Source organism: Peribacillus sp. NPDC096447, from assembly GCF_044762725.1.
Classification (GTDB): domain Bacteria; phylum Bacillota; class Bacilli; order Bacillales; family DSM-1321; genus Peribacillus.
The window spans coordinates 173,015-388,253 of record NZ_JBIWEV010000006.1; the positions used below are offsets into that span (position 1 = coordinate 173,015).

Genomic DNA, 215,239 nt, shown 5'->3' on the forward strand with positions numbered 1-215,239 from the left:
TAATGGCTGTTTTAAGCGATTGGGGTCATATAGACGGGCAGTCATGTTGCGGACTTTGTTGCAAATATTCCCTTTTGTGACTGGATGATCAGGGTCTCCTTGAACTTTAATGATTTTCCCGTCTTTTTTGTGCAGCAGTAAACCACATTGATCAGGACAGTCAAGAGAGCAAACAGAGGGAAAGACTCCATCTGGCTGATTGATATAGGATTGCATGGGGTATTCCTCCTAATAATTTAATCTAATAAAATGAATTTTCTTAATTATATTGAAAGTGAAATCGATGAAAGGTGCAAGAACTTCTTAACATATGTTTTTTTTTCTGATAAGCTTACAAGATGAAAAATTAACCTAGGGGGATTCATTTTTGGATTACGGAATTATAATATCAATTGGAATATACATGGCAGGCATGCTGTTAATTGGTTATTTGGCCTATCGGAAAACGGCAAACTTAACCGATTACATGCTTGGCGGACGGAACTTGGGCCCGGCTGTAACTGCATTGAGTGCAGGTGCTTCCGATATGAGCGGCTGGCTGTTGATGGGTCTTCCGGGTGCAATGTACATAAGCGGGTTGAGTGCTGGCTGGATTGTCGTCGGCCTGTGTGCAGGGTCTTATTTAAACTGGCTATTCGTGGCACCAAGACTTAGGACATATACGGAAGTGGCCGGCAATTCGATTACGATTCCCGACTTTTTGGGAAATCGGTTCAAGGATGGCTCCCGGGTCTTAAAAGTGGTATCGGCATCGGTCATTTTAATTTTCTTCACCTTTTACACATCTTCAGGAATGGTAGCAGGCGGTGAGCTTTTCCGCACGGCTTTCAATTTGGATTACCGGTGGGGCATTTGGCTGACGGCGAGCGTCGTTATTCTTTATACATTATTCGGCGGATTCCTGGCTGTTAGCTGGACGGACTTCGTACAAGGTACGATTATGTTCATTGCCTTAATTCTAGTCCCGGTTGTCACGATTGTAAATATTGGTGGCTGGGATCCCACCTTCAATGAAATAAATTCGATCAACCCGAATTTAATGCATGTTTTTGAAGGAACATCGACCATTGGCATCATATCTCTTCTGGCATGGGGGCTTGGTTATTTCGGGCAGCCTCATATAATCGTTCGATTCATGGCGGTTTCATCTGTTAAAGAATTGAAAAGTGCACGGCGAATCGGTATGGGCTGGATGATTTTTGCCATCGTCGGAGCGATGTTCACCGGGTTGGTGGGGATTGCTTATTTTAACCTGACAAGCAGTCCTTTAGGGGAAAAAAATGCTGAGTCCGTCTTCATCATTTTAGCTAAAGAACTGTTTCCTTCCCTAATTACAGGCTTTTTGTTGGCTGCGATTTTAGCAGCGGTCATGAGTACGATTGCATCTCAGCTGTTAGTATCGGCAAGTGCCCTGACCGATGATTTCTATAAGCAGTTCATTCGGCCGAAGGCATCTGATAAGGAATTAGTTCTGGTAGGTCGGTTTGGTGTATTGGCGATATCTGCCATTGCCCTAATATTGGCGTTTAACCCAAGCGGTACGATCCTAAAATTGGTGGGTTATGCATGGGCTGGTTTCGGAGCGGCATTCGGGCCGGTCATTCTGTTAAGCCTCTACTGGAAACGGATGACGAAATGGGGTGCCCTGGCGGGAATGATTGTCGGTACGGCAACCGTGATCGTCTGGGATATGATCGATAAGTTCGCTGAAGTATACGAAATCATTCCTGGTTTCATCGCTGGTTCAATAGCAGTGGTCGTTTTCAGCTTATTATCGGCCAAGCCTACAAAAGATATAGAAGAAGAATTCAATCAAGCCATTAAAAACCTCTCTTGATCATTGAAGGTCCAGTTAAAATGCTCTGGATTTTTTAGCGATATAAAACAATGATTGCAATATATATGGTACAATATCGATAGAGTCCTTATGTTGAAAACATGAGGGCTTTTTTTGAGTGATTTGGGAATAATAAACCTAAAACAATACAAAGGAAAAAATATGAACCAATCTCATAAAATTGCATGTAAAGTGGCTTTTATATATATAACCATTGGTGTCTTATGGATTGTCGTTACGGATTACATCTCTATGACACAGGCAAGGGCAGATGTTCAGATATATGCAATGTTTCAACATTCCAAAGGATGGATGTTCATTTTCATTACCGGGCTTTTCCTATACTTCATAATCAGATATTGGACGGGGAAAATGTTGAGGTCCCAACAGGAATTCATTCTGAAGGATGAACAGTATCGGTCGCTGTTCAAGCATAACCCGGATTGTGTCCTTGAGCTGAATCTCGAAGGAAATGTTGTTTCGCTAAACCCGGAAGCTGAGAAACTGTTGGGTCATAATAGTGACAATTTGAAAGGCAAGAATGCGAATCATCTCCTCAACTGGAATGAAAGTGATAAAGTATCTGAATTCTTTTTACAGTCCCTTCAAGGAGAGGCTGTTAAATTCGAAACGACCATCCAGAATAGCAGTGATGAAAAACGGATAATCCGTGTGACTTTTTTACCGATCATCGTTCACGCTGAAATGCTAGGGGTATATGCAATCGTTAGGGATATTACTGAATTGCGGCGCGAAGAGGAATTGATGATCATGTCTGAAAAGCTATCTGTTATCGGACATCTGGCTGCCGCCGTCGCTCATGAGATAAGGAATCCACTGACATCGTTAAAAGGATTCGTGCAGTTAATGGATATGACCCAGGAAGTAAACCCGCTGCATTCCGATATCATGCTGAAGGAAATTGACCGAATCAATATTATCTCAAGCGAACTCTTGGTTCTCGGGAAGAAACAGGATGTCGCATTTCTTAAGATCGATCTTGCCGACAGCTTACAGCAGGTATTCACGTTGATGAAAGCAGAAACGAATTTGAATAATATCGAAATGGGGTTCAGGGTTAAAACTGCCGAACCGATTTATATTATGGCTGATTCAATTGAACTTAAACAGTTGGTAATCAATATCATAAAGAACAGCATTGAAGCGATAAAGGATAATGGGGAAATTGAAATTTCGCTGCAAATCATCGATGGACAAGCTGTAGTCAGCGTGAGTGATAATGGCATGGGAATGGGGCCCGAGCGCCTTGAACGGATTGGTGAGCCTTTTTACTCCACGAAGGAAAAGGGCACAGGGATCGGGCTTGCAATTTGCCGGAAGATCGTTCATCGCCTTCATGGGGAAATGGATTTTGAAAGTGAGATAAACAAAGGGACGACGGTTACAATTCGCATTCCGTTGGCTACTGGACAAGAATAAATGGTACTATGAAAGATAGGAAAAGTTTTATATTAAAGGAGAACGATATGAGCGAATTACCTGCATTAATAAACGATAGAAAACCATATATACAAGAGGTCTGGAAAAAGTCCGGATTCGGACAACTCACCCCGATTCAAACGAAAGCGATTCCCGTGATTGTCGAGGGAAAAGATATCATGGCCGAATCACCGACAGGTACAGGAAAAACATTAGCATATTTACTGCCTTTGCTGGAAAAGATAGATCCTGAAAAAAAATCGCCCCAAGCTTTGATTTTGGCATCATCACGAGAACTGGTCATGCAAATCAATGAAGAAATTCGCATTTGGTCAGAGGGAAGCGGCATTACGGGTGCAGCATTCATCGGCGGTGCTAATGTGAAAAGGCAGTTGGACAAACTGAAGAAGCGTCCACAGGTGATTGCTGGAACACCGGGACGGATATTCGAATTGATTGCCCAAAAGAAATTGAAGATGCATGAAGTTAAGACGATAGTACTTGATGAAGGTGACCAATTGATCACTCCGGAGCATATGGGAACGATCAATAATATTATCAAAACAACGCTAAAAGACCGGCAAATCATGGTGTTTTCAGCGACCCTGCCGGAGGAAACGGAAAAAGCGGCCAGGGGATTCATGAATGAACCCGAAATGATCAAGGTTGATAAGCATGAAAAAATGGAATCAAAGGTGGACCATCTTTACTTTGTTGTTGAGAGACGGGAAAAGTCAAAGATTCTGGAGAAAATCACAAGACTTAAAGATGTGAAGGCCCTTGCCTTCCTGAATGATATAGCAGAGCTGAGCGTCTTACATGAAAAGCTGAGCTATAAAGGTATTGAAATGGGCGTGCTTCATGGCGAATCCAATAAAGTCGACAGGGAGAAAGCGCTGCGCAAGCTTCGTTCCGGAAAATCCCCGATGCTGATAGCAACGGATGTAGCGGCAAGGGGGCTGGATATTAAAGGCCTTACTGCGGTCGTTCATATTGATATGGCTGACAACATCGAACAATATATCCATAGATCAGGGAGAACTGGGCGTGCTGGTGCAGATGGCACTGTCATTTCAATCGTAACGGAAAGAGAAGAGCGAGAGTTGAAAAAAATGGCTCGTGAACTGGAGCTACCATTAACGAGAGTAACCTTCTATGGTGGAAACATCGTAGTCGATGAATGATTCGGAAAAAGGGACGGCCATGGCGGCTGTCCCTTTTTTACGAATGCCCGTAGGATTAAAATTATAAGAGTTGCTCAATTTGTAGAATCCAAATGAACTTATTCATCTATTGCCCTCGAGAAATCATATTATATTTACTATTAGGGGTTCATTTATGGGTGATAATCATGAATGAAAACGCTTCCTTTATATGGGTTTTTGACATATGATAGCAATAGAGACATAGGTTAGGAGGAGACGGTATGACAGGAAAGTATAAACAGTTTGAAACGGCAGTCATCCATGAAGGATATGACTCGAAGAAGCATTTAGGAAGCTTGGCAACACCCTTATTCCAAACTTCAACATTCACTTTCGAAAATGCCGAGCAAGGGGAGAGGCGTTTCGCCGGTATGGAAGATGGATATATATATTCACGACTTGGAAATCCAACGGTACAGGTGCTTGAAGAAAAGATTGCCGCTTTGGAAGGCGGGGAAGCTGGCCTTGCTTTCGGTTCAGGCATGGCTGCCGTTTCAGCTGTGCTTTTTGCGCTAACAAAGACAGATGACCACATCCTGTGCTCACAGGGGTTATATGGTTGTACATTTGGCCTTCTGCAGCTAATGAAAAATAAATACCGCATCACTCATGATTTTTGTGAAATGGATACAGAAGAACAGGTAAGGAAAATGATCCGGCCGGAAACGACCTGCATCTATGTAGAAACCCCGATCAATCCGACGATGAAAATGATTGACTTACAGATGGTGGTGAAAGTTGCGAAGGAATATAATGTGACGGTCGTAGTGGATAATACGTTTTCGACGCCATACCTACAGAGACCGCTTGAGTATGGCTGTGATATCGTCCTTCATAGCGCTACGAAATATCTTTGCGGGCATGGGGATGTCGTTGCAGGACTTGTTGTAGGTAAGAAGGAATTCATGAATCAGGTAGCAGGGACTACACAGAAGGATATCGGTGGAATCATTTCACCATTCGATGCCTGGTTACTATTGCGGGGGTTAAAGACCTTGCCTGTCAGGATGGACCGTCATTCGGCCAACGCAATGGAAATCTTTCATGAACTCAAGAAACATCCAAAGGTGAAAAAGGTATATTATCCAGGTGATGAAGCTTCACCGGGTCATTATATAATGCAAAAACAGATGAAACATGGCGGCGGCCTTATCTCTTTCGAATTGCATGGCACAAAACAGGATGCACAGGAATTCCTCAATAAATTGAAACTAATAAAAATTGCCGTAAGTCTTGGGGATGCGGAAACATTGATCCAGCATCCCGCTACCATGACGCACTCTGCCGTTCCTGAAGATTCACGGAAACAAATGGGCATCAGTGACCAGCTGGTCCGTCTCTCAGTTGGCCTAGAAGCTTGGCAGGATGTCTGGCAAGATCTTCAGCAAGCATTTTAGGCTGCCATTTTCCTTCTATTTTTAATGAAGATGGTGATGGATACGATAAAAGTGATGACAGCCAGGATATAAGAAATGTCCGTAATTACCGGATAGGCGGAGCTATTTCGTATCCCGATGCCTATGAACGCCCAAACGAATACGAGAGGATAGCACCAATCCCGGTTTTTACCTGCAAAGACAAAAGCCAGGATTGTTGCTGCAATCAGCAGGACGATCGTCCAGGCTAAACTTGAAACCCCAAAACCGTCCCATTTGATATACGTGAGGTAATAAGAAATGTCAGCAATCGTTGCAACACTTACCCAGCTTGTATAAACGGAAAACGGAAATAGGTCGAAAGGAGTGTGCTCCACTTTTTTTATGCTTGTATAAATGACCATTAAACTAGCCAAAAGAGCAATGATAATGAATACGGATAACAAAAAGTGTTCATAGTGCCAAGCCAAAAGCCAAGCGCCATTCAAGACACAGCTTAAAGCGAACCAAGGGAAGGATGCCTTATAAGCAGGGCTGTTTTGATGTTTGCTTAAAAACTGCCTGAATACCCAGATGGCGAGCAGGAAATAGATAAAGCCCCATATGGAAAATACATATCCGGCAGGAGTGAAAAGGACATCAAGTTTATCGGAAATCTCTCCTGATGTCTGGCCGTTCAATGGCAGGAAATTAGCTAAAAAATTCATCGTGACGACGAACAGATAGAAAATCAAGTTGATGATGGAAATAAGCATAAGGCTTCCTCCTTATATGAATTGTGATCCTCTAACCTTATTCCACATATTTAGCCTGATTAACCTCTTTAGAGCACATCGGGGACTTTTGAGGTCGTTTTTCCATAAAGAGAGGAAGTTTCTGTAACAATTGAACCATTTAAGGTTAGAAATTTTACATCTTCACTTTATGGTGATAAAATATTCAAAGATTGATATTATTTTAGTCCTTCGGGGTCGGGTGAAAATCCCAACCGGCGGTGATGAAGAAATTCTAAGCCCGCGAGCCTGTTAAAGGCAGGATTTGGTGAGATTCCAAAGCCGACAGTAAAGTCTGGATGGGAGAAGGACGTGTGGAACCCAAGTGTATACGTACGCCTAATTTTTCAAAAATGAAAATATTAGGCTTTTTAGGTATACAATTTTTTTCACTCATTTCTCCTGCTAACTCCTTAGGTTATCCTAAGGGGTTTTTTATATTTTATAAAAGGGGGAAAAACATGTTTACGGGGATCATTGAGGATATCGGTACCGTACATTCCATGAAAAAAGGAAAAAGCAGTATGGAGTTATCGATTCGTTCTGAAAAAATCCTTGAAGATGTTCATCTGGGGGATAGTATTTCAGTAAACGGAGTCTGCTTAACGGTAACGTCCTTCACGAAAAGTTTGTTTACGGTCGACGTGATGCCGGAAACGGTCAAAGCTTCCTCGATCCGGACATTGAAATTGGGATCACCTGTGAATCTCGAACGAGCCATGAGTGCACAGGGAAGGTTTGGCGGCCATTTTGTTTCAGGTCATATCGACGGAACCGGAACGATCATAAAAAAAGAACGGAAAGAAAATGCCGTTTATTATGTAATCCAATTGGAAGAGGGGCTCAGTGCCTTTTGCATTCCAAAAGGATCCGTAGCCATTGATGGAACGAGCTTGACGATATTTGGAATCGAAAGGAACCTATTGACTGTATCATTGATTCCATTGACTCATCAGGACACCATATTGGGACAAAAAGCGGCTGGCGATATCGTTAACATCGAAAACGACATGATAGGGAAATATATAATACATCAAATGAAAAATGGCAATCCAAAACCAGGACTGAATTTAGAGTTTTTGGCAGAGCATGGATTCTAATAAAAGGGCGGTGTAATGATGTTCCATACAATAGAAGAAGCGATAGAAGATTTGAAGGCTGGCAAGGTAGTAATCGTATCCGATGATGAAGACCGTGAAAATGAAGGGGATTTTGTAGTGCTGGCCGAAAAGGCGACACCGGAAGCGATTAATTTCATGGCGACTCATGGACGTGGTTTGATTTGTACAACCATCACTGAAGAACTGGCAGCGAAATTGAAACTGCATCCTATGGTAGGAGAAAATACCGATCATCATGGCACTGCTTTTACAGTAAGTGTCGATCATAAAAGCACCTCTACAGGAATCAGTGCTTTTGAAAGGTCCTTGACCATCCTTGAGCTTCTTAATGAAGATTCGGTCGCTGAAGATTTTCAAAGGCCTGGTCACACTTTTCCGATAGTCGCTAAAGAAGGCGGCGTATTAAGGAGGGCAGGACATACAGAGGCATCGGTGGACTTGGCGAAGTTATGCGGTGCCGCTCCAGCTGGTGTCATTTGTGAAATCATGAATGAAGATGGAACGATGGCCCGGGTATCCGATTTAGAAGTCATCGCTGATAAATTCAACTTGAAATTCATTACGATAGCCGATTTGATTCGGTATCTTCAACAAAATGATACTATCGGGAAACAGGAGCTTGAACTGAACATCCCGAAAGCTTGAGGATTTAAGGAATTACATCTTAACAGAACAAAAAAATTATATTGTTTTTTAAAATTAGGAGGAATTGGACATGGGGAAAACTATTGAAGCACAATTAATCGGATCAGGATTGAAAGTCGGCATCGTGGTAGGAAGATTTAATGAGTTTATCACAAGCAAGCTTTTAGGAGGGGCATTGGATGGCCTTAAGCGTCATGGCGTTGATGAGAATGATGTTGACATCGCTTGGGTCCCTGGTGCTTTTGAACTACCGTTAATTGCAAAAAAACTTGTGAATACAGGTAAATATGATGCAGTAATCGGCCTTGGAACGGTAATCAGGGGTGCCACTTCACATTATGATTATGTTTGTAATGAAGCAGCTAAAGGCATGGCTTCCGTTTCCTTGGAAACAGGTGTACCGGTTATCTTCGGTTTGCTGACAACTGAAAATATTGAACAAGCGATTGAACGTGCAGGAACAAAATCAGGTAACAAAGGCTATGAAGCGGCCGTTAGTGCAATTGAAATGGCCAACCTTGGAAAATTGATTGAACAGTGATTTGGCATAAAAAAGCCGCAGGGAATAACATTCCTGCGGCTTTTTTAATTGTCGGATTGAAATACCTCGATTTCAAAGTAATGTGTTTTCACTATATATTGGTATAAATTATGGAAAAAAAAGATTCATTAGGGAATTTTCAAAAAAAAAACGAACAAAAGCATCACGTAATGGAAGCATGATAAAATATGCAGATATGATTATGCTACAATTGTAAAGATTGCAATTGAAATTCATGACTTTAGGGAAAAGTAAATTTATTAGTTATTAGGAGGGGTTTGTGTGTACCATCTCTTTACACATAATGATTTAGATGGAGTTGGCTGCGGCATTGTAGCTAAGCTGGCATTCGGAGAAGAAGTAGTGGTTAGTTATAATTCAATTGGTCGCCTTAATCAGAATGTAGGAGCTTTTCTTGAGCAGGCCAAGATTGAAGATACATTAATTGTTACTGATCTATCGGTTGATGAAGATAACGAAAAAATGATTACTCAGTTTGTGGAAGATGGAGGCAAAGCGCTGCTGATTGATCATCATAAGTCAGCATTGCATTTGAACGAACATGATTGGGCATCTGTAACTGTAGAACAGGAAGATGGTAAACAGACGGCAGCAACATCATTATTCTATCAGTATGCAGTTGAAAATAAATACCTGGAACCTTCAAGCATTGTCGCTGAATTCGTTGAATTGGTCCGACAATACGATACTTGGGAATGGGAAGTCAATAAAAATACAACGGCAAAACGATTGAATGACCTGTTTTTCATGATTCCGATTGAGGAATTCGAAATGAAAATCGCGAATAAGCTGTCGACGGCTGAAAGTTTTACTTTTGACGAAGTGGAGCAAACCCTTCTGAATGTTGAAGAGAGTCGGGTAGATCGGTACATAAACAGGAAAAAAAGAGAAGTCTATCAGGCAACGGTCGGTCCCCATACAGCTGGTGTGGTCCATGCAGAGTCATATCACTCAGAATTGGGTAATGAACTGTCGAAAGAGTTCTCGCATCTTGATTATATAGCGATCTTGATGGTTGGAAGTAAAAGAATCAGCTTCCGGACAATTCATGACGATATTGATGTTTCTGAAGTTGCTGGCAAGTACGATGGAGGCGGCCACCAAAAAGCGGCAGGTTGTACCATGTCCGAAAAGGCATATAGCCAATATGTCGAAAAGACCTTCTTTGCCGAGCCTCTTAAACGAGACGCACATAAGAATCAATTGAATGTAAAGGAATCCCCAGAGGGCTGCCTATATTCAACGAGAGACAAACAGGACATATTCATCTATGAAGATGAAGAAGAGCAATGGATTGTTGAAATCAACGGAAAACAACAGAAAAAAACATTCGATACATTTGCGGAAGCGGAAAAATACATGAAGCGGAAATACGCGGCATGGCTTGCCCATGATGAAAGATATGAAGAGTTTGTCAATAAGGGATGAATAGGAAAGCGGCTGTCCGAATGAGACAGCCGCTTTTTTTACCTTTTAAGCGGGACAGGATGGACGATCGTGCGGGACGGTTTTTTTGGAATGGAGTTTTGGCGATGAAGAATTGCATTGATTTCTCCGCCGATCACAAAAATCAGACCACTCAAATACAGCCATAGCATCAAGATGATGACGCCTCCTAAACTGCCATAAGTGGATGAATAGTTGGCAAAGTTACTGACATAGAATGAAAATCCAAGTGATATTGCCAGCCAAAGTACAGTTGCGGTCACTGCCCCGGGGATGACATGTTTAATGGGAAAACTTTTATTCGGTGCAAAGCGATATAAAAAGGCAAGGACAAGTGAAATGACGACAACCGCGATGACCCACCTTAATAAGCTGAATAATATTTGCGTTTCTTCAGGGATCGGAATGACTTGCTGTAATAAATCGAGTATCACTTTTCCGAAGACGGGGAGACCCAACATGACGATGAATGCTACAACGAGGCATAATGTCAATACAATGGAAATGAAGCGGGCTTTAATGAAATTCCTTGTTTCTTCAACATCATAGGCGATATTCATGGAATGGATGAACGCATTCATTCCATTGGAAGCGGACCATATGGTGCCAAGGAAACCAAAAGTCAGTAAGCCGCCGTTCCGTTCAGATAATATGTTAATGATATTTTTCTCGATGACTTCCATCGTTTCTGCAGGCATGAAGGTTTTTATCGTGTCCAGGGCAGTCTGAATATCGATGTTCAGATAAGGTAATAAGGACAGCAGTAAAATGAGCAAAGGGAATAGTGCCAGTAGATAGTAATAAGCTTGTTCTGCTGCCAGCCCGGTCACACGATCTTCCTTTATTTCTTTAATCAGTTTCTTTGAAAAGTTTATCGACTTATTCATCTGGGCATCACTCCTGAATAGTTACTTAGGTTATTGCTTCTTTTCCCTCTGTTCATGTAAGTTAACCCTCAAAAGAAAAGAAATTAAAAGGAGTTTCCCAAAAAAACAAGTCCCTTTCATGTCTAATTCGCGTGCTTGTAGAAGCTTGTGACAATGATATAGCCTGCGACTACTCCAGTGATCGAATTTAATGTTGTTGATCCATTCGCTCCGTAATAACCAAAAACAAATCTGGAGAGAGGCCAATCAATTAATGCTCCAGAAAAGTACAAAATCGGAATGATGGAGAGGTATAGAAATGGCAAGCCAAGGATGACCAACCTTAGCCAATTCATTTTCAAATGCCCCTTTTTGGATAAGTTTTGCAGAAGCCTGGGAATGGCGAGTATCATGCCTAGGAAAATCGGGAGTGAGGATTCGTACAGCAAGTATCCTTTAATCTCGAAAGTTTCGCGACTAACTGTAAATAGGTGCTGTTGGTACTTCAAGCCTATGAATAATACACCCAACACTACTACTAGGTATGTTAAATAACAAATGGCTCTTTTTAAAGAAAGATTCATGGTTTTTGGCCCCCTATATAACAAGTATAATAAAATTAGGTAAATTATGGAACTAGTTTATAAGGGTAAACAGAAAAACGGCCAGACATTGCTGTCTGGCCGTTTTTCTCTATTGCACTTCTTTTCCCTGTTCCTTTTGAACTTTCGGAGGGGTCCATTTGAATACTTTATTTAGGATATTATAGATGTGTTTGGATTCTTTGGTAAGGATCGGCCCAAGAATCGCTAAGGTTAAAACATAAAGTGCAGCAAACGGGGTTAGTATAGGCATTAAACCGCCAGCAATGCCTAAGTTGGCTAAAATGATGGAGAATTCGCCGCGTGAAACGATCGTTAAACCGATGTTTGCGGAAGCTCTGTGAGATAAACCGGATTTGCGTCCGGCGATCATACCAGCTGCAAAGTTACCGATTATGGTGATGATGACGGCTCCAAGAACCATCCAGACAGCTCCGCCAAGGGTCGTCGGATCAATACTCAAGCCAAAGCTGAAGAAAAATATGGCCCCGAAGAAGTCTCGAAAGGGAATGACAAGTTTCTCGATCCTGTCACTATGTTCCGTTTCAGAAAAGACTAGGCCGAGCAGTAATGCACCGATGGCTTCCGCAACATGAATCGTTTCCGAGAAACCGGCAATGAAGAATAGTAAGGCGAACACGACGATGATAAAAATCTCATCGGAGGATATATTGAATAATTTGTTAAGGACCCCTGATGCTTTCCGGGCGATAACGAAAAATATCAGCATATACCCAATCGCGATAAATGTAGAAAGTAATGTTCCCCAAACGGAACCAGAAGAGCTTAATACCAATCCGGATACGACTGATAAATAAACAGCGAGGAAGATATCTTCAAACATGATGATGCCAAGGATTAGCTCCGTTTCATTGTTACCGGTCCTTTTAAGGTCCACAAGCACCTTTGCCACAATGGCACTTGAAGAAAAACTGATGATCCCGGTTAATATCAGAACCTCTTTCAATGGAAGGCCGAGCAGGAAACCGTACAGCAAGGCCATTCCCACGTTGATTAAAATGTAATAGGTTCCGCCTGTCACGATATTTTTCCCGGATTTCATAAGCTTTTTGACGGAAAATTCAAGCCCTAGGTAAAAAAGAAGGAATAAAATACCGACCCGACCGAGGAATGCTATGATTTCATCGCTTTCGATGAAACGCAGGTCAATTAATCCGAAGTGCGGAGCATGGGGGCCAACGAGCATCCCGATGATAATTAATAGTGGAACATTCGATATTTTGAATTTACCTGCTACGAGAGCGGCTAATGCCACTAGAAGTAGGGCAGTTCCCACTTCAAAGACTAAATGGTCCATATGAGCTTAGTCACTCCTTTCGTCGGTCAATAATTCTCTTGTGAGGTTTCGGATATCTTTTCTTTCACCGGATATCACAAGGGTGTCGCCTGTTTCGATGATGGAGTCAGGACCTGGATTATTCAGTTGTTTTTTTCCTTTTTTAGAATGGGCGATGACGGTCACGTTATAATTGCTCCTGATATCAATCGAACCGATCGTTTGATTGATGGCCTTTGAACCTGGTTCGACTTTGAACCATTCAATCACCAAGTCACCCAATGACATTTCTATCGTTTCAAGTGCTTGTGGTTTATAAACCATGCCGCCTATGATGGAAGCCATTTGCCGTGATTCCTGATCGTTAAGGGTGATGCTCGATATGACGTCCTCATGTTCATTATCAAAATGGTATAATTCCCGACGGCCGTCATCATGAATGACGATTACTAACTTTTCATCATTTCTCGTTATGATTTCGAATTTTTGGCCAATACCAGGAAGTTCACTTTCTCTAATTCTCACTGGAATTCCTCCTTAAAATGTTGGTTAGAGTTAAATAGAAGATAGCAGAATGTTTATAAGTTAACGTCAATATTCGTCTTGAATTTCTTCTCCTTAGATATGCCGATGTATTTTAATGTCTCCGATGGACTGGAATGATGGTAATGCTTCTGGATCAATGCCAGTGACACTCCTTGTTTATAGGCGTGGTAGCCAAAAGTTTTACGCATCGAACTTGCTCCGAATTTGCCTGTCAGCCCTGCACCTTCCACAGCATCATGGATGATTCGGTGCGCCTGTTGACGTGTGATCGGCTTTTTTGTCTTAGGGGAAAGAAATAAAAATTGACCTTCGATAACCTTCGAACCTTTAAGGTATTCTTGTAAGGCGGTACGGACTTTCAGGTTCAAATAAATTTGGTTTACTTCGTCATTTTCCGTCCGCTGCTCATAGAACTCCTTGATTTTGCCCGTTTCATCCAGAACGCTGGAGACAGTGATTTCGAGCATTTCATTTATCTTCATACCTGTATTGATGCCGAGTACAAACAATAAATAATCCCGACTGGAGTGAGAGCGTAAGTATGTTTTTATTTTGCTGATTTGATTGATATCCTTAAAGGCTTCTACATATTCCATCGATCTTCTCCTCTTGCCAATGTAACATAATTAGATTATAACACAAGTTATGTAACATTACATGGATTTAGTTCTGCAGGTTATTCCTATCCAAACAGTAAAAAAACCTTTTCCATATTCTCTACGCAAACGAGGTAAAATATTTCAGGGAAGTTATTAACGTGGAAATTGCTGTCTGCAAAGCCTGAAAGGAAAAAAAAGAAACCCCAAGTCGGGGTTTCCTCAATTTTTTAGTATACGGCTTTTTGTAATTTGTGAATGACCTCAAGTGAAAGCCCGGTTCCGATGGCAACTGATTCAAGCGGGTTATCTGCAAGTTGGACTGGGACGACGATTTCATTCGTCAGCCATTCTTGTACCCCGTTGAGAAGTGCACCCCCGCCGGATAAGATGACACCTTGATCGACGATATCCCCGCTCAATTCAGGAGGACAATCTTCCAAAGTGGCCCTTATTGCTTCCAGTATATGAAGAAGCGATTCCTGGATGGCTTCCTGGACGTCAGTGGATGATATTGTAATCGGCTTTGGAAGACCCGTTACAAGATCGCGGCCCCTGACTTCCATGGTGATCACGGAATGTTTAACGAGTGCGTAGCCGATTTCTTTTTTTATTTCCTCGGCTGTTCTTTCCCCAATCAGCACATTATGTTTTTTTCTAACATATTGGCTGATATCTTCATCCAATTGATCTCCGCCAATTCTGATTGAATTGCAAGAAACGACGCCGCCATAAGAGATGATTGCGACCTCAGTCGTTCCGCCGCCGATATCAACGATGACATTGGCAACTGGCTCTTCGACAGGCAAGCCCGCACCTATTGCTGCTGCTACTGGTTCCTCGATAAGGTGGACCTGTTTCGCTCCGCAGCTTTTGACTGCATCCTGAATGGCCCTTCTCTCAACTGATGTGGAACCTGATGGTGTACAGACCACTACACTAGGTTTGCGAATCGATAAACCTAGGGCCTTACTTGCTTTTTTCATGATTTCCCGAAGCATTTGCGCGGTCACGTTAAAATCCGCAATGACACCATCCTTAAGCGGACGGATTGCCACAATATTTCCAGGTGTTTTCCCGATCATGTTTTTTGCATCCACACCGACTGCCAATACTTTATTAGTCTCTATATCAATGGCCACCACAGATGGCTCATTAAATACGATTCCTTTATTTTTACTATAAACTAGCGTATTTGCAGTTCCTAAGTCAATGCCTATTTCTGTATTTGATAACATCTAGTCACCCCTCCATAAGAGTTTGACCCCTATATACTCATTCTACCTTTTATAGCGAATTTGTGGGGGTGGGAAATCTAGTAAATAGTGGAAGTGCCGTGCTGTTCCTTTCATAGAGCGAAAACATGAGGGAATATAAAAATGCACTGGTGAGGGAGGCGCGCCAAGAACGGCAAATGTCCAATTGGCATCCTGACACTGGAATGGTGAAAACAAGCGTGGATGCAGCTTTGAATCCGCCTATTTTATGTTAAGATAAAGATGAAAATCCGCTTAAATAAAGAAGGTAATTTTGTGAGTGAAAATTTAATCGAGAGTAAGAGTTTTAGAGTCATCTTTACAGCTTTTCTAGCTTTCCTGGGTGGTTATGCGTTTGATAGCCTTGGAATATACCTGCCATGGATGCTTGGACCATTATTCGTCGTAATGATTGCTAAAGTGAAGTTAAGGAAGTATTTGTATTGGTCTAAAACCTTTAGAAGTACTGGATTGGTCATTCTAGGTTTGCAACTGGGCAGTTCATTCACGAAACAATCTCTAAATGAGATGATTGAATATCTGCCAGTTATGCTTTTTACGACAATTGCAATCATTTCATTTACAGTGTTGACCGGCTGGTTTGTCGGAAAGCGAATGAACTTATCCTTGGGCACATCGATGCTTGGCAGTTTTCCGGGAGGCCTTTCCCAGATGGTGGTCTTAAGTGAGGAAATGAAGGAAAGTGATGAAACGGTTGTAGGTTTCATGCAAACACTGCGGGTCATCCTGGTGATATCCATTGTTCCTTGGATTGTGACCCATGTAATGTCAGTTGAATCAGGTGCGGTAATGGCCGTATCGGAGCGGCCGTTTTTCTTATTTGAATATGATGGGAAATTAGCCATCATGATGTTGGTAACATTGCTGATATTCATCTTCATCACAAAGAAAGCGAATTTTCCGCTCCCTTTTTTGCTAGGACCTCTCATGGCCGCTGCACTATTCAATTTAGCAGGCCCAGGTGCCCCGCAGATTCCTGACTTTTGGTTGAACTTGTCGCAATTGTTGATCGGCGCACATTTAGGCTACACACTGAAGGTTGATAACCCCCGACTTTTCAGAAAGATGTTCGGGGCCGTATTCGTCAGTAATGTCCTATTGATTGGATTTTGCTATTATCTTTCCATTCAGTTTGCCCCAGTCCTATCTTTACAGGCGAACGAATTATTTTTGAGCATGGCGCCAGGCGGCGTCGCCGAAATGGCAGTCACAGCCATGTCTGTGCATGTGGATTTATCCGTTGTCACAAGCTTTCATTTATTCAGGATCTTATTCATTTTATTTTTTCTATCACCCATCATAAAATGGCTGGCCGGAAGAAACCACGGGAAACAAAAACAGGGACAAAGCTGACAGGCTTTGTCCTTTTGGCGTTAAGCGGAAAATCACGAGTAAAAGCGCGAAACTCACGAGTAAAATGCTGGAATTCACGAGTAAAATGCTGAAACTCACGAGTAAAAGTGCGAAATTCACCAGTAAAAGCGCGAAACTCACGAGTAAACCGCAACTCACGAGTAAACCGCCAAATCACGATTAAAATGCTGAAACTCACGAGTAAACCGCCAAAACTCACGAGTAAAAGCGCGAAACTCACGAGTAAACCGCCAAAATTCACGAGTAAATGCGCATATTCCAGACGTATTGAGATAATTTCATACAAAACAGGCTGGTAATTCCATTCTTGAAAAAATATTGTACCCAAAACATTGAATGTACTGTTGGTTAAGCTCATCTAGGCAATAAAGTTGGTAGATTTTGTGATGATTTAGTGAAAATTGAAATCGAATAGTAAAATAATCCTCACTTTTTTTGAACTTCATCCGATATAAGGAGGAGACGAGACTTTAAATGAATGGGTGAGTATTATGGATATAACATCAGTTTTGGGTGTAGTTCTGGGTATCGTGGCCATCTTGGTCGGAATGGTGTTGAAAGGCGTTAGTGTAACGGCGCTGATTAACCCGGCGGCTATTTTGATCATTATTGTAGGGACGATAGCTGCTGTCGTAACGGCTTTCCCTTTGTCGGAATTAAAAAGACTACCAAAAATATTCAAGATTTTATTCTTTGAACAAAAATTGACAAAGCCTGAAGATTTAATTAAAACCTTTTCTGAATGGGCGGTCATTGCCAGGAAAGAAGGCTTATTGGCATTGGAAAGCATTTCGGATCAAGTGGATAATACTTTTTTGAAAAATGGCTTGAATCTTGCAGTCGAAGGTCAGAGTGCCGATTATATTCGTGATATTTTAGCAGAGGAAATAGATGCGATGGAAGAACGTCATCTAAGCGCGGCAGCGATTTTCAGTCAAGCCGGTACATACGCACCGACGCTGGGTGTATTGGGTGCGGTAATCGGGCTGATTGCTGCATTGGGTAATATGGCCGACACGGAGGCTTTGGGCCATGCCATATCTGCCGCGTTCGTCGCAACCTTGATGGGGATTTACACGGGGTATGTGTTATGGCATCCATTTGCCAACAAGCTAAAACGGAAGTCGCAGCAGGAAGTTCGAATCAAAGAAATGATGATAGAAGGTATTTTATCGATCATTGAAGGGGAGGCGCCGCGAACGATTGAACAGAAATTAACATCATATTTGCCTGCTGGAGATCGTAAAAAGTGGTTAGAAGGCGATGTGAGAGAAGATGGCTAGGCGCAAAAAGAAACAAAGGCATGAAGAGCATATCGATGAATCATGGCTGGTTCCCTACGCCGATATCTTAACATTGCTTCTCGCTCTTTTTATCGTCTTGTTCGCTTCAAGTTCGGTTGATGCAGTAAGGTTCCAGCAGTTGTCCAATGTATTTAACCAGGTTTTTACAAGCGGAACGGGTTTTATGGATTTTCCAAGTGATTCCCCGAGCAATGAGCCAACGTCACCAGAACAAAGAACAGGTGCGGAAGATCTTGAGAAGCTAGGGAAAAACGAGCAAGAAGAACTTACGGAAGTTCAGGAGCGTGTAAATGCCTACATCCAAAAGAATGATTTAACGGATAAATTGGGAACGAACCTTACGGATGAAGGCATGTTGATTTCAATTAGGGAAAACGTGCTGTTCGAATCGGGTGTGGCTGAGGTGAGAAGTGAAAACCGAAAAATCGCTAAGGAAATCTCCGATTTGCTGGTCATGGACTTACCCAGAAACATTATCGTAAGCGGGCATACCGATAATATTCCTATAAAGAATTACCAGTATGAATCCAACTGGGATCTGAGCGTGATGCGATCCGTGAATTTTATGAAACTTCTCCTCGAAAATAAAGAGTTGGATCCCGAGATGTTCAGCGCTAAAGGACATGGGGAATTCAAGCCGGTTGCTTCCAATGAAACGAAAAAAGGAAGGGCGAAAAACCGGAGAGTTGAAATCCTAATTGTTCCACGGACAGCGATAAATGAGTGAAAACCTGTCAGGAATGGACGGGTTTTTCTTTTTTAAGGAGAATATATGGAGAGAGAATTTACAAATGTGATGGAAGAAATCGTTGTGACATGGGTGCAGGTTTTAATGTCAGGTATGGAATACCAAACATTTTGTTCGTGCAGTAAATGTAAAAATGACATCATCACATTATCATTGAATAACCTGCCTAATTACTATGTAACCATGGAAGAAGGACGGAAAAGGATATTTCGAAATTTGAATACAGAGGAAAACAGGAAATGGATCAATAAAAGAATCATCAATGCGATTCACGTTGTTGGCCAGTATCCTAAACATTGATTTGCTTTGGGAATAGGCTAAATATAGCACTAACATTAATTATGCGTTTTATTAATGGTGACAGAGGGAACATAAATAAAGTGCAAAGTAGGTTCATTCAATCAAAAATTGAGGAGATGAATTATTATGGGTAAAAATATCGCATGTGTAGTAACGAATATGTTTGAGGACTCGGAGTATAGTGAACCGGCAAGAGCATTTGAAGAAGCCGGCCATACGGTAACGACGATTGAAATGATAAAAGGGAAAACTGTTAAAGGAAAACAAGGGGAGGTAGAAGTCGCGATTGATGAAAGCATCGACTCAGTGAAACCGGAAAATTTCGATGCATTATTCATCCCCGGTGGGTTCTCGCCTGATCAGCTGCGTGCTGACGAACGCTTCGTATCTTTCGCCAAATCGTTCATGGATGATAAAAAGCCTGTATTTGCAATCTGTCATGGACCGCAGTTGCTGATTACAGCCAAAACACTTGAAGGACGCCGCGCAACAGGATATACATCCATTAAAGTCGATATGGAATATGCAGGTGCCACATATTTGGACAAGGAGGTTGTGGTTTGCGGAAACCAGCTTGTAACCAGCAGGACACCTGAAGATCTTCCGGCATTTAACCGGGAATCGCTCAATCTATTGAAATAATGAAAAATCCCGGCAGCTGCCGGGATTTTTCATTTTAAAGGATTCATATACTTTCATCTTTGCAGTAAAATAAAAGGAGAGACGAATAAAAAAGGAAGTGTCACGATTGATCGTATTAAAATCTGCACGAGAAATTCAAGCGATGCATGAATCGGGTAAAATTTTGGCAGCTTGTCATAGGGAGATTGCTAAGTTGATTGTTCCTGGGGTGACAACATGGGAAATAGAAGAATTTGTTGAAGGATTCTTAAAAAAACATGGTGCGAAGCCGGAACAAAAGGGTTACAAAGGGTATGAGTATGCGACATGTGCCAGCATAAATGAAGAAATCTGTCATGGTTTCCCTCGTAAGACCCCTTTGAAAAATGGAGATATCGTAACGATTGATATGGTCGTCAATTATAACGGGGCCCTTGCCGATTCTGCCTGGACGTATACGGTCGGTAAGGTTTCAAAGGAAACCGAGCATTTGGTTCATGTGACGAAGGAATCTTTATATAAGGCGATTGAAGTATGTGTGGAAGGCAATCGGATTGGAGATATTGGTCATGCCATACAAACATATGTCGAGGCGGAAGGCTTCTCTGTCGTTCGTGATTTCATCGGCCACGGGATAGGAAGTGTCATTCATGAAGAGCCGCAGGTTCCGCATTATGGACTGCCGAATAAAGGCCCGCGTCTTAAGGAAGGCATGGTATTCACCATCGAGCCAATGGTAAATGTAGGTACATATAAAGCAAGCCGGGATCCGAATGGATGGACGGCATCCACTGCAGATGGGAAATACTCGGCTCAATATGAGCATACGATTGCCATTACGAAAAACGGTCCGCTTATTCTGACCGAACAATGAACATGAAAAAACAGCATCGATTATGATGCTGTTTTTTCATGTTAATCAATTGGCCGTCCCAATGAATACAAATCTTCTTCTATATTTCCTAATCTGTCCTCAATGACTTTTTTAGCATCTTTGATACCTTCATTATAGATAAATGGAGCAATATTTCGAAAATGAACTGCAAGTGATTTTCAGCAGCAATTTCTCCGATTTCCTTTCCATGTTCCTGATACACATATTCTTGGATACTTTCGATCATCTTGCGACGTTTTTCTATGGGAAATTGAATGAACATTGTGCCCTCCTTCATATTTGTTCTAAAAACCATGTAATGAATGAATCCGAATCCAAAGGGAAGACGGGTACTGAAGCATGATTCCTGGTTCGTTCCAGACATTCGGGCCAAGCCACCGCTGCTTTGACATTAGTAAGCCGTTCCAATAACACGAGGTCACTTTCTTCTTTGATTAAAATGACCTTAGGAAAGTCCTCTTGCTTATAACCCTCAATTAAAATCACATCAGGGAGAAATAGACACAGTAATTGAATCAGCTCAGTGATAGGGGCTTCCCCCTTGAAATTGCCGAGCAGCTCGATTGTTCCATCACCTTCAACAAGAGAAGCTGCCGCCCCAGCCTGAAAGTGTTTATTGGAATCCTTCATACCGTTAACATCCGGTTTTCCGCCATGTCCATGATGTTTTAAGACGGCTGTCTCTAATTTGGCTTTGCGAAGCTTTTTGATAATATTCGTTATGAAGGTCGTCTTTCCTCTATTTTGGTAGCCAACCACCTGAAAAATAAAAGGCTTCACCAAGGCCATTTGCATCCTTCCTGGTCATCGAGAAGCAGGATATCCACGAAATCTCCCGTTTGGAAACCACGGGACCCCCCAGGTAAGACGGTCAGTGAATTGGCACCTGCCAAGCTTGTTGTAATATTGGATTTATCCACACCGCTGGGAATTACCTTCAACTGGCCGGATTCATAAAATAATCGGGTCCGAAGCAGACGTGAGAATGGATTGGGCTTTAAGAAGTCCTCTGCCAATTGGGCAGTCTCTTTTCGTAAATGCGGATGTTCCGAAAACAGCATGGTGCGGATGATCGGTCTTGCAAATAGTTCAAAGCCGACATAACTGGCGGAAGGATTGCCGGATAAACCGAATAAAAATTTGTTATTATATACCGCTACGGTCGTCACGCTGCCGGGGCGCATGGCCACTTTGTTGAATAAGACTTCAGCACCCATTTTTTGATAAATATCCGGGAGAAGGTCAAAATCACCGACAGAAACCCCTCCAGTTGTAATGAGCAAATCCACTTCCTCCAAGGCAGTTGAAATGGCCTCGTGGCTTAATTCGAATTCATCCTTAAGCTTTCCATAATAGCGGACTTCTCCTCCGGCCCTCCGAATTTGGGCGGAGATGGCATGTGAATTGCTGTTGCGGATTTTCCCAGGCTGCAACGGTTCGTTAACATCAAGAAGTTCCGAACCTGTAGCGAATAATCCGACGACAGGTTTCTTGGCAACTGGGACTTCGGCATATCCGAATGTTGCCAGCAAGCCGATGATCCCTGGATTGATCGCTGTTCCTTTTTTTACAAGAACATCGCCTTTCTTTGCATCCTCTCCTTGAAAAGAAACGTTTTCGCCTTCCTTAAGTGAGCGTTTAAATGATATGTACTTCTTTCCGTCCTTTTCGAATTCCTTTGTGAGCTCGAGCATGATTACGGCATCACACTCAGCTGGCATCTGAGCTCCAGTCATGATTCTCGCCACTTGATTTCTTTGTACAGGGATAGTCGATACCATCCCCGCAGCCAGTTCTTCAACCACTTCGAACTCAAGAGGGTTATTTATGGAACCCTCTGCCGTATCCTTGGACCTGAGGGCGAATCCATCATATGGAGAGCGGTTAAAATGCGGAACGTCATTTGTGGCTACAATATCTTGAGCCAAAAAACGGTCTTGGCTTTCCTCGAGGGGAATCAGTTCCGCATGTCCTATTAATTTATGCTTCATCACTTTTTCCACTGCTTCTGCAATACTGATGGGTATTCTTCTTTCTACCATGCTTACAACTCCTGTCGGTTTTCAATTTCTATATCAAATGTATCAGAATTATTTTAAAAATGAAAAAAATCCTCACCGATATGGGAGGATTTGAATGTTACTTATTACGCAGTCTTCCAAGTTCTTCGGCGATCGCTTCCATTTCACGGACACTGAAATTCGTTTTTTTCATCACCATTGTATAAATATCATGCAGCTCTTCGTACATTTCGATATCAAAATGGGTTGATTTGATTGCACCGAAGTTCATCACTTTTAATTTATCCTTGATTGCTTCGATCATAAACTCGACACTTTCGGCTGTGTTTTGCGTTAAATCCATTTCCCTCATCCTTTCATACGTTCCTAAATTATTTTCATCTTTGCATGATTACCGCTGGAAGTCAATGAATATTACGAAGCTTGATCCCCAATATACTTGGTCATCTCCACGTTTTAAACTGAGGGAGTTTGGGAAAAGATAGGAAAAAACTTTTTTAAACATTGTATAATGGGGATAGCTACCATTATCCATCAACTAATATATGACGAGGAGGAGAATATATGAGCAACATTCGAGAAGAATATAAGTGTGACAAGAAAAGTAAATTTATGCAAGCGGTCTTTATTGGGGCGTTAGCAGGGGCTGCGATAAGCCTTTTTGACAAGGATACGCGTGCTTCTGTATTGGAAAACAGTAAAAGCTGCATGAGTAATATGAAGGAATTCGTGAAGAATCCCAATGGGGTGCTTACACAAGTACGTGAAACATCATCCAAGGTCCGTTCCACTGTTGAAAAAATTTCCGATGATGTATCCTTCATTTCCCAAAAGGTGGAGGAAATGAAGGATATTCCATCGCAAGTTGCCCAAGTGGTGATGGAGACGAAGGAAGTCTTTGCTGCAGAGCAAGATGAGTCATCTTCAAGTCACCATGAACGGATTTCCTTAAATTAGAAAATGGGGTGGAGGTATGGCCAATAAAAAAGAATGGCTGAAAGGCTCATTCTTCAAGACTTTCATAAAACGGTTACAGATGGATGATGTGTCGGGGCTTGCCGCACAGCTGTCTTATTTCTTCTTACTTTCCCTGTTTCCGTTACTTATTTTTTTATTCACCTTATTGGCCTATCTGCCATTTTCCCAAGAAGATATATTAAATACCGTCCGTACATATGCGCCTGACGATTCGATGAAAATCATTGAGGCCAACCTTTCGAAAGTGATGGAAGCGAATGGGACTTTATTGTCGTTTGGTGTCATCGGAACGATATGGTCGGCATCGAATGGGATGAATGCAATCATTAAAGCATTTAACCATGCATACGATGTAAAAGAAAGTCGAACTTTCTTTATTTCCCGGGGAATGTCGATTCTGCTCACTTTAGCGATGATTTTTGTTTTTATTGTCGTTTTATTGCTGCCGGTATTCGGAAAACAGATCGGAGTATTCCTATTTGCCGAAATTGGACAATCCGATGAGTTTCTTACGATTTGGAACCAGCTTCGCTGGGTGATCAGTACGCTTGTATTTTTAATTGTGTTCACTATCCTTTATTGGATTGCCCCCAACATAAAGCTGAAATGCATAACCGTACTGCCTGGTGCTATCTTTGCAACGGCAGGATGGAGTCTTGTTTCCTTTTTGTTTTCTTTTTATGTGGAGAACTTCGCTAATTATTCTGCAACATATGGAAGCCTTGGAGGGATCATCGTATTAATGGTCTGGTTTTATTTATCGGGGCTCATCATCATATTGGGCGGGGAAATAAATGCGCTCATAAGTGAAAGGCAAAAACCAGAATGTGCATGAGCTTCCTGGAGTTCCCGTAATAGCGGACTAACATGCTGCAGATACTATTCAAGAAATAACAGCTTTTGAAGAGGAGGAGTTCTTTCATGAGTAAAAAGGATGGCAGCACAAAGCAAAAAGGAAAAAATAAAGGTTCGAACCATAAAACATCAGGTTCTGCAAATGGTAAGAACGGATATCACTAAAATGAAACGATCATAAAAAAAGGGAGCCTTGTAGGGCTCCTTTTTCATGTTTAGTTTCTCAAAAGTCTTAAGCTGTTCAGTATAACGAGAATTGTGCTTCCTTCATGTCCAATGACGCCGTACGGAAGGTCAAGGAATTGAAGGAAATTGGATGCTATCAGGATCATGATGACCGAAATTGAAAAGATGACGTTTTGTTTGATGATTCGATTCATCTTCTTGGATAATTTGACTGCTTCCGCGATGCGCGGCAGGTCATTCTTCATCAGAACAACATCCGCTGTCTCCAAGGCAACATCTGTGCCTTCACCCATTGCAATTCCCACAGATGCCGTCGCTAGTGCAGGTGCATCATTGATGCCATCCCCAACCATTGCTACAGTGCCAAAATGTTCTTTCAGCCTTTTCACTTCAGTCACTTTGGTTTCTGGCAGGCATTCGGCAATATATGCATCAATATGGCTCTCCGACGCAATCGCTTTAGCCGTTTTTTCACCATCGCCTGTCAGCATGACGGTGTGGATGCCCTCATTTTTCAAAGCTTCGATGGCTGTAATGGTTTCTTCACGTACGACATCTTTCAAAGTGAGAATACCGGCAATCCCTTGATCATCCTTTGCATAAACGATTGTCTTACCTTGTTCAGCCAATGTCAGTGCAATGCCATTTTGGAATCGTTCTGCTTCACTGCGACCGACGAAATCAGCTTTTCCGACTTTCCAAAGCACGCCATTGATGTATGCTTGAACTCCATTGCCTGATATATCTTCCATGTTATCCGGTTTAATGATGTCTCTTTGCAATTTCGTTTTGGCATAACGTACGATCGATGTTGCCAAAGGGTGGTTCGAATAATTTTCAACAGATGCAATATGAAATAAGAAATCATCTTCGTTTAAATCTTCGCGGATAATGACATCCGTTACCTCCGGTTTTCCTTTTGTCAATGTACCGGTTTTATCTAAAGCAATTGCCTGCAGGTTACCTAGATTCTCAAGATGGATGCCGCCTTTAAATAAAATGCCATGACGAGCACCATTTGAAATGGCAGAAAGCGTAGCTGGCATTATAGAGGCCACAAGGGCACAAGGAGAAGCGACAACGAGCAGGATCATCGCTCTGTAGAATGTTTCGGTCCAGCTCCACCCCAATATGAAATGGGGTACGAACATCATCAAGCCGACAACGGTCAATACCACTTTTACATAAGTCCCTTCAAACCGTTCAATGAACAGCTGGGAAGGGGACTTTTCACTTTGTGCGGATTGAACGAGAGTGATTATTTTTTGAAATAATGTTTCACTTGCTGGTTTGGTGATTTCCACGGTAATCGTACCACGGAGATTAACCGTTCCGGCAAATACTTCATCATCCAATGATTTGCTGACCGGTATGGATTCACCAGTGATGGCGGCTTCATCGATATTGGTACGGCCGTCCGTGATTTTTCCATCTGAAGGAACTCTCTCACCTGGTTTCACTAAAATCAGATTTCCGACATGCAGCTGTGAAACGGATACGGTTTCTTCATATCCGTTAGTGATGCGCAGTGCTTCTTCAGGCTGTAAGTCCATAAGTGCCGAAATTTCTTTATGGCTTTTATTCATCGTGTATGTCTCAAGGGCACCGCTTAATGCGAAGATGAAAATCAATATGGCACCTTCCGTCCAGTATCCGATGATCGCAGAACCGATGGCAGCAAAAATCATCAGCATCTCAACATTCAATTCCCGGTCGGCAATCGTATCTTCTATTCCTTCTTTTGCCTTGGCATATCCGCCAATCAAGAAAGAAGCTACGTATATGACGATGGAAGTGGACTCCATTCCGTTCTTTGAAAGGGCCCAGCCCAACACTATTAATAAACCGCTGAATAATGCAGCAAAAAGTTCTAGATGAGGTTTTGCTTTTTCCAACCAAGTGGTTTGGCATGTAGCCGGTTGGGTTAAATGTTTAGTATCTGTAGTCATAAGATTCCCTCCCACATTCTTTTCTATTTAGTGTAAATGATATAGATTATCATTTGTATGATATATAATTGAGAAAGATAATCAACGTCATTTCTCTGGATAAAATATGAAAGCTGCCACCGTAATTGCGATGACAGCAATGTTTTCAAAGGTTTTTAAACGTAATGTCCCTTTTGTTATTATTATAATACCACATATCCTATTCAGAAATAAAGAAGAATGATTCTAATCTAGTAAAAAATATAAAGTACTTCCTAACCAAATATATAGCCGCTATTGAGAAATACCTTTCAAATTGAATAATAAAAGAAGTAGTCCAGATAATAAACTATACTACATAACTGAAGCAGGCATTTTCTCTTTAAATAAGGCCAATGAAATGAAGACAAGGAAAAGCATGATGCTGATCATGTAGAAAAAATTCCCACCTTGTATATGTTCAATGACCAGGCCGCCAAAAAACGGACCGCCGATGCTGCCGAGGCTAAAGAAAATACTGCATAATAAATTTCCAGCAGGTAATAGGTTTCGAGGCAAAAGGTCTGCCATATAACTGATTCCCAGCGAGAAAGTCGAACCAACCATCATTCCGCCAAACATAAAGCAAATGAATAGACCAAGCACCGAATAAGAATAAATCCCTGCAAGAGTGAATATGGCAAACCCTGAAAAAAGTATCGTCAGCAAGGTCTTTCGCCGGCCAAAACGGTCACTTATCATCCCCAAGGGAATCTGGGTAAGCAGGGTTCCCGCGGAAAATGCCGGAATGATGATGGATACGGCGGTTAAATCGATTCCGGAGCGCAGGGCGAATACAGGAAAATTGCTATTCAATGATGCTTCAAGCACGCCGAATGTGAACGGAAGTAAAAAAGCGACCCAAGCTATGCGGCTAACTTTCGTAAACCTTTTGATTGTGCCAAAGAATGATGTGTTTTCAGAATCATCCTGTTCAGGAAGCTCATTTCCAATAAGGAAAACAGTGGACCAAGCTAGAAGACTAAGTATGGATGTGATGATGAAAGGCAAAGACTGATTAATCTCGAGAAGCTTCGTCATCATCGGGCCAACCATGAAGCCAAGACTGAAGAAAAGTCCATAAATGGCAAGATTCCTTCCGCGCTTCGTTTTTGGTGAAATGGCAGTGATCCATGTCTGGGTAGCAAAGTGAAGTGTATGATCGCCGATTCCAATGAAGAAACGCAGTACGAACCAAAACCAGAATGATTTCCAAACAGGAAATAAGGCAAGCGATAGAATGACCGTTATCCCGCCAAATAATATCAATGGCTTATAGCCGTATTTACGGAGCGGGGCTTCCATAAAAGGAGAAATCAACAGAATTCCAATATAAAGCGAGGCTGCATGAAACCCGTTTAGGGATGAGCTAATTCCGTCATTTTCAAAAATGATGGCTATGATCGGCAGAAGCATCCCTTGAGAAAACCCGGATATGCCGACTATTAAGATTAAAACGCTAAAAAGCAATTTATTATTCATAAAAATCATGTCTCCTAAGAAATGTATACCTTCTTGATGTTACATCTTAGGAAGAGGATTAAGCAATAGAAATTTGGGTAAATATTGACAAGAAGAGAGAGGATGATAAAATTTCCTTTGTCATCGCCGGAAGATTATGTATGATAGTTTTTGTTACATAAAAGAACTATAGGATTGTGAGGAGAAGTATCGTGAATAAAATATTTTTGGGGCTTGTCCTGTTAGGCGTCCCTATATCAGTCATGGGGTCATTATTGCATTGGCCGAGTGTGATCATGTTCATCGTATATTGCTTAACCATCGTCGCGCTAGCAGGATTCATGGGCCGTGCGACTGAAAGCTTAGCGATCGTTATGGGACCAAGGATTGGCGGTCTCTTGAATGCAACCTTTGGAAATGCAGTGGAATTGATCATATCCATCTTTTCATTAAAGGCGGGGCTTGTGGGGGTCGTGTTGGCTTCTTTGACTGGTTCCGTATTAGGAAACTTATTGTTGGTGGCAGGACTTTCATTCTTTGTGGGAGGGACTAAATACAAACGGCAGAAATTTAATGTATTCGATGCGAGGCATAATGCCGGTCTATTGATTTTTGCAGTTATTGTAGCCTTCGTCATACCGGAAGTATTCACACAAGATATGAGTGAATCTCGTACGATGTCGTTAAGTGTAGGAATTTCCATTATTTTGATCTTATTATATCTTGCTGCATTATTCTTTAAATTGGTTACTCACCGAGGGGTATATCAGCATACGGAGAAACCCGAGGAACATGAAGAGGAAGTACCGGAGTGGAGCAGGAAAAAGGCAATTATAATACTTGCTGCCGCTACATTGGCCGTTGCGTATGTATCGGAGAAACTTGTTCATACGTTCAGCGAAGTAGGGGAAACCTTCGGATGGTCGGAGTTATTCATAGGTGTCATTATCGTTGCAATCGTGGGTAACGCGGCAGAGCATGCGTCCGCCGTCATAATGGCCTATAAAAACAAAATGGATGTCGCAGTGGAAATTGCCGTTGGTTCCACGCTTCAAGTAGCGATGTTCGTAGCTCCTGTACTCGTACTTATTTCATTAATGTATCCAACTCATATGCCGCTTGTTTTCACAATGCCAGAACTGATATCAATGGTTACAGCAGTCTTTCTGATGATCATGATTTCGAATGACGGGGAAACGAACTGGTTTGAAGGCCTTACCTTATTGGCCGCTTACTTCATTATGGGAATTGGATTTTACTTATTATAAGGATACAGGCCTTCCGATGCGGAAGGTCTTTCTTTTTATATATTTGAAAAATAAAAATGACTCTGCTCAGGTTAGATTTAGCAGAGTCATTTCTATATTAGTAAATTACCATTCATAAGTTATTCCAAAATTTTTCATCATGCTTTTGTAAAAGTTGAGAAAATATTCTAGAGTGTCACACCATCCTTTTACATCAGATTTAAGTATAGGCGAATTCGTTTTCTGTCATCCTTAAAAGGGTGTCATGGATTGTTCGATAAGCATACCTCCTGAATGTTTAATAGGTATGAACGATTTCGCCTCCTTTTTATAATGTAAAATAAGTATAACCGATTTAAATAAAAAAGTAAATATTCTGAACTTTACAAATTCATTACAAAATCGAAATAAGAATGAAATGTATAGAATGTTGGCTAAAAACAAAATCTATAACAAAATGATTGAACCCCTCAAAAGGAGTGCGACAGCATGAGAAGAACTATTCTTATTACGATGATTGCCCTAATTGCCTTCATTCAGGCGAATGTAAGTTTTGCAGCTGATATTCCAGAAGGCAAAGCAAATCCGAATTTGGTGAATATCCCACCTTCCGTTTTGAATATTGCAAAGGAGAATACGTATCCGAACCCAACCCAGGATCTTCCGATGCTGCAGCCGAGTAAGTTGGCCGAACAATTGATCGATTCGTCGGATATCAAGATTGAAAATCCAGAACTCATCCATATGTTGAATGAATCGGCAATTGCAAAAGCTCCGCTTGCTTTTGGTTACAGGGCGACGATTTACCTTGGCCATTGGGCATTGAATTATGAGTCTTCGGAAACGGCGCCAAACTGGGAATACCAAAAAATCAATACGAATTACTACGATAATCGCGGCGGTGAGGTTCCATACAAGATCCGTTATGTCCAGGAAAGTCAGAAGGCAGTGAGTGGCGGTCTCACAGCGAAAATACCTAAGGCAGAGGATGTTCAAAAGATGATGCTGTTAAAAGCCACTGAGAAAACGAATTTGCCATTGGCTTTTGAAACGATCATCGGAGCTGGTACGAAAAAAGATGAAGTATACAATGTTGCTTCTAATAGGATAGGTTACTTATCCAGTTATGCTTCCGCTGTCAATGAAAAAGGGAAGGTCACATATGGGGAAGTGTATTTGAACCTAAAAGGAAGTAAAAGAACCATTACGATAAAGAACATCACTTCACAAGGCATCGGTGCATGGATACCGGTTCAGGACCATGTTTCCTTCAGCTTTACAGTCTCGCAGCAACCCAGGTAAATTGAAAAAACTCGCCGGATTGGCGAGTTTTTTTCTTCATATGGTTGACTTCCTGATCCTGAAGTCCTCCTTCGGGTAGTATGCATTTTTGACGAGAACATTCGGGCCAAGACATTTGACTGCCGGGCAGTGGCAATTCAATTCATTGGCCAGTTTCGAATTCATCCATGTTTCATAGGATTCGGTCAAGGGCTGGTCTTTGATATTCCCTAATGTAGGCGCGTCTCCGAAATCGGTCACGATCACTTCCCCGGTGAAAATATTGATGTTCAACCGGGAACGTCCATCAGGGTCATTACGAACAGTCACTTTATGTGAACCATAAAGGCGTTGAAGCAGCTTTATATCCTCTTTACTGTTATTGCAAGGATAAAATGGCAGGGTACCGAAAAGCATCCAAACATTTTCATCACGGATATCAAGCAAATGATGAATCGCTTCACGCATTTTGTCCAATGATAAAGTTTCAAGTGCCGAAGCGAAATCGCTAGGATACATCGGATGAATTTCATGCCTTTGACATCCCATTTCATCGACGATCTGTCTGTGAATATGCTCAAGATGCGGCAATGTCCGTTTATTAAGCATCGTTTCTGCAGAAACCAGCACACCAGCCTTTGTCAGGGCCCGGGAATTTTCGATCATTTTATCAAATAATTTCTTTCGCTGTTCCCGAGATGGTTTTCGGTCCATCATGGCAAAGCCGATATCAATGAATTCATCGATTGTTCCCCAGTTATGGGAAATGTGCAGAACATCCAAATAAGGAATGATTTCCTCATACCGTTCCAGGTCAAGGGTCAAATTGGAATTGATTTGTGTCCGGACCCCGCGGCTACGGGCATATTTCAATAGAGGCAAAACATAATTCTTCACTTGTTTTCTTGAAAGCATCGGCTCCCCGCCAGTGATGCTGAGCGAGCGAAGCAAAGGGATCTCATCGAGGCGCTGAATCAGTAATTCCAGTGGCAGTGCATCCGGGTCCTTGGGCTGGAGCGTGTAACCGACGGCACAATGCTCACAACGCATATTGCAAAGGGTGGTTGTGGTGAACTCCACATTGGTAAGGCTGAGTTTTCCATATTGTTCAACGTCCATATATGCTTCCCAAGGGTCATACTTGGGTGTAATTGGTGTTAATAGATCTTGCTTGATTATTGACATATTTAAAACTCCTTACGTAATAATGCACTAACCCATTATGAACAATGGGGACAAAAATTGTCAAATGGCGGAGAGCTGCATTTATAGCTTGCCATTGCACTTTCAAGCAGATTTCGTTACGATGAAAGAAGAACGGAAGGAGAGTGCCTCATGGGAAAATCCATTACAGGTAAAAACGAACAATTAACATACTTAAAAGAACGCCTCACGATGTTCATGGAAGTTCTTGATCATATCGAACCGGAAAATACGGAGTTGGAAGATATAGACCGTTTAATCGGAATGTTAGATGATTTGGAAGGCAAAGTGGAACAATTCAAAACCCGCGAAGACTAATAGCTGTTTCGATAGTATGATTTTTTCAATGTTAATATTCATGAAGGGATGACGGGAAAACTGCGTCATCCTTTTTTGATGGAAATGATTGGTGATGAAATTTAACTCATGGGCTATTTCTGGCGCTTTGCTCATTTCTCTCCAAATTGCTTTCATATGAAAAATAATTACTTGTTTTCGAAAGATTATGTTAGATGTATAATAAAACGGGTGTTGTATCATTCGCTATTTATAGAGAAGCAGGGAAATGATTAAATTTAGGGGAAATAAGAGGGGGAAGAGAAATTTGGATATTCAAAAATTCCAAGAAAGTATGTACAGTCTTATCGTTGAAACTTCAACGAATCTTCCAAAGGATGTTCGTCGTGCGGTCAAAAGTGCAAAACAACGTGAAAATGCAGGTACTCGTTCTGCGTTGAGCCTGACCACCATCACGAATAATATTACAATGGCTGACGACAATGTATCACCGATTTGTCAGGATACTGGTCTGCCGACTTTCAAAATAAAAACTCCAGTTGGCGTGAACCAACTTGAAATAAAAAAAGCAATCCGGAATGCGATCATTTTAGCGACAAAGGGCGGAAAACTTCGTCCAAACGCAGTTGACTCTTTATCGGGTGAAAATAGCGGGGATAACCTTGGGGAAGGTCTTCCTGTCATTAAATTCGATCAATGGGAAAAAGACTATATTGATGTTCGTCTCATCTTAAAAGGCGGCGGCTGTGAAAATAAAAACATCCAATACAGTCTGCCTATGGAGCTTGAAGGATTGGGAAAAGCGGGCCGTGATTTGGACGGAATCCGTAAATGTGTCCTTCACTCTGTCTACCAAGCACAAGGACAAGGCTGCAGTGCCGGCTTCATCGGCGTTGGTATCGGAGGGGACCGTTCTTCCGGATATGATCTGGCTAAGGCTCAACTTTTCCGCAGTAATGAAGATGTGAATCCGAATCAAGACCTTCGTAAACTTGAAGATTACATCATGAAGACAGCTAATGAATTAGGAATCGGCACGATGGGCTTTGGCGGCGAAACTACACTGCTTGGATGTAAAATCGGTGTCATGCACCGTATTCCGGCAAGCTTTTTCGTATCCGTTGCTTACAACTGCTGGGCGTTCCGCCGTTTAGGAGTTAAAGTCAATCCGGAAACAGGCGAAATCAATGAGTGGTTATATCAAGAAGGGGAGAAAATCGACTTTGCTTTGGAAGCAGAAAAAGAAGCGAAAGATGAAGTGGCAGCCGCTGCAGAATCGGACGTTGAAGCTTCCCGTGAAATCACCCTTCAAGCCCCAATCACGGAAGAACAAATCCGTGAATTAAAAGTAGGTGACGTAGTCCATATTAACGGCAGAATGTATACAGGCCGTGACGCCATCCACAAGCACTTATCTGAAAATCCTGCACCAATCGACCTGGATGGACAAATCATCTATCACTGTGGACCGGTTATGCTGAAGGATGAAGAAGGCAAATGGCATGTGAAGGCTGCCGGACCGACAACAAGTATTCGTGAAGAACCATACCAAGGCGATATCATGAAACGATTCGGCATCCGTGCAGTTATCGGTAAAGGCGGAATGGGACCAAAAACACTAGAAGCACTTAGTGAACACGGCGGCGTTTATCTAAATGCAATCGGCGGGGCTGCTCAATATTATGCAGACTGCATCAAATCCGTCGAAGGTGTGAACTTCACTGAATTTGGTATTCCAGAAGCAATGTGGCATCTGAATGTTGAAGGATTCACTGCAGTAGTAACTATGGATTCACATGGAAACAGCCTGCATAAAGACGTTCAGCAATCTTCATTGGAAAAATTGGCACAATTCAAAGAACCAGTATTTAAATAAATGTATGGCAAAAGACGCTCACTAAACGGTGAGCGTCTTTTGCATAGCTTACTCTTCTATTTCCGGCAGTGGATCAATCCTTGATGCATCCTCTAAATTCAATCCACTTTTCACAAAATGAACAAACACTCCACCACTTAAACCAAGACAACCAACAAAGCCTAAGGTGATAACCCATTCCAGCATTTCATTCCCCCCCTGCTAATGTATATGAAAAAAAGGCGAAAATTACCTCAAAAAAGTACAATCTTTTGGAAAGGTCGCACATACATTAGAAGAGAAAGGGGGGATTTTCATGCAGAATAACTACTTCTTATTCTTTATGGCCATGCTAACCGGTTTTGCTTTCATCAAACTTCCTGTGGCAAACACGATTTTCTCCGGACTTGAAACATTCCTTGACGTAATCGGAATTGTAATCGTTCTCATTTTCGCTATCGCCATTATTTGGAAGGCGGCACAAGCGTTATTTAAAGGATAAACAAAACATGGAGGGCCAATCCTTTTCGGAGGAGAGGCCCTTTTTTGCGTTGGATTATAGATACGAACTAACTAATTCGGCCTCCGGGGCGTTAATTTGATCCAGAGCGAAATTTATTCGGCCCACGGAGCGAAAAATTCGACCAACGTCGGCAGTAATTCGACCCACGGAGCAAAATTTCGACCTACAACGAAATCAATTCGACCTTCACATTATCATGCATATAAATCTCCATGTTCCAAACAATAAGAAAAAAGAACATGGGGGATATTCCAATGAAAAAAATGGTGATTTTATCCGCTTTTATTTGCTTGATATGCTCTTTGGCAAGCCCGGCTTTTGCAGAATCCTATAACTGGGGTTTCAATAAAGGAAAAAATGGTACACCTGCCGATGCCGGTAAAAAATTCAATGAAATGCTGCCTGAATATGAAGCGATTTATAAGGGGGATACAAAGAAAAAAGTCGTTTATTTAACATTTGATAACGGTTATGAAAATGGCTATACTGCCCAAATTTTAGATGTCCTGAAGAAACATGGTGCCCCTGGTGCTTTTTTTGTCACGGGTCATTATTTAAAAACGGCACCTGAGCTTGTTGTCCGTATGGCTAATGAGGGGCATATCGTAGGAAACCATTCATGGAACCATCCGGATATGACCAGCGTGACGGACGATGTGATTCGCACGGAGCTTGAGCGGGTAAAAGAAGCAACGGAAAAATTAACGGGGCAAAAGGAAATGAACTACTTAAGGCCGCCTCGCGGGGTATTTAATGAAAGAACAATGAGGATCGCAAAAAAAGAAGGGTATTACCACATCTTCTGGTCACTGGCATATAGAGACTGGATTGTTGATCAACAAAAGGGTGCCGCGTTCGCACACGATGAAGTGCTTAAGCAGATTCATCCCGGTGCGATTTTATTACTGCATACCGTATCGAAGGATAATGCGGAAGCATTGGACTCGATTCTGACGGATCTTGAAAAACAGGGGTACGCTTTCGGTAGCCTTGATGATTTAATGATTGAGAAGCAGTTGCCTAACCGAATGCTTTATTAAAGTGAGAAGCGGGTCCTGTAGAGATTATTCAGGTCCCGCTTTTATCCATTCTCCTCAATTTCAAGTAATATTTCAGGAAACATGCTATAATACGTGGAAAACTGCTAAAGGATGGATCGCTTGTGTGGACAGAAAAATTACAGGTTCAAGGACCCTATAATTTCGATCTAGTTCTCGAACGATTATCGTTAGACCCACTTCAGGTAGTTGATTTTACTAACAGGACGGTAAAAGTTCCGCTATATATAGAAAAAGAACCAATCGTTTTGCAGGTTCAGGCAATAGGAAATATCGAAGAACCATCTTTTATCATCAAAGGTCATTCAGAGGTATACAAGTCAAAAGCAATCGAACGGTTAAAAAAGGTTTTTCATTGGCATCAGCCATTAGAAGGCGTTTCCCTGCATTTCAGGGAATCCGATTTGCGGGAAATCTTCGAAGAGCATCGCGGTACTGCCATAGTCTTGGACTTCGATTACTACAGTTGCCTCGTCAAATGCATCATACATCAGCAATTGAACTTATCCTTTGCCCATACGCTTACGGAACGATTCGTTAAAACCTTCGGCTACCAGATGGAAGGTGCCTGGTTTTATCCGACGCCGGAAACAACCGCCCAACTTAAAATCGAGCAATTGAGAGCCATTCAATTCAGCGGCCGGAAAGCGGAATACGTCATCGGACTTTCCGAGCAGATCATTCAGGGCCATCTCAACCTTGATATAATGGAAAGGCTATCCGATCAAGATGTTATGGATACACTAATAAAAATACGCGGTATCGGTAGATGGACGGCTGAAAACTTCCTGCTTTTTGGACTTGGCCGGCCGAACCTATTTCCTAAAGCCGATATTGGCATTCAAAATGCCTTGAAACTATTATATGGCTTACCGCAAAAGCCAACCCAAGAAGAAATGGAGACCTATAGTGAGAAATGGGCTCCATATCTAAGCTACGCTTCCCTCTATTTGTGGAGAAGCATTGAAAAACGGAGTGAAAAGAAATGACAAACATTCAAGATACAAAACTGGAAGTGAACCAAACCCTTCCCCTTACGATTAAACGGCTTGGCATTAATGGAGAGGGAGTCGGTTATTTCAAAAAGAAAGTCGTCTTCGTCCCAGGAGCATTGCCTGGTGAAGAAATTGTAGCTTTGGTCACAAAGGTACAGCCAAACTTCACCGAGGCGAAAATAAAAACCATCCGTAAAGAATCACCGCATCGCATTGCAGCGCCATGTCCGGTTTACGCTGAATGCGGCGGATGTCAGTTACAGCATTTAAGCTATGACCAACAGCTTATCGAAAAGCGCGATATCGTCATTCAAGCGATGGAACGCCATTTGAAATTCCCAGTTTCTTCATTAAATGTAAAAGAAACGATTGGTATGGAAGATCCTTGGAATTACCGCAATAAAAGTCAGTACCAAGTCGGCCAAAAAGATGGTAAATTGATTGCTGGCCTTTACGGCTTGAATTCCCATAATCTGATCGATATCCCGAATTGCCTTGTACAGCATAAGGCAACGAATAAGGTAACACGTACAGTGAAAAAGATACTAAAGAACCTGAACATCTCGATATATAACGAAAGAAAAAGAAAAGGTGTTATTCGTACGGTCATTACACGGGTAGGCTTTGAAACAGGTGAAGTGCAGGTTGTCCTTGTTACAGGTGCGGAGGAAATTCCACAAAAAGATCAGTTGCTAAAACAAATTCGGGACCAATTGCCAGAAGTGAAATCGGTCGTTCAAAACATCAACAACCGGAACACATCACTGATCTTTGGCGAAAAAACGATTCACCTGGCAGGAGAAAAAGTCATCAACGAAACATTGGGTGACCTATCATACGAACTTTCAGCCCGTACATTCTTCCAGCTTAATCCCGTTCAAACTGTTCGCTTATATGATGAAGTGAAAAAAGCGGCAGCCTTAACCGGCACGGAAAAAGTGGTTGACGCTTATTGCGGTGTAGGAACCATTGGGCTATGGCTGTCTGAAAATGCCAAGGAAGTCAGAGGAATGGACGTCATTAAAGAATCCATCGAGGACGCCAAGAAAAATGCCAAAAAACATAAACGCGACAATGTATACTATGAAACAGGCAAGGCCGAGAATATCCTTCCACGCTGGACCAAAGAAGGCTGGAAACCGGACGTACTTGTCGTCGACCCGCCAAGATCAGGCTGTGACCAATCATTACTGCAGACAATCTTGAAAGTAAAACCGAAAACCATAGTGTATGTATCATGCAACCCTTCCACATTAGCGAAGGACTTACAAGAACTGGGCACGTCTTATCGCGTTGAGGCCATACAGCCTGTGGACATGTTCCCGCAGACGAGCCATGTAGAGTGTGTCTCGCAACTCATTTTAAAAGAAGGCAACTAACGAATCGCTAGGTTACCTTTGTATAGAGTTTTTACACTACTTGTAAAGGGTTAATGAAGGTGTATTGGATATGAATTTCACCATATATGACACACTTTCACCCTGCGGTTGGCATGATGTAAATGGATAAATATATTGGAATCACGTATTGATTATAAGGGAATAAAATACTGATTTTCTGAGAACATGTTTCTATTAAAACATGTTCTCCTATTTTTTATTCTTCTTCATAATGTAATTCTGGTGGGTTTGAGCTATAAATGCGTTTTGGGTGCAAGTCCGCCGTCAATTCCATTCAGGACCGATTTTCGGTTAAAATAAACATTGCCGATTTTCACAATAGTTTTTCATAAATTATAAATGTCCAAAATGTACTTGTGTTTGATAATGAGTTATTAAGCATGATATAAGTGTAAAAGAAGTGGAACATTTGGCTTTTATATTTTTTGCCGAGAGTTTGAAGTTGTATCCATAGTGAGAGGATTTGAGTTTAAAATGATAGATAATTTTTGGCGTGATTTACCACGACCATTTTTTGTACTTGCACCAATGGAAGATGTGACAGATGTTGTTTTTCGTCACGTAGTAAGTGAAGCTGGTCGACCGGATGTATTTTTCACAGAGTTTACAAACTCGGATAGCTATTGTCATCCAGAGGGCATGAAAAGTGTGCGTGGCCGTTTGACTTTTACAGAAGATGAACAGCCAATGGTGGCACATATTTGGGGGGATAATCCCGAATATTTCCGTCAAATGAGTATTGGCATGGCAGAGCTAGGATTTAAAGGCATCGATATTAATATGGGCTGCCCTGTACCGAATGTGGCATCGAGAGGGAAAGGTAGTGGCCTTATTCTGCGTCCAGACGTTGCAGCAGAACTTATTCAAGCAGCAAAAGCGGGCGGACTGCCTGTCAGCGTGAAAACACGACTTGGCTATAATGATGTAAATGAGTGGGAGGAGTGGCTGACGCATATTTTAAAACAGGATATTGCGAACCTTTCCATTCATTTGCGTACAAGAAAGGAAATGAGCCAAGTAGATGCCCATTGGGAGCTAATTCCGGAAATCAAAAAATTACGTGACCGTATCGCACCAAATACGCTACTAACAATCAATGGAGACATTCCTGATCGTCAAACTGGGATGCAGCTTGCTGAACAATATGGTATTGATGGCGTTATGATCGGGCGAGGCATTTTTAAAAATCCTTTTGCTTTTGAAAAAGAGCCAAAAGAGCATAGCAGTAAAGAATACCTTGATCTTTTAAGACTGCAGCTTGATCTTCAAGATCAATACGCGGAAGAAGTGCCACGTTCAATCACAGGGCTTCATCGCTTTTTCAAAATTTATGTCAAAGGATTCCGTGGAGCTGGTGAATTAAGAAATCAATTGATGAACACGAAATCAACAGATGAAGTACGTGCATTGCTTGATAACTTTGGAAAAGAATGTTGATGGGAGCAATAAGCAGAGTGATCCGGGAATCTGTAAAAGGTTCTCGGATTTTAACCTGCGTTTATTTCCATCCATTTGTGAAATAATGAAAGTACTGTGAATAGAGAAAATACATAGGAGGTTTTTGGATGCATAATCATGATATATTAATTCGATTAAGATATGCGCTTGATATTAAAAATAAAGATATGGTAGAGATATTTAAACTCGGGGAGATCGAAGTGACAATGGAAGAAGTCATGCAGATGCTCACAAAACCAAAAGATGATTATTATGATGATTATGAAGAATATGATGATATGGATGAAGAGGAAGATGGGATAACCTGCAATAACATGATGTTAGAGTCCTTTTTAAATGGTTTGATCATTTTTAAAAGAGGGAGACAAGAGCCAAAACCTGGTCAGCCTCAAAGTCAGGCACCGGCTGTAAAGAATAAGGAAAGTGTGAATAATATCCTTCTGAAGAAATTGAAAATAGCATTATCATTAACCAGTGAGGATATGATTGATATTTTGGAAGAAGCAGGAGTCATGATAACCAAAGGGGAATTAAGCGCTATACTAAGAAAAGTGGGTCATAGGAATTATAAAGAGTGCGGAGATCGATACGCAAGGAATTTCTTAAAAGGGTTAACTTTGAGATATAGGGGATAACACTGTATCATGCCTATTATGAAAAAGACCATGAAATCGTGAAAAATACTTTTCACAATTTCATGGTCTTTTTTTTATGATGTTATTGAAGGGATAGAAAGTGCGAAATAGTAAAAAAACAGAAGGGACCCTCAAGGCACCTTCTGAATCATTAACCTTTTAAAAAGTCTGGCTTTGAAATTCGGGTTGGGATATTTATAGAAGCCTTCTCCTGCTTCTCTTCCGATTTTTCCCTTTATCGATATACTCTGTTTTCAATTATAAGCGGTATTGCTTCCTACCACGTCCAATATAGAAAGGACCAAGAGGTGTCCCTGTTGCGACCATCCACGTTTTATCGATGGTTTCCGTATCAGCCACTCCTTTTAATAAGAGCATTTGGGCAGCATCCAAAAGAGGAACCAATAGGGAATTCAGGATATAGCCTGGCTGCTCTTTATGTAAAGGCAGAGGAACCATTCCAATCGCTCTTGCAAAATCAATCACTTCACTATCCGTTTCAGGATGCTTCATGATTTCTGCCGTATTGTTTTTCCAGATTTGATTAGCGAAGTGCAAAGCGAGGAATTTTTTTGGACGGCCTGTTGCTTCGGCAAATTGGCTTGGTAATAATGTAGAAGAGTTCGTGGAGAAAATTGTTTTTTCAGGTGCCACTTTTCCTAACTCTGTGTAAAAATCGGTATTGACTTGAACCACTTTCGGAATCGCTTCAATCACAAGATCAGCTTCGGCAACGGCCGCAGATAAATCACTGTGGAAAGAAATGCGGGCATAAGCAGTATTAAGATCTTCCTCCGCAGCGCCTATGTCTTCTTTATAGTATGGCTTCAAATTAGTGATCCTATCTTTTGCACGTTCCAATGCTTTATCATTGATGTCATATACTGATACGTTAAATCCTTTGAATGCGGTTTGAAATCAATCTGACTTCCTAAAACGCCGCTGCCGGCAATCGTGATATTCTGAAAATTCAAAGTCATTCTCCTTTATTTCTTTGGATATCTCTACTTGTTAATTATTGCACTTATCATGAAAATAGCAGGAGTTTCTTCATAACCTTCCTATCATTTTGGGTTGATGATAGCTTGTACGTATTGCTCATTTCATCAGTTGCCCATTGCATTTCACCCGTAACCACATAGTTTATAATAAAAGGTTGGACGAGGTGCAAAAATGGATGATTACCAAAAAGTGATAACCATTCTTGGGAGTGCAGGAGGGGCCGCAAAATCAATACTTGCCATATTGAATAAATCAGCTATTGATAAAAAGGATCCAATCCATCTTTTTATATCCAGCTGTATTATTCACTTAATTGATATTAAACAAAAGGAAGAAAAATATTATCATGAATTATTTCCACAGCTAAAAGATCAAATTGTACTGCATCAATTTGATTTAAAAGATACAAAGCGGTTTATTAAGCATCTTGAAAGCACAAAAACATTATGTGTCATTGATCTTTCATGGGCGGATACGGTTGAAATGCTGCAATGCTGCGACGCATTAGGCGTTAATTATGTTAATTCCGCTTTAGAAAACACAATGATCGATGAAAATGAAGAATTATATTATGGGTTTCCTCTAATTGAACGGATCAGGCATTTTGAAAAGGTTAAAGATCATTTTTCCAATTCTACAGCTATAATTGGGTCGGGAATGAATCCAGGGGTGGTCCAATGGATGGCCATTGAGCTGTTAAAGAGTGATTCAGAGGAACGACCGCTTGGCTGTTACATTGTAGAGCATGACAATTCGTTTTTTAAAGACAAATCGAAGGCAAAGAATGACGTCATTTACACAACCTGGTCTCCCGAATGCTTTCTGGATGAGGCTATTTCAAGCTATCCAATGTTTATGAATCACCATACGCCGCTCTTTTTATATGAAAATGTTTATGATGTCGAATTTAAGGTCACATTAGGGGACAAACAGTTTTACGGTTGTTTAATGCCTCATGAGGAAGTATATACTTTAGGTAAATTGTATGATATGGAAGGCGGCTTTTTATATAAGGTAAATGACCATACGACGGAGTTAATCCGCTCGAATCTGGATGACGCCGATCAATTATGGAACCATGACATGAAGGTTCTCGATCCGCTTGAAGCCGAACTTGACGGGGAAGATCTAGTTGGTGTCCTTATCGTTTATCAAGATAAGGAGCGTTATATGTATAATACATTAAAGAATCGCGATATCTTTTCCAAATACAAAACCAATGCAACATACTTTCAAGTGGCCTGCGGGATATATGCTTCATTATCGGTGCTGCTAATGGATCAAATCCCCAAAGGGGTATACTATGTGGATGAGTTATTGTTAAATACCAATAATCATTACGGTCAATATTTGACCTATTATATGACGAGTTTTGTAATTGGGGAAAACAATCATTCAGATGGTCCATTACTTCACCGAATGAAAAAGATGAATCAATAATGTGAATTTTAAGTCGGCATCAATGAAGGGAGCTGGCTTAAATTTTCAACTAAATAAAGTTGTGCACAAGGTGGGGGAAATGAAAAAGGGAAAAGGGGAAATCCTTATTCTTCAAATTTCCCTTCTGAATGTGCATAACTTTTTTGTTTTTTTGATCTTCTTTTTACGTGAACGTTACGGCAATATCCGGAGCTGATCAGCAGCTCTTTTTTTATTGTTGTAATGGACTTTAGCGTCCATTAGTACAATGTAAAACAGACAAAAAAGAGGATAAGTAATCCCCTTGCAGACTATAGACAAGTTCAGTTTTTTCTTTGAAAAAAGTTCCAGATTGATTTAAGAAATTCGCTCCCTTTCCGCCCACTGTCTGCCAAGCCGCATCTGGAAGGGGTGTCTCAAATTTTTTCCATCCAGTGAGTTTTCGTCTCATTTAAATCAGTAAAAAATCATGGAGTATAACCAAGTATTGTTTTAAAAATATGGTGAAAATCACTTCGGTAAAATAGTGGAAGGGATTCGGCAGGAGACCATTCCGGACTCCCTTTTTCAACAAACTGAAAGAGGATAATCAATCCCCTTGGTTGTCTTCATTTGTTTGTTCATCAGATTTTTGGACGATTTCTTTTAATTCACCAATGTCACCTTTTGCATTGATAATCTCAAAAATCTCATTTAAGCCTTCTGAGGTTTTTTCATCTTCCGTTTTCATTATAACCCTCCTTAATTAGGTTAATGGTTAAGGTCTCCAAAAAACCAGTAGATAAAACATCGGTTACCTTGGAAAATTGATGAAATTCTCTTCGTATTTCCATTGATATAAACGCATTTTAGGCGAATGTTGATTGTAAAAACTACAAAAATTCAAATTTTTTTGTCCGCACAATATGGACAACATTAAAATTATCAATTATTATGATTGTAATAACACTTAGTATAAAGGGATTTACGCTAATGTTTGATGTGTTTCTGGAGAAGACACGTGTATTTTTGAAAAAAGGAAAAAAATACAATGTTTTTTAAATAGGGGTAAAACATATAAAGATCCTGCATTTATTCCAACCATCAATGAGGGGGTATATTAAATGTCAAGTGAAATATTAAATAAATTTTTGAAAGAAAATTTGGAAGATTTAAAAGAAAAGGGGCTTTACAACGTTATTGATCCGGTGGAAGGTCCAAACGGTCCGGTAATCACCATTGCAGGCAGAGAGCTAATTAATTTATCATCCAATAATTATTTAGGTTTAGCAACAGATAGACGATTAATAGAGGCTTGCATAGAAGCGACGAAAACATATGGTGTCGGTGCCGGTGCCGTTCGTACGATCAACGGAACGTTAGACATTCATGTCAAATTAGAAGAAAAGCTTGCCGAGTTCAAACATACAGAAGCAGCCATTGCTTATCAATCTGGATTTAACTGTAATATGGCAGCGATTTCAGGAGTGATGGATAAACACGATGCCATTCTTTCAGATGAACTGAATCATGCTTCAATCATTGATGGTTGCCGATTATCCAAGGCGAAAATTATTCCTTTTATCCATTCCGACATGGACGATTTACGGACAAAAGCACGTCAAGCAAAGGAGTCCGGATTGTATAACAAGATCATGATTATTACCGATGGAGTTTTCTCGATGGATGGGGATATTGCCAAACTTCCTGAAATTGTGAAGATTGCTGAAGAGTTCGATTTAATAACGTATGTTGATGATGCGCATGGTTCGGGTGTATTAGGTAATGGTGCAGGAACGGTAAAACATTTTGGATTATCGGATAAAGTGGATTTCCAAATTGGAACATTATCCAAAGCCATTGGTGTTGTTGGAGGCTATGTAGCAGGTAAGAAAGAATTGATTGATTGGTTAAAAGTGAGAAGCCGTCCATTTTTATTTTCAACGGCTGCCACACCGGGAGCAGTTGCAGCTAGTATAGAAGCCATCGATATTTTGATGACTAGCTCAGAACTTCAAAATAAGCTGTGGGAAAACAGCGATTATTTGAAAAAAGGCCTAAAAGAATTAGGGTTTGATATCGGGGAGAGCGAAACACCGATTACGCCTTGCATTATAGGTGATGAAGCAAAAACGCAGCAATTCAGCAAGAGGCTGAATGAAGAAGGTGTGTATGCCAAATCCATCGTATTCCCTACCGTTCCAAAAGGAACAGGAAGAGTGAGGAATATGCCTACTGCTGCTCATACAAAAGAGATGCTGGATCGTGCAATTGCCATTTATGAAAAAGTAGGAAAAGAGATGTCGATCATATAAGAGATTGCTTGTTTCAGAGTTTAAAACATGGGGAGGGATTTTTGATGAAAAAGGTCTTGGTAACGGGGGCTTTAGGTCAAATTGGTTCAGAATTGACGCTGAAAATGAGAGAGATTTATGGAGCTGACAATATCATTGCAACAGATATTCGAAAAACGGACAGCGATGTTGCTCAATCAGGTCCATTTGAGATATTGGATGTTACGGATGAAAAAGCGATGTATAACATGGCAAAAAAACATGAAGTGGATACGATTATACATTTAGCCGCATTATTGTCGGCAACAGCTGAAAAGAAGCCGCTTTTAGCTTGGCATTTAAACATGGGCGGATTGGTCAATGCTTTGGAATCTGCACGAGAACTCGATTGCCAATTATTTACACCTAGTTCCATTGGTGCGTTTGGTCCAACCACTCCTAAAGATTGGACACCGCAAGACATCATTCAACGGCCGAACACGATGTACGGCGTGAACAAAGTATCCGGAGAGTTATTATGTGATTATTATCATCATAAATTTGGGGTTGATACGAGAGGTCTTCGATTCCCGGGACTGATTTCGTATGTGACACCTCCTGGCGGCGGAACTACCGACTATGCAGTTGAAATTTACTATGAAGCGATTAAAAACAAGCGATATACTTCTTACATTGATAAGGGAACGTATATGGATATGATGTATATGCCGGACGCTTTAGCAGCCATCATTACATTAATGGAGGCAGATGCCTCAAAATTGAAACATCGGAATTCTTTCAATGTTTCTGCCATGAGCTTTGATCCGGAGCAAATTGCAGCCGAAATTAAAAAGCATATTCCGGAATTTGTCATGAATTATGAAGTCGATCCTGTAAGACAATCCATTGCAGACAGTTGGCCAAATACAATTGATTCAACTTGTGCGAAGGAAGAGTGGGGATTCAAGGCGGAATATGATTTGGAGAAAATGACGAATGATATGTTGTTAAAGCTGAGATTAAAGTCCCTTTTAGTAACAGCATAATACACCTGCCAGCCGAATAAAAGAGTTGCAATACTCTTTTATTCGGGTTACTTTATACAGGGGAATTTTATGTTTAAGGGGTGAGCTGTTATAAACGATAAAAAGTAAGCGCTTTCTATGAAACCTTGAACAGAATTAAGAAATAACATGAAGTTTGATAGTGATCTTTCTAACTGTCAGGAATGCTTAAGAGTGAAGAATGATTTTATGGGGCAGCTTTAAGAAAGATTAAAAAAAGTGGAGCCTGCTATATCATTTCTATACTAAATAGGGAGTGTATTAAGCATCTTGAAAAAATTTCGACTATTAGTAGTGTAGGGGGAAATGGAATGGCAAATAAAGATTTGAATAGGGAGTTGAAAGGTCGTCATATTCAGATGATCGCTTTGGGCGGAACGATTGGTGTCGGTTTATTTATGGGTTCAGCAAGCACGATCCAATGGACAGGCCCATCTGTAATGTTAGCTTATGCGATCTCTGGGCTTTTTATATTCTTGATCATGCGCGCAATGGGGGAAATGTTGTATTTGGAGCCAAGTACAGGTTCATTTGCAACATTTGGTTATAAGTACATTCATCCATTGGCAGGGTATATGACAGCATGGAGTAACTGGTTCCAGTGGGTTATTGTCGGGATGGCAGAAATTATTGCAGTGGGGACGTACATGCAGTATTGGTTCCCTGATCTCCCTGCTTGGATTCCAGGTTTAATCGCAATGGTGATTCTTGGAGCAGCGAACTTAATTTCCGTTAAATCCTTTGGGGAAATTGAATTTTGGTTTGCATTAATTAAAATCGTGACAATCATTTTAATGATCGTTGCAGGATTTGGACTTATCTTCTTTGGAATCGGTAACGGAGGGGAAGCCTTAGGATTATCGAATCTTTGGGAGCATGGCGGTTTATTTACAGGTGGCTGGAAGGGCTTCTTCTTTGCTCTTTCACTGGTGGTTGCCGCTTATCAAGGTGTAGAATTAATTGGAATTACAGCTGGTGAAGCAAAAGATCCGCAAGAAACGATAACGAAAGCGATTCAAAGTACCATTTGGCGTATTTTAATCTTCTATATCGGTGCGATTTTCATTATTGTAACCGTTTACCCTTGGGATCAATTAAGCGCGATTGGCAGTCCATTTGTTGCGACTTTTGCGAAGGTTGGTATCACGGCAGCAGCTGGAATCATTAATTTTGTCGTAATCACGGCTGCTATGTCTGGCTGCAATAGTGGTATTTACAGTGCTGGACGCATGCTTTACACATTAGGGATGAATGGACAAGCACCAAAATTCTTTGCTAAAGTATCTAATAGCGGTGTTCCTTTATTCGGTACGTTCGGAGTGATAGTCGGGTTAGCAATTGGGGTTGTTTTAAGTTATATTGCACCAGAAAATTTATTTGTGCATGTATACAGTGCGAGTGTACTTCCCGGAATGATTCCATGGTTTGTCATTCTGATCAGTCAAATTAAATTCAGGAAAATCAAAAAAGCTGAAATGCACAATCATCCATTCAAGATGCCTTTTGCACCTGTTACAAACTACCTGACCATCGCTTTCTTGGTCATGGTATTAATCGGTATGTGGTTTAATGATGACACACGTATATCACTTATGGTTGGAATAGGTTTTCTGGCTATCGTTGTAATTAGTTATTTCGCTTTTGGAATAGACAAGCGTGTACAAGCCAATGCTCAGGCAGAGGCTCAGGAAGATAAAGTGGGTTAATCTATCATTCACTTTGGGTTTTACAAAGGGTTGCTGCGGCAGCCCTTTTCCAATGAATTAAAAGGGCAGTTCAGTTTTAACAAGAGATGATAAAATGGAATAAAATGATTGCTTCATTGTGAAGGGTGAACTTTTTATGTTTGGACTTAAAAAATCATAAGAAAAGGGGAAGTTGACAATGACAACTTCAAAGAAGAATTTGGGGACTTGCGAAAAGGGACACAAATACTATAAATCCAGCGACTGTCCAACTTGCCCTGTATGTGAGCAGGAACGAAAACCTGACACCGGATTTCTTTCAGTGCTCTCGGCACCTGCCAGACGTGCATTGGAATACAATGGGGTAACCTCTTTACAACAGCTCTCAACATATAGTGAAAAAGAGATTTTAAAATTTCACGGTATGGGACCAGCTTCTTTACCTAAACTTAGGGATGCTTTGGAGACAGGCGGGTTATCATTCAAAGATTAATCACTTTACGTGGATAAGGAATCTCAGGAACATCTTTTTTATGATCATCATCCTTGTTAAACTGATAGTAACTCTAAAAAGTGAGGTAACGAAAAATCATGAGTTCCTATACTCCCTATTTTGAATTCAATCGAGAAAAGTGGGCATCTCTGCGAAACCATACTCCTCTTCCTTTAACTGAAGAAGAATTGGATAACTTAAAAGGAATAAATGAAGAAATATCCATTGTGGAAGTAGAAGAGGTTTATTTGCCCTTGACTCGTTTGATCAATTTACATGTTGAAGCATCTCAGCAGCTTAACACAGCCACCACTTCATTTCTAAAAACTGATGCTAAAAAAGTACCTTATATCATTGGGATTGCTGGGAGTGTTGCTGTAGGAAAGAGTACGACAGCAAGGTTGCTTCAGACTTTATTATCTAGATGGGATAATCACAGAAACGTAGGTCTTGTAACTACCGACGGTTTTTTGTACCCAAATGATCTTTTAGAAGAAAAAGGACTCATGAAAAGAAAAGGGTTTCCTGAAAGTTATGATACTCAAAAATTAATTAATCTTATCGGAGATGTAAAAGCAGGAAAAAATAAAGTGGAAGTTCCAATCTACTCACATTTGAAGTATGACATTTTGCCAAATGAAGTGCAGACTATCTGTAATCCGGATATTTTAATAGTGGAAGGTGTTAATGTTCTTCAAGTTGACAAGGAAAACCAAGTATTCGTCAGTGACTTTTTTGATTTCTCACTCTATGTAGATGCAGACGTAAACGACATAGAACGATGGTATGTTGAAAGGTTTCTTTTACTTCAAAAGACCGCATTTCAAAGTCCTGAATCCTATTTTCACCGTTATATTAACTTGTCTAAGGAACAGGCCATTAAACAAGCGACTCAAATTTGGGAAGAAATTAATTTGAAAAATTTACATGAAAATATACTGCCCACAAAAGGACGGGCAAAACTCGTCTTGAAAAAAGGATCAGAACACAAAGTTGAAAATATCTTTTTGCGAAAATAATAAAATGAATGTAAGGATTGTGTATTAGAATAATATTTTTTGGTAATAGCAATAAAGTAAGGAATTTTATTTATAATTACCTTATATTGGTTTAATTATCAGTAATTATTGGTATTGTTATAATATCTAATAATTGGGTGAAATTTATGATACAAGTTAAAAAGGTAGGGATTTAACAGTTTCAGGAAGGTCCTTATTTTTTAGGGAAATGGTTACAGATCCTTCTAATTTCACTTCTGATTTTGTCAATAAATGTGTAATTTCATCGCTTTTTCCGATGTGTCAATATTATTTCACTAACAGTTTCTTCCTTCAATAAGGGGAAGTTGCTGAAGAAATCTTTTAATGCGACTATCGGGGCGGATAAGTTTAAGCTAATTTCTTCACAAAATCAATATTTTAACAAAAAAAGTAATAGTAGAATATTTTAATCTATGAAATAATAATAATAGACTATGATATAGTTATAAGGAGACAGAAAAGGTGTGTTCCTTGTTCGTGCCTGGCTTTTTGTGACACCTAAGCAGGAGCGCCTACATCTTTTTTGAAAATATAGGGGATAAGGAAGGTTATAATGAGCAACATACAGAAACAAACAGACGTTATCTTAATTGGCGGCGGAGTCATGAGCGCGACTTTGGGATCATTACTGAAAGAGTTAGCACCGGAATGGGAAATCAAAGTATTTGAGAAGCTTGCAAACGCAGGAGAAGAAAGCTCTAACGAATGGAATAATGCGGGTACGGGTCATTCTGCACTGTGCGAGCTTAACTATACATCCGAAAAATCTGACGGATCTATAGATATAAGCAAAGCAATTAAAATTAATGAACAGTTCCAAGTTTCATTGCAGTTTTGGTCGTATCTTGTAAACTGTAAGCTGATTGATAATCCGCAAGACTTTATCATGCCATTGCCTCATATGAGTATGGTACAAGGGGATAAAAATGTAGCGTTCTTAAAGAAACGTTTTGAAGCGCTGTCAAAAAATCCTCTGTTCCAAGGTATGGAGTTTTCCGATGACCCAGCAAAACTGATGGAATGGATTCCACTTATTATGCAAGACCGTCCATCAAATGATTGTATAGCGGCAACAAAAATTGATTACGGTACTGACGTTAACTTTGGTGCTTTGACACGCATGTTGTTTGACCACTTAAAGACTAAAAACGTCGATATCAAATATAAACATAGTGTTGATAATGTTAAACGGGCTAGCGATGGCACATGGGAATTAAAAGTGCGTAATGTCGATACTGGCAGCGTAGAACGCCATAATGCTAAATTCGTCTTTATCGGAGGCGGGGGCGGAAGCTTGCATTTGCTGCAAAAATCCGGTATTCCTGAAGGGAAGCATATCGGCGGATTCCCAGTTAGCGGATACTTCATGGTATGTAATAATCCGGAAGTTGTTGCGCAGCATCATGGAAAAGTATACGGAAAAGCAAAAGTTGGTGCTCCACCAATGTCTGTTCCGCATCTTGATACACGTTTTATCGACAATAAGAAATCGTTGCTTTTTGGACCATTTGCGGGCTTCTCTCCGAAGTTCTTAAAAACAGGTTCAATGTTCGATTTAATAACTTCCGTAAAACCGAATAATGTTTTAACTATGTTGGCGGCAGGCGCGAAAGAGATGCCATTGACAAAATACCTGATCCAGCAAGTTATGTTATCGAAGGAACAGCGCATGGAAGAGTTACGAGAGTTCATCCCGAACGCTAAGAGCGAGGATTGGGATTTAGTAGTAGCTGGCCAACGTGTACAAGTTATCAAAGATACTGCTGAAGGCGGCAAAGGTACACTTCAATTTGGTACGGAAGTTGTCAGTGCATCCGATGGCTCGATTGCAGCATTGCTAGGTGCTTCTCCAGGGGCTTCTACTGCTGTTCATGTTATGCTTGAGGTAATTAATAAATGCTTCCCGCAACGTATGAAAGAGTGGGAACCGAAAATTAAAGAAATGATTCCTTCTTATGGAGAGTCACTAATGGAAAATACAGAGCTTCTGCACGAAATTCAAACTTCAACATCAGAGACGCTTGGTCTAAGCAAAAAAAAAGAGCTAGTTTATAGTTAATTTTTGGATACTGAAGCAATATTGAAATTAAAAACAACAGAACCTTTAATCTATCATTGATTGAAGGTTCTTTTTTTGTTTTAAAGCCTATTCAATTAAGGATGCTTATTTGTAGGCAAACTCGAAGAAAATTGAGTTTATGGCTTGTACAATTTGGACGTTGATTGGAAGAACGAGAGGCACTCGCTTTCCGCGGGAGGTCCGGGAGCCTCCTCGGCTTGCGCCTGCGGGGTCTCCCCTAGACGCGCTTTTCTAAGCAGGAGTCTCGAACACCCGCTCCAATCAACTTAGTTTTAACTTTTAGATAGAACCCTTTTGTCTACAAACTGAGGGATGCTATTATAGCATCCCTAAAGATTTCTGCTTCTAATGTATTTTTGAATTTATTTGGGAAATGGTTTCTTTATCGCAAATAATGAAAAGCTGTGCATCATCAGGAATTCGTGCATCTAATTTTTGGTTTATGTTAAGATCACCACGATCTGCTACCAGTGTTGCTCCTTTGTTAAGAAGATCTATAAACGCATCACGATAGGTTAGCCATTCATCTTGTTTAGGAATCTCATACATAGTTTCCTCATATTTCGTGCTCATAAGTTCTGAATACATGTGGGTGACTCCATGAGAAAATAATGATCGTACTGCTGCGTGGGAAATCATTTCTTGCGTAGGAATAAACTCATCCACCTTTACACGCTCGAATAAACGAATATGCTTTTGATTGATCACCTCGGCTGTGACATGGATGGACGTATTCGTTTTTTCTTCAATGGCCGTTATGGCAGTGGCAACTAATAATGTCTTTCCATCGACAAGTAACGGATCCTTTGTAGCATAATTATCTTGTGTTATTTGGTCAGCAAAAATGATAACGCCTTTTGCTTTAGGCAGATTTGCACGGAGTAATGTTTCTTCATCGGTGGCATCCCCGCGAACATAAAACAGACGCTCCTCCATCATAGGAGCTTTTTCCAAGTTATCAATGATTACAATATCAATGGTTTCATCAGATTTATAAATTTCTTGGAGTGCTGATTTTGACTTATCACTCCAACCAATCAAAATGATATGATTTTTACCTGTATATTTCATTTTTCCACCAACTTTACGTTTTTCGATAAGATATACAGATTTAATGATTTTTCCAATAAAAAGACTAACAAGCCCAATACCCGTGATGTAAAGACTAATGGTAAATGCCTTTCCAAGATCGGTGACCGGTGCATAGTCCCCAAAACCAACCGTAGCAAGCGTTGTAAGAACCCAGTAAACTGAGGTTAAATATGATTCGAACGTCTGTGGCTCTATAGAAAAAGCAACATACGCAGCAACTAATATGTATAAAATGGCAAATGGTATAAAGATTCTACCTCTTAATTTAATCAGGTAATATATTATTTTTTTTACCTTAATTCTCATCATACCCATCCTAGTTTTCAAGTCATCATCGATTAAATTTATATTTCCCCAATTTAACAATTAAATAAACGTAAGTGTAAAAAAACTATTTTTTACCCAAGTAGGGAGCAAGAAGCATATAAAAGAGAATGGTTTAAAATAACGTTCAGCTCTTTTTCTTATGCAAAAAAAGGGACGGATCGTTGAGAATTCCATTGAGTTTCATCTGCCCAAGTTTAATAGACCACACAATCAGTTTAAGTTTTTTGCACAAAACCACGCATTCTGCTATTAAATTTCGCTCTAATTGTAATATAGATTATAAAATGAACAATAGTAGATGAATTTTGGTAAATGAATTATAAAATAATCATCAAAAAATAAAATTATTATTAGAATTTTCAGTATAAAATGAATGTTAAATAACGAGGAGGTCTATCAAAATGAAAGCGGATACAATGAATGGGATAACGACTTTATGAAGGAACAGTATTGCATACAAAAGACAGTACTTCCCATATTAATGAACGACCGGAATATAGCTGAGCACCCAGATGGCGGTGTAAGGCGGGATTGGAAAGCGGCACATAACTGGGAGTGTTTTGCTTCGAATCCGCAATAAGAGCTGGAAGAGGGTGAAAACTCTGGGGAATCCTAACGATGCACCACGGGCAATGTGCATTTGTGAAACAGGATTGGCCCAAGAATAAATTAAGTTCCAAGACCTTTCTTCCCGTATTTTGCTGGTTAGGCTATGGGGGGCGTGCCGAATTTGGATATGCGGCAAGCGGAGAACTAAAAGCCCTATCGTAATCGACGTTGTATTCTGGTCCTGTTGCCTCACCAAATCGTGAGACAGAAGCGATGAGAGGATCGGATATGGGTATTATATAATAGGGGGAATAATTATGGGATCACCAAATGTGGCGACAAATACGAAACAAGAGAAGCCGCAAATTCAATCAACCACTAATATACTGAAGTTTATAATCTATAGTTTAATAGGAAGTTTTATGTTTTTTATTCCTATTACCATAAATGGTGTTTCAAGCATACCAATTGATCATATAGTAACATGGATCAAAGTAACCTTGCCGTCAGCCGTTCCTATTTATGCTCTTATTGTCATTCTATTAGGAGCTGTTTATCCATTTATTTCAAAAGGTTGGAGCAAGGATAAGGTATCAATAGTTTTTTCTTTCTTAAAAGTAATAGGTGCTGTTGTTGCGATTTTAATATATTTCAAGATTGGGCCCGAATGGTTAATGGCCCCAAGTATGGGTCCTTTCCTTTTCGAAAAACTTGTCATACCTGTAGGACTTGTCGTTCCTTTGGGTGCTCTATTTTTGGCGCTTCTCATTGGATACGGGCTTCTCGAATTTTTGGGTGTACTGATGCAGCCAATCATGAGGCCGATATTTAAAACGCCGGGGCGTTCAGCAGTTGATATGGTCGCTGATTTAGCAGGAAGCTACTCCATTGGTATGCTTATTACGAATCGACTATATAAAGAAGGAAAATACACGCTTAAAGAAGCCGCTATTATTGCAACTGGTTTTTCAACCGTTTCAGCAACGTTCATGATCGTTGTAGCAAAAACTCTCGGGCTTATGGACATATGGTCCCTTTTCTTTTGGGTTTCTTTAGGGATAACGTACCTTGTCACTGCCATTACCGTACGTATTTGGCCATTAAATAAAATGAGCGACGAATATTATTCGGATAATGCCGATCCAGAAGAGGTCATCAAAGAAGGACTTCTCAAAAATGCCTGGAACAGTGCGATGGTGGGAGCAAGCAATTCCGTAAGTCTTGGCAGAAATTTATGGGATAACTTAAAGGACGGTTTTCTTATGACAATGAGCATTCTGCCGTCCATTTTATCGGTTGGTCTCATTAGCCTTGTATTAGCGGAGTATACTCCAGTATTTAATTTACTTGGCTATCTTTTTTACCCATTTACCTGGGCATTGCAAATACCTGAACCATTTTTGGCTGCAAAAGCTTCAGCTATAGGAATTGCAGAAATGTTCCTGCCGGCGCTTCTCGTCGTTGAAGCACCTCTGGTAACTAAGTTCATTATTGCCGTGGTATCTGTATCATCCATATTGTTCTTTTCAGCGACGATCCCTTGTATCCTATCAACCGAAATCCCAATCAGCATTACGAAGTTGATTGTAATCTGGTTTGAACGGACGCTCATCACGTTAATTATTACTGCACCTATCGCAATATTGCTGCTTTAGTACAAATCAACGAATCTTAATTCGATCACAAATCGAACGGGTGCGTTCGTATTATAAGGTCGACCAGTAAAAATTACTGGTTGACCTTTTTTAATAGAATCTTTTATATCAGTAGGCATGGTAGAACGTACAGGTGCACGGGGCATTTGAAGGCTTGTTCATCACAGAAAAGGATATTGAGAAAATATCTTTCGAGAATTTCGACATTATATTGACAATAGTATAGTTACTCATTAGAATTGAAAATGATTCTCAATATGGTACTGGAGGCACCAATGTTATGTCGAAAAGAAGATACAGTAAACAAGTGTTATTTATATCCGCAATCGTTTTGATTTTATCAACGCTTTTACTTGGATGTACAAATGAATCAAAGGAAAATTCAACTTCAAATAAAGACAGTAAAGACATGCTTACTTTTGCTTGGCCTAGGGATATAGGTGAAATGAATCCGCATGTCTATAATCCTTCTCAATTATTCGCTACATCAATGATATATGAACCTTTGGTTAGCTACCAAGATGGAGGCGAGCTGAAACCGCATTTAGCTGAATCTTGGGAAATTTCCAAGGATGGGAAGGAATATACGTTCAACCTCCGTCAAGATGTGAAATTTTCTGACGGTACAAGCTTTAATGCTGAAATTGTGAAAAAGAACTTTGATACTATATTGAAAAATGTTGATTTACATAGTTGGTTGGGCTTTATTCCGAAAGTGGACCAAACGGAAGTAATTGACCAAAACACATTTAAACTAACATTAAAGGAACCATATTATCCTACTATTCAAGAGTTAGCCGTTGTTCGTCCAGTCCGATTCTTAGGTGAGGCTGGATTCCCTAAAGATGGTGACACTTCTAAAGGTGTTACAAAACCAGTCGGTACAGGCCCATGGATTTTGGAAGAACATAAAGCAGATGAATATGCTATTTTCAAACGCAATGAAAATTATTGGGGTGAACTCCCTAAAGTTAAGAAAATCAAAGTCAAGATCATTCCTGATGCGGAAACCCGTGTTCTTGCTTTTGAAAAAGGTGACCTGGACCTAATTTATGGTGAAGGTGCTATCAGTCTGGATGCTTTCAAACAATTAGAAACAACAGGTAACTATGAGACTAGTATTTCTGATCCGGTTGCGACAAGACAACTAGTTATGAATACGAAGAAAGAACAACTTTCAGATTTACGTGTTCGTCAAGCGTTACAATATGGATTTAATAAAAAAGCAATGGTTGACGGAGTTACTTCTGGGTTGGAAGAGAAGGCAGATTTCATTTTACCGACAAACTTCCCGTATACTTCAGACATTGAAGTAACAGCGATTGATTATAATGTCGAAAAAGCAAAAGCTTTATTAGATGAAGCAGGATGGAAGCTTCCAAAAGGAAAAACCGTTCGTGAGAAAGACGGAAAGCCGCTTGAAATCGAGTTAATGTACGACTCTGCAGAATCGATTCAAAAAGCAATGGCCGAAACATTACAATCTGAGTGGGCGGCACTAGGTGTTAAATTGAATATCGTTGGAGTTGAGCTTACGGTACAAATTGAAAGATTCAAAGCTAATGATTTTGAATTGAATTTCTTTAGTAACTATGGCGCTCCATATGATCCACATACTTTCGTAAATGTCGTTGGTTCAGAAGGATTTGGTTTTAACGAAGCCATTTCATCTTATCCGAACAGAGATGAGTTGTTAAAACAAATTGCAGATGTTCCTGGAACGACAGATGAAAAAGAACGTCAAGAACTTTACTCAACTATTTTGGAATCACTGCAAGACCAAGGAGCGATTGTGCCTATTTCTTATATTAAGAAAATTGCTGTTTACCAAAAAGATGTATCTAATTTTACCTTCCCTGCTAACCGGGATGAACATCCATTCACAGGAATTAGCATCAAGAAGTAAGTTACAGGAGGGTTTTCATGGGCACTTATATCTTGAAACGAATTATGGCCATTATTCCCATCTTTCTTTTGGCCACTCTTCTAACGTTTGGAATGATTCACCTTTCACCAGTGGACCCAGCTGAGGCATATTTATCTGCAGCACATATCCAATCAACAGATGAGATATTGGCTCAGAAAAGACATGAGTTTGGCTTAGATCAACCCCTCCATGTTCAATATGTAAATTCTATTATTAAGATATGCCAATTTGATTTTGGCATATCTTATCTTTCGAATAAACCTGTTTGGGAAGAGGTTACCTATCGAATGCCAGCGACCATTCAGTTAGCTTTAGGTAGCATCATATTAGCTATCCTGGTCAGTGTCCCTCTTGGATTTTTGGCAGGCATAAAGAAAAACAGTGGTATTGACCATTTTAGTCGCCTTCTCTCTTTTTTTGGGGCTTCCATCCCCTCTTTTTGGCTTGGTTATTTATTGATTTTTTTCTTTTCTGTTAAACTCGACCTATTTCCTGTCGAAGGAATCGGGACTTGGCAACATCTGGTTCTTCCTTCCGTTACTTTAGCTTTGCCATTAATAGCTTTGTATACTCGACTATTACGTGCTAGCGTTCTTGAAAATTTACAGGAACCTTATGTCCTTTTTGCTCGCACAAGAGGGATTCATGAAAAAGTCATTATGGGAAAACATGTATTGAGAATAGCCATATCCCCTATGATTACTGGACTGGGGATGAATTTAGGAAAGCTGCTGACTGGAACCATTATCGTCGAAGCGGTTTTTTCCTGGCCAGGATTCGGTCGTTATTTCATTGAAGCTATTTTTAATCGGGATGTTCCTGTCATTCAATGCTATGTGCTTTTAGCTGCGGGACTATTCATTTTTAGCAACTTGATTGTTGACCTAATCCAAATGTGTATCGACCCACGCATCTCCAGAAAAGGAGGGCAACGTCAATGATAACAAGTCTTCGTATTATGATGAGAAGTCAGAAAGTGATTGTCCTTTGTTCAATAATATTAAGCTTCCTATTTATCATCACCATCTTGGCTCCTTGGATCGCACCTAATGATCCTATTGCTGTCAATTTAGCTAATAAACTACAGCCTTCTTCCTTTGAGTATCCATTGGGAACGGATCATTTAGGAAGATGTACGTTATCACGCATCTTATATGGAGCTCGCATTTCGTTAGGATTTGCTACATTAATCTTTATTTCATCTTTAGGCATCGGTTTGATTGTCGGAACCATTGCTGGTTATAAAGGTGGATGGGTGGACCAGTTGCTAATGAGACTGTGTGATGGTGTTATGGCATTTCCAAATCTTTTGCTCATTCTTGGACTCGTTGGTATATTGGGACCTGGCCTTAAACAGGTCATCATAGCATTGATGCTTGTGCAATGGGTGTATTATGCGAGAATTTTCCGGGGAATGGTACTTAGTCTAAAAGAACAAAACTATATAGCGGCAGCTAAAATAACCGGTTCTTCTCAATGGAAGATAATAAAGAAACATATTGTCCCAAATGTTCTTCCTCCGCTCGCTGTTATGGGTACATTAGAAATGGGTTGGGCCATCATGGATATATCGGCCATGTCGTTTCTAGGTTTGGGCGTGCAACCCCCTACACCAGAATGGGGAGCAATGATTCATGAAGGGAAATCCTATATTCGGACGAATCCAGAATTAATGCTATATCCAGGTTTGATGATTATGCTCGTTGTCGTCACCTTCAATTTATTAGGCGAAGCGCTATCAGAACGTTTTGGAGTCAAACGTCGTTAATAAAAAGGAATGAGAAGATTGGGAACAGAACGGTCGAATGTATTAACAGTGAGTGATCTACATGTACAAGTACAAACAAAAGATGGTGCTTCCACCCTCGTTCAGGATATTAATTTTGAACTGGAAAAAGGGAAGGTATTGGGCCTTGTTGGGGAAAGTGGGAGTGGTAAAACCGTTACGAGTATGTCCATTCTACAGCTTCTTGAACGGAAAACAACGACAATTAAAGGGAGCATTACCCTTCAAGGACGAGAATTGAATGGTTTAGACGATAAAGCAATACGTGAAATTCGTGGCAAGGATATTGCCTTTATTATGCAAAATCCGATGAATGCATTTACGCCTGTTTTTACAATTGGCAATCAATTTATCGAAACGATTAGGTCTCATACCTCATTGAATAAAAAACAAGCAAAAGAGCTTGCCATCGATGCGATGCAAAATGTAAACCTGCCAGATCCCGCGAAACTATTAAAAAGCTATCCTTTTCAATTGAGTGGAGGTATGCTTCAACGCGTGATGATTGCGATGGCAGCATGTTTAAATCCTACCGTTATTATTGCTGATGAGCCGACAACTGCACTCGACGTTCATAACCAATTACAAGTACTTCGCCACTTGGATAAAATTCGTTCTGAATATGGAACATCCATTTTACTCATTTCTCATGATTTAGGAGTCATTTCTGAAATGGCAGATGATGTAGTCGTTATGCAACATGGCAGAATTGTAGAAACTGCAAATGTATTTGAATTATTTGATAGTCCGCAGCATGAGTATACAAAGAAACTGCTAAATGCCCGCCTTATCTTAAACCATGAAGAACCTATCACCCATATGTTGTGATATATAGATTGCATTCTTTTGAGGGGGGAACAAATGAGTTTATTACAAGTAAAAGCAGTAACTCATAGCTATAATTCTCATACGTTTTTTAAATGGAAAGAGCATTCTAAAAAAGTACTCACTGACATTTCCCTCTCCATTGACGAAGGAACATGTTTAGGACTACTTGGCACGAGTGGAGCTGGAAAAAGTACATTAGGAAAAGTGATTCTTGGCTTAGAACGTCCACAGCAAGGACAGGTTCTGTTTCAAGGGCATGATATCTATACTGCTGATAAGCTTACCCGACAAAAGATTCGAAGAGATCTGCAAGTCGTCTTTCAGGATTCATATTCTTCTGTCAATCCACGAATGACCGCCGAAAGTATAATAGGCGAGCCATTAGAAAACTATGAAAAACTAACCGTAGCCGAACAAAAAAGAACGGTTATTGAGTTATTGGAAAGAGTGGGCCTAAGTGAAAAGGATTTGAAAAAATACCCACACCAATTTAGCGGTGGACAATTGCAAAGAATTAATATTGCTAGAGCAATCTCTCTTAAGCCACTGCTAATCGTCTTGGATGAATCCGTAAGCAGTCTGGATATGGTTAATCAAACACTGATTTTAGAATTATTAAGTGAGTTGAAAAAAGACTTCGGCTTATCTTATCTTTTTATTACACATGATATTAAAGCGGCCTATTCAATCTCTGATACTTTGGGTGTACTGGAAAAAGGAGAATTAATCGAGCTTTACGATTCTAAAGATCAGTTTTTTTCGTCAGAACATCCTGTCATTAAACAGATGAAAGGCTCTATCCTTGCTGAGCATCCACGTTTTCGCTCTCTTCCGACGAGGACTAATTAGACCTAGTCTAGAATCTATATTTATTGATTAGAAGGCCTCGATTTCAGTTTGTTAATCGAGGCTCTTTTTTATATTTCTTCTGAAGAACATATTGGAGGGCCTAAATTCGATAATCAAGCTTCCAATGATCTTAAATGGGTGTCTCCTATTAGGGATTTCAAAACTGACCTGGTAAAAAACAACTTTAAAGGCATGATCGGCTGTTTTTGTAGTGAAGGATTCCATATCCTTTTTTTATTTTCCATCACTGAAACAAAATAAGGAAAAACATCCATAAAAATTATTCAAAGAAAATAATATATATTCTAAAAATTCATATTATAATACTTTATTCTTATGCTATATTATAGGGAGAATTATTTATTATCACGTATAATCTAAGAATTGGAGTGATTTGAATGAAGAAACTTGGTTTACTTAGTATGTTTTTGATTCTAACTATCTTTATCTCGGCTTGTGGAACCAATGAAGAAAAAAATGCAAGTGAGGAAAAGAAACCTGAAAAGGTATATAAAGTTGGTGTGGATACGACTTATCCTCCTTTTGAATTTAAAGAGGGGAATGAATATAAAGGCATTGATATTGAATTGATCAATGCAATCGCAAAAGACCAGGATTTTAAAATCAAATTGTCTCCAATGGATTTCGGCGGAATCATCCCGGCTATGCAAGCCAATCAGCTTGATGTGGCCATTGCGGGAATGAGCATTACAGAGGAAAGAAAAAAGGTAGTGGATTTCTCAACACCGTATTTTGATGCAGGATTAACGATAGTTGTTAAAAAAGAGAATACAAGTACTAAAACGGTTAAAGATCTTAAAGGAAAAACCATAGCAGTGAAAAAAGGAACAACAGGTGCTAAATATGCACAGGATAATGCTATGAAACTAGGAATTAAAGTTGTTCAATTCAATGATAGTCCAGCGATGTTCCAGGAAGTGGCCAACGGAAACGCAGATGCCCTTATAGAAGATTACCCGGTTATCTCCTATGCGATCGCCCAAAAAGATCTTGGGTTGAAAATCGTTGGTGACCGTTTGAATGGTGACCAATATGGAATTGCTGTATTGAAAGGGCAAAACGAGGATTTATTGAAGAAAATAAATGATGGTCTTGCCAATCTTAAAAAAGACGGCACGTATGATGAAATTATAAAAACGTATCTTGGTGAATAAACAATAGATTAAAGCTCAGTAAGCGTGCTTATGGCGCGCTTTCTTTTTCAAAGGGGTGAAAGAAATGGATATAATTGTTGCGGCGTTGCCTATTTTATTAAAAGGACTTCAGGTGACACTGTATATCTTTGTGATTGCCATTATCTTAGGTTTTTTGATTGGTTTACTTGTCGCATTGCTGCGACTTGCCCCCATCAAAATCTTGAACTGGATTGCAAAGGTTTATGTGGATGCGATACGAGGGACACCGTTCATCGTTCAGTTATTTTTTATCTATTTTGGTGTGAATTCACTGAATTTGATTTCTTTGGACAGTACAACAGCTGGTATAATTACCGTTGCAATCAATGCAGGGGCATATTTTGCTGAAATAATAAGGGCAGGGATACAATCCATCGATAAAGGACAAACGGAAGCGGCAAGATCCATCGGGTTCACTGGAACTCAAACAATGAGATATGTCGTGCTTCCGCAAGCCTTCAGAAGGATGCTCCCTACCATTACGAACCAATCGATCATCAGCTTGAAAGACACTTCTCTATTATCGGTCATTGGTATAGCCGATTTAACCCAGCAAGGTCAGATTCAAGCGTCGGCAACCTTTGAAGCATTCAAGATTTGGCTGGCCGTTGGTGTGATTTACTTTATCATCATCTATCTGTTAACCCTAATTGCTAATTTCATAGAAAGGAGGGTACAAGTTCGATGAGCATCATTACTGTAAAAAACCTGAGAAAATCATTTGGAACTGTCGAGGTTTTAAAAGATATCAACGCAGAAGTGCAGGAAAAGGAAGTAATTTGCGTAATAGGCCCTTCTGGATCTGGAAAGAGTACCTTCCTGCGTTGCCTGAATCTCCTTGAGGAAGTTACGGGCGGTGAGGTGGTCATTAACGGACATGATATAACCGATCCTAAAAGGAAAATCAATATAAACAAAGTCCGGCAAGAAGTTGGAATGGTTTTTCAACATTTCAATCTATTTCCTCATAAAACCGTTTTGGAGAACATAACCTTGGGTCCTATTAAAATTCGTGCCACGGATAAAGCGGAAGCGAGAAGGCTAGCGCTTGAGTTATTGGATAAGGTTGGTCTAAAGGAAAAAGCAAATAGCTATCCAGGGGAACTTTCCGGCGGACAAAAACAGCGGGTCGCCATCGCAAGGGCATTGGCGATGAATCCGAAGATCATGCTATTTGATGAACCGACTTCGGCCCTTGACCCTGAAATGGTCGGCGATGTTTTGGAGGTAATGAAACAACTTGCAAAAGAAGGCATGACAATGGTCGTTGTTACGCATGAAATGGGCTTTGCCCGGGAAGTCGGGGACCGGGTGATATTCATGGATGGAGGGTATATCGTGGAAGAAAATGAACCGAATGAATTATTCGGTAACCCTCAGCACGAAAGAACGAAAGCATTCTTGAGCAAAGTGCTTTAATCGGATGCCTATAAGAAATCATGTTAAATCTTGAATGAAGTTGTGCATGAAGTGTGGACAAAGGAATGCGGGAAACGAGGGGAAACCCAAACGCATGAGCCTTTCCCTCATCTTTATGCATAACTTTTTTTGTTTTTAGAGCAGGAATCGGTCAGGTGATGACTTCAATTGGCAAACATCAAAAAAAGAAACCTATGCATTCGACACATGCATAGGTTTCTTCTTTATTTACTTGGCACCGTAACTAATCAAGTTCGTCATGATTCGATATCCGCCTGGAACCTGTCCTTGAATTTGCCTGTATAGCACAAGGTTGGTGTAGAGGTAGGTGCCATTACCGTATTTAGCCATGAGGATTCCGCCATCAAATGGTTCTTCATTCGGATCAGCCATGGAAATGAATGTTTCATACCGTTCATCCCATTCCATTGGGAAATACAATCCTCTTTCTTGGACCCAATTGCTCCAGTCATCGCTTGTTATTTTATTTGGATAGTTAAAAAGCGCTGATTCTGGTTTCGACACGTTTACCGTGGCTTTTTCATCGGTTACCCGCCAGCGAATGGAAGGATTCCCGAGGGTAAGAGGATATGGAGCAGTCTTCATGGCATCCCATCCATCACCCGGTTTATGGTATTGCACGACGAGATGACCGCCGTTTTCCACATATTCAAGTAAGCGCGCGTTATTTGCCTTTAAATCTTCCCTCGATAGATAGGCACGGATGCCTGTAACGATCGTGTCATATTGACTTAAATCACCTTCAGCTAAATCAGCTGCAGTTAACTTCGTAATGTTCAGCCCTGCATTGCTTAAGTAATCTGCCACTTTATCGAATCCGCTTTCAATGTACCCCACTTTTAATGAAGCTGGCTTCAAAAGCTCAAATGCAACGGTATTGATAGCTGCTGGGTATTGGTAATAGAATGTTCCGATATGGTCATAGGAAATTTCCTGAATGGTCGAATCAAAGGTTTCCCCATTGACAGTGGCAGCTGCCTTCACCTGATATTCACCATTTTGTATTGCCTTCGGTGGTCTGAGGGTGAACTTCACTTGTTTTTCTTCTGATTTTTCTTTAAATGATACAGTGGCATTTTTGGGATGAACTCCCCAATTTTCAGGGACTTTTAAAGCGACCTTTGCCGATGCTTTTCCTTCTATATAGTTTTTCAAGGTTACCGTCACTGGGACTTCCTCTTTTACATCTGCTGTATTTACGACGATATCTTCAGGAGATAGGGTAAGGCCTACGTCGGGAAGGACAGCGATCGTTCCATTCACTTCCTCCTTGATGGCAGTTTTTGTGCTGCCGTATTTATAAGAAATGCTGGTCGTAATGGTTGATTCATCATAGGCATGGTAATAGGCTGCATCTTCAGGGACTTCAACCAGATAGGTCATTGTCGCTGATTTATTTGGTGCTAGATTGACATCTTTAGCTTTTGTTTTGGTCTTCCATCCTTTAGGTACGTTCAATGCAGCAGCGACTTTTTTCAAGGTTTGTTTCCCGTTATTCTTCACGGTTACGGTTACGTACGTTTTTTGACCTTTCGTCAGGATCTTTGAAGCTGCTTTAGCTTGAACTTCGAGTCCTGAGGAGACATAACTGACGTTTTGCAATTGCTCTTCTTTTAATGAGAGCTTATGAAGCAAGTCGTTCTTAATGGCAGGGCTTAGCTTTGCCTTTTTGACTTGCCCAGTAATTGACCGAACATTGGAGAGAGCATTTTGGGATATTGAAAAAACACGTTTATCATTAGGATAAGCCGCAATAACAGCGTCCAAATTCCGTTGCAGGTATTTAAATTCACCTTTTAATTTTGAAGCTGAGCGGGGGAGTTTTTCAGCCCATTCAGTAAAATTGTAAGGTACACCTGCAAAAAGGTCCGACTGGTTTTTTGTATCAACGGCGCTTTGCTTCAAATCCAGATGGATCTGGCGAGGTGCTGCCGGGATATCAGAACCCATGCCTTGGCTTTTATGCAGATAGCGGGATTGTTCTCCAAGCTGTGGGTAAGTCATATTGTATATTGGGTCATATTTACCGATTTCAATCGAAGTGGTTGCTTGATCTGCCGAGGAAACGGGCAAATATAACTTTTTCACTTGCCATACCGATAGCCCTTGTTTCAATTGTTGCGGAAACACAGTTGGGTCGGCCGCATCCTTAAAGGCACGTTCACTCAAGATTGTCATTGTTCGGTGATGTCCATGCTGGGTATCATCATTTTGAAAGGATGGCATCAATATATCCGGCTGATACGTCCGAATAAAGCGGATAAGCCGTTCATAGGTGAGTTCTTCGCCCCATTTTTCTAATGTTTCCTCTGGTGTTTTAGAGAAGCCGAAATCATAAATGGGATCTGAGGTAGTTTCACTTAGATGATAGGCCTTAACCCCGGTGATTTTCGCAGCTTCAATCATTTCCCTCGAACGGATGATTCCAAGAGCATTGTCCAGTTCATCCCCAATTTCATTTTGTCCTCCTTCACCACGGTTTGCAATCAGGCTGGATGTCTTCACCCCTAACCCTCTCGATAGATAAGCGAGAAAGTCACTGCGTTCATCATCTGGATGGGCACCGCTGTTCAAGAATGTCACGGTCGTCTCGAGCGGCTTGACCGCATTCCATAACTCAACGTTGGCTTCCTCAGGGTTTGCAGCGCTACCTCCAAGCGGCAATAGTGCAAGAACCAACAAAAGGGAAAGCAGCGATAACAGAGCTTTTTTCATTAACCTTTTAACCCCCTTCAACTTTATAAGACACCTAAAAAAAATGTAGGTTAGTAATATTTTCTAACTAACCAGACGAAAAAACTTATCTAATAAATAGCATTAATGGTTATAAATGTAAATGATTCGAAGTAACTATTAAAAGTTGAACATTTTAAATGTTCAGAAAAATAACTTGTGTGCTGATTTTTTTTAAGTTATATTTTTACTTAATTAGGAAGATTTACTAACTAAATGAAGTAAGGCCGTGATGTGATGAGTTTTAAAAGACCACCCAGTCATCAAAAATATGTCAATAAAAAAAGAATCATTCAATGCATCCAGGAATGTTCGCCCATTTCAAGAGCTGAAATCGCCGTTAAGCTTCAGCTAAGTAAACCAACTGTTTCTCTGGCTGTGGATGAACTTATACAGGAGAAATGGGTATTTGAGAAAGGAATAGGAGAATCCTCCTCTCAAGGCGGGAGAAGGCCCATCCAGCTCTTTTTTAATGAAAAGGCAGCCTATATCATTGGGGTCGATATAGGCGGGACGAAAGTGAAAATCGTTTTAAGTGATTTAAGCGGCAACATCCTTGCCGACACTAGCTTTTCAACCAACACCTATTTAAAATCAGGGCTTCTTAAACAAATGGCGATTGAAACGGAACGGATAATTGCAAAGAATCAGATTGCGAAAGGCAGGATATTGGGGATGGGAGTCGGGATCCCTGGTATAACGCAAACGGCAAGCGGATTAGTAATAGAGGCACCGAGTTTAGGCTGGGTACAATATCCGTTCATAGCCGAAGCGAAGCGGTATTTTGATTTCCCCATTTTTCTGGACAATGATGTAAACGCGGCTGCACTAGGTGAACAGTGGCTGGGTAATGCACAAAATAAGCGGAATTTGCTGTTCATTGCGGTTGGCACGGGGATAGGAAGCGGCATTATCTTGAACAACCAGTTATACAGAGGGGCTTCCAGTGCAGCTGGGGAATTGGGATATATGGTAACGGACAAAGAGGATATGAAGCGTGAATTCAAGCCGATTTTCCATAGATACGGCTATTTGGAAAGTGTCGCAGGAGGAAAGTCGATAGGCAGTCATTTTACAAGGGAGGTTCTCAAGGATCCTCATCATCTTTTATTCGAACGGGCCAAAGCTTCCGAACTATCGGGGGAGGATGCTTTTTTGTCAGCAAAAAAAGGAGACACGACTGCTATGGCCGTCATAAATGAAGCCATCGAACATTTAGCGTGCGGAATTGTCAATGCGGCTAGTTTGCTAAATCCAGAAGTGATCATTTTAGGAGGTGGTGTGTTAAATTCATCTGAATACATTTTACCTAGGATTCGGGAGATCGTTGATCGATATCTTCCAAGTTTAGTAGAAATGAAAACTTCACAACTTGGAGAAAACGCAGGAGTACTAGGAGCGGTTTCCTTATTCTTAAGGGAGCATGATGGCATTTTGAATTTTCGGGATGAGGGGGAGTATTAATGAAAAATAGGAAAAAGTCGCTTGTTTCAGTAATGGCCTTATCGGCAGCACTTTTGATTTCGGGATGCAACGGTACAGATACGAAAACGAATTCGGATACTGGCGGTGCCAAGGGAAAAAAGGGTGATCTGGAAGATAAGATCGTTGTTTATTCACCGCATGGCAAAGATATTTTATCAAAATTCGAAAAGCAGTTCGAAGATGAGTATGGTATTGATGTTGAGTGGCTTGATATGGGGTCTCAGGAAATCCTTGACCGCGTTCGATCAGAGAAAAGTAATCCGCAGGCAGACGTTTGGTGGGGGGCACCTTCCACGAACTTCAATCAAGCAAAGGGTGATGGGCTGCTGGCTGCTTATAAGCCTAGCTATTCCGATAGTCTCGATGAAGGATTCCACGATCCGGAATGGTATTGGACGGGAACGAGCCAGACACCGGAAGTCATCATGTATAACAGCAAAGAACTATCGAAAGACGAGGTACCAAAAGATTGGGATGAGCTGCTTGATCCGAAGTGGAAAGACGAAATCATCATCCGCTATCCGTTAGCCTCCGGAACGATGAGGACAATTTTTTCTGCGATGATCTATCGTACGTATAAGGATACAAATGATCCAAAAGAAGGGTATGACTGGTTAAAGAAGCTCGACCAAAACACAAAGGAATATTCAGCAAACCCGGAAATGATGTATAACAAGGTAGCCAAAGGAGAGGGCTCACTTTCCGTTTGGGCAATGCCGGATGTTGTCATGCTGAAAGAAAATAAAAATTATCCGTTTGAGTTCGTCATTCCGGCAAGCGGAACACCTGTATTGACAGAAGGTATCGCCATCGTTGAAGGTGCCAAGCATCCAAAAGCAGCTGAAGCCTTTTATGAGTTCGTGAATTCACCAGAAGCCGCAAAAACATTGGCAGAAGAATTTTACAGGATTCCGACCAGAAGTGATGTGAAGGATTTACCTGAATGGATCACGGAAACGGAAATTAAAGCGATGGATATTGATTGGAATGCATTCGAGGAAAAAGGTGACGAGTGGATGAAATATTGGGATGAAAATATTAAAAGTGGAGATAAAGAAATTAAAGAATAAGGAAGTGTCGTTGGGATGGCGTCAATAAAAATGGAGAATGTCCAAAAAGCCTTCGGGAAAACGATAGCTGTTGACCATTTAAATCTGGACATCAAAGAAGGGGAGTTTTTTACCTTTCTTGGTCCAAGTGGCTGCGGTAAAACGACAACGCTTCGGATGATTGCCGGTTTTTATTATCCAACAAAAGGTGTCGTCCGATTTGGCGACAAAGATATGACGCGTGTACCTCCAGAGAAAAGAAATACAGGCATGGTTTTTCAAAACTATGCCCTCTTTCCCCACATGACTGTTTTTGAAAATGTAGCGTTTGGCTTGCGTGTGAGAAAGGTTTCTTCTGCTGATTTAAAGAGGAGAGTGCTGGATGCCCTCCAAAAGGTCAGGCTGGAGAGCTACTCGAATCGTCAAGTGAGCCAGTTAAGCGGAGGGCAGCAGCAGCGGGTGGCCCTTGCGAGAGCACTGGTCATTGAACCGGAAATATTACTGCTGGATGAACCATTAAGTAATCTGGATGCCAAGCTTCGTGATGAAATGAGAGTGGAAATCTTAAGGCTGCAGCGTGATTATAAGATTACCACCATTTATGTCACACATGATCAGGTTGAGGCATTATCCATGAGTGATCGGATCGCTGTGTTCAATTATGGTGTATGTCACCAGGTCGGGACGCCGGCAGAAATTTATAATCGGCCGGCCAATGATTTTGTTGCGAGTTTTATAGGCGAGATTAATCTATTGCCCGTTCAAGTCGAAAAAGTCCAACAAGATAATATAGAGGTTGCCCTTAAAAATAGTGAACAATCTATTAAATTGAATGTGGAAAATCAAGCTAGGGAAGGAAATTCAATCTTACAGACTGCTGTTGACCTTGCTGTTTCGATTCGTCCTGAAGCAATCAGAATTCTGGATGTGATCGTGGAAGGAAAGAATATCTTTAAAGGTAAAATAAATTCCGTCCAATTCTTTGGATCTGTTGTGAATGTCATGGTGGATGTTCAAGACGTGTTACTAAGGGTCGACGTATTTAACACTTATGATTTTGGATACTTTTATCAAGGAAAGGAAGTGTATATCCAGCTTCCTGAGAAACAGCTGCGTCTTATCCCTGTCATAAGCGGTGATGCGCCATGATTAAAAATCGTGATACGAGATTGACGGTTTGGCTCCTTATACCAGTTGCATTGGTGCTCATAGCTTATGTACTCTACCCATCGTTGAGGACCTTTATAGAAAGTCTGCAAAAAGACGGAACGATATCCCTTGGAAATTATCAGGACTTCTTCGTACAGGAATCGAAAACGAACTTAGAGGCTCTATGGAATTCTGTTTATATATCCTTATTGAGTGTATTGGTCAGTGCCTTGATTGGCATTCCGCTCGCATTCATTTTTAACCGTTACGATTTTCCCGGCAGAAGCTTCTTTTCATCAGCAGCGATTTTACCGATTGTCCTTCCATCATTGGTAGGGGTCATGGCCTTTATGTTTTTATATGGAGAATCGGGATTGATTCCAAATGCCATTAAGGACCTATTTGGTCTCGATAAGGTTCCATTCAAGATTGGCGGGGTATCGGGAATCCTTATCGTGCATGCCTATACGATGTATGTTTATTTTTATATGACCGTATCCGCTGCAATCAATAAAATAGATCCGTCCCTTGAAGAAGCTGCTTATAACTTAGGCGCAAATAAAATCAAGGTTTTTTGGAAGGTTACATTTCCATTATTGACACCTGCCATCGTTGCCGCTTCTCTACTTGTTTTCATGATATCGATGGCTTCTTTCAGTGCCCCGTTTTTATTAGCTGGCGGATACAGGGTGTTGAGCCTGCAAATTTATTTTTCAAAAATCAATGGTGATATGGAAATTGCCGCTACTCAATCCGTCATTCTATCCATCGTTTCGATTTCATTTCTATTATTCATGCGTTGGTATCAGAATAGGAAGGATTATCGCATGGCTTCGAAAGGAATTGGCGCACACAGGAGTGAAGTGAAGAACCCGTTTATGAAATGGGTGATGGTCTTAACGGGTATCATCGGCGTAATGATTCTGCTTTTACCGCACTTTACGATTCTATTGCTTTCACTAGTGCCGGATGGAACCTGGACATTTCAAACATATCCAACAGTATTTAATATGGAAAATTACCGGCTTTTGTTTGAAGACCCTAATATCTTCAAACCGTTACGAAATAGTTTACTGATGGCAGTTATTGCTACGCTGGCAAATCTGGTGTTTGGGGTCATAGCATCCTATGTACTTGTTAAACGGAAATTCGTCGGGAAAAGCTTTGTCGATATTCTAGTCATGATTCCTTGGGCGTTGCCTGCAACGGTCATAGGGATGAACTTGATATTCGCATTCAATGAACCTAGCGTTTTTTCCTTTGGTCAAATATTGGTAGGAACATTTTGGATTTTGCCGCTTGCCTATTTCATCAGGCATATTCCGCTCGTTGTCCGTTCGACTAACGCCGTTCTGGAGCAGTTGGATGACTCGATTGAAGAAGCAGCCAGAAACTTGGGGGCAAAGTGGTTTTATACCTTCAGAAAAGTCATATTTCCGATTATTATGCCTGGTGTTTTATCAGGGACATTATTGGCATTTATCGAATCTGTGGGGGAATTCCCGACCTCGGTCCTGTTGTACACGATTTCAAACAGGCCGATATCCATTGAAATCATGAATCAGCTTCGGATGTTCAATATGGGGCAGGCAGCTGCCTATGGGATGATTCAAATCACGCTGATTGTAATCGTTCTCTTTATTTCGAACAAGTTTTTTGGAATCAAAGCGGAAAAAGCTTTATAAATCGGAGGTGCAAAGATGAGCAGGCTTGAAGAATTTATAAAAAATGAAGGTAGTGCCTTTCCCGGAAAAACATATGCTAGAGAGCTTCTGATGCCTGTTTTTAATGATCAAAGAGATTACTTATTTCATGCAATGTTCGATATTCATCGGGCACATGTCATCATGCTTTCGGAACAAAAGATCATTAAAGAAGAAGAGGCGAAGACCATGCTTGATGGGATTCGGAAAGTGGCTCAAACAGATCTCGCGCAATTGACCTATCAGCCCCAATTCGAGGACTTATTTTTCATGATGGAGGCAAAGGTCGGTGAGGAAATCGGTCATGAGCTTGCAGGAAAGATTCATATCGGCCGCAGTCGTAATGATATGGGCGTTGCGATGTACCGGCTTGTTTTGAGAGGTCATCTGCTTCAATTGATTGGCTATGCATACCATTTGAGTGAGGCATTCTTGGTGCAGGCTGAAAAACATACAGAAACCTATATTACTGGTTATACGCATACCCAACCGGCTCAGCCGACTACGATAGGACATTACTTTTTGGCAATATATGATGTGCTTCAAAGGGATATTGGCCGGTTATGGGCAGCCTATGAAACGGTTAACCAATCCCCTTTGGGCGCGGCCGCGTTAACGACCACCGGTTTTCCGATCAGCCGGAACCGTACGGCTGAACTGCTTGGGTTTGATTCGGTGATTGAGAATTCCTATGACTCGATTGGCGGGGCGGATTATTTATTGGAAACCGCAACTGCCATCATGACGTGCATGGTCAATACCGGAAGATGGATTCAAGATTTCCTGCAGCATGTGACAAGGGAGTTTGGAACATTTCATGTGGCGGACCCTTATGTTCAAGTGAGCAGCATCATGCCGCAAAAAAGAAATCCTGTCTCCATTGAACATTCCCGTTCGATTGCAAGCAGTGCGTATGGTGATGCACTTGCTGCAATGAATATGGTCCACAATACACCATTTGGTGATATCGTCGATACGGAAGATGATTTACAGCCGCATTTATATCGGGCTTTTTCGAATGCAGGACGTGTCATGAAACTGATGTATGCTGTCATGTCGACCTTGAAAGTAAATGATGAACACACAAAGAAAATGGCTGCAAAATCCAGTATAACGGTTACTGAATTAGCGGATACCTTATCAAGAGATTACGACATATCCTTTAGAAAAGCCCACTCCATAGCCAGTCATATTGCAAAACGGTCAATTAGTGAAGGGAAAGAGCTATATGATTGGGACACACAAGAAATCAACAAGATCATCAATGAATTCGTTTCAGTGAACATAGCAGAAGATGAATGGAAAAAAATAATCTCTCCCGAATATTTTGTGGAAATTAGAAGCATTCAAGGCGGGCCCTCCCCTAAAGAGGTCACGAGAATGATTGTAAATAGAAAACAAAAACTGGAACAAGATTTGCAGGAATACAAGGAAATGGTCAAAGCATTGAATGATGGCAGGAAGGCTTTAGTGGATTATTGAAGGTACGGGGTAAAAAGGAAATGAGTTTTAACGGGCATGAAACTCACGAGTATTTGCGGCAAACTTACGAGTAAAAGCGTGAAACTCACGAGTATTTCGCCAAATTCACGAGTAAAAGCGTGAAACTCACGAGTATTTGCGGCAAATTCACGAGTATTTGCGGCAAATTCACGAGTAAAAGCGTGAAACACGAGTATTTGCGCCAAATTCACGAGTAAAGCGTGAAATTCGAGTATTTGGCTCGGAAGAAATACGATGCATTTTATCTGCTAACTGCGAAAGCTCATTTTTCATGGTATATAGTCATTCTTTATTAGGGTGGCTATTTATTTTGGATTTTTATCAATAACAATAAATGTAGATTACTTCCAAAAACGATGCTATTATTTGTAAAATATATAATATAAGGCGGAATATTAATGTCAAATAGATCTCAGTTCGGTTTTATCCTGATTTTAATAGCTTTCGTAATATCGATTACTTTTTGTTTTAACTCTGAATTATTAATACCTAAAGGATATGATTTAGCTATTGATGGCCTGGTAGTATCCCGAACCTTGATGATTATTTTTTCGTTGTATTTATTAGTTAAAATAGGGGATTTGTTTATAAACAGAAAAGATTAATAGTTTAAAATGAGACTTCCTATAATCAATCTTGAGATGCTTTGGGTGTCGATAATAAGGAAGGCTCAGTCTTTTGACTGAGCCTTCCGATGTTTTTCTATTGTTTCTTTATCAAAAATAACCAGTTTCAAAGTTGCTTCATATATCGTTAACGGATTTAGTTTCCAACTGAACCGCGTGCTTTCTGAAAGCAAGACTTACTGTGATCATCACAATGAAATTGACTGCCAATGCGATGATTCCCACATTCAAATCTTTCGCTGTTTGCGGCAAGGATGGAAACAAGGTCCCTATTGTCGAATGACTGAGTGTAATGCAGATTACGATGGCCAATCCTGTAATGATGCCGGAGATTGCGCCAAATTTATTGATCGGATTATTGCTTTTCAGACTAAAGAGAAGGGACGGGAAAAGCTGTGTGATGAGACTGTATCCCATAAGAATTAATGCTGACATCGTTTCGCCGCCGTTTAAGGTGAAGTAGACGGCTATAAGGGCGATGACTGGAACAAGGAACTTTGCCAATCGTACAACGTGGCGATCGGATACTGCAGGTGCAAATTCCTTATAGACGTTTTTTGCGAGCAGTGTAGCGACGCTCATCAAAAGCATGGATCCCGGCACCAATGCGGTCAACAATCCAGCTCCGCCGATTATGCCTATAAACCATGGATCGAAGGTCTCGATCGAAAGGCGCAGCAATGACAGGTCTGCATCTGCACCAACGAGTCCGGGCACTTTCAATATTGCTGTATACCCAACGAAAAAGACGAATAACAGCATGAGTGTATATAAAGGGCTGATGATGGCATTTTTTCGAAATACCTTGCCGCTGCGTGCTGAATAAACAGCGCTGAAAACCTGGGGCCACATATAGAAACCGAATACGAGCAATATTACCGTGGAGATGAACCATGATACGCTAAGTCCCTGATCTGGGAACTTTAGAAAACCAGGCTTGGCCGCATCAATCGCTTCAAACATCGGCTGAAATCCGCCAAAGTAATGAATCGGCAGATAAATCCCTAAAAATCCTATTATGGCGACCATCATGATATCTTTAATGACAGCTGTCCAAACTGAACCGTGTATACCGGAGATCATCACATAAATGGTAAGGCTGATCGCCCCCATCCAAACTGCCGCAGACATAGAGATGGCACCATAAGATGCTTCTGAGACAATGATCCCCAATCCTTTCAGCTGCACGACAATCACTGGAATCATCGACACCACACCGACAAGCGCTGCCAAAATTCCTAAACCGGGACTCTTATATTTGCTTACAAAGAAATCGGATTGAGACATCAGTTTATTTTCCTTGGCATATCTCCATATTTCCGGTAGGAGCCAATAGGATAATACGTAAGACAAAGTAATGTAAATTAGAACATATAGAGCGGGTGCGCCCTTGCCATAAGCCCAGCCGCTGCCGCCAAGGAAGGAGAAGGTCGTATAGATTTCCCCGGCCATCAGCAGAAAGACGAATACCGCTCCAAAACCGCGTCCGCCCACCGTCCATTGTTCCAAGTCCATATCTTTTCCTTTTGAAGAGCGTATGCCTAAAAATATCGATAGAAGTAAAAATGCTAAAATGATTAAGAGAGCAATATTCATTCCTGGTCACCTTCCCGATTCCTGGGATCCAGCTTATACATGATGCCCAGTATGGCAGAGGTAAGGACCACCCACATAGCCATCCAGAACATATTGAAAGGCATCCCTAATACATATGGTTCTATTTTATTAACAAAAGGCAGAAATCCTAGTATGCCTATAAAAGGAACTAGAGTAAGAATATATATAATCTTCATAAACAAACCCCTCCGTTTTAATAAAGTGAAACGCCCACCAATGGGGTTTATCCTTCAATGCCACTGATGGATGGGTGAACCAAACCGGGATGAAAAATTCATACATGACGGAAAAGGTCCGATAATATATATTAGCTTACACTATTTTGATATAAAATTTAATGCAGTTGCCTGATATATTTGAGCAACTGTGCGCAGACAGCCGAACCCTGATATGTTCTTAAGACAGATAAAGCCTTGAATTCATAGTGAGTTCAAGGCTTTATTTCCTTTAGCTATATTTTTTTCGAGAATTATATAGTATCACCAAAAGTATGAACCAGATTGGGGTCAAGAGCAGTGATAGTCGTGTAGCTTCAGCAAATAGCATAACAATAAGGATGAACAGGAATAATCCTAAAATGACGTAATTGACAAAGGGTGTAAAAGGAGCCTTGAAAGTCGATTTTGCTCTTAGGTCAGGCCTTGTTTTCGAATATTTGATATGGGAAATCAAGATAATGCTCCATACCCATATGAAACAGATGGCACTGATGGTCGTCACGACGGTAAATGCCTGTTCCGGTATCAGCTTGCTTAATAATGCCCCTATTGATACAACGATTGTGGATGTTAATAAGGCATTGCTCGGAACAGCCTGTTTATTTAATTTTTCCAGTTTAGCAGGGGCTTCGCCATTCCTGCTTAACGTATAAAGTATTCGGCTCGTTGAAAATAAACCGCTGTTGCATGCAGAAGCAGCGGATGTCAAAACGACGAAGTTGATGATCCCTGCAGCGACAGGAATGCCGATTAACGCAAAGACCTCTACAAATGGACTGCTCGTGGCATCCAGTTGTGTCCATGGGTTGACGCAGAGAATGACGAATAGTGCACCAACATAGAAAAGTAAAATCCGGACAGGGATTTTATTGATGGCAGATGGAATGTTCTTTCTCGGGTTTGCCGTTTCTGCTGCGGAAACCCCGACCAACTCGACACCGACAAATGAGAAGACGACCAGCTGTAAAGATAATAAGAATCCGGAAATGCCATTGGGGAACATGCCCCCATGATTCCATAGGTTCGTTAGGGAAACCGTTCCGGTATTGGTATTGAAGCCGATGATCAAAAGGATGATTCCCACGATGATCAAGGCGATGATCGTGATTACCTTAATGATGGCAAACCAGAATTCCAATTCGCCAAATAACTTAACGGTCAATAGGTTCAATCCTAAAAGAATGACTAGGCATATTAGAGCCGGAATCCATTGAGGGATATCGAACCAATATTGCATATAGACGCCGACAGCTATGATATCGGCCATTGCGGTCATGATCCAACAGAACCAATATGTCCAACCTGTCACGAAGCCGGCCCATGGACCGACATATTCGGTTGCAAATTCAGTGAATGATGTATACCCTGCATTGGATAAGAGCAATTCCCCTAGTGCCCTCATCACAAAAAACAAGGCAATCCCTATTATCAGATAGGAAAATAAAATAGAAGGTCCTGCCAATTGTATGGCTTTCCCGGAACCTAAAAATAATCCGGTGCCAATGGTTCCTCCTATTGCAATCAGTTGTACATGTCTATTTTTTAAATCTCTTTTTAATTCTTGTTTAGCCAATTCCAACGCCCCCGTTTTTTTATAGTCTTGGTAGTGAATGTGTTTACCTGCATGGTCTTGGAGAGAGGGACGTGATTTTTTCGTCCAGCTTGCCTTTCCCATTGGTTTTAAAGCTGTTGTTTTTAGTCCAACCACAAAATGGACAATAAAAAAAAGAGATTGGATAATACCAATCTCTTAAAGGGTTCAGAATAACAATTTTATCATTCGTTACTCTTCTGTCCTTTTGCCTGAGATTGTGAATCCTTCGGCGCTGCATCTTGTACAGTCTCTCCAGAAGCTGCTCCTGCTATAGTGTCATCCATAGCATTCATCGCTTGCTTGTATGCGGTTGTGAATAAATGTGGTCAGTGATAAGCTACCACTGCTGAATCATTCATTATGCTTATAAAATAATATTGGAATTCTATCATCTATTTTTCGGTAGGTCAACAAGTTTTTTTGAAGTGAAAAAGGCAATATCTGCAGTTTTATAGTGGTCTTAATTTTTATTAAGGTACTTGAAAAATTTATTTTTTTGGATGATCACTATTATGAAATATTGATCATCATTTTTTTAAAATGATATTTTTAGATTAGGAAAATTGCCAAGATATATTTGGTAACTGTTTATTTCAAAAATACAATTGTATTTTTACAGAATATTTACTATTATAAGATAAGAAAATATAATTGAAGTGTTATTGATATTTTTTCGATAGAGCATTTCTAACCGCAATAATTAATAGAGAGTCGTTCGTGGTAAGGATAGAAAAGCATTACCGATATTGCATCTGGGGGAGTTAAACATGTCGAACAAGGAATTAAAGAGAGGGCTGGAAGCACGTCACATTCAAATGATAGCTTTGGGCGGAACCATCGGTGTCGGGTTATTCATGGGATCGGCGAGCACGATCAAATGGACCGGGCCCTCTGTAATGCTTGCATATGCCATCGCAGGTATTTTTATATTTTTCATCATGCGTTCCATGGGTGAGATGCTTTATTTAGAACCGACTACAGGTTCTTTTGCAACCTTTGCGAGCAGCTATATACATCCTTTGGCAGGTTATATGACTGCTTGGAGCAATTGGTTTCAATGGGTAATCGTCGGAATGTCCGAAATCATTGCGGTTGGGTTGTATATGCAATATTGGTTCCCGGATTTACCGGCCTGGATACCAGGTGTGGTGGCCATGATCATCTTGGGGGCGGCCAACCTCATTTCAGTCAAATCTTTCGGGGAATTTGAATTCTGGTTTGCGCTTATAAAAATCATAACGATCATAATGATGATCGTTGCCGGTCTAGGCCTTATCTTCTTTGGAATAGGAAATGGCGGGGATGCGATTGGATTATCGAATCTTTGGGAAAATGGCGGCTTCTTTACGGGAGGCTGGACAGGATTCTTCTTTGCGCTTTCCCTTGTCGTGGCATCCTATCAAGGCGTTGAGCTTATCGGCATCACAGCCGGAGAAGCGAAAGATCCAACGAAGACCGTAACAAAAGCGATCCAATCAATCATATGGCGCATATTAATTTTCTACATTGGCGCCATATTCGTCATCGTGACAGTCTTCCCTTGGGATCAACTGGACGACTTAGGAAGCCCATTCGTTTCAACCTTTGCTAAAATAGGTATCACAGCAGCAGCAGGAATCATCAATTTTGTCGTAATCACTGCGGCAATGTCTGGATGCAACAGTGGTATTTTCAGTGCAGGGCGTATGCTTTACACACTTGCATTGAATGGCCAAGCTCCGAAAATCTTTGCTAAAGTATCTAAAAATGGAGTGCCGGCATATTGCACGATCGCTGTACTTTTAGGATTGGGCATCGGGGTTATCCTAAACTACCTTGCACCGCCGCAACTATTCCTATATGTCTACAGTGCGAGTGTATTACCTGGGATGATTCCATGGTTTGTCTTACTTATCAGTGAGCTTAAATTCAGAAAGGTAAATGCCGCTGAAATGGAGAAGCATCCGTTCAAGATGCCGTTGGCCCCTTTCAGTAACTATGCGACAATTGCCTTCTTACTAATGGTGCTGGTCGGTATGTGGATCAATCCTAGTACCCGGATTTCCTTGGTTGTCGGAATCGTTTTCCTAGCCTTGGTCGTAGTAAGTTATTACATGCTGAAAATGGATAAACGAACACCATTGGATGTTAAATCCGATGATGAAATTTCGGGATAAGAAACTCTATTAGAAAGCCCTTCTCTTAATTCGAGAAGGGCTTTTTTTGTCTTTGGGAATTGTTGGAATTCACGAGTAAACAGGCGGAATTCACGATTAAAGCTGCGAAACTCGAGTAAATCAGCGGAATTCACGAGTAAACAAGTGAAACTCACGAGTAAAGCTAATTAGACCCCGTAACAAGGGATGCCAGAAGTGGGACACTTATGGAATGTGTCTTCCTGTCAGATTTTTTCATAGGATGTAACATCATCTTTACCCGAGGAAGGGGTTATATTTTGGAAAGAACAAAGCTTACCGGACGGGTCGTTACACCTAATGATGCTGAGTATGAGCATGCCAGGATAAATAATAACTTAAGTTTTTCTAAATTCCCAAAGGTCATTGTGTTTTGTCAAAATTCCAATGATGTGTTGAATTCATTGAAGTGGGCCCGGGAAAATCATACACCTTTCCGGGTTAGGAGCGGCAGGCATAGTTATGAAAATTTTTCATTAGTGAATGGCGGTCTAATCATTGATATAAGTGAAATGTATAATATCAAGGTCAACCGTGAAAAAATGATTGCAAAAATCGATGCCGGAGCTGATTTAGGTAAAGTATATAATACGCTATGGAAGTATGGCACGACGATTCCGGCTGGGACCGAAAGCGGTGTTGGTCTTGTAGGCCTTACGCTCGGCGGTGGAATAGGTATGTTATCAAGACACTTTGGCCTTACTTGTGACAATTTGCTTGAAATAGAAATGGTAAGGGCGTGCGGAAAGAGGGGCGCCAAACTCATTAAAGCAAATAGGAAAATTAATAGTGATTTATTTTGGGCATGCTGCGGGGGAGGAGGTGGAAACTTTGGCATAGTCACTTCTCTTACCTTTCGGGTACACCCCGTTTCAAGGGTATCGGTTTTCTCTGTCACATGGGGATGGGAAGATTTTGAAGCGGTGTTTGAAGCCTGGCAGGATTGGGCCCCTCAAGTTGAAGAGTGTTTAACTTCAGAAATCGAATTCAAGTCAAAGGAAGTAAACCAAATTATCGCTCAAGGTGAATTTGTTGGGCCATCATATAGGTTGCAGCAGCTTCTAAAGCCTTTGACGAGAGCAGGTTCTCCAACAAATATCATGATAAAGGAAGTCCCGTACATTGATGCTGTGCAATTCTTTAATGATCCAAGTGGAAATCGACCGGCCCATCGCAAGCGGTCGGGGTCTTTCATTGAAAAACCTTTTCAACGGCAAGCAATCTTGACGATGAAGCATTTTCTGGAAAACGCTCCAAATGAAAATGCAGCCATTTGGCACCAATCCCTAGGAGGGGCAGCTGGCCGTGTGGCCCCAAGTGAAACGGCTTTTTATTATCGGGACGCCATCATCGCCCAGGAGTATCTGGCTACATGGACGGATCCAGAAGAAGAGCGGCAAAACATCCAGTGGATCAAAGAACTTAAATGCGCTTTGTCACCATATACTACAGGTGACTACGTGAATTGGCCGGATATCCTCATCGAAGATTGGCCAACTGCGTACTATGGAGAAAATTTCAAGCGGCTTCGGGAAGTGAAAACGAGATATGATCCATACAATACGTTTAAATTCCCTCAAAGTATACCGCCTTTTAAGAAGTGGGTCTGAAAAAGCTTGGATCCACCAAAAACATCCGTTACCAAAAGGCCTATTCCCAATTGGGATATAGGCCTCTTTATTTTCATTTCCCCCAAATCATTCTGCTTGCTGAGCTTGTACTGCACTGTAAACCTGATTTACGGAAGACTGGGCTTGTACGATTTCTTGAGCTGCTTGTTTAATGGCTTCTTGGGCCAAAGTTGGATCAGAGGAAGATTTTTCAATTGCTTGTGAAAGTAAGGTTTGTGTTAGGGTAACGTTTGCTTTTGCTGGTTTAATTGATTGATATCAATTTGTTGTTGAGGCATGTAGCTTCTCTCCTTATGTCATTATTGGAATTACTTCATTAGGATGACCTTTCTTTTCTTTTTTTAAGGGGGAAAATATATAACGCAGACAGGATGGGCAGCTTGGAAAAGTTTTGAAACAGCCAAAAAAGTCCATATAAATAAACTATGCAAAATTTATGGACAATACAAATTCTTGAAAAAGCTACACCCTTAGGATTGAAAACGGGCAGAAAGAGAATGAAATTATTATTTTTAATTAATTAGAATAGGTTCCTAATATCATGTTGTATGAAATCGCAATAAATATATCGTGACTTGTTGGTTGTTCAGTAATTAAATTGCACTTTACTTATTGGTTTTATAAGATTAAAATCGGAGAAAGAATTATTATAAGATATGAGCTGATTGGACAACCAAAAGCTCCTGAACGCGATAAGCGAACAGGAGCTTTTTGCGTTCATTTTGGAAAAAGGAGTTGGCAAGATGAATATTGATCATATTGAGGCTTTTATGTATGTTGTTCACCTTAATAGTTTTCATAAAGCCGCAGAGGCAATGTTTTTAACACAGCCAACGGTTTCGGCAAGAATTAAGACGCTTGAGAGTGAACTCGATTCAGTACTATTTGAGAGGCAAGGGAGAGGGATTATTTTAACCGAAAAAGGGAAAGCCTTCATTCCATTTGCGGATCAAATTATTCGGACCTTTCACCAGGGGAAAAAGCAGTTAAAAACAGGAAGTGAGTTAGAGGAAATAACGATAGGGGCTAATATCATTACATCGCAATACTTTATTCCATATGCTCTTCCTCTATGGAAAAAGGAAAACCCCAATTTACGCTTTAAATTTATTTCAGCAACAAATGATGTATTAGTGGAAAAATTGCTTCAGAAACAGGTTGATATAGCATTTATGAAGGATGTTACACATAATGGTCTGCAAAATTACAAGACCCTTGATAATTCGATTCGTTTAGTCGTGTATCCAGGACATCCATTTCATCTCCATACTGAGCTGACAGTGCAGGAATTAGCAATGGAGCCGTTGGTATTTTTTGAGTGCGGTGCGTTTGACTGGAACCACGTTCATAAAATTTTTGAAATATCTAATGTAGAGCCGTGCATTGAATTTCAAGTTGATCACCTGGAAGTGGCGAAGTCGCTAATTCTTAGCAGAAGCTGTATCGGATTTTTACCGTACTTATGTATTAAAAAAGAGTTAGAACAGGGAACTTTGGTTGAAGTGGATGTATCACATTTAATCAAGATAAAGCAGCACATCTATTTAACGCATTTAAATCAAGGGATGGAACCTCCTTTATTATGGAATGACATTCTTTTATCAATTCAAAAATTTGAGAAAGACCATCAGCAATTACAGATACAATCCAATTGATAGATATTTTCTATCAATATGATATTTTTTTCTATTAGTTAAAACATTGCCATTAGCATGTTTTAGGTGATAGGATAAGTCAAAATATAATTATTCGCATAAGTAAACTTTGAATTAAAACGGAGGAGAGAATATGAGTTATAAGCTTGGCATTTTAGACCAGAGCCCGATATTTCCAGGCGCTTCTGCATATGATGCACTTCAGCAAACGATTAATCTGGCTAGACATGCAGAAGAGTGGGGTTATACCCGTTTCTGGGTTTCGGAACATCATTATGCCGAACAGCTAGCGGGGTCCTCCCCGGAAGTATTGATTTCTTATTTATTAGCCCAAACAAAAACGATTCGGGTAGGTTCCGGAGGTGTTATGCTTCAGCATTATAGTCCATATAAAGTGGCGGAAAACTTTCACGTGTTATCAAATCTTTCGCCAGGCAGGGTAGACCTTGGCATCGGAAAGGCACCAGGTGGCCTCCCCTTATCAACGAAGGCGCTACAGTTTGGAACTGTGAATGATGGAAAAGATTTCGAAGAGCGGTTATCTTTCTTGCAAAAAATAATCGAAAATTCAGTTAATGAAACTCACCCGCTTGCAGGCATTCAAGCGACACCACTCCCTCTCAAAAAGCCAAAGATGTTTCTGCTTGGTGCAAGTGCTGACAGTGCCAGGCTAGCAGCCGATCTTGGTATAGCTTATGTATTTGCTCGATTTATCAATAGTAATGAGGCTGTACTCGAAGAAGCTTCACGCATTTACCAAAGTATCTTTCCAACTGGGAGCTTTAAGGTATCGGTTTCAGTGATTGCTGCTTCTTCACAACAGGAAGCAGAACAGTTAACAGGTGATCAGAAGATTGTGAAAGTTCATCTCAAAAGCGGTCGTTCTGTTACGGTCCAAACACTGGTGCAAGCAGAGTTATTTGGGAAGCAATCTGGGGAGTCTTATGAAATTGAAGAACAGGATTCCAATATTATTGCTGGAACTCCCTCTTATGTAAAAGAAGTCTTAGCAAATTTACATGAAAAGTACGGGGTAGATGAGTTTATCCTACATTCGCCGATTTTAAAGGAAGCAGAAAGGTTCCGATCTTTTCGATTGTTGAGTCCACTTCAATTAGCCTTATCTGATGAGGAACCCGTTACGAGCCAAAATTAAAAAGTCTTCAGTAATTAGGGAAGATCCTAGATGTCAGCAAAGCTAAATATCGATTAATTAAAGGAGGAGTATTGATGTCTGAGCAGAGAAAGTTGAAATTTGGAGCGCTTATTCACGGAGTTGGAGGAAGTATATCTGGTTGGAGACATCCTGATATTCAGGCAGATGCCAGTGTTAGTCTTGAATTTTATAAGGAGCAGGCCCAGAAGGCTGAAGAGGGAAAGTTCGATTTACTTTTCATTGCTGACGGATTGTTTATCAATGAGAAGTCAATTCCGCATTTTTTAAATCGCTTTGAACCACTTACCATTTTATCCGCACTCGCTGCTTTCACATCAAGAATAGGGCTAGTCGGAACAGTTTCCACCTCATACAGTGAGCCATTTACTGTAGCTCGGCAATTTGCTTCACTTGATCACATTAGTCAAGGTCGTGGCGGATGGAACCTAGTTACTACTCCTCTTGAGAGTACGGCCTTGAACTATAACAAAACGATTGAAGAACACCCTGATCATGCCAAACGCTATCGGATAGCATCAGAATATATACAAGTTACCAAAGGACTTTGGGATTCATGGGAGGATGACGCGTTTACTCGGGATAAAGATTCCGGTGAGTTTTTTGATCCTTCTAAAATGCATCAATTAAAACATAAAGGAGAATTTTTCTCGGTGCAAGGACCACTCAACATTGCTAGATCTAAACAGGGGAGACCTGTCGTTTTTCAAGCAGGTTCATCAGAAGCTGGAAAAAATCTTGCGGCTAAAGAAGCGGATGCAATCTTTACAGGTCAACCAACTTTGGAAGATGCCAAGATTTTTTATCAAGATGTAAAAAACAGGGCTATCGCATTCGGGAGAAATCCTGATGAAATTGTTATTCTGCCGGGTATTGCGCCAATCATTGGTGCAACTGAGGAAGAGGCAGAGCACAAATATCAAGAACTCGCTAACCTGGTTTCTATAGATAAGGCGCTTGACTATTTGGGACGATACTTCGATCATCATGATTTTTCCCAATATGAACTGGATGCACCTTTCCCCGATCTCGGAGACATTGGAAAAAACAGTTTCCGAAGTACGACTGATCGAATTAAACAGGAAGCCAAGGATAAACAGTTAACGCTCCGTCAAGTAGCACTTAAAGAAACTACACCCCGGACCTCTTTTATTGGAACTCCAGAGAAAGTGGCGGATTTGATTCAGCAATGGTTCGAAGAGAAGGGTGCGGACGGATTTATCTTTGCTTCAAGTGTTCCCAATGCTTTAAGTGACTTTGTATTCTATGTGATTCCTATCCTTCAAAAAAGGGGAATATATCGTACTGAATATGAAGCCGAAACATTAAGAGGCAACTTGGGGCTTCCATTCCCGGAAAATCGTTATGCGAAAGAAAAGATTAACCAATAAGAAGGAGGAATACGACATGGGAGAAGCGCTAAATGTTGTCGTTTGGTCAAAACAAGGATGTCATTATTGCGAAGAGGTTAAACAATACTTAAAAGAAAAGGACATTGCTTATCAAACGGTGGATGTTACCGATCATGATGAACGGAGAGAAATTTTAGAAATCAAATATGGTGTTCGGTATGTACCTATTATTGAAATTGGGCGAGGTAACGTATATGAGAGTGTTACGGAAATTGGCATACCCTATCTTGAAAAAGTACTCGAACGCTTTCAAAAACAAAATTTAGCGGGCTTAAGAAGAAGTTGACTTATCCTTAAATGGAAATGATCATGATGAACCAGAGCTAGAACGAGTGAAAAATTGTTGATTTAAATCCGACTATTCTTGTGAAAATAATAAGTTATAGAAACGGGGAATTAATCATGACACAGCTAATCCGTCTTGCCACTGTAAAAGATGCTCCAGAAGTGCTGAACGTTACACTTCGGGCTTATGAACCAATTAGGGAATTGAATATTAACTTTCTGGCTGCGACAGCTGATTTGCAGTTAGTGACGAATAATATTAGGCGGAATCTTACTTATGTTTTAGAACAGGACGGCCAAATTGTTTCCACTGTGACAGTTCGTCATCCATGGAATGATCCTGATCAGTTCAGTCCGTACCCTTTCATTTGGTGGTTTGCAGTCGACCCCCTATACAAACAAAAAGGTTTTGGCTCGACTTTGTTAACCTGGGTGGAAGAAAACGCACTTCGGAAACAGGTGAAAGCGCCGGCCGTCTATTTGGCGACAGCTGATCGTCATCCTTGGCTTGTTTCCATTTATGAAAGAAGAGGCTATGAGATTTTTGCTGAACGAGATCACGATGGAGAAAAAATTGTGTATCTTCGTAAAATTCTAGATGAAACGTTGTATCGCATTATTGAAAATAAAGAACCAATTGTTAGTAATTAAAAACGTCGGGGGAATTTGAGATGAAAAAAACATTATTAATAGTTATGGCACTGCTATTTACTTTTTTGGGAGCTTGCTCTTCGAAAGAAACAACGAGTACAGCAACGTCAAGTTCTGGAGATTCAAAAGATAAAAAAGTTCAGAAAATCATTGTCGGAACTGGGACACAATTCCCTAATATTTGCTTTTTGGATAGTAATGGTAAGCTGACAGGGTATGATGTCGAGTTGGTTCGTCAAATCGATGAAAAGCTGCCTGAATATGAATTTGAATTTAAAACGATGGAATTTTCTAATCTATTATTAAGTTTAGAAACGAACAAAATAGATTTTGTTGCTCACCAAATGGAGGTGAATGATGAACGAGAAGAAAAATTTCTATTTAATAAAGAACCATATAATGTCTTTCCGCTCCAAGTCACAGTTCATCAGGACAACAATGATATTCATTCCATTAAAGATCTAAAAGGAAAAAAAGCGATAGTGAGTGCTACGAGCAATTCTGCTGTTTTTCTTGAAAAGTATAATAAAGAAAATAATGCCGGTATTGAAATTGTCTATTCTGGCCAAGGCGTAGATGATACGAAGAATCAAATCAAAACTGGTCGGGCGGATGCTACCATTACTACACCATTCGCAGTCGACTTCTTAAATAAACAAGCAGATGCACAGCAAAAGGTGGTGGGTGAGCCACTTCTTAATTCAAAAGTATACTTTTTGCTAAGAAAAGACGAAACGCCTTTACAGAAGAGAATTGATGAAGCACTTGTGGAGCTGAAAAAAGATGGGGTAGTTAGCGAATTAAGTAAAAAGTGGCTGGGCGCAGACTATTCAGTAGGATTTTAATTAGATAGTAGTAAGCGCGGAGGTGCTAAAGCATGGGGAAAGCATTTGATCCTTCATTAATCGTCGATTTCATTCCGACGTTAATATATTATCTTGGAGTAACATTGCAAATTCTGGCAGCATCCGTTTTATTAGGAATGGTCATCGGGATAGCGGCAGCCATCCTGAGATTATTTCGTATCCCTGTTTTGAATCAATTAGTCATTTTGTATATTTCATTCATACGGGGAACTCCGATTTTAATACAATTATTTCTAGTTTTTTACGGACTGCCTGCAATCCTTTTATTCATTAATATTGATATTTCCAGAATGGATGCTCTGTATTTTGTCATTATTGCTTATGCAGTAAGTAATGGGGCGCATTTCGCAGAAATATTCCGCGGAGCGATTAAGGCTGTCGATTATGGGCAAACGGAAGCAGCCTATTCTGTTGGTATGAATAATAGTCAAAGCTTTTTTCGAATTGTGCTTCCTCAGGCAATAGGGATTGCTTTTCCGAATATCGCAAACTCTATTATCGGATCCTTGAAGGATACCTCACTTGCCTTTACCATCGGCGTAATGGATATGATGGGCAGGGGAGAGACATTAATTGCTGCAACTGCACATGCTCTCGAAGTCTATCTCTCTTTAGCTGTTATCTATTATGCAGTCGTGCTATTGTTTGAGAAAATATTCAGACTTTATGAGAATCGCATTAATCGGCATCAAACTGTTGATGTGTCTGTTACTGGATAACAAAGGAGGAGAGAAGGACATGACGATTGATATTCTATTCATTTGGACTGCTTTTAAGGAGATTATTAAAGCACTTCCGATCACACTTATCTTAACGATTCTTCCTCTTCTTGCAGGTTTTATTATCGGTCTCGCTGTTGCCTTGATTCGGATATATGAAGTGAAATTTCTATGTAGAGTTGCAAATGGATATGTTTCCTTCTTTAGAGGAACACCAATTATCATGCACATAATGCTCATTTATTTCGGCTTTCCATTATTAATAGACCAAATTTCTAAAAAGTTTGACTTGGGTATTCAATCCAATTCCATTCCGATCATTTTATTTGTCTTAACCGCCTTATCGTTGAGTGCGGGTGCCTATTTATCAGAAATATTCAGATCGGGAATTATCAGTGTCTCCAATGGCCAAATGGAGGCAGCCTATTCCGTGGGTATGAATTCGTTTCAAGCCATGACGCGAATTGTTTTGCCACAGGCCATTGCTCAGTCCATCCCGAATTTCACGAATATTTTCATTGGATTCTTGCATACGTCATCCATTGCTTTCATTGTATCGCAAAAAGAAATGACAGGAGCAGCCAACATAGTTGCATCCACCAATTTGAAATTTTTGGAGTCTTTCATCGCTGCTGGTTTAATTTATTGGGGTCTCACAATCATTGCAGAGGGGCTTTCGTTTTTAATTGAGAAAAAGGCCACTGCCTATAATCGAGGAGGAGTACAATGATTTATTTAAAAGATATAAAAAAATCATTTAACCAGCAGCCCGTTTTAAAAGGAATTAATCTGAAAATAGGCAAGGGAGAAGTGGTTACCATTCTTGGACCAAGTGGATCTGGGAAAACGACCCTGCTTAGGTGCTTGAACTTTCTGGAGAAACCAGATGAGGGAATTGTTCAAGTGGGGGATATACAGGTGAAGTCTAAGAAGGCGACCAACAGGGAAATCTTATCCCTTAGAAGACAATCGGCAATGGTTTTTCAGCATTATAATTTATTTGCTCATAAAACTGTTTTGGAGAATGTAATGGAAGGGTTAATTGTTACAAAAAAACATAAGAAAGCTGAAGCGAAACAGGAAAGCGAGTTGTTATTGAAAAAAGTAGGTTTGGGAGATAAGCATAACTATTTCCCTTCGCAATTGTCAGGAGGTCAACAGCAACGTGTTGGAATTGCCAGGGCACTTGCTTTAAATCCGGAGGTCATTTTATTTGACGAACCAACATCGGCACTCGATCCTGAGTTGGTTGGGGAGGTGCTTTCTGTGATAAAAGCAATTGCACAGGAAGGCATAACCATGGTGATTGTAACCCATGAAATGAGTTTTGCTAAAGAGATATCGGATCGCGTTCTTTTCATGGATGGAGGGGTCATTGTAGAAGAGGGGTCACCATTGGAGATTTTCAATGCCCCAAAGGAAGAGCGAACAAGGCAATTTTTAAACCGGATATCAAGAGATTTTTCCGTACCGTTTTTAGAAGAAAGGGCCAATTAAAGGAAGGGCAAAAGGAGGACGTATGATTAATACAATCGTAATCGAGGAATTGATTGAAGAAGATAAAGAGACGGTTCGCCGCTTATTGGTAGAAAGTTATCAACAATATGAACATGAATATTCGAACCCGGAAGCTTGGGAAGGATATTTAAAAAATATTGAATCCTCGGTGGATAATCCACATGTTGATAAGGTGTTGGTTGCAAAGTGCAATCAGGATATCCTTGGTACATTACAGCTTTTTCAGTCATCTGAAAAAGCATATGAAAAGCCGGAACTTGGGATTTTTTCACCAATCATTCGGTTGTTGGCTGTTCATCCCGAATCAAGGGGACGCGGTATCGCACAGGAATTATTAAAAGCTAGTGTAAATTATGCAAAATCGCAAGGTGCGTCAAGTTTGTATCTACATTCTACTGATAAGATGCATAAAGCCATTAAACTATATGAATGGTTTGGCTTTAAAAGGGATCGAACGAAAGAATTTCAAAATCATGATATTTTAGTAAAATGCTATCGCTTAGATTTATAGAAGGAGGCGACTGTATGAGTCGAGAGCTGGAAAAGCGCTTAATATCGATACGGCGCTATTTACATCAATATCCGGAGTTATCGAATGAAGAATTTAAAACGACAAAATCGATACAAACGTGGCTCGAGGAAGAGGGCATTGAAATCCGTCATACAAGATTGAAAACAGGTGTTTTTGCAGATATAAAGGGTGGCAAGCCCGGACCGACAGTAGCCATTAGGGCGGATATCGATGCTCTTCCGATTGAGGAACGAACCGGGCTTCCATTTGCTTCAAAAGTAAAAGGAGTGATGCATGCTTGCGGCCATGATTTTCATACGGCAGCTGCAATAGGTGCTGCCTACCTTTTAAAAGACTGTCAATCGGAGTTGTGCGGGACAGTGCGATTGCTTTTTCAACCCGCAGAAGAATTAGGCGGCGGAGCGGTGCATGTGATAAAAGATGGTCAAATTGACGATGTAGCGGCTGTGATTGGGCTGCACAATAAACCCAATTTGCCTGTCGGCACCATTGGCATAAAAGCTGGTCCGTTAATGGCGGCAGTGGACCGTTTTCATATTGTTCTACAAGGGAAGGGGAGCCACGCGGCCATTCCTCAAAACGGAAAAGATCCAATAGCGGCAGCGGCTCAGCTTATTACCGCTCTTCAAACTATCGTCAGCCGGAATGTATCCCCATTAGATTGTGCTGTGGTGAGTGTTACGAGAATAACAGGTGGAAACACTTGGAATGTAATTCCGGGTGACGTCATATTGGAAGGAACGATTCGAACCTTTAATGCTGAAATCCGCGAAGAAGTAAAGAATAAGTTTTATTCGATTGTGAATCATATCGCCGCTGCATTTTCACAGGAAGCTGCGATTGGTTGGTTTCCTGGCCCCCCCGCGCTTCTTAATCATCCAGCTGTCACAGAGATGGTACGCGTGTCTGCTCGGCAGCAATCATTACACGTAATCAATCCAGAGCCTTCAATGGGTGGTGAAGATTTCGCTTATTACCTTCAACATATCCCCGGTACCTTTGCCTTTTTTGGTACAAACGGAAACGAAGATTGGCATCATCCAGCTTTTACTGTTGATGAAAAATCCATTATTAAAGCCGCTCATTTTTTATCTGAAAGTGCCAAGGATTTATTATATAAACATGGTAAGTGGTGAATATACATGACTAAGGTGCCAGACACGATCTAAACTGGTTCGTGCATAGCACCCTAGTTGTCGTATTTCCAAAAATATCGGTTCAAATTTCAAGGCATGAATCCTCGCTCACAAGCAATAATCCTCAGAGAGTTTCTAGGCACAAATTAATTATTCAGATATCGGCTTCTGTGTTGTGAAGCTCCGTCAATGACTTGCGGTGTTATGAAAAATTAGAATCCAAAAAACGCTTTGTTAATGAAGGAATATAAGTATATAAAACTTCCTCAGATTCAACACCTTCTTTTCTTGGATAGCCAAAGTTGTGTAATATCTTCGGTATATGGACAATTTCTGATATCTTTCCTTACGAAGTCCTTTACAAAGAATAGAAAGAACCGGATGAGCGCTGCCCTTCCGGTTCTTTGTGTATCAGTTAGCTGTTGGAATCAACCCTTTATGAATGGAGACTTCCTTAATGGCACGGTAGACGGTTTGGACCATGAAATCGAGTTCCTTTTCTGACATGGAAAGGATCGGCATCATCGTGATGACTGGACCAAGTTCCCGAATGATCAGGCCATTTTCCCGTGCTGTATGGATGATTCCGGAAACGACATTCTCTTGGAGGGTGAACGTTTCTTTTGTTTGGCGGTCTTTAACGATTTCCACTCCAATCATGAAGCCGCGCTGGCGGATATCGCCGACTATCGGGAGTTCGTATAGCGTTTGCAGTCTTTGTGATAGATATTTAGATTTTTTCTGGATGTCTTTAATGAGATTGCGGCTTTCCATTAGCTCGATATTCTTCAAGGCCAGTGCACAGGCTAGCTGATTTCCTGTATAAGTGTGGCCGTGATAGAAAGTTTTATGTTCTTCTCTTTCCCCCAAAAAGGATTGAAAGATTTGCTCGGTCATGATGGTGGCTGCGAGTGGCATATATCCCCCAGTGATCCCTTTGCCCATGCACATGATATCAGGGACGACATCTTCCTGTTCGCAGGCAAACATTGTACCGGTGCGACCGAATCCTACGGCCACCTCGTCACAAATTAAGAGGATATTGTACTTTTTGCATAATTGTTCGACCTCTTTCAAAAAGCCTTGGGGATGGGTTATGATGCCTGCTGCTCCCTGCACAAGCGGCTCGATGATCAATCCTGCAATTTCCTCTGATTGTTTCTGCAGTAACTTCTCCAGTTCCGTCAAGCAATGGTTTTTCACGGCTTCTTGATCTCCATACTCAGTCATGTGATAGGCATATGGTGAAGGAGCGGAAATCCGTTGAAATAAGAGGGGCTTAAAGATTCTATGGTATAGATCCATGCCGCCCACACTCACAGCTCCGACAGTATCACCGTGGTATGCTTCGTCAAGTGAGACGAATTTGTTTTTATTCTGATGCTTGACGGGATCGATATTCTGCCAATATTGATAAGCGACTTTAAGGGCGATTTCAACTGCGGCAGATCCCGTGTCGGAGTAGAAGACTTTCGATAAAGAACCAGGAGTGATCTCGGCCAGTTTTTTTGCCAGTAGGATCGATGGTACATTTGCAGATCCCAGCAGCGTGGAGTGTGCGACTTTATTCACTTGTTCAATAAGGGCGCCGTTTAATTCCGGTTCGTTATGCCCGTGCACGTTCACCCATAATGAAGCATAGCCGTCGAGATAGCGTTTGCCATCAACATCAATCAGGTAGCTGCCTTCGCCGCGCTCGATGATCAGCGGTTTGCTTTCCCGATACGTTTTCATTTGTGTGAACGGATGCCATACATATTCCTTATCCCATTGTTCTAAATCCTGACTGTTCATGCTTTGAACACCTCTTTCAGTTGTTGGGTATAATCTTGATCACTAAGTAAATCAAGGATGCAGATCCTCAAGTCTTTTCTGACATCGGCCAGTGTTGGGATGCAGGCGAGGCCATTAAGCCCAGTCAGCTTTTCAATGGTTTCGATATTGTCTTGATGAATCCGATCTTCCGGCCGGAAATGATTATACAAAATGGTTTTCACGTTTATATCGTGGACTTGGGCATAAGAATGGGTCGTCACGACATCATGAATCGCCCCTAAACCGCTTGTGGATACGAAGAGGACAGGCATGCCGCAATCCTTTATGAAATCCGCCGTCATATAGAAACCTTCCGTTCGTTCAATAAGCGGCACAGCCAATCCGCCAGCGCCCTCGACTAATACGATGTCATACATTTCCTCAAGTTCATGAACCCTTTCCACGACTTTCTTCTCATCGATAAGACTGCCGGTTAATTTAATCGCCAAATGTGGGGAGGTTTCCGGTTTCAGTGTGTAAAACCCTGAATCCTTTACACCGAGTTCCTGCTCAAACCAAGATATATCCGGGTATGTATGATTTTCCTCATTGATTCCAGTTTGGAATGGTTTGAATATCGTGACGCTTTTTCCCAATGTTTGAAGAGACAGATAGAGTGCACTCGTGACGATGGTCTTTCCAATATCCGTGCCAGTTCCGGTTATAAAGTAGGCTTGGCCCATGGATGATTCAGCTCCTTTACGTTTATATATCTTGCAATGCGCGGACGTACTTGTTGAATGATGACAGCACATAGAATGCACAGTAGTAGATCACCGGGTACAGGTAATAAGAAGCCGTAAAGAATCGTTTGGTTGATTGAAAGCGGCGTTTCCACAATCCACTTCATCGCACCATACAGCCAGATGCAGCCGAAAAGGTAAACTGTCAGCAAAGAGGCGGCATTAGCAAAGAATATGGAACGAATCGTGGAGAGGGAAAACCGGTTGATCAGCCATCCATTTACATAGGCTCCCAGTATATATCCGAGCAAATAGCCGAATGTAGGTTTGAATATATAGCCGAATCCCCCGCCTTCAGCAAACACGGGCACCCCGATAAGTCCAATCAAGACGTAGCATAACTGACTGAGCATTCCAAGCCGGGGCCCCAATAATGCGCCTGCCAAATAGACTGCCAGAATTTGCAGTGTAAATGGTATGTAAGGGATAGGTATCTTAATAAAGGCGCCAATGGCAGTTAACGCGGTAAAAAGGGCTACATAGGAAATCGTCCTTGCTTTCAAGTTTTTAACCTCCTTTTATGAAAGTGCTGGCAAAATGCCCACTATTAGTTTGCCTGATTTCCATTTTATATGTCAACTAATTTATTAGTTAGTTAACATATAAAAGGCCAGCTTTATCGGGATTAAAGGGCAGACTAGGAAAATATTGAAAAAAGACCATTGAATAATATTTTGTTAGTATGTTATTATTCTATCGATATGTTAACTTAAAATATTTTAGGTTAACAAATTTATTTGAATCGCCAGGCAGTATTGATACTGCTAAATGTTAAGTGCTGCCCATTGTGGTTGATGGTGCACATGTGACCAATTGGTTGGAAGGGAAAGTGGATTGGAGATGGAGACACTCACGGTTGGAGCATCAGGTGGATATATTGCAGGCAGCTGGTCTTTATTTACCAGACCGGGTTATGCTCCTTTTCTAGGAATTGCATAGCCAAGGAATCCATAAACCAGCGATTCGGCACACAATAAAGAAAAGAGGGATAGGTTTGGAAACAATGGTAAGGGACTGGAAGATGTTAGCGGAGAACGTTATCAAAGGATATAAAGTGACGGAGGAAGAGGCATTATCCATCGTACAAGCCCCAGATGAAGAGGTTTTGGAAATTTTGAATGCGGCCTACCTCATACGCAAGCATCATTATGGGAAAAAAGTTAAATTGAATATGATCATCAATACGAAATCAGGATTATGTCCCGAAGATTGCGGCTACTGCTCGCAGTCGATCGTGTCGGAAGCCCCGATCGATAAATATGCTTGGCTGACGAAAGAAAAGATTGTCGAGGGAGCGCAAGAATCAATTCGTCGCAAAGCGGGTACTTATTGCATCGTTGCGTCTGGCCGTCGTCCGACCAACAGGGAAATCGATCATGTCATTGAAGCGGTAAAAGAAATCCGCGAAACGACGGATCTTAAAATCTGCTGCTGTTTAGGTTTCCTGAATGAGGAACATGCGGGCAAACTAGCGGAAGCAGGCGTTCATCGCTACAACCACAATTTGAATACATCACAGGAAAACTACAGCAAAATTACATCGACGCATACATATGAAGACCGGGTAGATACAGTCGAAGCTGTGAAAGAAGCCGGAATGTCCCCATGTTCCGGTGCCATTTTCGGTATGGGGGAATCTGAGTCGGAAGCGGTGGAAATCGCCCTATCCTTACGCAGCCTTGATGCAGATTCCATTCCTTGTAATTTTCTCAATGCAATTGACGGAACGCCGCTTGAGGGAACTTCCGAGTTGACCCCCACTAAATGCCTGAAATTGATTTCGATGATGAGATTTGTTAATCCGAGTAAAGAAATCCGTCTGGCCGGCGGTCGTGAGGTCAATCTCCGTTCCATGCAGCCCATGGCACTTTATGCAGCCAATTCCATCTTCGTCGGCGATTATTTAACGACAGCTGGTCAAGAACCCACAGCGGATTGGGGAATCATCGAAGACCTGGGATTCGAAATTGAAGAATGTGCCCTTTGATAAAGAAGTTAAGGAAAACAATATGGATTTAAAAAAACACCCTTAGGGTGTTTTTTTCAGTTTGTCGGCAAAAGGAAGATCCAATTGCGGTCGAAAAAAGTGCGTGGAGGGTCGAATAAAGTACGTTTTAGGTCGAATAGATTAGAGAATGGTCGAATAAAGAGCATGGAAGGTCGAATAGATTCGAGAATGGTCGAATAAATTGCGTGGAAGGTCGAATAAATTCGAGAACGGTCGAATAAAGTGCGTGGACGGCCGCAAAAAGAGCGGTGATGGATGAAAAAATCGTGAACGGCAAAAAATGCTCCGGATGATAAAAATTGGAACGTTTTTAAAAGAAAAAACTACAGGCAAACTGGCTTTTCTTCGAATTTTTCTACAGTCTGAAACAACTTTTAATTAAGTCGTTCCAGTTTTTTCAGAAAAATGGGGTTCGGAAAGGTCCCATCCCAACCATGATTATAAAAAAGACTAGAGTACCCTTCAGGTTTTTTTACAGTAATCCATATTGGATTGAAGAAATTTGCGACACTCCTGCCGAATAACTGGCTAGCCAAGACCCCACAGCCGCTTGCGGTGAGGAGGTTTGGCAGGCAGTCGACGGAAAGGGAGCGGATTCCTGAAATCAACTCAAACGGTTTTAAAAGAAAAAAACTGCAGGCTAACTGCCCTAATTCAAATTTTTTTCTGGGTTTATTACTTTGCAGTAAGCGGGCTAGTGGTCAGTAAAATTTTACAAAAATAAAAAAATGAAAGATAAGTGAAAATAATGAAAAAAAAATGCTAAATTGTAAGAAGAGGTTTTTTAATGAATTACCTGAATACGATAAAATTTGCTGCATTGTGGTAAATGAATTTGATATAGGGAAAGAATCAGTATTGGTAATATCAATAATGAGAGGATAGTTTTGTGTGATGCATATATGGCTGATTAGTTTTATTATTTTATTATTGCTATTAATATTTTATACTATTATCCCAACGGTGCTTATTCGTGTATGCAGTCTGGGAATAACCAAAAAAATCAATTCGAATAATGGGATTGCGCTAACTTTCGATGATGGCCCAAACCCTGAATATACGGTGAAATTGCTTGATCTTTTAAAAGAGTATGAGATAAAGGCCACATTTTTTGTTGTTGGCAGTAAGGTGAATAGTAATCCTGAGATTATTAAAAGAATGCATGAAGAGGGACATACTATAGGGATCCACCATTATCATCATGTTTCAAGTTGGGTCCTATCACCAATTCATCTACGGAAACAGTTGGAAATGACTGAAAAGGCGATAAATGAAGTTACGAATGAAAAGGTTGTTTTTTATAGACCTCCATGGGGCCATTTTAATATGTTCACCCCACTTTTCAGTAAGAAATATAGAGTGGTGATGTGGTCCGGCATCTTTGGGGATTGGAAAGTTGAAAATTGCAAAAATACTTTGCTTGATCAACTGCGAAGCACTTCGACAGAAGGTTCCATCCTGTTGCTTCATGACTGTGGTGAAACATTGGGAGCGGATAAAGAAGCACCAGGCTATATGATTGAAATGTTAAAAATTCACCTACAGGAGAGTAAGGAAAAAGGAACACACTTTATTACTTTAAAAGACTTATAACTAATTCTGGGGGTATTATGAATATAGATACGCTTTTACATTTTATTGAATCATATGGATACCTGATCATTTTTCTTTTTTTATTCTTCGGCATTGTGGGAGTGCCTGCTCCAGAAGAATCACTTCTATTTCTAATTGGGGTGTTGGTTGTCCAAGGTAAGCTCTCAATGGGTTTGGCAATGCTGTGTGCAATTCTCGGCGCTTTTATCGGAATGCTTGCAGCTTATGCATGCGGAAAATATGTGGGGTATCCATTTATAAATAAATTTGGAAGATTCATTGGGATTACGACTGAACGCTGGGAGAAAGCAAAGAAAAACTATACGGATAATGCACAAAAAACCTTAGTATTGGGATTTTATATTCCGGGAATAAGACAAATTAGTCCATATTTCGCAGGAATTTCATCTATACCCTTTCGGAAATACTTCCTATTTTCCCTAATAGGCACTATACTCTGGACTGTCCCTTTTATAGTGGCCGGTTATTATGTCGGGGATGCTTTTAATGTTAATCCCCAATATGTTCCATATTTAGGGCTTGTATTTTTAGTTATTTTTGTACTATATGTTACTATCAAATATATTAAAAAGAGAAAACAAATGTCCAAAAGTTGAGTCGGCTCCTTATTATAAAAAGTTGGAAATTTATTGTAAGAGGAAAATATCTTGAACTATATATTTCGTATTTTCAGAATGATTTCTTAGGAGATGACACATATATGAAGAAGAAGATTTTGTTTTTACCTCTCTTTCGAATGCAGTCGGGACATCATCAAGTTGCAGAGGCATTAATGGATATGTTAAAAAAGCATTCAAATGGGATTATTTATAAGAAAATCGATCTAATCAGTTATACCAATACCTCTCTAGAAAAAATCATTGTAAATAGTTATCTTACATGGATCCGTTATGCGCCGGAAACCTATAATCTTGCCTATAAGAATCTGTTTTATGTGCACACGCCAAAGGAACGGATATTTAAGTGGTATCAGCAACTATTCATGAATAAATTGGAACAATTGATAGCAGAAGAAAAGCCTGATTTAATTGTGTGTACACATGGTTTCCCTTCCTATCTTTTAAGTCAGCTAAAGATGAAAGGGAAGTGCAGCACACCGGTTATAAACGTGTACACGGACTACTTTATTAATAATGTGTGGGGAAGCGAAGGGATAGATGCCCATTTTCTTCCTAGTCAAGAAGTAAAAGAAAAGCTGATGAGTAAGCGTCAAATACCAAAACAAACGATGATGGTCACTGGCATCCCCGTGCACGAGGAAATCACTAAAAATGCCCGTGTCCAAAGAAATACAGCACGGCCCAAAATTTTGATATCCGGAGGAAATAGCGGTCTTGGAGGGATTTTGAACTTAGGTGATGAGTTAAAGAATTCAACCGACTTTGATTATTTAGTCCTTTGCGGAAATAACAACAAGCTTTATGAAGAAATCGAAACATGGTACTTACCACATATCAAACCATTGCCTTATATCTCATCAAGGTCTGAAATGAATAAGCTTTATGAAGAAGTTGACGCAATCGTTACGAAACCGGGCGGTGTCACGATTAGCGAAGCATTGCGAAAAAGGCTTCCCATTTTTGTTCATTCCAGGCTTCCCGGGCAGGAGGAAATTAATCTACAATATTTAAAACAACAAGGACTTGTATTTAAACTTAATCAGAAAACGCCTTTTGAAAAACAATTGCTGAGTATATTGAAGGATCAGAAAAAAATGAAAAAGTGGAACACAGCCATAGAAGCTTATCATAAGGAAATAGAGTTGGAGAAACCTGAGGGAATAGTGGAGGTCATGAAATTGATCCTTAATCTTAATCAAAATGGTACACCTTCCTATCTAGCCCGACAGCCCAAACTTCTTTATAGCTGAGATGCATGGTGTTCTCACTGATGTACCTAAATGAAAGAATGAATACGGAAGGCTGCTGAATTAGCAGCCATCCTAAAATGAAAGGTCGGAAGAAGAGTGACTTTGAAAAAAACATACCTTATGATTTTTTCGATCATGCTGCTTGCGGCAGCGGTCGCAGGTTGTTCAAATGATGAAGCGGAAAAAACGGAAATGAAGGCGCAAGCCGGAGATAAAGTGGAATTGACGGTTTCCGCAGCTGTAAGTTTGCAAGATGCCTTAAATGATATAAAGATGTCTTTTGAAAAAGAGAATGCAAATGTAGAAGTTCATTATAACTTTGGAGCCTCTGGAGCTCTTCAGCAGCAGATATCCCAAGGCGCACCTGTTGACCTGTTTTTCTCAGCTGCAGAAGATAAATTTGATAAATTAGTAGAGGAAGATCTTATTGAAGAGAAAAACGGAATCGATTTAGTTGGCAATGATCTGATGCTGGTGGTGCCAAAGGATTCCAAAAAGGAAATCAGATCGCTGGAAGACCTTACAAAGGCCGAAAAAATTTCGATTGGCACTCCAGAGTCTGTACCGGCAGGGCAATATGCGAAACAAACTTTGGAAAACATGAACCTCTATAAAGAGGTTGAAGATCGATTGGTATATGCAAAGGATGTCCGGCAAGTGCTTACATATGTGGAAACGGGAAACGTGGACGCAGGCCTCGTCTATAAAACGGATGCGCTCAACTCATCGAAGGTTGAAATCATTGCAGCAGCCCAGGCAGGTTTACACGATCCGATCATATATCCCGTCGGAATGATCAATGACCTGAATCATGATAAGGAAGCCAAGCTATTCTATGACTATCTCCAAACGGAGGACTCCATGAAAATCTTTGAAAAATATGGATTTAAAAATTTGAAATAACCACCAATCTGGTGGTCTTTTTTTTATGCATCTGCAGTAATATTTGGCATATTTTCCTTTATATTGAATCCTTGTCTCACTTTAAACGTAAGAATTAAGGACATGCATGTATTCATCACTCAACTAAAGAGGGTAATTTGACCTACACGTCAATAATTCGGCAGCTGCGTGAAAGTAACTTGTGACAAAAGAAGGACAGCAAATTACTGTCCTTGGGCTTGACTGTAAATGGTTCCATTCTTTTTGAAAACTGTGTAAAACAGCTTAATCGGCAGGTATCCTATAATCCCACCAAGAGTATTCAGGATCATATCATCGGTATCAAAACTTCCTAATTCAAATAAAAGCTGAAGAACCTCATAGGTGAAGCTAAAACAGAATGTTGCAATGAAGATCGATCTGAGTTGGGAAAACCTTTTTGATAATAATGTAAGCATCAAGCCAAATGGTATAAAACCGATGATATTCCCCACTATATTCTCAATCCGGATGGATGTATTTACATCCGCTAAGAACAGGTAATGGAAAATAGTTTTAAAAGGGATGAAGTTATGGGAACCCCAATAGCGGCCATTGAAGGAAAAAATAATATGACCATTCAATTCGGTTATCGAGAGGGTTTTAAATAAAATGAGCTTTGTAAGGATTAATAGATAAAGAACCATAAATAACGATAATAAAATTTTCATGATACAACTCCAATATTAAAGTAGGAAATATTTATCATTTTATTATAAATGGTATATGATGAGTTTAATGTAATATTTTACAAGTTTTTTAGGGCGAGGAGGGGTAAAAGTGGAGGAAGCAATAATTGATCTTCTCATTGCAGTCATGTTAATTATTGGTTTCACATACGGCCTCATTAGGCAATTTAGACATTGTGTCAGTATCAGGAACGGAAATAAGTCGGAGTATGTACATTACAAGAGGGTATTGATTGGAAACTACCTGATTTGCCTATCCTATTCGGGTTTTCTTTTTTCTTATATTTTGAATTCATTACTATCATCCCGTATTATACCGGCTTCATTTATTACAAGTGATAATACTAGTTTTTGCTGTTTTTGTTTTCTTGCCATTCTATTAATCGCTAAATTTGGGATTATTCCAAAGGAAAATGAACAAGTTGAATTACAAGAATACATAGTTGAGAAAGAGGAAATATGAAGAAAATTTCGCTTACCTTATTAATCGTATGTATATCATTCACTTTTCTACTGAATTTTGCCATGCCTGAATTTGCTGGCAAAATGAAAGATAATATAAGGTCCATGAATATCCTTTATTCATACAGTGTCACGAAATCATTTTCGGAACAAGCCCAAAATACGATCGAACTGGCATCCGTGCCTTCAGGGAAAACCGAGACCAGGAATGCCGATTTTCGAAGTGATGTTAAGCTTGAGGGAACGCCGCTGAATATTAAAGGTGTAGTGAAAGAGAGCTTGAACAAGCCCCAAGATTATAAAATTAAAGAAAAATTAACCGGTCCCGAAAAAGGGTTTTCATCCCGGAAATATTATCTTACCAGAAATTATGATAAAGGAAGATATACAGTCATCCGGACGAATAAAATAACGGGAAAAGAAAAGGTGTATGTCGGAACTTAATATGAGCCGAGCACGCAAGATCCTTTCGTCAAATGGTCACGTGATGAAAAATGATGGCTGACAATACCATTTCATGAAAAGTTGAGTGATTATATGGGACAAACAGTGGAGATCGAGGATTATAACCCTAATTGGGTTAGTGAATTTCAACAGGAAAAAGCGAGGATAATGAAAGTTTTAAAGAACGATTCCCTTTGTGTTGAGCATATTGGAAGTACTTCCGTCATAGGGTTGGGGGCAAAACCGATTTTGGACATCATGGCTGGTGTACAGCAATTAGATGAAGCTGACACGTTCATTGAACCATTGAAATCGATTGGGTATGAATTTGTCCCGCATAAGGAGTTTCCCGAAAGGCGTTTTTTTAGAAAAGGCCAATGGAGAGCGGGGACACATCATTTGCATATCTATAGATTCGGAAGTGAACAATGGAAGAATCAACTTTCATTCAGGGACTATCTTAGAAGCCATCCTGACGTACGGAAACAATATCAGGAATTAAAATTATCCTTAGCTCAAAAGCATCCTGGGGATATAGTGGAGTACACGAAAGCGAAAGCTCCATTTATATTAAATGTCATGAAGAATGCGAAATATCTAAAGGAACGTACATGAAAGGGAGGCATACATGAGAAAGGTCGAGGTTGTACCATATAAGAAAGAATGGTCTAAGCTATTCCATGATGAATGCCAAAAATTAGAGGATATTTTCGGGCCTGAATTGATAGATTTATACCATATTGGCAGTACGGCCATACCGGCCATCCATGCCAAGCCAGTAATAGATATTTTGGCAGTGGTTAAAGATGTGGAATGTGTGGCTGATTTTAATAAAGAGATGGAAGAGATAGGGTATGGTGCCAGGGGCGAGAACGGAATCGCCGGACGACGGTTTTTTCGTAAAGGCGGGGATGAAAGGACGCACCATATTCACATGTTTCAAAAAGGACATGAGGAAATAGCCAGACACCTCGCTTTTCGGGATTATTTGCTATCACACCCTGATGAAGCAAAAAAGTATAGTAGGCTGAAGCAGCGCTTGGCAGCGGAATTCCCAGATGATATCAAAGGATATGTAAACGGGAAAAATGATTTTATCAAAAAGGTTGATGAAAAAGCGAAACATTGGGCGAAGCGTGGTGATCATCATGTTAATGAAGTGGATTAAATGCCAAGTGACTGAGGAAAACAAGCGTTCATTTTCAAAAGCGCAAGAGGGATGGGAGGAATTGCGCCATTGTGCTGGTTTCATGGGTCAAATCGGAGGGTGGAATAGATATGAACCCTTTGAAGCAGGCGTTCTCTCCTTTTGGAAAGATCTCCATGCCTATCAAAGTTTCATGCAGCATCAGCATGATGCAATATTCGCCAAGAGTGGCCAGGGAAGTACTTATACAAATATTTCAGTCGATATATTCGAGAGTATATTCAATATAGGATCAACAGACATTACAGCTTTTTTTGGCAAGGGGAAATTACTGCGAGTGGCTGACTGTTCTGTTGAAAAGGATAAACATGCCCGTTTTGAGCAGGTGCTAAAAGAAGTAGGGAGCAAGGGCATGCTGTCTGGCACATTCGGTAGTAAAAGGCAAAACGGCAGATACCTTGTCGCCTCAATATGGGACAGTGAATATTCACATCAAAGGTATTCGGATAAGGAATTGCCTGCCCTGATAAACGAATCGGGAGTGAACGTTTCAATCCATGGCATTACAGGAAGTTTAATTGAATTGCATCCAAAGTGGGTGGTCATTTAGAATCGAACATTATCAATCTATCAATTTGGGCTATGGCGTCTTGGATTGGAACGTTAAAAGAAAATATCAGAGCTCTATATATATTCTACAGAAGGTGATTACAAATGAAACTTGATTATGATTCACAGTATATCAGGGGCATCTACCTGAATAGAGACCGAATATCTTCGTATGACCATTTCCCTCTTGATCTGCCGGTTATCAAGCACCTTCAAGAAGTGGATTTTCATCCCAGTGTTACCTATGTTATCGGGGAAAATGGAATGGGAAAGTCCACCTTGCTTGAAGGTATTGCGATTGCGTATGGCTTCAATCCGGAAGGCGGAACGTTGAATTTCAATTTTTCCAATTATGATTCACATTCCAATTTGGACGAATACCTCCGTTTGAAAAAAGGCGTGTACAAACCGAAGGATCATTTTTTCTTTAGGGCGGAAACCTTTTATAATTTAGCTACGAATATAGAGGAATTGGACAGGGAGGCATCATTTGGGTCGAAAATCATCGATTCCTTCGGTGGCAAATCACTTCACCAGCAATCTCATGGGGAATCGTTTTTTTCAGCCTTTGTAGAACGATTTCAAGGTAATGGATTGTATATCCTCGATGAGCCTGAAGCTGCTTTGTCGCCATTGAGACAAATATCGATGCTGGCCAGGATAAATGAGCTTGCCGAACAAGGTTCCCAATTCATCATTTCCACCCATTCCCCGATCATCATGGCCTACCCGGATGCTAAAATCCTCCAAATTTCAGATGAGGGAATGAGTGAGGTGACTTTAGAGGAGTCCAATCACTATTTGTTAATGAAACAGTTTTTTGAAGATAAAGATCGTCTGCTTCATCATCTATTTCAATGAGATTTTAGCATCTCCATGAAAAGCAACTAATGAAACCCCCGACTGCACCCGCATTCGGGGGTTTCATTTTTCTGGAATTCATTGTTGACAGCTAAGGTGTATTACGGGTATAGTACATCTATAAGGTGTATGAACCACTTAGTACATACACGCATATCAGACTTTTTTAAATAAATAGGGGGTGGTTTTAATGAACGTAAATACCCGGGAACCGGTATATCTGCAAGTCGTTAGGCATTTTAAAGAACAAATAGCCATAGGCAAATACGTGGCTGGACAGGAAATTCCCTCGCGAAGGGAACTGGCGGCTTCACTCAATATAAATCCCAATACCGCTCAAAAAGCGTATAAAGAAATGGAGGAACAGGGCTTGATTCATACTGAACGAAATTTCCCCAGTCAAATCACGACGGATGAAACGATTTTACAGGCTGTAAGGCAGGAATTGATTCTGGCAGCCGTTGATTCGTTTGTCGATGCGATTCGTCCGATCAATGTACCAGTTGAAGAACTGCTGCGTGTGGTTAAAGAAAAATACTCGGAAGAAATAAGGGAGGAGGAAGAAAAATGATAGAAGTAAAACGGATATCCAAGAATTACGGCCGGAAAAAAATCTTGGATAGTGTTTCTTTTACAGCCAATAAAGGGGAAGTCACGTGTCTGATCGGGATAAATGGTGTCGGTAAAACAACTACACTTAAAGCGATCATGGGATTGACGCCATATAAAGGTGAAATCCTGATCGATGATCAAAAGATGACAAAGGACAGTTATGAAAAAATCACCTTCATACCGGACGCACCGACCATGCTTCCGCAAATGACCGTTAAACAGGCAATGGTTTTCATGTCGGATTTCTATACCTCCTGGAATCCGGAAAGAGCTAACCAACTAATGGGGTTTTTCAAGCTTAAAGAGGAGAATCGCATTTCGGAATTGTCAAAAGGGAATACAGCCAAGCTCAACCTGATGCTTGGTTTGTCCCTTGACGTGGATTATGTACTGATGGACGAACCATTTTCAGGCATCGATATGTTTAGCCGCGAGCAAATCGCCGATGTCTTTGCGAGCCACCTTATTGAAGATAGAGGAGTCATCATCACGACCCATGAAATCGGTGATATTGAACATATAATCGATAAGGTCATTTTATTGGATAACGGTACAGTGCTTAAAGAGTTCAATACCGAAGAAATGCGTGAAGAGGAAGGAAAATCGGTAGTCGATGTAATGAGAGAGGTGTATCAAGCATGATGCGATATATAAAACTAGTGAACTTTGAAATCAACCGTTTCAGTAAAATCTATCTTAGCTTATTGTTGATAACCTTGGTTTCGCAATTTGCTGGAGTGATCATTGTAACGAAGAGTCTTCTTAATGATGCCAGGAAGATCATGTCGGATGAAAGACTATCCGAAGCCGCCTATATTGCGACTTATAATGGCATTGATTTTACCCGAATTGCCAATACCCTCTGGTTTCAAGGACCAATCGCGTTGAGTGCAGTTGCCCTGATTTTTTACATTTTCCTTATTTGGTATCGTGATTGGTTTGGAAAGAATACGTTCATTTATCGCCTATTGATGTTACCGACATCCAGATTATCGATCTACCTTTCAAAAGCCACGGCCATCTTCCTGATGGTGTTAGGATTGATTGCTTTCCAGATCATCATTTTACCAATGGAAAATGCCCTATTTAATTCAAACGTACCGGAAGCGTTCTTGAACATGGAAATGTCTTTTTCAACTATCACGAAAACCAGTCCGATTTTGCCATTGGTCATCCCAAGCACGTTCACGGAATTCCTGCTTTCCTATGGCATCGGTCTTATGATCATGTCGATATTATTCACGGCGATCATGTTTGAAAGGAGTTTCCGCATAAAAGGAATCGTAATGGGCTTGGTGTATTGCGGAATCGCTGCAGCGTTATTTTTAGCTCCCGTTTTCGTAATGGAGATTGGTAAGTTCCATTTTTATCCTTATGAATTACTTGGTCTACAGCTCGCATTCGGAATCATTGTGACAGGACTATCGATTTGGCTTGGTTCTTGGTTATTGAAGAACCGCGTTACCGTATAACAACAACTATTATAGGAGAGTGAACCAGGTGAAACGTTATTTATGCAGCATCATTATTGGAATGGTTGTCATCTTAAGCATCGGGACCTATTATGTCAAAGTAGCTTCCTCTGCTTCCAGCCTTCCAAAGTATACGTTCAAGACGCTGGAAGGCAGTGATAAAGAGCTTGATCCGGTAATCATAAATGCTTCGCTTGATTATGGTCTTTTTTATGAATCATTAACATTTGAATCCAATCGAACAACATATGACATGGAAAAGTCTTACTTGGAGAACTTTTCTGGAAGACAAGATTATCGAATTGATAGATTAATAAAAGAACATCGTTCGTTTATGCGTGGTAAGGGTTCCATCAGTTCTTTATATGAAGACGATGATTTTCTTGCTTACGCTTGGGTGAATAGCGATATTACGAATAACAAGAAAATGGAAGCGGAGTTTGATATCGCTTTACTGGAGAAGAAAGAAGAAGAAGAAACTTCTTTTCAAATCGAACTTCCCGATCAAGAGAGAATCATGAATGCTGATGTCAGGGATGTGCAGTTGATCCATTCAAAACTACAGGTTTTAACGATGAATGATGTGAAATCAAACGATGAGAAGCAAACGAAGGAGGTTCATCTGTATACGATCGATTTAGCTAATAAAAAAGTCTTGAGCGATAAAACCCTTGTATCTGAAACCTTCACTTACCCTAATCAAGTTGATTTCGAGATGCCAATTGATGGTGCTCCCATCCAGCCAAACAACATGGTTTTAATTTCGTTAATTAAAGGGATAAATCATGAGGACGGTTCCTATAAGGATAAGCCAAGTGAAAGCAAACTGTTATCATATCATTATGAAACGGAAAAAATAGAAACGGTTAAATTGCCCAAAAAGGAATCGCTTAGCCTGGGCATGGCGAGATCAGGTTATACGGACGGAAAAACACTTTACCTAATTGATAAGAAATCCGATAATTATCGCATTAAAACGTTTGACCTAAGCAGTCGAACGTTAACGAATGACAAGGAACTGGATGTAGCTGTTAATAAAGAGGAACAATACTTCGCTGCGATTAAGAACGGGCGTGTGTACTTTCTGATAGGCAACGGAGTGGATCAAGTGGGCTCTTTAACATACAAGCCTGCCCAACTTCTAATTGCTGATTTAAAGACTGGAAAGACTTTATATAAAGGTGAAACGGTCATGCAAGCAACAAATAAAAAGAACGGCAAAAAATCTGGCTTTATTATCGAAGACTTGGAAGTAAAATAAGGATCACTATAACTAGAAGCTGTCTCAAAAAGTATAAACTTTTTTGGCAGCTTCTTTTGGTGTAGGTCGAATTATCGGTTGCTAAGGTCGAATTATCGGTCGTTAAGGTCGAATTATTTCCCTGTAGGACGAATTATCGGTCGTTAAGGCTGAATTATTTCCCTGTAAGTCGAATTATGGTTCAGGAAGGCTTAATTTATCCCCAACGACGGACACATTCCAGTGGCAATAAATCGGCTTACTGTTTTACATGAAAAAGGGGATATCCTTCAATAGGATATCCCTTTTTCATTTAAATGGAAGCCAAGTTCGCTCTAGCTGAGCGTTCCTTCTTGCCGTGCAAGAAGTAGTAAAGGACGGAGGTTGCGATGACCAAAACGCCCAGGATGACATAAAGTGTGCTGTAACCTGTTACCGGAATGATGAATCCCAGAATATAAGGGCCGAATCCAAGTCCTGCATCAAGCATGATAAAGAAGGTGGACGTTGCCATCCCCATTCGGTGAGGCGGTGTCAGTTTAACGGCAATCGCCTGCGAGCTTGATTGCATATTACCGAATCCGAGGCCAATGAGGAAACCAGCTGCCAGTAAAGTGAAACTATTGGTTGTCATACTTAGAAGCAGCAAGCCGATTCCGAAAATAATGAAAGCCGGATACATAATGAAGTTCGATCCTTTCCGGTCCATCAATGGTCCTGAGAAAGGACGTGATAACAATACGGCTACTGCGTAAACGACAAAGAAGAAGCTTGCCGTATTGACCAGTTCGATTTCAATGGCATAAAAACTGATGAAAGAAAGGACACTGGAATAACAGAATGCCAATAATAGAGTGATGATTGAGATGGGCAGTGCCTTAGGTTCAATGAAATTGGAAAGCTTGAATCCTTTGCTTTCAGTAACTTTGGCCGTCACTTTCAATGCCGGGACATACAAGAAGAATGCTGTAATCAGGCTGATTACCCCTAAAGCCAGGCAGAAACTGAAAATGACTTGGAAGCTTGTATGTTGAGCCATATACAGACCGATGAAAGGACCGATTGCCGTCGCAAGTGTTGCGCTCATGCTGTAATAGCCGATGCCTTCTCCCTTTCGTGTTGCCGGGATGATCTGGGCGACGATCGTTCCTGTCGCAGTACTCGCCATCCCCATCGCCATCCCATGGATCAGGCGGTTAACAAGCAGGAAGCCAATTCCAAGGTCCACAAAATATAGAAGTGTTGTCAAAGTGAAAAAGATCAAACCTATGAATAATGTTTTCTTACGGCCGATTGAATCAATGAAACGGCCAATGAACAGACGTCCGATCAACGTCCCGATAATAAAAATACCCGATATGAGTCCGGCTTCACTTGTAGAAGCATCCAATTCATTAACAGCATAGATGGCAAGTGTCACCATCAGTAAATAAAAGATTAATGTGATGAAAAAATTGATGGACGAAACGATGACAAAGTCCTTCGTCCACAGTCTGGTTCTGGATTGGTCCATGTTTATTATCTCCTTACTTTATAATGTTATTTCTTATTTCGCCCATGATGCGTATGGCTGCGAGTTGTTCCTCTTCAGTGATCCCTTTCAAGATCTCCTGTTCGTATTGATCGATTGTTACGCGGACTTCACTGTAGACCTTTTTGCCAAGCTCTGTAAGCCGCATTCTTTTTTCGCGTTTATCTTTGCTTGGCACATGCTCGACATACCCCAGTTCTTCCAAGCGGGCAATGGTTCTCGTAATCGTGGGTTTCTCCACACTTTGATAATTGGCAAGCTCTACAAGCGTCGCCGAATCATAATTGAATAAGTAATATAAAATGGACCATTGCGCCCTGTGTAAATCATGTTTGTTCAGCTGGATATTAAGATTATTTTCAAACGGACGGTACAGCAGTAATAATTGCTGAAAGAATTTTTGGTAAGTCTCTATCAGAAACACCCCTTAAATTAAATATATGGTTACCATGAGTAATTGTTACCCTGAGTAACTATAATAACAAAACAAATCCATTCTGTCCACTCGGATTTGTTTTGTTATTTTGATAAAATAAGGGAGAGAGAACGGCAGAATTCACGAGAAAAAGCGTCCAATTCATGAGTAAAAGCGTCAAACTCACGAGTAAAAGGCCGAAATTCACGAGTAAAAGGCCGAAACTCACGAGTAAACGCCCGAAATTCACGAGTAAAAGGCCGAAACTCACGAGTAAAGGCCTAAAAAAGCATCATGAAAGGAGGATGATAAGTTGTCAAAAGGATATCTTCATCATATTGAGCTGAATGTTTCAAATTTAAAGAGGAGCATTGATTTTAGGGGCTGGTTTTTGGACTAGATGGGCTATGAGCCATTTCAGGAGTGGGAAAGCGGGAAGAGTTGGAGATTGGGTGATATGTACATTGTTTTTGTACAAGCCGAAACAAGGTTTCTTAACATTCCCTATCATAGGGGGAGAGTCGGTCTGCTACTTCCCGGCATCATGTTGATGAGATCACCAGAAAGTTAACGGGCAGAGGAGTTGCCATCCTTTAGCCGACAAGCATCCATTCGCCGGCGGATGGATCATTATGCGGTATATTTCGAAGATCCCGATCGGATGATGGTCGAACTCGCGGCCCCATACTCATACGTAATAGTTGGCATAGCTATAATGGCCGTTATGTCCATCTTTCCCTTTCTCTGGTTCGGGTTCTGGGCCAAGTGAAAAAGCATCGATCAATATAAATGCCCCGAAGACCTGGGTCCAGCTGCCTAGTAAAAGAATTTGTTCTCCCATCCGTCGTTTTTCGTTTAAAATGAAGATATTTCCGACCGATTCTAAAAAAGAACCGGCTGCAATGAGTCCATTTCCCTTGATCTCAAGAGAGCGTGAAATGGACTCCTCCGTCAATGATGCCCCGAATGCTTCAAATGCTGCACCTAGTCCTTGGATTCCACTGCCGAGTGCATCGGTTCTGGTGCCCTCTTCCTCTGAACCACTCAACTGCATATCTATTCCAACTGCATTTGCGATATTGCCAATAGCCTCAAGCCAAGCACCGAATATGAAATAGGTTTCCGAACGTTCATTATCCGGGTTCAGCATTTTCGAACGGCCGATTGCTTGCAGCGAATTTCCAACGGCTTCAATGCCATTCCCTTTGAGGACAAGATCTTTTCCCAGGTTAGTCCCCGTTAAAGTTTGCCGGGTTTGCCCGATTGCACCTGCAAGTGTGCCGATGCCAAGTAACCATGCTCCTGAAATAAGGAGGTCATCTCCATGAGTAATCATATCTCAAACGCTCCTTAAAAGTGGTTAGATTATATTATTCAGGAAACAGTGTTTGTTTACATATAGCTTTAAACAGAAAGCTCTGGTTGTTTATCATCCATTTATTGGTATAGTGACAGCTGGAGGAGATGATATTGACATTTAACAATAGCTGCACTTTTCTTTATGGTTTTTACGTTTTGATTCTGGATAGGACCTCGGGAATGGAAGTATTCCACTCATTTCACACAAGTTAATGATGATCAGGCGATGGATGCAGATGATATTTCGAGTTTTGACTATTTCGTGTATGCGGCAAAATTCAAGCCGCTATTTCCACTTCTTATGGTCTTAGCCGCATCGTACTTTATCATACTTACGGGATATATCCTATTCAAAAGAAGTATTAAAGGAATGTCTCTATTCTTGTTGGGATTGGGTTTCCTTTTTCTGCTTTTAAGTGGTTTTGTATCCAATTCCCCGACTGTTGGAGGAAATATCTTTCAAGCATTTTATCTGATAGGCGGAAGGATAGCCATATTAAGTGGGGCTCTATTGCCGGATGCCAAGAGGATTCAATACGTTCATGAAGTAAGCAAGGCTGCCGATGAGGCAGCTTTTTTTTTGTGGAAAGATGACACAAAATAACGAAAAATAATAGTCATTTTAGCGAAATTCTTAGATTGAACTTCACTGAAATGTAGTTTATAGTTAAGTCGAAATTTAGTAGACCAGTTGCTATATTACCGGCGATGAACCCTTATCGGTTGGATATACAGTTAAAAGCAACATCTAAATAAGGGTTATCCAGTGATTGAAGAATAAAGCGAAAAGGTGATAATATGCCAGGCAAAATCAAAATTGAACAGCCAAAGATCCCCCAAGACTTACCCCAAGCGAACTTTCAGGAAATATATTATCAAGATGAGCCTTATCTTGAGTCCTGTATCATAACCAATTGCACGATCGATAGAGAAAAGATGGAAAAAATCGTATTATCACAGATTGTTTTTAAAAATGTGACATTCAGCGATGTATCATTCAGGAATATTGAGCTGACGGATGTCATTTTTGATCATTGCGATTTGACGAATGCCGATTTCATGGGCGGCTCGATTCATCGGGTGGAATTCAAAGAGTCCAAACTTTTAGGCATTAACCTGTCTGACGCAAGTTTAGGGAATGTCTCCTTTGAGAATTGCAACCTGAATTTAAGTGCCTTTGGTTATTCCAGTTTAAAGCAAGTGAAGTTCGATCATTGCTCATTGGAAAGTGCTGATTATTATGAGTGTAAATTCATTAAAGTGAAGTTCGAAACATGCAGATTAAATGAAGTGAACTTTTCACGGACACCGCTCAAAGGAATTGATATTAGCAGTTCTACATTTCAAAGGCTTACCGTTTCACCGGAGGATTTAAAGGGATGCGAAGTGTCCCCGGACCAAGCGATAGTCTTTGCAGCCATGCTAGGACTGAAAATTAAAGAGTGAACCTTTTTAAGATGTAAAATGAGCTAATGGAGAGTAAACTGCGAGATCTTCAATAAAGCTGAAGCAGGGATCACCGATTTGGTGGTCCTTTTTAAGTTATTTGTGGTGAAAACAGGTGAAGTGAATAGAATTATATAGATTTTGAATAGTACGGAATGTTTGCGCAAATCCAGTAATACTTTACAATATTTGTTAGGCGGATTGATATAAGGGGGATTGAACGTTGATTATCAATAAGGTCACTTTGTATAGTCATGTCTGGGATGAAATTCGGAGTTTTTACGTTAATGTGTTAGGATTTGAGTTACTATCGCAAACTGATGATGGGTTTGAAATTAAGGCTGGGGAAAGTGTGCTTGAAATTAAAAAATATCATCACAAAGAAAAGCCTTTCTACCATTTTGCCATGAACATACCGACCAATTTATTTACTTCGGCAAAAGCATGGGCGAAATCAAAAGTGGAATTGACTAGAGAAGATGATGATGACGAAGTTTATTTCAGCTTTTCAGACGCACATTCTTTTTATTTTTTAGACCCTTCAGGCAACATTGTCGAATTCATATCGAGATATTCCGTATCACCCGAATCCGAGGCTGAGTCTTTTTCAGCTCAAAACGTCCTGTGCATCAGTGAAATAAACATTACGACAGATGAAGTCAGGGCTTTGGGAAATCAGTTGATCAGTAATGGTGTACCTGTAAGGAAGGGTGAAGCGATAAGTGAAGGTGGATTGAATTTCATGGGTGAACATGAAGCAGGTTCGTTTTTACTTTTAGGTCCAAGGAAACGGCGTTGGATTTTCTCGGATAAAGAGTCGGAAATCTTTCCGCTTTCGCTAGTCATAAATCAGCAACTTGATATTACATTGGATGGCGAGGGATTAATGGAGCTGAAAAAAGTGGAATGATGTAGATTTATATTTTGGCAATAAACTTCATTAGACAGATTGAATCATGAAAACTAACGCAGAGGCAGGGCTGCCTGCCATTGATGTAACTCCTAAGATGGTTTTGTCATCAGAATTGTAAATGAAAATCTTCAATAATAACAAGAAGAAGGTAATTTATGCTGAACATGATAATTCTCCTATTAAGTTATTTAATAGGTTCCATCCCATTTGCTTTGGTCATCGGAAAATCATTTTACAGTACCCGCGGATATGGGAGTGGAAATCTTGGCGCAACTAATAGTTTTAGGATATTGGGCAAGACAGCAGGGACGATTGTTGCATTTGCTGATTTATTGAAAGGTTTCATAGCCTGCGTAATCCCGATGGCGCTGCATACGAACATTTCCCCTGCACTATGCGGCTTACTTGCGATAATTGGGCATGCCTTTCCTGTTTTCGCGGGATTTAAAGGGGGAAAGGCTGTGGCAACATCGGCGGGAGTGTTTTTATTTTTAACCCCATTAGGTACATTCGTTGCTTGCATGGTATTTTTCATTAGTTTGCTATATTCAAAATATGTATCTCTCAGTTCAATTCTGGGGAGCATTTCAATATTGATTTACAACTTATTATTTGAAGGCAGGCTCATCATTGCACTCTCATCATTCATTTGCTTATTCGTCATCATTTTGCATCGGGAAAATATAAAGAGAATATGGAAGGGCACGGAAGCGAAAGTGGGCAGGAACTAATGATAGCAGGAAAATTACATACAACTATTTATGGTTCGCTCAATATTCTAGTGAATACTGCACCATAACCCAAGGAGTAAAGCCATGAAAAAAAGAAGTTTATTGATAGCGATGGGCTTGATCGTTTTCGGGATCATTGCCACAATAGCGTTGTTGGTTTCTCAAACCAAAAAGAATGAGGTCGCCGGTAAAAAGGAATTTCCCCAGCATACAGTCTATCAAGCGGGTACGATAAAACCTGACAATCTGTCACAGGAGGAAATGGATGCTGCCGTGGCGAATTTTTATGAAAATTGGAAAAATGAATATCTTAAGCAGCCTGCCGATAAAAATGATGAATATTATATTTTTTACAATGATAAAGGATATGCAGAGCCGAAGAACGCAGTGACTGTTTCTGAAGCGCATGGTTATGGGATGATGATAACGGCAATCATGGCAGGCAGCAAGGACAAGCAGTACTTCGATGGGCTTTATCGTTTTTATAAAGCGCATGGAAGTGATAATGACCCTTCATTAATGGCATGGCAGCAAGTAAAGGATAAATCGGGTAAAATCATCAATACGCCAGGGGATGCCGATTCAGCAACTGATGGCGATATGGATATCGCCTATTCGTTACTATTGGCACATCGCCAGTGGGGAAGTGAAGGGGAAATCGACTATCTTGCCAGTGCAAAGGACATCTTGGATGCGATCATGTCGAATGAGATAAATCGGTCGCAGTCCCTGGTTAAACTTGGGGACTGGGCAGAAGATAAAGATGACGCATTCGGACAATCGACTCGTTCATCCGATCTTCTTCTCAATCATTTTAAAACATTTGAGGCGGCAACTGGGAATGATGAATGGAAAGGTGTAACGGATAAGGCTTATGCGATCATTCAATCGATTTATGAGGAGGAAAGCGCCAATACTGGCCTCATGCCGGACTTCATTATACAATCCAAGGAAGAATATCAACCGGCAGAAGCGGACTTTTTAGAAGGGGAGAATGACGGCAATTATAGCTGGAACAGCAGCAGGATCCCTTGGCGCTATACGCTCGATTACTTACTGACTGGTGATGAAAGAGCGCTGCCGCAATTAAAGAAGATGAATGATTGGATTAAAGCGGAAACGGATGGCAATCCTGAAAATATCCAATCGGGTTATACGCTAAGCGGAAAAGCCGCGGAAGAAGGGAATAGTACAAGCTTTGTTGCTCCATTCATGGTAAGTGCCATGGTTGATTCCTCCAATCAGCAATGGATTAACATGTTATGGAATCGGACGATACAGGAACAAGATGATGATGACTATTTTGCCAATACGATAAAATTACAGACAATGATCGTCGTTTCAGGTAACTGGTGGGCGCCATGATTCAATGGAAGAAACTAATTAAAGATGAAAAGGAGTTTGATGAGAATGATGAAGGTCACACCTTTCTTGATGTTCGAAGGTAATGCGGAAGAAGCAATGAATTATTACACATCTTTAATCGAAGGATCGAAAATAACCAGCATTGTTCGGTATGGTGCAAATGAATCAGGTACAGAGGGAAGCGTCATGCAGGCTACCTTTACCTTGAAAGATCAGGAATTTATGTGCATCGATAGCAATGTTAAGCATCAATTTACGTTTACACCATCGTTTTCAATATTCCTTACATGTGATAGTGAAGAGGAAATTGACAGGCTTTATTCGAGCTTAACTGATGGCGGGCAAGTGATGATGCCATTGGGTGATTATTTCTTTAGTAAGAAGTTCGGCTGGGTATCTGATAAGTTTGGTGTTTCCTGGCAGCTTACTCTACCAATATGAATGAAGTGAAAAAGCCACTGGATAGTGGCTTTTTTCAGTTTGTTGGCCAAAGGGGTTCGTAAGTGACACCCCGAACCATGAGGAGCGGACGGTTCGGAAAAAGTGCGTTAACGAATGAAAAAACTTAAACAAGACCTGGTTGTACTAAATGATTTCCACTCCAGGCACTCGCTTTCCGCGGGCGGTCCGGGAGCCTCCTCGGCGCTCTTTGCCTAGACCCCACAGCCGCTTGCGGTGAGGAGGCTTGGCAGACAGTCGGCGGAAAGGGAGCGGATTTCTAAGATCAACTGAATATTTTTTTAGACTGTAGAGGCCCTAGTTCCTTATGAGGGATAAAAAAATTTTTACTTTTTAAAAAAATTTTACTGATTAATAAGGATTCCCCATCAACAGCACGCCGATTTATCTCCGCCAATAAGTTCTGCCTAACTAATTTCCTTGATATATACCCCATTCACTCTTATTGTTTCTGAAGATTCAAACATTGGCATGCGGATTGCTAGATTAAAAGTAATATCACATAGCTGGGGACGGCAGAAAGGGGGACCATGAAACTGCGGCGGATCTGCACTTTATCACGAATGCTTCGCAGGTGATGAATCAACGATATAAAGAAATCAATGTTCGTGTTACTGCCTTTTTAGATTTAGTCAATATCATTAGATAAGAGGAGAATTTCATGAAACCAATTTATTTTCTTTCTTTAATTCCTGTAATCGCTATACTTGGCGGGCCTTTTTGGGCTAATAGTATCGAACCGTATATTCTTGGCATGCCGCTATTTTTTTTCTGGAACTTTTCGTGGCTGATCTTTACCGCTTTAGTCGTTTTTATTATTTATATGCTAGATCCCAAGAATAAAGAGAGGGAAGAGAAATGAATATTGCGATCATCATTATTTTCAGTTTCCTGTTGCTATCACTTTATTTAGGGATTAGGGCTAGAAAAGGCAAGGATATGGACCTTGAACAGTGGACGGTAGGCGGACGCGGGTTCGGTCCTTTCATCATCATGATTTTACTGGCGGGAGAGATTTATTCCACCTCCACTTTCCTGGGCTCCAGCGGGTGGGCATATGGGATAGGCGGTCCGGCATTGTACGGAACGTCGTTCGCAGCATTGGGCTACCTGTTTTCTTACTGGATTTATCCTGCTATTTGGAGCTATGGAAATAAACATAAGCTCATTTCACAAGCAGATTTTTATGTTAAAAAGTACAAAAGTCCATTATTGGGGGTACTCGTTTCAATCGTTGGTGTTTTGGCCCTGGTACCATTTTTGGTGCTGCAATTAAAGGGTCTGGGAATCATTGTTTCGACAACTTCCTATGGTTCGATTTCCCCGACGGTTGCCGTTTGGATCGGGGCTGTTTCAGTTACCGTATATGTGATGATTTCAGGTATCCATGGATCGGTGTGGACAGCAGTACTCAAGGACATCATGATCGCTTTGGTTGCGCTATTTTTAGGGATTTACATTCCGCTTCATTATTTTGGCGGAATCCAGCCGATGTTCGAAGCGGTCAATGCCGTCAAGCCTGATTTCCTGACACTCCCGGATACGGGGATGAGCGCTTCATGGTTTATATCCACGATCATTTTGACGACATTAGGTTTCTATATGTGGCCGCAAACATTCGGTTCTGCATATACAGCAAAAAGTGCAAAGACATTCCGTAAGAATGCGTTCATCCTTCCGCTTTACGGAGCATTATCGGTCGGTGCAATCTTTGTCGGCTATGCTGCCATCATAAAAGTTCCTGGGCTGCAAGGGTCGGATATGGATCTTGCGCTATTGAAGCTTTCGATCAGTACATTCGATCCTTGGTTTGTGGGCGTCATCGGGGCAGCGGGTCTATTGACCGCCCTTGTTCCTGGCTCGATGATTTTAATGAGTTCAGCGACGCTGCTGGCCAAAAACGTGTATCAGCATTTTTCTCCGTCCGCCTCGGATAAACAAATCACGACGATTGCCAAGTTGCTCGTCCCTGTTCTTGCTCTTATTGCCGTGTATTTCACTTTGACTGGAGGAAATACGATCGTGGCCCTTTTATTGATGGGATACAATATGGTGACTCAATTATTCCCATCCTTCATTGCCAGTCTCCTGAAAAAGAACTTCGTGACGAAAGAGGGTGCGTCAGCGGGCATCATTGCCGGTTTAGCTACTGTTGGATATACAACCATAACAAGCGCTGCAATTGGGACGCTTTTCCCTGCATTGCCGCAAGCCATTAAAGATTTGAACATTGGCCTTGTCGCTCTCCTCGTAAATGTGATTGTAATGATTGGAGTCAGCCTTATTGCAAGGAAATTTTCCAAGGACAAAAAAGATGAATTGGAGGCGGCTTGATTATTTGGATTTTAATAGAGGAAACCGGGACGGATGATCAAAAAAGGGTGGCAAAATTTCTATTTGAGGGGACTATGGAAAAACAGCAAATGGCTGAATTCCGTATAGTCATGGAACCTCATTAAGGGGAAAAGTAAGAACTGAAGCGGAAAAATAGAGATAATGCGAGAGAAGAAATCGAATTTTAATTTGGAAGCGGCTAATGAAGGGACCAAATTTTTGAAAACATTTGACTTAGTAGACCAGCTGAATCAAATAACGTGTCCAACATTAGTGGCAGGAGGCTGTCACGATTGGATCAATCCTGTAGAGGCATCGATTCTCATCGCCGAAAAGATTCCTGACAGTGAATTGACCATTTTTGAAAAAAGCTGTCACCATCTTTTCATTGATGAAAATAGGGAATTCATTTCGAGGATTTCCTCTTTCATAAATGAGAGATTTGGACTCCAAGAAAAGGCGGCTTCGCGCTAAGCATAACCGGGCAAGCGTTCGAAAATTTAGGATAAACCGTTTGTGCTGCGAAGGAATTAATTATATATTAATCCTTGAGTACATTAATTCATGGATTAAAGTATGATGATAAGAAAAGCCCGGAGGAGACGATCATGAAAAATATCAATACAGAACAAGAATACCGTGAACAAATCAACCAAGAGGGACTGACGGTCGGGATTTTTACGACTACATGGTGTCCAGACTGCAAACGTTTAGACATGTTCATCGATGAGATCACTCAAGAACATCAAGACAAACAGTGGTTTACAATCGATCGTGACGAGTTCCCTGAGATTTCTGAAGAGCAAACGGTAATGGGAATTCCATCACTATTAGTATTTAAAAATGGGGAAAAGGTTGCACACCTGCACAGTGCAAATGCTAAAACTCCAGAAGCGGTCAATGAATTTCTAAAAGACCTATAAAAGACCTTGAAAAGGTGAACCCCTTATTGTGCTGTAATAGGGGGTTCATCTTTTTTTAGGAATTTTTTCTAGAAATAACTTGATTTCTAAGGTGAAACGGGTTTTAATTATAGATACCGAATATCCATTATGGATATCAAATATCCACATACATACAAAAAGAGGTGAACTGATTTGCAATTAACAAAAGGGGTCGAGCAAGCTATATGCATCATTGTTATACTCTCTACCCAGGATAAAAATGTACCGCTTTCGTCTAATGAGATCAGCAGGCGATTAGAGGTGTCTCCTTCTTATTTGAAAAAAATCATAAGGAAATTGGTCGTAAAACAGATAATCACTTCCGTTCCTGGTAATAACGGCGGCCTTACTCTTGCCAAAAGTGTAGATAAGATTAAAAACCTTGAAATCATTGAGGCGATGGAAGGTCCCATTTCGATGTTTCCGGATACAGGACTTATAGAAAAAGCGTTTAAAGATGGAGAGTATGCAGAGAAAGGGATGGACGTCCTTCGTCGGATGTTTTCTCGGGCGGATCAACTTTTAATAGAGTTCTTTTCCAGTCAAACAGTGGCGGATTTGCTTAAAGAAAGCTTTGGCACCACGGACATACCGACTCTTAATTGGAATACCGGGTCATTGAGTGATGTACTGCGTGAAAAGAAAGGTGAAAAGAAGTGAACATGCTTAAACAAGAATGGAAGCTTTTCCTTACAAATCCAAAACTGGTCGGTGTCGCAATCGTTTTACTGTTCGTCCCGATTATTTATGGGGGGTTATTCCTTAGTTCTGCTTGGAATCCATACGGAAATACAGGCAAATTGCCTGTTGCAGTCGTGAATAAGGATGTGAAGGCGGAATATGAGGGAAAAACCTTAACAGTCGGTAATGAGCTAGTCGAGCAATTAAAGGACAATGATGATTTGGAATGGCATTTCGTAACGGAAAAAGCGGCGAAAAAAGGGTTCGATGATGGTACATATTATATGGTCGTTACCATTCCGGAGGACTTTTCAAAAAATGCTTCTACCGTCATGGATGATAAGCCCCAAAAAATGAATCTGACGTATGATGTGAATCCTGGACGCAGTTTCGTTTCTGAAACGGTCGGGAAACAGGCAACGAATAATTTGAAAACCGAAATTGCCGAAAGTGTCACAAAAGAATATGCGGAAGCGATCTTCTCCCAACTGGATGAAATCGGAGAAGGATTCGGCGATGCGGCAGATGGGGCATCAAAATTGGATGACGGTGCAAAAAAACTGCATGATGGAAACAAAGAAGTGACAGATAATCTGAATAAGTTAGCTTCGAGCACATTAACTTTTAAAGATGGAGCGAATAAACTTCAAATTGGCGTTGGCGAGTTTTTGGAAGGAGCCAACAAGCTTGAAAGTGGAGCATCGGATCTAAATAAGGGAATTTCACAATATACTTCCGGTGTCGGTCAGTTGCAAAAGGGTGCGGACGAACTCGCATCAGGTACAGGCGAATTAACTAGTAATAGTGAAGCACTTATACAAGGTTCTTCCCAACTCTCCACTGGGCTGGCCAAAGTGGTTCCAGGAGCGCAAACTTTAAATACTGGATTGGCACAAGCGCAAACAGGCAGTGCGAATTTGAATGATGGGTTGAATCAATTATCACAAAATGCTAGCCAGCTGACGGACCAATCGACAGGAATTCCAAAATTGGCAGCAGGTCAGCAGAGTTTAAATGAGGGAATCAATAAACTGGCAAAAGGAAGCCAGGCGTTAAATGACGGCCTGAAAAAAATGGATGGCCAATTGCCCGCAGAAGAACAGCTGAATCAGCTTAAGCAAGGACTGACAAGCATTCAAAGCGGTGTAAATCAATTACAAGAAGCGGTTCCCGCAGGGAGCAGCACGTCCGGTACCGTTTCCGGCATTACTGAAGATCTCAATAACAGTCAATCGGCTTTAACGGAACTTCAATCAACGATTGCGAATAATGGTCAGAGCACGATCAATGCCGTTCAAAACACGGAAGCCTTCAAAAGCATGACCAGTGAACAACAATCCGAATTAATCGGAGCGGTTCAAAATGAACTTCAAAGCCAGGCGGAAGCACAAAAACAAATCGCATCGACTCTTGCTGCAAGTGTATCCGACTTATCGACGCAATTAACGGATAAAGTAATGCCTGTATTGAATGGATTAGGCCAGCTTCCGGAACAAGTGGCCAATTTAAATAATGCGGTGAATAAAGTCAATCCAAACGCCGTTTCAGCGTTAAACGGATATACGGCAATAAGGAACGCACTGGAAGAACAATTGATTCCTGGTGCGACCCAATTAAATGGCGGCATGAATGAAGCTGTTGAAGGAAGCAATCAATTAACGGCGGCAACACAAAGTTTAAATGAACGGACACCAGAATTAGTGAAGGGGATCAACCAGTTAGCACAAGGCGGTTCCTCGTTAAATAATGGCCTTTCAAAACTAACTGAGGGATCTGGTCAGTTGGTTGATGGAGTTTCACAACTTCAAACAGGATCATCCTCCTTTGGGTATGGTCTTGAGAAGTACGCATTTGGTGTTAGCCAAGTTGGCGAAGGGGCAAGCAAACTTGCTAATGGGGCCAATCAATTGAATGCCAACTCAGCGGCCTTGAACGAGGGCTCATCAGCACTTGTTAAAGGCACTGAACAATTGGCAAGCAATCTGCCTACTTTGAGCAATGGAGTCATCCAGCTTGCTGATGGCGCAGGTAAGATCAATGAAGGTTCATCAGCACTTGCTGAAGGTTCCGGTAAATTGGGTGATGGAATCTCCTCACTTAAAGATGGAACTGTCGAGCTTTCGGAAAAACTCAGTGATGGTGCAGAAGAAATAAGTGAAAATAAAACAACCGATGATAATTACAGCATGATTGCTGAACCGACACAGGTTAAAGAACAAAAAAGCAGTGACGTGCCGAATTATGGTCATGCACTGGCTCCTTATGTATTGTCTCTCGGGTTATTTGTAGGAGCTATTGCCTTCAATATGGGATTCCCGACAGGCTTGCCTTCTACAAGACCTACATCAGGAGTGGCATGGTGGTTCAGTAAATTTACGGTCCTGTTTATCCAAGCGACGCTTTCTGCATTAGTGTTGGATGCGATCATGATTTGGGGAATGGATTTACAGGTTGAGAACATGGGGCAATTCATTGGGGTATCCATACTGACTTCCCTTACCTTCATGTTCATCGTTACCTTCTTGACCGTAGGATTTGGAAATCCAGGTCGTTTATTGGCGATGATATTCCTTGTATTACAGCTAGGTGCAAGCGGAGGGATGTTCCCTGTGGAACTGACCAATAACTTCTTCAGTCATGTTCACCCGTTCATACCGATGACATACTCTGTCATGGGCTTCCGTCAGGCGATGAGTACGAGCCTTGGAGCGGATGCATTGACAACAAGTATAGTGTTCCTTACTGGATGCATCATTGTCTTTAATCTGCTCCTATTGCTGACGATGGTCATCAAGAAGCGCAAAGTACACAATATTGAGATGGATGCATAAACAAATGAAGAAAACCCCCGGTGCAATGCGCCGGGGGTTTTCTTCATTATGATGGTTCATCCTTGTCCTTTTCTTTTTCGATGACTTTCAATCCATTTTCCCCTGAATTTTCAATCACATGTTTAAGGATGGATAATTTGTTATCCCAGAATTGATCGTAAAAAGAAAGCCACTGTTTCAATTCTGCTAAAGGTTCTGGCTGAAGCCGAAAGCGTTTCTCCCTTCCTACCTTCCGGCCACTGACCAATTCAGCTTCAGAAAGGATATGAAGATGCTTGGCAATCGCCGTACGGCTCATGGAAAAGTGAGAAGTGATTTCTGAAATGGGTAAATCCCCTTCAGCAAGCAATTGCAGGACCTTACGGCGGGTCGGGTCGGCGATAGCCTGAAATACATCATGTTTTTCTGTTGCCGACACTTAGCCCTCAACAGCCTTTTTAAGATTTTGATTAACGATCTGTTCCCAGCCATGATTCATTCTATCGCGAATCACTGAGCTTTTTTCGTTCGGTTTCGGAAGAATCGTTTCAGGCTCTTTCCAACCGCCATGAATAAGGGTGAACTCCGTTTTGCCGTCCAGTTCTTTTAAAATGAAGGAAATGAACCAACCGTCCGTATCCCAACTGAATGAAAGGCGATGAGGAGCATCTAACTCCATTACCTTACAAGGAGATGGACCGAAGGGTGATTGAACATGGAACTCATGTCCCACTTTCGGTTGAAAATCATTTGGCATGAACCATGAAGCTATGCCCTCTGAAGTCGAAACTGTATCCCAAACTTTTTGGATAGGTGCTTCAAGAATAATCGTCTTCTTGATATCCTGTAATGTATTTTCCATACTGATTCTCCTTTTTAAGTGAAAATATGAAACCAATTGGTTTTGCTTTGTTGATTATATAAAACCTTTTGGTTTCATGTCAATAATTTGTTTCAAGCGATTCCTTTTTATTCATTGCAGGATGCTTAATTGCCCAACTCTTCAATTTGTTTTGCCAATCCTGTTATATTATCGATTGATTTCATTATCTCTGAATCTTCTAATGCCTTAGGGTCAATTTGACCATTCTCAATATTATTCAGATATAATTCAATGCCATCTGAAAGCTGTTGATTTGAGCTGACGATCTTCTCATGAATGCCTTCAGCTATTTGTGGTGGTTCAGTTGCATTGAATTCTTCAATCTCCGTTTTCATCAATTCCAGTTCTTTTTCAAGATTTGCTCTGGCTTCGTCATTCGTGACGGCGTCTTGTGACAATGCGGGCACCTCATTGGAAAAATCCTTAACGGTATTTACATACTCCGTCGCATTATCTGCATACTCCAATGATGAATTGACTTCTTCTAAAGCTGAGCATCCGCTTAATGTAAGGATGGACAGTAGAGCAATGGTCATTATTTTTTTCATATGTGCCTCCAATGTGATTTTTTATAGTAAGGATCAGATGGGCAGAAATCTCTTTTTATAAATCGCTGCAATGGAATTCAGTATGAAGCTTGGGATCTTCTTCGGAAAAAATGACTTCGAATAGAAAAGGTGAAAAGCACTTTTCAAGTCGTGCCACTGATTGCAGGATTTCACTTGCTTAAACCTTGCAACGTCAATGATCTTCACCTTTTTTTCAGAAGTGATGAAGATGTTTCGTAAATGGATATCCGAAGGATTCAATCCCTCTTTCCTTGCCAATTGCAGGGCATGGTCTATCTCCGCAATGTTTTCTTCCGTTATCGGGATTCCCAATGTTAAACATTCAAAAAGAGTGTTGCCTTCAATGTGGTCTATGACCAGGTAATTTACCCCCGCATCATATAGGGTTGGATAGTATTCGATGGTTTGGACGGTTTTGTATATTTCAGCTTCAACTTTAGCTGTGTGAGTATGATCCGGGAAAAACACTTTTAGTGCCTTATTGGTGGAATGTATTCGGAATACATATGCGCTTCGGCCTTTTCCGATCAGTGATAAAGATGGGTCGGCATCAAGCAATATATGCTTTTTATCATCGGAAATCTTAACGCTTTGAGCTAATTCATTATAGTTCTGCATACTTTTCACCTCTATTGTGCAATTTTTCGAATCAAAAAAGACGGTATAACCGATTAGTGGTTATACCGTCTTTTAAAAATTAAAAGACCTCACCAAATAATCGGCAAGGTCTTGCAAACAACTAAAATCAGTTGCCAATAAAGCCGAGGATTGAATCCTGTACTGACGACTTTATTGTATAGCTACTCCCCTTAACAGAAGGATTCTTATAAGTTATATACAGTAATTATATAGGTTATTGCATCGATCCGTCAAATATAAGGATTGATGCTTACCCTATATATATATTCGATTTAGGCAGAAAGATGCTCGTCTTATCCTTAATAATTTGAGTGATAAGTAATTATATCAATATACTTTATATTCATCATTTGCTTGTCGCACAAGCTTCATTGCGAATATTTCTATTTAATTACTTAAATGTCTATTAGTTTACTATTATGTTACAATCCGTTTTATCTCCCTATAGATCTAAAGGAATATGATATATTTTAACCGAATAAGCATATTTACCTATGTTATTATACTAATTTTAACCGATATTTAAATAAATGTTAAAAATATAATTCTTTAGTAGGGAGAATGAGATGAAGAAATTAATTATACCAACTTTCTGTTTTGCAGTGTTGTCGACAGTTGCTTTCGAAGAAAAAATATCTGCAGCTCCACTACATGCGGAACAGGCCAATATTGAAGACGTCATGTTTGTACAGGTAAATTCCGGACCGCTCAATATGAGAAAAACCGGGACGGAAGGTGCAAGCATAGTTGCAAAGCTGGCAAATGGCACACAGGTAACGGTGTATTCGGAATCCAAAGGCTGGGCGAAGATCAAAGCCAATGGGAAAGAAGGATATGTCAGTACCAAGTATTTATCGGCAAAAAAGCCAGGGACTTTAACGAAACCTGCAGTAACCATTAAAACGACAACGAAATATGTGAATGTCAATACAGGTTCACTTAATATGCGAAAAAGCGGCAGTGATAGTGCCAGCATAGTCACGAAGCTGACAAGGGGCACACAGGTGACAGTATATTCGGAATCCAAAGGCTGGGTGAAGATCAAAGCCAATGGGAAAGAAGGATATGTCAGTACCAAGTATCTCTCGGCAACGAAGCCTGGAGCGGTAAAAAAAGCTGCGTCGACCGTTAAAACGACAACAAAATATGTGATTGTGAGCACAGGTTCACTCAATATGCGGAAAAGTGGGACAGATAGTGCCAGCTTAGTCGCGAAGCTGACAAGAGGCACACAGGTAACGGTGTATTCGGAATCCAAAGGCTGGGCGAAAATCAAAGCCAATGGAAAAGAAGGATACGTCAGTATCAAATATCTCTCGGCAACGAAGCCTGGAACGGTAACCAAAGCTGCGGCAACGGTTAAAACGACAACAAAATATGTGAATGTGAGTACGGGTTCACTCAATATGCGGAAAAGTGGAAAAGCTACCGCAAGCATTGTTGCCATACTTTCAAAAGGAACGAAAGTGACGGTATATTCGGAATCCAATGGCTGGGCCAAAATCAAAGCCAATGGAAAAGAAGGATATGTGAGCACAAAATATCTGTCTGCTTCAAAGCCAGGATCGGGATCAACGGCAGCCACACCTGCAAAAACGACGACGAAATATGTGAATGTGAGCACGGGTTCACTCAATATGCGAAAAAGTGGAAAAGCTACCGCAAGTATAGTCGCCATACTTTCAAAAGGAACGAAAGTGACGGTGTATTCGGAATCCAATGGATGGGCGAAAGTCAAAGCCAATGGAAAGGACGGATATGTCAGCACCAAATATCTATCTGCTTCAAAGCCAGGATCGGGATCCTCGGCCGTAACGCCTGAAAAAACGACGACGAAATATGTAAACGTAAGCTCTGGAACGCTCAATATGAGAAAAAGCGGATCGGAAAGCGCGAGCATAGTCGCGAAGCTTTCAAAAGGAACGAAAGTGACGGTCCATTCGGAATCAAAAGGTTGGGCCAAGATCAAAGCAAATGGAAAAGACGGGCATGTCAGTGCCAAATATCTATCGATAACGAAACCATCAACGGCCGTAACGCCTGAAAAAATGACGACGAAATATGTAAACGTAAGCTCTGGAACACTCAATATGAGAAAAAGCGGGTCGGAAAGCGCGAGCATAGTCGCAAAGCTGTCAAGAGGAACTGAAGTGACGGTGTATTCGGAATCAAAAGGTTGGGCGAAAATCAAGGTAAATGGGAAGGATGGGTATGTCAGTACTGACTATCTTTCGACGACAAAGCCTGGAATGGAATCCAAACCATCCATACCTGAAAAAACGACAACGAAATATGTAAATGTCAGCACGGGTTCACTGAATATGCGGAATAAGCCGTCAGAAAGTGCTTCTGTCATTGTGAAATTGGCAAGGGGTGTAGAGGTAGAAGTCATCTCGGAATCAAATGGCTGGTCTAAAGTTAAAGCGTATGGCGGGGAGGGTTATGTCAATACGCAATATCTATCAGCAACGAAGCCTGGTCCTTTACCGGGGCTGAATCCAGACGAAGAAGGAAACACGTCAGTTAAATATGTAAATGTGAATGATGGCTCCAGTCTGAATATGCGATCTGCTGCATCAGCTTCCGCTTCAATTATAGCCAAGCTTGTAAACAATACGGCCGTAACGGTTTATTCAGAGTCTAATGGTTGGTCAAGAGTCACGGCCAATGGAAAAACCGGATATGTCAGTACGCAATATTTAACGGCCAAAGCACCGGAAGGCCCGGGTAGTTCGAATGGATCGATAATCAGGATCGATAAAGAGTATAATCTTACGATGGAAAAGATGGTTGAAATTCAAATGGCCGTAAATGGTCAAACGGATAAAAAGTATAAAACCTACATACGTGAAGATGGATTAACTTTGATCAATTCAACAAAAGGTACGGTTAAAGGAACCGGATGGCGTGTCAGGGGCGGAGCTGGTTCTAATTATTGGGTAGTCGGTCCTGTCAGCAATAATCAATCATTGAATATTAAATCGAAAGTAAAGGGCTCTGATGGATACTATTGGTATGAGGTGGACTATAACAAGACATGGGTAAATGCCAGTCCGGAAGATATAGAATATAATCTTAACCCAAATAATTTTGTGAATGATCCAGTCAATTCATTCCAATTCGTCAAGCTTTCCCAAGTCACCAACATGAACGTTTCAGAAGTTAATAATAGAATCCTTTCAGGTAAAGGGATTTTACAAGGCCAAGCTGCAACCTTCACTGCAGCAGGGGAAAAATATGGGGTCAATGAAATCTACCTGATATCACATGCTTTGCTGGAGACCGGGAATGGAACATCACCGTTAGCGACTGGCGTAAAGGTGAACGGGAAAACGGTCTATAATATGTATGGAGTGGGAGCATTTGACGGAACGGCGCTAAGCAGCGGCGCTCAATACGCCTATAATGCAGGCTGGTTCACTCCGGAAGCGGCCATCATAGGCGGTGCTGAATTCATCGCCAAAGGATATATCTCCGCTGGACAGGACACGCTTTACAAAATGAGATGGAATCCTACAGCTGCAGAGAAATATGGATATGCTTCACACCAGTATGCCACTGATATTGGCTGGGCAACAAAACAAGTGAAACAGATTTATAATTTGTATAGTTTACTAGATTCCTATAAATTGACGATTGAAGTTCCTAAGTATAAATAATAAAACAGGAAAAAACACATGAGTCCGACTCATGTGTTTTTTTGCTAATTAGTTTTATCCTTTTCCAGAATACCCCTGACGACATCCTCGATCGTCACCACTCCCAATGCCTTTTCCAAGGCAAGTTCAGCAACTGAAAAGATAGGCTCTATTGTATCTTGTATATTTCTTCCAACAGTACATGCTGGATTAGGATTTTCATGGATTCCAAATAATTCTTTATCGGAGACAACGTTGACAGCCTGATAAACATCGAGCAAAGTGATATCCGATAAATCCTTGGCCAATGTCGCTCCGGCGATACCCGGCCGAACATTCACTAAACCAGCATTCTTCAGCATGCCGGTGATTTTTCTGATTAAGGCTGGGTTGGTGTTTACACTTTTTGCTATAAAATCAGAAGTGTTAACGCCTTCTTTGTTTATTTCTAAAAGAGATAATATATGGATTCCTACGGAAAAGCGGGTACTGATGGACATCTCTTTTTTCTCTCCTTTAAAATCTCTATTCTTATATAGTATAAATTATTTAACATGTAATTCAAGTGGTTACAAGTTATAATGGCCTGCAAGAATAATATTTATCCATTAACCGTTTCCTTGTCAAGTCACGCCGTTTCTGCAAAGGCGAAAATAAAAGGTATGTGTAATTGACAAACCAACATGGTGAAACTTATATTATAACGTGTAAATGAATCAGTTACAGGTGAGAGGTGCAGGAAGGGGGAACTGAAATCGGCCGCTATGGCTGGATAAGGAATATCGACACAACTACAAGTGATGGAGGTATATGATGGCTAATAAAAAAAAGGGTAATCAAAAACAATCTTCTGCATTCACGTTTTGGATCATCGGGTTAATCGCTGTAATCATTATTGGCTTTATATTTTTGGCAAATGGAAAGGACGAAGATACAGCCGTTAATGAAATCGATTATAAAGCACAGCCTTATTTGGGAGAAAAATCTGCTCCTGTCCAAATAGTGGAATTTGGGGATTATAAATGTCCAGTCTGTAAGACATTCGAGGAGCAATTCTTTCCTTCTATACAAAGTGAATTGATTGATACAGGAAAAGCGCAATTTTATTTCATGAATTATTCGTTCATTAACGTCGATTCAACCAGATCCGCTAAATTCGCGGAAAGTGTTTATCAGGAATTAGGTAATGATACCTTTTGGAAATTTCATGAGCTTTTGTACGATAAGCAGCCAGCTGACCTGAAATATGAAAAGGAAGATGTCTTTACAGACAAATTCTTAGAAGAAACATTGAAAGAAATCGCAAATGACAAAGATGTGAAAAAGGTCGTTACCTCTTTTAAAGACGAAAAGTCCGAGGACCAATGGAACAAGGATATGGAGCTGGCAGACGAATTGGGCGTTACTGGAACTCCTTCCTTATTTGTCAATGGCAAGAAGTTTGAAGGAAATACAATCGATGATTTAGTGAAAATGGTTGATGATGCAGCGAAGGAGAAATAGTGATGAACAAGCCTTTATTATTTTCTTGGATCCTGTCCATCATCGCCACTGCTGGAAGTCTCTACTTTAGTGAGATTCTCCATTATGTACCCTGTACCTTTTGTTGGTATCAAAGGATCTTGATGTACCCGCTCGTTATCTTATTGGGCCGGGCCTTTTATGAACAGGACCTGAAAATCTATCGATACATCCTCCCATTATCGATTTTGGGCATGTTGGTGTCAGGGTATCACTATAGTCTGCAAAAAATTCCAGCACTACAGCATTTCGAAATGTGCCAAAGCGGTGTTCCCTGCTCAGGTGAGTATATAAATTGGCTAGGATTCATCACGATCCCGTTTTTGGCCTTTATCGCCTTTACTCTCATCACAATCTGCATGGCACTGCTAATGAAAAAGAAAAAAAGCATGTAATTAAGCGGCGCACCATTCTAAAAGGAATGGTGCTTTTTTATATATATCGACGAAAAATAGGATATATCTCCGAAAATTGCAATATATCGACGAAAATCCGGATATATCTCCGAAACTCCCCAAAATAATAATGTTGACAAGATGCATCCTGTAACTTATATTATTACATGTAATCAGTTAAGTTACAATTAAAATTTCTAAAACAATATATAGGAGGAATTTAATATGAAAATCGGTATTATTGGTGCGAGCGGAAAAGCTGGAAGTCTGATTTTAAAGGAAGCATTGACTAGGGGAAATGAAGTTACGGCCATTGTCAGGGATGAAGCCAAAGTCCAAATTCAAGGAGCATCCGTACTGGAAAAAGACGTATTCGATCTGAAAGCAGAGGATATTAAAGAATTCGATGTGGTAGTGAATGCCTTTGGCGCTGCTCAAGGGAAAGAACATCTGCATATCGATGCAGGAAAAATCCTGATTGACGCAATGAAAGGGGCGCCTCAAACTAGACTGATCGTTGTTGGCGGAGCTGGAAGCCTTTTCGTTGACGAGGCAAAAACGATCCGTGTACTGGATACGCCTGAGTTCCCTAAAGAATACTTTGCAACAGCCTTTAATCAATCCAAGAACCTTGGAGATCTGCAAAATGCGACTGGGATCCAATGGACGTTCATCAGTCCTTCCGCCTTCTTTGATCCGCAAGGAAATAGAACAGGAGGGTATAAACTGGGTAAAGATAACCTTCTTGTAAACTCAAAGGGTGAAAGCTATGTAAGTTATGCCGATTTTGCCCTTGCTGTACTTGATGAAATTGAAATTCCAAAGCACATCAACCAACGCTTTACCGTTGTTGCAGAAACTGAATAATTAAGTGGACGTCGCTCCTTGTGGTGACGTCCATTTTTTGCAGATAATATAGCAAGAAAGTCCTATAGAGGCTTTTTTTTATTAATTTTTATTGTTAGATTTTGGTAGAATCATCTAGATTTACCAACAAAGAAAGAAGGACTAAGCGAAGATGAATTGGAAATGTTCTTACGACTCATGGGTGAATTTCGAGGCCCTTGATAATGAAATGAAATCATTACTTAACGAGATGCAAGATGATGAAAAGAATATAGAAGATGCGTTTTATAAGAACTTGGAATTCGGCACAAGCGGTATGCGCGGGGAAATTGGGGCAGGTACGAATCGGATGAATCTATATACAGTCCGTAAAGCAACATTGGGATTAGCCCATTATCTGCAATCGATGGGTGATGAAGCAAAACGCAGAGGTGTCGCGATTGCCTACGATTCACGTTTTAAATCGCCTGAATTTGCCTTGGAAGCAGCCAAGACCCTGGCTACAGAAGGAATCAAGGCTTATCTATTCGATGAGTTAAGACCAACGCCGGAGTTATCCTTTGCCGTTCGTGAACTGAATGCATATGCTGGGATCGTTATTACAGCAAGTCACAATCCCCCTGAATATAATGGCTATAAAGTGTACGGGCCAGATGGTGCACAGCTTCCTCCGGCAACGGCTGATGTAGTAATAGAATTCGTGAATGCGATTGAAAACGAACTTGCCATTTCGGTAAAAGATGAAGAGACATTGAAAGCGCAAGGCCTCATTGAGATTGTCGGAGAGGAAATCGATACCGCTTATAATGAAAAATTGCTTACTGTGCCCGAAAACAAAGATTTAAGTGAAGAAGTGGATGTGACAGTTGTATTCACACCGCTTCATGGCACGGCAAATAAGTCTGTCAGACGTGCTTTACAAGATCTTGGATACGACAAGGTACACGTTGTAAAAGAGCAGGAATTGCCTGATCCCAATTTTTCGACAGTTCAATCCCCGAACCCGGAAGAGCATGCAGCTTTTGAAATGGCCATTGAATTAGGAAATGAAGTATCGGCAGACCTTTTGATCGCAACAGATCCGGATGCAGATCGACTCGGTATCGCCGTTAAAAATATAGATGGCGAATATGTGGTGCTTACAGGTAATCAGACAGGTGCACTAATATTGGATTATCTTTTAAAAGAAAAGAAAGCGAAAGGCACTTTACCTTCCAATGGAGTTGTCTTAAAAACGATAGTAACTTCTGAAATCGGGCGCAGAATCGCTAAGGAATATGGTTTAGGGACCGTTGATGTATTAACGGGTTTTAAATTCATCGCTGAAAAGATCAATGAATATGAGGATAGCGGCAAGCACACGTTCTTATTCGGATATGAAGAAAGTTATGGCTATTTAATCAAGGATTTTGCCCGTGATAAAGATGCGATCCAAGCGGCCGTTCTTGCAGTGGAGGTTTGTGCCCACTATAAAAAACAGGGCATGGATCTATATGAAGGATTGCTTACCAACTTTGAAAAGTACGGGTATTATCTGGAGGGACTTCAGTCATTGACCTTAAAGGGGATTGAAGGCGCCGGGCAGATTCAAGGGATACTGAATCAGTTCCGTGAGGCTCCTCCAAAGCAAATTGCCGGAAAAGCTGTAACGATGCAGGAGGATTATCAAAGCGGTGTGAAGCTGACGGTGGGCACCAATAAGGAAGAAGTCATTGATTTACCTAAATCAAATGTAATTAAGTACTTCCTTGAGGATGGCACATGGGTATGCTTGCGGCCATCTGGTACAGAACCTAAAATCAAATTCTATTTTGGGATCCAAAGTGAAACGATGGAAGAAGCCGAGTTGAAATTGAAGCAGGTCATGAATGCTTTCATGGAAAATATTCATGGTATGATCAATAGTGCTAAATAAATATTTATATAAGTCCTTGGACCTACCAGTCATATAATTAAGAAAAATAAGGCCTTTTCCTGGAATACCGGGGAAAGGCCTTATTTTTCGGGATATTGCATTGGGTGGAAGTTTAATTATGGATGGGTTTACAAATGAAGGAATTTTTTCTGTTAATATATTTACAAAAAACGAGTCTATGTTACTATAAAAAGGATGATTCAGAAAAAAATGGGTTTTTTTGTAGATTTATCTTAATATGAAGGAGTTACAAAGAATGAAAAAAGTTAAAAAGGCCATTATACCTGCAGCGGGATTGGGCACTAGATTCTTGCCCGCAACGAAGGCTATGCCTAAAGAAATGCTGCCAATAGTCGATAAACCAACTATACAATATATTATAGAAGAAGCCGTGAAAGCGGGAATTGAAGATATAATCATTGTCACAGGAAAGAATAAACGAGCGATAGAAGATCATTTTGATAATGCTTACGAACTAGAGAATAACTTGAGTGAAAAAGGGAAATTCGATTTATTGGAGAAGGTCCGATACCCATCCAATTTAGCTAATATTCACTACATTAGGCAAAAAGAACCGAGAGGCCTCGGACATGCTGTTTGGTGTGCACGTAACTTTATTGGTGATGAGCCATTTGCCGTCCTTTTAGGCGATGATATCGTGGAAAGTGATGTGCCTTCACTACGTCAATTAATCAACGAATATGACGCGACAGGTTCGTCCATCATTGGTGTGCAGCCTGTAAATGAGAGCGAAACGCATAGGTATGGCATCATTGACCCGCTTACCCAAGAAGGCAGAAGATACGAAGTGAACCGTTTCGTCGAAAAACCAAAACAAGGAACGGCACCATCCAATCTAGCCATCATGGGAAGATACATACTGACTCCGGAAATATTCGATTTCCTGGCCAAGCAGGAAACAGGGGCTGGCGGTGAAATCCAGTTAACCGATGCCATCCAAAAACTGAATGAAATCCAAAAAGTGTTCGCTTACGATTTTGAAGGAAAACGCTATGATGTCGGAGTTGTCGATGGTTTTGTGAAAACGACAATTGAATTTGCCCTGCAACGTCCAGATTTAAGAGACGACATCATAAAAGTAATGGAAAATATCCTCGAAATGCATAAGGCAGTGGACAAATAAACTCTTACTGCCATTCATAATCTTTTAATTTAATGTAGTAATCACCTTTAAAAAATCTCCAACTATTGATCATTCATAGTTGTTATTTTTGGTTAATGAAAGGCAAACATAATTTTGAATGGTGAATATAAATCCATAAAAGGGGATGCCTATTTAGTGAATAAGAAGGTAATAAAAAGAAAAGTCGATTTCCTTAAACAACCTATCGCTAATTTCCTATTAAAGGAAAATCATCAGCGCGTAAATAGATATGCAAAGTATTATGAGAAATTAAGCGTGCAAAAAAACACAATTCTATATGAGAGTCGTGATGGAAACAGTATGACTGACAGTCCATATGCGATGTTTAAATATATGCTGGAAAATCAGGACTATCATGATTTTATGCACATTTGGTCGATCCAAGATTTCAGTGTCCTCTCAGGTGTAATAGCGAAGTATAAGGATATGCCGAATGTTCAATTCGTTCAGCGTAATTCAAAGGAATATTTAAAATGGTTGGCAACAAGTGAGTATTTAATCAATAACTCCACATTCCAGTCTTTCTTCATCCCTAAAAGTGAGCAAATTTACATCAATACCTGGCATGGAACGCCCCTTAAGAATATGGGCTTCGATATACCGGGTAATCCTTCGGTCTCCCAAAACGTTGTCAGGAACTTTTTGAGTGCAGATTACATTTTGAGCCCTAATGCCCATACTACCAACATTTTTACACATAGCTATAAGTTAAATGGATTGTATAAAGGTGAAATTATAGAAGAAGGATATCCGAGGATCGATTTGACGCTGAATACGAATCCGGGGGAGTATAAGGATTATCTAAGGACTCTAGGGTTGAAAGTCAGTGATGCTAAGGAAAATATTTTATATGCCCCGACTTGGAAGGGGACGAACCTTGCCAAAGTGGATAACGATCTTCTTCAAATCATTGCCGATATTAATTATTTACAAAGTCAAATCGGTGAACAATATAACCTATTTATTAAGGTGCATCCATTTCTATATAAAGAAGCGGCCAAGCATTCGGAAATCAAGGATGTGCTAATACCTGACTATGTTGATTCAAATGAATTGCTTGCTGCAGTTGATTTGCTTATCACGGATTATTCCAGCATATTCTTTGATTACCTTGTTACCGATAAGCCTATTCTATTTTACACATGGGACACGGACGTTTATGCAGAGCAAAGGGGACAATATCTCCAAAATGACGAACTTCCGGGACCGATGCTTTTTAACTCAAAAGAACTGGCACTAGCCATTAAAGATATTAAAAATGTGGAATTGAGATATTCCGATAAATATAAAAAAATGCAGGAAAAATTCACGAACCATGAGGATGGAAAAGTAACAGAAAGAATAGTCAAAAATATTTTCAATAAGTCTACGAAACAACTAAATACAATTACTGGGCTGGATTCCGCAAAGGAAAAAATATTGATTTATCCGGGCGGATTGAGGGATAACGGTATTACATCTTCTTTCCTTAACTTAATGAATAATATTGATTATGATAAATATGATGTCAGCTGTTTTAATGCCACCCCTCACTCGTATGAGGTTTTGAAAAATATGGGCAAGGTTAATAAGAATGTGCGTTTTCTATTCAAACCTGGCTTGCCTGTATATAAATTTTTGGAAGTCTACAAAGACAAATTCATCCATAATAGAGGGGAAAGAGGTTTCTTAGGGAAGAAGCTTTACCCGGAAAATGCTTATATTAGGGAGCATGCACGTTTATTCGGTAAAACAAAGTTTGATTTTGTTATCGATTTTAGCGGTTATAGTCATTATTGGGCTAAATATCTGCTGGCGGCAGATGCAAAAAAGAAAGTTTGTTATATGCATAATGATTTGCTTTCTGATAGTGAGCGCATCATTAATGGAAAGAGACCTCACCGTATTAATCTAAGAGGAATTTTTTCGGTATACAATCGATTTGATAAACTGGTAAGTGTTTCTGAGGGAACGATGGAATTAAACCGAAAGAATCTATTGGAGTATGCAGACTTCGATAAATTCGATTATGTAATGAATTCTATCAACCCGGATAAAATCCTTCAAATCGGGTCAAATGAACCTGAAGCTATCGAAAATGATGAAAAGGCAATGATCACAGAAAACTTCAAAGCAAGGGCGATATTAAACGATGTCAAGGATAATCATGTTTGGAATACCCTTCCGGGAATTTCGAATGCCATCCAATTTCCACTGGAAGAACGTTTTGAAGGTGCTGAAATCGTGATTTCGAGAAAAGCCCATGCTGATCAAAAGACATATTACAAATTCAGTCATGACAATCAAATAATAGGCTGGATTAGTGAAGAAGCTGTGGAGCTGTTGCCAGACAGCATCATTTATGAAAAAGAAGTGGATAAAATTGCAAGGTTAGTAAGACCTCGGTCGAACTATATTTGGTCCTTGCCGTATAAAGTCGAAGGAACGTACAAAGTTTCCGGCAGTCATGATTTTAAAGGAATCATTGTAAAAGTCGATAGGGAAGCAAAAACCCAGCATTCGATTTATAGCAGAATATCTGTAAAAAACAAGATAATAGGCTGGATAGATAATTCAGCTTTATCCATGCTTGAACATTGTACAATCAATGAAGACATGAGCTTTAATGACAAGCTGCAAATCATGATGAAAAGAAAGTATATAATATCCAGAAACTATAAAAACAATAAAAAGTTCATTGATAAGATTGAGAATAGAACGCTGAAGGAAATAAACACCGGTAATCAGAAGTACGGAAAAATAACTAACCCGGAGGACCATACAATCTGGACGAAGGCATATCCGAACTACAAGGCTAAAAGAGTGAGCAAGGCAATCGATTTTGAAGGGCAAATCGTCAGAATCATAAAGTATAACAGAACCAACAAAGGCGGCTATTACCTATTCGAAATAGATAATAAGAAAATAGGTTGGTTAAATACGGGGGCATTCGAAATCATAGAAGAGCCAATCCTGTTAAAAGAACGGGAAGTGCGCGGCACTGCCGAAATTAACTTAGGCGACTATAATATTTGGGATAAGCCTTATGGATTGCAGGATGCCATGGTCTTGGAAAATGGGCCAACCTTTAATGGGCGGATTGTGGAATTCGATAAAGAAGCGGTTACTCAACTTGGTACTTATGCCCATATATTATTGGACGGGATATCTATAGGCTGGATCGATAAACAGGCGTTAATCGTACAAGTGGTCCATGGATTGGAAGTGAATGATCAATTCGTTCCATATCCTGATAAAAATGATTTTAACTTTGTCAATATGGGAAGATTATCTCCTGAAAAAGGTCAAGATAATTTGATTCGTGCTTTCGCAGGCTTTCATGAGAAACACAAAAATAGTAAACTGTATATTTTAGGACAAGGACCTTTAAAGGAAGATTTGCAGGCAATCATTGATGAGCTGGACTTAAATCATTCCATTCATCTTTTAGGCCAGCTTGAAAATCCATTTTCGTTCATGGAAAAATGTGACTGCTTCGTTCTTTCCTCACATTATGAAGGGCAGCCTATGGTATTATTGGAGGCAATGACTTTAGGAATGAAAATCATGGCTACTGATATAGTGGCTAACCGAACCGTTTTGGATAACGGTAAATATGGTTTACTTGTGGAAAATAGCATAGTTGGACTGGAAAAGGGCTTATCTACTATGGTTAATAATGATAATCCTGAACTAGCGAAGTTTGATTACACTCAATATAATGGATTGGCCATGGAAACTTTCAATAAATGCCTATAAAATGAGGGAGATTCTTATAATTAGAAGAGCCTCACATATATGCAATGATTCATTTAAGCTTAAAGTAAAAGGAGAAATTCTATATGATTTTGGTCGTTGGCGGTGCAGGATATATTGGAAGTCATCTTGTAAAAGAGTTAGTGAATACTGAAGAGGTAGTCATTCTGGATAATCTCTCAACCGGTTTTCGTTCGCTGGTTGATTCGAAGGCAATCTTGGTGGAAGGGAATTTAGGGGACGAAGAAGTTTTGAATGAAATATTCCTTAAGTATCCCATTAAAGCTGTTATGCACTTTGCCGCTAATAGCTTGGTTGGGGAGTCTGTTCAAGATCCTTATAAATACTATGATAATAATGTAGGTGCAACTCTTACATTATTGAATACCATGCTCAAGCATGATGTTAAGAATTTCATTTTCTCATCAACGGCAGCTACATACGGGATACCAAATGTTGATATGATTGATGAAGATCAGCCAACCAATCCGATTAATCCATATGGCCGCTCGAAATTGATGGTAGAGCAGATCTTAGGGGACTTTGCAAATGCATATGGACTTCATTATGTCGTCTTGCGTTACTTTAATGCGGCTGGAGCACATGCGTCGGCAGAAATCGGTGAAAGTCATGATCCGGAAACACACCTGATTCCTATTATTTTACAGCATTTATTAGGACAACGGGAGAAGATTTCAGTGTTTGGAACGGACTATGACACAGAAGATGGCACATGCATTCGTGACTATATCCATGTAACGGATTTAGCTCAAGCTCATATAATCGCCCTTCAAGCCCTATTATCCGGGAAGAAGGATACGGCCACCTACAATCTTGGGAATGGAAAAGGATTTTCGGTTAAGGATGTAATCGACACTTGTGAAAAAGTCACAGGAGTGAAACCGACCATAGAGTATGCAGACCGTCGCCCTGGAGATCCAGCCCGTCTGGTTGCTTCGGCAAATAAGATATATGAAGAGCTTGGATGGAAAGCATCGATAGATTTGGAAGAAATCATTGAAAGTGCGTGGAAATGGCATAAATCTCAAATGAAATAATGGTCACTTGGGATTCGATAGTCGTTTCAGACTGTAGACAAACTCGAAGAAATACGAGTTTGCCTGCAGTTTTTTTATTTAAAGAACGTTGCAGGTGATTTCAGAAATCCATTGAGGCTTTTATCATATAAAAGAGTAAAAAAACATGTAGTATAACCAAGTCTTGTTTTAAAATCCTGGTACGTACTTTAATCGACCGTTCCCGCAGTTATTCGACCTACCGCGGACTTTAATCGACATTTCGAAAGAAGATCAAGTCAAAATCCTTTTCAAACGTTTCAATTTCTTCAGGATGGCAAAGTACTAACTGAAAATCTTCTCTAAGCTTCGAAGTAAGAAACAAATCCTCCTCGTAATAATTTCTTCCTTTTGCTTCATAGTATAAATCCGTTACGAATAATAGTGTCTGCATGACTCCTGCACCTGCTTTACCGTTATTTTCATTGATTAGGTTAAAAACAAAAAATCCCGTCTCATTAAGAGACGAGATTTGAACTCGAGGTACCACTCTTGATTAATAAAAGGCTTACAAACGCACAATAATACATTGTCCCATTTAACGGGGGAACCGGTAAAGCTTACTGAAGATTCGGCTTTACTTCTCGGGGATGATTTTCGGTTATATTCTGGACACTGGCTTTCAGCAAAGCACCAGCTCTCTTTGGAACAGAAACGATAACGTACTCCTTCCCTTCATGGAATTTTACATTTGATGAATTTGAGTAATTGTACAATAGTCAGAAATTAAAATCGATGGTTGTTTCACTTAGTATAGGACAAAAAAGGGGATATGGATAGTGATATAGAATTACTATTCAAGAGAAGTACTATTCATTTAATAGGAGATGTTAGTTTTGAAAATGGTAAGGGTTTTTCATTACGATGCGTTCAGCAGTAAACCGAATAAAGGAAATCCGGCAGGTGTGGTTTTAGATGCGGATGGACTGACGGAAAAGGAAATGCAGGATATAGCGGAGAAGGTGGGGTTCAATGAAACCTCTTTTCCGATGGATTCCGATATTGCCGATCTTAGAATCCGTTATTTTACACCGGGACATGAAATGAATCTTTGCGGACACGCGACAATGGCTACCATCCATGCACTGAAGACCAGGGGATTATTGGATAAAGATGAGCTGATGATTGAAACAGGAGCGGGAATATTGCCAATCAAGATCCATACGACGGCTGATCAAGATATATATATTACGATGAAGCAGGCCACGCCGCAGTTTGAAGCGTTTAACGGAGATAAGGGTGGCTTAGCCAGTTCCCTCGGCCTTGATATAGAAGATCTGGAAAGTGAATTACCTATTGTTTATGGAAGTACAGGTTTATGGACTTTACTGGTTCCGGTAAAAGAAAGAAGTTCATTTAAAAGGATGAAGGCGAACAATAGCCTGTTTCCGCAAATATTAAAGGAAATGCCAAGAGCTTCCGTTCATCCCTTTTGCCTGGAGACGTACGATAGTGATGCCCATATGCATGCCCGGCATTTTTCCTCGCCATTTTCAGGTACGCTTGAAGACCCGGTTACAGGAACGGCTTCAGGTGTCATGGGGGCTTATTTTGCAAAATACATAAAGGATGATCTTGAAGATGAAGTGCACCTGTTAATCGAACAAGGACATGAAATCGGAAAGGATGGCAGAGTTCGCGTTTCGGCTACCAAAAACGATGATACATATGATATTGAAATTACCGGGAATGCTGTCTACGTTAAAGAGTTTCAAATAGAATTCTAAAGGTTCATGCAGAAGAGGATGGGCGGTTGAATGATAAGCATACCTGAAAAAGTACGTAAAAACCCTGTGCCAAGACTTTCATGTCTTAGCACAGGGCTCTTGAAGAACTATTCGCCCCTACTCATTCCTTTTAAAACGACCGCAGTCAGAAACACGGTCACGCAAATGATTGAGGCGGATACGACAATCGCTGTCGGTATAGTCATTGGAAACTCTTCCTTTAAATGATGGTCACGCCGCTAAGATCAACCTCTGCTCCATGTAAAAAGTTGTAAGTGAGTTTATCCATCGAAGCTCCAGTAAAGTCGATTTTCTTCAAATCGGACATCTGGAATTGAACATTGATGAGTGTGGCATGCGAAATGATGCCTTTTTCAATGAAGAACCCTCGAAAATGGTTTGGTTGAATGTTTCCCCATCAAATATAAGGCCAGATAAATTACAGCTTTTAAAATCGGTTTTATTGTAAATGCTGTTCTTGAAAGTTACGCCTTTTAAATTTGCACTTTTAAATAAGGTACCAGTTAAATTGGCGTTTTCAAAGATGCAATTATCTAAGTTACTGCTTTTGAATGTGCTGTTCGTCAGGTCGGAATGGCTGAAGTCGGAACGGCTTAAATCGCAGGAATTAAACTTGCCATCATGCACCGAAACCGAGCGGAAGTCGGAATCCAATAAGCGATGCCTGGAATATCCTTGTGTGGCATCTCCCCAATAAGAGATGATGCATCCGTCCTTTTCCAGCCGTTTTAAGCTGGAATACATCGTCGCTTCCTTAATTTCATATTGCTCATTGGAATTTGTATATATCAGTTTGCTGATTTCATAACCATATTTATCGCACTTTGCAGGAGTTTTAGAATCATCGTATCTACATATCCGCTTGGAAGGGATTTATCATGTTTCATGGAAGTAGTATGTAAGGGGGTGGGGATGTTGAACAATTCGTGGAATAAAGTGATTTATAAATTTTGGTCGCCAATTTATGACAAAATCTTCAACTCTCATCTCTTTTTAGATGCCAGGAAAAGAATGTTTGAAGAGATGCATTTTCATGATAATGCAAAGGTTCTGTTTGTGGGCGTAGGTACGGGGGCCGATTTGGAGCTGATCAAGAACCTTGACCTTGAGATAACGGCGATAGACCTGTCAGCCGATATGCTAAAAAAAGCGATGGGGAAATTTGATGATGCATCGATCAATTTCCTCGAGATGGATGCACAGCATATGGAATTCGATAATGAATCGTTTGACTATATAGTGGGAAGTTTGGTTCTTTCCGTCGTACCTGATGCCAATGAATGCCTTCGGGAAATGATCAGAGTTTTAAAAGGGGATGGAAAAATAATACTATTTGACAAGTTTATTTCTAAAGATGAAGTGCTTTCACTACCCAAAAAGCTTCTAAGGCCCATCATTCGATTTTTAGGAACGGATATTGGCTTGAGGTTTGAAGACTTGTTCAGTAGACATGTTAAGAATATGAAAATTGAAGAAGATCGACCGATCATGCTGAATGGAATGTATAGAAAGATAATCATCAGTAAACGGATGTGACAGGAAGTTGGCGGAGGGATGTTTCAGAAGTGGATTGGGAGTCGGATTCATGGACATCTGGATACATCATAGGGCTGAGCTTTGTTGTTTGGAAGCTTAACCTAATTTGCTGTAAAGAGCATGTAATATTTGACATACTTATATAAAACCCATGTCCTTTCTAACATGGATAATGAGCCGATCATCGGGTTATTAAGTAAGAATGTAACATACTATCAGAAGGCTGTTCGAACGCATCTTTGATACCTTTAAATTCCAGTGATCATCATATAATCAACAAGTCCAATTGTTTCTGAACGTCCTATGTCACTCATTTTTGATGCAGCTGTTACATAGGCACAGGCCAAAATCAGTATAATTAAATGGTGGGATACAATGGGAAGAGGTGATGGTTTTGTCCGAGACGATAACAACCTATGAAGATCTATTGAATATGCTCGACTCGTTATTGCGTGAGCCAACTGGATTCTGGAATGGTTTTTATGAAGACCGCTCAAAAGGGGTTCCCTTTTTCGAAAATTTCCCTGATGAAAATTTAGTTACATATTTTGATGGTGGGTTAATCCGGCCAGGAAAGGTTCTTGAGCTTGGGTGTGGACCTGGAAGAAATGCCATTTACCTTGCTCAAAAGGGCTGTTCCGTTGATGCGGTGGACCTTTCGAAGGAAGCCCTTGAATGGGGGAAAGAACGAGCGGCAGAAAAGAAAGTGGACGTGAACTTCATTCAAAGGAATATATTTGATATGGACATTGAGGAAGGGCAATATGACTTCGTCTTTGATTCAGGTTGTTTTCACCATATTGCCCCACATCGAAGGATCAATTATTTGGACATGGTGAAAAAGGCGTTAAGGCCTAAGGGGTTGTATTCGATTACTTGTTTTGTCGAGGGCGGCATATTGGGTGGTGCCGATATTTCGGATTGGGAAGTATATAGGCAAAGAAGCCTTAAAGGCGGATTAGGTTTTACGGAAGAAAAACTCAGAAAGATCTTCAAGGATTTTGAAGTGGTGGAAATACGGAAAATAAGGAAAATGGAACAATCGGATGAAACCTTTGGGGTTCAAGGTTTATGGACGGCCTTATTTATGAAAAAGTAATTCTTATAAGAAAGTCGAAATGGGGTTTAAACGGAGGATCTGGAATCAGGTCCTTTTTTTGTTATAACGAAAAGGGGTAATTTGTTAACAAAATTTAAAAAGGGTAAACTATAACAATAAATGAACCAGAATAGTAGATGAAGGTTTTACTGAATTTTTTTTGAAAAACAGTGGTTGTATGGTTTCAAAAACAGCTGGGAAGGTATATGGAAAGAGGGGCCTTTGGGCTTTTAGATCATAAGATTTTTTAAGTATGGAAGAGGTTTTATTCGATGCTTACTTTGTTGATAATTTTTCAATACCCTGACAATGCTGATATCAGCGTTAGATTTATCGACTGCTTTTTATAAAAAATAAATAGGAGGAGTTTATGCACAGAAATCAAGAATTATATTCCTTTTTATTGGGTGTGGCAGCACAATTGACTGAGGAATGGTACGCAACATTGAATAAAAACGATAAGGCGGGGGTTTACAGCTCACTCGATCCCAAAGTGATTAAAAAACTTAAGCAGCAAAATAATGAATTCCATTTACGTTTCTTTCAGGTCTTTGATACAGAGGAGAGGGAATTCTTTGAGAAGCTTGGTGAGTGGATTGAAGATATCGGTCAGGATGAGCAGCATTTAAACACACCCATCTATTTTATATTGAGGGAGTTTTTTCGAACGCAAGAGCAATACCTGGATTATATTGACCGGTTTGTGGGATTGCATGGAGATAAATATACGCAGGCGGAAATAAATTCCTGGTATCGGATAGTGGTGAAGGTGTTCAGCGAAGTGATGGAGAAGTTTACGGAAGCGAATCATAGGTATGCTAATAAAATCATGAAAGCCCAACAGGCAACGATCGATGAATTGAGCACGCCCATCATTTCCCTTAAAGATAATACAGCGTTACTTCCCCTGATAGGCGATATTGACACGGCGAGGGGCATGTCCTTGCTTGAAAACACACTACAAAAGTGCGCTGAAAAAAATGTCACCAGGCTTTTCGTTGACCTTTCGGGCGTTCATGCCATAGATAGTGCATCCGCCCACCAGCTGTCACAATTGATTGAATCCTTACATTTGATCGGAATTCAAACAACCCTTTCAGGACTTCGGCCGGAAATAGCCATGACTGCCGTTAAGCTTCAACTGCCTTTTGATAAAGTGACGATAAAGTGACGATAAAGTCCACTCTTGCCCAAGCGATCAGTGCGATAAAATAATACATACATATCCTAGGGATGGGGATGCTCGTTATAAATTTCATCGAGAAGATCGCCATATGGCGGTCTTCTCGCATGTATAGGTGATGCTGCATTCAAAATAGGTACCGGGCTAATGAAGCAAGAGCCGAAACCTGCCGGTTATTCAATATTGGCAAAGAAGGCTAGATCTTCTTTATTGCCAACCACTAAAAGCATATCTTTTTCATGGATATCCTGATCCGGTGAGGGTGCTATGATGATTTCCCCATTACTCACGATGGCAATGACGCTGATATTATATTTTGCCCGCAAATCAAGCTCCCTGAGGCTTTTCCCCTTCATGCTCATGGGGAGGATGATTTCCTCGATATTGTATTCTTTAGAGAGTTCAATATAATTCAGCATGTTAGGGGACAGGAGTTGATTCGCGACCCGCTCCCCCATATCCCTCTCAGGATAGATGACCCAGTCGGCCCCGACTTTAGTGAGCACCTGACCGTGATTTTTATTAAGTGCTTTGGCAATGACCTTATCGACCCCAAGCTCTTTTAAAAGCAATGTAGTTAAAATGCTCGATTGCATGTCATTTCCGATGGCTACGATGACACAATCGAAATTACGGATTCCGATTGATTTCAATGCCTCTTCTTCAGTCGTATCCGCCATGATCGCATGGGTAACGCTCAGTTCCGCATTCTCGACTCTTTCCTCGTTGACATCAATACCCAATACCTCTTGGCCAGCCGTATATAATCTATGGGCCACACTGGTTCCGAATCTGCCTAGACCGATCACGGCATATTGTCGTTTTCCCATCTTTTACACTCCTTCATTTATGTTTAACCAATCATGATTTTCCCTTTTGGACGGCGGAACGGATCTGGTTTGCGCCTCATGGCGATGGCAAAGGCCAAAGTCAAAGGACCCACCCTGCCTGCAAACATCGTGAAAATGATGAGCATCCGGCCAACCGGTGATAATTCTGGGGTCAAACCCATTGAAAGTCCCACGGTGGCGAATGCTGAAGTGGCTTCAAACAAAATCATTAAGAAATCAGTTCCGCTTTCAGTGATGGTCAGCAGAATGGAGATGATGGAAACCATGAATACGCCAATGAATGTAACGGACAATGCCTTAAAGATCGTTTCACTTACAATGCGGTGCCGGAATAATACCACATCACCCTTTCCTTTAATCTGTGACCAAACCGTTCCGACAAGCGTTGCCAATGTAGTCGTTTTAATCCCGCCGCCAGTCGATCCGGGTGAAGCCCCGACGAACATCAGAAAAATGATGAGCAGTAAGGTAGGCTGAGTCAAATCAGGGATATTCAGCGTATTGGAGCCGGCTGTCCGTGGTGTAACTGACTGAAATAAAGACGATAACGTTTTACCCATGAAAGATAAAGGCTGTAATGTCTTTTGGTTACCGAACTCGAATAAAAAGATTAAAATTGCTCCGACAATCGTAAGGGTTAAGCTAGTCGTCAGAACAACCTTCGTATGCATGGATAAACGATGGGTATCACGGTATTCGTATATTTCATTCATCACGATGAAACCTATTCCGCCAAACGTGATGAGGAAGACGACCGTAAGGGTTACGAAGGGATCCGATACATAAGGGGTCAAGCTCCTGAATTCCCCCATTAAATCAAAGCCGGCATTATTGAAATTCGATATGGAATGAAAAACCCCGTAATAGATTGCTTTGCCGATTGGCATGTCAAAAGAAAAGCGAATCGATAAGATAAGGGCACCTATGCCCTCAATGATGGCCGTGAAAATTAAAAGCCGCTTCACTAACCTGACTACACCTGCCATGGATAGATTATTTAAGGACTCCTGCAAGAGTAACCTGCCTTTTAAAGAAATCCTTTTACCTAATAGGAAAAAGAAAAACGTCGCAAATGACATGAATCCTAAGCCGCCTATCTGAATCAGTGTTAAGATGACCAACTCACCAAAAGTGGTGAAGGTCGTTCCCGTATCCACTACGACCAGTCCTGTTACACATGTAGCGGAAGTCGAGGTGAATAAAGCATCCAGAAAAGAAAGGCCATTGCCATTTTCTGTGGAAATCGGCAGGGTCAATAAATAGGACCCGATAAGTATCAGGATGGCAAAGCCGAGTACAAGTATTTTTGGCGGATCCAACAAATTTTTTGCTTTTATCAAATTGATCATCCCTACCTATAAAAAAATTGAGTGAAACTGTATGATATTTTAATCATCAATCTGCTTTCAGAATCTTTTTAAAGGCATAATAAAAAGACCAGCGAAAACATCGAACAGTTATTTTGCCACAAAAAGCGTGAAAAAAAACTCCCGAAATAGGCGGTCTTATGACCTCCTTCGCTTTAGCCGACGAAGTTAGCTGACGGGTAGGATGGCGAAAGAGCTGATCTCATCCCTTCTGCAAGGCAGAATTAACCCCAATTGATTGGGTCCTCCGTACTCAATTCCATTGAGTTTAGGCCGAAATGCATTAAATTGATAAACGTATTCTACTCCCATCATTTAGTAGTTGTAAACCCCTAAATGGTAAAAAAATATTTCTTTAACAAAACTGAAAATTTACGTTTTATTTACATTTAAAAAACGTATTGACAAATATTAGTTAGCACATTATGATAGGTTCGATTAATCCGATTATGATAACCAGCATCGATGTACTTTATTCAATACTTTCAAGCAGAACACGCTATTTGCCAAGCAAAATTTGTAATATATATATTATGTTTCTTTTGTAAATCATAAAGAAAAAAAGCATTGCATTCGTATTTAAAAATTCAATACATTTTATTAAAAAGGCGGGCAATTATGGAGAAGACGTTCAATAGATATGTTATTAATGCTACAGGTAAAGGTGGCCAGACATATTTAACACAATGCCAGGATAAAGATGCACTAAGGAAATGGATAGCCGATCATGAGGATCAAATCATCATGGATGAGTTAAGGATAACGGATAAGAAAAAGAATCCGTTTTTAAAATTATTTTCTCTAAGGTAAATCAACTAAATCCCAACATCATTAGCGGTATTCAATTATGAAATCCCTGTGTCCTATCCGGGAACGCTGAGCGAAAAATCCATATCTTGTTTTTCCTTTTAAACTCATTTATTTTGAATGAGTTTTTTTGCGTCATTTACATTATAAAAACATTAATGTTAAAATTTAGTAATGAAGAATGTAGAGGTAAAGAGGAGAAAAGTAAATGAAATGACCACTTTCCAAAAGAGCCTCGAAAGCAGCCGAGGATAGTTGGGGATGTATGGTGACGCATAGAGGTGGCACCGCGAATTGACCTCGTCCCGAGACGCATTGCTTGGGGACGGTTTTTTTTATTGTTCGGTCAAGAGGGAGAAGCGATGACATTCAGAAATACATTAGTATCCTGGAAATATCCTTCCATTCTATTGTGCGGAATTGGTATCTCCAACATCGGTTCTTGGGTTTATTTCATTGCACTTAATTTAATCGTTCTGGATATGACTGATTCAGCCTTGGCGGTAGCTGGACTTTATATCGTTAAACCGATGGCTGCCATATTTACGAATGTGTGGGCAGGCAGCGTGATCGATCGGATAAATAAGCGGAATCTAATGGTGGCACTTGACCTTTTTCGAATGGTATTCATAGCCTTGCTGCCATTGACTTCTTCTATTTGGGTCATCTATTCCCTTGTCTTCGTGATCAATATGGCAGGGGCCATGTTCGTAACAACATCAAGGTCTTATATAACAAAATTAATACCTGTTGAACAGAGGAAACGATTTAACTCATTACGAAGCTTAATTGATTCTGGAGCTTTTTTGATTGGACCAGCGCTAGCGGGTATCCTTTTCTTGATCGGTACGCCCGTTTTAGCGATTTATATTAACGCGGCAGCCTTATAGTTATCCGGTATCATCACTCTATTCATGCCTAATCTTGAAAAGGATCATCCCTTTGAACAATCCAGTCATTACCTGTCATGGACCATCATGAAAAAGGATTGGGTCATCGTCCTGGACTTCAGCCGGAAATCTTCCTATATCATGCTCATTTATTTCTTATTCAGTTGCATGGTGGTGATGGAAACGGCCATCGATTCCCAAGAAGCGGCGTTTGCCAAGGCCGTGCTCCTTTTGTCGGACAGCGATTACGGATACCTTGTAAGCATCGCCGGGGCAGGCATCATTGCTGGTGCCATTGTCAATGCCGTATTCATCAGTAAAGTGAAAATCTCGCACATGATTGGTCTTGGATCTTTATTTGTCTCGATAGGTTATTTGATCTTTGCCTTTTCGAATTCCTTTTCACTGGCAGCCATCGGGTTTTTCATCATTGCCTTTTCATTGGCTTTTGCCAACACCGGCTTTCAAACCTTTTATCAAAATAATATTCCGGTTGAAATCATGGGCAGGGTCGGAAGTGTTTTTGGCTTGTTAGAAGCTTTATTGATCATCATTACTACCGCAATTGTTGGTGTTTCAGCCCATTTCATTTCGATTCGGTTCGTGGTGATTTCAGGTTCCATGATCATGTTCGCTTTTTCAATTTTATTGTCGATGCTTAGTATGAAGACCTCCAAGAGGAGGTATAATTCCGTTGGTGATGTAGAGGTAGAAGCGAAGGAAAAGATGTAATCCGATTTAAAGGCATGTTGATGGAACATGCCTTTAATTAATCGTTCATTGGATGAATGTGCGCAATTGGCTAATGAAGTTCAAGATTTGAAAATGGATTTTCGCCATTTCTTCCACCGTTTGTTCTTCACAGTTCTCCAACCACTCCTGTATCACCCCTAAAATCGCCGATGTCAGGAAGGCGTGCATATACATGCGGAATGCTTCATCTTTAGCTGCTGGATGCAGGCTGATCAAACGCTCCAACAGTATTTCACCGAATACCCGCTTTATTTTTTTTGCAAAAGAAGGATCGCCCTGATCACCAAGAATGGCCCTTAATGCGTGAGCATGTTCACTGATGAATTGAAAAATCGCTATGAAAGGCGGGTAAAGCTGTTGTTGATGAAGAGCCAAAAAAGCCTCTTTTGGCAAAATGGCAGTAATGCGGGTTTGAAGTTCATTTAACAATTCCTGCTGTAAGTGATCCATCAATTCATATTTATCTGTGTAATGCAAATAGAATGTGCCCCGATTAATGTTTGCACGCTCTGCAATTTTCTTCACTGATACATGTGAGAACCCCTCTGCTTCAACGAGTGCAATAAAATGATGTTGTATCTGCTTTTTCGTCTTTTGTACCATATCCTCATGAATCGATGCCATGGAATGTCTCCTTCACTAAACATTTTTCCAAATGTGTTGATTGTATTAGAACGAATGCTACCTTAGAATGATGATACACTCAACACCGTGTTAATTAAAGAGGGAGGATGTGTGTGTGCAATGAAAAATGCGATTTCCATTGAAGGAATTGCTAAGGGTTTTCATCAGAAAAAGGTCATTCAGCCATTGAGCTTGAATATTGAAAAAAACGGAATTTTTGGCTTATTAGGTCCATCCGGATGCGGAAAGACGACCTTGATTAAAATGATTGTCGGATTGATTAAGCCTGATGCGGGTAAAGTCACGGTTCTGGATCATGAAGTGCCAAATGAAGCACTGTTAATGGATGTCGGCTATATGGCACAGTCCGATGCTTTATATACAGAACTGACGGGAGCTGAAAACCTCGAATTTTTTGCGAAGCTATACCGTTTTTCGAAAAAGGAACGAAGGGAACGCATTCAATATGCAGCAGAAATCGTACAGCTGACGAATGATTTGAAGGTTCGGGTTGCGCATTATTCCGGGGGAATGAAACGCCGTCTGTCACTGGCGGTTGCACTCATCCAAAATCCGGAGATTCTCATTTTGGATGAACCGACAGTAGGAATAGACCCTTTGCTGAAACAATCGATTTGGCAGGAACTTGAGCGGTTAAGAAATGAAGATCATAAGACGATCATCATCACGACGCATGTGATGGATGAAGCGGAACGATGCGATAAACTGGCAATGCTGCGTGAAGGTGAAATCATCGCGGCAGGAACCCCTGCTGCTTTAAAAACACAATTTGCCGTGGGTACGCTTGATGATGTTTTTTTAAGGATTGGAGGCGGCCTAAAATGAGAATTGCCTCTCTTGTTACTCGAATTACACAGCAGATGCGCCGGGATCGAAGGACGCTCGCTTTATTCTTCCTAGCTCCTTTGCTCATTTTAACGCTCATGTATTTTATTTTCGATACAGAAGCAAGTGATTTGAAAATCGTTGTTACAGGCAGTGATGAAGCTATCGTTAAAGCATTAAAGCAAGCGGGTTTTCAAGTAAAGGCTGCTGAGGAATTTTCACAGGAAAAAATGATAGAAAATGATACGGATGGCTGGCTGCTTGTTGAAAATGGCAAAATGAAACTCACACTATTGAACGACGAACCGACCCGTGCAAAGGCTGTTCAAATGCAAATGATGCATGGCTTGCAAGGGAATGAAAAAAACACTCCTTCCATTGAGGAGCAATATGTATACGGAGATGCCAACACAAAGAGTTTTGATACTTTCAGTCCGATGCTCGTGAGCTTTTTCGTTTTCTTCTTTGTATTTTTAATAGCGGGGATCGCGCTTTTGAAGGAGCGCACAAGTGGTACGTTGGAACGGCTGCTTGCCACCCCGATTAAAAGATACGAAATCGTAGCGGGCTATGTGATTGGATATGGCTTATTTGCTCTCATTCAAACCATAATTGTCGTACTATATGCTGTCAATGTATTGGATATCGTTCATGTTGGCTCCATTTGGCTCGTGTTACTGACGAATATACTGGTAGCGCTCGTTGCATTATCGCTTGGTACATTACTATCGAGTTTCGCGACATCTGAATTCCAAATGGTACAATTCATTCCGCTGGTCATCGTGCCGCAAGTATTCTTTACAGGGATTTTCCCATTAGATGGCATGTCAGACTGGCTCCAAAAAATCGGCAAGGTCATGCCTCTCTATTACGCATCGGATGCCATGAACGGCATTATGTACAAAGGTTTCACGTTCAATGAGGTTTCACTGGATCTGCTCATTCTCATGGCCTTTGCCGTCGTCTTTATCACCATCAATATCATTAGTTTAAAAAAATACCGTGCACTATAACTCTTTAAAAAAGAAGCCGGATTCCTGGAACATGAGGAACCGGCTTTTTTGTTTTACTTGAAGAAGATCGGATTTTAGTTGAAGGTCGAATTATCCTACGAATCGGTTGAATTATTCGAAAAAGCTTCTCCTTGCCGGGTTTCTAATGACAGGTTAATGCAGTTTGTTGACGGGTTGTTAAAGTTGTCCTAGGATATAAGGATATGCAATGAATTGGAAAGAAATAGAAAGGGGGAGTTATATGTTTCAAAAATCGGTCATGCTTTCCCTTTTGCTGTCGCAAGCATTTTTTTGTGCGGTTTGCCTTTTTTCCTTCAGCTTCTATTATATTTGAATTATTTGGTGATCATGGTTGTCTGGTTTTGTATACTTCTTTTCGTTTCGTTTGCGGTTCTTTTTTTTCGAGGTGAAACGATCAGAATTCCGCACCTTTTATGGCAGGCAGTATTGTTTGGCTACAGTTTATCATTATTGGTCTTGCTGTTCTTTCGACCAGAAGGGCAGGTATATTCGTATAATTTGATTCCTATTTCTACGATTCTTTCATATTTATCGAACGAAATGAACTGGCTTGTGTCATTTTATAACCTTAGCGCCAATGTGGGGCTGTTCATTCCATTCGGCCTGTATTTGTTGTCAAGGGAAGGGAAAGAGCCTTCCGCTAAAAGGAAATTTCTATATCCATTACTTTCGATTTCAGTCATCGAAATCTGTCAGTTTGTTTTTCGGCGCGGAAGTTTGGATATCGATGACCTGATCCTGAATATGATTGGTGTCTACCTGGGGTACATTCTGCATCCTTTGTTCAAGAAAGTCGTAGTGTTCCGTTCTGGAAAAGTAAAAGGATGAGAGGCAGTACAAATATTTTAAATGAAAGGGTGTATTTCCATGTATAGCACGTTAGAAGAATTATCGAGCCATCCGGTGTTTCATTATTTTGCAGCGATTTCCAAAATCCCGAGAGGATCGGCTAATGAAAAAGCGATCAGTGACTTTCTGGTTCGCTTCGCTAAGGATAGGAACCTGGAGGTGATCCAGGATGAGGCGCTGAATGTGATTATCAAAAAGCCTGCCACAATTGGATATGAAAGTGCACCTACAGTCATTATCCAGGGGCATATGGATATGGTTTGCGAAAAGAACAAGGGAACGCTTCATGATTTTGAGAAAGATCCGCTTCAATTAAGGATTGTGGGAGACATGTTGTATGCAACGGATACAACATTGGGGGCGGATAATGGAATTGCTGTTGCTTATGCTCTGGCATTATTGGATGCCAATGATATTCCGCATCCCTCTCTTGAAATAGTCATAACGACTGAAGAAGAAACGACGATGAACGGTGCACTTGCCGTGGATCCGGCTCACTTCAAGGGGAAAATGATGATCAATATCGATTCGGAGGAAGATGGAAAGCTGCTGGTCAGCTCTGCTGGAGGAATACGCGTGCGGCAGGTCCTGCCAATCGGATGGGAAACGGCTTCTATTGTTGATGCTGTATCTTATAACATCAGGATTAAAGGGTTGAATGGCGGACACTCCGGTATGTCCATCCATAAGGAAAGAGGGAACTCCAATAAACTTTTGGGCAGAGTATTACATGAATTAACGACAGACTTCCCTTGCTGCATACAGCAAATGAACGGGGGCTTGAAAGGGAATGCGATTCCTCGTGAAGCAGATGCCACTGTACTGATTTCTGTAGTAGATGTTCAGAAGATAACGGAGAGACTCCAGCAATGGGAAAATACATTTAAAAATGAACTGCAATCTTCCGACCCTGAGGTATCGATCAGGTTTGAAAAGATCGAAACGGTTTCTTCAAACGTTTTCTCCAAAGAGACGGTGACAAAAGCCATTACCTCCTTACTCGTAATCCCGCATGGCGTTCAAGGAATGAGCATGGGAATAGAAGGATTAGTGGAAAGTTCGACGAATCTAGGGGTCGTTACAACAAATGAAGCGGAAATGATATTTGAAAGTGAAATCAGGAGTTCGGTCAAAAGCATCAAATATAATATGGTCACGCAAGCAAAGGCGATTGCCGACATGCTTGGGTGCGAGCTATTGGTTGACGCGGATTATCCGGAATGGCCCTATAATCCTGATTCGAAACTCAAGAAATTATTTGAAGAAACATACAAAGAAAAATATCATGAAGATATTGAAATCATCGCAGTACATGCAGGGATCGAGTGTGGGGTATTCATAGATAAGCTACCAGGATTGGATACTGTTTCAATCGGACCGGATATGTTTTCCGTACATACACCTGAAGAACACTTAAGCATCCCTTCGACCATAAACAACTGGGAATACTTTGTTTACACATTAAAGCGGATGAAGGATTCATAAACAACTGCATGTCTGGGGACAGTTGAATTCAAAGATTTGGAGACATCCTATCATTAATTGATAGGATGTCTTTTTTTGAGGGTTAGTAAATCTGATTCGTTGATTTCCACTCCAGGCACTCGCTTTCCGCGGGCGGTCCGGGAGCCTCCTCGGCGTCGCCTGCGGGGTCTCCCTTGGCCACGCTTTTCCCGCAGGAGTCTCGTACCTTACGTTCCAATCAACTGAGACGTTTTTTATTAATAACTGTAGGCTGGTCTCATCCCGAATTATGTTTGAGACTAGTTTATCCTTTTAAGTTTTTTTCACCTGTAATCCTCATTGGATTGAAGAAATTTGCGACACTCCTGCCGAAATACTGGCTAGCCGAGACCCCACAGGCGCTCGCTTTGATGCGGCTTGGCAGAAAGTCGGCGGAAAGGGAGCGATTTCTGAAAACTCGAATCTTTTTTTTAGAAAAAACTGCAGGCAAACTGGCTTTTCATCGAATTTTTGTCTACATTCTGAAAGAAACTGAGATTTCTTTACAATCGTTATAAAATAAACTATTGTAAAGAAAACCTATCATTAATTATTGTTCGAAATCATTATGTATAGAGGAAGGTATATGGAAATATGGGTGTAAAGTATAGAATGGTCGTAGAACAAATGGAGAAAGAAATATTAGAAGGAAAATATACATTAAATACAAAGTTACCTACTGAAGAAGAGTTGATGAAGAAGTTCGATGTCAGCAGGAATACCATTAGAAAAGCAATCAATATATTGGTTGAGCAGGGTTATATCTATCAAGTGCAAGGAAGCGGCATATTCCTAAGGGAGTTTTCCAGACCGGGCTGCATTTCGATGAGGGATATGAGTGGCTTAACCAAAGTGTTTCCAAATGATGAAATGAAAAGTAAAGTGTTGAAGTTAGAATTAATTGAAGCTGATGAAAAATTGGCCAAGCAAATGAAATGCAATGTAAAAACCAAGATATATAACCTCAAACGGGTTAGATATTTAAATGGTGAACCTATTGTAATAGAAGAGTCTTTTTTCAATAAAGATATCATTCCCATCATAAATAAAGAAATTGCAAATGGCTCCATTTATGAATATATAGTCGAGGATTTGAAGTTGAATATTGGTTTTGCAGATAAAATCATTTCGTGTGAAAAGCTAAATGACGATGATGCCAAGCTTTTGGATTTGCAGCCAGGTGATCCGACATTAATAGTTGAAAGTACGGTCTTTTTAAAAGCGGGAGCCGTTTTTGATTTATCAATCGAGAAATATAATTACACTTCAGCCAAATTATTAACATTGACTTAAAAAGGTGGTGTGAATTGGAGTTATCGATTCACACCGTTTTTTATTCATTTCTCTTTTTCCCCAACTATCCCATAAAACAAAATCTTCATAATATCCTCAGTCAAAGGCAGGATGCTTTGATAAACCTCTTCCCGTTGGATATATTCATTCATCGCTTTTATATAAAATAAAATCGCTTCATTAGATAAGTCCGGATCAACATATCCTTGTTCCTTTCCCTGGTTAAACAGATCAATAAAGCGTGGCAGGGCCTTTTCTGTATATATTTTTTCCATATAATTGATTCCGGAAGTATATTCCCTCATTAAATATTGATAAAAATCTTCATGGATTTGTTTCGCAGTTTCATTCTTCGTGAACATCAGCTGCTTTATTTTTTCAGGGAAAGCAATGTTGCTGGCAAGTATTTGTTCAAATTCATCCAATGCCTTATCTGTATAATAAACAAAAACCTCATGAATTAGATTATGTTTGCTTTCGAAGTAATTATATATCGTTACTTGAGATACATTCGCTTTTTTGGCTATTTCTCCAATCGAAATCTTTTGGACACCATACTCCATGAACAAAGCTAAGGCAGCCTCTAGTATATTCAATTTTTTTTGTTCCCTGCGGCGTTGAAATCCGTCCATTTATTTCACCTCAACCTTAGTTTAATTAAAAATATGTAATAGAACAATAAAATAAGTTCATAAACTATTGTCAGGAATTATTATTTTATATATTATGAACTAAATTGATAAAAATATTTCATAATTTCTTTTCAGAGGAAGAGGTGGATGAGGAATGTCAGTATTGAAAACAACGAATTTAACGAAAAAGTTTGGAAAGTTTACCGCTTTAAATGGGTTAAACATTGAAGTGAATAAAGGTGAGGTATTTGGATTCATCGGTCCTAATGGTGCTGGAAAATCGACAACGATCCGTGTGCTGCTCGGGATTTTAAAAGCGACGGATGGAGAAGCGAAGATCTTTGGGAAGGATGCATGGAAAGATGCGGTTGAAATTCACAAGCGAATCGCGTATGTTCCAGGAGATGTGAACCTATGGCCCAACTTAACAGGCGGGGAAGTTATTGATCTATTTGTTGAATTACGCGGGGCGAACAATAAAAGCAGACGCGAAGAACTAATAAAAAAATTCGATTTGGATCCTTCCAAGAAATGTGGAACATATTCAAAGGGGAACAGGCAAAAGGTTGCTTTGATTGCTGCTTTCTCATCTGATGCCGACCTTTATATCTTGGATGAACCAACATCAGGTCTAGATCCATTGATGGAAAGGGTTTTCCAGGAATGTGTGATGGAAGCGAAAAATGAAGGAAAAAGCATTTTACTTTCCAGTCACATTCTTTCTGAAGTGGAAAGGTTATGCGATAAAGTAGGCATCATTCGGCAAGGACAAATCATTGAAACGGGAACATTGGATGAGCTGCGTCATTTAACGAGAACAAGCTTGCTTGTCGAAACGAAGCAGCCTATCCCTGCTTTAGGGAGTGTAAACGGTGTTCGGGAAATCGTGAAGAAAGACGAAGCACTTTCATTCCAAGTGGATACAGATGAATTGGATAATGTCATGAGGTATATAAGCCAATTTGGAATTGTGAAATTGGAAAGCGCGCCGCCTACATTGGAAGATTTATTCATGAGCCATTATGAAGGTGAAAGGAAGACTTCTGATTCTGGGGCGGGAGGTGCGTTATAATGGCGAATCAGTCCTATAAGAATACAGGAAGACTCTCCCGATTCATCGTACGGCAAGATAGGATTCGGATCCCGGTTTGGATAATTTCCCTATCTGTCCTTTCATTTATGGTTGCAATGGCATTCACCGATCTGTACCCGACTGGTCTAGAAAGGCAAACCATTGCAGAAACGATGAGGAACCCTGCAATGACAGCGATGGTGGGGAAAGGTTACGGCCTGGATGACTATACAAACGGAGCGATGATGGCGCATCAAATGTTACTTTTAACTGCTATGGCAGTTGGGATAATGAGTATTTTACTTGTTACGCGCCATACACGCGTAGATGAAGAGGACGGTCGTATCGAAATGATCCGTTCTTTGCCCGCTGGCCGGTTGGCTAATTTATATGCAACCATTTCCGTATCGTTTGGTACGAATGCATTGATCGCGATAATAACGGGTTTCGGATTGTATGCTCTGGGAATTGAAAGCATGGATTTGGAAGGTTCCCTTATGTATGGGGCTGCGTTAGGGGCAACCGGTATTTTCTTCTCGGCGATAACGGCATTATTTGCCCAGCTTACGGAGAGTGCGCGAGGTACGATTGGTTACTCCATCACTGTATTACTTCTTTCTTATCTTATTCGGGCGATAGGGGATGTCAGCAATGAAACACTTTCCTGGTTTTCACCATTGGGTTGGGTTTTAGGTTCAGAGGTATATGTGAATAATTATTGGTGGCCAATCATCCTTACGATCGGTGCGGCAATCATTTTGGTTGTACTATCTCTATATTTGAATGCCATCCGTGATTTGGAAGCTGGATTCATACCGGCTAAGCCTGGCAGAAAATATGCTTCATCCTTTTTAAAAAGTCCGCTTGGTCTCGCACTAAGGCTTCAGCGTACAGGATTAATTGCGTGGGCAGCCGGGATGTTCATTTTAGGAGCTTCTTACGGTTCCGTTTTAGGTGATTTAGAATCCTTTTTTGCAAAAAATGAAATGATGGCCGAACTATTGACGCCAGTTGAAGGCTATTCCCTGACGGAACAATTCTTGACAATGTTGATGTCAGTCATCTCCATGATATGCACCATTCCGCCTTTAATGGCGATGTTAAAGCTTAAAGGGGAAGAAAAAAAGAATCTTACTGAACATCTACTGAGTCGCGCTGTATCCCGTACAAGGCTTATGGGCAGCTATCTTATCATCTCCGTTATTGGCGGTTTTCTTATGATTACGCTTGCTGCAATCGGTCTTTGGGCAGTCGGGAATTCAGTGATGGATGAAGGGATTGCTTTCGGCACTTTATACAGTGCAGCAATGGTCTACCTGCCTGCGATGTGGATCATGATTGGCATTGCCGTGCTGTTCATTGGCTTTGTACCGAAATTATCTGGCTTGACTTGGCTTTACTTAACCTACTCAATCTTAGTCGTTTATTTAGGGGGAATGCTTCAATTCCCTGAATGGATGGGTAAGCTAACACCATTTGGCCATATTCCGAAACTTCCTGTTGAAGATATCGACTTCATGAAAGTATCTATGCTTACCATCATAGCCATAGTATTACTGGCTGTTGGTTTTATTGGATATAACAAACGGGATATCCGAGGTTGACGATTCAACTATGATTCTATTATTCCAGAAAAAAGCCTGATTCCTCGTTGTTTCAATGAGAAATCAGGCTTTTAGTTATCACTCATGGGAAATTAATAATAGTACACCTAGCGCAATGATGATAAAGAATAAATAGCTTTCGAATTTCCTCGCAGGAATTCGCTTATTCATGAAGATTCCGAGACTTGTCGCAAGTAATATGGCTGGAATGGAATAAGCATATAGAATAAGTGAATCGGCGGTCCACAGTCCGCCTAGCGCATGACCCGTCACGACCAGGATTCCGGAAATAAGAAAATGGGCTTGCAATGTTCCGCGAAATCGATCTGGATTCCATCTTCGTAACGTTCCATAGACGACAACCGGCACTCCGTTAAAATTATAGGCGCTGCCAAGGACTCCCGACGCAAAACCGAACGGCCATACCCAGCCCTGTGAGTTGAGTAAGTGTTTATCCACAGCCTGAAAAAGTTTTTGCTTTAGAAGAGAATATCCTCCATATGCAATCAAAAAAACACCGAGTGCAGAAGTGACGATCATAGAAGGTGCGTAATGGAGCAAAGCGAGGCCGGCTGGTATGCCGATGACCGTTGAAGCCGCCAACCTGATTAAAACCGAGCGTTCGATATGCCGCCATCCGCTAACGACGGTTAGCGAGGCAACGGTAAGACCAGCCAATCCAATCAGGGAAACCGAAGTATTAAGCGGAATGTGAAGTAAGGCAAGCAGCGGCATGCTGACAATCGCTTCACCGAACCCGAACATCGTTCGCATCAAGGCGCCGATAAAGACTGCCGCCACCACCAATATGATGCTGCTGATCGTCATTTTTTCACCTCCTGAAGCAAAAATTACCCCTTCTATAATTATACCATACCAATCCAAGATTATATTGAGTTAACTATGCTTTGAAAGAGGTTATACAAGATCGTTTACGCTCTTTTTAACGCATTTTATATACTTTTTAATGGAGAGGTACGCGGGATGGATTTCATTGCTTATAGAGTTGAAATGAGAGGAATATAGGGGTGCTCATTTCTTGGAAAGTGTGTTTCGGGAAATCTTTTGTTACCTTAAGGGGGAACAAGGATTGTTGCCTTTTTTGTGGAAACGTATTATGAATCTCTTAATGGATTGAAGAAATTTGCGACACTCCTGCCGAATAACTGGCTAGCCTAGACCCCACAGCCGCTTGCGTCGAGGAGGCTTGGCAGACAGTCGGCGGAAAGGGAGCGGATTTCTGAAATCAACTGGAACTTTTTTAAAGAAAAAACTGGATTGTCTGCAGTCTGGGAGAGATTTAAATCTCTCCCTTTTTTGCTTTTCAGCAATTAGGTATAAAGACTAAGTTTAGAATTAGATAAAACTAATTCTATTTTACCATTAAATAATTTTCTTGATATATCATCAATTAGCCACTAGGTATTTTGGGGTGATTATAATGATAATATTCTGTTAATATTCGATGTTGTATTGTAAATTTGTTTTAAAATTGGATTATTTTGTTGTAATATAGGAGATACACGAATCTTTAGAGGAAAAAAGTAGGGTGGATTTGTGTATGGGTAAGTCAATTTGTCGGAATTCAATTTTTGGAAAAGCGCGTCAATTCTATGGATAAGTTAGCTGGATGTTATGTCAGTATAGAACTTATGGGGGGATTAACTATAATGGGGAAAAAGAAAATCGTAAAAATTGCATCAGCTACCATAATGGCTGCGACAACGATCGTAGCAGTAGCACCTGCACCTTCGGATGCTGCCACCAGCCTGAATAGTAAAATCAAAACGGCCAAGGCCGCCATCAAAAAACCATTCGACACCTATTTCTACACTTCTAAACTCGCTTCAGTGTCCACTGTTGAAAAACAAATCAAGTCTGCAAAACAAGCAAAAAAAGACATCAACTCTACCATTAAAAAATCAATGCTAAGCAAAAAAGAAAAAGATGCCAAATACAAAGAAATCGAAGCATATGACAAGTACATCACTCGTTCTGAAGGTTATGTAAAAGGATATAAAGCGGCTGAGAAAGCAAAAGCTGCACATGGCAAATCGATTAGCGCCCTTACGAATTCAATACTTGCCAAGAAATCAATAGATATCAGGAATCAATACGAGGCACTGGATAAAGCCGTGATAAAGGCAGATAAAGATATTAAAGATACGGTTTACGGTGCGAAAATCGAAAAGCTTTTATACGATAAATTCACTAAATCGACCAAAACGGCGTTGAGTGGTGACCTGAAGGTTCCGTACTACTATGAAAAAGCAGCTTACTGGGTGAAGAAGGGTGATTTAAAGACCGCGGACAAGCGGTTGCAAACCGTCTCTCCTCAGTTAAAAAAGGTCAGCAAAACATCCAAACTCGGTAAAGCCATTCATGCTTATGTTAAAGAGGTGGAAGGTAAGTATGATGAAGCAGTATACGCAGAAAAGAAAAAAGAAGTGGCAAAACGGGTCAATGCCTATGTAGCTCTTGCCAATGGGGAACTTAAAACGAAAGAACAGATAAAAGCAGCTAAAAAGGCGAGAGCAGACATCCATTTAAATGGGATCAAGGAGTCGGACAGAAAGGAATTCGAAGCGAAAATAGCATTGGCGGATAAGAAAGTAGCGGATGCTAAAGAAGCTTTGAAAAATCCATCGAAGGCAATCACGCTTTCCTTGATGCATACGAATGACACGCATGCCCACTTGGACAATGTAGCCAAAAGGGTGACAGCTGTTAAAGAAGTGCGTAAGAGTAAACCGCAAGCTCTTTTGGTGGATGCTGGTGACGTATTCTCGGGAACCCTCTATTTTAATGAATTCAAAGGGCAAGCGGATCTTCGCTTCATGAATTTAATGAAATATGACGTCATGACATTCGGGAATCATGAGTTTGACTTGGGATCAAGCGCTGAAGGGCATCAAGCTTTGGCTGACTTCATTAAAGGGGCTCAGTTCCCATTTGTCAGTTCGAACGTTAACTTCTCCAAGGATGATAAGTTTAAAGGACTATTTTCGGACCTGATTTCAAGTAAGCCGGAGCAAGGGAAGATATACAATGGAATCGTAAAACAAGTCGATGGCCAGAAGGTAGGGTTCTTCGGGCTTACAACTGAAGAGACGAAAGATATTTCAAGTCCTGGAAGTATAGAATTTGAAAACTATCTTGAAGAAGCCGAAAAAGCAGTCAAGGCGTTCAAAGGCATGGGTGTCAATAAGATAGTTGCAGTATCCCATATTGGTTATGATGACAATGCAGCTTATGACAATGATTTAACATTGGCTGCCAAGGTCAAGGGCATCGACGTGATTGTGGGCGGACATAGCCATACGCAGTTAAACGCCCCCGTTGTTATTGATAGGGATGATAAAGGGAAAGCCAAAGATCCGACAGTCATCGTTCAAGGGTATCAGTATAGCGACTTTTTAGGAACGATCGATGTGGAATTCGATAAGAAAGGCAAGATTGTCGGACAAGCCGGTCAGCTAATTAAGCTTTCTGAAAAGCAGGATGATGCTGAAGCGGCAAAAGTGCTAGAAACATACTCCTCGAAGATTAAGGAGCTGAAGGAAACGAAGACAGGGGCAACAGCTGTGAAGGCCTTGGACACACCGCGTGATTCGGGGGATGAAACAAAGCCAAGTGTTCGTAAAAATGAAACGGAACTGGGTAATTTAATTACGGATGGAATGCTTAGTAAAGCAAAGGAATTCAATAAGGATGCGGTCATAGCTTTCCAAAATGGCGGGGGCATCCGCGCTGGCATCGATCAAGGTGAGATCACTTTAGGGGAAATCCTGACCGTTTTACCGTTTGGAAATACGTTAGCGACGATGAAGCTAACGGGTGCAGAGATCAATGAAGCATTAGAGCATAGTGTAAGCTTGGCTCCTAAGGAAAATGGCGGCTTCCTGCATGTATCCGGAATGAAATTCAGCTACGACAGTTCTAAGGAAGCAGGCAATCGTGTCACAAAGGTTGAAGTCCTTGGACAAGATGGAACTTATTCCGAATTGGATGCAGCGAAGGAATATGTCGTGGCGACCAATGCTTTTACAGCCAAGGGCGGAGATGGATTCACCGTTTTCAAGAAGGCTTATGAAGAAGGAAGAGTGACGGATATCGGACTCGCTGATTGGGAGAATTTACGGGATTATGTAAGCGGGCTGAAAACTGTCGATCCAAGCATCGAAGGACGCATCAAAGATGTGGCCGGAAGCAATACAGACCCAACTGTGGTATTGGCCAAAGACTTTGGGGGAACGGCTGATGCGCCAAAGACACATGAAGGTAATGTAGTTGTTGATATTACTGATGTTGCTTCATTGGAAAATGCAGTGGTTAAGGGGAATCTTACATTAACAGGAACTCCTCCGGATGACTTTACTTTTTCAGAGGTTACAGTAGAGGGTAATTTGGATTTATCGGGACTTAACGGTAAAACCGTGAGCATGAGCGGTGTCACGGTGAATGGCGAAACCATTCTTTAAGTGGTATTCAAATGACGGCTGAGCCTACGAAAAAAAAGTTGGAGGGGTTGAAATCTTGAAGAAGAACGGGATAAGCAAGCTTTTCTTTGCCATACTGATCGTGCTGTCAACGGTTTTGCCATATGCAGACGCTGCAAATGCGGAAGGGACTATAACGGTAACGGAAGCGATTAATAATAACAGTGGCACGGCAACGGTGAAGGGATATATTGTCGGTACAGCTAAAAGCGGTACAAGCTATCAGCAAACATCGCCTTTTACTGAAAGTACGAACATAGGTATTGCGGATAGTCCGGATGAAACGGATGTAAAGAAAATCATGCCTGTTCAGCTTCCGGCCGGTAATATCCGTACGGCGTTGAATCTAGTCGAACATCCGGAATTACTCAAAGCACAGGTGACGATTACAGGAAAGCTGGAAAGGTACTTTTCAGTGCCAGGTCTGAAATCCGCAACCGATTACACAATCATCACTGATGGAGGAACGACTCCAGAACAGCCTGATGTGAAGGTACTGGACTCCATTGCCGAAGCACGCACAAATACTGAAGATGTCGTGCAGGTCGATGGGGTGGTCACCACGGGTCTTGGTTATTGGGGAGGAAAGGGTTTTTATATCCAGGATGAAACGGCTGGGCTATATGTTTATGGTTCTTCATGGCCTGCGGATGTAAAGCAAGGGGATAATGTTACTTTAATCGGACAAGTATCCGCTTATAATAAGGAATTACAAATTCAACCAACCTCCCTTAAAGTGGTTTCTTCCGGGAATGAACTTCCTGATATCCAAAAAATTGATGCATCTGGCGTAAATGAGGAAACACAAGGTGAGCTGGTTACCATTGAGAAAGCGACCATTACAGAATTGGCAGCATCGGGAACATACGGAACATTCGAATTCAAGGCGGAAGATACTGAAGGGAAATCAGTTGTCGTTCGCCATGATAACCGGACCGGTTCGAGTTATGAAGATTTCGTGAAGAGCTTTAAAGCAGGGGATGTCATTTCCATAACCGGAATCGGATCGAGGTTCAATGACACGTATCAGTTGAAGCCGCGTGGTCTTGAAGATTATGAACTCGTGAACAAACCAGCCGTATACACGGATATTTTCCCTGGTACGGTTAGTGAAAATACAAAAGTATCACTTGAATCTGGTTGGGAAGGAGCGAAAATCCATTATACGCTGGATGGATCCACACCGACGTCTTCAAGTGCTTTGTACACAGAACCTATCATTTTAACGAAAGATACTGTCATCAAGGCAATCGCTGTCAATGACAATACATCGGAAGTTTTCACATTTGCCTATACCGTTACCAAAACCAATGAAGTGAAGATTCGTGACATTCAGGGGATGAATCATTTTTCATCATATGAAACTCAACTCGTCTCAGGTGTGGAAGGTGTCGTCACTTATGTAAAAGATGCGAATAACTTTTACATGCAAGATCCCAACCCGGATAAGGACTTAACGACATCCGAGGGAATACTTGTGTACAACAAAGCACATGGCCTGAAAGCGGGAGATCATGTCAAAGTGGCAGGGAAAGTTGCCGAATGGTATATCGAAGGATACGCTGAAATGAAAACGACGGATCTGCCAACAACTGAATTGACCAATACTACGATTGAAAAGCTTGGCACTGCAGCTATGCCAGAACCGATCATCATCGGAAAAGATGTCATTCCGCCGTCTGAGAACATCGATGATGATAGATTGACAGACTTTAACCCAAGTGAAGACGGCATTGATTTCTACGAGAGTTTGGAAGGTATGCTCGTAGAAGTATATAACCCGAAAGTGGTTGCTCCTCAAGACTATGGTGAATTGGTCGTGATTCCGGGGAATATGGAAACGACGACTGCAGTTGGAGGCGTCAAAATAACGGAAACGGATTTCAATCCTGAAAGAATTACCCTGGATATAAATGATGAATCATTTACAGCTAAAACCGGTGATTTCTTTGAAGGCCCGGTTACGGGTGTCATCAGCTATGGATATAGCAACTATAGGGTACTGACGGATAAAGCTCAGCTGCCGGCATTAAAGGATGGCGGTACGGTTCGGGAAGTGACATCCTTAGAGAAGGATGCTGATAAGCTATCGATCGCTTCCTATAATATCGAGAATTTCTCGACTCAAACCGCTAATTCGAAAGTTGAAACGATCGCAACATCCATCATTACCAATCTTAAACAACCCGATATCATCGGGGTAACGGAAATGCAAGATAATGATGGGGCAACAGATAGCGGGACAACGGATTCTGCTCAAAGTGCCAAGAAGTTAACTGACAAAATAAAAGAGCTGGGCGGACCGCAATATCAATACATCGATATCGCACCGGAGGATAAACTTGATGGCGGGGCACCCGGCGGGAATATCCGGGTAGGCTTTTTATATAATGTCGACCGTGTCAAATTGACTGAAGGAACGAAAGGAACGGCAACACAGTCCGTGGCCTTCAAAGATGGAAAACTTACCTTGAACCCTGGACGAATCGAGCCTACCGATCCCGCCTTCATTTCAAGCAGGAAGCCTCTAGCCGCTCAATTCGAATTTAAAGGTGAAAGCGTAGTGGTGGTAGCCAATCATTTTAATTCCAAGGGCGGTGACCAGCCGTTATTCGGCAAAAACCAGCCTCCTGTCCTTTCAAGTGAAACGCAAAGGCTTCAAATTGCCTCTATCGTCAATCGGTTTGTCAGTGATATCAAGTCACAGGATGCCAAAGCGAATATCGTCCTGCTTGGAGACTTTAATGATTTTGAGTTTTCGGCTCCGCTTAAAACATTAAAGGGCAAAGACCTAACCAATATGATCGAGAAAGTTCCATTTGAAAAACGTTATTCTTACACATATCAAGGCAATTCACAAGTATTGGACCATATCCTTGTTTCGAATAATATGGCCGCGGCAACGAAAGTAGATATTGTCCATATTAACTCATCCTTCATGGAAGTTCATGGAAGGGCTAGCGATCATGACCCTGTATTGATTTCAACCTCTTTATCTGAATCTGGTGGAGTCGAAACTCCTTCACCAGAAAAAACGTATAATTTAACAAACGTTAAAACAAAAAGACTTACGATTGCTTCACCTAGTGTATTGATCGATCTTGACGAAACATCCAACATTGAAGAAGGTATCTGGTTAAAAGGTTCATATGCTGTACTCAAAGGCCTTGGCCTGAAGAATACTGCTGTGACGATAAAACCGGATAAGGAAGGCGCAATCATTGATTTTGGAGGCATGGCGGTGAAGGAAGTCATCATTGATAACGCCAATGTAAAAGAAATCAGGGGAGCTGAAAATGTTCAGAAATGGTCGGTAACAGAAGGTGTCGACACATCGAATATCAAGTTTGTCGATTCGAAAGGGGAAGCAATTGCTTCCCCTTTCGACCCTAAAGAAAACCATGCGCCCGTCGTAACGAAAAACCTGGAAAATCTTGAAGTGAAAACCGGTTCCAAGGTCACCATCGATTTGAGTGAGCACTTCTCAGATCCAGATGGAGATAAGCTGACCTTTTCATCCACTATCGGTACAGTCACCGGTCAGACGTTAACCCTTCCTGCAAATGAAGCTGGAACATACCTTGTCGCAGTCAAAGCCGAGGACCAGCAATCGGAAGCGGTTGCCCGTTTCATATTGACCGTATCGAATGATAAGCCGCTTGAAGCTTATTACGAAACGGCGGCAGGATAATCTGGAACGGAATTGAAATCGGTTCTGCACTCGATTATTAAGGGTCATACGATGTTATCTTATGATCAAGTGTGGAATGCCCTTAAAGAAACGGATGAAGATCCGGTGAACAAACAGAATGTCATCTTGCTTTACTCTGGAAAATCCATCTCGAAGAACGCGAATGGGGGCAATACCGGACAATGGAACCGTGAACATGTTTGGGCAAAGTCCCACGGTGATTTTGGGACAAGCAAAGGTCCCGGGACAGACCTTCATCACCTCCGTCCCGCTGATGTGACAGTGAATGGGAAACGGGGCCACCTCGATTTTGACGAGGGAGGTCAAACATATAGCGGATGTGAATGTAAGTTTGATTCAGATTCATGGGAGCCGCCAAATCATGTTAAAGGCGATATAGCACGGATGCTATTTTACATGGCCGTCCGATATGAAGGAAACGGCGAGTTGGATCTTGAATTAGCCGATACAGTCAACACGTATCCGAAGCCGCTTCATGGAAAGCTATCGACACTTTTGAAATGGAATGAACTCGATCCAGTCGACGATTTCGAGAGCCATCGCAATGATGTCATTTATGACTGGCAAAATAACCGCAATCCATTCATCGACCATCCTGAATGGGCATCCGAAATTTGGGGTGCCGCTAAATCCATCGATGAGAAAAAGGCGAGTTAAATCTAAGATAGAAGGGAAAAGCAGCCTGATGGCTGCTTTTTTAGTTTGCTGACACAAGGGGGTTGAAAGTGCAACCATGATGTTAAGAGGAGACTTGGTTTAACTGGCTAGCGGAGACCCAGCTAAATGGGGTGCGCCGCTTGGCATTTAATGCGTGGACCGCAGAAATAAATGCTTCGGTGTTCTATTTATGAGGGAAGGTTGAAAAAAATTGTTAACGGTCGAATAAAGTGCGGTTTAGGTCGAATCGAGTGTGTTGTAGGTCGAATAAAGTGCGTGAACGGTCGAGGAAATGACCTTCTTATTCAATAAAGGCGCCCTTTAATGAAGGAGTTGAGTAGCTACTATTAGCTGAAGAAAAAGTCGTGACTATGCAAGTGCTCACGACTTTTTGTCTACAAACTGAAAGTGGCCACAAGGCTGCTTTTTTCATTTTCTACAAAGTTAATCATTGATGGTTAATTATCTTAAAATACTGAAAAATCAAACATTGATTTCGCATTAAATAATAAAAATTTTGGTAGGTATGTTATGTAATATATGTTAATATGGGATATGCAATGAAAGGGTTTTCATTGCAGGAATGATAAAAATATTTTAATATAGTAATTATGCCGCTTTTTGATCTTCATTCACCCTTAAAAGACGGTTAAAAAATATATTGCCAGAAAAGGGGCATTACACGATGAAATACAGATCTGCATTTGATATAATCGGTCCCGTCATGATTGGACCTTCAAGCTCACATACAGCAGGAGCTGCCAGAATTGGCAGAGTAGCAAGGACATTATTCGGAAAGCAACCGAAGAAAGCCATTATTTCTTTATATGGTTCTTTTGCAAAAACTTACAGGGGACACGGTACGGATGTTGCTGTCGTAGGGGGGATATTGGATTTCGATACGGATGATGAACGAATCCCTGCCTCTTTAACGATAGCGGAAGAAGCCGGTATGGACGTTTCCTTTACAATCGAGGATACTGTGATGGATCATCCTAATACAGTCAAAATCAGACTGTTCGACGAAGATAAAGAATTGGAACTTGTTGGGATTTCGATTGGCGGCGGAACGATAGAAATAACGGAGCTGAATACGTTCAAGCTTAAATTGTCGGGTGAAAACCCAGCCATTTTAGTCGTGCATAACGATGTGTTTGGAATCATATCTTCCGTTTCGACAGTATTGGCGAATCATGAAATAAACATTGGCCATATGGAAGTTTCACGGAAAGAAAAAGGTCAAATGGCCCTCATGGTGATTGAAGTCGATCAGAAAATCCAGAGCGATGTCATGAAGGAAATTGAAGGATTGGAAAACGTGTCACAAGTCATAAGGATGGTTGAATGATCATCATAAAAGTGTTGGCATAGATATGGAGGTAAAAACATGTTCCGAAATGTAGCAGAGTTGGTTGAACTTGCTGAAAGTAAAAATGTAAAAATCGCGGAAATCATGATTTTACAAGAAATGGAGTTCTCGGGCCTGTCGAGAGAACAGATCATTGAAAAGATGGACAGGAATTTGACAGTGATGGAACAAGCGGTGGAAAGAGGTCTGAAAGGTGTGCAATCCGTGACAGGCCTAACGGGCGGAGATGCCGTTCTTTTGCAAAATTATATCAAGTCGGGCAAGGCACTGGCCGGTAATTTATTATTGGATGCCGTCAGTAAGGCTGTTGCAACGAACGAAGTGAATGCAGCAATGGGAATGATTTGTGCCACTCCGACTGCAGGTTCTGCTGGCGTTGTTCCCGGTACATTATTTGCTGTAAAAGAAAAATTAAACCCGACCCGGGCAGAGATGATTGAATTCCTTTTCACTTCCGCTGCTTTTGGATTCGTTGTTGCAAACAATGCTTCCATTTCCGGAGCGGCTGGCGGCTGCCAAGCAGAAGTGGGCTCGGCAAGTGGAATGGCCGCAGCTGCGATAGTGGAACTGGCCGGCGGTACACCAAGCCAAGCTGCAGAAGCGATGGCGATCACATTGAAAAATATGCTTGGATTGGTTTGTGACCCAGTGGCTGGATTGGTTGAAGTTCCTTGCGTGAAACGTAACGCAATGGGTGCATCCAACGCGATAACGGCAGCTGATATGGCACTTGCAGGCATCACGAGCCGCATTCCATGTGATGAAGTTATCGATGCCATGTATAAAATAGGATTGACCATGCCGGTTGCACTTCGTGAAACGGCAGAGGGCGGCCTGGCTGCGACTCCTACTGGGCGAAGATTGGCAAAGGAAATTTTCGGTTCATATAAATAAACATTCAGTCCCATTAACAACAGATTTGTTAATGGGATTTTTAATTTATCTTAAAAAAACAACTCCAATCCCTCAACCTGCCCAAAAATAAGATTATCTTTTTATGAATGAAAAAAGGAAATTAGAGGAAGATGGAGGGATTTGGCGTTTATGGACACGGAGATGGAAACAGTCGTTGGAAAATCTGAATTATCAGTGAATATGGAGCCATAGCAACTTTGTTAGTTATCACTTTCAATGATAAGATGAGTACGAAATTCACTATGGGAAGGATTGATTCTTCATTAATTTTCTCGAATTAACGTACACGTCGGCAATGGAAAAAGCGATGTTTCAGGCTCATGGAATCGGCTATGCACTATATGCTCAAAAACTGGAGCAGCGCATGATGGTTGAACAAGAACGGGAACAGGATTATCTAAAAAGCAGGCGTATATCAGACGAGATGAGAGCCAATCTTTTTTTGGGGAGTTAATTTCGAAGATATCGAATAACATAAAACGAAAAAAACATGAACAAGCGAAAGAGCAATCTTAAAGATTGCTCTTTTTGTCCTGCCCTAAAGGGTAATTTTTTATTAAAAAGGAGGAGACAACACGTTTAAATAGAATGTATGTTGATGAAGAGGAGGATTGATCTTAGTGGAGAGAAGAGCATTACTGGTATCTGCATTACCGGGATATGAAGAAGAAATTGGGCGGTGGCTATGGTGTTTAGAGGATGTTCGCCGTACGCTTATAACGGAATTGACTGGAATCAGCCAAGATATACTTGATACGAAAATCGATGAAAGGCAAACGATTGGCTCGATGTTATATCACATAGCTCTGATTGAGGCAGATTGGTTATATGAGGAGGTCCTTGTTTCGGAATGGGATTCGGAAATACGCGCGTTGTTTCCATTAGGATGCCGTGCTGAAGATGGCTCCCTAAACCAAATTGAAGGACAAACATTAGAAGAACATTTCTACCGCCTCAATAAAGTACGTGAAGTATTTCTATCAAACTTTCGCACAATGGACCTAACGGATTGGCGTAAACCGAGGGTACTTGAACAATATGACGTCACGCCTGAATGGGTCGTTTACCATTTGATTGAACATGAATCACATCATCGAGGACAGATTTTTCAGTTGCTGAAGAAATTACGGAATGAATGAGAAGTTAAAGAAATGTGTTTTTTTGATGGCCTGCTATCCATATCAGTTTGTCGATAAATCTTCCGAATAACTGCTTGGCAGACGGTCGGCGGATAGAATGCGGATTTCTGAAACATTTTGTCAAAGAAAAAAACTGTAGACAAACTCGCTTTTCCTCGAGTTTTTGTCTACAGTCAATTTGCTTGGACTGATTTATATCATTTTAATCTATTTGGTGATTATGACCGAATTTCGACTTTAAGACGCTGCTGGCATACCCAATGAATCCTCCAACAATGGCAGGGAAGACCCATCCTAGTCCTGCCTCATACATAGGAAGTATTGCAGTGAAGAAATCATTGATGAATGAAATGTGTACACCTGCTCCATTTAATCCATCAAATAAACTGACGATGAATGTTAAAAGTAAGCTGCCTTGATAAACTTCAGGTCTTCCTTTAAATAAAGAATGAAGAAATGTTAGGAAAATCAAAACAATGGCTAATGGATAAATGGCTGTCATAACAGGTACAGAAATGGCAATTAACTCGGTTAGTCCAATATTGGCAATGATTGCACTGAATACGGATAAACTTATGGCAATCGTTTTGTAAGGCAGATTTGGAAATAGCTTATGGAAGTATGTCGAGCAAGATGTAATGAGTCCTACGCTTGTCGTTATGCAAGCCACTGTGATCATTAATCCTAATAATAGCCCACCATATGCTCCAAAGTAATAATCCGAGACTTTCGCCAAGACAATGCCTCCATTATCCAAGCGTCCAAGTTCCCCAACGCTTGAAGCACCCATATAAGAGAGAGCTGTATAAATGGTGGCAAGAATAACAGCCGCAATGGCAGTCGCTTTCCCACAAACGATCATTATTTGTTTTTTTGTTTTAGCCCCTTTTTCTTTGATGGCATTAATGATGATGATGCCAAAAACAAAAGATGCAAGAGTATCCATGGTTAAATAACCTTCTCTGAACCCATTGAAAAATGGTTGAACCATATAGTGTTCTGCAGGTGCTTGAAAATCTCCAATTGGATTAACGAAAGCAACTACCACCAGGATGCCAATGAATGTCAACTTGATTGGTGTTAAAACTTTCCCCACAATTTCGACAATTTTCGCAGGATTGAGCGAAAGAAGGCACGAAACTGTAAAAAAGATGATGGTGAAAATAAGTAAAGGCAATGGACCTGAATCTTCAGGCAAAAAAGGTTTTACACCGATCTCAAAAGAAACGTTTCCTGTTCTAGGCATTGCGAATAATGGACCAATGGCTAAGTAAAGAACGGTTGTGAATACAATACCAAAGACTGGATGGACACGGCTCGCTAATGATTGTAAGTCATCTTTTCCAGAAAAACCGAGTGCCAGCACACCAAGTAACGGTAATCCTACTCCTGTGACCAAAAACCCTGCATTAGCTGACCAGATATTCATACCTGCTGATTGACCAAGCATTGGCGGGAAAATTAAATTCCCTGCCCCAAAGAAAAGGGCAAATAACATGAACCCAATCACTACTATAAATGAAGATGGTACCTTATTAGACAAAATAAACCCTCCGACCAAAATTTGCTATTTTAGAAAATTATTAAATTTTCTAAAAATTATATACACGGTAATACTAAGACCGTATCGTATTATAACTAAATTAAATTGATATTTCAATATATTTTTTGTTTTTTATTATTTACCTCGTTGATCAGTGATCCGCCCTTACCTTATTTTGAACATCTAAGAGCTGCTCATACTAATGAAATTCATTTTGAAAAGATGAAATCTAAAGGAAATGAGAGTGCTGAAAATTAAAAAAATTCTTAGCGTCGCGAACCTCTCGATAAATATTGACGGTTTAGACGGCGGACTTTATTTTAATTTAGAGTGGAAAAATTAAGGGGTGTTTTATAATGGGATCAGTTTTTGAAAAAATACTGGGGTTGTTTTTTGAAAAACGGAAACAAAGCAAAAAAGATGTTTTATTACTGATTTTCATATTCGCGCTTCCTATAATTAATATGGTTGGGTATATCACGGATATGGACTTATTTTGGTTAACTAACATTGTAGCAAGTGCAATCATTGTTCTTGCGGCATTCATATATTTTGAAGGAAAAAGAAACAGGGAAAATGAACATTAAACTTCGGTTTTTGGTGAGCGGACGCTAGGTTAAATGTTGTAATAAAGTAAAAATAGTGGCGTTAAAATAACACACATGTCCACTCATTGTATTAAATAAGGAACAATTTTAGTTGTTAAAAGTGAGTTAATAATATCGTTCTGGGATTAATAACAAAGATTGCTAATGATTTAAGTGGCCTTCGATGTATAGTTTGCGTAGAAAATTTTCCTGGCTAATAAAATTGGCACGTTAAATGCTATGAATTGTCTTAACTGAACGGGGAGAGTGAACATGTTAATTTCTTTATTTATTGAAAAAGGCTTGGATAAGGAATGGGCAGAAATGCTATTGGATGCCCGGGAGCTAGGGATTTCTAAGAAGAAAGAAATTAGAGAATTCCTGAATCAATCGCAATCTTTGAAATCTGAATAAGGTATAAGTTTGTAGACAAAAGGGGTTTTATCTAAATTTCAAAGCAAGACTCCTGCGGGAAAGCGTGTACCCTACGTTCTAATCGACATTCGAGTTTGTCTACAGTCTGGGAGCTGCTTTGGCAGCTCTTTTTCTTATGGAACTATAGGGGCAGCCATATTGCGGAATATACCGGAATTATTAAAAAGTGAATCGAAGCCTAAGTTATCTCCTATCAAGGGGAGTCAGGATTTATAAACCACATTATTTCTAATTTTCCAAACTGCCGGGTGAGGCTTGCAGTGGCAAAAAAATAACTTGTACTCAGCAGGGTTTGTATATTCTTCTTCTGTCAATAATGGTTATGGAATCAGAATTTCTGCCGTTTGTATATAACTTACCGTTTTGTCGTGAAAGGAACTTATGAAAATGCTCGAGAAGGGTAAAATCGGAAGCCGTCAACTGACGATATTAGTGATTTTATATACGCTTGGAGATTCTATATTAGTCATTCCCTCCATTGTCGCTTCTGAAGCTGAACAAGATGGTTGGATTTCGGGTATTATAAGCGTGGCGATAGCACCGTTATTGGTTGTTTTTATATATGACGCTTTAAGGAAATGCTATCCTGATTTAACATTAGTGGAATACAGCCAAAAAATTCTGGGTAAGTGGCTGGGAATAGCAATTTCTCTTTTATTTATAAGCTACTTTTTTATAACCACAGCGACCTACTTGAGTGAAATTGGGGATTTTATGATAAATCATATTATGCCTGATACTCCAAATCATGTGATCATGATTCTATTTATGAGTGTCGTCCTCATGGCCGCACGTCTTGGTTTGGAACCTTTGGCCCGAAGCGCGGAAATCTTTTTCCCTTTTGTTGTATTACTTGTATCAACATTGATAATTCTTCTACTTCCTGAGATTAAATTTCAAAACCTGCAGCCCGTATGGGAGGGGGGATTGAAACAGGTTATACGGGGATCTATACCATTTATTGTTTTTCCGTTTATTGAACCGGTTGCGATTCTAATGATCCTCCCGTTCGTAAGTCAAAAAGACAGAATAAGAAAAAGCCTTTTTGTCGGTCAATTGTTGGCTGGAAGTGTTTTGATCATTATAACCATGTTAGCCATTCTTGTACTTGGTCCAGAGTCAACAGCAAGACAAAATTATCCAATCTATATGTTGGCTAAGAAAATAAATATCGCTGATTTCCTGACGCGGCTGGAAGCAATACTTGCCATAATATGGTTCATCACCATTTTTATTAGATTTAGTTTGTTTTTTTATGTGACCGTTTTAAGTCTGGCACAAACGTTAAAATTACAGGATTATCGTCCTCTGATTTTTCCGTTTGGTATCCTTTTGATTGCCTTTACATTGATCATGACACCCAATATCGTCCATTATAGTAAATTCATTGCAGAAATCTGGCCGTTTTATGCAATGACATTCGGGTTTCTGCTTCCGTTGATATTACTAATAATCGCCAAAGTTAAGAAAAATGATCGACCAAACTGAGGTCGGGTCTTATTTGTTAAGAAACCTGTGTAAAAATTATTAGAAGTTCAGGTGTTATTCCATTAAAGGGTGCAATTCTTTAATAAAGCATGCCTTCCTTAATGAACTAATGGGTGCTTTTACTTCAATAAAGGGAGCTGCTTATGCAGCTCTCTGTTTGTCGGCAAAAGGGGTTTTACCTAAAATTTCAAAACAAAGTTGATTGGAACGGAAGGTGCGAGACTCCTGCGGGAAAAGCGCGTCGAGGGGAGACCCCGCAGGCGCTAAGAGCGCCGAGGAGGCTCCCGGACCGCGGAAAGCGAGTGCCTGTAGTGGAAATCGACGTTCGAGGTTTTATAAACCCACATAAAAACTGAAACAAACTTGATTTTCATTGAATTTGTCTTCAGTCTAGTAGCTGCTCAGCAGCTCTTTTTCTTATGGAGCTAAAGGGGCAGGTTGGTGTAACAAGAATAGTGGCTTTACTTTAATAGAGGCAGGATTGAAAGATAAGGCTACTTTGATCAAAAAATAAAAAATAGTTTGACTTTTTTTACAACTATGTTTATATTTGGTTTAATACTAACTACCGTTAGTTAATAAGATTCTAAAAGTAGGTGTTAGATATAAAAGGTAATCTAATGAATTATCAGTTGTAAGCGATTACACTATGTTAGGGAAATTCATATGAAAAGAATTTTATTTAAAACCAGGAGATGATACTTATGAAATATCCACTTACACCAGATGTAAAGCCAGAGTTTTGTACAACAGGAACCTTTATGCGTTTACCTTCTCAAAAGCATGATGCAAAACTGGCAATTGTGGGTATGCCTTTTGATACAGCAGCTTCTTTTCGGGTGGGAGCCAGGTTTGCTCCTCAAGCCATTCGCCAAGCATCCATGACCCTGTTTCCTTATCATCCTATTCATAAGGGATATCCTTTTGAACAATTGAATGCAATTGATATAGGGGATATCCCTGTTATTCCCCATAATATTCATCGAAGTTATGATCTAATGAAGGAATCCATGTTTGAATTGATGTCCAAAGGGGTCATACCTATTGGATTAGGGGGAGACCATTCTGTCACTTTAGCTAGTTTACGAGCTGCGGCAAAGGTATATGGCCCGGTAGCCATGATTCATTTTGATTCCCATACAGATACTTGGGATACATATTATGAGGAAAAATATTGGCATGGATCTCCATTTATTCGTGCGCACGAAGAAGGTTTGCTGCAGGCAGATAAAGTATTTCAAGTAGGAATCCGAGGTACGCTAAACCACTCTGGAGATTTACAGGCAAGTCTTGATTTAGGTTATCGTTTGATTACAACTGGTGAACTTTCCAATCGTGGATTTGAAGATGTTTTGAAAGAGATTAGAAAAACCATTGGTAACACACCTTGTTTCTTGACATTTGATATAGATTTCGTTGATCCTTCTTTTGCTCCAGGTACAGGTACACCTGAAGCAGGCGGTTTTAGCAGCTTTGAAACACTTAAAATGATACGTGCCCTAACTGACTTTAACTTTATAGGATATGATGTGGTTGAAGTGCTGCCATCATATGATCCAAGTCAAATCACTTCACTTTTAGCAGCAACACTTGTACATGAGTTTGCCAGCCTTGCAGCATTAAGTACGAAAGAAGTCAATCAATAAAAAGCAGTCATTACATTTGATAAAGGAGGCAGCTCTTTGCGATGAAAGGATTACCCGAGCTTAAGCGTTCACTAAATACAAGATATGTTATTGTATTTGGACTTTCCTTTATGGCGCCTGTGACAGTCTTTAGCACATATGGTATCGCCATTGATCGTACCCAGGGAATGATTCCGACAGCATACATAATTGCTTTAATTGTCATGCTATTCACTTCATATAGTTACGCAAAAATGGTTCAGGTTTATCCCACTACCGGTTCAGCTTATACCTTTGTACAGAAAGGTATTAATTCACACCTTGGTTTTCTGGTAGGATGGGTAATTTTATTGGATTATCTTTTCAGTCCTATGATCAGTGCTTTACTTTTTGGAATTATGGTGAATGCTTACTTCCCTGGTATTCCTATCATTGCAGTTATTATTTCTTTTATTATAGGTGTGACTACCATTAATATTTTTGGGATTAAGGTTGCTGCAAATGTGAATACCTTTTTGGTAATATTTCAATTTCTTTTTATCATTATCTTCAGCCTGCTTTGTATAAATGGACTTTTAGCAGGAAAAGGTACCGGGGAGTTGTTTTCTAAGGATCCTTTTTTTAGTCCTGACGTAAATTTTAATAATCTGCTCTCGATTGTACCTCTATTATGCTTTAGTTTTCTTGGGTTTGATGCGGTTACTACATTAGCTGAAGAAACCAAAAATCCGAAAAAAACACTTCCTAAAGCTATTTATGCTACAACATTGATCGGAGGGGGATTATTTGTTGCATCTACCTATTTTGCACAATCCATTTTTCCGAACTTCAATGCTTTTAAGAACCCTGATACAGCTATAGTGGATATCATGATTTATACCGGGGGTAATTTTCTGAATAGTTTGTTTATTGCTGTTGTAGTGACATCTGCTACTGCTTCTGCCATAGCTTCAGGAGGCAGCGGAGCCAGGATTTTATATGCAATGGGTAGAGATAATGTTCTGCCTAAGAGGATATTCGGATATGTTTCTCCAAAATTTCAAACGCCCATATTCAATATCTTATTCATTGCTTGTGTTGCAATGAGTGCTGTATTTTTGGATATCGCAACAGCTACTTCTTTCATTAACTTTGGAGCCCTGTTTGCTTTTACATTCGTTAATCTTTCAGTGCTTATCCATTATTTTGTCAGGCAGAAGCAGAAATCGCTTAAAAGTATCGTTTTATATTTACTTCTTCCCTTAATAGGCACCGGTATAACTATATTGTTTATGACAAAGTTAGATATCCATTCTTTAGTATTAGGGATTACTTGGATGGCAGTAGGGTTCATATATTTATTGTACTTAACAAAAATGTTTAAGGAACGTCCTCCTGAACTGAATTTTGCAGAGCAAAACGAAGAATTCGATGTAAAACTAGTGCAATGATCAGTTACTGTTTATTATTTTGAATGAAAAGAGGTAAACTCTATGGCTATTAAAAAAGCAGATATTGTTCTTTCCAGTGATGCTATTTTTACAGGGCTTGCACATGAGCCGACGTCTGGTGCAATTGCTATCTTAGGTGACAAAATTATGAGTGTAGGATCAAAAGCGGAGATTGAACCTTTTATAGGAAGTGAGACAAAAGTATTTAACTATGGAAATCAATTAATTATGCCTGGATTTCATGATTTTCATCTCCACATCATGTTTAGTGCACTAAGTTTAAATAGTGTTAATTTATTTGAAGCCAGGTCAGCTCAAGATGTAGCTGCAACAGTACTGGAATTTTCTAAAGATTGTTCTGAGGAAGAATGGATTATTGGTATGCAATGGGACGCAGGTTATTGGCATGATAAACAAGAGCCCCATTATAAAATACTTGATGCTGTTATTCCAGATCGTCCTGTTGTTCTTTTTCATGCTGAAGGTCATTATACATGGGTGAACAGTAAGGCCATGGATTTAGCAGGAGTTACTGAGGATATACGTGATCCGGATTTTGGTCGCTATGAAAGAGATAAGAATGGTTTACTTACTGGGATTTTATATGAAGATGCCCAGCAAATAGTTTTAAAAGAGGCATTACGGTTAACACAAGATAAAAAAGAAACGATACTAAAAAAGTTTTTAAGATTGTTATCTCAATATGGAATTACTTCTGTAAACGATTTGTTTGCTCCAATAGATGACTTCCTTCAAGACTATGACCTTTTCTGGAAATTAGATAAGCAAGGAGGATTAACGACTAGATTTCATATCACTCCTGAATTAGATGGCAATTTGGATAAAGCCCAAAAGCTGAGAAATAAATATGAATCAAAGAAATTTCAATTTTCAGGATTAAAGCAATTTGTTGATGGAACAGTCACGGGTCACACCGCTTACTTCCTGAAACCATACTCCGATCAAGTGGATATCTGTGGTCATCCAGCTCTAAATCCAGAAGTATTGATTGATCGAGTTGTTAAAGCAGATGAACTTGGATTTAGAATCCGGTTTCACGCTATTGGAGATGCGGCAATTCGTTTAGCTTTAGACGCTTTTGAAGAAGCGGTACGTAAGAATGGAAAAAGAGACTCAAGACATACAATAGAACATATTGAAGTAATCGATTCGGATGACATTGACCGTTTTTCCAAACTAGGGGTCGTTGCCTCGATGCAACCTGATCACATGGCCGCTTCATCCAGAGAGGTATATTCTTCAATAATAGGTCCTGAAAGGGAAAAAAATGTTTTCCTGACGAAGTCGCTTTTAAATTCAGGTGCATCTTTAGCATTAGGAACAGACTTTCCGGTTTCCATCTCATTAAACCCTATGCGGCAAATATATACTGCCATTACAAGAGTTGATAGCAGTGGAGATCCAAAAAACACATGGCATCCTGAACAAAAGCTCACTTTGGCAGAGGCATTGCAAGCATATACATATGGCTCAGCCTATGGAAGTTTTAGAGAGCATGAGCTAGGTACAATAGAAGAGGGGAAACTTGCTGATCTTGTGGTTTTAGACAGAAATCTTTTCGATATTCCAGTAAATGAAGTGCTCGAAACTAATGTGGAACTTACAATAAACGATGGGGAAGTTGTGTATAAAAGTGAAGAAACTTCTTTATCCAGCATATTCTAATTCTCTAATCATTTAAAGAAAAAGAACTATGTTTTAATGTATCAAATCTTTAGTTTAAAAAGGGAAATGAGTTTATAATGATATTAACTAACGTTAGATAGTTTGGGGGCTCATTATGACAAAAAATGAAATTAAAAACATTTCCTTAACACTTTTTACCAAGTACGGATACGAGGGAACTGCTTTATCGGAAATTGCCAAGAGGGTAGGTATACAAAAACCCTCAATCTATAACCATTTCAAAAATAAGGATGACCTTTTCTTGTGTCTGTTTGAAGAAATACTGGAAGAGCATATACACCAGGTCGAACAATTTGTCGAAGAAATAAATACACTCTCTTCTGAAGAAAAGTTAAAGCATATCCTTCTTGATACTTGTAACTATTATAAAAACCATGAAGATAAAGCAACTTTTTTAAAGAGGGCAATGATTTTTCCGCCGGAGCATTTGAAGCACATATTAAATGATAAATTCCTTAGATCTGAAGAATCATTTTCCGCTATCTTACATGATATCTTTGTCGAAGGAATTGACAAAAAAGAAATACGCCAAGGGACAATCGAGAACTTGATCATGTCCTATCTCTGTTTGATTGATGGGATATTCATGGAATTTTCTTATTATGGTAAAGAGAATATGGAACCTAGAATTCAGAATATATGGGAAAATTTTTGGTATGGACTAAGTGGATGATAAATAAACGTTAAAAACTATCAAATTGGTATACTTTACTTGTTCATTCGGATAAAGTTCAGTTTGTCGACAAAAGGGGGTACGGAATGGTCTCATCCCGAACCATGATTAGAAAGGAAAACTTGGTTATCCTTCATGAACTTTTACCTTTTGATATGGAATGAAACCCTCATTGGATTGAAGAAATTTGCGACACTCCTGCCGAATAACTGGCTAGTCGAGACCCCACAGACGCTTGCGTCGAGGAGGCATGGCAGGCAGTCGGCCGAAAGGGAGCGGATTTCTGAAATCAACCCGAATTTGTCTACAGCCTGCCTTGCTCATACCGAGCATGTATTTTTAATATGAAAAATAAAAGCTATGTGAATATAAGTTTTCACATAGCTTTTATTTCTGGTTATGCGATTGTGCTAATTTCTGTGAATTCGGCTTAGTACTTCCATCTAGACGTAAATCTTGTTTTTAATCTAAAGTTTGGAACGCCTGCCAAAAAGTAAACTTACAATTCCTTTGACTTAATCCTTCTAATTAACGCCAAAAGGTTCAAAGGAGGAATCCAGAGATGTGCAGTCTTCTTTTTTATCAGGCTTCATTCTTCAAATCATCAATGTCAAAAGCATTTTGTTCTATTTAACCGTGTTGAGTGCGTTTATTTTACCGCTTAATGAGTCGCTTAAATTCGTTGCTATTTATTTAGCTTTAACGATTTTTCTGGGATGGCTGGCATTGCTTCTATGGTCAGGATTCGGCTCGCTTTTCAAAGATTTTTTTGCTACACATGACAAGTCGTTTCGGTTAATTATGTGCCTATTATTGATTTACTCTGCCGGTACAATTTTTCTGTGATTACTCAAAAAGTAGCTGTCTTTAAGTTCTTATCTTACTTAAAAACGGTAAGCTTTAAAAATTAAGCAACCTTAATTTATGAACAATGACATTAATGCAGTCTTTTTTTCATACGATATTTTTGGGGTGAAAAAATGGCAAGAGTAAGTTACCGGAGCTCAGACGTCGACTTAATGGCAAGGATGATGAGAGCAGAAGCCGAAGGTGAAGGAAAACAAGGGATGTTATATGTTGGAAATGTAATTGTTAATCGTCTTAAAGCGAATTGTATAGACTTTATAGATTTAAGAACAATTCCACAGGTCATTTATCAAGTACAAGGAGGAAATTATTCTTTTGAAGCAGTTCAAAAAGGTAATGTATTTTATCAAAGAGCAAGATCTGCTGAAAAAAGATTAGCAAAACAGAATTTGGATTATTGGAGAGAACACCCAGGGAAATATGCCCTTTGGTATTTTAATCCATATGCCCCGTGCCCGCCAACATGGTACGATCAACCTTTTGCTGGTCAATTTAAAAATCATTGTTATTATGAACCAAAACCTGGAACATGTGAAAGTGTTTATACCGGAGGTTGACTGGGAGTTATTATTTCATTTCAAGGAGCTGATCAGCAGCTCCTTTTTTTATGCAAAAATCGGGCAGTTCAAAAAGGTAATGTGGATTTTATGGTAAAATATAGTAAAAAAAGGATTATTTTTTGGGGGATTTTTAGTGGAGGCTATAATATTTTTTGTTTATTTTACTGTTGGGTTATTCATTCTCTATATAGTTATCGAAACAGCAGTAAGAAAAGGAATTAACAATTCAATTATCGGTCAATTTCTTGAAAAAAAGTATGGAGTTAAAGAAGATAAAAAGTCTTTTCTTGATGATGATTTAGATAATGAAAATAAAACGGATCATTAAAATAAGGGAGGTTGCTGGGGCAACCTTTTTTTAGTGGAAATTTTTTAAATAATAAATTCAAAAAGACAACAATGATTTTACTCAAACCAGACGCCAGTTTGTGGAACAGCACACCTATTCAGCGTCTTTCCGAGGGCGACGAAATTCTCCGTAGTAGACCTTCCGCTTTTCTGGTTCGGATTCAATATTTTCGATGAAAGCTGTTTTGGCTTCCTCCAGTAACAACCCCTTTAAATTCCGAAGCTTTATTGGTCCCACTCCTGGTAACTTATCAGGTATAAGAACTTCGAAATCCCCCTGCCGTTTATAAAAACGAATGCTGCCAAGCCCCGTTCTTTCGACTTCCCCCAAGGTATATGCGAATTCAAATCGTTGCTGAATGAATGAAGATAACTCAGGCAGCCCTAAACCTTCATAGAGGGGAGGGAATTCATGATAAACTGGAGGTTCTTTGAATGATATTGAAGAGATCTTCAAATGGATACTCCTCCTTTGGTGGAATAAAGACAGACATACGTTGCCTATATTATTGTGCTATGGGCCGGTTTTTTAAACATCCTTACAGTGATCGTGCTTTCCTGTAACCAGGAACAGTGCAGATTTTTATTAGGGGAGCATCGGCACTTTCCTTATACTACAATATCAACTATACAAAAAATATTTCATAAGCTAGCAGAATTTTATAGGAATCAAGATAGTTATAAATCTATTAAATTAATTGGGTGCTAAAGTTCAATATGTAATAGCAATAAATCTTCAGCAAACGTGCGCGATTCTTTAATAGGATCGCTTTTTTTATTGAATTAACGGGACACCGCTATAAGAAGTCTATGGTATTAATAATAGATAAACCGATAAAACTTTAAATGGAAGGTTATTAGATGGTACATAAGTTGGAAGGGGCTAAATGATGACCGAATTAAACGGGAAAGTAATTATAGTAACAGGTGGGGGCAGCGGAATCGGAAGGGAGACTGCATTACAGCTATCAACAAAAGGTGCATCCGTAGTAATCGCAGACTATAATGAAAATTCTGCCAAGGAAGTGGTTGCTGAGATAGAAGCAGCATCTGGTGTTGCAGCTTCCTATAAAGTTGATGTATCTAAAGGTGATGAAGTTAGTGCTCTTATTGATTGGACAGTAGAAAGATTCGGTACTTTAAACGGGATCTTTAACAATGCTGGTATAGGTCTGGTAAAACCTTTCTTGGAAATGGATCCAGAATCATATCATCGGGTTATTGATGTTGACCAACACAGTGTATATTATGGGATGTATTTTGGAGCTAAAAAAATGGTTGAATTAAACGTACAAGGAACTATCGTTAATACAGCATCCATTTATGGAACAATGGCAGCAGTTGGAAGCTTTAATTATAACGCAGCTAAAGCAGCTGTGGTCATGATGTCTAAATCCGGGGCATTAGAGTTAGCTGAACATGGTATCAGAGTTGTAGGAGTTGCTCCAGGATTCATCGATACGCCAATACTTGGTGAAAATGAAGAAGTGAAAAATGCTTTAGCTGCACAGCATATGCACCGTATTTTTATGTGAATTATAGTGAGTTAGCTTTTAACCCATTATGTAGAATTTATACCCATTCTATTTATGAATGTAACCTTCCTTTCAGTTGTTGTTGAAATCCTAATAATTTTAGAGCAGTCGCGAGATTGTGATTAGGTACTTAACGTTAGTATCCTTTTGAATAAATTAATCCTTTAAAAGCCAGATTATTAACATAGGAAATACGAGTGATGTAAATGAGGGTCCTGTATGAACCAAGCTGGTGTGAATGAAAAGTATAAGGTATCGCCATTTTATGTGTTTTTTTTACTGCATTCCATGCAAACTGGATTAGGCGTGTTGAATTTTCAAAGAGATTTAGCTAAGGCGACGGGGACGGATGGTTGGATCTCCATAATCCTAGCCGGACTGATCGTTCATATATTAATTTGGGTGATATATAAGATTTTTAGCTTTGTTCCTGGTGATATCATTTCTGCTAATAATCTTGCATTGGGTAAATGGATAGGGAATTTCTTCAGTCTCTTATTCATTCTATATTTTTTTGTCCTTGGAATGACGGTCATTATCGGCTATATAAATGTCATTCATGTTTGGATGTTTGAAGAGATACCTTCTTGGGTGTTTGCTTTGGTTTTCCTGATCCTGATTTATTATATATGTACGGGAGGTTTCCGAACCATTACGGGTATAGCCTTTTTAACTGTAATCGTTTCATACTGGCTTTTAATTGTACCTCTATATGGCTTTAAATACGCTGATTTCACCAGTTTTCTTCCTATTTTCGATCATACTTTAAGCGAAATAATGAAAGGAACCAGAAGTACTTCATTATCAATGCTTGGTTTTGAAATGATCCTGATGTTTTATCCGTTCATCAAAAATCCTGAAACATCACAAAAATATGCTCATGGAGGAGCCTTGGCAACTACGTTATTGAGCCTATTACTTTATTTTGTTTCGACAGTCTTTTATTCACAGAAACAGTTGGTCCTTACCCTATGGCCAACACTCTCATTGACCAGTGTCATTGAATTCCCCTTTATTCAACGTTTCGAATACATAACTGTTTCTTGGTGGGCCATCGTCATCATTCCCAACATGGTCATTCCTTTGTGGGCTGCCAGCAGGGGTGTCAAGCGCTTATTCAATGTCCAGCAAAAGTATCCCTTATGGGTAATGTCCATAATCATACTGCTTGTCAGTATATTTTTTTTCGATGTCGATTCCTTATATGTATTAAATAAAATAATCAATCCATACAGCGCGGGCTTCCTTGTTTTATACTTGCCTCTTCTTTTTGTTTTAATAAGCATAAAAAAATCGAGGAAACGTTTATGAAAAATGATCATTTATATAAATATATTACTCAGACTGTAGACAAACTTGAAGAAAAGAGAGTTTGCCTGCAGTTTTTTATTTAAAAAAACGTTCCAGATGATTTCAGAAATCCGCTTCCTTTCCGCCGACTGCTGCGAAGGTTCATCAAAGCAAGTGTCAATTTTTAAATGAGCTATTACAGAACTTCTATCATCTTAGTTTAGGGTTAAATTCACAATAGTCTTATGGAGTTAACGGGGCAGGTTAGTTAACCCAGCTATCTTCACATTTACATCCAATCATTTATAGAAAAAAAGCAACTACTCATTTTGTATATTAATTCGAAAATATTTAATAAAAAAAGCCAGGAAACCCTGCTTAATATATTTATCTCTTTATGAAATACTTCATATAGGAGAAGGCAGCCTAAAAGGGTCATCTTTTTTAATTTGTTAATGTTATCTCTTCTAAAACCTGATCCCAAATGGCATTATTACTGGGATCATTACGAGGAACTTGTACAAAGCAATCCCATCATGTGGCCAGTTCATGTCTTTAACTCCTTTTAAACCATCTATTGGCTGCATAAACAATAGGTTAAACTTACCCGTTGTAAGTTGAGATAAAATAGATTGTAATTCAATAATATCTTCATAGTTCGCCGTTGACCACTCATATCTGATGAATAAAGTATTTTTACTTTGTTCGATTATTGTAAGGGAATTTTGGATGCGGTGATTCAGCTTATTTTTAAATGCTGGATATTGAACAATCCAATCTTGGTTTGGTATCTTCGGAAAATCATGAACGGAATCAATCTTATATTGGTGTCTTCCAGCCGTTTCAATGCTTCACTTCAGCAAGTCCAAAACCCTAAGACCCGTCAAGCATAATCAGCTAAATAGTTGAAAGAATTGCTGTTAAGATAACGGAGGTTAGGCATTACCAACTACATAGTCTTATATTTACTATATAAGGGGTAACGTCAGGAAAATGTGCTTAACGTTGTAAATCCGCATTTTCCTGACTACCCCTATATATCTTTGGCTCATTAAGTTTAACTATAGCATTGAACGAGACTTTAAATAACATGTATCAAATGTTTCCCCACTTTAACCTCAGAAATATATCTAGGAACAGCACATAGAATAGTATAGAAATATTGAGGCTAATGCTGGACATGGAGGGGATGTATTTATATGAGTATAATCCGGCAGCTGATAAGGTCAAGGCAACAGGAATTAGTCGAACTTGCTGCTTCATTTATTCGAATTCCATCTGAAAATCCATCGCCCGAGTTTAAGAAGCGGTCAGCAGAAATGGGACGCCATATTAGCCGATACCTAGCAGCAAAAGGGTTCCTTATTACCGAGCACCGCCGGAGCGAAAATGCGCTGGTTACCGTGGTCTGTGATGCTCCCTTAACAAGGGTACCTGGTCCACGGCTCCTATTTTGTGGACATACAGATGTCGTACCTGCAGGTGATTGTTCACATTGGACCTTCGATCCTTTCTCAGGAGAAGTCAGAGCAGGTATGCTTTTGGGTAGGGGAGCCTCTGATATGAAAGGAGGCTTGGCATCACTGATTTTTGTGGCTGGACTACTTCAGGAGTTAGCCCCCACTCTTAATTTGAAAGGTAGCCTAGGAGTTATTGCCTCTCCGGATGAAGAGACTGGCGGCATTGAGGTGGCCTCGCTCCTGGATCAAGGATTGATTAAGGGTGATGCTTGTCTGATTGGTGAACCAACGGACCCCCACCATCCGAATGCCGGTGAAAAGGGCAAGGCATGGATGCAGGTGAGCATACCAGGTCAGACAGATCATGGCAGCCTACAACCGCTTTATGGAATCTCCGCCATACAAAGAGGGGCAGCCGCGGTCGAAGCACTAACCAAGCTATGGGAGCTCAAGGCAACGCCTCCGGCAGAGCCTTGTCAACTTTTGTACAATACTGAGTGGCTCCTATCTCAGTTTCCAGGAAACCCCTTACTGTCACAGTTACTTTATCGTCCCTCTTACAATCCAGGTGTAATCCAGGGCGGAACAAATGTGAACGTCGTCGCAGACAAGTGTATCATTAAAGTGGATACCCGGGTTCCATTCGGTATGAAGTCTGAGTTTGTACTTGATGTCGCTAGGAATCTTGTTAGTGCTGTAGCGCCAGGTGCGATTGTAGAGCCAATGGTACCCTGTACTAACCCGAACTGGACCTTAGAGAATCGTCCAATTGTGAGGGGCATAGAACTGGGAATCCAGCGTGTCCTTGGAACGGAGGATCCCGTCTTCAGCGTACTTTTGCTAGGTTCAAGTGATGCCAGTCACTTCCGGCGCCATGGCATTGATACTGTCCTTTACGGTCCTGGGCTGGAACACACTATCCATGGGTACGATGAGCGGGTTTCAGTGGAGAACTTAGTAGAATCTGCCGAGATATATGCTGAGACGGCAGTCAAGTATCTTAGGTCATTTTAAATCTAGTTTCACTAAAATTTATGCAGGTTAATGATGCAGGGTATACTGCACGCGCTACTGCTAATGTTCTCTTTCAAGGTGTATATGGTGGTGGTTATTGGTGGGAATATTTATATACTCGTTGTATTAATTCTTTAGTTCAATGCTAAACTAAATATAATTTATAGTGTGTTTTAATCAAACTTTGTTTCAAATTTGCATGAAGACCAAAAGCTAAAAAAAGATCTTGGAGCAGAACTATGAAGCAAATTGAACATTATTTTGCAGGGGTTGCTGCGGCAGCCCTTTTCTAATGGAACTAAAGGGGCAGAATCCTTTAACAAGTAGTGAGTGCTTTTTATTGAAGGGAATCGCAAGTTTATTAAAATTATAAAATATTAATCTAAAAAAAGCCCAAATTTGGACTTTCTTGTTAATACCATTCTCCTTTTGCGATTAAAAATACTTTACCACCTACAAGTATTTGAATGGAATTTTGGGATTTTTCAGCTTGTATATTTAAAATAGATGGTCTTCCCATTTGGAATCCTTGTTCAACTCTGTACGCTATATTTTTACTTTCAAAAAAGTTATGTGCGATAAGGTATCCAGCAAGATTTCCGTTTGCACTTCCAGTCGCAGGATCTTCAGGGAATCCTGTGTCATCTAAAAATACTCTTACATTTAAATCATTTTCTTTTAGTTTGGTTTCAGGAGAAAAGACAAGGATATTTGCTTTTATAACGTTATCAATGAAATTTTGATAATTATTATGATTGATCTTGCAACGATTTACAGCATCCAATGAACAAAGAGGAACAATTACTGCTGGTAATCCAGTTGATACAATTTGAATTGGAAAACGGGAATCAATATCTTCATTTGGTATATGTAATATTTCGGTGAAAATATCTTGATCAGGAATAATCGTTCCTAATTGGGGTGGGTTTTGCTTCATTATTAATTGTTCACCTTCAATATTTACAGGTATTTGTCCTACTTTAAGGTTTAGAGTTATTTGTTTACTTTCATTGTTTTCTAAAACTTTCTGAATGATAAATGCTGTTCCTAATGTTGGATGACCAGCAAAAGGAACCTCAACATCAGGAGTAAATATTCGAACATCGTATCCTCCATTGTCTTGTTTGCCAGATAAAATAAATGTTGTTTCATTAAAGTTTATCTCTCTTGCAATCTTTTGCATTTCTTCAGTTGATATTGTTCTCGAGGGAATAAGTACAGCTAATTGGTTACCTTGATATTTTTCTTCTGCGAATACATCAACGATATAAAAATCCATAAATATTACAACTCCTAATTTTAAATTTTAGAATATTATATCATTTCTTATTCAACTAACGGGTGCGTTAGCTGAAGATCGGAGCTGTCTTTAAGGCAGCTTTTTCTTATGGAACTATCGGGGCAGGATAGTTCAATAAGGATAATGGATATTTGTGGTAAAATATCAAAAGGAATGATTGTTTAATGGGGTGTTCAAATGAGTGAAGATAAAATTAGGGAGGGGTATTTAGATGTCAAACCATGAAGAAGAAATTCATAGGCTCCAGGGTGAATTGGATCGTGTGAATCAGCACCGGTCACGCCTGCAGCGTGCGGAAGGCTATCTGAAAAATTATGAAAAACATCATGCCATTGTTGAAAAAATCTAGAACAATCCTTTCTTGAAAGGAAAATTGCTTGTTTCAAAATCGGCTAAACAAGAGTATGACCAGGCTATTTCTACACGTGAAAACTACCAAGATATGATGAAAAAAGAAGGTGTTTCTGGAAGAATGGACCTTGAAAAACAATTCCATACTTTAGGGAAAATGGAAGCTAGAGTTCCTGCATTTAAAGATCAGATTCTAGCACAGGCAAAGGGTCTCGCCTTATTTGGCGCAATTATGGAAGGCATTGAACAGGCAGGAAGGAACATGCAGCTGGAAGAACAACGTCAAAATTTTCAGCGACAGAAACCAAAAAGAAGAAAGCCACAACACCGGGAATTCGAAAGATAGTAACGTGATTAGCTGTTGGTTTGGGATAAAGTTGAATTAAAAAGTAACTACAAACATTGATTGAATAACAAAAAAGAAACGCTCAATTTGAAAAAAGATTGATCAAAATGAGCGTTTTGTATTTCGGGTTGGATATAAGTTTTTATAAAAAAGATTGATCATAACTCACTTAGAATTCTTTAATTGAACGAGGCAAAGTATCGCAACTTTTTTGCAAACATCGCGACTTTAATCGATTTATTAAGTTAGTTGATGGGCATGTATGGTGAAGTCTTTGAGCAGAATATTTTTGAAGTTAACTCCAATAAACTCCATTTTCAATCTCCTTTTTTTATGAATAGAATTACTTATTGTATTTTTTTTGAAATTCGGTAAAATTGAGATGTTGTTTTTCTTTATTATTACAAAACAGGGAGGAATTGTAATAATAAAGGTGGACGCAAAAATACGTTGAAGGGATTACGAAGAATTACAACAAAGGAATCCAACCAACATTTTGGAAACCATGCTCATGTACGCTAGGTAAGGCTTAAAGGGATAATTATAATAAAGAATAAAAGTTGAATATAGAAAATGAGCCAATCATTGTGTTGAAAATTACATATTTTCGATACCCTAATTAAATCCTCTTACATTTCGTAGCTCAATTCTTGTATTGACGAAATTTTAAAAATCGGGAGAGAAAAAATATGAAAAAAAGTGTGAAGTCGGTTCTTTTTGCAACAACATTAGTTCTAGGGTTTACCAGTGTTGCTCCATCCTTTGCCAGTGCAGCAGAGAATCAACGAAGAAATAGTGTAGAAAGTATACCTGTATCTGTTTCTCAGAATCAATTAAACACAGCACTCCAAAATAGTGTATCTACTTCAAAAACTAATGCAAATTTAATAGTTAATCCTGTAGCCGGTTCGCCATCTGCATCAGGAGAGGTTACAACTCAATGGCTTGGAGTAACAAAAGTAATAGTTATACAGGCATTAAGATATGGTGGAACGGCATTGGGGCAATTGATCTCAAAAATACCGTATAGCTGGGCTAGTAAAGCAGGCGTGTCAATCGGTAAATGGGGAAATAAAGCTGCAAATGTACTTGAAAAAATCAATAACTTTGCAGAAAATAGCGTAGCATTAGCGTTAACAAAAGCGGGTATTCCACCAAGTGATGCTATTTATATCGCTAAATTTATTGCGTTTTTCTTATAATTATGATAAATATTTATAAATATCTATCAATTTAAGAAAAAAAGAAGTAGTTGAAAAACTAAAACAAGACCTAAAAGAATTAGAACAAGAATATCAAGAATAAGAGAAGGAGAATTATTTTTCCTTCTCTTATTATTTAAGGAGTTTTAAAAAAAATGACGGTATTGAAAATTGGTATCGCAGTATTTATTCTTGTTTTTCTAACCTTTTTTTATTTTGTTTACAAAGGTGAAAGAGAAGAAAAAAGAGGAAAGAATCCTTTGGTCACGGCATTTTTTGTTTCATTTGTATTCGGATTAATCATTAGTTTGCTGGTAGTTATTATATCATTCTTATTTTTTGGTTCTGTAAATGTTCTTGATGGTTTCCTTCATTTGGACATCACTCAAAAACAAATTTTCTCATTACTAATTGGTTATTTGTTATTTAATTTTTTTCTCGAAAATTTATTTATGGCTGCTGTTAGGCATATAGTTGGAACAAATAGATTGATTGAATTAATAAGCGCTATAGTAATAAGATTTATTGTAGTTTTAGGGATTGGGACATTCCTATCAATAAACCAAGTAGAGAATATTATTATTGCCATATGCTTTATAATGGTTACATTTTTATTAGAATATGTGTCCAAATATATTGATGAAAAACAAAAAAATAAAACCAATGGAACGGATATATGAAAGAAGAACGGTCGAATGAAATAATAGACATAATTCCAATTTTGAAACGTATATATAATATAATATATATATATAGATAAAATAAGTGTGTCGCTAATCCTGGAGCGACTCATAAAACAGGAGTCGTTCTTCCTAATGACGACTAATAAAAAGGGATTGTAAACCCCTTATGCGATTTAATATGGGCCAGTAAGTTAAATGATTTACCAAAAAACAAGCCCATAAATGAGCTTGTTTTTTGTTTTAAATTTATTAAGTTTCTTTGGAGTTCTTTCTATAATTGCTACTTGTGCTGAATAAGGATTTTAAAGATTAACTATTAAATATTAAAAAAGATAGCAGATAATAATTTGTTGTCTTTTTTGGTTTAAATCTCAAATAGGGACAATTCATTTGTCATGAATTATGAAAGACACTAAATGTTTTTAATACATTGTTTGTTTCTTCTTCGGTAATTCCAATATAACGGAGGGTGACAGAAGGATGGGAATGATGCAGGATCCGTTGCAACATCGCAATATCCTTGGTAGCTTTGTAAAACCAGTAGCCAAACGTTTTTCTTAAAGTATGGTTGCCGACATGTTCCACGCCAGCGAACTCTGCCGCCTTATTTAGCTGCCGGTAGTCTTGCGTAGAGGTGATGGGGCGTTCTCCCTTCCTGGACGGGAATAAATGGGGACTCTGGACGTTTTTGGCGTACTCATAGACCTCTTGAAAGCAATTCGCGATATACATGTCGCGGATTTTTTGCGTTTTACCTTCCTTGACCCGAAGAATCTTGTTTTGTTTGCCTTTAAGGTCCAGGATCTGCTTCGTGGTGAGCTTGAGTAGGTCCCCAACACATAGGCCCTAAAGAAAAGGTCTAAATTCATCTATGAAAATATTTTGTTAGAGGTTGGAATTGAGAGTTAAAAAATGAAAGAAGTGCCAACAGGTAACTGAGAGTTCCTTTGTGATATAGGCCTTATAGGAATAATAACAGTAAATTTTTTTTCTTGAATTGTTCTTATTGAATTAACGCCGCGTTATCTCCATAAAAAGGCCGCCAATTTGAAGTGAACCCAAAAAGTTAGACACGAAAAGCAACACAAACAATAAAGATTTTTAGGATGGAGTCGCATTGGTTCCATCCTTTTTTATGATACACATAAGAGAGTGTGAGGGTTTCTACTTAAACTACCATGAAAATAGACTTCTGGAATTTAGGAGAAAAGGCAATACTTAAGAAGACGCAGCTCATTGTTTTTTTAAAAAAGGGGAGAGCGCCTAAATTTACTGATTTATTGTAGGTAAGTGGACTGGATTAAGATGCTTCAGGTTCTTGTAAAGTAACTGTGTATCCTAAACTTTCAAGTCTTCTTAGAGAATGCCGAAAAATTGATTGTTGTCTCTGCTTATCAAAGTATCTTCGCCTAAGTCTACATACATTTCTTTTCGAGTTAAGAGATAGTAGGAGATACGTAACATGGCATGAGCGACTACTATTCCTGCTCGTTTCTTACCTTTTCGTGATGCTGTACGCCTATACAGTGCTCCGAGATAGTTTTTAGATCCTCTTACAGAATGAGCTGCTTCTGTTAATGCTGATCTCAAATACTTGTTTCCTTTTTTTGTTTTAGCCGATTTTCTTTTTCCCGCACTTTCGTTATGCCCAGGAACTAGTCCTGCCCAAGAACACATATGAGCTGCACTTGGAAACTGTTTCTTAATATCAGTCCCAATTTCAGATAAAATTTGCTCAGCCATTCTTGTAGCTATACCAGGAATAGAGTCTAATCTTTCCACATCTTCTTGATAGGAGCTTACTCTTTCCTCGACCTCTTGGTCGAGCATCTCGATTTGCTCTGTTAAAAAATCAATATGCTTTAAAATGGTTTTTAACATAAGGCGTTGATGTGAATTGATATAACCTTTAAGGGCGAGTTCTAGTTCATCTTTCTTCTTTTTCATAGTGCGTCGAGCAAAGTTTGCTAGTTTTTCAGGATCTTCTTCACCTTCGGCAATTGCGTTAAGCATGTCTCGAGCCGAAACACCCATAACGTCTGAAACCACGGAACCTAGCTTAATATTTGCGCCCTCTAACACTTTTTGGATGCGAATATGTTGTCTAGCACGTTCTTCAATGATACTTCTACGGTACCGAACTAGTTCACGTAGTTCCCGCTGATTTCGATCTGGAATGTAACTAGCTTTTAGGAGTCCATGACGAAGAAGTTTGGCAATCCATTCTGCATCTTTAACCTCTGTTTTGCGCCCTGGCACTGCTTTCATATGTTGAGCATTCACAACTAAAAACTCAATCTCTTCAGCTTCTAATAAATTAACAATAGGTTTCCGATATACACTGGTACTCTCCATGGCAACATGAGTACAGTTATTCTGTTTAATCCAATCCACTAACTGTATTAGAAAAACAGTTTTAGTTGAAAACGTTTGAATCTCCTTTCCTTCTGGTGTCATAATACATGCAGTAATATTGTCCTTATGGACATCCATACCACATGCTCTTTCAATGACTACTTCCATTGAAAACATCCTTTCTACGGCTCTCAATATAATTGGAGGCTGGTGCAAAAAACAGAATAGGATTAATCTACCATGTGTGCTTCCCGTAAGGGAGCGACAGTCAGTGGTGCACCTTGGTCGTTGGAGTCAGACTAACGGATGGGCTCTAACGCACCATAGTTCATCGACCTTCCTCTCCCAGCCGTAGAATCAGTATTGACCGTTCTGAACCATTTTCATTCTCTGTGGTGAAGCGCTGATTTTTGCGCTTCATGGATGGCTAACGGGTGCGTTAGCTGAAGATCGGAGCTGTCTTTAAGGCAGCTTTTTCTTATGGATCGGGGCAGGTTAGTGGAATAAGTAGATGTTTTCAATGTGGTATTATATGGATATAAGGATAACTTACATAATTTAAAGGGAGATGATTTAATATCATTTAATATTTTAATACCAATTATTATAATGGGGATCATTATTCTTTGCGGCTTTGGAATTTTCAAGATTGCCAAAATCATAAAAAGTTAATAACTTTCAATAATTTCACTATAAGGTGCAATTGTTGAGAATTGAGGCTGGCGGATGTGGCAGCCTTTACTTAAGGAACTAACGGGGGCAGTTAGTTGAAGAACGATTTAAGATGTTACAGTTAAGTTGGATGTATTTAAGAATAAAAGTAGGGGGAAAAGAGTGAATATTGAACAAAAATTATATCAAGCAGCGATAGGACTTATTGAAAAAAGGCACCCTACTGGCTGGGGTGGTGCAGCAGCAATGTACACCAACAATGGAAAAATATTAACAAGTGTATCGCCAGAGGTCATAAATGCTTCAACAGAGTTATGTATAGAAACAGGTGCGATTTTGGCAAGGAGACAAATTTAATGCAAAGATTACTCATTCAATTTGCATTGTAAGAGATGATGAAAACCAAGAATTTAAAGTGTTAACTCCTTGTGGGGTCTGTCAAGAAAGGTTATTTTACTGGGGAAGGGATGTAAAAGTTGCAGTAACTACTTCATATGATCAGAAACAATTACTTTTTAAAACCTTAAAAGAAGTCCAGCCGTATCATTGGTCTCACGCATACAAAGATGAAGAATTATTCAACTAACAGGTGCTTTACTTCTTTATGGGGCTGGAAACAGCTCCATTTTCTTATGTAACTAAGGGGGCAGGATAGTTGAACAGTTTACGGATTATAGAAAGTCATAGTTGGGAGGAATATATAGATGTCAAACCATGAAAACGAAGAGAGGCTAACAGGAGGGAATGTTTCTAATGTTTATCATTCGGGAGATACTGTGCGACGAGAATTAAAGCCAGATAGTCTCAAAATTCATAAGCTATTAAAGCATTTGGAGAACAAAGGTTTCAGTTATGCACCAAAGTTTTTAGGTATTGATGAAAAAAGAAGAGAGATATTATCATTTATTGAAGGAGAAGCTGGTAATTATCCTTTAAAGGAATACATGTGGTCTGAAGATGTCTTAATAGAAATAGCGAAAATGCTTCGTCTTTATCATGATTCTGTCAGTGATTTTTCATTTGATGGTAGCTGGGAATCGATAGATAACACCCCCCAACAATTTGAGGTACTATGCCATAATGATTTTGCAATGTACAACATTATTTTTAATCATAAAAGACCAATAGGCATTATTGATTTTGATGTTGCTGGACCTGGTCCAAGACTTTGGGACATAGCTTATACTCTTTATACTTGTGTCCCCTTAAGTAGATTTTATCTTTCTGAAACAGGTGAGAAAGTTTATTATAATTCATTACAGCATGCTAACCGTATAAAACAAAGAGTTAGATTGTTTTTTGAATCTTACGGTGAGGGAATAGAAGAAAATTATTTGGAAATGGTATTGCTACGATTAGAAGGGCTATGTAAAACCATTACAAGAAGAGCCAGTGAAGGTGATATTTCTTTTCAAAAAATGATTGCTGAAGGGCATCTCGAACATTATCAAAATGATATCAAATTCATTCGACAACATGGAAAAGAGTGGATTTAAGGGTAGGTTTTTGTTGAACTGACCGGTGCTTAACTTCATTAACAGGAGCTGATCTGCAGCTCCTTTCTCATGCAAAAAACGGGGCAGGTTAGCTTGAAGAGGGAAAAGTGATTATTTGGGATATAATGACAGTGAAAAAGGGGAGTGGAAAATGGAAAGTGAATCTTCGTTAAAAGAACATTTACGTCAACTGGAAGAGAAGTTGTTAAAACCAGAAATTCGTTCATCTAAAAAAGAGCTTAATAATTTACTTGCAGACAATTTTTTTGAATTTGGAAGTTCTGGTAAAGTCTTGTACAAAGATGAGGGGATTGGCGAAGAAGGAATAGGTGAGGTAAAGATGACATTGAGTGATTTTGAAATACATCCATTGTCTGAAGAAATAGTGTTAACTACCTACCGAATATTTAACGAAGGTAAAAAACAACATTCATTGCGAAGTTCAATTTGGAAATTTAGAGATGGAAGATGGAAAATGTTTTTTCACCAAGGTACAAAAACTTCTTCGCTTTAGTTACTGAACTAACCGGGTGCTTTAGTTCAAGCAGAAAATAAATTAGGACTACACATTTTAGATATGTCTAATATGTGTAGTCCTTTTCATATCTACTGCTACGCTAATCTAACCTAAATATAAAAAAGTGTTTGTTTTTGAAGGTGATTCATTTATTTTGTTGTATTTTTAATAATTGGTAGATCAATTAAAAATAAAGAAAAAAATGGAGGTAAAATCACATGTTTAACAATTGGAAAAAAGCACTGATGGCTGGAGTGATCAGCTTATCCTTGCTAGGAACTGGTTATGTCGGTCACGACCTGATCTCCTCGCAAAACGTCTCGGCTGAACCGGCATCTGAAAAAGCACCAGGGCATTTGAAAAAAGTCGAGGTTTCCCAGCTTGATGAAATAATCGAACGCGGGTACATTCGGGTAGGAATGACCGGGGACTACAAACCATTTACCTATTTGAACCCAGAGACAAAAGAGTATGAAGGCTTTGACGTGGACGCTGCCAAAGAGCTTGGCAAAGACCTGGGTGTGGAGGTGGAATTTGTCGCTACCGCATGGCCTACGATGTTGAAAGACCTGCAAGCGGACAAATTTGATATCGCTGTGGGCGGTGTGACTCGCAACACAGCCAGACAAAAAAGCGCTTATGTAACCCAAGGTTACCTTTCATTCGGTAAGGTGCCTTTGATTCGCAAGGAAGATAAAGACAAGTATCTTACCATTGAAGATATCAACAAGCCTTCTGTACGAATTGGCGTAAATCCAGGCGGAACAAACGAAGAATTTGTCCGTCAGTATCTAAGCAATGCTAAAGTAACGGTTGTAGAAAACAATCTTGATATCCCACATCTTGTTGCAGAAGGTACGTATGATGTAATGATCACTGACACAGTAGAAGCAATGCTGTATGCAAAAGCTGATCCCAGATTGTATGCGGCTCAAACTGACAAGCCTTTCACAAACAGTGAAAAAGGCTATATGATCCCAAGAGGTGATTTCATTTATGCAAGCTACTTGGAAATGTGGATGGATGAAATGAAGCTCCAGGGAAAATTTGATGCCCTCTACAAAAAGTGGATGGAATAGAATATGGAGATGCTCTCCAAAAGCCAATACTGTCGGTCATTTTCTTAAGTAGCTTTTTTTGTGAAAATAAAAACAGAAGAGTGAATTACTTGTAAATAGATAGAGGGAAGAGGAGTATTTATAGAAAAAATACCTGTTAAAACTTTAAAGAAAATAGAAGAGGACATTAAAAATAATGATTTAGGAAAAGCAAGAGATAGAATGCACGGGTTAATTATCACCTATCCAGATGAATTAGAACTCCGTAAAAAATTAGGCGATATCTATTTTGCATTAAAATATCCTTCGATGGCCGGCCGATATTGGTATTTAGAAAAGAATAAGACACCTGAAATGTTAGATACGTGTATTCAGTTCGAAAAATCCATGGGTAACGATCCTATTAGAATAGCCAGAGTTCTAAAATTTAAAGGAGATAGTGAAATTATAAAAAGACTGCAAGATCAGGCAATTTCTCCTTTACAAAATAAAGTTAAAGAAAAATTGACGGAAGAACCTGAAGAGACATTGGAGGATAAGATAGTTACTATTGGGTGTATCACGATATTAATATTAATCATTTTCTTTACATTAATCGGAATTTATACACTCTTTAGCTGGATTTTTTGATCCCTGGAATCTTTCTTCAAGAAAGGTATTTGTTCTTTAGCTAACAGTCCTTTACTTCATTATCAAAAGTTGATCAGCAGCTCCTTTTCTTATTCAGCAAATGGGGCAGGATAGTTCTATAAGGGGCAACGTCAGGATGCGGATTTACAACGATAAGGAAGTCCCGAAAATAAAAAGGCGATACCAGTTTCTTAAGAAATCGCCTTTTTATTTGTTTTACTAAAGCTACCCGTAATGAAAATTTTTCTTGTATTCGAACTTTTTTAATTGATATTTACTCCTTTCGTAATTTCAATAATTTACTTTGATAAGAAAGGTATGGGAGGCCGGGGAAGATAAGAATGATTACATTGTTGTACCGTATCCATCCAAGGCGACGAGTAATGCAAGAATTGTGGTACCTATCGAAATTTTGACAGGATCTCCCTTTGCTTAATCATAAATTTTAATCTCGCATTGCTCCAGCCTCTCGGGAAGTCATTGCACCTTGTCCTTCGCTTACATCTTTTTGAATTTCTTGTTTTACTTTTTGTGCATCAGTTCCGGAAAATCCTGGTTTCATAATTGAACCCGAATTCTTTTTAGCTTGTTGAGCCTTTTGCATGCAAGTCCTCCTTTATCCATTGTTTAACACTCTTATTATTCACAAATGGCACTCAGTATATCCCGAGGATTTGAGCGGATTTTTAACTACTAAAGGAGCAGGTTAATTCCATAAACGTAGCAACAGTGTTATGAATGATTTTGATGCCTGGTGTTTTTTTATTACACAAAAAAACGCTCTACTTCCCAGCGTTTTTCTCATAATACATGCCCTATTTTATTTTCTTTTGTTTAAAACCCATTTTACTCCCAAAGATAAAATAAACAATCCACCAGCAGCAAGTGACACAGCAGAGATTAATTCCTGTCCTGTCAGGGATAGGGCTTTTGCCAATTCGACTGAATATGATAGGGATGAGGCTGTCATTAGTTTTGATAGTGAAGCGATCAGGATAAATCTGCTGAAAGAAACTCCGCCTATCCCCGATCCCAGGCAAATGATTTCATCTGGGAGAATCGGGATAACGAACAGAAGGAAAAGAATGGCCGTTTCATTTTTTTGCATATATTTCTGGTATCTTTGCAAGTGCTTTTCTTTTATTAATCTTAATGCAAGCTTTTGTCCACCAATCCTGGCTATAAGGAACATGACGGCTATTCCGGAAATAGTTCCGAAAAAACTTAGATAAGTTGCGGTGAATGAGCCAAAAACTGCACTGCCTGCAGGAACCGTTAAAGCTTCAGGCAAGGGCAATACAATTGGCTGAAGGAAACAAATAAGGAGGAAAAGTAGTTTACTTAAGAGGGGGGTTCCTTCTAAAGCGCTCCCAATACCGATTCCGTCTGTCAGAACCAAAAACTTTGTTGTATAAAAAATCAGACAGACAATAATCAAAAAAATGCTCAAGTACACTAATGCGAGGCGTGTAAGTTTTAAATAGTTTTCCTTTTTCATGATTATCAAAACAAGATTAATAGACAGAATGCCTATTAAAATGACTGTAAATATAACTTTATATATTGTCAGCAGCGATGGCAAAAACACAAAAATGCAAATGGCTATAAAAGCGCCCATCAATAAATGCATCCACAACTCAGGTTTCTTTCGAAGAATCACAGTATTCTTTCTCCTTTTAAGTGAATTTTATTTGTAAGATTAAGTGTACTGACAAAGCCATCTTAAGAAAACAGACCTGGGGTTTAATTGAAAGTAAGACCTGAGGTTTAGAATTCCTCCTAGGACACGGGCGAGTTTTCCATATAGTTTCATGATGGATTTCATTTTCTTAATCTTCTTCACATTGACATTGTTGGAGTGTAGGGCTTTATTCATCACCAGACTCATGCAAGGAAGAGATAACGCTGCAGTCATGATCTTCCACATTTGGAAAGGGTAACTTGCTTTTTCACATCCCGGAGCTTGCCTAAGCGAGATGTAATCGTGCATGACGAAGGAGCACAAAGCCGAAAAATAACGAACTACAGGAATGCTAAAGTAGTTCAACAAGGAATTAGAATGAGACTTCATTTTGGAACTAGCAAGGAGTAAGAGGTGTTATAGGAGTGGTTGTGGTGTTAACTACCATATTTCAACTTGCTACCTGGGGGTTTGGACGTAAAGTTCAAAAAGATCAATGGGTAAGAAAATTACCGCAGCAAGTGCAAAACAAGTTATCATATCTTAACAATTTCCTTTTTGTACTTTGGATTTTAGACCGTATTATCTTTTTAGAGAAAAAAATGATTTTGGAAATATATCTTTATTTGCACCCCTTTGTCTTACGTTAGTTGTCTTTCCTATTGTTCAAATCTTTTCATCCAGACGTATATTAACGGAACCCATACACAAAAAGCCTTAGATTCTATTGAATTCAAGGCTTTTCGAAATGTAAAATAATTGTCGGTAAGTTTAGGAAAACACCTTCAAGTTCCAGAGAATCACCATCATGGATAAGACCAAACAGATTATTGCAGGAATAGACATCACAATAGGTTGATGAGCGCGAAACATATGAGCATGTATGGCCCCCAGCATGAGAATTACAAATAACACGCCCGATCCTAAAGCCAAGTATTGATTCCAGATACCACCAATTATTCCTAGTGCTCCAATGAGTTCAATAAATCCAATTACTGACATGAACCATAATGGATATTGATAGTGCCGCCAGTGTTCAACCTGAAACGGTATACGAAAAAGTTTTATGAATCCTCCTATTAAAATAAAAACTGCTAAAATCACTTGCATAATAGTTATCATCCAAGCTCACTCCTTTTAAGATCTTGTTTAGAGGTAAACCGTCAAGAAGTCCCAAATAAAAAATATAAGATAAATGAATAATGTATGTAAAAATATCAGTTTGATAGACGCGCAATCATGCTTAAAGACATTAAGATAAACAAATGTCCATAAACAAAAGTTTGTCCTGCTCTTGGATTGACTTATTTACCCTATTTTTTACTTAACCTTTTTATACCATGGTTGGAATCTATTCCCACACCTGCTAAAGTATAGTATCATGAATAGGTATTTCAAACAAGGAGGGGATATGACCAAAACCATTGGCCTTATTTGTGGTAGTTTACGCAATAATTCTTATAATCGAATCATTGACAGTCATGGATGATTCCACCCAATTCCATTGTTACAAAAACAGAAAATGAATCATCGGAACAATAGGATTATTATGCTTGGAGTCCGCAACATAAAACGTGAATAAATAGGCTGCGGGATTCATCTGTATTATTGGAGAATAGGATATATCGGAATATTTTTTGGAGGTAGAAAAATGGCGAAAATTACTGTAGGAACCGAAAAGGAAACAGCGATTGAACTATATTATGAGGATCATGGTACAGGGAAGCCGGTAGTATTAATTCACGGTTGGCCATTAAGTGGCCGGTCTTGGGAATATCAAGTTCCTGCTCTCGTTGAGGCTGGATACAGAGTCATAACTTATGACCGTCGAGGGTTCGGTAACTCTTCTCAGCCATGGAACGGTTACGATTATGATACATTCGCTACTGATTTACATCTATTACTAGAGCATTTGGATCTCCAAAATGTGACACTGGTCGGATTTTCTATGGGGGGTGGAGAAGTTGCCCGCTATATCGGAACTTACGGAACAAATAGAGTAGAGAAGGCTGTATTTGCAGGAGCTGTACCACCATTTCTTTACAAGTCAGCAGAACATCCTGAGGGAGCATTTGATGATGCAGTAATTCAAGGATTAGAAAATGGAGTGAAAAATGATCGCCTGGCATTTCTTGATGAGTTTACGAGAGGATTTTTTGCTGCTGGAGATCGAACTGACTTAGTCAGTGAACCATTCCGACTTTACAATAGAGATATTGCAGCGGGTGCATCGCCTAAAGGGACACTAGATTGTATTTCTGCTTTCAGCAAAACGGATTTCAGAGAGGATTTAGCCAAGTTTAATATACCTACCCTTGTTCTTCATAGTGATTCAGATGCAATTGTTCCATTTGAATATAGTGGGAAGCTGACGCATGAAGCAATTCCTGATTCTAAGGTAACTTTAATAAAGGGTGGTCCACATGGGTTCAATGCAACACATGCCAAAGAATTTAATGAAGCACTGCTAACATTTTTAAAGGGCTGATTACAAATGACCGTAAATAGTTGCAAACTGATCGATAAAAATCGTTTTTTTTTGATAAAATCAACAATGAATATAACAGAGCCACTTTAAAAACGGGTGCGATTGTTTATTAAAGAAGACAAAAAAGGTCAGCGTTTTTTTAAAAAGAAAAATCCAATTTAATAGAAATATAAGTGCATGTTTTGATAATCTTTTTTCAAAACATGCCCTTTCTATTTATTCATTTATCAAGGTTTCTTGTATTAGTTTGATCAAACTTTTTTTCAAATCTACAATAAAGAAATATTTTAATAGGTTATTGGACGTAGAATACAGGGTTTTATGAAGTGAATAGTAACAAAAAAAGAGTTATTCAAAGGATCATGACATGTGTTTTGGAACAAATAATAAATTATTTATGAAATGTGTGCTTTTTTAATTTTGTTCAGCAATCGTGCCATTTAAAAGAGAAGGGATTATTCGTAAGTAAATCGAAGTTAATTCAGAAGAGGTTATTTAGTTTAGCATTGGGAAGTACTACTCAACTTTAAGGAAGAAGAAAAATTATAAAGAAAGTAGGAGATCTATTGGATACAAAAGAGATATTGAAGCGATTCGAACAGGTGGCTACATACTATATTGAAGAGTTAAGTAAATATTCCCTAGATGAGTTTACGAGGAAGCCTTCTGAGGATGAATGGTCATTAGGACAAATGTACAATCATTTAATAAAGGGCACTCTTTATCTCCATTTGAAAGCCATTGAGCAATGTGCTTATGGCACTGCTTCCGATGGCGGTAAAAAAACAGAAATAGGCGATTCGATATTCAAAGAAGGAACGTTTCCTCCAATCAGAGTAAAAGGTCCGGATACACCAGATTTCACACCGCCAAATCCTACAGGAAAAGAAGAAGTAAAGGAAGGACTGCTTCAAATCATTGAGAAAATGCGGGAGATAGAAAGAAAGCTCTATGACATTCCGGCCAGCCAGAAAGTTCAGCACCGGGCAATGGGATATTTAAATGTAAAGGAATATTTTCAGCTAATCGAAATGCATTTCCAGCACCACTTACGGCAAAAAGAGCGTATCGATCAGTTTCTTTTAAAAGTTAGTAAGTAATTTATCTTTATTCGGGTTTTGCGTGTTCTTTGGCGACTGGTGTTCCTTCAAGCAACTTTACTTCATAGGTAAGTAAGTGTACAACAATGTTTGGATATTGGTGATAGATTTCTTTTTGGGTATGTTTGCATATCTCTCAAAAGGAGATTAAGTGATTAAAAGAAGGTGAACTAATGACAATACGTGATGTATATCCAATAAAGTACTACAGCAAGGAAGGTTTCATTGAACGGAAATTGGAGACCTAAGAAGATTCCTAGCTATCAAAGGCAGTTCCTACATAAAGACTTTTTTTCACTTTATCGAAATATTCCTTTTTAAAGGATTCGGTAAGTAAATATCCTCATTTTCATAAAGAGCTTGAAAGTTTTGAAAAAGCTTACTGGAAAGTATTCAAAATAAATAAGTCTTCTTCAACAATCGGGCGTGATTGCTGAACAATGAGCAGTCGTTTTTTACCAGTCGGATCCGAATTGGATGTAAATAATTAAGAAACCCAGCTAATCTTCTCATGTGAAGGTAACTCAGTTCCAGGGCTGCCATTTGGTAGCCTTTTTGCTTAATTAACTAACGGGGCAGTTAGTTTAATAAATACATCCTTCATAGTTAATGGCTCCTTTCGTGTGTAGCTCTGCACTTGTTTTTTTGTTTATGACTACCGGGCGTAGTATTTTCTTTTTAATCTGAGCAAGAAAGCGGTAATTACATGAGAAATATGTCCTCGGCTATTTCGATTTCGACCGAAAAAAGCGATTTGGAAAAATTCCAAATCGCTTTTTTGATATTATTACTTTTTAGGTTTCTTATTTAAAATAAAGCGTAGTTCATTGATATCATCATCAGATAGGGTATCTTCCTGTATGAATTGGACAAGCATGGATTTCAGGGTGCCTCCATAGATACGGTTGATAAATGATTCGGTCTCGGCACGCTGGCACTCTTCCTGTGTATAGAGCGGGTGAAAGGTGTAAACTCTTAGATTTTTATTGACACCTACTACATCTTTTTGAACCAATCGATCGAGAAGAGTGCGTATGGTTTTCGGCTTCCAATGTGTACTCTCCTGTAAGGAAACAATGATGTCATTTGCTGTTTGAGGGGCTTTATCCCAAAGCACGTTCATGATTTCCCATTCTGATTCTGATATGCTAGGAATGTTTTTCTCCATTTTTCTCCCCTCCATTTTCTTTATAGATTCCTAAATCTTTTAAAATTGATAAAGTAATTTCTCCCGCCTTGGTTCCAGATGAATCATCTTCATTTTGTATATTGGTAGCAAAGAAATAAGTATTGGTCTTCGTCTCTACATAACCGATAAACCAACCATTGATGTTTTTTCCATTCACTGTTCCTGTACCTGTTTTTCCTGATAGGCGAGCTTCCTCATTCTTTTCTAAGAGTAGGGCTTCCTTCACAGCTTGGATATGCATTTCCTTATATCGCAATTGATTGTAATAAAAGGCTTGCAGCAGTTGGACTTGCTCGACTGGAGAAATTTTCAATGAGGATTCGAGCCAGAATTCACCCAATTCCCCAGATACATCGGAATTTCCATAGTTTATCTCTTGGAGATTTGATTGTATTGTTTCAAATCCTGTTCTACGATCTAATTCTTTGAAATACCAGTTTACAGAATTTTGTAAAGCAGATGAGACATCCTGATCCATATTCCAAGCCTCATAGGGTTGCTCAGTCCCATCCCAGGAAAGTGTGGATTCTTCGGGTGATATCACATTTGATTCTAGTGCAAATAAGGCACTATAGATTTTATATGTGGAATCAGGTGATACCCGCAACGTACTTTTCTCTTCATTATAAATGCGATATTGCTGTGCGTCATGATCATATAAAACAAAGCTTCCTTCATACCCTTTAAAGAATTGATGTAAATCCTCATAAACTGCTCCATCATCATTAAAATAGTATTGGTCGTTTTCCGTGGCTAATGCGGAAACGAAAGGAAATTGGATTGTCAAAATGATACTGGCCAACACATAAATAAAGACGCTTTTTCTTATTGATTTTTTTGTGGAATGCTTATAGGCAGAAATTTGTTCAATTCGTTTTTTGATTTGGTGCTTCGAACCGTTTAAATGTGTCACTATCTGTAGCTTACTTGACCGTTTTGAAAGATCCAAAAAATTAATGATTGTATTTCCATATTCACTAAATGAATTATCATCATCTAGTAACTGTAAAACAGATGCATCACATGCGATTTCCCGATCCAATCTCATTTCTCTAAAAGCAAGCCAGACAAGGGGATTAAACCAATAAATGATTTGATAAAACAATACCACGTAATTTGTCAGCAAATCCTTGTTTTTATAGTGACTTAATTCATGAAGAAAGATATACTCGTAATTTTTCAAGCTTAGCCAGTTTTCATGCTGTGAAGGTAAGACGATATATGTTTGAAAAAGTCCGAATATCATTGGAGATTGGACTCTTCTAGAAATAACAATCTTTATTGATTTTTTAATCTGTAGTCTTTTCTTGCATTCTTCGAAAAGCATGAGGACTTCTTGATTTGAAAACGGAGAAGAATAATTCTTTATCCTTCTAAGTGTGAGCCATCCACGAACCATAGTTAAGGTAAATAAAAGCATCCCTGACATCCATAAACCCATCACTCCAATATTAAGTAAGGACAGGTCCGGCCGATTGACCGATACAGAAAAGTCTTGTATTAGGTGCAGGCCTTGTATCATATCAGTTCCAGTCAGTTTCATATTAGAGCTGGGTGCATTAGTCTGATATGCATCCCCACCGCTAAAGAGAGAACTAAAATTATATAAATCAGAAGGTATGAATGGAAGTGCTAAAGCCATAAAAAGAAACATCCACAAATGATAGTGCCATTTTGCTGTTAATTGTCTTCCGAACCATTTTCGTATAAGTAGTATAACAGTAACGGAAAATGAAGACACCAATAGACCTATTATAAAATGAGTTAAAAACATGTCCTTCAATACCAACTCTCTTGACTTTTAAATTTTAAAAAACAGGTATATATCATATTTATAGTGGATTGAGGGTAAAAAATAAAGAATTGACTTTATTTGATTACATATGTAATACTGTACTACAGATGCAATAAGACTACAAATGTAATCTGTCAAAACTCCTTGCATGAGGTTGTTTTTTCAATTCGTACATAAGAGTCTAATCTAATAATCAGGAGGACTAACTCATGAACAAGAGATAGGGTGCAAGAAATCCGGCTGCTATCCCAGGAGAATACATAATAAAAATTTTTTAGAAAGAGGTTGAATTTTAATGAAATCTTTAAGCAAAATTTTTAGTGCCTTCACATTCAGAAAAATTGTGCCTGTTCTATTTCTTTCATGTGCAACTCTTGTAGGTTGTTCAAACAATAACGTTAATGCTGAATTAACTAAACCCAAAAAACAAGAAACTGCCAATAATCATGATTTTGCTAAGCTTGAAGAAAAATTTGATGCTAAACTTGGTGTCTTTGCGTTGGATACTGGTACAAACCAAACAGTAACCTATCAGCCAGATGAGCGTTTTGCTTATGCATCTACTCATAAGGCTCTAGCTGTAGGAGCACTTTTACAACAGAAATCAATAGAAGAACTTAATCAAAGAATTACTTATACACGTGAGGATCTTGTTAATTATAATCCGATTACAGAAAAGCATATTGATACGGGGATGACTCTTAAGGAGCTTTCTGATGCTTCTCTTCGATACAGTGACAATACTGCTGGAAACCTTATCCTTAAACAACTGGGGGGACCGACTGGATTTAAAAAAGCACTGGAGGAAATCGGAGATAATGTTACCAACCCTGAGCGATTTGAGCCAGATTTAAATGAAGTTAATCCTGGTGAAACTCATGATACGAGTACACCAAGAGCACTTGCTACTAGTCTTCAGGCTTTTACATTGGGAGATGCACTTCCAACTGAGAAACGTGAGCTTTTAATAGATTGGATGAAGAGAAATACTACTGGAGATGCGTTAATTCGTGCTGGAGTGCCGAAAGGATGGGTAGTGGCTGATAAGACTGGAGCAGGATCATATGGTACGCGAAATGACATTTCGATCATTTGGCCACCAAAAGGAGACCCTATTGTTCTTGCTGTACTTTCAAGTCGTGATAAAAAAGATGCTGATTATAACGACGACCTTATTGCCGAGACAACAGAAGAAGTAATTAAGGCCCTTAAAGCCAAAAATAAATAGAATATGATTGTACTAAAAAAGGTTACGTTAAGTTGCCTTTTTTAGTAGATTCATTCCTATAACGATTGTTATGGTGACCCTTCTTCAACTCCCATGAAAGAACGAAAGTCTTTCATTATCTGTGATACTATGAAGTGCAGCATGGTAGGCTAACAGGGCAGTTCCTTGCTTCAACATTCAATTTCTTATGGACAAGCTAACGATGAGTGACTTTTTAAGACGAAGGTCGCTTTTTTTATTCCTTAAGAAAGGTTGTGAAATGACGGAGAAGGACCCAATTAAAAGTGTGTAAAATAATTCTGAGTGTTTGATTGGTTAAGCTAAAAGTTGTTTCCATCCGCCTCCTCTCGGACAAACAAGTGCTGCATACAAAGGAGGAAAAAACAAGAAATAAAGTTGTCATTGGAAGATATAAAAATGGATTACGGACTATTGGTTATTGGAATAGCTCTTTTACTTGTTTCATACGTAGTAGCTTTCGAAAACACCCCTGGTTGTAGCTGATTTAATGAAAAATATAAAGTGGCATTGTATCCGTATGAAGTAACTGTTAGTTCTATTAATACTTGTGTATGTACTTATCAATAGAAGGTTAATAGATTATTTCACCTAACAGGTGCTTTAGCCTATGATCGTACTGCCTTTAAGGCAGCTTATTTTCTATGCAACTATAGGGCAGGTTAGTTCAAGAAACAAAAAACCATTCTATAATGAATGGTTTTTATCTTTCTCATAATTTGGTGATGTACTGGATTGTGTTAATATGCGATCTAATACTTTTTCAGTAAATGGCATAAAGAAATTAAGTATTAGCCCCCCTAAACAAACGGTTAATAAAGTTCCAACGCCAATTGGTCCATTTGAAATCATTGCCAATATCAAGAATAGGAGGTAAATGAATGTTCTCGAAAGGAATAGATTTGTTCTAGTTAATTCTTGTATGATTAATGTTAATCGGTCAACTGGGATTGGTGCAAAATTTGTGTGTAAATATGTTGCAGTTCCTAATCCTATAACAACTAAGCCGATTCCAAAACAAACAACTTTGCTGTACCATAGTTCAGGTGTTATCAAATTGTGCAATAAAAAAAGCCACATATCAATACCAATACCCGTTATAAATGCTGTTAACAATCCCAATACTTCTGGTCTTTGTCTTTTTAAAAATGAATTACTGCATATCAATATTAAAGCTATTATTATTTCCCAACTTCCCACAGTAAGACCCACATTTATGGACAGTCCCACCAAAAGTGCATCAAAAGGTGAAGTTCCAAGGTCTGATTGTATAGTGAAAGAAATACCAAGGGTTAATATTAAAATTCCCAATACATAAAAAACATATTTCACTTTACTTGACCCCTTTATCATATTTTTTGTTGCAAACGCAACAAAATCAGGTTAAATTTAATATATGTTATTTTTATTGTATTTGCAACAAAAATGCGTGCTAAGGGGTTAATTATGAAGGAAATTCTTCGTGAAATTGGAATGATAGCAAGGGCATTAGATTCCATAAGTAATATCGAATTTAAAGAATATGACCTTACAAAAGGGCAGTATTTGTACCTTGTTCGAATATGTGAAAACCCAGGCATCATTCAAGAAAAATTAGCTGAGATGATAAAAGTAGATCGAACAACAGCAGCTCGTGCTATAAAAAATCTTGAAATCAATGGCTTTATTGAAAAGAAAGAAGATAAACATAACAAAAAAATTAAAAAACTCTTTCCAACAGAGAAAGGGAATAATGTTTATCCTTTTATAAAAAGCGAAAATGATTATTCCAATATCGTTGCATTAGAGGGATTTTCGGAAAGAGAAGTAGAAACCATTTTCAATCTTCTTCAAAGAGTAAGAAAAAATATAGAAAAAGACTGGGAATTTGTTAAAAAGGGAAACAAGAGAAAATATGATTATATAAAGGAGCACATATTTAAATGACTATAAAAAAGTGTACCCTTGATGATTCACGCAAACTTCAAGAAATTAGTTATGAAACATTTAATGAGACATTTAAGCATCAGAATTCCCCCGAAAATATGAATGCCTATTTGGAAAGGGCATTTAACTTAAAACAATTAGAAAAAGAATTATCCAATATTTCTTCACAATTCTTTTTTGTTTATTTTAATAATGAAGTCGCTGGATATTTAAAGGTCAATACCAATGATGCTCAGACTGAAGAAATGGGTGATGAATCACTTGAAATCGAGCGGATTTATATAAAGAACAAATTTCAAAAACTTGGGCTTGGTAAATATCTGTTAAATAAGGCTATGGAAATCGCAATGGAACGTAATAAAAAGAAAATCTGGCTGGGCGTATGGGAAAAAAACGAAAATGCTATTGGTTTTTATCAGAAAATTGGTTTTGTTCAAACTGGAGCCCATTCTTTTTATATGGGTAATGAAGAACAAACGGACTTTATAATGACCAAAACACTCATATAACGAACTAAAGAAACCCCAAAAAATAACGTTGAATGTTACTGTACGAACGGGTGAGTTAGCTGAAATAACCGAACTGGAACTTATTATTCACTTTGCTTTTTTTACCCGAATTATATGGCAGATTTTCATGTTACTATCGGTTTTAATTCGGGGTATATTTCTTCTTTCTGATCTCATACTAAAGTTAAGAAGGAGGGGTATCCATGGCAAAACGAACAAAGAAAAATGATGCAGATCAAAAGAACAAACAAGGATTTGATTCAAGCAAAACTGATTCAGAATTCTCTAAAGAATTTGGCAGTGCAAACGCTAATCAAGCACATAAAAATAAAGCAAAAAAAGAAAAAGCATCTAAAAATCAAGGTGAATGGAAAGGCATGCATTAATTTATACTTGCCAGACTCAAACTGTTTACTGAACTTTATGTAAAGGAGCTTATTTAGATGACTCAATCTAAGCGGCAACAAGAACGCCAATGGAAAGATCGTAAACAATCGCAGAATCCACATGGTAAGGTCAATTCATTTGAACAATTGGCTGAAGATACGGGCAAAAATGGATCTGAAACTAAGTAAAACTGTTTAAGAATGAGAGGCGATCCCAAAGGGTCAGATCTCCATAATAGTTAGGTCACTCCCTTAGGGCACCCTCTCTTTATCGTTACATAAAAGGTCATAATTATCGGGAGTGATGATTATGACCTTTTAGGTTTACGTATACGAGCTGGCTTTTTTTATGTTAATAGTATGGACAATAATTAGGATGTCTTCCCCTGAAGTAGATACTGTAAAAGTCAAAAGACAAAGACTACATAAAATACGGATTATAACAAAACCTTTTAGTAAGGAGTGTTTTGGAAGGGGGGAATGATCAGATATATGTTTTCGTTACGTGGAGATGCTCATAAAATTTATCTTCAATTAAAAAAAGCCTCATACAAAGACCGATCTTTCAAATGTATGAAGAAACTAATAGAAGTGGAAGAAATTCAAAATTTTTATAGTTCGATTGATAGCGAAACGTTAAAAAAAATTTATTATTGTATGATAAAAGAGAAAAACGGATCGGGAATCATTCCTATTATAATATCCTCTGGACCTTGGCTTTTTTTCCTGTTTTCAAAACAATTGCAGGATTTCCTTTTTAAAGATGGGAGTTTGCTTTGGGTTGTCTTTATTTTAATTTATATTTCCATTCTTTCCATTAGTGTGTTTCTTCACTTTCATGAAAGATCATGGTCTTTTGTTCATATTGAAATCATTCAAGAAATTTTACATGAACGAAAAGGGATAAGGGAAAAGACCTGAGGTGAGAAGCTATAACGGATTCCCTCAATGAGCAAAAAAGAGGCATCGAAGCCGATGCACTTTTTATGAAAAGTGATTATTTTTCTACATATTCAATCTTAATCCCATTTACTCTTTCATCCAACTCGTAAGTTCGGATGTTTTTTTAAATACAGTTTTTTTAGGGGCTTGAAAAATTTGAACGTTGATTTTCTCTCCAGGCACTCGCTTTCCGCGGGCGGTCCGGGAGCCTCCTCGGCGCCTTTGCGCCTGAGGGGTCTCCCCGGACACGCTTTTCCCGCAGGAGTCTCGCACACTCGCTCCAATCAACTTTGTTTTAACTTTTAGATAGAACCCTTTTGTCTGCAAACTGCGCGATTCTTTAAGAAGAATCGCTTTTCTTATTAAACTAAGAGGGCAGATTACTTTAACAGAAGTAATGTAAAATATAATCAAAAAAGCGTGTAGTAGGGGAGTCAGAAAATAATATGGAATGTTTTTGTGAACAAAAAGAAACAAATGAGTTAAAAGTTGAAGGTGATGTTGGGGCGGACCCTATATGGTGCAAACAATGTGGTTGCAACTTGGATATAGAGGACATTCCGATTTCAAATAAGTTAATTAGAGAATTGATTGAATGGGTAAATATGTATGGTGAATGGATTGATTGGGATGAAGATAAAGTGCTTCCTAATGGGATTGAACTAGAAGAAGAACAAAAACATTATTGAAGCGTATTTAGATTTTGTGCCCTTAAAAAACTTACAACTACCTCTCCAATTTGTCTGCCTAACTTTAAGCCTTCACTGTTATCCACATTAAAATGTACGCCAGCGTACAAACGCGATTGAGCACTTTCTTCCATTAGTTTTTTTATTTCGGAAGACTCTTAAGGGAAGATATAACTTAATACTGTCTCTGCACATCCCGCCACAGTTGCGTGTGCAGATGGGTAAGCTGGAAAACGAGGGGTAAACAACGCAGTAGACAGATTTCTGCCATATTGATTTGGACGTGCAACATCCCAATGATATTTAAAAAACCACGTCATAACAAAGGTATCATTCATAGCAGCATGGAAATAACTCTGAACCCTTGCAACACTCGGTGATCCCAGCATATACTTTTCAGCTAAATTGAAAACTAGAGTGGTAATTTTCGCGGTTAATTCACCTGTTCCCCAATATTGTGCGATGCGTATTTGCTGGGAAGTCAATGACTCTAATGTCTCTTCTACAATGAATAACTCTGTTTCCCAATCAATATCTAGAGGATTTTTAATTCGCCAAATGATTCGTTGATGAAAGGGGTCCAGGAAATCATTGTCTCTTCCCCTTGAAATAAAAAACATTGGCCAATTTCCTGCCTCTGGAGAACCTTTAGGTGGGTTACTTTCCCCTGGGTAAGGAAATTCTGTCCATCTTCTATAACTTGTTCTCATAAAGACCACCCCCTAATAAATGTTCTCCTTGTTCCTTATGATTACGAGTAATGAAATATGACCATTTAACTTTTGTCGCCCTTATTAGAGGAGAAAGTTCAGGGGTTTGAGCCATTTTAAGCCTTTATAGCTGATTCCCGCGAACCTTTACAACATGAATTAACATTTCAAAGTTTTATTTGAAAAATTTCCAAATATTCAAAGGTATTCAAATGATCATGTCCTGAAATAATAAGAAAAACGCAGGAGAAACTCTATATGAACAGAAAAAAATGTTTTAAAGAATTTATAGCTATTTTTATTTTTATATTTGTCTTAATGGTGAATCATTCGGTCTATGCAATTGATTGGGAAGATGAAGAAGTACCTATAAACTTTAAAATTGAGATATTACCTTGGGAGATAGTAAACGACACTATTCCTAATAGAACAAATTTCACCATTATAGACATTGAAACCGGATTATCATTTAAGGTTCAACGAAGAGCAGGTAGTCATCATGCAGATGTACAGCCACTAACCAAGGATGATACCCAGATTATGAAGAAAATTTATCATAATCAATGGAGTTGGAAAAGAAGAGCCATTATTGTATTGATTAATAATCAAATGATCGCTGCCTCCATGAATGGAATGCCTCATGGCGCAGGCTCCCTTCAAAATGGTTTTTCAGGTCACTTCTGTATTCATTTCTATGGAAGCTTAACACATCGTTTAAAAAACGAAGATACCGCCCATAAATTAATGATATTGAAAGCGGCCGGTAAGCTTGATGATTATTTAGGCACGGTAAGTCCCTACCAACTTATCCGTATTTTTACCATTGCCATAAATCAAGGAGATAGAAAATTATTATCAATGACCTTATCAAATCCGGATCATTCCAAACGTTTCATTAAACTTGCTGAAAATATTACATACTTTGAGGTTAAAGATTTTTCAAGACAACCACTTCAAGACGCAAACGGGTTAATATTCGTGGATGTACCGGTTCAAGTGAAGGTTTATAAAGAGGGAAAAGGGAGTGAAAGCAAAATCATCCATTTTATGATCCGAAGGGAGAGTTTGACTGATCGTTGGTTCATTGATCAAGATGCGATCTATGAAGCCTTAAAATGAGATTTTTGAAGATACGGAAAAATAAATTCCAATCCAGTGTGGGGGTGCATTATATGCGATTATCATGGATTGCCGGACTTTTACTATTCGTACAACCAGTGAATATTTCTGAAAGCTTATCGGTAACCCACCAAGGACAAACGATTGCCAGTGTCAACCATGCTGATATTACTTTGCCCTTACTAGATGTTCCTATCATGGACGTGGATAAATACAATCAATTTGTCGAAAAAATAGATCGACAAGTGTACCAAAAACCTGTAAATGCCACAATAGGCAAACAAGGTAATATTCTTCCTGGGCGGGTAGGTTACAAGCTATACCATCAAGCATTTAAAGAGCAATTTTATTCCTTTTTGTACAGTAGTAAAGCATACAAACTAGAAGTACCTTTGCTTGCTATTCATCCAAAAGTTGACAGCGAATTACTTGCAGAGATTCGTGAAAAAAAGATAGGTGAATATAGAACCTATTTTAATGTGAACAACAAAAATCGTACAAATAATATCTCACTTGCTACAGAAGCCATTAATAATTATGTCGTGTTTCCAGGAGAGGTGTTTTCTTTTAATCAAGCCGTCGGCAAGAGATCAGTAAATAAAGGATATATGCTCGCTCGAGTTATCGTTAAAGGAGAGTTTTCTGAAGGGATTGGTGGAGGGATATGTCAGGTGTCATCCACCCTGTTTAATGCTATCGACAATGCAGGGTTGAAAACTATTCAACGCTATTCCCATACTAGGAGCGTTCCGTATGTTCCATCTGGCCGCGATGCTACAGTAAGCTGGTATGGTCCTGATTTTAGTTTTAAAAACAAGTACAATCAACCTATCCTAATCCGAGCTGCAACGCAAGGAGGAATGGTAAGTATCATGGTTTACTCTTCAGATATGATAAATTATAAGACACGAAAAGTTCCCGCTGCTTCAAATCAGATATCAGAAGAACAGATTTACCGTTCCTAAAAGTACACTTTTACGAACGGTTACTTTTTTATAAAATCACCTAATATAATATTTGAAAAATCTCATTTTCAATCCAACAATATGAACGGAATACGCAATAGCCCCTCTGTTGTATAATTTCTGAGCCTTCCCTTGCACCTAATCTTCGGATCTATAAATGAATTTCACCAACAACTAAATCCTGATACTAGCTATAGAATTGTTTCCTGGCTGCAGGAGTGACAAACTCCAATATGCTGGCTAGCTTTATCCGGTTATTTTCTTCAATTCCTAGAAGCAAACCAATTTTGTCTATTCTTAATCCGGTTATTAATGCATCGGTATATTGATAAATGATAACCTTATCAAGACCTAAATTTTAAAAAACCTGAAAAATAAAGGACAACACATATTAGTCATGTATAATATGTGTTCATTTGTTATTCAATTAAAGCGCCCTTTAATTGAATAACAAATGAGCTTCTATTAGCTAGTTTTGTGGAATATGCAATCTGTTACAGTTCAAGAATAATACAAATTTCATCTTGCTTTATTTATTAATTACGGTTGATATAAACTAAAAAACTCATCCCAACTAAAATGTTCATAATACCAAGTTCCAGGATTAATGTTTTCAATCCAGATTTTCTGGTTTAAACCATTTGGATTCGCAATCCAAACATTTGCTTTTTCTCTATTGGTTCTTATCCAGATCAATTTATTCTTATTATTTATGTATTGTGGACGAAAATCTCCTTCATTTGATGTAGGTGAAGTTATTTTCTTTGGAGTCTTTGTTTGAACATCAATCTTATATAAGGAAGGCATTGGTCTTTGCTTAACATCAATCCATTCACTTTCTATAGAACGTGAGACCAAGTATCAGTCTGCCATGTCAAAACTCGATCAACATACCCTTTAGGTGTGTATTGGGAGGTAATATTTTTATCTATTTTTGTAACCTTTAATTCCTTATTTCACTAAAGAGCAATTTACTTCATTATTAGGAGATGTGGAAGCCTCCTTTTCTTATAGAACTAAACCAGCTAATAGTTAGTCAACATTTTTCAATGAAAACTTAAAATATTTCATGCTATACTAAATTTGTGCATGCCAAAT

At 39.8% G+C, this 215,239-nt stretch carries 200 protein-coding genes, 13 pseudogenes, 3 riboswitches and 1 other annotated feature (1 of these 217 only partly in view); of the genes and pseudogenes, 154 read left to right on the plus strand and 59 right to left on the minus strand.

Going from position 1 to position 215,239, the window contains the following annotated elements; genetic code table 11:
* Window positions 1–216 carry the beginning of a molybdopterin oxidoreductase family protein gene (locus tag ACIQZD_RS20510; RefSeq protein ID WP_402905924.1) on the minus strand. 1,833 nt of this gene lie to the left of the window's left edge, so the window shows 216 of its 2,049 coding nt (coding positions 1–216); it begins with the start codon at window positions 214–216; its stop codon lies off the left edge, out of view.
* A 151-nt stretch (window positions 217–367) separates the two neighbouring features.
* On the opposite strand from ACIQZD_RS20510, the gene putP reads away from it, so the two are divergent.
* The 4 genes from putP (at window position 368) to megL (ending at window position 5,879) form a co-directional block, all read left to right on the plus strand.
* A complete protein-coding gene (gene putP / locus ACIQZD_RS20515) occupies window positions 368–1,837 on the plus strand; it encodes a sodium/proline symporter PutP (protein ID WP_402905926.1) in 1,470 nt (489 codons plus the stop codon).
* A 114-nt stretch (window positions 1,838–1,951) separates the two neighbouring features.
* Window positions 1,952–3,277 (plus strand): ATP-binding protein, encoded by a 1,326-nt coding sequence (locus tag ACIQZD_RS20520; protein ID WP_402905928.1) that lies wholly within the window; start codon window positions 1,952–1,954, stop codon window positions 3,275–3,277.
* 47 nt (window positions 3,278–3,324) lie between these two features.
* On the plus strand, window positions 3,325–4,461 hold the full coding sequence (locus tag ACIQZD_RS20525) for a DEAD/DEAH box helicase (RefSeq protein WP_402905930.1): 1,137 nt from the start codon (window positions 3,325–3,327) through the stop codon (window positions 4,459–4,461).
* Between the two features lie 242 nt (window positions 4,462–4,703).
* Complete coding sequence (gene megL, locus ACIQZD_RS20530) at window positions 4,704–5,879, plus strand: methionine gamma-lyase (RefSeq protein WP_402905932.1); 1,176 nt, start codon at window positions 4,704–4,706, stop codon at window positions 5,877–5,879.
* On the opposite strand, the gene ACIQZD_RS20535 is transcribed toward megL, so the two are convergent.
* Complete coding sequence (locus tag ACIQZD_RS20535) at window positions 5,876–6,613, minus strand: TspO/MBR family protein (RefSeq protein ID WP_402905934.1); 738 nt, start codon at window positions 6,611–6,613, stop codon at window positions 5,876–5,878. The genes megL and ACIQZD_RS20535 overlap by 4 nt on opposite strands.
* Window positions 6,614–6,815: 202 nt before the next feature.
* A riboswitch (FMN riboswitch) is annotated at window positions 6,816–6,946 on the plus strand.
* A gap of 146 nt (window positions 6,947–7,092) precedes the next feature.
* Here ACIQZD_RS20535 and ribE point away from each other — a divergent pair.
* From ribE to ACIQZD_RS20555, 4 genes and pseudogenes are all read left to right on the plus strand, one after another.
* A complete protein-coding gene (gene ribE / locus ACIQZD_RS20540) occupies window positions 7,093–7,731 on the plus strand; it encodes a riboflavin synthase (RefSeq protein ID WP_137017840.1) in 639 nt (212 codons plus the stop codon).
* 18 nt (window positions 7,732–7,749) lie between these two features.
* A pseudogene (gene ribB, locus ACIQZD_RS20545) lies at window positions 7,750–8,388 on the plus strand (3,4-dihydroxy-2-butanone-4-phosphate synthase); the annotation flags it as partial.
* 79 nt (window positions 8,389–8,467) lie between these two features.
* Entirely contained in the window at window positions 8,468–8,938 is a 471-nt protein-coding gene (ribH, locus tag ACIQZD_RS20550; protein ID WP_048685088.1) for a 6,7-dimethyl-8-ribityllumazine synthase, read from the plus strand.
* A 282-nt stretch (window positions 8,939–9,220) separates the two neighbouring features.
* Window positions 9,221–10,387 (plus strand): DHH family phosphoesterase, encoded by a 1,167-nt coding sequence (locus ACIQZD_RS20555; RefSeq protein ID WP_402905936.1) that lies wholly within the window; start codon window positions 9,221–9,223, stop codon window positions 10,385–10,387.
* Window positions 10,388–10,425: 38 nt separating this feature from the next.
* Here the strand turns inward: ACIQZD_RS20555 and ACIQZD_RS20560 are convergent, their stop codons facing one another.
* The 6 genes from ACIQZD_RS20560 to mreBH form a co-directional block, all read right to left on the minus strand.
* Window positions 10,426–11,292 carry a YihY/virulence factor BrkB family protein gene (locus ACIQZD_RS20560; protein WP_402905938.1) on the minus strand — a complete coding sequence of 289 codons (867 nt, stop codon included), beginning with the start codon at window positions 11,290–11,292 and terminating at the stop codon, window positions 10,426–10,428.
* A 122-nt stretch (window positions 11,293–11,414) separates the two neighbouring features.
* The gene (locus tag ACIQZD_RS20565; protein WP_402905940.1) at window positions 11,415–11,855 is read right to left on the minus strand and encodes a hypothetical protein; all 441 of its coding nucleotides are present in this window, start codon (window positions 11,853–11,855) and stop codon (window positions 11,415–11,417) included.
* Between the two features lie 109 nt (window positions 11,856–11,964).
* Entirely contained in the window at window positions 11,965–13,191 is a 1,227-nt protein-coding gene (locus ACIQZD_RS20570; RefSeq protein ID WP_101224893.1) for a cation:proton antiporter, read from the minus strand.
* Between the two features lie 6 nt (window positions 13,192–13,197).
* A complete protein-coding gene (locus ACIQZD_RS20575) occupies window positions 13,198–13,695 on the minus strand; it encodes a cation:proton antiporter regulatory subunit (protein ID WP_137017835.1) in 498 nt (165 codons plus the stop codon).
* A gap of 53 nt (window positions 13,696–13,748) precedes the next feature.
* Entirely contained in the window at window positions 13,749–14,312 is a 564-nt protein-coding gene (locus ACIQZD_RS20580; protein ID WP_241590013.1) for a tyrosine-type recombinase/integrase, read from the minus strand.
* A gap of 230 nt (window positions 14,313–14,542) precedes the next feature.
* Window positions 14,543–15,550, minus strand: a complete 1,008-nt coding sequence (gene mreBH / locus ACIQZD_RS20585; RefSeq protein ID WP_137017834.1) for a rod-share determining protein MreBH — start codon at window positions 15,548–15,550, stop codon at window positions 14,543–14,545.
* 125 nt (window positions 15,551–15,675) lie between these two features.
* Between mreBH and ACIQZD_RS20590 the strand changes: the two genes are divergently transcribed.
* Both ACIQZD_RS20590 and ACIQZD_RS20595 read left to right on the plus strand, forming a co-directional pair.
* Entirely contained in the window at window positions 15,676–15,804 is a 129-nt protein-coding gene (locus ACIQZD_RS20590; RefSeq protein WP_402905944.1) for a hypothetical protein, read from the plus strand.
* A gap of 40 nt (window positions 15,805–15,844) precedes the next feature.
* The gene (locus tag ACIQZD_RS20595; protein WP_402905946.1) at window positions 15,845–16,942 is read left to right on the plus strand and encodes an AbrB family transcriptional regulator; all 1,098 of its coding nucleotides are present in this window, start codon (window positions 15,845–15,847) and stop codon (window positions 16,940–16,942) included.
* Here ACIQZD_RS20595 and ACIQZD_RS20600 read toward each other — a convergent pair.
* Window positions 16,887–17,183 (minus strand): hypothetical protein, encoded by a 297-nt coding sequence (locus ACIQZD_RS20600; RefSeq protein WP_402905948.1) that lies wholly within the window; start codon window positions 17,181–17,183, stop codon window positions 16,887–16,889. The genes ACIQZD_RS20595 and ACIQZD_RS20600 overlap by 56 nt on opposite strands.
* A 271-nt stretch (window positions 17,184–17,454) precedes the next feature.
* Here ACIQZD_RS20600 and motA point away from each other — a divergent pair, with 271 nt between their 5' ends.
* The 5 genes from motA to map all read left to right on the plus strand — a co-directional run bounded on the left by motA (window position 17,455) and on the right by map (window position 20,810).
* Entirely contained in the window at window positions 17,455–18,246 is a 792-nt protein-coding gene (gene motA / locus ACIQZD_RS20605) for a flagellar motor stator protein MotA (RefSeq protein WP_101224885.1), read from the plus strand.
* Entirely contained in the window at window positions 18,239–18,994 is a 756-nt protein-coding gene (gene motB / locus ACIQZD_RS20610) for a flagellar motor protein MotB (protein WP_402905951.1), read from the plus strand. Before motA ends, motB begins: the two co-directional genes overlap by 8 nt.
* Before the next feature lie 45 nt (window positions 18,995–19,039).
* Complete coding sequence (locus tag ACIQZD_RS20615) at window positions 19,040–19,315, plus strand: late competence development ComFB family protein (protein WP_402905953.1); 276 nt, start codon at window positions 19,040–19,042, stop codon at window positions 19,313–19,315.
* Between the two features lie 126 nt (window positions 19,316–19,441).
* Window positions 19,442–19,957 (plus strand): type 1 glutamine amidotransferase domain-containing protein, encoded by a 516-nt coding sequence (locus ACIQZD_RS20620; RefSeq protein WP_402905954.1) that lies wholly within the window; start codon window positions 19,442–19,444, stop codon window positions 19,955–19,957.
* A gap of 106 nt (window positions 19,958–20,063) precedes the next feature.
* Complete coding sequence (map, locus tag ACIQZD_RS20625; protein ID WP_101224883.1) at window positions 20,064–20,810, plus strand: type I methionyl aminopeptidase; 747 nt, start codon at window positions 20,064–20,066, stop codon at window positions 20,808–20,810.
* Between the two features lie 41 nt (window positions 20,811–20,851).
* On the opposite strand, the pseudogene ACIQZD_RS20630 reads toward map, so the two are convergent.
* The 4 genes and pseudogenes from ACIQZD_RS20630 to ACIQZD_RS20645 all read right to left on the minus strand — a co-directional run bounded on the left by ACIQZD_RS20630 (window position 20,852) and on the right by ACIQZD_RS20645 (window position 23,195).
* A pseudogene (locus ACIQZD_RS20630) lies at window positions 20,852–21,195 on the minus strand (DUF2164 domain-containing protein).
* Complete coding sequence (gene mobB / locus ACIQZD_RS20635; RefSeq protein WP_350301152.1) at window positions 21,105–21,620, minus strand: molybdopterin-guanine dinucleotide biosynthesis protein B; 516 nt, start codon at window positions 21,618–21,620, stop codon at window positions 21,105–21,107. The pseudogene ACIQZD_RS20630 and the gene mobB overlap by 91 nt, the downstream one beginning before the upstream one ends.
* Window positions 21,608–22,873 (minus strand): molybdopterin molybdotransferase MoeA, encoded by a 1,266-nt coding sequence (locus tag ACIQZD_RS20640; protein ID WP_402905957.1) that lies wholly within the window; start codon window positions 22,871–22,873, stop codon window positions 21,608–21,610. Before ACIQZD_RS20640 ends, mobB begins: the two co-directional genes overlap by 13 nt.
* A 97-nt stretch (window positions 22,874–22,970) precedes the next feature.
* On the minus strand, window positions 22,971–23,195 hold the full coding sequence (locus tag ACIQZD_RS20645; RefSeq protein WP_034305672.1) for a DUF1128 domain-containing protein: 225 nt from the start codon (window positions 23,193–23,195) through the stop codon (window positions 22,971–22,973).
* A gap of 221 nt (window positions 23,196–23,416) precedes the next feature.
* Between ACIQZD_RS20645 and ACIQZD_RS20650 the strand changes: the two genes are divergently transcribed.
* Both ACIQZD_RS20650 and ACIQZD_RS20655 read left to right on the plus strand, forming a co-directional pair.
* Window positions 23,417–23,809: a YtxH domain-containing protein gene (locus ACIQZD_RS20650; protein WP_402905959.1), complete on the plus strand. Its 393-nt coding sequence runs from the start codon at window positions 23,417–23,419 to the stop codon at window positions 23,807–23,809.
* 16 nt (window positions 23,810–23,825) lie between these two features.
* Window positions 23,826–24,665, plus strand: a complete 840-nt coding sequence (locus ACIQZD_RS20655) for a YihY/virulence factor BrkB family protein (protein ID WP_402905961.1) — start codon at window positions 23,826–23,828, stop codon at window positions 24,663–24,665.
* A gap of 235 nt (window positions 24,666–24,900) precedes the next feature.
* Here ACIQZD_RS20655 and ACIQZD_RS20660 read toward each other — a convergent pair whose 3' ends face one another.
* Window positions 24,901–26,820: a heavy metal translocating P-type ATPase gene (locus ACIQZD_RS20660; RefSeq protein ID WP_402905963.1), complete on the minus strand. Its 1,920-nt coding sequence runs from the start codon at window positions 26,818–26,820 to the stop codon at window positions 24,901–24,903.
* 333 nt (window positions 26,821–27,153) lie between these two features.
* Entirely contained in the window at window positions 27,154–28,320 is a 1,167-nt protein-coding gene (locus ACIQZD_RS20665) for an MFS transporter (RefSeq protein ID WP_402905965.1), read from the minus strand.
* Window positions 28,321–28,508: 188 nt separating this feature from the next.
* Here ACIQZD_RS20665 and cax point away from each other — a divergent pair, with 188 nt between their 5' ends.
* The gene (gene cax, locus ACIQZD_RS20670) at window positions 28,509–29,567 is read left to right on the plus strand and encodes a calcium/proton exchanger (protein WP_402906254.1); all 1,059 of its coding nucleotides are present in this window, start codon (window positions 28,509–28,511) and stop codon (window positions 29,565–29,567) included.
* A 468-nt stretch (window positions 29,568–30,035) separates the two neighbouring features.
* Entirely contained in the window at window positions 30,036–30,848 is an 813-nt protein-coding gene (locus ACIQZD_RS20675) for a YfkD famly protein (protein ID WP_402905967.1), read from the plus strand.
* Window positions 30,849–30,884: 36 nt separating this feature from the next.
* Here the strand turns inward: ACIQZD_RS20675 and yfkAB are convergent, their stop codons facing one another.
* The gene (yfkAB, locus tag ACIQZD_RS20680) at window positions 30,885–32,012 is read right to left on the minus strand and encodes a radical SAM/CxCxxxxC motif protein YfkAB (protein WP_101224875.1); all 1,128 of its coding nucleotides are present in this window, start codon (window positions 32,010–32,012) and stop codon (window positions 30,885–30,887) included.
* 150 nt (window positions 32,013–32,162) lie between these two features.
* Here yfkAB and ACIQZD_RS20685 point away from each other — a divergent pair, with 150 nt between their 5' ends.
* Entirely contained in the window at window positions 32,163–32,348 is a 186-nt protein-coding gene (locus ACIQZD_RS20685; RefSeq protein WP_101224874.1) for an SE1561 family protein, read from the plus strand.
* A gap of 286 nt (window positions 32,349–32,634) precedes the next feature.
* Window positions 32,635–34,203 (plus strand): fumarate hydratase, encoded by a 1,569-nt coding sequence (locus tag ACIQZD_RS20690; protein ID WP_402905970.1) that lies wholly within the window; start codon window positions 32,635–32,637, stop codon window positions 34,201–34,203.
* A gap of 48 nt (window positions 34,204–34,251) precedes the next feature.
* Here ACIQZD_RS20690 and ACIQZD_RS20695 read toward each other — a convergent pair whose 3' ends face one another.
* The gene (locus ACIQZD_RS20695) at window positions 34,252–34,389 is read right to left on the minus strand and encodes a hypothetical protein (protein WP_170971547.1); all 138 of its coding nucleotides are present in this window, start codon (window positions 34,387–34,389) and stop codon (window positions 34,252–34,254) included.
* A 109-nt stretch (window positions 34,390–34,498) separates the two neighbouring features.
* Between ACIQZD_RS20695 and ACIQZD_RS20700 the strand changes: the two genes are divergently transcribed.
* The 6 genes from ACIQZD_RS20700 to ACIQZD_RS20725 all read left to right on the plus strand — a co-directional run bounded on the left by ACIQZD_RS20700 (window position 34,499) and on the right by ACIQZD_RS20725 (window position 40,251).
* Window positions 34,499–34,684, plus strand: coding sequence for a hypothetical protein (locus ACIQZD_RS20700; RefSeq protein WP_101224872.1), 186 nt, complete (start codon window positions 34,499–34,501; stop codon window positions 34,682–34,684).
* 275 nt (window positions 34,685–34,959) lie between these two features.
* Window positions 34,960–35,745, plus strand: coding sequence for a delta-lactam-biosynthetic de-N-acetylase (pdaA, locus tag ACIQZD_RS20705; protein WP_402905973.1), 786 nt, complete (start codon window positions 34,960–34,962; stop codon window positions 35,743–35,745).
* A gap of 122 nt (window positions 35,746–35,867) precedes the next feature.
* The gene (locus ACIQZD_RS20710; RefSeq protein WP_402905975.1) at window positions 35,868–36,752 is read left to right on the plus strand and encodes a DNA-3-methyladenine glycosylase family protein; all 885 of its coding nucleotides are present in this window, start codon (window positions 35,868–35,870) and stop codon (window positions 36,750–36,752) included.
* Window positions 36,749–38,137, plus strand: coding sequence for a 23S rRNA (uracil(1939)-C(5))-methyltransferase RlmD (rlmD, locus tag ACIQZD_RS20715; RefSeq protein ID WP_402905977.1), 1,389 nt, complete (start codon window positions 36,749–36,751; stop codon window positions 38,135–38,137). Before ACIQZD_RS20710 ends, rlmD begins: the two co-directional genes overlap by 4 nt.
* 495 nt (window positions 38,138–38,632) lie before the next feature.
* The gene (locus ACIQZD_RS20720; protein WP_402905979.1) at window positions 38,633–39,595 is read left to right on the plus strand and encodes a tRNA dihydrouridine synthase; all 963 of its coding nucleotides are present in this window, start codon (window positions 38,633–38,635) and stop codon (window positions 39,593–39,595) included.
* Window positions 39,596–39,723: 128 nt separating this feature from the next.
* Window positions 39,724–40,251, plus strand: a complete 528-nt coding sequence (locus ACIQZD_RS20725; protein WP_402905981.1) for a YehS family protein — start codon at window positions 39,724–39,726, stop codon at window positions 40,249–40,251.
* 151 nt (window positions 40,252–40,402) lie between these two features.
* On the opposite strand, the pseudogene ACIQZD_RS20730 reads toward ACIQZD_RS20725, so the two are convergent.
* Window positions 40,403–41,225: pseudogene (locus ACIQZD_RS20730) on the minus strand (3-hydroxyacyl-CoA dehydrogenase).
* 199 nt (window positions 41,226–41,424) lie between these two features.
* Between ACIQZD_RS20730 and ACIQZD_RS20735 the strand changes: the two are divergent.
* Entirely contained in the window at window positions 41,425–42,693 is a 1,269-nt protein-coding gene (locus ACIQZD_RS20735; protein ID WP_402905983.1) for an S-adenosylmethionine decarboxylase related protein, read from the plus strand.
* A gap of 568 nt (window positions 42,694–43,261) precedes the next feature.
* On the opposite strand, the gene ACIQZD_RS20740 is transcribed toward ACIQZD_RS20735, so the two are convergent.
* Complete coding sequence (locus tag ACIQZD_RS20740) at window positions 43,262–43,402, minus strand: hypothetical protein (RefSeq protein ID WP_241589992.1); 141 nt, start codon at window positions 43,400–43,402, stop codon at window positions 43,262–43,264.
* A gap of 373 nt (window positions 43,403–43,775) precedes the next feature.
* Between ACIQZD_RS20740 and ACIQZD_RS20745 the strand changes: the two genes are divergently transcribed.
* From ACIQZD_RS20745 to ACIQZD_RS20770, 6 genes are all read left to right on the plus strand, one after another.
* Window positions 43,776–44,966: a glycine C-acetyltransferase gene (locus ACIQZD_RS20745; RefSeq protein ID WP_402905985.1), complete on the plus strand. Its 1,191-nt coding sequence runs from the start codon at window positions 43,776–43,778 to the stop codon at window positions 44,964–44,966.
* A 44-nt stretch (window positions 44,967–45,010) separates the two neighbouring features.
* Window positions 45,011–45,970 (plus strand): L-threonine 3-dehydrogenase, encoded by a 960-nt coding sequence (locus tag ACIQZD_RS20750; protein ID WP_137017813.1) that lies wholly within the window; start codon window positions 45,011–45,013, stop codon window positions 45,968–45,970.
* Between the two features lie 329 nt (window positions 45,971–46,299).
* Window positions 46,300–47,694 carry an amino acid permease gene (locus ACIQZD_RS20755; RefSeq protein ID WP_402905987.1) on the plus strand — a complete coding sequence of 465 codons (1,395 nt, stop codon included), beginning with the start codon at window positions 46,300–46,302 and terminating at the stop codon, window positions 47,692–47,694.
* A 178-nt stretch (window positions 47,695–47,872) separates the two neighbouring features.
* Entirely contained in the window at window positions 47,873–48,166 is a 294-nt protein-coding gene (locus ACIQZD_RS20760) for an RNA polymerase alpha subunit C-terminal domain-containing protein (protein ID WP_402905989.1), read from the plus strand.
* A 98-nt stretch (window positions 48,167–48,264) separates the two neighbouring features.
* Window positions 48,265–49,185, plus strand: a complete 921-nt coding sequence (gene coaA / locus ACIQZD_RS20765) for a type I pantothenate kinase (protein ID WP_402905991.1) — start codon at window positions 48,265–48,267, stop codon at window positions 49,183–49,185.
* Window positions 49,186–49,759: 574 nt separating this feature from the next.
* Window positions 49,760–51,265, plus strand: a complete 1,506-nt coding sequence (locus ACIQZD_RS20770) for a malate:quinone oxidoreductase (RefSeq protein ID WP_402905993.1) — start codon at window positions 49,760–49,762, stop codon at window positions 51,263–51,265.
* Between the two features lie 366 nt (window positions 51,266–51,631).
* Here ACIQZD_RS20770 and ACIQZD_RS20775 read toward each other — a convergent pair whose 3' ends face one another.
* A complete protein-coding gene (locus tag ACIQZD_RS20775; protein ID WP_402905995.1) occupies window positions 51,632–52,684 on the minus strand; it encodes a potassium channel family protein in 1,053 nt (350 codons plus the stop codon).
* A 394-nt stretch (window positions 52,685–53,078) separates the two neighbouring features.
* On the opposite strand from ACIQZD_RS20775, the gene ACIQZD_RS20780 reads away from it, so the two are divergent.
* The 10 genes from ACIQZD_RS20780 (at window position 53,079) to ACIQZD_RS20825 (ending at window position 62,914) form a co-directional block, all read left to right on the plus strand.
* Window positions 53,079–53,285: a hypothetical protein gene (locus ACIQZD_RS20780; protein ID WP_402905997.1), complete on the plus strand. Its 207-nt coding sequence runs from the start codon at window positions 53,079–53,081 to the stop codon at window positions 53,283–53,285.
* A 286-nt stretch (window positions 53,286–53,571) separates the two neighbouring features.
* Window positions 53,572–54,909 carry a YjiH family protein gene (locus tag ACIQZD_RS20785; RefSeq protein WP_402905999.1) on the plus strand — a complete coding sequence of 446 codons (1,338 nt, stop codon included), beginning with the start codon at window positions 53,572–53,574 and terminating at the stop codon, window positions 54,907–54,909.
* Window positions 54,910–55,189: 280 nt separating this feature from the next.
* Window positions 55,190–56,815: a nickel ABC transporter substrate-binding protein gene (gene nikA, locus ACIQZD_RS20790; protein ID WP_402906000.1), complete on the plus strand. Its 1,626-nt coding sequence runs from the start codon at window positions 55,190–55,192 to the stop codon at window positions 56,813–56,815.
* Window positions 56,816–56,832: 17 nt separating this feature from the next.
* Window positions 56,833–57,777: a nickel ABC transporter permease subunit NikB gene (gene nikB / locus ACIQZD_RS20795; protein WP_057276529.1), complete on the plus strand. Its 945-nt coding sequence runs from the start codon at window positions 56,833–56,835 to the stop codon at window positions 57,775–57,777.
* Window positions 57,774–58,604 carry a nickel ABC transporter permease subunit NikC gene (gene nikC / locus ACIQZD_RS20800; RefSeq protein WP_402906002.1) on the plus strand — a complete coding sequence of 277 codons (831 nt, stop codon included), beginning with the start codon at window positions 57,774–57,776 and terminating at the stop codon, window positions 58,602–58,604. Before nikB ends, nikC begins: the two co-directional genes overlap by 4 nt.
* An 18-nt stretch (window positions 58,605–58,622) precedes the next feature.
* Window positions 58,623–59,450, plus strand: a complete 828-nt coding sequence (gene nikD, locus ACIQZD_RS20805) for a nickel import ATP-binding protein NikD (protein ID WP_402906004.1) — start codon at window positions 58,623–58,625, stop codon at window positions 59,448–59,450.
* A 33-nt stretch (window positions 59,451–59,483) separates the two neighbouring features.
* Entirely contained in the window at window positions 59,484–60,299 is an 816-nt protein-coding gene (nikE, locus tag ACIQZD_RS20810) for a nickel import ATP-binding protein NikE (protein WP_402906006.1), read from the plus strand.
* A 398-nt stretch (window positions 60,300–60,697) separates the two neighbouring features.
* Complete coding sequence (locus ACIQZD_RS20815; RefSeq protein WP_402906008.1) at window positions 60,698–61,474, plus strand: transporter substrate-binding domain-containing protein; 777 nt, start codon at window positions 60,698–60,700, stop codon at window positions 61,472–61,474.
* A 64-nt stretch (window positions 61,475–61,538) separates the two neighbouring features.
* Window positions 61,539–62,183, plus strand: a complete 645-nt coding sequence (locus ACIQZD_RS20820) for an amino acid ABC transporter permease (protein ID WP_076370951.1) — start codon at window positions 61,539–61,541, stop codon at window positions 62,181–62,183.
* The gene (locus ACIQZD_RS20825) at window positions 62,180–62,914 is read left to right on the plus strand and encodes an amino acid ABC transporter ATP-binding protein (protein WP_101224851.1); all 735 of its coding nucleotides are present in this window, start codon (window positions 62,180–62,182) and stop codon (window positions 62,912–62,914) included. Before ACIQZD_RS20820 ends, ACIQZD_RS20825 begins: the two co-directional genes overlap by 4 nt.
* Before the next feature lie 228 nt (window positions 62,915–63,142).
* Here the strand turns inward: ACIQZD_RS20825 and ACIQZD_RS20830 are convergent, their stop codons facing one another.
* Window positions 63,143–65,650 (minus strand): NEW3 domain-containing protein, encoded by a 2,508-nt coding sequence (locus ACIQZD_RS20830; RefSeq protein ID WP_402906011.1) that lies wholly within the window; start codon window positions 65,648–65,650, stop codon window positions 63,143–63,145.
* A gap of 255 nt (window positions 65,651–65,905) precedes the next feature.
* On the opposite strand from ACIQZD_RS20830, the gene ACIQZD_RS20835 reads away from it, so the two are divergent.
* Genes ACIQZD_RS20835 through argH form a run of 5 tightly spaced genes read left to right on the plus strand, consistent with a single transcriptional unit; the run spans window position 65,906 to window position 72,536 of the window.
* Window positions 65,906–67,132, plus strand: coding sequence for an ROK family transcriptional regulator (locus ACIQZD_RS20835; protein WP_402906013.1), 1,227 nt, complete (start codon window positions 65,906–65,908; stop codon window positions 67,130–67,132).
* Entirely contained in the window at window positions 67,132–68,223 is a 1,092-nt protein-coding gene (locus ACIQZD_RS20840; protein ID WP_402906015.1) for an extracellular solute-binding protein, read from the plus strand. The genes ACIQZD_RS20835 and ACIQZD_RS20840 overlap by 1 nt, the downstream gene beginning before the upstream one ends.
* Window positions 68,224–68,238: 15 nt before the next feature.
* The gene (locus ACIQZD_RS20845) at window positions 68,239–69,351 is read left to right on the plus strand and encodes an ABC transporter ATP-binding protein (protein WP_402906017.1); all 1,113 of its coding nucleotides are present in this window, start codon (window positions 68,239–68,241) and stop codon (window positions 69,349–69,351) included.
* Complete coding sequence (locus ACIQZD_RS20850; RefSeq protein WP_402906020.1) at window positions 69,348–71,036, plus strand: ABC transporter permease; 1,689 nt, start codon at window positions 69,348–69,350, stop codon at window positions 71,034–71,036. The genes ACIQZD_RS20845 and ACIQZD_RS20850 overlap by 4 nt, the downstream gene beginning before the upstream one ends.
* 15 nt (window positions 71,037–71,051) lie before the next feature.
* Window positions 71,052–72,536, plus strand: a complete 1,485-nt coding sequence (gene argH / locus ACIQZD_RS20855) for an argininosuccinate lyase (RefSeq protein ID WP_402906022.1) — start codon at window positions 71,052–71,054, stop codon at window positions 72,534–72,536.
* 764 nt (window positions 72,537–73,300) lie between these two features.
* Here argH and ACIQZD_RS20860 read toward each other — a convergent pair.
* The 3 genes from ACIQZD_RS20860 to ACIQZD_RS20870 all read right to left on the minus strand — a co-directional run bounded on the left by ACIQZD_RS20860 (window position 73,301) and on the right by ACIQZD_RS20870 (window position 76,591).
* Window positions 73,301–74,779, minus strand: a complete 1,479-nt coding sequence (locus ACIQZD_RS20860) for a sodium:solute symporter family protein (RefSeq protein ID WP_402906024.1) — start codon at window positions 74,777–74,779, stop codon at window positions 73,301–73,303.
* Window positions 74,776–74,976, minus strand: a complete 201-nt coding sequence (locus ACIQZD_RS20865; RefSeq protein ID WP_048685209.1) for a DUF3311 domain-containing protein — start codon at window positions 74,974–74,976, stop codon at window positions 74,776–74,778. The genes ACIQZD_RS20860 and ACIQZD_RS20865 overlap by 4 nt, the downstream gene beginning before the upstream one ends.
* A gap of 271 nt (window positions 74,977–75,247) precedes the next feature.
* Window positions 75,248–76,591, minus strand: a complete 1,344-nt coding sequence (locus ACIQZD_RS20870; RefSeq protein ID WP_402906026.1) for an amino acid permease — start codon at window positions 76,589–76,591, stop codon at window positions 75,248–75,250.
* A gap of 208 nt (window positions 76,592–76,799) precedes the next feature.
* Window positions 76,800–76,878: riboswitch (glycine riboswitch) on the minus strand.
* Window positions 76,879–77,379: 501 nt separating this feature from the next.
* Here ACIQZD_RS20870 and ACIQZD_RS20875 point away from each other — a divergent pair.
* The 13 genes from ACIQZD_RS20875 (at window position 77,380) to ACIQZD_RS20935 (ending at window position 90,365) form a co-directional block, all read left to right on the plus strand.
* Window positions 77,380–78,768 carry an amino acid permease gene (locus tag ACIQZD_RS20875; RefSeq protein WP_402906028.1) on the plus strand — a complete coding sequence of 463 codons (1,389 nt, stop codon included), beginning with the start codon at window positions 77,380–77,382 and terminating at the stop codon, window positions 78,766–78,768.
* A gap of 278 nt (window positions 78,769–79,046) precedes the next feature.
* Window positions 79,047–80,396 carry an FAD-binding oxidoreductase gene (locus tag ACIQZD_RS20880; protein ID WP_402906030.1) on the plus strand — a complete coding sequence of 450 codons (1,350 nt, stop codon included), beginning with the start codon at window positions 79,047–79,049 and terminating at the stop codon, window positions 80,394–80,396.
* Window positions 80,397–81,160: 764 nt separating this feature from the next.
* Window positions 81,161–82,072: a LysR family transcriptional regulator gene (locus ACIQZD_RS20885; protein ID WP_402906032.1), complete on the plus strand. Its 912-nt coding sequence runs from the start codon at window positions 81,161–81,163 to the stop codon at window positions 82,070–82,072.
* A 133-nt stretch (window positions 82,073–82,205) separates the two neighbouring features.
* A complete protein-coding gene (locus tag ACIQZD_RS20890) occupies window positions 82,206–83,228 on the plus strand; it encodes an LLM class flavin-dependent oxidoreductase (RefSeq protein ID WP_402906034.1) in 1,023 nt (340 codons plus the stop codon).
* Between the two features lie 74 nt (window positions 83,229–83,302).
* Complete coding sequence (locus ACIQZD_RS20895; protein ID WP_402906036.1) at window positions 83,303–84,637, plus strand: LLM class flavin-dependent oxidoreductase; 1,335 nt, start codon at window positions 83,303–83,305, stop codon at window positions 84,635–84,637.
* 16 nt (window positions 84,638–84,653) lie between these two features.
* Window positions 84,654–84,944, plus strand: a complete 291-nt coding sequence (locus ACIQZD_RS20900; protein ID WP_402906038.1) for a glutaredoxin family protein — start codon at window positions 84,654–84,656, stop codon at window positions 84,942–84,944.
* 116 nt (window positions 84,945–85,060) lie between these two features.
* Window positions 85,061–85,594 (plus strand): GNAT family N-acetyltransferase, encoded by a 534-nt coding sequence (locus tag ACIQZD_RS20905; RefSeq protein WP_402906040.1) that lies wholly within the window; start codon window positions 85,061–85,063, stop codon window positions 85,592–85,594.
* 20 nt (window positions 85,595–85,614) lie between these two features.
* A complete protein-coding gene (locus ACIQZD_RS20910; RefSeq protein ID WP_402906042.1) occupies window positions 85,615–86,439 on the plus strand; it encodes an amino acid ABC transporter substrate-binding protein in 825 nt (274 codons plus the stop codon).
* A gap of 32 nt (window positions 86,440–86,471) precedes the next feature.
* A complete protein-coding gene (locus ACIQZD_RS20915) occupies window positions 86,472–87,179 on the plus strand; it encodes an amino acid ABC transporter permease (RefSeq protein WP_402906044.1) in 708 nt (235 codons plus the stop codon).
* Between the two features lie 19 nt (window positions 87,180–87,198).
* A complete protein-coding gene (locus tag ACIQZD_RS20920) occupies window positions 87,199–87,909 on the plus strand; it encodes an amino acid ABC transporter permease (RefSeq protein ID WP_402906046.1) in 711 nt (236 codons plus the stop codon).
* Window positions 87,906–88,676, plus strand: coding sequence for an amino acid ABC transporter ATP-binding protein (locus tag ACIQZD_RS20925; protein WP_402906048.1), 771 nt, complete (start codon window positions 87,906–87,908; stop codon window positions 88,674–88,676). Before ACIQZD_RS20920 ends, ACIQZD_RS20925 begins: the two co-directional genes overlap by 4 nt.
* A gap of 22 nt (window positions 88,677–88,698) precedes the next feature.
* Window positions 88,699–89,208 carry a GNAT family N-acetyltransferase gene (locus ACIQZD_RS20930; protein WP_402906050.1) on the plus strand — a complete coding sequence of 170 codons (510 nt, stop codon included), beginning with the start codon at window positions 88,699–88,701 and terminating at the stop codon, window positions 89,206–89,208.
* Between the two features lie 14 nt (window positions 89,209–89,222).
* Window positions 89,223–90,365 (plus strand): amidohydrolase, encoded by a 1,143-nt coding sequence (locus ACIQZD_RS20935; protein WP_402906052.1) that lies wholly within the window; start codon window positions 89,223–89,225, stop codon window positions 90,363–90,365.
* Between the two features lie 411 nt (window positions 90,366–90,776).
* Here ACIQZD_RS20935 and bioA read toward each other — a convergent pair whose 3' ends face one another.
* From bioA to ACIQZD_RS20950, 3 genes are read right to left on the minus strand one after another with little or no spacing between them, the layout of a single operon-like run.
* The gene (gene bioA / locus ACIQZD_RS20940; protein ID WP_402906054.1) at window positions 90,777–92,159 is read right to left on the minus strand and encodes an adenosylmethionine--8-amino-7-oxononanoate transaminase; all 1,383 of its coding nucleotides are present in this window, start codon (window positions 92,157–92,159) and stop codon (window positions 90,777–90,779) included.
* On the minus strand, window positions 92,156–92,863 hold the full coding sequence (bioD, locus tag ACIQZD_RS20945; RefSeq protein WP_402906056.1) for a dethiobiotin synthase: 708 nt from the start codon (window positions 92,861–92,863) through the stop codon (window positions 92,156–92,158). The genes bioA and bioD overlap by 4 nt, the downstream gene beginning before the upstream one ends.
* Complete coding sequence (locus ACIQZD_RS20950; protein ID WP_402906058.1) at window positions 92,842–93,426, minus strand: biotin transporter BioY; 585 nt, start codon at window positions 93,424–93,426, stop codon at window positions 92,842–92,844. The genes bioD and ACIQZD_RS20950 overlap by 22 nt, the downstream gene beginning before the upstream one ends.
* 500 nt (window positions 93,427–93,926) lie before the next feature.
* Between ACIQZD_RS20950 and bioB the strand changes: the two genes are divergently transcribed.
* The 5 genes from bioB to modA all read left to right on the plus strand — a co-directional run bounded on the left by bioB (window position 93,927) and on the right by modA (window position 99,318).
* Window positions 93,927–94,910, plus strand: a complete 984-nt coding sequence (gene bioB / locus ACIQZD_RS20955) for a biotin synthase BioB (protein ID WP_352925191.1) — start codon at window positions 93,927–93,929, stop codon at window positions 94,908–94,910.
* Window positions 94,911–95,825: 915 nt separating this feature from the next.
* Entirely contained in the window at window positions 95,826–96,524 is a 699-nt protein-coding gene (locus tag ACIQZD_RS20960; RefSeq protein ID WP_402906257.1) for a polysaccharide deacetylase family protein, read from the plus strand.
* Window positions 96,525–96,541: 17 nt separating this feature from the next.
* Window positions 96,542–97,141 (plus strand): DedA family protein, encoded by a 600-nt coding sequence (locus ACIQZD_RS20965; protein WP_402906060.1) that lies wholly within the window; start codon window positions 96,542–96,544, stop codon window positions 97,139–97,141.
* A 104-nt stretch (window positions 97,142–97,245) separates the two neighbouring features.
* The gene (locus ACIQZD_RS20970) at window positions 97,246–98,415 is read left to right on the plus strand and encodes an MGDG synthase family glycosyltransferase (protein WP_402906062.1); all 1,170 of its coding nucleotides are present in this window, start codon (window positions 97,246–97,248) and stop codon (window positions 98,413–98,415) included.
* Window positions 98,416–98,517: 102 nt separating this feature from the next.
* Window positions 98,518–99,318, plus strand: a complete 801-nt coding sequence (gene modA / locus ACIQZD_RS20975) for a molybdate ABC transporter substrate-binding protein (protein ID WP_402906064.1) — start codon at window positions 98,518–98,520, stop codon at window positions 99,316–99,318.
* Between the two features lie 203 nt (window positions 99,319–99,521).
* On the opposite strand, the gene ACIQZD_RS20980 is transcribed toward modA, so the two are convergent.
* Window positions 99,522–100,007: a VanZ family protein gene (locus tag ACIQZD_RS20980; RefSeq protein ID WP_402906066.1), complete on the minus strand. Its 486-nt coding sequence runs from the start codon at window positions 100,005–100,007 to the stop codon at window positions 99,522–99,524.
* Between the two features lie 109 nt (window positions 100,008–100,116).
* On the opposite strand from ACIQZD_RS20980, the gene ACIQZD_RS20985 reads away from it, so the two are divergent.
* From ACIQZD_RS20985 to ACIQZD_RS21030, 10 genes are all read left to right on the plus strand, one after another.
* Complete coding sequence (locus ACIQZD_RS20985; RefSeq protein ID WP_402906068.1) at window positions 100,117–100,488, plus strand: hypothetical protein; 372 nt, start codon at window positions 100,117–100,119, stop codon at window positions 100,486–100,488.
* On the plus strand, window positions 100,485–100,931 hold the full coding sequence (locus tag ACIQZD_RS20990) for a hypothetical protein (protein WP_402906070.1): 447 nt from the start codon (window positions 100,485–100,487) through the stop codon (window positions 100,929–100,931). The genes ACIQZD_RS20985 and ACIQZD_RS20990 overlap by 4 nt, the downstream gene beginning before the upstream one ends.
* A 93-nt stretch (window positions 100,932–101,024) precedes the next feature.
* Window positions 101,025–101,546 (plus strand): GrpB family protein, encoded by a 522-nt coding sequence (locus ACIQZD_RS20995; RefSeq protein WP_402906072.1) that lies wholly within the window; start codon window positions 101,025–101,027, stop codon window positions 101,544–101,546.
* Between the two features lie 13 nt (window positions 101,547–101,559).
* Window positions 101,560–102,099, plus strand: coding sequence for a GrpB family protein (locus tag ACIQZD_RS21000; RefSeq protein WP_402906074.1), 540 nt, complete (start codon window positions 101,560–101,562; stop codon window positions 102,097–102,099).
* Window positions 102,080–102,688: a YdbC family protein gene (locus ACIQZD_RS21005; protein ID WP_402906076.1), complete on the plus strand. Its 609-nt coding sequence runs from the start codon at window positions 102,080–102,082 to the stop codon at window positions 102,686–102,688. The genes ACIQZD_RS21000 and ACIQZD_RS21005 overlap by 20 nt, the downstream gene beginning before the upstream one ends.
* 104 nt (window positions 102,689–102,792) lie before the next feature.
* Window positions 102,793–103,548, plus strand: a complete 756-nt coding sequence (locus tag ACIQZD_RS21010; protein ID WP_402906078.1) for an AAA family ATPase — start codon at window positions 102,793–102,795, stop codon at window positions 103,546–103,548.
* Between the two features lie 190 nt (window positions 103,549–103,738).
* Window positions 103,739–104,119 (plus strand): GntR family transcriptional regulator, encoded by a 381-nt coding sequence (locus tag ACIQZD_RS21015; RefSeq protein ID WP_402906080.1) that lies wholly within the window; start codon window positions 103,739–103,741, stop codon window positions 104,117–104,119.
* The gene (locus ACIQZD_RS21020) at window positions 104,116–104,802 is read left to right on the plus strand and encodes an ABC transporter ATP-binding protein (RefSeq protein ID WP_402906082.1); all 687 of its coding nucleotides are present in this window, start codon (window positions 104,116–104,118) and stop codon (window positions 104,800–104,802) included. The genes ACIQZD_RS21015 and ACIQZD_RS21020 overlap by 4 nt, the downstream gene beginning before the upstream one ends.
* Entirely contained in the window at window positions 104,799–105,632 is an 834-nt protein-coding gene (locus tag ACIQZD_RS21025) for a hypothetical protein (RefSeq protein WP_402906083.1), read from the plus strand. Before ACIQZD_RS21020 ends, ACIQZD_RS21025 begins: the two co-directional genes overlap by 4 nt.
* Before the next feature lie 28 nt (window positions 105,633–105,660).
* Window positions 105,661–106,893, plus strand: coding sequence for a hypothetical protein (locus ACIQZD_RS21030; RefSeq protein WP_402906085.1), 1,233 nt, complete (start codon window positions 105,661–105,663; stop codon window positions 106,891–106,893).
* A gap of 292 nt (window positions 106,894–107,185) precedes the next feature.
* Here the strand turns inward: ACIQZD_RS21030 and ACIQZD_RS21035 are convergent, their stop codons facing one another.
* A complete protein-coding gene (locus tag ACIQZD_RS21035; RefSeq protein ID WP_402906087.1) occupies window positions 107,186–108,385 on the minus strand; it encodes an MFS transporter in 1,200 nt (399 codons plus the stop codon).
* Between the two features lie 13 nt (window positions 108,386–108,398).
* The gene (locus ACIQZD_RS21040; protein ID WP_402906259.1) at window positions 108,399–108,818 is read right to left on the minus strand and encodes a MarR family winged helix-turn-helix transcriptional regulator; all 420 of its coding nucleotides are present in this window, start codon (window positions 108,816–108,818) and stop codon (window positions 108,399–108,401) included.
* 313 nt (window positions 108,819–109,131) lie between these two features.
* Here ACIQZD_RS21040 and ACIQZD_RS21045 point away from each other — a divergent pair.
* A pseudogene (locus ACIQZD_RS21045) lies at window positions 109,132–109,503 on the plus strand (VOC family protein); the annotation flags it as partial.
* Window positions 109,504–109,506: 3 nt separating this feature from the next.
* Here the strand turns inward: ACIQZD_RS21045 and ACIQZD_RS21050 are convergent.
* The gene (locus ACIQZD_RS21050) at window positions 109,507–110,154 is read right to left on the minus strand and encodes a DUF6944 family repetitive protein (protein ID WP_402906089.1); all 648 of its coding nucleotides are present in this window, start codon (window positions 110,152–110,154) and stop codon (window positions 109,507–109,509) included.
* 189 nt (window positions 110,155–110,343) lie between these two features.
* Between ACIQZD_RS21050 and ACIQZD_RS21055 the strand changes: the two genes are divergently transcribed.
* From ACIQZD_RS21055 to ACIQZD_RS21115, 13 genes are all read left to right on the plus strand, one after another.
* Window positions 110,344–110,781 (plus strand): DUF4306 domain-containing protein, encoded by a 438-nt coding sequence (locus ACIQZD_RS21055; protein ID WP_402906261.1) that lies wholly within the window; start codon window positions 110,344–110,346, stop codon window positions 110,779–110,781.
* A gap of 194 nt (window positions 110,782–110,975) precedes the next feature.
* Complete coding sequence (locus tag ACIQZD_RS21060; RefSeq protein WP_402906091.1) at window positions 110,976–111,623, plus strand: pentapeptide repeat-containing protein; 648 nt, start codon at window positions 110,976–110,978, stop codon at window positions 111,621–111,623.
* 223 nt (window positions 111,624–111,846) lie between these two features.
* The gene (locus ACIQZD_RS21065; RefSeq protein ID WP_402906093.1) at window positions 111,847–112,533 is read left to right on the plus strand and encodes a VOC family protein; all 687 of its coding nucleotides are present in this window, start codon (window positions 111,847–111,849) and stop codon (window positions 112,531–112,533) included.
* Window positions 112,534–112,691: 158 nt separating this feature from the next.
* A complete protein-coding gene (plsY, locus tag ACIQZD_RS21070; protein ID WP_402906095.1) occupies window positions 112,692–113,267 on the plus strand; it encodes a glycerol-3-phosphate 1-O-acyltransferase PlsY in 576 nt (191 codons plus the stop codon).
* An 84-nt stretch (window positions 113,268–113,351) separates the two neighbouring features.
* Window positions 113,352–114,632: a family 8 glycosyl hydrolase gene (locus tag ACIQZD_RS21075; protein WP_402906097.1), complete on the plus strand. Its 1,281-nt coding sequence runs from the start codon at window positions 113,352–113,354 to the stop codon at window positions 114,630–114,632.
* Between the two features lie 45 nt (window positions 114,633–114,677).
* Window positions 114,678–115,073, plus strand: coding sequence for a VOC family protein (locus ACIQZD_RS21080; protein ID WP_034310729.1), 396 nt, complete (start codon window positions 114,678–114,680; stop codon window positions 115,071–115,073).
* A gap of 679 nt (window positions 115,074–115,752) precedes the next feature.
* Window positions 115,753–115,953, plus strand: a complete 201-nt coding sequence (locus ACIQZD_RS21085; protein ID WP_063595989.1) for a DUF3311 domain-containing protein — start codon at window positions 115,753–115,755, stop codon at window positions 115,951–115,953.
* Window positions 115,950–117,425 carry a sodium:solute symporter family protein gene (locus tag ACIQZD_RS21090; RefSeq protein ID WP_402906100.1) on the plus strand — a complete coding sequence of 492 codons (1,476 nt, stop codon included), beginning with the start codon at window positions 115,950–115,952 and terminating at the stop codon, window positions 117,423–117,425. Before ACIQZD_RS21085 ends, ACIQZD_RS21090 begins: the two co-directional genes overlap by 4 nt.
* Window positions 117,422–117,550: a hypothetical protein gene (locus ACIQZD_RS21095; RefSeq protein WP_402906102.1), complete on the plus strand. Its 129-nt coding sequence runs from the start codon at window positions 117,422–117,424 to the stop codon at window positions 117,548–117,550. The genes ACIQZD_RS21090 and ACIQZD_RS21095 overlap by 4 nt, the downstream gene beginning before the upstream one ends.
* 94 nt (window positions 117,551–117,644) lie before the next feature.
* Window positions 117,645–117,899: an alpha/beta fold hydrolase gene (locus ACIQZD_RS21100; RefSeq protein WP_402906104.1), complete on the plus strand. Its 255-nt coding sequence runs from the start codon at window positions 117,645–117,647 to the stop codon at window positions 117,897–117,899.
* A gap of 86 nt (window positions 117,900–117,985) precedes the next feature.
* Window positions 117,986–118,348 (plus strand): thioredoxin family protein, encoded by a 363-nt coding sequence (locus tag ACIQZD_RS21105; RefSeq protein WP_371748549.1) that lies wholly within the window; start codon window positions 117,986–117,988, stop codon window positions 118,346–118,348.
* Between the two features lie 174 nt (window positions 118,349–118,522).
* Window positions 118,523–119,029 (plus strand): RrF2 family transcriptional regulator, encoded by a 507-nt coding sequence (locus ACIQZD_RS21110; protein ID WP_402906106.1) that lies wholly within the window; start codon window positions 118,523–118,525, stop codon window positions 119,027–119,029.
* Window positions 119,030–119,031: 2 nt separating this feature from the next.
* A complete protein-coding gene (locus tag ACIQZD_RS21115) occupies window positions 119,032–121,881 on the plus strand; it encodes a YhgE/Pip family protein (RefSeq protein ID WP_402906264.1) in 2,850 nt (949 codons plus the stop codon).
* A 46-nt stretch (window positions 121,882–121,927) separates the two neighbouring features.
* Here ACIQZD_RS21115 and ACIQZD_RS21120 read toward each other — a convergent pair whose 3' ends face one another.
* The 4 genes from ACIQZD_RS21120 to ACIQZD_RS21135 form a co-directional block, all read right to left on the minus strand.
* Window positions 121,928–122,299 carry an ArsR/SmtB family transcription factor gene (locus ACIQZD_RS21120; protein WP_402906108.1) on the minus strand — a complete coding sequence of 124 codons (372 nt, stop codon included), beginning with the start codon at window positions 122,297–122,299 and terminating at the stop codon, window positions 121,928–121,930.
* Complete coding sequence (locus ACIQZD_RS21125; protein WP_402906266.1) at window positions 122,300–122,728, minus strand: SRPBCC family protein; 429 nt, start codon at window positions 122,726–122,728, stop codon at window positions 122,300–122,302.
* 119 nt (window positions 122,729–122,847) lie between these two features.
* Window positions 122,848–123,291, minus strand: a complete 444-nt coding sequence (locus ACIQZD_RS21130) for a DUF6376 family protein (RefSeq protein WP_402906110.1) — start codon at window positions 123,289–123,291, stop codon at window positions 122,848–122,850.
* A 33-nt stretch (window positions 123,292–123,324) separates the two neighbouring features.
* A complete protein-coding gene (locus ACIQZD_RS21135; RefSeq protein WP_402906112.1) occupies window positions 123,325–123,930 on the minus strand; it encodes a protein kinase family protein in 606 nt (201 codons plus the stop codon).
* 587 nt (window positions 123,931–124,517) lie between these two features.
* Here ACIQZD_RS21135 and ACIQZD_RS21140 point away from each other — a divergent pair.
* Complete coding sequence (locus ACIQZD_RS21140) at window positions 124,518–127,610, plus strand: SH3 domain-containing protein (RefSeq protein WP_402906114.1); 3,093 nt, start codon at window positions 124,518–124,520, stop codon at window positions 127,608–127,610.
* Window positions 127,611–127,654: 44 nt separating this feature from the next.
* Here the strand turns inward: ACIQZD_RS21140 and ACIQZD_RS21145 are convergent, their stop codons facing one another.
* Window positions 127,655–128,089, minus strand: coding sequence for an Rrf2 family transcriptional regulator (locus ACIQZD_RS21145; RefSeq protein WP_402906116.1), 435 nt, complete (start codon window positions 128,087–128,089; stop codon window positions 127,655–127,657).
* A gap of 313 nt (window positions 128,090–128,402) precedes the next feature.
* On the opposite strand from ACIQZD_RS21145, the gene ACIQZD_RS21150 reads away from it, so the two are divergent.
* The 7 genes from ACIQZD_RS21150 (at window position 128,403) to galE (ending at window position 138,224) form a co-directional block, all read left to right on the plus strand.
* Window positions 128,403–129,092, plus strand: coding sequence for a DsbA family protein (locus ACIQZD_RS21150; protein WP_402906118.1), 690 nt, complete (start codon window positions 128,403–128,405; stop codon window positions 129,090–129,092).
* A gap of 2 nt (window positions 129,093–129,094) precedes the next feature.
* A complete protein-coding gene (locus ACIQZD_RS21155) occupies window positions 129,095–129,505 on the plus strand; it encodes a disulfide oxidoreductase (RefSeq protein WP_402906120.1) in 411 nt (136 codons plus the stop codon).
* Window positions 129,506–129,730: 225 nt separating this feature from the next.
* Window positions 129,731–130,372, plus strand: a complete 642-nt coding sequence (locus tag ACIQZD_RS21160) for an NAD(P)-dependent oxidoreductase (protein WP_402906122.1) — start codon at window positions 129,731–129,733, stop codon at window positions 130,370–130,372.
* 151 nt (window positions 130,373–130,523) lie between these two features.
* Window positions 130,524–132,266 carry a phospho-sugar mutase gene (locus tag ACIQZD_RS21165; protein WP_402906124.1) on the plus strand — a complete coding sequence of 581 codons (1,743 nt, stop codon included), beginning with the start codon at window positions 130,524–130,526 and terminating at the stop codon, window positions 132,264–132,266.
* A 256-nt stretch (window positions 132,267–132,522) separates the two neighbouring features.
* A complete protein-coding gene (galU, locus tag ACIQZD_RS21170; protein WP_101224801.1) occupies window positions 132,523–133,410 on the plus strand; it encodes a UTP--glucose-1-phosphate uridylyltransferase GalU in 888 nt (295 codons plus the stop codon).
* Between the two features lie 156 nt (window positions 133,411–133,566).
* Complete coding sequence (locus tag ACIQZD_RS21175; protein ID WP_402906127.1) at window positions 133,567–137,169, plus strand: CDP-glycerol glycerophosphotransferase family protein; 3,603 nt, start codon at window positions 133,567–133,569, stop codon at window positions 137,167–137,169.
* An 83-nt stretch (window positions 137,170–137,252) separates the two neighbouring features.
* Window positions 137,253–138,224, plus strand: coding sequence for a UDP-glucose 4-epimerase GalE (galE, locus tag ACIQZD_RS21180; RefSeq protein ID WP_137018367.1), 972 nt, complete (start codon window positions 137,253–137,255; stop codon window positions 138,222–138,224).
* A 229-nt stretch (window positions 138,225–138,453) separates the two neighbouring features.
* On the opposite strand, the gene ACIQZD_RS21185 is transcribed toward galE, so the two are convergent.
* Complete coding sequence (locus ACIQZD_RS21185; RefSeq protein WP_402906130.1) at window positions 138,454–138,636, minus strand: hypothetical protein; 183 nt, start codon at window positions 138,634–138,636, stop codon at window positions 138,454–138,456.
* Between the two features lie 64 nt (window positions 138,637–138,700).
* Window positions 138,701–138,930, minus strand: a binding site (T-box leader).
* Window positions 138,931–139,078: 148 nt separating this feature from the next.
* Here ACIQZD_RS21185 and ACIQZD_RS21190 point away from each other — a divergent pair.
* Both ACIQZD_RS21190 and ACIQZD_RS21195 read left to right on the plus strand, forming a co-directional pair.
* On the plus strand, window positions 139,079–139,969 hold the full coding sequence (locus ACIQZD_RS21190) for a PhzF family phenazine biosynthesis protein (protein ID WP_402906132.1): 891 nt from the start codon (window positions 139,079–139,081) through the stop codon (window positions 139,967–139,969).
* A gap of 30 nt (window positions 139,970–139,999) precedes the next feature.
* The gene (locus tag ACIQZD_RS21195; protein WP_402906134.1) at window positions 140,000–140,197 is read left to right on the plus strand and encodes a hypothetical protein; all 198 of its coding nucleotides are present in this window, start codon (window positions 140,000–140,002) and stop codon (window positions 140,195–140,197) included.
* A gap of 87 nt (window positions 140,198–140,284) precedes the next feature.
* On the opposite strand, the gene ACIQZD_RS21200 is transcribed toward ACIQZD_RS21195, so the two are convergent.
* Window positions 140,285–140,863 carry a pentapeptide repeat-containing protein gene (locus ACIQZD_RS21200; protein ID WP_402906268.1) on the minus strand — a complete coding sequence of 193 codons (579 nt, stop codon included), beginning with the start codon at window positions 140,861–140,863 and terminating at the stop codon, window positions 140,285–140,287.
* Between the two features lie 42 nt (window positions 140,864–140,905).
* On the opposite strand from ACIQZD_RS21200, the gene ACIQZD_RS21205 reads away from it, so the two are divergent.
* The 3 genes from ACIQZD_RS21205 (at window position 140,906) to ACIQZD_RS21215 (ending at window position 143,796) form a co-directional block, all read left to right on the plus strand.
* The gene (locus tag ACIQZD_RS21205) at window positions 140,906–141,526 is read left to right on the plus strand and encodes a class I SAM-dependent methyltransferase (RefSeq protein WP_402906270.1); all 621 of its coding nucleotides are present in this window, start codon (window positions 140,906–140,908) and stop codon (window positions 141,524–141,526) included.
* A gap of 394 nt (window positions 141,527–141,920) precedes the next feature.
* Window positions 141,921–142,625 carry a class I SAM-dependent methyltransferase gene (locus ACIQZD_RS21210; protein WP_402906136.1) on the plus strand — a complete coding sequence of 235 codons (705 nt, stop codon included), beginning with the start codon at window positions 141,921–141,923 and terminating at the stop codon, window positions 142,623–142,625.
* Window positions 142,626–142,995: 370 nt separating this feature from the next.
* Complete coding sequence (locus tag ACIQZD_RS21215) at window positions 142,996–143,796, plus strand: STAS domain-containing protein (RefSeq protein WP_402906138.1); 801 nt, start codon at window positions 142,996–142,998, stop codon at window positions 143,794–143,796.
* Between the two features lie 185 nt (window positions 143,797–143,981).
* Here ACIQZD_RS21215 and ACIQZD_RS21220 read toward each other — a convergent pair whose 3' ends face one another.
* Both ACIQZD_RS21220 and ACIQZD_RS21225 read right to left on the minus strand, forming a co-directional pair.
* Window positions 143,982–144,638, minus strand: a complete 657-nt coding sequence (locus ACIQZD_RS21220; protein WP_402906140.1) for a potassium channel family protein — start codon at window positions 144,636–144,638, stop codon at window positions 143,982–143,984.
* A 23-nt stretch (window positions 144,639–144,661) separates the two neighbouring features.
* Window positions 144,662–145,999 (minus strand): TrkH family potassium uptake protein, encoded by a 1,338-nt coding sequence (locus tag ACIQZD_RS21225; protein ID WP_402906142.1) that lies wholly within the window; start codon window positions 145,997–145,999, stop codon window positions 144,662–144,664.
* Window positions 146,000–146,168: 169 nt separating this feature from the next.
* Window positions 146,169–146,311: riboswitch (cyclic di-AMP (ydaO/yuaA leader) on the minus strand.
* Window positions 146,312–146,644: 333 nt separating this feature from the next.
* Between ACIQZD_RS21225 and ACIQZD_RS21230 the strand changes: the two genes are divergently transcribed.
* Both ACIQZD_RS21230 and ACIQZD_RS21235 read left to right on the plus strand, forming a co-directional pair.
* Window positions 146,645–146,836 (plus strand): hypothetical protein, encoded by a 192-nt coding sequence (locus ACIQZD_RS21230; protein WP_076370632.1) that lies wholly within the window; start codon window positions 146,645–146,647, stop codon window positions 146,834–146,836.
* 359 nt (window positions 146,837–147,195) lie between these two features.
* Window positions 147,196–148,455 (plus strand): annotated as a pseudogene (locus ACIQZD_RS21235) (MFS transporter).
* Between the two features lie 45 nt (window positions 148,456–148,500).
* Here ACIQZD_RS21235 and ACIQZD_RS21240 read toward each other — a convergent pair.
* Window positions 148,501–149,100 carry a TetR/AcrR family transcriptional regulator gene (locus ACIQZD_RS21240; protein WP_402906144.1) on the minus strand — a complete coding sequence of 200 codons (600 nt, stop codon included), beginning with the start codon at window positions 149,098–149,100 and terminating at the stop codon, window positions 148,501–148,503.
* A 120-nt stretch (window positions 149,101–149,220) separates the two neighbouring features.
* Between ACIQZD_RS21240 and ACIQZD_RS21245 the strand changes: the two genes are divergently transcribed.
* The 5 genes from ACIQZD_RS21245 (at window position 149,221) to ACIQZD_RS21265 (ending at window position 154,625) form a co-directional block, all read left to right on the plus strand.
* The gene (locus ACIQZD_RS21245) at window positions 149,221–149,946 is read left to right on the plus strand and encodes an ABC transporter ATP-binding protein (RefSeq protein WP_402906146.1); all 726 of its coding nucleotides are present in this window, start codon (window positions 149,221–149,223) and stop codon (window positions 149,944–149,946) included.
* Window positions 149,943–150,959: an ABC transporter permease gene (locus ACIQZD_RS21250; RefSeq protein ID WP_402906148.1), complete on the plus strand. Its 1,017-nt coding sequence runs from the start codon at window positions 149,943–149,945 to the stop codon at window positions 150,957–150,959. The genes ACIQZD_RS21245 and ACIQZD_RS21250 overlap by 4 nt, the downstream gene beginning before the upstream one ends.
* Before the next feature lie 213 nt (window positions 150,960–151,172).
* Window positions 151,173–151,808, plus strand: a complete 636-nt coding sequence (locus ACIQZD_RS21255; RefSeq protein ID WP_402906150.1) for a VanZ family protein — start codon at window positions 151,173–151,175, stop codon at window positions 151,806–151,808.
* A 39-nt stretch (window positions 151,809–151,847) separates the two neighbouring features.
* The gene (locus tag ACIQZD_RS21260) at window positions 151,848–153,314 is read left to right on the plus strand and encodes an aminoacyl-histidine dipeptidase (protein WP_402906152.1); all 1,467 of its coding nucleotides are present in this window, start codon (window positions 151,848–151,850) and stop codon (window positions 153,312–153,314) included.
* Window positions 153,315–153,926: 612 nt separating this feature from the next.
* Window positions 153,927–154,625, plus strand: a complete 699-nt coding sequence (locus ACIQZD_RS21265) for a GntR family transcriptional regulator (RefSeq protein WP_402906154.1) — start codon at window positions 153,927–153,929, stop codon at window positions 154,623–154,625.
* Between the two features lie 44 nt (window positions 154,626–154,669).
* On the opposite strand, the gene ACIQZD_RS21270 is transcribed toward ACIQZD_RS21265, so the two are convergent.
* Entirely contained in the window at window positions 154,670–155,257 is a 588-nt protein-coding gene (locus ACIQZD_RS21270) for a TetR/AcrR family transcriptional regulator (RefSeq protein ID WP_402906157.1), read from the minus strand.
* A gap of 154 nt (window positions 155,258–155,411) precedes the next feature.
* Here ACIQZD_RS21270 and ACIQZD_RS21275 point away from each other — a divergent pair, with 154 nt between their 5' ends.
* Both ACIQZD_RS21275 and ACIQZD_RS21280 read left to right on the plus strand, forming a co-directional pair.
* On the plus strand, window positions 155,412–156,329 hold the full coding sequence (locus ACIQZD_RS21275) for an ABC transporter ATP-binding protein (RefSeq protein ID WP_402906159.1): 918 nt from the start codon (window positions 155,412–155,414) through the stop codon (window positions 156,327–156,329).
* The gene (locus ACIQZD_RS21280; protein ID WP_402906161.1) at window positions 156,329–157,933 is read left to right on the plus strand and encodes an ABC transporter permease; all 1,605 of its coding nucleotides are present in this window, start codon (window positions 156,329–156,331) and stop codon (window positions 157,931–157,933) included. The genes ACIQZD_RS21275 and ACIQZD_RS21280 overlap by 1 nt, the downstream gene beginning before the upstream one ends.
* Before the next feature lie 78 nt (window positions 157,934–158,011).
* On the opposite strand, the gene ACIQZD_RS21285 is transcribed toward ACIQZD_RS21280, so the two are convergent.
* Complete coding sequence (locus ACIQZD_RS21285; protein WP_402906163.1) at window positions 158,012–158,761, minus strand: sulfite exporter TauE/SafE family protein; 750 nt, start codon at window positions 158,759–158,761, stop codon at window positions 158,012–158,014.
* Between the two features lie 842 nt (window positions 158,762–159,603).
* On the opposite strand from ACIQZD_RS21285, the gene ACIQZD_RS21290 reads away from it, so the two are divergent.
* The 7 genes and pseudogenes from ACIQZD_RS21290 (at window position 159,604) to ACIQZD_RS21315 (ending at window position 170,224) form a co-directional block, all read left to right on the plus strand.
* Complete coding sequence (locus tag ACIQZD_RS21290; protein WP_402906165.1) at window positions 159,604–162,414, plus strand: bifunctional metallophosphatase/5'-nucleotidase; 2,811 nt, start codon at window positions 159,604–159,606, stop codon at window positions 162,412–162,414.
* Between the two features lie 100 nt (window positions 162,415–162,514).
* Window positions 162,515–165,388, plus strand: a pseudogene (locus ACIQZD_RS21295) (DUF6359 domain-containing protein); the annotation flags it as partial.
* A 279-nt stretch (window positions 165,389–165,667) separates the two neighbouring features.
* Window positions 165,668–166,801: pseudogene (locus ACIQZD_RS21300) on the plus strand (endonuclease I family protein).
* 685 nt (window positions 166,802–167,486) lie between these two features.
* A complete protein-coding gene (sdaAB, locus tag ACIQZD_RS21305) occupies window positions 167,487–168,149 on the plus strand; it encodes an L-serine ammonia-lyase, iron-sulfur-dependent subunit beta (RefSeq protein WP_054399153.1) in 663 nt (220 codons plus the stop codon).
* A gap of 39 nt (window positions 168,150–168,188) precedes the next feature.
* Window positions 168,189–169,064: an L-serine ammonia-lyase, iron-sulfur-dependent, subunit alpha gene (gene sdaAA, locus ACIQZD_RS21310; RefSeq protein ID WP_096340651.1), complete on the plus strand. Its 876-nt coding sequence runs from the start codon at window positions 168,189–168,191 to the stop codon at window positions 169,062–169,064.
* A 328-nt stretch (window positions 169,065–169,392) separates the two neighbouring features.
* Complete coding sequence (locus tag ACIQZD_RS26225) at window positions 169,393–169,539, plus strand: YuzK family famiily protein (protein WP_170971720.1); 147 nt, start codon at window positions 169,393–169,395, stop codon at window positions 169,537–169,539.
* Window positions 169,540–169,705: 166 nt separating this feature from the next.
* Window positions 169,706–170,224, plus strand: a complete 519-nt coding sequence (locus ACIQZD_RS21315) for a DinB family protein (protein ID WP_402906168.1) — start codon at window positions 169,706–169,708, stop codon at window positions 170,222–170,224.
* Window positions 170,225–170,426: 202 nt separating this feature from the next.
* Here ACIQZD_RS21315 and brnQ read toward each other — a convergent pair whose 3' ends face one another.
* Window positions 170,427–171,767, minus strand: a complete 1,341-nt coding sequence (brnQ, locus tag ACIQZD_RS21320) for a branched-chain amino acid transport system II carrier protein (RefSeq protein WP_402906170.1) — start codon at window positions 171,765–171,767, stop codon at window positions 170,427–170,429.
* 356 nt (window positions 171,768–172,123) lie between these two features.
* On the opposite strand from brnQ, the gene ACIQZD_RS21325 reads away from it, so the two are divergent.
* From ACIQZD_RS21325 to ACIQZD_RS21375, 11 genes and pseudogenes are all read left to right on the plus strand, one after another.
* Complete coding sequence (locus tag ACIQZD_RS21325; RefSeq protein ID WP_402906172.1) at window positions 172,124–172,354, plus strand: hypothetical protein; 231 nt, start codon at window positions 172,124–172,126, stop codon at window positions 172,352–172,354.
* Between the two features lie 273 nt (window positions 172,355–172,627).
* The gene (gene sinI, locus ACIQZD_RS21330; RefSeq protein ID WP_402906174.1) at window positions 172,628–172,768 is read left to right on the plus strand and encodes a DNA-binding anti-repressor SinI; all 141 of its coding nucleotides are present in this window, start codon (window positions 172,628–172,630) and stop codon (window positions 172,766–172,768) included.
* Window positions 172,769–173,176: 408 nt separating this feature from the next.
* Window positions 173,177–174,277, plus strand: coding sequence for a GerAB/ArcD/ProY family transporter (locus ACIQZD_RS21335; protein ID WP_402906176.1), 1,101 nt, complete (start codon window positions 173,177–173,179; stop codon window positions 174,275–174,277).
* Between the two features lie 704 nt (window positions 174,278–174,981).
* Window positions 174,982–175,923, plus strand: a complete 942-nt coding sequence (gene speB, locus ACIQZD_RS21340) for an agmatinase (RefSeq protein ID WP_402906178.1) — start codon at window positions 174,982–174,984, stop codon at window positions 175,921–175,923.
* Between the two features lie 41 nt (window positions 175,924–175,964).
* Window positions 175,965–177,332, plus strand: coding sequence for an APC family permease (locus tag ACIQZD_RS21345; RefSeq protein WP_402906180.1), 1,368 nt, complete (start codon window positions 175,965–175,967; stop codon window positions 177,330–177,332).
* A gap of 42 nt (window positions 177,333–177,374) precedes the next feature.
* On the plus strand, window positions 177,375–179,018 hold the full coding sequence (locus ACIQZD_RS21350) for an amidohydrolase (RefSeq protein ID WP_402906182.1): 1,644 nt from the start codon (window positions 177,375–177,377) through the stop codon (window positions 179,016–179,018).
* Between the two features lie 115 nt (window positions 179,019–179,133).
* Window positions 179,134–179,712 (plus strand): TetR/AcrR family transcriptional regulator, encoded by a 579-nt coding sequence (locus ACIQZD_RS21355; RefSeq protein ID WP_402906184.1) that lies wholly within the window; start codon window positions 179,134–179,136, stop codon window positions 179,710–179,712.
* 135 nt (window positions 179,713–179,847) lie between these two features.
* Complete coding sequence (locus ACIQZD_RS21360) at window positions 179,848–180,060, plus strand: hypothetical protein (protein ID WP_402906186.1); 213 nt, start codon at window positions 179,848–179,850, stop codon at window positions 180,058–180,060.
* A gap of 213 nt (window positions 180,061–180,273) precedes the next feature.
* Window positions 180,274–180,558 (plus strand): annotated as a pseudogene (locus ACIQZD_RS21365) (LysE family translocator); the annotation flags it as partial.
* Between the two features lie 134 nt (window positions 180,559–180,692).
* Window positions 180,693–181,136, plus strand: coding sequence for a cell wall hydrolase (locus ACIQZD_RS21370; RefSeq protein ID WP_101224760.1), 444 nt, complete (start codon window positions 180,693–180,695; stop codon window positions 181,134–181,136).
* Between the two features lie 136 nt (window positions 181,137–181,272).
* Complete coding sequence (locus ACIQZD_RS21375; protein WP_101224759.1) at window positions 181,273–181,467, plus strand: hypothetical protein; 195 nt, start codon at window positions 181,273–181,275, stop codon at window positions 181,465–181,467.
* A 114-nt stretch (window positions 181,468–181,581) separates the two neighbouring features.
* Here ACIQZD_RS21375 and ACIQZD_RS21380 read toward each other — a convergent pair whose 3' ends face one another.
* On the minus strand, window positions 181,582–181,944 hold the full coding sequence (locus ACIQZD_RS21380; protein ID WP_402906189.1) for a hypothetical protein: 363 nt from the start codon (window positions 181,942–181,944) through the stop codon (window positions 181,582–181,584).
* Window positions 181,945–182,374: 430 nt separating this feature from the next.
* On the opposite strand from ACIQZD_RS21380, the gene ACIQZD_RS21385 reads away from it, so the two are divergent.
* Complete coding sequence (locus tag ACIQZD_RS21385) at window positions 182,375–183,022, plus strand: SDR family NAD(P)-dependent oxidoreductase (RefSeq protein ID WP_402906191.1); 648 nt, start codon at window positions 182,375–182,377, stop codon at window positions 183,020–183,022.
* A 219-nt stretch (window positions 183,023–183,241) separates the two neighbouring features.
* Window positions 183,242–184,333 carry a GerAB/ArcD/ProY family transporter gene (locus tag ACIQZD_RS21390; protein WP_402906193.1) on the plus strand — a complete coding sequence of 364 codons (1,092 nt, stop codon included), beginning with the start codon at window positions 183,242–183,244 and terminating at the stop codon, window positions 184,331–184,333.
* 446 nt (window positions 184,334–184,779) lie between these two features.
* Here ACIQZD_RS21390 and ACIQZD_RS21395 read toward each other — a convergent pair whose 3' ends face one another.
* A complete protein-coding gene (locus ACIQZD_RS21395; RefSeq protein ID WP_402906272.1) occupies window positions 184,780–185,160 on the minus strand; it encodes a DUF1796 family putative cysteine peptidase in 381 nt (126 codons plus the stop codon).
* Window positions 185,161–185,631: 471 nt separating this feature from the next.
* Between ACIQZD_RS21395 and ACIQZD_RS21400 the strand changes: the two genes are divergently transcribed.
* Complete coding sequence (locus ACIQZD_RS21400) at window positions 185,632–186,786, plus strand: M20 family metallopeptidase (protein ID WP_402906274.1); 1,155 nt, start codon at window positions 185,632–185,634, stop codon at window positions 186,784–186,786.
* 412 nt (window positions 186,787–187,198) lie between these two features.
* On the opposite strand, the gene ACIQZD_RS21405 is transcribed toward ACIQZD_RS21400, so the two are convergent.
* Window positions 187,199–188,065: a PhzF family phenazine biosynthesis protein gene (locus tag ACIQZD_RS21405; protein WP_402906195.1), complete on the minus strand. Its 867-nt coding sequence runs from the start codon at window positions 188,063–188,065 to the stop codon at window positions 187,199–187,201.
* Between the two features lie 232 nt (window positions 188,066–188,297).
* Here ACIQZD_RS21405 and ACIQZD_RS21410 point away from each other — a divergent pair, with 232 nt between their 5' ends.
* From ACIQZD_RS21410 to ACIQZD_RS21425, 4 genes are all read left to right on the plus strand, one after another.
* On the plus strand, window positions 188,298–188,435 hold the full coding sequence (locus ACIQZD_RS21410) for a hypothetical protein (RefSeq protein WP_402906197.1): 138 nt from the start codon (window positions 188,298–188,300) through the stop codon (window positions 188,433–188,435).
* 12 nt (window positions 188,436–188,447) lie between these two features.
* The gene (locus tag ACIQZD_RS21415) at window positions 188,448–188,783 is read left to right on the plus strand and encodes a hypothetical protein (protein ID WP_402906199.1); all 336 of its coding nucleotides are present in this window, start codon (window positions 188,448–188,450) and stop codon (window positions 188,781–188,783) included.
* A gap of 689 nt (window positions 188,784–189,472) precedes the next feature.
* Window positions 189,473–189,985, plus strand: coding sequence for a hypothetical protein (locus ACIQZD_RS21420; RefSeq protein WP_402906201.1), 513 nt, complete (start codon window positions 189,473–189,475; stop codon window positions 189,983–189,985).
* Between the two features lie 155 nt (window positions 189,986–190,140).
* Window positions 190,141–190,665 (plus strand): hypothetical protein, encoded by a 525-nt coding sequence (locus tag ACIQZD_RS21425; protein ID WP_402906203.1) that lies wholly within the window; start codon window positions 190,141–190,143, stop codon window positions 190,663–190,665.
* A gap of 396 nt (window positions 190,666–191,061) precedes the next feature.
* Here the strand turns inward: ACIQZD_RS21425 and ACIQZD_RS21430 are convergent.
* Window positions 191,062–191,514 (minus strand): annotated as a pseudogene (locus tag ACIQZD_RS21430) (tyrosine-type recombinase/integrase); the annotation flags it as partial.
* A 454-nt stretch (window positions 191,515–191,968) separates the two neighbouring features.
* Window positions 191,969–193,191 (minus strand): annotated as a pseudogene (locus ACIQZD_RS21435) (IS110 family RNA-guided transposase).
* Between the two features lie 666 nt (window positions 193,192–193,857).
* Between ACIQZD_RS21435 and ACIQZD_RS21440 the strand changes: the two are divergent.
* The 5 genes and pseudogenes from ACIQZD_RS21440 (at window position 193,858) to ACIQZD_RS21460 (ending at window position 197,396) form a co-directional block, all read left to right on the plus strand.
* Window positions 193,858–194,281, plus strand: a pseudogene (locus ACIQZD_RS21440) (cytidine deaminase).
* 118 nt (window positions 194,282–194,399) lie between these two features.
* Entirely contained in the window at window positions 194,400–195,191 is a 792-nt protein-coding gene (locus ACIQZD_RS21445) for a phosphotransferase (RefSeq protein WP_402906204.1), read from the plus strand.
* A gap of 151 nt (window positions 195,192–195,342) precedes the next feature.
* Window positions 195,343–195,705: a nuclear transport factor 2 family protein gene (locus ACIQZD_RS21450; RefSeq protein WP_402906206.1), complete on the plus strand. Its 363-nt coding sequence runs from the start codon at window positions 195,343–195,345 to the stop codon at window positions 195,703–195,705.
* A gap of 221 nt (window positions 195,706–195,926) precedes the next feature.
* The gene (locus ACIQZD_RS21455; protein ID WP_402906208.1) at window positions 195,927–196,787 is read left to right on the plus strand and encodes a transporter substrate-binding domain-containing protein; all 861 of its coding nucleotides are present in this window, start codon (window positions 195,927–195,929) and stop codon (window positions 196,785–196,787) included.
* Window positions 196,788–196,907: 120 nt separating this feature from the next.
* Window positions 196,908–197,396 (plus strand): DUF6584 family protein, encoded by a 489-nt coding sequence (locus ACIQZD_RS21460; protein ID WP_402906276.1) that lies wholly within the window; start codon window positions 196,908–196,910, stop codon window positions 197,394–197,396.
* 445 nt (window positions 197,397–197,841) lie between these two features.
* On the opposite strand, the gene ACIQZD_RS21465 is transcribed toward ACIQZD_RS21460, so the two are convergent.
* From ACIQZD_RS21465 to ACIQZD_RS26230, 3 genes and pseudogenes are all read right to left on the minus strand, one after another.
* Entirely contained in the window at window positions 197,842–198,000 is a 159-nt protein-coding gene (locus ACIQZD_RS21465; protein WP_402906210.1) for a hypothetical protein, read from the minus strand.
* 216 nt (window positions 198,001–198,216) lie between these two features.
* On the minus strand, window positions 198,217–199,056 hold the full coding sequence (locus ACIQZD_RS21470) for a TVP38/TMEM64 family protein (protein ID WP_402906212.1): 840 nt from the start codon (window positions 199,054–199,056) through the stop codon (window positions 198,217–198,219).
* 39 nt (window positions 199,057–199,095) lie between these two features.
* Window positions 199,096–199,405: pseudogene (locus ACIQZD_RS26230) on the minus strand (hypothetical protein); the annotation flags it as partial.
* 106 nt (window positions 199,406–199,511) lie between these two features.
* On the opposite strand from ACIQZD_RS26230, the gene ACIQZD_RS21475 reads away from it, so the two are divergent.
* The gene (locus ACIQZD_RS21475) at window positions 199,512–199,727 is read left to right on the plus strand and encodes a hypothetical protein (protein ID WP_402906214.1); all 216 of its coding nucleotides are present in this window, start codon (window positions 199,512–199,514) and stop codon (window positions 199,725–199,727) included.
* 121 nt (window positions 199,728–199,848) lie between these two features.
* Here ACIQZD_RS21475 and ACIQZD_RS21480 read toward each other — a convergent pair whose 3' ends face one another.
* Window positions 199,849–200,199: a DoxX family protein gene (locus ACIQZD_RS21480; protein ID WP_402906216.1), complete on the minus strand. Its 351-nt coding sequence runs from the start codon at window positions 200,197–200,199 to the stop codon at window positions 199,849–199,851.
* Between the two features lie 47 nt (window positions 200,200–200,246).
* Window positions 200,247–200,369 (minus strand): annotated as a pseudogene (locus tag ACIQZD_RS21485) (low temperature requirement protein A); the annotation flags it as partial.
* Between the two features lie 359 nt (window positions 200,370–200,728).
* On the opposite strand from ACIQZD_RS21485, the gene ACIQZD_RS21490 reads away from it, so the two are divergent.
* Together ACIQZD_RS21490 and ACIQZD_RS21495 are read left to right on the plus strand one after the other, a co-directional pair.
* Window positions 200,729–201,565 carry an alpha/beta fold hydrolase gene (locus ACIQZD_RS21490; protein ID WP_402906218.1) on the plus strand — a complete coding sequence of 279 codons (837 nt, stop codon included), beginning with the start codon at window positions 200,729–200,731 and terminating at the stop codon, window positions 201,563–201,565.
* 566 nt (window positions 201,566–202,131) lie between these two features.
* Window positions 202,132–202,665, plus strand: a complete 534-nt coding sequence (locus tag ACIQZD_RS21495; protein WP_402906220.1) for a DinB family protein — start codon at window positions 202,132–202,134, stop codon at window positions 202,663–202,665.
* 787 nt (window positions 202,666–203,452) lie between these two features.
* Here ACIQZD_RS21495 and blaI read toward each other — a convergent pair.
* On the minus strand, window positions 203,453–203,833 hold the full coding sequence (gene blaI / locus ACIQZD_RS21500) for a penicillinase repressor BlaI (RefSeq protein WP_402906221.1): 381 nt from the start codon (window positions 203,831–203,833) through the stop codon (window positions 203,453–203,455).
* Window positions 203,814–205,628 carry a BlaR1 family beta-lactam sensor/signal transducer gene (locus ACIQZD_RS21505; protein ID WP_402906278.1) on the minus strand — a complete coding sequence of 605 codons (1,815 nt, stop codon included), beginning with the start codon at window positions 205,626–205,628 and terminating at the stop codon, window positions 203,814–203,816. The genes blaI and ACIQZD_RS21505 overlap by 20 nt, the downstream gene beginning before the upstream one ends.
* 316 nt (window positions 205,629–205,944) lie before the next feature.
* Here ACIQZD_RS21505 and bla point away from each other — a divergent pair, with 316 nt between their 5' ends.
* The gene (bla, locus tag ACIQZD_RS21510) at window positions 205,945–206,877 is read left to right on the plus strand and encodes a class A beta-lactamase (protein WP_402906222.1); all 933 of its coding nucleotides are present in this window, start codon (window positions 205,945–205,947) and stop codon (window positions 206,875–206,877) included.
* A gap of 705 nt (window positions 206,878–207,582) precedes the next feature.
* On the opposite strand, the gene ACIQZD_RS21515 is transcribed toward bla, so the two are convergent.
* A complete protein-coding gene (locus ACIQZD_RS21515; RefSeq protein ID WP_402906223.1) occupies window positions 207,583–208,227 on the minus strand; it encodes a YczE/YyaS/YitT family protein in 645 nt (214 codons plus the stop codon).
* Window positions 208,228–208,341: 114 nt separating this feature from the next.
* Between ACIQZD_RS21515 and ACIQZD_RS21520 the strand changes: the two genes are divergently transcribed.
* The 5 genes from ACIQZD_RS21520 (at window position 208,342) to ACIQZD_RS21540 (ending at window position 211,347) form a co-directional block, all read left to right on the plus strand.
* On the plus strand, window positions 208,342–208,821 hold the full coding sequence (locus ACIQZD_RS21520) for a MarR family winged helix-turn-helix transcriptional regulator (RefSeq protein WP_402906225.1): 480 nt from the start codon (window positions 208,342–208,344) through the stop codon (window positions 208,819–208,821).
* Complete coding sequence (gene paiA / locus ACIQZD_RS21525; RefSeq protein WP_402906228.1) at window positions 208,818–209,330, plus strand: spermidine/spermine N(1)-acetyltransferase; 513 nt, start codon at window positions 208,818–208,820, stop codon at window positions 209,328–209,330. Before ACIQZD_RS21520 ends, paiA begins: the two co-directional genes overlap by 4 nt.
* Before the next feature lie 203 nt (window positions 209,331–209,533).
* The gene (locus ACIQZD_RS21530; protein ID WP_034310968.1) at window positions 209,534–209,716 is read left to right on the plus strand and encodes a hypothetical protein; all 183 of its coding nucleotides are present in this window, start codon (window positions 209,534–209,536) and stop codon (window positions 209,714–209,716) included.
* A 57-nt stretch (window positions 209,717–209,773) separates the two neighbouring features.
* The gene (locus ACIQZD_RS21535) at window positions 209,774–209,905 is read left to right on the plus strand and encodes a DUF6254 family protein (RefSeq protein WP_402906230.1); all 132 of its coding nucleotides are present in this window, start codon (window positions 209,774–209,776) and stop codon (window positions 209,903–209,905) included.
* A 1,199-nt stretch (window positions 209,906–211,104) separates the two neighbouring features.
* Complete coding sequence (locus ACIQZD_RS21540; protein ID WP_402906232.1) at window positions 211,105–211,347, plus strand: hypothetical protein; 243 nt, start codon at window positions 211,105–211,107, stop codon at window positions 211,345–211,347.
* 158 nt (window positions 211,348–211,505) lie between these two features.
* Here ACIQZD_RS21540 and ACIQZD_RS21545 read toward each other — a convergent pair whose 3' ends face one another.
* Window positions 211,506–212,057, minus strand: a complete 552-nt coding sequence (locus ACIQZD_RS21545) for a phosphatase PAP2 family protein (protein ID WP_402906234.1) — start codon at window positions 212,055–212,057, stop codon at window positions 211,506–211,508.
* A 258-nt stretch (window positions 212,058–212,315) separates the two neighbouring features.
* Here ACIQZD_RS21545 and ACIQZD_RS21550 point away from each other — a divergent pair, with 258 nt between their 5' ends.
* A complete protein-coding gene (locus tag ACIQZD_RS21550) occupies window positions 212,316–213,176 on the plus strand; it encodes a hypothetical protein (RefSeq protein WP_402906236.1) in 861 nt (286 codons plus the stop codon).
* A gap of 53 nt (window positions 213,177–213,229) precedes the next feature.
* A complete protein-coding gene (locus ACIQZD_RS21555) occupies window positions 213,230–214,141 on the plus strand; it encodes a VanW family protein (RefSeq protein ID WP_402906238.1) in 912 nt (303 codons plus the stop codon).
* A 540-nt stretch (window positions 214,142–214,681) separates the two neighbouring features.
* On the opposite strand, the gene ACIQZD_RS21560 is transcribed toward ACIQZD_RS21555, so the two are convergent.
* Window positions 214,682–214,999, minus strand: a complete 318-nt coding sequence (locus ACIQZD_RS21560) for a hypothetical protein (RefSeq protein ID WP_402906240.1) — start codon at window positions 214,997–214,999, stop codon at window positions 214,682–214,684.
* Window positions 215,000–215,239: the final 240 nt, after the last annotated feature.

What these genes read in the sequence shown, in the direction of transcription:
- ACIQZD_RS20525 (WP_402905930.1), top strand. Translation starts at nt 3,325, where the DNA reads ATGAGCGAATTACCTGCATTAATAAACGATAGAAAACCATATATACAA.
- megL (WP_402905932.1), top strand. Translation starts at nt 4,704, where the DNA reads ATGACAGGAAAGTATAAACAGTTTGAAACGGCAGTCATCCATGAAGGA.
- ACIQZD_RS20535 (WP_402905934.1), bottom strand. Translation starts at nt 6,613, where the DNA reads ATGCTTATTTCCATCATCAACTTGATTTTCTATCTGTTCGTCGTCACG.
- ribE (WP_137017840.1), top strand. Translation starts at nt 7,093, where the DNA reads ATGTTTACGGGGATCATTGAGGATATCGGTACCGTACATTCCATGAAA.
- ribH (WP_048685088.1), top strand. Translation starts at nt 8,468, where the DNA reads ATGGGGAAAACTATTGAAGCACAATTAATCGGATCAGGATTGAAAGTC.
- ACIQZD_RS20560 (WP_402905938.1), bottom strand. Translation starts at nt 11,292, where the DNA reads ATGAATAAGTCGATAAACTTTTCAAAGAAACTGATTAAAGAAATAAAG.
- ACIQZD_RS20565 (WP_402905940.1), bottom strand. Translation starts at nt 11,855, where the DNA reads ATGAATCTTTCTTTAAAAAGAGCCATTTGTTATTTAACATACCTAGTA.
- ACIQZD_RS20570 (WP_101224893.1), bottom strand. Translation starts at nt 13,191, where the DNA reads ATGGACCATTTAGTCTTTGAAGTGGGAACTGCCCTACTTCTAGTGGCA.
- ACIQZD_RS20580 (WP_241590013.1), bottom strand. Translation starts at nt 14,312, where the DNA reads ATGGAATATGTAGAAGCCTTTAAGGATATCAATCAAATCAGCAAAATA.
- mreBH (WP_137017834.1), bottom strand. Translation starts at nt 15,550, where the DNA reads ATGTTATCAAATACAGAAATAGGCATTGACTTAGGAACTGCAAATACG.
- ACIQZD_RS20590 (WP_402905944.1), top strand. Translation starts at nt 15,676, where the DNA reads ATGAGGGAATATAAAAATGCACTGGTGAGGGAGGCGCGCCAAGAACGG.
- motA (WP_101224885.1), top strand. Translation starts at nt 17,455, where the DNA reads ATGGATATAACATCAGTTTTGGGTGTAGTTCTGGGTATCGTGGCCATC.
- motB (WP_402905951.1), top strand. Translation starts at nt 18,239, where the DNA reads ATGGCTAGGCGCAAAAAGAAACAAAGGCATGAAGAGCATATCGATGAA.
- ACIQZD_RS20615 (WP_402905953.1), top strand. Translation starts at nt 19,040, where the DNA reads ATGGAGAGAGAATTTACAAATGTGATGGAAGAAATCGTTGTGACATGG.
- ACIQZD_RS20620 (WP_402905954.1), top strand. Translation starts at nt 19,442, where the DNA reads ATGGGTAAAAATATCGCATGTGTAGTAACGAATATGTTTGAGGACTCG.
- mobB (WP_350301152.1), bottom strand. Translation starts at nt 21,620, where the DNA reads ATGGCCTTGGTGAAGCCTTTTATTTTTCAGGTGGTTGGCTACCAAAAT.
- ACIQZD_RS20640 (WP_402905957.1), bottom strand. Translation starts at nt 22,873, where the DNA reads ATGGTAGAAAGAAGAATACCCATCAGTATTGCAGAAGCAGTGGAAAAA.
- ACIQZD_RS20645 (WP_034305672.1), bottom strand. Translation starts at nt 23,195, where the DNA reads ATGGATTTAACGCAAAACACAGCCGAAAGTGTCGAGTTTATGATCGAA.
- ACIQZD_RS20650 (WP_402905959.1), top strand. Translation starts at nt 23,417, where the DNA reads ATGAGCAACATTCGAGAAGAATATAAGTGTGACAAGAAAAGTAAATTT.
- ACIQZD_RS20655 (WP_402905961.1), top strand. Translation starts at nt 23,826, where the DNA reads ATGGCCAATAAAAAAGAATGGCTGAAAGGCTCATTCTTCAAGACTTTC.
- ACIQZD_RS20660 (WP_402905963.1), bottom strand. Translation starts at nt 26,820, where the DNA reads ATGACTACAGATACTAAACATTTAACCCAACCGGCTACATGCCAAACC.
- ACIQZD_RS20665 (WP_402905965.1), bottom strand. Translation starts at nt 28,320, where the DNA reads ATGAATAATAAATTGCTTTTTAGCGTTTTAATCTTAATAGTCGGCATA.
- ACIQZD_RS20675 (WP_402905967.1), top strand. Translation starts at nt 30,036, where the DNA reads ATGAGAAGAACTATTCTTATTACGATGATTGCCCTAATTGCCTTCATT.
- yfkAB (WP_101224875.1), bottom strand. Translation starts at nt 32,012, where the DNA reads ATGTCAATAATCAAGCAAGATCTATTAACACCAATTACACCCAAGTAT.
- ACIQZD_RS20685 (WP_101224874.1), top strand. Translation starts at nt 32,163, where the DNA reads ATGGGAAAATCCATTACAGGTAAAAACGAACAATTAACATACTTAAAA.
- ACIQZD_RS20695 (WP_170971547.1), bottom strand. Translation starts at nt 34,389, where the DNA reads ATGCTGGAATGGGTTATCACCTTAGGCTTTGTTGGTTGTCTTGGTTTA.
- ACIQZD_RS20700 (WP_101224872.1), top strand. Translation starts at nt 34,499, where the DNA reads ATGCAGAATAACTACTTCTTATTCTTTATGGCCATGCTAACCGGTTTT.
- pdaA (WP_402905973.1), top strand. Translation starts at nt 34,960, where the DNA reads ATGAAAAAAATGGTGATTTTATCCGCTTTTATTTGCTTGATATGCTCT.
- rlmD (WP_402905977.1), top strand. Translation starts at nt 36,749, where the DNA reads ATGACAAACATTCAAGATACAAAACTGGAAGTGAACCAAACCCTTCCC.
- ACIQZD_RS20720 (WP_402905979.1), top strand. Translation starts at nt 38,633, where the DNA reads ATGATAGATAATTTTTGGCGTGATTTACCACGACCATTTTTTGTACTT.
- ACIQZD_RS20725 (WP_402905981.1), top strand. Translation starts at nt 39,724, where the DNA reads ATGCATAATCATGATATATTAATTCGATTAAGATATGCGCTTGATATT.
- ACIQZD_RS20735 (WP_402905983.1), top strand. Translation starts at nt 41,425, where the DNA reads ATGGATGATTACCAAAAAGTGATAACCATTCTTGGGAGTGCAGGAGGG.
- ACIQZD_RS20740 (WP_241589992.1), bottom strand. Translation starts at nt 43,402, where the DNA reads ATGAAAACGGAAGATGAAAAAACCTCAGAAGGCTTAAATGAGATTTTT.
- ACIQZD_RS20745 (WP_402905985.1), top strand. Translation starts at nt 43,776, where the DNA reads ATGTCAAGTGAAATATTAAATAAATTTTTGAAAGAAAATTTGGAAGAT.
- ACIQZD_RS20750 (WP_137017813.1), top strand. Translation starts at nt 45,011, where the DNA reads ATGAAAAAGGTCTTGGTAACGGGGGCTTTAGGTCAAATTGGTTCAGAA.
- ACIQZD_RS20755 (WP_402905987.1), top strand. Translation starts at nt 46,300, where the DNA reads ATGGCAAATAAAGATTTGAATAGGGAGTTGAAAGGTCGTCATATTCAG.
- ACIQZD_RS20760 (WP_402905989.1), top strand. Translation starts at nt 47,873, where the DNA reads ATGACAACTTCAAAGAAGAATTTGGGGACTTGCGAAAAGGGACACAAA.
- coaA (WP_402905991.1), top strand. Translation starts at nt 48,265, where the DNA reads ATGAGTTCCTATACTCCCTATTTTGAATTCAATCGAGAAAAGTGGGCA.
- ACIQZD_RS20770 (WP_402905993.1), top strand. Translation starts at nt 49,760, where the DNA reads ATGAGCAACATACAGAAACAAACAGACGTTATCTTAATTGGCGGCGGA.
- ACIQZD_RS20775 (WP_402905995.1), bottom strand. Translation starts at nt 52,684, where the DNA reads ATGAGAATTAAGGTAAAAAAAATAATATATTACCTGATTAAATTAAGA.
- ACIQZD_RS20780 (WP_402905997.1), top strand. Translation starts at nt 53,079, where the DNA reads ATGTTAAATAACGAGGAGGTCTATCAAAATGAAAGCGGATACAATGAA.
- ACIQZD_RS20785 (WP_402905999.1), top strand. Translation starts at nt 53,572, where the DNA reads ATGGGATCACCAAATGTGGCGACAAATACGAAACAAGAGAAGCCGCAA.
- nikA (WP_402906000.1), top strand. Translation starts at nt 55,190, where the DNA reads ATGTCGAAAAGAAGATACAGTAAACAAGTGTTATTTATATCCGCAATC.
- nikB (WP_057276529.1), top strand. Translation starts at nt 56,833, where the DNA reads ATGGGCACTTATATCTTGAAACGAATTATGGCCATTATTCCCATCTTT.
- nikC (WP_402906002.1), top strand. Translation starts at nt 57,774, where the DNA reads ATGATAACAAGTCTTCGTATTATGATGAGAAGTCAGAAAGTGATTGTC.
- nikE (WP_402906006.1), top strand. Translation starts at nt 59,484, where the DNA reads ATGAGTTTATTACAAGTAAAAGCAGTAACTCATAGCTATAATTCTCAT.
- ACIQZD_RS20815 (WP_402906008.1), top strand. Translation starts at nt 60,698, where the DNA reads ATGAAGAAACTTGGTTTACTTAGTATGTTTTTGATTCTAACTATCTTT.
- ACIQZD_RS20820 (WP_076370951.1), top strand. Translation starts at nt 61,539, where the DNA reads ATGGATATAATTGTTGCGGCGTTGCCTATTTTATTAAAAGGACTTCAG.
- ACIQZD_RS20825 (WP_101224851.1), top strand. Translation starts at nt 62,180, where the DNA reads ATGAGCATCATTACTGTAAAAAACCTGAGAAAATCATTTGGAACTGTC.
- ACIQZD_RS20830 (WP_402906011.1), bottom strand. Translation starts at nt 65,650, where the DNA reads ATGAAAAAAGCTCTGTTATCGCTGCTTTCCCTTTTGTTGGTTCTTGCA.
- ACIQZD_RS20835 (WP_402906013.1), top strand. Translation starts at nt 65,906, where the DNA reads ATGAGTTTTAAAAGACCACCCAGTCATCAAAAATATGTCAATAAAAAA.
- ACIQZD_RS20840 (WP_402906015.1), top strand. Translation starts at nt 67,132, where the DNA reads ATGAAAAATAGGAAAAAGTCGCTTGTTTCAGTAATGGCCTTATCGGCA.
- ACIQZD_RS20845 (WP_402906017.1), top strand. Translation starts at nt 68,239, where the DNA reads ATGGCGTCAATAAAAATGGAGAATGTCCAAAAAGCCTTCGGGAAAACG.
- ACIQZD_RS20850 (WP_402906020.1), top strand. Translation starts at nt 69,348, where the DNA reads ATGATTAAAAATCGTGATACGAGATTGACGGTTTGGCTCCTTATACCA.
- argH (WP_402906022.1), top strand. Translation starts at nt 71,052, where the DNA reads ATGAGCAGGCTTGAAGAATTTATAAAAAATGAAGGTAGTGCCTTTCCC.
- ACIQZD_RS20860 (WP_402906024.1), bottom strand. Translation starts at nt 74,779, where the DNA reads ATGAATATTGCTCTCTTAATCATTTTAGCATTTTTACTTCTATCGATA.
- ACIQZD_RS20865 (WP_048685209.1), bottom strand. Translation starts at nt 74,976, where the DNA reads ATGAAGATTATATATATTCTTACTCTAGTTCCTTTTATAGGCATACTA.
- ACIQZD_RS20875 (WP_402906028.1), top strand. Translation starts at nt 77,380, where the DNA reads ATGTCGAACAAGGAATTAAAGAGAGGGCTGGAAGCACGTCACATTCAA.
- ACIQZD_RS20885 (WP_402906032.1), top strand. Translation starts at nt 81,161, where the DNA reads ATGAATATTGATCATATTGAGGCTTTTATGTATGTTGTTCACCTTAAT.
- ACIQZD_RS20890 (WP_402906034.1), top strand. Translation starts at nt 82,206, where the DNA reads ATGAGTTATAAGCTTGGCATTTTAGACCAGAGCCCGATATTTCCAGGC.
- ACIQZD_RS20895 (WP_402906036.1), top strand. Translation starts at nt 83,303, where the DNA reads ATGTCTGAGCAGAGAAAGTTGAAATTTGGAGCGCTTATTCACGGAGTT.
- ACIQZD_RS20900 (WP_402906038.1), top strand. Translation starts at nt 84,654, where the DNA reads ATGGGAGAAGCGCTAAATGTTGTCGTTTGGTCAAAACAAGGATGTCAT.
- ACIQZD_RS20905 (WP_402906040.1), top strand. Translation starts at nt 85,061, where the DNA reads ATGACACAGCTAATCCGTCTTGCCACTGTAAAAGATGCTCCAGAAGTG.
- ACIQZD_RS20910 (WP_402906042.1), top strand. Translation starts at nt 85,615, where the DNA reads ATGAAAAAAACATTATTAATAGTTATGGCACTGCTATTTACTTTTTTG.
- ACIQZD_RS20915 (WP_402906044.1), top strand. Translation starts at nt 86,472, where the DNA reads ATGGGGAAAGCATTTGATCCTTCATTAATCGTCGATTTCATTCCGACG.
- ACIQZD_RS20920 (WP_402906046.1), top strand. Translation starts at nt 87,199, where the DNA reads ATGACGATTGATATTCTATTCATTTGGACTGCTTTTAAGGAGATTATT.
- ACIQZD_RS20925 (WP_402906048.1), top strand. Translation starts at nt 87,906, where the DNA reads ATGATTTATTTAAAAGATATAAAAAAATCATTTAACCAGCAGCCCGTT.
- ACIQZD_RS20930 (WP_402906050.1), top strand. Translation starts at nt 88,699, where the DNA reads ATGATTAATACAATCGTAATCGAGGAATTGATTGAAGAAGATAAAGAG.
- ACIQZD_RS20935 (WP_402906052.1), top strand. Translation starts at nt 89,223, where the DNA reads ATGAGTCGAGAGCTGGAAAAGCGCTTAATATCGATACGGCGCTATTTA.
- bioA (WP_402906054.1), bottom strand. Translation starts at nt 92,159, where the DNA reads ATGAACAGTCAGGATTTAGAACAATGGGATAAGGAATATGTATGGCAT.
- bioD (WP_402906056.1), bottom strand. Translation starts at nt 92,863, where the DNA reads ATGGGCCAAGCCTACTTTATAACCGGAACTGGCACGGATATTGGAAAG.
- bioB (WP_352925191.1), top strand. Translation starts at nt 93,927, where the DNA reads ATGGTAAGGGACTGGAAGATGTTAGCGGAGAACGTTATCAAAGGATAT.
- ACIQZD_RS20960 (WP_402906257.1), top strand. Translation starts at nt 95,826, where the DNA reads ATGCATATATGGCTGATTAGTTTTATTATTTTATTATTGCTATTAATA.
- ACIQZD_RS20965 (WP_402906060.1), top strand. Translation starts at nt 96,542, where the DNA reads ATGAATATAGATACGCTTTTACATTTTATTGAATCATATGGATACCTG.
- ACIQZD_RS20970 (WP_402906062.1), top strand. Translation starts at nt 97,246, where the DNA reads ATGAAGAAGAAGATTTTGTTTTTACCTCTCTTTCGAATGCAGTCGGGA.
- ACIQZD_RS20980 (WP_402906066.1), bottom strand. Translation starts at nt 100,007, where the DNA reads ATGAAAATTTTATTATCGTTATTTATGGTTCTTTATCTATTAATCCTT.
- ACIQZD_RS20990 (WP_402906070.1), top strand. Translation starts at nt 100,485, where the DNA reads ATGAAGAAAATTTCGCTTACCTTATTAATCGTATGTATATCATTCACT.
- ACIQZD_RS20995 (WP_402906072.1), top strand. Translation starts at nt 101,025, where the DNA reads ATGGGACAAACAGTGGAGATCGAGGATTATAACCCTAATTGGGTTAGT.
- ACIQZD_RS21000 (WP_402906074.1), top strand. Translation starts at nt 101,560, where the DNA reads ATGAGAAAGGTCGAGGTTGTACCATATAAGAAAGAATGGTCTAAGCTA.
- ACIQZD_RS21005 (WP_402906076.1), top strand. Translation starts at nt 102,080, where the DNA reads ATGTTAATGAAGTGGATTAAATGCCAAGTGACTGAGGAAAACAAGCGT.
- ACIQZD_RS21010 (WP_402906078.1), top strand. Translation starts at nt 102,793, where the DNA reads ATGAAACTTGATTATGATTCACAGTATATCAGGGGCATCTACCTGAAT.
- ACIQZD_RS21015 (WP_402906080.1), top strand. Translation starts at nt 103,739, where the DNA reads ATGAACGTAAATACCCGGGAACCGGTATATCTGCAAGTCGTTAGGCAT.
- ACIQZD_RS21020 (WP_402906082.1), top strand. Translation starts at nt 104,116, where the DNA reads ATGATAGAAGTAAAACGGATATCCAAGAATTACGGCCGGAAAAAAATC.
- ACIQZD_RS21025 (WP_402906083.1), top strand. Translation starts at nt 104,799, where the DNA reads ATGATGCGATATATAAAACTAGTGAACTTTGAAATCAACCGTTTCAGT.
- ACIQZD_RS21035 (WP_402906087.1), bottom strand. Translation starts at nt 108,385, where the DNA reads ATGGACCAATCCAGAACCAGACTGTGGACGAAGGACTTTGTCATCGTT.
- ACIQZD_RS21050 (WP_402906089.1), bottom strand. Translation starts at nt 110,154, where the DNA reads ATGATTACTCATGGAGATGACCTCCTTATTTCAGGAGCATGGTTACTT.
- ACIQZD_RS21060 (WP_402906091.1), top strand. Translation starts at nt 110,976, where the DNA reads ATGCCAGGCAAAATCAAAATTGAACAGCCAAAGATCCCCCAAGACTTA.
- plsY (WP_402906095.1), top strand. Translation starts at nt 112,692, where the DNA reads ATGCTGAACATGATAATTCTCCTATTAAGTTATTTAATAGGTTCCATC.
- ACIQZD_RS21075 (WP_402906097.1), top strand. Translation starts at nt 113,352, where the DNA reads ATGAAAAAAAGAAGTTTATTGATAGCGATGGGCTTGATCGTTTTCGGG.
- ACIQZD_RS21080 (WP_034310729.1), top strand. Translation starts at nt 114,678, where the DNA reads ATGATGAAGGTCACACCTTTCTTGATGTTCGAAGGTAATGCGGAAGAA.
- ACIQZD_RS21085 (WP_063595989.1), top strand. Translation starts at nt 115,753, where the DNA reads ATGAAACCAATTTATTTTCTTTCTTTAATTCCTGTAATCGCTATACTT.
- ACIQZD_RS21090 (WP_402906100.1), top strand. Translation starts at nt 115,950, where the DNA reads ATGAATATTGCGATCATCATTATTTTCAGTTTCCTGTTGCTATCACTT.
- ACIQZD_RS21115 (WP_402906264.1), top strand. Translation starts at nt 119,032, where the DNA reads ATGCTTAAACAAGAATGGAAGCTTTTCCTTACAAATCCAAAACTGGTC.
- ACIQZD_RS21130 (WP_402906110.1), bottom strand. Translation starts at nt 123,291, where the DNA reads ATGAAAAAAATAATGACCATTGCTCTACTGTCCATCCTTACATTAAGC.
- ACIQZD_RS21135 (WP_402906112.1), bottom strand. Translation starts at nt 123,930, where the DNA reads ATGCAGAACTATAATGAATTAGCTCAAAGCGTTAAGATTTCCGATGAT.
- ACIQZD_RS21140 (WP_402906114.1), top strand. Translation starts at nt 124,518, where the DNA reads ATGAAGAAATTAATTATACCAACTTTCTGTTTTGCAGTGTTGTCGACA.
- ACIQZD_RS21145 (WP_402906116.1), bottom strand. Translation starts at nt 128,089, where the DNA reads ATGTCCATCAGTACCCGCTTTTCCGTAGGAATCCATATATTATCTCTT.
- ACIQZD_RS21150 (WP_402906118.1), top strand. Translation starts at nt 128,403, where the DNA reads ATGGCTAATAAAAAAAAGGGTAATCAAAAACAATCTTCTGCATTCACG.
- ACIQZD_RS21155 (WP_402906120.1), top strand. Translation starts at nt 129,095, where the DNA reads ATGAACAAGCCTTTATTATTTTCTTGGATCCTGTCCATCATCGCCACT.
- ACIQZD_RS21160 (WP_402906122.1), top strand. Translation starts at nt 129,731, where the DNA reads ATGAAAATCGGTATTATTGGTGCGAGCGGAAAAGCTGGAAGTCTGATT.
- ACIQZD_RS21165 (WP_402906124.1), top strand. Translation starts at nt 130,524, where the DNA reads ATGAATTGGAAATGTTCTTACGACTCATGGGTGAATTTCGAGGCCCTT.
- galU (WP_101224801.1), top strand. Translation starts at nt 132,523, where the DNA reads ATGAAAAAAGTTAAAAAGGCCATTATACCTGCAGCGGGATTGGGCACT.
- galE (WP_137018367.1), top strand. Translation starts at nt 137,253, where the DNA reads ATGATTTTGGTCGTTGGCGGTGCAGGATATATTGGAAGTCATCTTGTA.
- ACIQZD_RS21185 (WP_402906130.1), bottom strand. Translation starts at nt 138,636, where the DNA reads ATGCAGACACTATTATTCGTAACGGATTTATACTATGAAGCAAAAGGA.
- ACIQZD_RS21195 (WP_402906134.1), top strand. Translation starts at nt 140,000, where the DNA reads ATGATAAGCATACCTGAAAAAGTACGTAAAAACCCTGTGCCAAGACTT.
- ACIQZD_RS21215 (WP_402906138.1), top strand. Translation starts at nt 142,996, where the DNA reads ATGCACAGAAATCAAGAATTATATTCCTTTTTATTGGGTGTGGCAGCA.
- ACIQZD_RS21220 (WP_402906140.1), bottom strand. Translation starts at nt 144,638, where the DNA reads ATGGGAAAACGACAATATGCCGTGATCGGTCTAGGCAGATTCGGAACC.
- ACIQZD_RS21230 (WP_076370632.1), top strand. Translation starts at nt 146,645, where the DNA reads ATGGAGAAGACGTTCAATAGATATGTTATTAATGCTACAGGTAAAGGT.
- ACIQZD_RS21240 (WP_402906144.1), bottom strand. Translation starts at nt 149,100, where the DNA reads ATGGCATCGATTCATGAGGATATGGTACAAAAGACGAAAAAGCAGATA.
- ACIQZD_RS21245 (WP_402906146.1), top strand. Translation starts at nt 149,221, where the DNA reads ATGAAAAATGCGATTTCCATTGAAGGAATTGCTAAGGGTTTTCATCAG.
- ACIQZD_RS21250 (WP_402906148.1), top strand. Translation starts at nt 149,943, where the DNA reads ATGAGAATTGCCTCTCTTGTTACTCGAATTACACAGCAGATGCGCCGG.
- ACIQZD_RS21260 (WP_402906152.1), top strand. Translation starts at nt 151,848, where the DNA reads ATGTATAGCACGTTAGAAGAATTATCGAGCCATCCGGTGTTTCATTAT.
- ACIQZD_RS21265 (WP_402906154.1), top strand. Translation starts at nt 153,927, where the DNA reads ATGGGTGTAAAGTATAGAATGGTCGTAGAACAAATGGAGAAAGAAATA.
- ACIQZD_RS21270 (WP_402906157.1), bottom strand. Translation starts at nt 155,257, where the DNA reads ATGGACGGATTTCAACGCCGCAGGGAACAAAAAAAATTGAATATACTA.
- ACIQZD_RS21275 (WP_402906159.1), top strand. Translation starts at nt 155,412, where the DNA reads ATGTCAGTATTGAAAACAACGAATTTAACGAAAAAGTTTGGAAAGTTT.
- ACIQZD_RS21280 (WP_402906161.1), top strand. Translation starts at nt 156,329, where the DNA reads ATGGCGAATCAGTCCTATAAGAATACAGGAAGACTCTCCCGATTCATC.
- ACIQZD_RS21285 (WP_402906163.1), bottom strand. Translation starts at nt 158,761, where the DNA reads ATGACGATCAGCAGCATCATATTGGTGGTGGCGGCAGTCTTTATCGGC.
- ACIQZD_RS21290 (WP_402906165.1), top strand. Translation starts at nt 159,604, where the DNA reads ATGGGGAAAAAGAAAATCGTAAAAATTGCATCAGCTACCATAATGGCT.
- sdaAB (WP_054399153.1), top strand. Translation starts at nt 167,487, where the DNA reads ATGAAATACAGATCTGCATTTGATATAATCGGTCCCGTCATGATTGGA.
- sdaAA (WP_096340651.1), top strand. Translation starts at nt 168,189, where the DNA reads ATGTTCCGAAATGTAGCAGAGTTGGTTGAACTTGCTGAAAGTAAAAAT.
- ACIQZD_RS26225 (WP_170971720.1), top strand. Translation starts at nt 169,393, where the DNA reads ATGTTTCAGGCTCATGGAATCGGCTATGCACTATATGCTCAAAAACTG.
- ACIQZD_RS21325 (WP_402906172.1), top strand. Translation starts at nt 172,124, where the DNA reads ATGGGATCAGTTTTTGAAAAAATACTGGGGTTGTTTTTTGAAAAACGG.
- sinI (WP_402906174.1), top strand. Translation starts at nt 172,628, where the DNA reads ATGTTAATTTCTTTATTTATTGAAAAAGGCTTGGATAAGGAATGGGCA.
- ACIQZD_RS21335 (WP_402906176.1), top strand. Translation starts at nt 173,177, where the DNA reads ATGCTCGAGAAGGGTAAAATCGGAAGCCGTCAACTGACGATATTAGTG.
- speB (WP_402906178.1), top strand. Translation starts at nt 174,982, where the DNA reads ATGAAATATCCACTTACACCAGATGTAAAGCCAGAGTTTTGTACAACA.
- ACIQZD_RS21345 (WP_402906180.1), top strand. Translation starts at nt 175,965, where the DNA reads ATGAAAGGATTACCCGAGCTTAAGCGTTCACTAAATACAAGATATGTT.
- ACIQZD_RS21350 (WP_402906182.1), top strand. Translation starts at nt 177,375, where the DNA reads ATGGCTATTAAAAAAGCAGATATTGTTCTTTCCAGTGATGCTATTTTT.
- ACIQZD_RS21355 (WP_402906184.1), top strand. Translation starts at nt 179,134, where the DNA reads ATGACAAAAAATGAAATTAAAAACATTTCCTTAACACTTTTTACCAAG.
- ACIQZD_RS21360 (WP_402906186.1), top strand. Translation starts at nt 179,848, where the DNA reads ATGAACTTTTACCTTTTGATATGGAATGAAACCCTCATTGGATTGAAG.
- ACIQZD_RS21370 (WP_101224760.1), top strand. Translation starts at nt 180,693, where the DNA reads ATGGCAAGAGTAAGTTACCGGAGCTCAGACGTCGACTTAATGGCAAGG.
- ACIQZD_RS21385 (WP_402906191.1), top strand. Translation starts at nt 182,375, where the DNA reads ATGATGACCGAATTAAACGGGAAAGTAATTATAGTAACAGGTGGGGGC.
- ACIQZD_RS21390 (WP_402906193.1), top strand. Translation starts at nt 183,242, where the DNA reads ATGAACCAAGCTGGTGTGAATGAAAAGTATAAGGTATCGCCATTTTAT.
- ACIQZD_RS21400 (WP_402906274.1), top strand. Translation starts at nt 185,632, where the DNA reads ATGGGACGCCATATTAGCCGATACCTAGCAGCAAAAGGGTTCCTTATT.
- ACIQZD_RS21405 (WP_402906195.1), bottom strand. Translation starts at nt 188,065, where the DNA reads ATGGATTTTTATATCGTTGATGTATTCGCAGAAGAAAAATATCAAGGT.
- ACIQZD_RS21410 (WP_402906197.1), top strand. Translation starts at nt 188,298, where the DNA reads ATGTCAAACCATGAAGAAGAAATTCATAGGCTCCAGGGTGAATTGGAT.
- ACIQZD_RS21420 (WP_402906201.1), top strand. Translation starts at nt 189,473, where the DNA reads ATGAAAAAAAGTGTGAAGTCGGTTCTTTTTGCAACAACATTAGTTCTA.
- ACIQZD_RS21425 (WP_402906203.1), top strand. Translation starts at nt 190,141, where the DNA reads ATGACGGTATTGAAAATTGGTATCGCAGTATTTATTCTTGTTTTTCTA.
- ACIQZD_RS21445 (WP_402906204.1), top strand. Translation starts at nt 194,400, where the DNA reads ATGTCAAACCATGAAAACGAAGAGAGGCTAACAGGAGGGAATGTTTCT.
- ACIQZD_RS21450 (WP_402906206.1), top strand. Translation starts at nt 195,343, where the DNA reads ATGGAAAGTGAATCTTCGTTAAAAGAACATTTACGTCAACTGGAAGAG.
- ACIQZD_RS21455 (WP_402906208.1), top strand. Translation starts at nt 195,927, where the DNA reads ATGTTTAACAATTGGAAAAAAGCACTGATGGCTGGAGTGATCAGCTTA.
- ACIQZD_RS21465 (WP_402906210.1), bottom strand. Translation starts at nt 198,000, where the DNA reads ATGCAAAAGGCTCAACAAGCTAAAAAGAATTCGGGTTCAATTATGAAA.
- ACIQZD_RS21480 (WP_402906216.1), bottom strand. Translation starts at nt 200,199, where the DNA reads ATGATAACTATTATGCAAGTGATTTTAGCAGTTTTTATTTTAATAGGA.
- ACIQZD_RS21490 (WP_402906218.1), top strand. Translation starts at nt 200,729, where the DNA reads ATGGCGAAAATTACTGTAGGAACCGAAAAGGAAACAGCGATTGAACTA.
- blaI (WP_402906221.1), bottom strand. Translation starts at nt 203,833, where the DNA reads ATGGAGAAAAACATTCCTAGCATATCAGAATCAGAATGGGAAATCATG.
- ACIQZD_RS21505 (WP_402906278.1), bottom strand. Translation starts at nt 205,628, where the DNA reads ATGTTTTTAACTCATTTTATAATAGGTCTATTGGTGTCTTCATTTTCC.
- bla (WP_402906222.1), top strand. Translation starts at nt 205,945, where the DNA reads ATGAAATCTTTAAGCAAAATTTTTAGTGCCTTCACATTCAGAAAAATT.
- ACIQZD_RS21520 (WP_402906225.1), top strand. Translation starts at nt 208,342, where the DNA reads ATGAAGGAAATTCTTCGTGAAATTGGAATGATAGCAAGGGCATTAGAT.
- paiA (WP_402906228.1), top strand. Translation starts at nt 208,818, where the DNA reads ATGACTATAAAAAAGTGTACCCTTGATGATTCACGCAAACTTCAAGAA.
- ACIQZD_RS21530 (WP_034310968.1), top strand. Translation starts at nt 209,534, where the DNA reads ATGGCAAAACGAACAAAGAAAAATGATGCAGATCAAAAGAACAAACAA.
- ACIQZD_RS21535 (WP_402906230.1), top strand. Translation starts at nt 209,774, where the DNA reads ATGACTCAATCTAAGCGGCAACAAGAACGCCAATGGAAAGATCGTAAA.
- ACIQZD_RS21540 (WP_402906232.1), top strand. Translation starts at nt 211,105, where the DNA reads ATGGAATGTTTTTGTGAACAAAAAGAAACAAATGAGTTAAAAGTTGAA.
- ACIQZD_RS21545 (WP_402906234.1), bottom strand. Translation starts at nt 212,057, where the DNA reads ATGAGAACAAGTTATAGAAGATGGACAGAATTTCCTTACCCAGGGGAA.
- ACIQZD_RS21550 (WP_402906236.1), top strand. Translation starts at nt 212,316, where the DNA reads ATGAACAGAAAAAAATGTTTTAAAGAATTTATAGCTATTTTTATTTTT.
- ACIQZD_RS21555 (WP_402906238.1), top strand. Translation starts at nt 213,230, where the DNA reads ATGCGATTATCATGGATTGCCGGACTTTTACTATTCGTACAACCAGTG.